General features: G+C 43.7%; 171 protein-coding genes, 1 tRNA gene and 6 pseudogenes (2 of these 178 only partly in view). 103 read left to right on the top strand and 75 right to left on the bottom strand.

The window, feature by feature from the left end; genetic code table 11:
* Positions 1-811, top strand: the 3' portion of a protein-coding gene (locus KUA48_RS07295) for a DUF4302 domain-containing protein (protein WP_218432207.1). It extends 500 nt beyond the left edge of the window; only the last 811 of its 1,311 coding nucleotides appear in the window; its start codon lies beyond the left edge, outside the window; it ends in the stop codon at positions 809-811.
* Between the two features lie 929 nt (positions 812-1,740).
* On the opposite strand, the gene KUA48_RS07290 is transcribed toward KUA48_RS07295, so the two are convergent.
* A complete protein-coding gene (locus KUA48_RS07290; RefSeq protein ID WP_153080627.1) occupies positions 1,741-2,274 on the bottom strand; it encodes an outer membrane beta-barrel protein in 534 nt (177 codons plus the stop codon).
* Between the two features lie 367 nt (positions 2,275-2,641).
* Here KUA48_RS07290 and KUA48_RS07285 point away from each other — a divergent pair, with 367 nt between their 5' ends.
* Positions 2,642-4,774 carry a Tex family protein gene (locus KUA48_RS07285; RefSeq protein WP_218432206.1) on the top strand — a complete coding sequence of 711 codons (2,133 nt, stop codon included), beginning with the start codon at positions 2,642-2,644 and terminating at the stop codon, positions 4,772-4,774.
* 14 nt (positions 4,775-4,788) lie between these two features.
* The gene (locus KUA48_RS07280) at positions 4,789-5,073 is read left to right on the top strand and encodes a hypothetical protein (protein WP_153073005.1); all 285 of its coding nucleotides are present in this window, start codon (positions 4,789-4,791) and stop codon (positions 5,071-5,073) included.
* A gap of 566 nt (positions 5,074-5,639) precedes the next feature.
* Here KUA48_RS07280 and KUA48_RS07275 read toward each other — a convergent pair.
* Entirely contained in the window at positions 5,640-7,082 is a 1,443-nt protein-coding gene (locus KUA48_RS07275; RefSeq protein ID WP_118254664.1) for an ATP-binding protein, read from the bottom strand.
* Positions 7,083-7,233: 151 nt separating this feature from the next.
* Here KUA48_RS07275 and KUA48_RS15710 point away from each other — a divergent pair.
* Positions 7,234-7,388, top strand: a pseudogene (locus KUA48_RS15710) (IS1380 family transposase); the annotation flags it as partial.
* A 99-nt stretch (positions 7,389-7,487) separates the two neighbouring features.
* On the opposite strand, the gene KUA48_RS07270 reads toward KUA48_RS15710, so the two are convergent.
* The 8 genes from KUA48_RS07270 to KUA48_RS07235 form a co-directional block, all read right to left on the bottom strand.
* Entirely contained in the window at positions 7,488-8,627 is a 1,140-nt protein-coding gene (locus tag KUA48_RS07270) for a sensor protein KdpD (RefSeq protein WP_118254662.1), read from the bottom strand.
* A gap of 92 nt (positions 8,628-8,719) precedes the next feature.
* The gene (locus KUA48_RS07265) at positions 8,720-10,228 is read right to left on the bottom strand and encodes a TrkH family potassium uptake protein (protein WP_218432200.1); all 1,509 of its coding nucleotides are present in this window, start codon (positions 10,226-10,228) and stop codon (positions 8,720-8,722) included.
* A gap of 210 nt (positions 10,229-10,438) precedes the next feature.
* Positions 10,439-11,155, bottom strand: a complete 717-nt coding sequence (locus KUA48_RS07260; protein ID WP_256624414.1) for a TorF family putative porin — start codon at positions 11,153-11,155, stop codon at positions 10,439-10,441.
* 1 nt (position 11,156) lies between these two features.
* Positions 11,157-11,750: a K(+)-transporting ATPase subunit C gene (locus KUA48_RS07255; protein ID WP_118254656.1), complete on the bottom strand. Its 594-nt coding sequence runs from the start codon at positions 11,748-11,750 to the stop codon at positions 11,157-11,159.
* Positions 11,751-11,809: 59 nt separating this feature from the next.
* Positions 11,810-13,852 (bottom strand): potassium-transporting ATPase subunit KdpB, encoded by a 2,043-nt coding sequence (kdpB, locus tag KUA48_RS07250; protein ID WP_118254654.1) that lies wholly within the window; start codon positions 13,850-13,852, stop codon positions 11,810-11,812.
* A 26-nt stretch (positions 13,853-13,878) separates the two neighbouring features.
* Positions 13,879-15,585, bottom strand: coding sequence for a potassium-transporting ATPase subunit KdpA (gene kdpA / locus KUA48_RS07245; protein WP_153073009.1), 1,707 nt, complete (start codon positions 15,583-15,585; stop codon positions 13,879-13,881).
* A 12-nt stretch (positions 15,586-15,597) separates the two neighbouring features.
* The gene (gene kdpF, locus KUA48_RS07240; RefSeq protein ID WP_118254651.1) at positions 15,598-15,678 is read right to left on the bottom strand and encodes a K(+)-transporting ATPase subunit F; all 81 of its coding nucleotides are present in this window, start codon (positions 15,676-15,678) and stop codon (positions 15,598-15,600) included.
* Positions 15,679-15,999: 321 nt separating this feature from the next.
* Positions 16,000-17,328, bottom strand: a complete 1,329-nt coding sequence (locus KUA48_RS07235) for a sigma-54 dependent transcriptional regulator (protein WP_118254649.1) — start codon at positions 17,326-17,328, stop codon at positions 16,000-16,002.
* A 139-nt stretch (positions 17,329-17,467) separates the two neighbouring features.
* Here KUA48_RS07235 and KUA48_RS07230 point away from each other — a divergent pair, with 139 nt between their 5' ends.
* The gene (locus KUA48_RS07230) at positions 17,468-17,614 is read left to right on the top strand and encodes a hypothetical protein (RefSeq protein WP_153075956.1); all 147 of its coding nucleotides are present in this window, start codon (positions 17,468-17,470) and stop codon (positions 17,612-17,614) included.
* Positions 17,615-17,885: 271 nt separating this feature from the next.
* Here the strand turns inward: KUA48_RS07230 and KUA48_RS07225 are convergent.
* Positions 17,886-17,970: transfer RNA gene (locus tag KUA48_RS07225), tRNA-Leu, on the bottom strand.
* Positions 17,971-18,154: 184 nt separating this feature from the next.
* Between KUA48_RS07225 and KUA48_RS07220 the strand changes: the two genes are divergently transcribed.
* On the top strand, positions 18,155-19,270 hold the full coding sequence (locus KUA48_RS07220) for an SGNH/GDSL hydrolase family protein (RefSeq protein ID WP_218432199.1): 1,116 nt from the start codon (positions 18,155-18,157) through the stop codon (positions 19,268-19,270).
* 40 nt (positions 19,271-19,310) lie between these two features.
* Positions 19,311-20,588 carry a histidine-type phosphatase gene (locus tag KUA48_RS07215; RefSeq protein WP_256624413.1) on the top strand — a complete coding sequence of 426 codons (1,278 nt, stop codon included), beginning with the start codon at positions 19,311-19,313 and terminating at the stop codon, positions 20,586-20,588.
* Positions 20,589-20,804: 216 nt separating this feature from the next.
* Here the strand turns inward: KUA48_RS07215 and KUA48_RS07210 are convergent, their stop codons facing one another.
* Positions 20,805-23,666, bottom strand: coding sequence for a DNA gyrase/topoisomerase IV subunit A (locus tag KUA48_RS07210; RefSeq protein ID WP_256624412.1), 2,862 nt, complete (start codon positions 23,664-23,666; stop codon positions 20,805-20,807).
* A 105-nt stretch (positions 23,667-23,771) separates the two neighbouring features.
* Between KUA48_RS07210 and KUA48_RS07205 the strand changes: the two genes are divergently transcribed.
* From KUA48_RS07205 to KUA48_RS07185, 5 genes are all read left to right on the top strand, one after another.
* On the top strand, positions 23,772-25,334 hold the full coding sequence (locus KUA48_RS07205; RefSeq protein ID WP_006848488.1) for a glycine--tRNA ligase: 1,563 nt from the start codon (positions 23,772-23,774) through the stop codon (positions 25,332-25,334).
* A gap of 18 nt (positions 25,335-25,352) precedes the next feature.
* Positions 25,353-26,003 (top strand): FKBP-type peptidyl-prolyl cis-trans isomerase, encoded by a 651-nt coding sequence (locus KUA48_RS07200; RefSeq protein WP_118254643.1) that lies wholly within the window; start codon positions 25,353-25,355, stop codon positions 26,001-26,003.
* Positions 26,004-26,096: 93 nt separating this feature from the next.
* The gene (locus tag KUA48_RS07195) at positions 26,097-27,479 is read left to right on the top strand and encodes an MATE family efflux transporter (RefSeq protein WP_118254642.1); all 1,383 of its coding nucleotides are present in this window, start codon (positions 26,097-26,099) and stop codon (positions 27,477-27,479) included.
* Between the two features lie 242 nt (positions 27,480-27,721).
* The gene (locus KUA48_RS07190) at positions 27,722-30,544 is read left to right on the top strand and encodes a pitrilysin family protein (RefSeq protein ID WP_218432197.1); all 2,823 of its coding nucleotides are present in this window, start codon (positions 27,722-27,724) and stop codon (positions 30,542-30,544) included.
* A 729-nt stretch (positions 30,545-31,273) separates the two neighbouring features.
* Positions 31,274-32,149, top strand: coding sequence for a DUF4923 family protein (locus KUA48_RS07185; RefSeq protein WP_218432196.1), 876 nt, complete (start codon positions 31,274-31,276; stop codon positions 32,147-32,149).
* A 125-nt stretch (positions 32,150-32,274) separates the two neighbouring features.
* Here KUA48_RS07185 and bglX read toward each other — a convergent pair whose 3' ends face one another.
* Complete coding sequence (gene bglX, locus KUA48_RS07180; RefSeq protein ID WP_218432195.1) at positions 32,275-34,644, bottom strand: beta-glucosidase BglX; 2,370 nt, start codon at positions 34,642-34,644, stop codon at positions 32,275-32,277.
* 299 nt (positions 34,645-34,943) lie between these two features.
* On the opposite strand from bglX, the gene KUA48_RS07175 reads away from it, so the two are divergent.
* Positions 34,944-36,587: a DUF6377 domain-containing protein gene (locus KUA48_RS07175; protein ID WP_218432194.1), complete on the top strand. Its 1,644-nt coding sequence runs from the start codon at positions 34,944-34,946 to the stop codon at positions 36,585-36,587.
* A 389-nt stretch (positions 36,588-36,976) separates the two neighbouring features.
* Here KUA48_RS07175 and KUA48_RS07170 read toward each other — a convergent pair whose 3' ends face one another.
* Positions 36,977-39,241 (bottom strand): glycoside hydrolase family 3 C-terminal domain-containing protein, encoded by a 2,265-nt coding sequence (locus tag KUA48_RS07170; RefSeq protein WP_218432193.1) that lies wholly within the window; start codon positions 39,239-39,241, stop codon positions 36,977-36,979.
* 554 nt (positions 39,242-39,795) lie between these two features.
* On the opposite strand from KUA48_RS07170, the gene KUA48_RS07165 reads away from it, so the two are divergent.
* From KUA48_RS07165 to KUA48_RS07140, 6 genes are all read left to right on the top strand, one after another.
* Complete coding sequence (locus tag KUA48_RS07165) at positions 39,796-43,059, top strand: TonB-dependent receptor (RefSeq protein WP_153079432.1); 3,264 nt, start codon at positions 39,796-39,798, stop codon at positions 43,057-43,059.
* 28 nt (positions 43,060-43,087) lie between these two features.
* Positions 43,088-44,614 (top strand): RagB/SusD family nutrient uptake outer membrane protein, encoded by a 1,527-nt coding sequence (locus KUA48_RS07160; protein WP_218432187.1) that lies wholly within the window; start codon positions 43,088-43,090, stop codon positions 44,612-44,614.
* An 18-nt stretch (positions 44,615-44,632) separates the two neighbouring features.
* On the top strand, positions 44,633-46,033 hold the full coding sequence (locus tag KUA48_RS07155; protein ID WP_218432185.1) for a hypothetical protein: 1,401 nt from the start codon (positions 44,633-44,635) through the stop codon (positions 46,031-46,033).
* 89 nt (positions 46,034-46,122) lie between these two features.
* A complete protein-coding gene (locus KUA48_RS07150; RefSeq protein ID WP_218432183.1) occupies positions 46,123-47,277 on the top strand; it encodes a family 16 glycosylhydrolase in 1,155 nt (384 codons plus the stop codon).
* A gap of 169 nt (positions 47,278-47,446) precedes the next feature.
* A complete protein-coding gene (locus KUA48_RS07145) occupies positions 47,447-48,670 on the top strand; it encodes a transposase (RefSeq protein WP_264958551.1) in 1,224 nt (407 codons plus the stop codon).
* 200 nt (positions 48,671-48,870) lie between these two features.
* On the top strand, positions 48,871-49,767 hold the full coding sequence (locus tag KUA48_RS07140) for a DMT family transporter (RefSeq protein WP_218432164.1): 897 nt from the start codon (positions 48,871-48,873) through the stop codon (positions 49,765-49,767).
* Positions 49,768-49,910: 143 nt separating this feature from the next.
* Here the strand turns inward: KUA48_RS07140 and KUA48_RS07135 are convergent, their stop codons facing one another.
* The 9 genes from KUA48_RS07135 to KUA48_RS07095 all read right to left on the bottom strand — a co-directional run bounded on the left by KUA48_RS07135 (position 49,911) and on the right by KUA48_RS07095 (position 59,601).
* Positions 49,911-50,657 (bottom strand): peptidylprolyl isomerase, encoded by a 747-nt coding sequence (locus KUA48_RS07135; RefSeq protein ID WP_153087653.1) that lies wholly within the window; start codon positions 50,655-50,657, stop codon positions 49,911-49,913.
* 100 nt (positions 50,658-50,757) lie between these two features.
* Positions 50,758-51,120 (bottom strand): hypothetical protein, encoded by a 363-nt coding sequence (locus tag KUA48_RS07130; protein WP_218432162.1) that lies wholly within the window; start codon positions 51,118-51,120, stop codon positions 50,758-50,760.
* A 155-nt stretch (positions 51,121-51,275) separates the two neighbouring features.
* Positions 51,276-52,130 (bottom strand): HAD family hydrolase, encoded by an 855-nt coding sequence (locus tag KUA48_RS07125; protein ID WP_153073026.1) that lies wholly within the window; start codon positions 52,128-52,130, stop codon positions 51,276-51,278.
* Positions 52,131-52,328: 198 nt separating this feature from the next.
* Positions 52,329-54,233 carry a molecular chaperone DnaK gene (gene dnaK / locus KUA48_RS07120; RefSeq protein WP_153073027.1) on the bottom strand — a complete coding sequence of 635 codons (1,905 nt, stop codon included), beginning with the start codon at positions 54,231-54,233 and terminating at the stop codon, positions 52,329-52,331.
* 331 nt (positions 54,234-54,564) lie between these two features.
* The gene (gene recA, locus KUA48_RS07115; protein ID WP_022120294.1) at positions 54,565-55,596 is read right to left on the bottom strand and encodes a recombinase RecA; all 1,032 of its coding nucleotides are present in this window, start codon (positions 55,594-55,596) and stop codon (positions 54,565-54,567) included.
* A 19-nt stretch (positions 55,597-55,615) separates the two neighbouring features.
* Complete coding sequence (locus tag KUA48_RS07110) at positions 55,616-56,857, bottom strand: saccharopine dehydrogenase family protein (RefSeq protein ID WP_006848470.1); 1,242 nt, start codon at positions 56,855-56,857, stop codon at positions 55,616-55,618.
* A gap of 37 nt (positions 56,858-56,894) precedes the next feature.
* A complete protein-coding gene (locus tag KUA48_RS07105; protein ID WP_022120293.1) occupies positions 56,895-57,503 on the bottom strand; it encodes a DUF6621 family protein in 609 nt (202 codons plus the stop codon).
* Positions 57,504-57,727: 224 nt separating this feature from the next.
* Entirely contained in the window at positions 57,728-58,108 is a 381-nt protein-coding gene (gene crcB, locus KUA48_RS07100) for a fluoride efflux transporter CrcB (RefSeq protein ID WP_117693339.1), read from the bottom strand.
* Between the two features lie 197 nt (positions 58,109-58,305).
* The gene (locus tag KUA48_RS07095; protein ID WP_218432161.1) at positions 58,306-59,601 is read right to left on the bottom strand and encodes an ATP-binding protein; all 1,296 of its coding nucleotides are present in this window, start codon (positions 59,599-59,601) and stop codon (positions 58,306-58,308) included.
* A gap of 186 nt (positions 59,602-59,787) precedes the next feature.
* On the opposite strand from KUA48_RS07095, the gene KUA48_RS07090 reads away from it, so the two are divergent.
* Positions 59,788-60,165, top strand: a complete 378-nt coding sequence (locus tag KUA48_RS07090) for a lipocalin family protein (protein ID WP_218432181.1) — start codon at positions 59,788-59,790, stop codon at positions 60,163-60,165.
* A 60-nt stretch (positions 60,166-60,225) separates the two neighbouring features.
* Here KUA48_RS07090 and KUA48_RS07085 read toward each other — a convergent pair whose 3' ends face one another.
* From KUA48_RS07085 to KUA48_RS07075, 3 genes are all read right to left on the bottom strand, one after another.
* Positions 60,226-60,483, bottom strand: coding sequence for a hypothetical protein (locus KUA48_RS07085; RefSeq protein WP_218432159.1), 258 nt, complete (start codon positions 60,481-60,483; stop codon positions 60,226-60,228).
* Positions 60,484-61,138: 655 nt separating this feature from the next.
* Positions 61,139-61,939 carry an ADP-ribosylglycohydrolase family protein gene (locus tag KUA48_RS07080; protein WP_218432157.1) on the bottom strand — a complete coding sequence of 267 codons (801 nt, stop codon included), beginning with the start codon at positions 61,937-61,939 and terminating at the stop codon, positions 61,139-61,141.
* A gap of 22 nt (positions 61,940-61,961) precedes the next feature.
* Positions 61,962-62,360 (bottom strand): hypothetical protein, encoded by a 399-nt coding sequence (locus KUA48_RS07075; protein WP_233338429.1) that lies wholly within the window; start codon positions 62,358-62,360, stop codon positions 61,962-61,964.
* A gap of 632 nt (positions 62,361-62,992) precedes the next feature.
* On the opposite strand from KUA48_RS07075, the gene KUA48_RS07070 reads away from it, so the two are divergent.
* Genes KUA48_RS07070 through KUA48_RS07060 form a run of 3 tightly spaced genes read left to right on the top strand, consistent with a single transcriptional unit; the run spans position 62,993 to position 64,495 of the window.
* A complete protein-coding gene (locus KUA48_RS07070) occupies positions 62,993-63,532 on the top strand; it encodes an RNA polymerase sigma factor (protein ID WP_118154435.1) in 540 nt (179 codons plus the stop codon).
* Positions 63,533-63,580: 48 nt separating this feature from the next.
* The gene (locus KUA48_RS07065) at positions 63,581-63,967 is read left to right on the top strand and encodes a hypothetical protein (RefSeq protein WP_153079444.1); all 387 of its coding nucleotides are present in this window, start codon (positions 63,581-63,583) and stop codon (positions 63,965-63,967) included.
* A 33-nt stretch (positions 63,968-64,000) separates the two neighbouring features.
* The gene (locus KUA48_RS07060; protein ID WP_218432146.1) at positions 64,001-64,495 is read left to right on the top strand and encodes a hypothetical protein; all 495 of its coding nucleotides are present in this window, start codon (positions 64,001-64,003) and stop codon (positions 64,493-64,495) included.
* A gap of 144 nt (positions 64,496-64,639) precedes the next feature.
* On the opposite strand, the gene KUA48_RS07055 is transcribed toward KUA48_RS07060, so the two are convergent.
* The 3 genes from KUA48_RS07055 to KUA48_RS07045 all read right to left on the bottom strand — a co-directional run bounded on the left by KUA48_RS07055 (position 64,640) and on the right by KUA48_RS07045 (position 67,450).
* Positions 64,640-65,806, bottom strand: a complete 1,167-nt coding sequence (locus tag KUA48_RS07055) for a DUF3810 domain-containing protein (RefSeq protein WP_218432144.1) — start codon at positions 65,804-65,806, stop codon at positions 64,640-64,642.
* A gap of 457 nt (positions 65,807-66,263) precedes the next feature.
* On the bottom strand, positions 66,264-66,962 hold the full coding sequence (locus KUA48_RS07050) for a M15 family metallopeptidase (RefSeq protein WP_022120604.1): 699 nt from the start codon (positions 66,960-66,962) through the stop codon (positions 66,264-66,266).
* 11 nt (positions 66,963-66,973) lie between these two features.
* Complete coding sequence (locus tag KUA48_RS07045) at positions 66,974-67,450, bottom strand: Lrp/AsnC family transcriptional regulator (protein WP_218432141.1); 477 nt, start codon at positions 67,448-67,450, stop codon at positions 66,974-66,976.
* A gap of 223 nt (positions 67,451-67,673) precedes the next feature.
* Between KUA48_RS07045 and KUA48_RS07040 the strand changes: the two genes are divergently transcribed.
* Complete coding sequence (locus KUA48_RS07040; protein ID WP_218432140.1) at positions 67,674-68,804, top strand: 5-methyltetrahydropteroyltriglutamate--homocysteine S-methyltransferase; 1,131 nt, start codon at positions 67,674-67,676, stop codon at positions 68,802-68,804.
* Between the two features lie 154 nt (positions 68,805-68,958).
* A complete protein-coding gene (gene greA / locus KUA48_RS07035; protein ID WP_006848453.1) occupies positions 68,959-69,423 on the top strand; it encodes a transcription elongation factor GreA in 465 nt (154 codons plus the stop codon).
* A gap of 70 nt (positions 69,424-69,493) precedes the next feature.
* Here greA and KUA48_RS07030 read toward each other — a convergent pair whose 3' ends face one another.
* Positions 69,494-71,437 carry a DNA mismatch repair protein MutS gene (locus tag KUA48_RS07030; RefSeq protein ID WP_218414878.1) on the bottom strand — a complete coding sequence of 648 codons (1,944 nt, stop codon included), beginning with the start codon at positions 71,435-71,437 and terminating at the stop codon, positions 69,494-69,496.
* A gap of 203 nt (positions 71,438-71,640) precedes the next feature.
* On the opposite strand from KUA48_RS07030, the gene KUA48_RS07025 reads away from it, so the two are divergent.
* On the top strand, positions 71,641-72,948 hold the full coding sequence (locus tag KUA48_RS07025) for an AAA family ATPase (RefSeq protein ID WP_218432134.1): 1,308 nt from the start codon (positions 71,641-71,643) through the stop codon (positions 72,946-72,948).
* 33 nt (positions 72,949-72,981) lie between these two features.
* Positions 72,982-73,320 carry a hypothetical protein gene (locus tag KUA48_RS07020; RefSeq protein ID WP_153073037.1) on the top strand — a complete coding sequence of 113 codons (339 nt, stop codon included), beginning with the start codon at positions 72,982-72,984 and terminating at the stop codon, positions 73,318-73,320.
* 60 nt (positions 73,321-73,380) lie between these two features.
* Here KUA48_RS07020 and KUA48_RS07015 read toward each other — a convergent pair whose 3' ends face one another.
* Complete coding sequence (locus KUA48_RS07015; RefSeq protein WP_218432131.1) at positions 73,381-74,043, bottom strand: hypothetical protein; 663 nt, start codon at positions 74,041-74,043, stop codon at positions 73,381-73,383.
* 327 nt (positions 74,044-74,370) lie between these two features.
* On the opposite strand from KUA48_RS07015, the gene KUA48_RS07010 reads away from it, so the two are divergent.
* Positions 74,371-75,003, top strand: coding sequence for a nitroreductase family protein (locus KUA48_RS07010; RefSeq protein ID WP_118154477.1), 633 nt, complete (start codon positions 74,371-74,373; stop codon positions 75,001-75,003).
* A gap of 164 nt (positions 75,004-75,167) precedes the next feature.
* Here KUA48_RS07010 and KUA48_RS07005 read toward each other — a convergent pair whose 3' ends face one another.
* From KUA48_RS07005 to KUA48_RS06995, 3 genes are all read right to left on the bottom strand, one after another.
* Complete coding sequence (locus KUA48_RS07005) at positions 75,168-76,697, bottom strand: hypothetical protein (RefSeq protein WP_215651964.1); 1,530 nt, start codon at positions 76,695-76,697, stop codon at positions 75,168-75,170.
* Positions 76,698-76,759: 62 nt separating this feature from the next.
* Positions 76,760-79,576 (bottom strand): TonB-dependent receptor, encoded by a 2,817-nt coding sequence (locus tag KUA48_RS07000; RefSeq protein WP_218432129.1) that lies wholly within the window; start codon positions 79,574-79,576, stop codon positions 76,760-76,762.
* A 187-nt stretch (positions 79,577-79,763) separates the two neighbouring features.
* A complete protein-coding gene (locus tag KUA48_RS06995; RefSeq protein WP_218432121.1) occupies positions 79,764-81,407 on the bottom strand; it encodes a DUF6377 domain-containing protein in 1,644 nt (547 codons plus the stop codon).
* 215 nt (positions 81,408-81,622) lie between these two features.
* Here KUA48_RS06995 and KUA48_RS06990 point away from each other — a divergent pair, with 215 nt between their 5' ends.
* Together KUA48_RS06990 and KUA48_RS06985 are read left to right on the top strand one after the other, a co-directional pair.
* Entirely contained in the window at positions 81,623-83,716 is a 2,094-nt protein-coding gene (locus KUA48_RS06990; RefSeq protein WP_218432119.1) for a glycoside hydrolase family 97 protein, read from the top strand.
* A 66-nt stretch (positions 83,717-83,782) separates the two neighbouring features.
* Entirely contained in the window at positions 83,783-85,510 is a 1,728-nt protein-coding gene (locus tag KUA48_RS06985) for an alpha-amylase family glycosyl hydrolase (protein WP_118254357.1), read from the top strand.
* A 141-nt stretch (positions 85,511-85,651) separates the two neighbouring features.
* On the opposite strand, the gene KUA48_RS06980 is transcribed toward KUA48_RS06985, so the two are convergent.
* Entirely contained in the window at positions 85,652-86,569 is a 918-nt protein-coding gene (locus KUA48_RS06980) for a hypothetical protein (protein WP_218432118.1), read from the bottom strand.
* A 242-nt stretch (positions 86,570-86,811) separates the two neighbouring features.
* Between KUA48_RS06980 and nhaD the strand changes: the two genes are divergently transcribed.
* On the top strand, positions 86,812-88,182 hold the full coding sequence (gene nhaD, locus KUA48_RS06975) for a sodium:proton antiporter NhaD (protein ID WP_118254326.1): 1,371 nt from the start codon (positions 86,812-86,814) through the stop codon (positions 88,180-88,182).
* Between the two features lie 187 nt (positions 88,183-88,369).
* Here the strand turns inward: nhaD and KUA48_RS06970 are convergent, their stop codons facing one another.
* Entirely contained in the window at positions 88,370-90,256 is a 1,887-nt protein-coding gene (locus KUA48_RS06970; protein WP_218432116.1) for a VapE domain-containing protein, read from the bottom strand.
* Positions 90,257-90,485: 229 nt separating this feature from the next.
* On the bottom strand, positions 90,486-90,941 hold the full coding sequence (locus tag KUA48_RS06965) for a DUF6078 family protein (RefSeq protein ID WP_218432114.1): 456 nt from the start codon (positions 90,939-90,941) through the stop codon (positions 90,486-90,488).
* A gap of 634 nt (positions 90,942-91,575) precedes the next feature.
* Between KUA48_RS06965 and KUA48_RS06960 the strand changes: the two genes are divergently transcribed.
* Positions 91,576-92,625, top strand: a complete 1,050-nt coding sequence (locus KUA48_RS06960) for a hypothetical protein (RefSeq protein WP_218432112.1) — start codon at positions 91,576-91,578, stop codon at positions 92,623-92,625.
* Between the two features lie 145 nt (positions 92,626-92,770).
* Here the strand turns inward: KUA48_RS06960 and KUA48_RS06955 are convergent, their stop codons facing one another.
* Positions 92,771-92,956 carry a hypothetical protein gene (locus tag KUA48_RS06955; RefSeq protein ID WP_117586369.1) on the bottom strand — a complete coding sequence of 62 codons (186 nt, stop codon included), beginning with the start codon at positions 92,954-92,956 and terminating at the stop codon, positions 92,771-92,773.
* A gap of 179 nt (positions 92,957-93,135) precedes the next feature.
* Here KUA48_RS06955 and KUA48_RS06950 point away from each other — a divergent pair, with 179 nt between their 5' ends.
* The 9 genes from KUA48_RS06950 (at position 93,136) to KUA48_RS06910 (ending at position 106,871) form a co-directional block, all read left to right on the top strand.
* Positions 93,136-93,690, top strand: a complete 555-nt coding sequence (locus KUA48_RS06950) for a hypothetical protein (RefSeq protein WP_218432110.1) — start codon at positions 93,136-93,138, stop codon at positions 93,688-93,690.
* Between the two features lie 319 nt (positions 93,691-94,009).
* Positions 94,010-94,738: a UpxY family transcription antiterminator gene (locus KUA48_RS06945; RefSeq protein WP_218432108.1), complete on the top strand. Its 729-nt coding sequence runs from the start codon at positions 94,010-94,012 to the stop codon at positions 94,736-94,738.
* Positions 94,739-94,753: 15 nt separating this feature from the next.
* The gene (locus KUA48_RS06940; protein ID WP_218432106.1) at positions 94,754-96,376 is read left to right on the top strand and encodes an RNA-directed DNA polymerase; all 1,623 of its coding nucleotides are present in this window, start codon (positions 94,754-94,756) and stop codon (positions 96,374-96,376) included.
* A 10-nt stretch (positions 96,377-96,386) separates the two neighbouring features.
* Positions 96,387-101,564: a sacsin N-terminal ATP-binding-like domain-containing protein gene (locus tag KUA48_RS06935; protein ID WP_218432104.1), complete on the top strand. Its 5,178-nt coding sequence runs from the start codon at positions 96,387-96,389 to the stop codon at positions 101,562-101,564.
* Positions 101,565-101,576: 12 nt separating this feature from the next.
* A complete protein-coding gene (locus tag KUA48_RS06930) occupies positions 101,577-103,766 on the top strand; it encodes an AAA domain-containing protein (protein WP_218432096.1) in 2,190 nt (729 codons plus the stop codon).
* A gap of 194 nt (positions 103,767-103,960) precedes the next feature.
* A complete protein-coding gene (locus tag KUA48_RS06925) occupies positions 103,961-104,815 on the top strand; it encodes an ADP-ribosylglycohydrolase family protein (protein ID WP_256624409.1) in 855 nt (284 codons plus the stop codon).
* Between the two features lie 96 nt (positions 104,816-104,911).
* Complete coding sequence (locus KUA48_RS06920; RefSeq protein ID WP_218432093.1) at positions 104,912-105,847, top strand: ADP-ribosylglycohydrolase family protein; 936 nt, start codon at positions 104,912-104,914, stop codon at positions 105,845-105,847.
* Positions 105,848-105,869: 22 nt separating this feature from the next.
* Complete coding sequence (locus KUA48_RS06915) at positions 105,870-106,040, top strand: hypothetical protein (protein ID WP_334649273.1); 171 nt, start codon at positions 105,870-105,872, stop codon at positions 106,038-106,040.
* Positions 106,041-106,418: 378 nt separating this feature from the next.
* Positions 106,419-106,871 carry a PepSY-like domain-containing protein gene (locus KUA48_RS06910; RefSeq protein ID WP_228112251.1) on the top strand — a complete coding sequence of 151 codons (453 nt, stop codon included), beginning with the start codon at positions 106,419-106,421 and terminating at the stop codon, positions 106,869-106,871.
* 99 nt (positions 106,872-106,970) lie between these two features.
* On the opposite strand, the pseudogene KUA48_RS06905 reads toward KUA48_RS06910, so the two are convergent.
* A pseudogene (locus KUA48_RS06905) lies at positions 106,971-107,105 on the bottom strand (3'-5' exoribonuclease domain-containing protein); the annotation flags it as partial.
* 55 nt (positions 107,106-107,160) lie between these two features.
* Positions 107,161-108,366 (bottom strand): ATP-binding protein, encoded by a 1,206-nt coding sequence (locus KUA48_RS06900; protein WP_022120340.1) that lies wholly within the window; start codon positions 108,364-108,366, stop codon positions 107,161-107,163.
* 276 nt (positions 108,367-108,642) lie between these two features.
* Between KUA48_RS06900 and fldA the strand changes: the two genes are divergently transcribed.
* The 8 genes from fldA to KUA48_RS06860 all read left to right on the top strand — a co-directional run bounded on the left by fldA (position 108,643) and on the right by KUA48_RS06860 (position 118,692).
* On the top strand, positions 108,643-109,137 hold the full coding sequence (gene fldA, locus KUA48_RS06895; RefSeq protein WP_218432090.1) for a flavodoxin FldA: 495 nt from the start codon (positions 108,643-108,645) through the stop codon (positions 109,135-109,137).
* 81 nt (positions 109,138-109,218) lie between these two features.
* The gene (locus tag KUA48_RS06890) at positions 109,219-109,572 is read left to right on the top strand and encodes a DUF2023 family protein (RefSeq protein ID WP_022120342.1); all 354 of its coding nucleotides are present in this window, start codon (positions 109,219-109,221) and stop codon (positions 109,570-109,572) included.
* Positions 109,573-109,857: 285 nt separating this feature from the next.
* The gene (locus KUA48_RS06885; protein ID WP_256624408.1) at positions 109,858-114,246 is read left to right on the top strand and encodes a cobaltochelatase subunit CobN; all 4,389 of its coding nucleotides are present in this window, start codon (positions 109,858-109,860) and stop codon (positions 114,244-114,246) included.
* Between the two features lie 2 nt (positions 114,247-114,248).
* Positions 114,249-114,938, top strand: coding sequence for a hypothetical protein (locus KUA48_RS06880; RefSeq protein ID WP_194252808.1), 690 nt, complete (start codon positions 114,249-114,251; stop codon positions 114,936-114,938).
* Positions 114,938-115,528 carry a MotA/TolQ/ExbB proton channel family protein gene (locus KUA48_RS06875; protein ID WP_153079500.1) on the top strand — a complete coding sequence of 197 codons (591 nt, stop codon included), beginning with the start codon at positions 114,938-114,940 and terminating at the stop codon, positions 115,526-115,528. Before KUA48_RS06880 ends, KUA48_RS06875 begins: the two co-directional genes overlap by 1 nt.
* A 63-nt stretch (positions 115,529-115,591) precedes the next feature.
* Positions 115,592-115,936 carry a DUF2149 domain-containing protein gene (locus tag KUA48_RS06870; protein WP_218432088.1) on the top strand — a complete coding sequence of 115 codons (345 nt, stop codon included), beginning with the start codon at positions 115,592-115,594 and terminating at the stop codon, positions 115,934-115,936.
* Between the two features lie 63 nt (positions 115,937-115,999).
* On the top strand, positions 116,000-116,482 hold the full coding sequence (locus KUA48_RS06865; protein WP_153072973.1) for a calycin-like domain-containing protein: 483 nt from the start codon (positions 116,000-116,002) through the stop codon (positions 116,480-116,482).
* A 35-nt stretch (positions 116,483-116,517) separates the two neighbouring features.
* Complete coding sequence (locus KUA48_RS06860) at positions 116,518-118,692, top strand: TonB-dependent receptor (RefSeq protein WP_218432086.1); 2,175 nt, start codon at positions 116,518-116,520, stop codon at positions 118,690-118,692.
* A 178-nt stretch (positions 118,693-118,870) separates the two neighbouring features.
* On the opposite strand, the gene KUA48_RS06855 is transcribed toward KUA48_RS06860, so the two are convergent.
* The 10 genes from KUA48_RS06855 to KUA48_RS06810 all read right to left on the bottom strand — a co-directional run bounded on the left by KUA48_RS06855 (position 118,871) and on the right by KUA48_RS06810 (position 132,287).
* Positions 118,871-119,899 carry a hypothetical protein gene (locus KUA48_RS06855; RefSeq protein ID WP_256624407.1) on the bottom strand — a complete coding sequence of 343 codons (1,029 nt, stop codon included), beginning with the start codon at positions 119,897-119,899 and terminating at the stop codon, positions 118,871-118,873.
* Positions 119,880-120,395, bottom strand: a complete 516-nt coding sequence (locus KUA48_RS06850) for a hypothetical protein (RefSeq protein ID WP_256624406.1) — start codon at positions 120,393-120,395, stop codon at positions 119,880-119,882. The genes KUA48_RS06855 and KUA48_RS06850 overlap by 20 nt, the downstream gene beginning before the upstream one ends.
* Positions 120,396-120,542: 147 nt before the next feature.
* Positions 120,543-121,361: a GIY-YIG nuclease family protein gene (locus KUA48_RS06845; protein WP_218432084.1), complete on the bottom strand. Its 819-nt coding sequence runs from the start codon at positions 121,359-121,361 to the stop codon at positions 120,543-120,545.
* 102 nt (positions 121,362-121,463) lie between these two features.
* Positions 121,464-122,672, bottom strand: a complete 1,209-nt coding sequence (locus tag KUA48_RS06840; RefSeq protein ID WP_218432082.1) for a zinc ribbon domain-containing protein — start codon at positions 122,670-122,672, stop codon at positions 121,464-121,466.
* 40 nt (positions 122,673-122,712) lie between these two features.
* Positions 122,713-124,047 carry a leucine-rich repeat domain-containing protein gene (locus KUA48_RS06835; RefSeq protein WP_218432080.1) on the bottom strand — a complete coding sequence of 445 codons (1,335 nt, stop codon included), beginning with the start codon at positions 124,045-124,047 and terminating at the stop codon, positions 122,713-122,715.
* Positions 124,048-124,100: 53 nt separating this feature from the next.
* Positions 124,101-125,303, bottom strand: a complete 1,203-nt coding sequence (locus KUA48_RS06830; RefSeq protein ID WP_218432078.1) for an SPFH domain-containing protein — start codon at positions 125,301-125,303, stop codon at positions 124,101-124,103.
* Positions 125,304-125,370: 67 nt separating this feature from the next.
* Positions 125,371-128,190, bottom strand: a complete 2,820-nt coding sequence (locus tag KUA48_RS06825) for a hypothetical protein (protein ID WP_218432076.1) — start codon at positions 128,188-128,190, stop codon at positions 125,371-125,373.
* A 52-nt stretch (positions 128,191-128,242) separates the two neighbouring features.
* Positions 128,243-131,035, bottom strand: coding sequence for a zinc-ribbon domain-containing protein (locus KUA48_RS06820; RefSeq protein ID WP_218432074.1), 2,793 nt, complete (start codon positions 131,033-131,035; stop codon positions 128,243-128,245).
* Between the two features lie 737 nt (positions 131,036-131,772).
* A complete protein-coding gene (locus tag KUA48_RS06815; RefSeq protein WP_218432067.1) occupies positions 131,773-132,060 on the bottom strand; it encodes a type II toxin-antitoxin system YafQ family toxin in 288 nt (95 codons plus the stop codon).
* Positions 132,060-132,287: a hypothetical protein gene (locus KUA48_RS06810; protein ID WP_218432065.1), complete on the bottom strand. Its 228-nt coding sequence runs from the start codon at positions 132,285-132,287 to the stop codon at positions 132,060-132,062. Before KUA48_RS06810 ends, KUA48_RS06815 begins: the two co-directional genes overlap by 1 nt.
* A gap of 374 nt (positions 132,288-132,661) precedes the next feature.
* Here KUA48_RS06810 and KUA48_RS06805 point away from each other — a divergent pair, with 374 nt between their 5' ends.
* Positions 132,662-133,792 carry an ATP-binding protein gene (locus KUA48_RS06805; protein ID WP_218432063.1) on the top strand — a complete coding sequence of 377 codons (1,131 nt, stop codon included), beginning with the start codon at positions 132,662-132,664 and terminating at the stop codon, positions 133,790-133,792.
* A gap of 252 nt (positions 133,793-134,044) precedes the next feature.
* Complete coding sequence (locus KUA48_RS06800; RefSeq protein ID WP_218432059.1) at positions 134,045-135,493, top strand: ATP-binding protein; 1,449 nt, start codon at positions 134,045-134,047, stop codon at positions 135,491-135,493.
* Positions 135,494-135,576: 83 nt separating this feature from the next.
* On the opposite strand, the gene KUA48_RS06795 is transcribed toward KUA48_RS06800, so the two are convergent.
* From KUA48_RS06795 to KUA48_RS06735, 13 genes and pseudogenes are all read right to left on the bottom strand, one after another.
* On the bottom strand, positions 135,577-136,605 hold the full coding sequence (locus KUA48_RS06795) for a hypothetical protein (RefSeq protein WP_256624405.1): 1,029 nt from the start codon (positions 136,603-136,605) through the stop codon (positions 135,577-135,579).
* Positions 136,606-136,612: 7 nt separating this feature from the next.
* A complete protein-coding gene (locus KUA48_RS06790; protein ID WP_218432058.1) occupies positions 136,613-137,110 on the bottom strand; it encodes a hypothetical protein in 498 nt (165 codons plus the stop codon).
* 69 nt (positions 137,111-137,179) lie between these two features.
* Positions 137,180-137,581, bottom strand: coding sequence for a leucine-rich repeat protein (locus KUA48_RS06785; protein ID WP_218432056.1), 402 nt, complete (start codon positions 137,579-137,581; stop codon positions 137,180-137,182).
* 227 nt (positions 137,582-137,808) lie between these two features.
* Complete coding sequence (locus tag KUA48_RS06780; RefSeq protein WP_218432054.1) at positions 137,809-138,030, bottom strand: hypothetical protein; 222 nt, start codon at positions 138,028-138,030, stop codon at positions 137,809-137,811.
* Positions 138,031-138,042: 12 nt separating this feature from the next.
* Complete coding sequence (locus tag KUA48_RS06775; RefSeq protein ID WP_218432052.1) at positions 138,043-138,558, bottom strand: hypothetical protein; 516 nt, start codon at positions 138,556-138,558, stop codon at positions 138,043-138,045.
* 50 nt (positions 138,559-138,608) lie between these two features.
* Positions 138,609-138,986, bottom strand: coding sequence for a hypothetical protein (locus tag KUA48_RS06770; protein WP_218432051.1), 378 nt, complete (start codon positions 138,984-138,986; stop codon positions 138,609-138,611).
* Between the two features lie 302 nt (positions 138,987-139,288).
* Positions 139,289-139,399: pseudogene (locus tag KUA48_RS06765) on the bottom strand (nucleotidyl transferase AbiEii/AbiGii toxin family protein); the annotation flags it as partial.
* A 1,132-nt stretch (positions 139,400-140,531) separates the two neighbouring features.
* Entirely contained in the window at positions 140,532-141,479 is a 948-nt protein-coding gene (gene cysK / locus KUA48_RS06760; RefSeq protein WP_153103230.1) for a cysteine synthase A, read from the bottom strand.
* Positions 141,480-141,510: 31 nt separating this feature from the next.
* On the bottom strand, positions 141,511-142,806 hold the full coding sequence (locus KUA48_RS06755; RefSeq protein WP_153103229.1) for an O-acetylhomoserine aminocarboxypropyltransferase/cysteine synthase family protein: 1,296 nt from the start codon (positions 142,804-142,806) through the stop codon (positions 141,511-141,513).
* A 218-nt stretch (positions 142,807-143,024) separates the two neighbouring features.
* Positions 143,025-143,918 (bottom strand): hypothetical protein, encoded by an 894-nt coding sequence (locus KUA48_RS06750; RefSeq protein WP_218432049.1) that lies wholly within the window; start codon positions 143,916-143,918, stop codon positions 143,025-143,027.
* A 63-nt stretch (positions 143,919-143,981) separates the two neighbouring features.
* On the bottom strand, positions 143,982-144,428 hold the full coding sequence (locus KUA48_RS06745) for a DUF6108 family protein (RefSeq protein ID WP_218432047.1): 447 nt from the start codon (positions 144,426-144,428) through the stop codon (positions 143,982-143,984).
* Between the two features lie 66 nt (positions 144,429-144,494).
* The gene (locus KUA48_RS06740; RefSeq protein WP_218432046.1) at positions 144,495-145,031 is read right to left on the bottom strand and encodes a hypothetical protein; all 537 of its coding nucleotides are present in this window, start codon (positions 145,029-145,031) and stop codon (positions 144,495-144,497) included.
* A 16-nt stretch (positions 145,032-145,047) separates the two neighbouring features.
* Positions 145,048-145,548, bottom strand: coding sequence for an RNA polymerase sigma factor (locus tag KUA48_RS06735; protein ID WP_218432045.1), 501 nt, complete (start codon positions 145,546-145,548; stop codon positions 145,048-145,050).
* A 113-nt stretch (positions 145,549-145,661) separates the two neighbouring features.
* Here KUA48_RS06735 and KUA48_RS06730 point away from each other — a divergent pair, with 113 nt between their 5' ends.
* Positions 145,662-147,284, top strand: coding sequence for an L-lactate permease (locus KUA48_RS06730; RefSeq protein WP_334649275.1), 1,623 nt, complete (start codon positions 145,662-145,664; stop codon positions 147,282-147,284).
* Positions 147,285-147,368: 84 nt separating this feature from the next.
* Here the strand turns inward: KUA48_RS06730 and KUA48_RS06725 are convergent, their stop codons facing one another.
* The gene (locus KUA48_RS06725) at positions 147,369-148,313 is read right to left on the bottom strand and encodes a DMT family transporter (protein WP_153072783.1); all 945 of its coding nucleotides are present in this window, start codon (positions 148,311-148,313) and stop codon (positions 147,369-147,371) included.
* Between the two features lie 176 nt (positions 148,314-148,489).
* Here KUA48_RS06725 and KUA48_RS06720 point away from each other — a divergent pair, with 176 nt between their 5' ends.
* The gene (locus KUA48_RS06720; RefSeq protein ID WP_118255589.1) at positions 148,490-149,308 is read left to right on the top strand and encodes an AAA family ATPase; all 819 of its coding nucleotides are present in this window, start codon (positions 148,490-148,492) and stop codon (positions 149,306-149,308) included.
* 39 nt (positions 149,309-149,347) lie between these two features.
* The gene (locus KUA48_RS06715; protein WP_118255590.1) at positions 149,348-150,346 is read left to right on the top strand and encodes a DUF4435 domain-containing protein; all 999 of its coding nucleotides are present in this window, start codon (positions 149,348-149,350) and stop codon (positions 150,344-150,346) included.
* 94 nt (positions 150,347-150,440) lie between these two features.
* Here KUA48_RS06715 and KUA48_RS06710 read toward each other — a convergent pair whose 3' ends face one another.
* From KUA48_RS06710 to dxs, 4 genes are all read right to left on the bottom strand, one after another.
* The gene (locus KUA48_RS06710; RefSeq protein ID WP_118255591.1) at positions 150,441-151,400 is read right to left on the bottom strand and encodes a type I phosphomannose isomerase catalytic subunit; all 960 of its coding nucleotides are present in this window, start codon (positions 151,398-151,400) and stop codon (positions 150,441-150,443) included.
* A 187-nt stretch (positions 151,401-151,587) separates the two neighbouring features.
* Positions 151,588-153,045, bottom strand: coding sequence for a TrkH family potassium uptake protein (locus tag KUA48_RS06705; protein WP_218432042.1), 1,458 nt, complete (start codon positions 153,043-153,045; stop codon positions 151,588-151,590).
* A gap of 30 nt (positions 153,046-153,075) precedes the next feature.
* Positions 153,076-154,419 carry a Trk system potassium transporter TrkA gene (gene trkA, locus KUA48_RS06700; protein ID WP_218432041.1) on the bottom strand — a complete coding sequence of 448 codons (1,344 nt, stop codon included), beginning with the start codon at positions 154,417-154,419 and terminating at the stop codon, positions 153,076-153,078.
* Complete coding sequence (gene dxs, locus KUA48_RS06695; RefSeq protein WP_218432038.1) at positions 154,416-156,308, bottom strand: 1-deoxy-D-xylulose-5-phosphate synthase; 1,893 nt, start codon at positions 156,306-156,308, stop codon at positions 154,416-154,418. The genes trkA and dxs overlap by 4 nt, the downstream gene beginning before the upstream one ends.
* Positions 156,309-156,486: 178 nt before the next feature.
* Here dxs and KUA48_RS06690 point away from each other — a divergent pair, with 178 nt between their 5' ends.
* From KUA48_RS06690 to KUA48_RS06670, 5 genes are all read left to right on the top strand, one after another.
* The gene (locus tag KUA48_RS06690) at positions 156,487-157,893 is read left to right on the top strand and encodes an aminopeptidase C (RefSeq protein WP_218432036.1); all 1,407 of its coding nucleotides are present in this window, start codon (positions 156,487-156,489) and stop codon (positions 157,891-157,893) included.
* A 125-nt stretch (positions 157,894-158,018) separates the two neighbouring features.
* Entirely contained in the window at positions 158,019-159,302 is a 1,284-nt protein-coding gene (locus tag KUA48_RS06685; RefSeq protein WP_118255595.1) for a serine dehydratase subunit alpha family protein, read from the top strand.
* 303 nt (positions 159,303-159,605) lie between these two features.
* Entirely contained in the window at positions 159,606-162,782 is a 3,177-nt protein-coding gene (locus KUA48_RS06680; protein ID WP_218432034.1) for a TonB-dependent receptor, read from the top strand.
* A gap of 33 nt (positions 162,783-162,815) precedes the next feature.
* A complete protein-coding gene (locus KUA48_RS06675; protein ID WP_153094202.1) occupies positions 162,816-164,825 on the top strand; it encodes a RagB/SusD family nutrient uptake outer membrane protein in 2,010 nt (669 codons plus the stop codon).
* Positions 164,826-165,158: 333 nt separating this feature from the next.
* Positions 165,159-166,511, top strand: a complete 1,353-nt coding sequence (locus tag KUA48_RS06670; protein WP_117663854.1) for an ATP-binding protein — start codon at positions 165,159-165,161, stop codon at positions 166,509-166,511.
* 134 nt (positions 166,512-166,645) lie between these two features.
* Here the strand turns inward: KUA48_RS06670 and KUA48_RS06665 are convergent, their stop codons facing one another.
* Complete coding sequence (locus tag KUA48_RS06665; RefSeq protein WP_153094201.1) at positions 166,646-167,545, bottom strand: diaminopimelate dehydrogenase; 900 nt, start codon at positions 167,543-167,545, stop codon at positions 166,646-166,648.
* A 460-nt stretch (positions 167,546-168,005) separates the two neighbouring features.
* On the opposite strand from KUA48_RS06665, the gene ruvA reads away from it, so the two are divergent.
* Positions 168,006-168,620: a Holliday junction branch migration protein RuvA gene (gene ruvA / locus KUA48_RS06660; protein WP_153072778.1), complete on the top strand. Its 615-nt coding sequence runs from the start codon at positions 168,006-168,008 to the stop codon at positions 168,618-168,620.
* Positions 168,621-168,638: 18 nt separating this feature from the next.
* Positions 168,639-176,177, top strand: coding sequence for a cell surface protein SprA (gene sprA, locus KUA48_RS06655; RefSeq protein WP_218432032.1), 7,539 nt, complete (start codon positions 168,639-168,641; stop codon positions 176,175-176,177).
* A gap of 125 nt (positions 176,178-176,302) precedes the next feature.
* Here sprA and nadB read toward each other — a convergent pair whose 3' ends face one another.
* Positions 176,303-177,892, bottom strand: coding sequence for an L-aspartate oxidase (gene nadB, locus KUA48_RS06650; protein WP_218432029.1), 1,590 nt, complete (start codon positions 177,890-177,892; stop codon positions 176,303-176,305).
* Positions 177,893-178,125: 233 nt separating this feature from the next.
* On the opposite strand from nadB, the gene KUA48_RS06645 reads away from it, so the two are divergent.
* The 4 genes from KUA48_RS06645 to mutY are packed head-to-tail and all read left to right on the top strand — an operon-like array spanning position 178,126 to position 182,196.
* Positions 178,126-178,530, top strand: coding sequence for a hypothetical protein (locus tag KUA48_RS06645; RefSeq protein ID WP_117693494.1), 405 nt, complete (start codon positions 178,126-178,128; stop codon positions 178,528-178,530).
* Between the two features lie 30 nt (positions 178,531-178,560).
* Positions 178,561-179,841: a D-alanyl-D-alanine carboxypeptidase/D-alanyl-D-alanine-endopeptidase gene (dacB, locus tag KUA48_RS06640; protein WP_153092062.1), complete on the top strand. Its 1,281-nt coding sequence runs from the start codon at positions 178,561-178,563 to the stop codon at positions 179,839-179,841.
* 39 nt (positions 179,842-179,880) lie between these two features.
* Positions 179,881-181,134, top strand: coding sequence for a mechanosensitive ion channel family protein (locus tag KUA48_RS06635; protein ID WP_218432027.1), 1,254 nt, complete (start codon positions 179,881-179,883; stop codon positions 181,132-181,134).
* A 21-nt stretch (positions 181,135-181,155) separates the two neighbouring features.
* Positions 181,156-182,196, top strand: a complete 1,041-nt coding sequence (gene mutY / locus KUA48_RS06630) for an A/G-specific adenine glycosylase (protein WP_218432025.1) — start codon at positions 181,156-181,158, stop codon at positions 182,194-182,196.
* A gap of 81 nt (positions 182,197-182,277) precedes the next feature.
* Here the strand turns inward: mutY and rbr are convergent, their stop codons facing one another.
* Entirely contained in the window at positions 182,278-182,820 is a 543-nt protein-coding gene (gene rbr, locus KUA48_RS06625; protein ID WP_117728384.1) for a rubrerythrin, read from the bottom strand.
* A 91-nt stretch (positions 182,821-182,911) separates the two neighbouring features.
* The gene (locus KUA48_RS06620; protein WP_218432023.1) at positions 182,912-184,540 is read right to left on the bottom strand and encodes a Na+/H+ antiporter NhaC family protein; all 1,629 of its coding nucleotides are present in this window, start codon (positions 184,538-184,540) and stop codon (positions 182,912-182,914) included.
* A gap of 222 nt (positions 184,541-184,762) precedes the next feature.
* Between KUA48_RS06620 and KUA48_RS06615 the strand changes: the two genes are divergently transcribed.
* The 11 genes from KUA48_RS06615 to KUA48_RS06565 all read left to right on the top strand — a co-directional run bounded on the left by KUA48_RS06615 (position 184,763) and on the right by KUA48_RS06565 (position 196,567).
* Positions 184,763-185,470, top strand: a complete 708-nt coding sequence (locus KUA48_RS06615; RefSeq protein ID WP_153082117.1) for an SIMPL domain-containing protein — start codon at positions 184,763-184,765, stop codon at positions 185,468-185,470.
* 105 nt (positions 185,471-185,575) lie between these two features.
* Entirely contained in the window at positions 185,576-186,058 is a 483-nt protein-coding gene (trxA, locus tag KUA48_RS06610) for a thioredoxin (RefSeq protein WP_153092072.1), read from the top strand.
* A gap of 170 nt (positions 186,059-186,228) precedes the next feature.
* A complete protein-coding gene (eno, locus tag KUA48_RS06605) occupies positions 186,229-187,536 on the top strand; it encodes a phosphopyruvate hydratase (protein WP_218432022.1) in 1,308 nt (435 codons plus the stop codon).
* Positions 187,537-187,724: 188 nt separating this feature from the next.
* The gene (locus KUA48_RS06600; RefSeq protein WP_215652479.1) at positions 187,725-188,471 is read left to right on the top strand and encodes a ZIP family metal transporter; all 747 of its coding nucleotides are present in this window, start codon (positions 187,725-187,727) and stop codon (positions 188,469-188,471) included.
* A gap of 363 nt (positions 188,472-188,834) precedes the next feature.
* A complete protein-coding gene (locus KUA48_RS06595) occupies positions 188,835-189,794 on the top strand; it encodes an AAA family ATPase (protein ID WP_118416547.1) in 960 nt (319 codons plus the stop codon).
* 13 nt (positions 189,795-189,807) lie between these two features.
* Complete coding sequence (locus tag KUA48_RS06590; RefSeq protein WP_218432019.1) at positions 189,808-192,207, top strand: S8 family peptidase; 2,400 nt, start codon at positions 189,808-189,810, stop codon at positions 192,205-192,207.
* Between the two features lie 184 nt (positions 192,208-192,391).
* Entirely contained in the window at positions 192,392-193,612 is a 1,221-nt protein-coding gene (locus tag KUA48_RS06585; protein ID WP_218432017.1) for a site-specific integrase, read from the top strand.
* Between the two features lie 607 nt (positions 193,613-194,219).
* The gene (locus tag KUA48_RS06580; protein ID WP_153118683.1) at positions 194,220-194,723 is read left to right on the top strand and encodes a hypothetical protein; all 504 of its coding nucleotides are present in this window, start codon (positions 194,220-194,222) and stop codon (positions 194,721-194,723) included.
* A gap of 75 nt (positions 194,724-194,798) precedes the next feature.
* Positions 194,799-195,038 carry a hypothetical protein gene (locus KUA48_RS06575; protein ID WP_218432015.1) on the top strand — a complete coding sequence of 80 codons (240 nt, stop codon included), beginning with the start codon at positions 194,799-194,801 and terminating at the stop codon, positions 195,036-195,038.
* Positions 195,039-195,113: 75 nt separating this feature from the next.
* Entirely contained in the window at positions 195,114-195,320 is a 207-nt protein-coding gene (locus KUA48_RS06570) for a type II toxin-antitoxin system YafQ family toxin (RefSeq protein WP_218432014.1), read from the top strand.
* 293 nt (positions 195,321-195,613) lie between these two features.
* Positions 195,614-196,567 (top strand): virulence RhuM family protein, encoded by a 954-nt coding sequence (locus KUA48_RS06565; RefSeq protein WP_218432013.1) that lies wholly within the window; start codon positions 195,614-195,616, stop codon positions 196,565-196,567.
* A 418-nt stretch (positions 196,568-196,985) separates the two neighbouring features.
* Here KUA48_RS06565 and KUA48_RS06560 read toward each other — a convergent pair whose 3' ends face one another.
* The 3 genes from KUA48_RS06560 to KUA48_RS06550 all read right to left on the bottom strand — a co-directional run bounded on the left by KUA48_RS06560 (position 196,986) and on the right by KUA48_RS06550 (position 198,300).
* A complete protein-coding gene (locus KUA48_RS06560) occupies positions 196,986-197,510 on the bottom strand; it encodes an N-acetylmuramoyl-L-alanine amidase (RefSeq protein ID WP_218432012.1) in 525 nt (174 codons plus the stop codon).
* A 39-nt stretch (positions 197,511-197,549) separates the two neighbouring features.
* Positions 197,550-197,684, bottom strand: a complete 135-nt coding sequence (locus tag KUA48_RS06555; protein ID WP_006849555.1) for a smalltalk protein — start codon at positions 197,682-197,684, stop codon at positions 197,550-197,552.
* 88 nt (positions 197,685-197,772) lie between these two features.
* Positions 197,773-198,300: an HU family DNA-binding protein gene (locus KUA48_RS06550; protein ID WP_218432011.1), complete on the bottom strand. Its 528-nt coding sequence runs from the start codon at positions 198,298-198,300 to the stop codon at positions 197,773-197,775.
* 501 nt (positions 198,301-198,801) lie between these two features.
* Between KUA48_RS06550 and KUA48_RS06545 the strand changes: the two genes are divergently transcribed.
* From KUA48_RS06545 to KUA48_RS06415, 27 genes and pseudogenes are all read left to right on the top strand, one after another.
* Positions 198,802-199,185 (top strand): hypothetical protein, encoded by a 384-nt coding sequence (locus tag KUA48_RS06545; RefSeq protein ID WP_118416537.1) that lies wholly within the window; start codon positions 198,802-198,804, stop codon positions 199,183-199,185.
* Between the two features lie 103 nt (positions 199,186-199,288).
* Positions 199,289-203,254 (top strand): hypothetical protein, encoded by a 3,966-nt coding sequence (locus KUA48_RS06540; protein WP_218432010.1) that lies wholly within the window; start codon positions 199,289-199,291, stop codon positions 203,252-203,254.
* A gap of 490 nt (positions 203,255-203,744) precedes the next feature.
* On the top strand, positions 203,745-203,873 hold the full coding sequence (locus KUA48_RS06535; RefSeq protein ID WP_334649271.1) for a resolvase: 129 nt from the start codon (positions 203,745-203,747) through the stop codon (positions 203,871-203,873).
* Between the two features lie 169 nt (positions 203,874-204,042).
* On the top strand, positions 204,043-205,386 hold the full coding sequence (locus KUA48_RS06530; protein ID WP_218432009.1) for an SIR2 family protein: 1,344 nt from the start codon (positions 204,043-204,045) through the stop codon (positions 205,384-205,386).
* Between the two features lie 10 nt (positions 205,387-205,396).
* Positions 205,397-205,750, top strand: a complete 354-nt coding sequence (locus tag KUA48_RS06525; protein WP_218432007.1) for a hypothetical protein — start codon at positions 205,397-205,399, stop codon at positions 205,748-205,750.
* Positions 205,751-205,757: 7 nt separating this feature from the next.
* Complete coding sequence (locus KUA48_RS06520; protein ID WP_218432004.1) at positions 205,758-208,724, top strand: ATP-binding protein; 2,967 nt, start codon at positions 205,758-205,760, stop codon at positions 208,722-208,724.
* 2 nt (positions 208,725-208,726) lie between these two features.
* Positions 208,727-208,915: pseudogene (locus KUA48_RS06515) on the top strand (lipopolysaccharide biosynthesis protein); the annotation flags it as partial.
* 91 nt (positions 208,916-209,006) lie between these two features.
* Positions 209,007-210,122 (top strand): DUF2971 domain-containing protein, encoded by a 1,116-nt coding sequence (locus KUA48_RS06510; protein ID WP_217326759.1) that lies wholly within the window; start codon positions 209,007-209,009, stop codon positions 210,120-210,122.
* A gap of 2 nt (positions 210,123-210,124) precedes the next feature.
* A complete protein-coding gene (locus KUA48_RS06505; RefSeq protein ID WP_218432002.1) occupies positions 210,125-212,431 on the top strand; it encodes a hypothetical protein in 2,307 nt (768 codons plus the stop codon).
* 230 nt (positions 212,432-212,661) lie between these two features.
* A pseudogene (locus KUA48_RS06500) lies at positions 212,662-212,838 on the top strand (NAD-binding protein); the annotation flags it as partial.
* Between the two features lie 17 nt (positions 212,839-212,855).
* Positions 212,856-213,025, top strand: a pseudogene (locus KUA48_RS06495) (mannose-1-phosphate guanylyltransferase); the annotation flags it as partial.
* Positions 213,026-213,038: 13 nt separating this feature from the next.
* Positions 213,039-213,947, top strand: coding sequence for a glucose-1-phosphate thymidylyltransferase RfbA (gene rfbA / locus KUA48_RS06490; protein WP_218432001.1), 909 nt, complete (start codon positions 213,039-213,041; stop codon positions 213,945-213,947).
* A gap of 6 nt (positions 213,948-213,953) precedes the next feature.
* Complete coding sequence (gene rfbC, locus KUA48_RS06485; protein ID WP_218431999.1) at positions 213,954-214,556, top strand: dTDP-4-dehydrorhamnose 3,5-epimerase; 603 nt, start codon at positions 213,954-213,956, stop codon at positions 214,554-214,556.
* Positions 214,557-214,696: 140 nt separating this feature from the next.
* Positions 214,697-216,157 carry a lipopolysaccharide biosynthesis protein gene (locus tag KUA48_RS06480; RefSeq protein ID WP_334649270.1) on the top strand — a complete coding sequence of 487 codons (1,461 nt, stop codon included), beginning with the start codon at positions 214,697-214,699 and terminating at the stop codon, positions 216,155-216,157.
* Positions 216,158-216,353: 196 nt separating this feature from the next.
* Positions 216,354-217,136 carry a hypothetical protein gene (locus KUA48_RS06475; RefSeq protein WP_218431995.1) on the top strand — a complete coding sequence of 261 codons (783 nt, stop codon included), beginning with the start codon at positions 216,354-216,356 and terminating at the stop codon, positions 217,134-217,136.
* A 1-nt stretch (position 217,137) separates the two neighbouring features.
* Complete coding sequence (locus tag KUA48_RS06470; RefSeq protein ID WP_218431989.1) at positions 217,138-218,262, top strand: polysaccharide pyruvyl transferase family protein; 1,125 nt, start codon at positions 217,138-217,140, stop codon at positions 218,260-218,262.
* A 266-nt stretch (positions 218,263-218,528) separates the two neighbouring features.
* Positions 218,529-219,680: a non-hydrolyzing UDP-N-acetylglucosamine 2-epimerase gene (wecB, locus tag KUA48_RS06465; RefSeq protein WP_119238606.1), complete on the top strand. Its 1,152-nt coding sequence runs from the start codon at positions 218,529-218,531 to the stop codon at positions 219,678-219,680.
* Positions 219,673-220,662, top strand: a complete 990-nt coding sequence (locus KUA48_RS06460) for a hypothetical protein (RefSeq protein WP_218431988.1) — start codon at positions 219,673-219,675, stop codon at positions 220,660-220,662. The genes wecB and KUA48_RS06460 overlap by 8 nt, the downstream gene beginning before the upstream one ends.
* A gap of 5 nt (positions 220,663-220,667) precedes the next feature.
* Positions 220,668-221,666 carry a hypothetical protein gene (locus KUA48_RS06455; RefSeq protein ID WP_218431986.1) on the top strand — a complete coding sequence of 333 codons (999 nt, stop codon included), beginning with the start codon at positions 220,668-220,670 and terminating at the stop codon, positions 221,664-221,666.
* A 32-nt stretch (positions 221,667-221,698) separates the two neighbouring features.
* The gene (locus KUA48_RS06450; RefSeq protein WP_218431984.1) at positions 221,699-223,024 is read left to right on the top strand and encodes a hypothetical protein; all 1,326 of its coding nucleotides are present in this window, start codon (positions 221,699-221,701) and stop codon (positions 223,022-223,024) included.
* On the top strand, positions 223,025-224,062 hold the full coding sequence (locus KUA48_RS06445) for a glycosyltransferase family 4 protein (protein ID WP_218431983.1): 1,038 nt from the start codon (positions 223,025-223,027) through the stop codon (positions 224,060-224,062). It begins immediately after the preceding gene.
* A 106-nt stretch (positions 224,063-224,168) separates the two neighbouring features.
* Complete coding sequence (locus tag KUA48_RS06440; RefSeq protein WP_264898623.1) at positions 224,169-224,498, top strand: DapH/DapD/GlmU-related protein; 330 nt, start codon at positions 224,169-224,171, stop codon at positions 224,496-224,498.
* A gap of 34 nt (positions 224,499-224,532) precedes the next feature.
* Positions 224,533-225,930 carry a nucleotide sugar dehydrogenase gene (locus KUA48_RS06435; RefSeq protein WP_218431982.1) on the top strand — a complete coding sequence of 466 codons (1,398 nt, stop codon included), beginning with the start codon at positions 224,533-224,535 and terminating at the stop codon, positions 225,928-225,930.
* A 41-nt stretch (positions 225,931-225,971) separates the two neighbouring features.
* A complete protein-coding gene (locus KUA48_RS06430; RefSeq protein ID WP_218431980.1) occupies positions 225,972-227,840 on the top strand; it encodes an alginate lyase family protein in 1,869 nt (622 codons plus the stop codon).
* Complete coding sequence (locus KUA48_RS06425) at positions 227,822-229,018, top strand: glycosyltransferase family 4 protein (RefSeq protein ID WP_218431978.1); 1,197 nt, start codon at positions 227,822-227,824, stop codon at positions 229,016-229,018. Before KUA48_RS06430 ends, KUA48_RS06425 begins: the two co-directional genes overlap by 19 nt.
* 25 nt (positions 229,019-229,043) lie before the next feature.
* Positions 229,044-230,075, top strand: coding sequence for a glycosyltransferase (locus KUA48_RS06420; protein WP_218431976.1), 1,032 nt, complete (start codon positions 229,044-229,046; stop codon positions 230,073-230,075).
* A 100-nt stretch (positions 230,076-230,175) separates the two neighbouring features.
* A protein-coding gene (locus KUA48_RS06415; protein WP_218431974.1) for a nucleotidyltransferase family protein crosses the window boundary here: on the top strand, positions 230,176-230,686 show its 5' portion. Its footprint extends 578 nt past the window's final position; the window shows 511 of its 1,089 coding nt (coding positions 1-511); its start codon is at positions 230,176-230,178; its stop codon lies beyond the right edge, outside the window.

Genomic DNA, 230,686 nt, shown 5'->3' with positions numbered 1-230,686 from the left:
TATGGCGAAGGATGCCGATTGGACTGAGACCATTAATCATATAGACGATTTGGAGCAGGAAATGCAGTTTCCTAAATATACTTGCGAGGTGAATGATGTCAAGTATGTGGCAACAACAAGCTATCGTACCATTACTTTCACTAGTTCTAATGCCGAGGAAGGCTCTACAACGGAACCTTATATTGTTACAGACAAGGGCATTGAATTTTATGAGCCAATAACTCTTAATGGCGTTACTGTCAAGGGATTCAACTATAAAGGGGGCGATAACTATGAGTTTGAATCCACAGATGCCGCTGTAAAGATGTTGGGCGTTGTTCCTCCTATCAGTGAGCAGGTTATCAGTGGAGACTGGTTCTTCTCTGTAGCTAATATGGGTAGCTATACTCAGGCGTATTGGAATGCTGGTAATGAGGAGGTTTCTAAGTATTATTCTCCTTGCTATTATGCTGCTTTTACCACTTCTGCGTTTGATGGCTATGTAGGACATTGGGGAATCTTGTTCAATGTGGCAGGCTATGGTTCGTTCATAGACATTACTCCTACTATCGTTGATGATGATCATATCTCATTTGCTTGTCCTGGCAAGTTTGGTGCGAATGGTCAGTTTTTCTATGGAAGGGGTCAGCTGTATATGATTTATGCACTGACTGGTGATGAGGGAACTCATGCTGCCAACGTGGCCAAGACTTATAAAGTCGAGTTGATGCAGGGTACAACGAAACAGCCTTCTTCTATAAAGTTGACTGATGAGAGTAATCCAAATAACTGGTTTGTCTTGACAACTAGTATGCCAGAATCTCTTTTTTAGAGTTCATCCATCATGAAATAAAATTATATACATAATGTTTAATAGGATTCTTTGTGAAAAGAATACATAAAGTCTCTCGTCTGGGGGCGTGCTCATTTAAGCACGCCCCTTATTTATTGTTGCAGTATAAACTGTATTCCGGAATATTTTGCCGAGGAATAAGTTGACTGTTAATCGGAAATAGTGTACTGGCGAATGAAGAACAGTTGACTAGCCGTACGCTCGCCAGTTGGCTGTTCTACTGCAACAGTCAGCGTAAATGCCTGTAAAAGTGTTGTAAGTAAGGGATAAAGAAATACTCTTCACTCTTCACCTTTCCTTCGGAATCCCCAGTGTTTATGGGCGTTTCGAGTGGTGAAGAGTTCTTGGACACTCTTCACCCACTCTTCACCACTCTTCACCTTAGCTGGTTCGGCGGAGGATGTGTCATAAATTTATGATTCACACTTTTCTTGTTGTTTGAAGAGCGAGGATATGTTGTTGGAAGAGTAAGAATATGTTGTTGGAAGAGATAGGATATGTTGTTGAGGCAGTCTGTATCTTCGGTCGCACAACAGCTGTTGTGCGCTTGCATAACAGCTGATATGCGCATGCACAACAGGTGATGTGCATGCGATGGTCAACTGTTATGCACCAACATCCAGACTTATGATACACCCTCCTCAGGGACGCCTAGCGGTCTTGCGCTGCAATTTACGCCTGTTAGTCTTTGGAATCGGTGAAGAGTGGTGAAGAGTGGTGAAGAGTCGCTGCAAACTCTTCACCCCTCGGAATGCCGATATACACAGGGGTTTCCGAAGAAAAGGTGAAGAGTGAAGAGTAAAAGCGTGTTCGCTTGCAGGTAAAAAAATGGGGCGCAAGCTGTTTCCATGAAAGGAATCGCTTGCGCCCCTGATATTATTGCTTATGAGTAAATGAGCACCCTAAGATTAGAACTTGTAGATAGCACCAAATGAAATGTTGCTCGCATCTACGTTAAGTCCGAATGTTGATGAGTTGTCACCATGGTCAGGAGAATAACCTTTGTAACCGAGGAAACCTACCTTTGTGATGAAGTTTACGTGGTCTGAAAGCTTAACAGCCAAACCTGGCTTGATGCCTACCTCGTATAAATCGCCACCGCCCTTGCTGAAGCTGCTGTAACCGATTGTACCCTCAACGAAGAGGTTAACCAACTTGGTTTCTACGGCTGTGTAACGTACGTAAGGAGCAACTTTGAATGTTGTAGATTCACCTACAGGAGAAAGCTTGCAAACTTCGCCCTTCTTGATACCAATCTCGAGACCAGCTTCCCACTTGTTGTTGAACTGGTAACCAATCTCAGGCATCAAGGTGTAAGCTGTCTTGCTGTCACCATCACCGATCTTGTTGCTGGAAATACCAGCTGTACCACCGATGTAAACCTGTGCGCTAGCGCAAACTGAAACGAGAGCCATAGCAAGGCTCAACATAATCTTCTTCATAATCAATCTTTTCTTTTAATTATTACTTTCTTTTATCACTCTAATCAGGTAGCTTTTCAGCCCCTTTATTTATGATAGCAAAGCACATCCCAGACATGCCCTGCACTCTCTAATTCGGCGGCAAAGATATAGGAAATAACTTGAAACTCAAAACTATTTCTCAGTTTTTCTTGCAAAACAAGCCGTATTATTGATGTAAATCAAGAAAAGTAGGCATGCTGAATGTATCTAAAGCTATTTCTGCTGCAAAGCTACGATTTTTTAGTGAAACCGCCAAATAATATGAGGGAATATTTGGGCAAACCAACTTTTTTCTCTATCTTTGCATGAACAAACAGTTTGAATCTTTTTTTTATTAATATCATAAATGAATCAATTTACAAAGCAGATAGCAGCCCAGCTCAATCTGAAGGAGCAGGCTGTAGAAAATACTCTGGCGCTGCTCGAAGAGGGCTGCACCATTCCGTTTATCTCGCGATACCGCAAGGAGAAAACCGGTAATATGGATGAGGTAAACATTGAAGCCATCGCACAGGCTAACGAGAAACTCTCTGAGATGGCGAAGAGAAAGGAGACTATCCTCAAAACTATCGAGGAACAGGGAAAACTCTCGGATGAACTGAAAAAACGCATCGAACAGTGCTGGGATGCCACCGAACTGGAAGATATCTATCTTCCTTATAAGCCAAAGCGCCGCACCCGTGCACAGATAGCACGTGAGGCAGGCTTGGAGCCTCTGGCACAGCTGCTCCTCTTCCAGCGTGAGCGCAATCCGGAACAGGCTGCCAGGAAGTTTGTGGGCGATAAGGTGAAGGATGTGGAGGCTGCACTTCAGGGAGCCAAAGACATCATCGCTGAAACCGTAAGCGAAAATGAGCAGAGTCGCAATCAGATTCGCGGTGAGTTCAGACGCGGTGCCATCATCACTTCTAAGGTGGTAGCCAAGAAGAAGGATGAGGAAGAGGCGCAGCGCTTCTCCGACTATTTCGATTTCTCAGAACCATTGAAGAAATGTTCTTCGCACCGACTGCTGGCTATGCGTAGAGGCGAGGCAGCTGGATTCTTGCGTGTCAGCATCTCGGCTGATGATGAGCAGTGTCAGGATAAACTGAAGCGCCACTATGTACATGGTTTCGGTGAGTGCCAGACGCTGGTGGGTGAAGCGGTGGATGATGCCTTTAAGCGACTGCTGAAGCCTAGCATTGAAACCGAATTTGCTGCGCTCAGCAAGCAGAAGGCGGATGAGGAGGCTATTGTGGTCTTCGCCGAAAACCTGCGCCAGCTTCTGTTGGCGGCTCCTCTCGGACAGAAACGCGTGATGGCGGTTGACCCGGGTTTTGCCAATGGTTGCAAGACTTGCTGTCTCGATGCGCAGGGCAATCTGATTCATCATGAAATCGTTTATCCTCATCCTCCCCGCAACAAAAAGAGCGAGGCTACGGCTGCCATCCAGCGCATGGTAAAGATGTATCAGGTGGAGGCAATGGCTGTAGGTAACGGTACGGCAAGCCGCGAAACCAGCGACTGGCTGCATAGCATCGATTTCGTTCATCCGGTAGATATCTATGTGGTGAGCGAGGATGGTGCTTCTATCTATTCGGCTTCGAAGATTGCAAGAGATGAGTTCCCGGATGAGGATGTTACCGTGCGTGGTGCTGTGAGCATCGGACGAAGACTGATGGATCCGCTTGCTGAGTTGGTGAAGATAGATCCGAAGAGCATCGGTGTGGGACAGTATCAGCATGATGTGGACCAGACTCAGTTGAAGAAGAGTCTGGATACGGTGGTAATGAGTTGCGTGAACTCGGTGGGTGTCAACCTGAATACCGCATCGCAGCATCTGCTGACCTATGTGAGCGGTTTGGGACCTACGCTTGCCAAGAATATCGTGGAATATCGCCGCGAGAATGGAGCCTTTGCTTCCCGTGCCCAGTTGAAGAAGGTGCCCCGTCTGGGTCCTTCGGCCTTCGAGCAGTGTGCCGGCTTCCTCCGCATTCCAGGCGCTAAGAATCCTTTGGATAACAGTGCTGTTCATCCAGAGCGCTATGCGCTGGTAGAGCAGATGGCGAAAGATCAGGGCGTAACGGTGAAGCAGCTGGTAGAAGACAAGGCGCTGCAGAAGAAGATTGATATCCGGAAATATGTGAGTGCTGAGGTGGGTATGCCTACTTTGACCGATATCATGGCTGAGCTTGACAAGCCGGGCTTGGATCCTCGTGGTGAGGTAGAGAAGTTTGAGTTTGATGCCAGCATCAAGGAGATAGAGGATTTGCAGGTGGGCATGGTTGTGCCGGGCATTGTTACCAACATTACCAAGTTTGGTGCCTTTGTAGATATAGGTGTCCACAACGATGGTCTGGTTCATGTATCCCAGATGTCAAACCGTTACATTCAGGATCCTTCTGAGTTGGTAAAGCTTCATGAACATGTGATGGTGAGAGTGGCAGAAGTAGATTTGAAGCGCAAGCGCATCGCCTTGTCGATGAAGGGCGTGAAATAGAAAGGATATTCAGAATGAATCAGAATAATAATGGTGATGCTCTCTTGGCAGGGGGCATCACCAGAGATTGTATAGAGTCGGCATATTGCTTTATTCATCAAAAGCTCAGGGTTTTTGAATTTTCCACCAATCCTACGCAGCGTGATGATATAGAGTATGCCATCGCCCAGTATGTAGAGGGCATGAATCCGCAGCTCTATCTTCTTCTTTCTCAAGGCAGAACGGAATACCTTCTAGACCATGTGAATTTTGAAAAAGATATGCGCGAGGCACAGGAAAAACTGGAAGGGATGATGTAGGTATCTCTCTGCTTTAGGAGAAGGATAAAATGAGTCACGTTAATTTAAGTTGATGAGGGTGCGTCATGGACTTATGACACACTCTCTTTTTAGCTATCAAATTAAATAGTATCTACAATCTACACGAGCGCCTTTCTTCGCTATTTCGGTTCCGACCATAGAATAAACAAACTTGCGAATTTCTTTGATTTCAACATCAGGTATTCTACTTGCTATTTCAGAAATTTTGCTCATAGGATGTCTGTGTAAGTCCTCTTTGATAAGGGCTTTCAGAACAATGGTTCTATAGTTCTTAGCGTTGTGACAATATTGGATTTTGCATTCCCCTGATTTCCGCAACACTATAATTTAATGTTTTTTATAAGCACCTGAGCAACAAAAAGTTGCTCAGGATTTTGCCATGTCAGAAATTTCACTTATCTTAGTGTTGCAAAATAAAAACAAACAATATAGTAAATTAGCACATATGGGATAATTAGACTGCAAAAATTTGATGATCGGTATCCCATAATTTAACTTTTTAAAAGGGGAAATAGGAAACAACTTTCACGTTCTGTATCTTGATTTTATGCCTTTAACCGGAGTGTAAAGCAGCTGCCTTTCCCCAATTCACTATCTATGGTCAGAGTGCCCCCATGCGCTTCGACAAAGTCCTTGGAAATGGATAGTCCCAGTCCACTACCCTGTACCTTGGTGCCCGGAACTCGGAAATAATGTTCGAAGATGCTCTGGTGATAACGGGGATCGATGCCTTTTCCAAAATCACGTACGAACATTTCTATCCAGTTGTCCTTTGTTTGCCGCGCACCGATGATAATACGCCCGTTTTCTGCTGAATACCGGATAGCGTTGGAAAGTAGGTTCGTCAGCACCCAAGCTATCTTTTCACTATCAACAAACAGTTTGCCCATCTTCTCTTCCGGATATTGCACTTCTATCTGAATGTTGAACTTCTCGGCCTGTATCCGGTTTGCCTTGATGGCATATTCAATCAACTCGATAGGCTTGGTGATGCGCGGTTTCAGTTGTAACTTACCGGATTCCACCTGGGTCATGTTGAGTAATTCACTGGTGATACTCAGCAACCGGTCGCTGTTATCCTGAATGCTTTGAGCCAGTTCCTTCTGTTCCTCATTCAGAGAGCCCACTCGGCAGTCTTCCAGCAGTTGCAGGCTCATCAGAATGGCCGAAATCGGTGTTTTTAGTTCGTGAGAGATGGTAGAGATGAAGGTGGTCTTGGCGGAATCCAGTTCTTTAAACTCAGTGATGTTTTTTAAGAGAATCACATATCCTTCTTTTTGCGAGGAACCTTCTCTGCCTGTCTTCATGCACCTCATTTGGAAATAGCTTTCCTTATTGTCGGCATAGATTTTAAGCGGCTCGTTTTTAGAGGTGCTCTTTTCATCGAATGCATCCTGCAATCCCCGGAGCAATCTGCGGAGAAGGTCATTGCGCAGGGCTATCTCCTGAGCTGGTTTCAGCAAGACTTCTTCTCGCTGAAGGTTGAGGATGCTGAGGGCTTCATCGTTAATGAAAAGGATGGTCATCGCATTGTCCAGTCCGATAATGGGTTCCTTCACACTGTTGATGATGGTTTCCATATAATTCTTGGCTGCCTTTATTTCAGCCAGTGTGCTAGAGTTGTAGTCAGCCAGCCGTTTAGCCATCCGATTGAAGTTTTTGGACACCTCTTCAAACTCCTTGCTTTCGAGGTTCAACCGCTGTTCGTAGTTGTGATTGGCAATTTCCTTGATACCGTCTGTAATTTCTTTGACGGGCTTGTTGATGGAGGACGGCAACTGTTTCAACATCCAAAGGCCGCAGACAATGCAGAGACCTCCGATGATGGAGACCCATACCAATGCCCGTTGCAGACCGGGACCGGCCGCCGGGCTAGTCGGTTCGGTGGCGGTCAGAATTTGCAAGTTGACGACAGAGAGTGAAACTAACAGCACAATCATGGCTACCAGCACACCGATATTCAACGTCAGTTTTGTCTTGATATTCATAAAACAATCTATTTAACCTAATTTCCGCAACACTATCATTTAATATTTTTTATAAGCACCTGAGCAACAAAAAGTTGCCAGGATTCTGCCATGTCAGAAATTTCACTTATCTCAGTGTTGCAAAATAAAAACAAACAAAATTCTGAATGACATGGCAAAAGTACAAATTAAATCTGAGAAACCCACTCCTTTTGGGGGATTTTTTTCGATTATGGAGCAATTTGATGCTCTTTTGGCTCAAACCATAGATTCCACCTTGGGATTGAGATGCACTATGTGTTTGGTTATCAATATAGCGAGATTCTAGACCATGCTTTTCTGGTTAAACCAGCGTATTACCTCAAGTCGCTTTGCAAGCAAAATCCCACTAAACCCTATAGGTTGCGGATTTGAGGTTTAGGTTTATTACTGCGGAAAGATAACCAATTTTATGTTCTCATCCGAGAGAAATCTCAAAAAAGACCGGTATCGTTTCAGATGAACTAAAGTCGAGACATAGGTGAAAGCCGGTTGTCCGATGCACAGCGTCGTGACCTGACGCTCTTTGCACACCGTTTGAATAGTATCTATGACATCCGGTGAAGCCCGCTGTATCAGTTCACCGCCCAGCTCCGCCGCCAGTTTGAAGTGATTCAGCAGATGGCGCTGGGTAGCCAATGGAATGCGGTCTGGATGTTCGGCAGGGGTCTGTACATAAAGAACCAAAAAATCCGTATCATATCGAGAGGCTAACCTGGCAGTGCGGCGAATGAGCCTTTTGGGAGTTATTTCATTGCTGCTGATGCATACCAGAAAAAGTTCGCGATGTACACCTTTCTCTCCGCTGATAATTTCGTTCTCCACTTTCCGTTCCACACGAAAGGCAACCTCTTTTAAAGCCAGTTCCCTGAGCTGAAGGATGTTTTCAGTTTTGAAGAAATGGTTCAAGGCTGTTGGAATTTTTTCTTTTCGGTATATTTTTCCAGCTTTCAAACGATTGATCAGTTCTTCCGCTGTCAAATCTATATTCACAACTTCGTCTGCTTCTTCTAGCACCTTATCAGGAATCCGTTCTTTTACTTCGATGCCGGCAATTCCTTTTACCTCTTCATTTAGGCTTTCTATATGCTGAATGTTGACTGCAGTGATAACATTGATGCCTGCTTCAAGCAATTCCATGACATCCTGCCATCGTTTTTCATGCCTGCTTCCTTCCACATTGGTGTGCGCAAGTTCATCTACCACTACCAATTCTGGGTGTAACAGCAAGATGGCATCCAAATCCATTTCTTCCAATTCCTTTCCTTTATAATAGATTTTTCTCCGTGGTATAATCGGCAGTCCGGCTAGCTGTTCTTCCGTTCCAGCACGTCCATGCGTCTCGACATATCCTATTTGCACATCAATGCCGTTGTTTAACATTTCATGTGCTTCCTGAAGCATACGGTAAGTTTTTCCCACACCGGCTATCATGCCGATATAGACCTTGAATACACCCCGCTGTGAACGCCGTATCAGCTGTAGGAAATGCTGTGCGTTTTCTTCTCTATCATTTCTATCCTTCATATTTATGTTTATTTCTGTTGATATTCTTGCAATCTGCCCGAGTTGACGATTAGGGAAATCACCCTACATCCTTCTCAAAGAGGCAGATTCCGTTATTCGTCTTTCCAATATCCCCGATAAAAGAGTAGCAAGATACCGAAAATCTCCAAACGCCCGATGAGCATCAACGCAGAAAGTATCCATTTGGCTGCATCGGGAAGAGCCGCCCAGGAGAAAGCCGGTCCGAAAGCTCCCAGTCCGGGACCCACATTGCCTATGGCGGATATCACTGTACTCATGGATTCGGTCAGTCCCACTCCACAGCACATCAATAATATCCACCCTATAAAAATACATATCAAGTAAGTTCCGAAAAAAGTGAATACTGTAGCAGAGGTCCGTACTGGGACACAGATACCGTTTACTCGTACCGGTAAAACAGCCCGAGGGTGAAGCATCTGTTTGAACTGATTCCGGATGTTACGGGCAATGATAAGCAACCGCATGTTTTTGACTCCTCCGCTGGTAGATCCAGTACATCCGCCTGAAATCATGGCGAAAATCAGCAACATCCAGGTGCAAGGAGGCCATAAGTTGTAATCATCTGAAGTAAATCCGCAGGAAGTATGAGCAGTAGCTACTTGAAACAGGGCTTTACGGAAGGACGTTTCCAAATCGTAGTAGTCAGTCAGGAATAGGGCTCCAGTAATGAACAGAGTGAGTATTCCGACGGACTTCAGAAACCAGCGTAATTCTTCATCTTTCCATAAATGGCGAAAGTTACCACGCATAGCAGCCAAATAATAAAGAGAGAAATTGACGCCAGACAGAATCATAAAAATAGAAATCACGTATTCAATGTAGGGCGAATTCCAATAGGCCACACTTGCCTGCTTGGTAGAGAAGCCACCGGTTGCGGTTGTAGCAAAGGCGTGACAGACGGCATCAACCCCACTCATACCACCCCCTACAAGCAGAAGAGTTTCCACAGCTGTCAGTCCGATATAGATTGTCCACAGCCACCGTGCCATCACTTTGATTTTGGGGTGAATCTTGTCATGGGTAACTCCCGTTGCCTCTGACAGGAAGAGCTGTTGGCTGCTGCCCGAAAATAGAGGCAACAGTGCAATAGTAAAAAGAACGATGCCAAGTCCACCAATCCACTGGGTCAGACTTCTCCAGAACAACAGTCCGTGGGGAAGGGTTTCGATATGATCCAATATCGTGGCACCGGTAGTGGTGAACCCTGACATGGTTTCAAAAAAGGCATCGGATATTGATGGAATATATCCACTAAATAGGAAAGGAAGCATTCCCAGTGCCGAAAACAGTATCCACGAAAGACTGACAATACAATAACCGTCACGTCGATTGATGGATACTTCATTTCGTTTACCCCCCAACAGCAGCAGTCCACCAAGTACAACGTTAATAAGCAGCGTTTCTAAAAAATGAATATAGTCTTCTTCCTGATAGTAGAAGGAAACACCTGCACAAAGTGCGAAAAACCCCGCTTCTACCAGTACAAGCACGCCTAATGCATATGAAACATTTCGATAGTTGACCATACAGCCCCTGTTTCTCTGAAAAGAAACTTTATTGCTTTGATACCATTCTTCCATTGTTCTTTTATTTTAATTTTATTACATGAGAAACAAGGACTGTGCCATTGTTCGAAATCTTTCATTATCACTTGAAAATCAGTAGCTATGAAGATATAAAAGAGGAATGAAAAGGCAGACTGTTTTCTCAATCTGAGAAGAAACCTTTTCATTTTGAGAAAACAAGTCTTTCCTTTCCATAGTCCTTAAGAGTACAAGGTGGTGGACATGTTAAAATCCGATGCCGATCCCTGCTACCAGGTAAGTTCGGTCATATACCGGTGATACGATAGCTTGAACAGATAAGGGGATTGTTAAATGGTTTGACAACGATACTTCCTTGGAAACTTTCAGAGATACGTCTGTAAAAGCGGCTTTATGGTGATACATTCCTTTCCAGGGAGTAAAGCCGACAGCGGGAGTCTGCACTATGTCAGCAGGTAGCCGGAAGGGATAGGAGGCCGAAAGGTAAGTAGATGCCTGCAGATTGCCCTTCTCATTCTTGTCTGCCCCGGCAAACATGGTGCTCCATGAAAGGGACAGCGGAAAAGAATCGCTGAAGCAGTAAGCCAATGTAGCCTCGAAATAATGGCTGTTTTTGTAATGGCCATAAGGTTGGTTGATACCGCTCCACCAATAATCGGACAAGGTGGCCGTTAAATTCCGGTAGGTATATCCGAGGTTGATGTCCCATTCTTTGGAACCTCCCTCTTCCCATTTGGTGAGTGACTGGCTGCCCCAAACATTGAGGGAAAAACCAGCATAACCCAGCGTGAGAGAAGGCTGTACCGAACAACCGGACTGCTGATCGGCCCCGCGCCAGACATAGTCAGAAACGAAATCCGCCTTGGCATGAACGGATAGTTTGTCTTGTGCAGAAACTTGTAAAGGATATAAACAAGCCACTACTCCTATAAGAAGCAGATTTTTTTTGATAAAAGTATACATATTACAAACAGATTAATGTTTTTTTCTTATGTTCATCTAAAGCAACATTCAGTTTCAATACATTGATTTTGGAAGGCCCGAAAACGCCGAAAAGCGGTCTTTCGATATGGTTTTCCACCAGTGCTTTCACTTCTTTTTCGCTCAATCCCCTGGCAGTAGCTACCCGTTTTATCTGCACATAGGCACAGGCAGGTGTGATGTCAGGATCCAATCCGGAGGCACTGGCCGTTACCATTTCTGCAGGCACCTCCGCACGTTTCAGGTACGGATGGTGCAGCAAAAAGGTGTCTATCCGGGCCTCGACTTCTTTCAGGTAGCTTTCATTGGTTACCCCTTTGTTGCTGCCGGCCGAGCTGGTGCCGTCGTAACCGTCACCTGCACAGGAAGGTCGTCCCCAAAAATAAATATCTTGGGTAAACCGCTGTCCGACGTTGGCTACCCCCACTACTTTTCCGTTCAGGCTAACGGTTTCGACATTGCCACCCTCACCCGGCGCGGCGAACTGGGCATACGCCCACAGGACCAGCACATAACATACGGACAAAAACACACAAAAAACAAGAGTGAGTTTTATTGATTTTATAAGATTCTTCATAATGAATATTTTTACGAGTCAATTTAAAATAATTTGAATAAATTATCATGAAAGATAGGTTAGACAAATAGTCCAACGAGCAGATCAATCAGCTTGATACCCACAAAAGGAGCGATTAAACCGCCTACCCCATAGATAAGCAGGTTTCGACGAAGCAGAGCACTGGCACCGATCGGCTTGTAGGCAACTCCTTTCAGCGCCAGAGGTATCAGCGCAGGAATGATGAGCGCATTGAAGATGACGGCAGACAGGATGGCACTTTCGGGACTGTGAAGCCCCATGATGTTAAGGGCACCCAATTGAGGAACAGAAACCATGAACAAGGCCGGAATGATAGCAAAGTATTTTGCCACATCGTTAGCGATGGAGAAGGTGGTCAGTGTACCTCGTGTCATCAACAGCTGCTTTCCTATCTCTACGATTTCGATTAGTTTAGTCGGGTCATTATCCAGGTCAACCATGTTGCCGGCCTCTTTTGCCGCCTGTGTACCGCTGTTCATGGCTACCCCTACGTTGGCCTGTGCCAAAGCCGGAGCATCGTTTGTACCGTCACCCATCATGGCCACCAGCTTGCCGGTCGCTTGTTCCCGACGGATGTAATTCATCTTGTCTTCCGGCTTGGCTTCGGCGATGAAGTCATCCACACCCGCTTTTTTGGCAATGTATTGTGCCGTCAAGGGATTGTCTCCCGTTACCATCACCGTTTTGACACCCATTTTTCGTAAGCGTTCAAATCGCTCTTCTATACCTGGTTTGATAATGTCCTGCAATTCAATGACACCGGCTACTTTCTGATTGACACAGACCACCAAAGGAGTACCTCCGTTGCCTGATATGTTTTGAATAGCATCTTCCGTTTCCTGGGGGAAGTCATGACCGGCTGCCTGCGTCAGGCTGCGGATGGCATCAAAAGCCCCTTTACGAATTTGGGTACCGTCTTTCAGGTCTACGCCAGAGCATTTGGTTTCCGCCGTAAACGGGATTATGTGGGCCCCTTTCGTTTCCGTCTGGAGTGTATGCATGCGGATGCCTTGTTCGCGTCCCAATTCGATGATGGATTTACCTTCCGGAGTGTCATCGGCTAAGGAAGAGAGCATGCATATTTCCACAAAAGGGCGCAGAGGAATCTCTTTGACCGGATGAAAGGCTGTAGCCTTACGGTTTCCGATAGTGATGGTACCCGTCTTGTCCAGTAAAAGTGTATCCACATCTCCTGCTGTCTCAACGGCTTTTCCTGATTTGGTGATGACATTGGCACGCAGTGCGCGGTCCATACCTGCAATTCCGATGGCGGAAAGCAGTCCACCGATGGTGGTAGGAATCAGACAGACAAAGAGAGACAAGAAAGCGGCTATCGTAATGGTAGTGCCGGAATAGTCGGCCATCGGCTTCAGCGTAATGCACACCACCAGAAAGACAAGTGTGAATACAGCCAGCAGGATAGTCAGTGCAATCTCATTCGGCGTTTTCTGCCGGCTAGCCCCTTCGACCAATGCAATCATCTTGTCAAGGAAACTCTCTCCGGGCTGTGTGGTAACCACCACCCGAATCCGATCTGAGAGCACTTTTGTACCCCCAGTTACCGAACTTTTATCTCCGCCGGCTTCACGGATAACCGGAGCGGATTCTCCCGTAATCGCACTTTCATCGATGGAGGCCAGACCTTCTATGATTTCACCGTCTGCAGGAATGACATCCCCTGCTTCACACTCAAAGACATCGCCTTTCTTCAGTTGGGAACTGCTTACAGACTCCAGCTTTCCATCTGTGACCCGCTTGGCAGGTGTTTCCTCACGAGTTTTGCGCAGGCTGTCAGCCTGAGCCTTGCCCCGTGCTTCGGCGATGGCTTCCGCAAAGTTGGCAAAAAGCAAGGTCAGAAAAAGAATGACGAAAACGCTGAAGTTATAGATTACCGAGCCCTGTGCACCGCTTACCGCTGAATAGACGGTCACCGGCAGCATGAAAAAGGTGGCGATTTCCACTGTGAACATAATAGGGTTTTTCACCATCAGTCGTGGATTCAGTTTGACGAAAGACTGTTTGAGACTGGCTTTCAGCTGGTCTTTCTGAAACAACGAGTTGTTTGTATTTTTAGTATTCATATTTTCTTGCTATTAATCAGTTGTAATTAGAGAGTAAAATGTTCCGTCAGTGTGGTCAGGGCCTGTGCCGGGAAGAAAGACAAGGCTGCTACAATAAAGATAACAGCAAAAGTCATGACAGCAAAGGTCACCGTATCGGTTTTCAGCGTACCAGCACTTTCAGGAATGTATCTTTTCTGAGCCAGCAGTCCGGCCAAAGCTACCTGGCCGATAATCGGAATGAAACGGCTCAGGATCAGTACAATGCCACAGGAAAAATTCCAGAACCAGGTATTGTCACCCAAGCCTTCGAATCCAGATCCGTTATTGGCCGCACAAGAGGTAAACTCATAAAGCATTTCTCCCAATCCATGGGAACCAGGATTGTTGAGCCATCCGCCTTCACTCGCCACAAAAGCCGGGGCATGAACATACAGATAGGCAGCCAGAGCCGTTCCTACCAGGATGACAAACGGATGCAGCAGCGCTACGATAGAAGCGATTTTCATTTCGCGAGCTTCCACCTTGTGGCCCATGAATTCAGGAGTTCGGCCTACCATCAACCCGCTGATAAATACAGCGATGATGAGGAACGTAAAGTAATTCATCCAGCCTACGCCGACACCACCGAACCACGTATTAATCTGCATGTTCAGCATTTCTATCATCCCTGAAAGAGGCAGGGTAGAGTCATGCATGCCGTTGACAGACCCATTGGAGGTTACGGTGGTCGCAACACTCCACAATCCGGTGGCACCAGCCCCCAAACGTATTTCTTTTCCTTCCATTGAGCCATTTTCTTGTGCAATTTCCATGTCATCAATACGTGGATTACCTCCCATCTCTTGTGATACATTGACACAGGCTCCAATCAGAAAGGCTACCAGCATAACTCCATAGATGCTGTATCCTAATTTCTTCCGTTTCACATAAAATCCGAATGCAAAAGCCATAGCCATAGGGATAATCAAGATGGACCAGCATTCTATCATATTGGATAAATAGGTCGGATTTTCCAAGGGATGGGAAGAGTTAACACCGAAATAGCCTCCGCCATTGGTACCCAACTGTTTGATGGGGATAATGGCAGCCGCCGGACCTTGTGATACATATTGGGTTTCACCTTCCAGGGTGGTTACTTCCATTTTTCCGTCAAATCCCATGGGAGTACCTTGCGTAATTAGAATAAAGCCGACAACTAAAGACAACGGAAGAAGAATACGGGTACAGCTAAGTACCAAAAATTTCCAGAAATTGCCGATAGTTTGTGTGGTTTTTTCTCCCAAAGCTTTCATAATTCCTGCCATGGCAGCCATACCGGTAGCAGCAGTCAGGAACTGGAACAGCATAATAACGAAGAGCTGAGTAAAATAGGTTAAGTTACTTTCTCCACTGTAGTGCTGTTCGTTGCAGTTTACCATAAACGAAATGCAGGTGTTGAAAGCCTGGTGAGCACTTTGTGCCAAATTGCCATCCGGATTCAGAGGCAACCAACCTTGCAAGGTAAGCAACACCATACCCCAAATGAACCAAAACAGATTCACGGTGAGTAATGCTCTCAAGAATTGTTTCCAGTTCATTTCTTCATCGGGATGAATGCCCGAAAGACGGAAAATCCATCCTTCTATCGGCTTCATAAAATCTGTCCAAACCTTTTTTCCTCGATATACACGAGCGATGTATTTTCCCAGCGGATAGCTGAGAACAACCATCAATACCACTTGGGCTACTATACCTATTATTTCTGTATTCATAATTTCTACTTTTTAGAATTTTTCCGGCTTAACCAAGACATAAGCAAGATAGCCGAACAGGATAAAACCTACGATAAACAATGCTGTATACATACCTTTCTTTTTTTATAGGTTATCGAACCAATCGATACACTTCATAAACATTTTAAAACAGGCCAATCCGCTTGCTACACAGATGGCGATTCCAATCATTTCATTCATTTTCTTTTCATTTTATTTATTACAATTATTATGAGTTATACATGATGGTATCATATAGGCAAGGGATGTGCCAAGAAAATAAATCAAGAACTAACAGACTGTGTATCAGCTATAAAAAGAAATTCAACTGACTATAAAGCAAGAGAGCGGCCCTCTCAGAATGAGAAGGTCGCTCTCTTGAAATGAAATGATAAAGAAACCGGATGTTTTATGTTATTGAATGCCGTAAGAGTCTATTTTTCGGTATAAAGTGGCAAGACCGATTTTCAGTAAACGAGCTGTTTCTGTCTTGTTCCCATGGGTATGTTGGAGCACTTTGAGAATATGCTTTCGTTCAATAGCTGCCAATTCAAACTCATCCCCCTTATCGTCACTGCGTGAGCATGGATGATGCTGAAGTTCAATGGGAAGGTCTTCCAAGGTTATCTGGTTGTCGCAGATGATGACACTTCTTTCAATGACATTGCGCAATTCGCGCACATTGCCTTTCCATTCTGCCTGCCGAAGGGTAAGCAAGGCATCCGGATCTATATCTTCAATGTGTTTGTTGAACTTAGCAGCATAACGCTGCAGAAACATGCGGGCTAAACTCTCGATGTCTTCTTTTCTCTCCCGAAGAGCCGGCAGGTGAATTTGAAAGACTGACAGACGGTAAAAAAGGTCTTCCCGGAATCCTCCTTTCTCTATCTCTTCCTTTAAATGACGGTTAGTAGCTGAGATGATGCGTACATCTACTTGGGTTCGCTTCGTGTCTCCGATTTTGATGTATTCTCCTGTTTCTAAAACGCGCAGCAGACGGGCTTGCAAATCAAAGGCCATCTCTCCAATTTCGTCCAAGAATATGGTACCATGATTGGCGATTTCAAATAATCCCTTCTTATCCTTAACTGCACCGGTAAAGGCGCCAGCCTTGTAACCAAACAATTCACTTTCCAACAAATCCTTACTGAAAGCCGAACAGTTAATTTCCACGATAGGATACTGTGATCGGGCGCTGGCTGTATGAATGGCATGGGCAAACACTTCCTTGCCTGTTCCAGTCTCTCCGGTCAGTAAAATCGGGACATCGGTCTTGGCTACTTTTTGAGCCAGACTGATTGCTTGTTGCAAACACTCTGACTGGCCGACGATAGACTGAAAAGAATATGTTAGAGGAGCATCATTCTTCCCTTTTTTCTTTTCACTCTCTTCTATGGCACGGCTGATGGTAGGAATAATCTTACGGTTATCATCTCCTTTAGTAATATAATCAAATGCTCCATTTTTAATGGCTTGTACACCATCTGGAATGTTTCCATGCGCGGTAAGTAAGATAACAGCTGCATCCGGTTGAATTCTGTGAATGTCGAAAATGAAGTTCACTCCGTTTCCATCCGGTAGGAAAACGTCACAAAGTACCACTTCAAAACGTTGAGTATTCAGCATTTTCAAAGCAGAACGGCAATCTGCGGCTTTCGAGGCCTGGTAACCTTCTAATTCAACCATTCGAGCCAGCAGGTTACGTATAGGGTCTTCGTCATCAATAATTAAGATATGTATCATAAACCTAATTTCCGCAACACTATAATTTGATATTTTTTATAAGCACCTGAGCAACAAAAAGTTGCTCAGAATTTTGCCATGTCAGAAATTTCATTTATCTTAGTGTTGCAAAATAAAAACAAACAAAATTCTGAATGACATGGCAAAAGTACAAATAAAATCTGAGAAACTCACTCCTTTTGGGGGAATTTTTTCGATTATGAAGCAATTTGATGCTCTTTTAGCTCAAACCATATCGTCTTTTATGACAACTTGTACTTTGCCATCAGCATTGGGCATATTATAAAGAAGAAATTGTATCTCGTTACTCATAATTTATTACTTTAGATGCAAAGTAAGTGATTTATTTTTATAACAATGTGCCTATAGTGTAATCTTTAACAAGATATAACAAAAAACGCTTGTGTTATAGCATGTAATAGTGTGAAAGAATGTAAAATGAGCCCTTGCTTTTGGCTGTTACTATAGATTAGCATTGAAATATGTTGTCAAAATGTTGGCAATTTCTAGAAACAAAAAATCCTAACCGCTTATTATCAAGCAGTTAGGGTTTTCTTTGGTGCGCCTGATAGGACTCGAACCTACACGGCCTAAACCACTAGATCCTAAGTCTAGCGCGTCTACCAATTTCGCCACAAGCGCATTCTTGGGTGCAAAGATACAATAATAATTTGAATAAAAAGAATAAAAATGAAAAAAATGATGGTTTTACTTGCTTTTTACGAGAAATAATGGTAATTTTGCAAACAGATACTGTTCTATTTTTATTTTGTAAAAAAACGAAGGCAGGACAGTAAGGACAGATAAAAACTATAATAACAGGAATATGAAAAAAATATGGGTTATGATGCTGGCTACATTGATGGTTTCTTCCACGATGATGGCTGGAAATGTGAAGAAATCAACTACTCTTCCTATTGTGGGAGAGGTCGTAAAGGCTTCTCATCCGATGATTCAGTATGTTGGGCGTGTGAGCTTTGCTAAGAATCCTGATGTAGCCAGTTTCAATTATCCGGGAACTACGATTGAGGCTAGTTTTCAAGGGTCTTCTCTGAAAATGCTGTGTCGCCCGAAATCGGGATATTTCATGGCGCAGATTGATGGTTGCGAACCTTTCAAAGTGGGCTTTAATGCCGAACGCGATTCGGTTGTTACCCTGGCTGCGGCTTTGCCAAAGGGGGTGCATCATGCTAAGGTGATGTATGTGATAGAAGGCTTGTTCCGCAAACCGGAATTCAGGGGATTCGTTCTTGATAAGGGATGCCAGCTCGTTGAGGCTCTGGCTCTTGCGGAACGGAAGATTGAATTTATCGGAAACTCCATCACCTGCGGTTATGGCGTAGAAAGTATCAACATGTCTGATCCTTTTGAGGATGAAACGGAGAACCATTGGCTTACTTATGCCAATATTGTAAGTGACAGTCTGAAGGCTCAGCATACTTCTATCTCCCGCAGTGGTATCGGTGTATATCGTAATTATAATGGTCCGAAGACAGGTGATGCCGATAACATGCCTTGGCAATATGAATATACCTTATTTGACCAGCATGATGAAAAATGGGATTTTGCCAAGTATCAGCCTCAGTTAGTCTGTATCAATCTGGGTACGAACGATCTTTCTACCAAGAATTATGATATTCAACTCTACGAGAAAAATTATCGCATGTTTCTTAAAACGGTACGTAGTAAGTATCCTCATGCAAAGATTGTGATGTTGACAGGTCCGATGCTCGGCGAGAAGGAGAGTAGCAAGCAGCGAACTGTGCTTGATAGAATCTGTGCTGATGCCAATAAAACTGATAAGAATATTTACCGTTTCGATTTCTGTTTCCAGAAAGGAGATTTAGGTTATGGCGCCAGCTGGCATCCTAGTATGTTGCAGCATCGGAAGATGGCAGCAGAATTGCTTCCGTTCCTGAGAAAACTGATGAATTGGAATTAAATGAAATTGCATGTTTCCAAAACAAAATTATATGATAACAATGAACACAAAAAATCTATTATTATTGGCATCTCTTACATTGGCGATGCCTCTGACAGCACAGACTCCGCAAGAGGATTTCAAGCGGGATATTACGCTTTCGGGTAGTAACTATGTAGCTTATCGTGGTCCGCAGAAGCAGTTGACTGCGGCTCCTAAAGGTTATAAGCCTTTCTATCTGAGCCATTATGGCCGGCATGGTTCCCGCTATATGATTGGCAAGAAGGCTTATGATGTGCCTTATTTCTCTCTGCTCAAAGCGAAGCAGGAGGGCAAACTGACAGCTAAGGGCGAGGAAACGCTGGCTAAGGTGAAGATGATTCGTGAGGAGGCGAAGGGGCGCGATGGCGAACTGACTCCGCTCGGAGCTCTCCAGCATCAGGGTATCACCAGAAGAATGATGGAGCGATTCCCTGAGATTTTTGCCGGTAATACGAATATTGAGGCCCGAAGTACTTTGGTAATCCGATGTATCCTCTCTATGGAGAACGGTTTGCAGCAGATGCTGCGCATGAATCCGAAACTTCATATCTTCCATGATGCCAGCGAGCATGATATGTATTATATGAACCAAGACGACCGATACCTGGATAGCTTGAAGAACAGCGTGGGTATCAAGGTGGCACAGCAGGAATTTGCACAGAAGCACGTTAGCTATAGCCGTGTGATGCAGGAACTGTTCAACGACCCTGCCTGGGTGAAACAGAATATCAACCAGAGTGACCTGAACAGAAAACTTTATAAGATGGCAAGCTCAATCCAAGGCACGGAACTGAGGGGCAAGGTTTCGCTCTATGACCTCTTTACGGAGGAGGAACTGTATCAGAACTGGCTGAATGCCAACATCTCGTGGCAGATGGCTTACGGCAACTCGCCTTATACGGGCAATGTGCAGCCGTTCTCCCAGCGCAATCTCTTGAGAAACATTATCCAGAAGGCGGATAGCTGCATCGCCTTGCCGCATCCGGGAGCTACATTGAGATATGGACACGATACAATGGTTACTCCGCTTACCTGTTTGCTGGATTTGAATGGATATGGCGAAGAGATTAAGGATCCGGAGAAGATTGCTTCTCAATGGTGGGATTATAAGATTACTCCGATGGCTACGAATTTGCAGTTCGTTTTTTATAGAAACAAGGCGAATGATGTGCTGGTGAAGGTGCTTTTGAATGAAGACGAGGCTACTTTGCCTATCAAGAGCGATGTGGCACCTTATTACCACTGGAATGACTTCAGGGAGTATTGCTTGAAAAAGCTGGCGGGGTATAAAAGGTAAAAATGAAGGCTACTGACTGCTGGGGGACAGGCGATGGAATCGCCTGGAACGGGGGCAGGAGGGGGACTGGCTTCTTTTTTGCTGAACGCAAAACGCTAAAGCGCGAAATGCAAATGGCTAGATAATAAAAAAAAGGGCTTAAGCTTTTTGGGCTTAAGCTCCTTTTTTATGATGGGTGCTTTCCTTGCGCTTTCTTTTTCGCTTTCTTAGCGCTTTTTATTGCTTCGATAACCAGTCTTTATCCTTCTGGTCTTCTTCGAAATCTTTTTCTGAGAAGAGGTTGGTCTGACCAGTCAGTTCGTCAATCACCTGTTGCTCGCTTTTGCCAGCATCTGGATCAAGGTTTTCACCTTCATTCTCTGAGTCAGAACCATCCGGTTCCTCATCATTATCCTCAGAAGGAGGTTCTGGGAATCGGGTTGGTTCCAGTTCCTCGATACTTTCAATCTTCCATGTCGTGAGGCGCTTACCCTTTGCCTTGAAACTCTTCTGCGCAATGAACTGCTCGGCATCGATTTCTTCGGCAGGACGGATGGTATCCACACCGCCATAAGTAACCTTGATGCGTGGATAAACCGTATCGGTAAGCAAGATGAGCTTGCAGTTAGGGTTTTCTCCCATGAAATTCTGATGGCGCTTGGTGGCATCCATCGTGAATCGCTTGATGTATGGATATCCCTGATTGTCGGCATCGTAGAGAATTGCTGTCCATATCTTATGTTCATCCCATTTCTCTAAGCGGATGATGTTGTCCTCGTAGTGGTTGTTGACATCGAAATTGGTGATGTAGAATTCACCGTTGTCGAGTACTACCAAGATAAATTCATCATCATTGAATTCGCCCAGGAAGCGGCCGTTCTCATCGTAGTTGATGCGGTTTACGTCTGGGTCGAACCAAACCTTTCTGCCTCCTAACGTGCTGTGGCCGTGACTCTTCAGACCGATGCGGCGAATGGTGCGCTTGGTAAGGAGATTACCTTTGGCTGCACGTCCCTTGATCAGAATGTCTGAGAAATCCTTCTCCAGGAAGATGCTTTGGCGCTTCTTCGTCAGGTCGGGCTCCATCGTACACTTGATGATTTCTGCCTCTCCATTCGGATTGGCGGTGAAATAGATGACGCGGCTGCCAGCTGTGCCCTGAGTGATGTCATACAACTTGTCGCGGGTCATGGCGGTTACATTGAATCGCTTGATGAAGTAATCGCCTTGTTTGCCGTCGCGGTAAACACAGTTGTAGATGGTGCGCTTGTCGTTCTTCTTGAATACCTGTACATGGAGGATATTCTTGCCAACGAATATTTTGTCGGCTACCTTGGTGACTTTAAACTTACCATCCTTATAAAAGATGATGATGTCATCGAGGTCGGAGCAGTTGCATACGAATTCATCCTTCTTCAACCCTGTACCAACGAATCCTTCCTGACGGTTGATGTAGAGCTTCTGGTTAGCCTCTACCACCTTAGTCACCTCAATGGTATCGAAGTTTCTGATTTCTGTTTTGCGAGGATGGTTCTTTCCATACTTGCCCTTGAGATATTCAAACCAGTTGATGGTAACATCGGTCATGTGAGCCAGGTCGTTCTCAATCTCAGCAAGTTCAGCCTTAATTTTCATCAGCAGTTCGTCTGCCTTATCCTTATTATATTTAAGGATTCGCTGCATCTTGATTTCCAGAAGTTTGAGGATGTCCTCGCAGGTAATTTCCCGATGGAAGGCATATTCTACCATACCCTTACCGTCTACTTCGGCAGTAAAGAGTTTGTCTTTGAATGGTTCGAGTTTTGAGTCGATGAAGGCAACAACCTCATCCTGACTCTTACTCTGCTCAAACTTTCGCTCCTTGTAGATGCGTTCTTCGATGAAAATCCGTTCGAGAGAAGAGAAGAAGAGCTGTTCCTCCAATTCACCCTTTCTGATCATCAGTTCCTTGCGCAGCAATCCCATAGTGCGGTCTACGCTGTGGCGCAACACATCGCTGATAGTGAGGAAAACAGGCTTGTTGTCTTCGATGACACAGCAGTTGGGCGAGATGTTGATTTCGCAATCGCTGAAAGCGTAGAGTGCATCTATCGTTTTATCTGATGAGGTTCCTGGTGCCAGATGCACAAGAATCTCAACATTTGCCGAAGTAACATCATCTACCTTGCGTGCCTTAATCTTACCCTTTTCTACCGCTTTGGTGATAGAATCGATGAGGCTGCCTGTAGTCTTGCTGAATGGTATCTCGCTGATAACGAGTGTCTTGTTGTCGAGCTTGTCTATCTTGGCTCTTACCTTCAATGCACCACCTCGCTGTCCATCATTGTATTTACTTACATCGATGGCACCGCCTGTAGGGAAGTCGGGATAGAGTTGGAAAGGCTCGCCCTTGAGATAGTGGACGGCAGCATCGCAAATCTCATTGAAATTATGTGGCAAAACCTTACTGCTCAATCCCACGGCAATACCCTCGGCACCTTGTGCCAGGAGCAGCGGGAATTTGGCAGGGAGCGTGATAGGCTCCTTGTTTCTGCCATCATAAGAGAGTTGCCAGTCGGTGGTTTTAGGATTGAAAACCACATCGAGAGCAAACTTAGAGAGGCGTGCCTCGATATATCGGGGAGCAGCGGCACGGTCGCCCGTAAGAATGTTTCCCCAGTTACCCTGCGTATCGATGAGCAGGTCTTTCTGTCCCATCTGTACCAAAGCATCTCCGATAGACGCATCACCGTGAGGGTGAAACTGCATGGTATGTCCCACGATATTGGCAACCTTGTTGTATCTTCCGTCGTCCATGCGCTTCATAGAGTGGAGGATGCGTCGCTGTACCGGTTTCAAACCATCCTCAATATGAGGAACGGCACGTTCGAGGATAACATACGATGCATAGTCGAGGAACCAGTTCTGATACATTCCGCTGAGGTGATGTACAGCAGAAGCATCGAATCGGTTCACCGGCTTATAATCGGAATGTTTCTCGGTCGAAATCTCCTCGTTGTCATCTTCTGCAGCATCCTGTTCAGATTCTGCAGAAGAATTTACCAAATTTGGCGATTTTTCCTCTTCAAGACCGTTTTTATCTTTAATTTCGTCGCTCATATATAGCTTTTAATACTTATTTTATTAATTTATGGCAAAAATACAACAATTTTTCGAGAAAAAAGAGTATCTTTGCCGAAAATTTGAAAAAAATAAGATTTAATCATGGCACAGGAAGATGTTTTTAAGAAAATTGTAAGCCATTGCAAGGAATATGGCTTCGTGTTCCCAAGTAGTGAAATTTATGATGGCTTGGCTGCCGTTTATGACTATGGTCAGAATGGTGTTGAGCTCAAAAACAATATCAAACAGTACTGGTGGCAGAGTATGGTGTTGTTGCACGAGAACATTGTTGGTCTCGATGCAGCTATCTTCATGCACCCTACAGTATGGAAGGCATCTGGACACGTAGATGCTTTCAATGATCCATTGATTGATAACCGCGATTCAAAGAAGCGTTATCGTGCCGATGTGCTCATCGAGGATCACATGGCTAAGTATGAGGAGAAGATTGCCAAGGAGATTGCCAAGGCTAAGAAGCGTTTCGGCGATAGCTTTGATGAGGCTCAGTTCCGTGCAACTAATCCTCGCGTTCTGGAGAACCAGAAGAAGTTTGATGATCTCCATGCCCGCTATACTGAGGCTATGCAGGGTCCTAACCTGGAGATGCTGAAGCAGATTATCGAGGATGAGGGTATCGTCTGCCCTATCAGCGGTACCAAGAACTGGACTGATGTCCGTCAGTTCAACCTGATGTTCTCTACCCAGATGGGTGCTGCCAGCGATGCTACAAGCAAGGTATATCTCCGTCCTGAGACAGCTCAGGGTATCTTCGTAGATTATCTGAGCGTTCAGAAGACCGGCCGTATGAAGTTGCCATTCGGTATCTGTCAGATTGGTAAGGCTTTCCGTAACGAGGTTGTAGCCCGTCAGTTCGTATTCCGTATGCGTGAGTTCGAGCAGATGGAGATGCAGTTCTTCTGCCAGCCTGGTACTGAGATGAAGTGGTTTGAATATTGGAAGAAGGTTCGTCTGGCTTGGCACGAGGCTCTCGGTATGGGTAATGAGAACTACCGTTATCACGATCACGAGAAACTGGCTCACTATGCCAATGCTGCTACCGACATCGAGTTTAAGATGCCATTCGGCTTCAAGGAGGTAGAGGGTATCCACAGCCGTACCAATTTTGACCTTTCTCAGCACGAGAAGTACAGCGGCCGTTCTATCAAGTACTTCGATCCAGAGAAGAACGAGAGCTATGTACCTTACGATGTAGAGACATCTATCGGTGTAGACCGTATGTTCCTCAGCGTAATGTGCCACTCTTACTGCGAGGAGAAGCTGGAGAATGGCGAGACACGTGTTGTTTTGCGTTTGCCAGAGGCTTTGGCACCTGTTAAGTGTGCTGTGTTCCCATTGGATAAGAAGTATGGTTTGCCAGAGTTGGCACACGAAATCGTTGACGAACTGAAGTTCCACTTCAATACTCACTATGGCGATCCTAAGGATTCTATCGGTAAGCGTTATCGCCGTCAGGATGCTATCGGTACTCCATTCTGTATCACCGTAGACCACGAGACTCCAAACGACCATAAGGTAACTCTGCGTTATCGTGATACCATGGAGCAGGAGCGCGTAGCTATCTCTGATCTTCGCAGCATCATCGAGGAGCGCGTAAGCATCACTAGCGTATTGAAGAAGCTTGGCAAGGAAATCAAGAACTTCTAATTAATCAAATATATCTAGATGAATCTTAAGAGTTTGAAATATTTCTTCTTCCTCATGATGGCAGTGATCACACTGTCATCATGTAGCGAAGATGATGATAATGTCTCGGAATATGCCAATTGGCAGGAGCGTAACGAGCAGGCTTTTGCCGATACATTGGCTTATGCCAGAAAGATGGGTGAAGCTAACGGCTGGTACGTTTATAAGAACTGGACGTTCGAAAACCAGACTCCGACGAACAAAGATCAGAATGGTAATTTAGTGACCCTTCCTTATAAGGATTGCGATAATATCATCGTTCATGTTCTGAAGAAGGGAGAGGGTACAACTTCTCCTATCCTTACCGATTCGGTACAGGTGAGCTATCGTGGCCGTTTCATTCCTACTGATAATTATAAGGAAGGTTACGTCTTCGACCAGAGTTTTACGGGTACTTTTGATGCTGCTACAGCTAATCCTATCCGTAGTGTGGCCGGTGGATTTATCGATGGCTTTACCACCGCATTGCTCAAGATGCATCCGGGCGACCATTGGCAGGTGTTCATTCCATACCAGCTGGCTTATGGTGAGAGCGGTAATTCTTCAATCCAAGGCTATTCAATGCTCCGTTTTGAGATGGTGCTCAAGAGTTATAAGAGAGCTTCTGGCAAGAAGTGGATTACTAAATAATAAGAATAAAGATTTAGAGAAAAGTATGTGCATATGTTTGAAATGATATATGCACATATTTTTTTGTATGAGCGATATACGAGAAATTAATTTATGCTTTATAGCAAGAAGACAGATTATTTGATGGAGTCGATTCGCCTGGGTAGGGAGATGGATCGGCGCGAGAAACTCAATCTTATTGTAGGGTTGAGTATACCTTCTATGCTGGCTCAGATTTCTACGGTGATGATGTTCTTCATTGATGCTTCTATGGTGGGGCATCTGGGAGCAGAGGCTTCTGCCAGTATCGGATTGATTGAGTCAACTACCTGGCTTATAGGTAGCTTGCTCAGTGCAGCTGCTACTGGCTTTTCTGTACAGGTAGCTCATTTTATCGGAGCTAATGATTTTGCAAATGCCCGTCAGGTGTTTCGTCATGCGCTGATTTGCGGTGTGGCGTTCAGCATTTTTGTTTCTCTTCTCTGTGTCGGCATTCATGCTTATCTGCCTTATTGGCTGGGTGGAGGTGCCGATATTGCCACCAATTCCTCTCGCTATTTTCTGATATATGGTCTGGTACTTCCATTCGTTTTCCTTTATCATATATCCGAAATGATGCTGAAATCTGCGGGCAATATGCATACGCCTAGTGTGATGGCAGTATTGATCTGCATCTGCGATGTGATATTCAATTACCTGTTTATCTATATCCTGAAGTTGGGTGTTGTGGGGGCTGCCTTAGGAACGGCGATGGCTTATGTCTGCATCTCTCTGCCTAATCTTTATCTTGCAGGTTTCAAGAATAAGATACTGAATCTCCGTCAGGACCATGTCCGTTTCCGTTGGGTCAGGTCGTATGTTCATAATGCCTGTAAAATCAGCATTCCGATAGCCATACAGAACATATTGATGAGCGGGGCGCAGATAGTGAGTACCATGATTGTGGCACCTCTTGGCAATATAGCCATTGCTTCCCATTCTTTTGCTATTACGGCAGAGAGTCTTTGCTATATGCCGGGCTATGGTATTGGTGATGCGGCTACTACTCTGGTGGGACAGACGCATGGAGCAGGGCGAGTAGGTTTGTGCAAGAATTTTGCTTATATGACAGTAGGACTTGGAATGGCTGTAATGGCTGTGATGGGAGTGGTGATGTATGTCTTTGCTCCTGAGATGATTGGCGTTCTTTCTCCGGTAGAAAGTATCCGTGAGATGGGGACCATCTGTTTGCGTATCGAGGCTTTTGCTGAACCATTCTTTGCAGCTAGCATCGTGACCTATTGTGTTTGTGTAGGAGCGGGCGATACCAGAAAACCGGCGATGATCAATCTCGGTACCATGTGGCTGGTGCGCCTCACTCTGGCTTATGCTCTTTCCAAGAGCTATGGCTTGGAGGGAGTATGGATAGCGATGGCTATCGAACTCACATTCAGGGGAATCCTCTTCCTTATCCGCCTCTTCAGAGGTTCATGGATGAAGAGTTTTCATGTAGGTTAGGATTGGTTTTCTGCCTCCAATGTTAGTTTTAGGTTAAGATTTGCATACATCGCGAAGATATTCTCTAAAATGTTTGCAAATCTTTTTTATTTTTCTTAATTTTGCATCGCAGACAGTAACCATGTTGCTGGTTTTGTCGTTATATATAGGTGAACTTGTTAAGTAGCATGATATATATATATAATAAGGTATAAAGAAAGAATGATATAGAAAACAATAAATACATAAATAATTAAAATCAGATGAAACTAAGAAAGATTTTTGCAGCAGTTGTGCTGTTCCTTTCTGCAGGTACAGCGATGGCACAGCAGATGCCAGCTATTCCGGTAGACAAGAATGTGAAGATAGGTCGTCTTGATAATGGATTGACTTACTACATTCGTCACAACAGTTATCCTGAGAATGTGGCCAGTTTCTACATCGCTCAGAAAGTGGGTTCTATCAATGAGAATGATGACCAGCGCGGTTTGGCTCACCTCTTGGAGCACCTTGCCTTCAATGGTACCGACCATTTCAAGGGCAACTCTCTGCAGGACTATCTGCAGAGCATCGGTGTACAGTATGGCCGTAATCTCAACGCCTATACAGCAGTAGAGAAGACTGTTTATTACTTCACAGATGTTCCTACTACCCGTACTACAGCCGTAGACTCCTGTATGCTTATCCTCAAGGACTGGAGTAATGGTATCAGTCTTACTGAAGATGCTATCGAGAGCGAGCGTGATGTGGTGCACAATGAGTACCGTATGCGCATTGTAGGTCAGCAGCGCATGATAGAGCGTTCACTTCCTAAGCTCTATCAGGGCGAAAAGTATGGCTACCGTTTCCCTATCGGTTTGATGAGCGTTATCGATGGCTGTAAGCCAGAAACTCTCCGTGCTTACTACCGCAAATGGTATCGCCCAGACAATCAGGCTATTATCATCGTGGGTGATGTAGATGTAAATCATATCGAAGCTAAGATTAAGGAACTCTTCTCAGGTATCAAGGTACCTAAGAATGCCGCTAAGATAGAGAAGGTAGAAGTATCTGATAATGATTCAGCCATCTATGTTATCGACAAGGATAAGGAGCAGCAGGTTGATCTCTTCCAGATTTATATGAAGCACAATGCTGTGCCAGATTCTCTGAAGGGCAATATGAGCTATCTCCTGAAGGGATACATGGATAACGTGATTTCTTCTATGATTGCTGCCCGTTATGCAGAGAAGGCATTGGAGCCAGACTGTCCATATCTCCAGGCAAATGCCGGTGATGGTTCATACCTGATTTCAAGCACAAAGGATGCTTTCACCCTTACCGGTGTAGCTAAGCCAGGAAAGATTAAGGAGGCTTATGCTGCTGTTCTCCGCGAGGCACAGCGTATGCACGAGTTCGGTTTCACAGCTACAGAGTATCAGCGTGCCAAGGATGAATTCATGAGCCAGGTTGACAAGGCTCTTGCCAACAAGGATAAGATGAAGAACGAGCAGTTTACCACCCAGTATGTGGATAACTTCATTTCTAACGAGCCTATTCCGTCAGTAGAAGAGGAGAGCCAGATTTGGAAGATGGTAGTTCCAAACTTGCCTCTTGAGGTTATCAACAGCTATGCCAAGCAGTTGGTTTGCCAGAGCGATACTAACCTTGTATCATTGGTTATGATGCGCGAGCAGGCTGGTGCCGTTTATCCTACCGAGCAGGAACTTTCTGCCATCGTAAAGCAGGTACGTGCTGAGAAGCTCGAGGCTTATGTGGATAATGTTAAGCAGGAACCTCTCATCGCTCAGGCTCCTAAGGCTGGTAAGATTAAGAAGACTGTTGAGAACAAGAAGTTGGGCTTCAAGGAGTTGACTCTTTCTAATGGCGCTAAGGTGGTATTGAAGAAGACCGATTTCAAGGACAATGAGATTGCTTTCGCAGCTTCAGCCAATGTGGGCTATTCTACTTTCGGCAAGGAAGACTTCCTGAATGCTGCATTTGCAGCAGATGTGCTCGATGCTAGTGGTCTTGGCGATTTCTCAAGCAATGATCTTGATAAGGCTTTGGCAGGTAAGCAGGTTGGCGTTTCGTTCAGCTTGAGTCCTTTCAATCATGGTTTGAAGGGTAATTCTACTCCTAAGGACATCGAAACCCTGATGCAGCTCATCTATCTCAAGATGACCGCAGTAAGCAAGGACCAGAAGAGCTTCGACAATATGAAGAGCATGATGGCTACTGTTCTTGCCAACAAGAGCAACAATCCAAGCCTCGTATATCAGGATTCTGTTCAGAGCACCCTCTATTTGGGTAGCAAACTTGCCCGTGTGCCAGAGGCAAGCGATATAAAGGATATCAACTACGACCGTATCCTGGAGATTGGTAAGCAGTTCTACGGCAATGCCAAGGACTTCACCTTCTATTTCGTAGGTAACTATGATGAGAAGACTCTCCTCCCACTCATCGAGCAATATATTGCCAGTCTGCCAAACAATGGCTTCAAGCTGAAGAACAAGCAGATTCCTTATGCTAAGGGTAAGGTAAGCAATGTCTTTACCAAGGCAATGGAGAATCCACAGAACCAGGCAACAGAGATCTGGTATACCAAGGCTCCATTCACCTTGCAGTATATGGTTCTTGCTGATGTTTCAGCCCGCCTTTTGGAGATGAAGTATTTGCGTACTATCCGTGAGGAACTCAGCGCTGCTTATCATGCAGGTGCAAACTATGGTTTGCTTCGCGATTATGATAACAAGGCTGCCATCTCTATTTCAGCCGTGGCTCAGTTGAACCCAGAGAAGTCAGATATCGCTATTCCTTACTTCTTCAAGGGTATGGAAGAGACCGTAGCCCAGCCAAATGCAGAAGACCTTCTGAAGGTGAAGGAGATTCTCCTGAAGCAGGCTGCTGTTAGCGAAAAAACCAATGTTTATTGGCTTGGTGCGTTGAGCACATACGAGCGTATGGGTGTTGATACTCATAGCGATTACAAGGAGATGGTGAAGAATCTGAAGGCATCTGAGATTTCAGACTTCCTGAAGAATGTCATCTTGAAGAGTGGTAATCACTTCGAGATCATCATGAAGGCAGTGAAGAACGAGAAGTAAAATCTCGGACTTGATATAATAAACTTGAATAATAAACGAAAAAATCCCGTTGTACAAGCCAGATGGCTGACAACGGGATTTTTACGTTTTTTTCTTTTCCCAAAATTTTTGAAACTCATCATTTAAGAGTCGTTTCGAAAATCTCTCTTTAAAAAGAAAGGATGCGTCTTTATATTGTATAAGAGCATCATCTTCCCTCCTTTACGTCATGTTTCCGAAGAGTATTAACCTCTTCTCTTTGCCTTAGAGGCAAGAGCCTCGCGGCGATCCTGAAGAATCTGTTGGCATCTATCGATAGCCTGATTCTGATTTTCTGAATTTACCTTAATTAAATCATTCATAACCTATTGATATTTGTTAACCGCTTGCAAAGATAGGGGTTTTCTACCTATTTCTAGGTACAAAATGCATGAAAATACGTGTTTTATTCGTTATTTTTTGATTTATGTCAAAAAAATGTGCAATCGTTTGAACAGTTCCCCCCCCTGGAATGATAATTGGTATTTCCTGAACGATTTTTTTCATTATCTTTTAAACGAATTGTCATCGCAATCGTCTATAATAACGTAAAAAGAGTAGAAATGATGAGTTTTTAGGGAGATTCATACGCGAAATAGGGATTTTTCTTATCATATTCCCGATTTTTTTTGCGAACTTTGCACCCGAAAGAACAATAGGAAGTATTGGGTATATATAAATAAGAGTGATAAAATAAATATATAGAAAGCAATGAAAAAGGTATTTCTTTTGGCTGCCCTCGTGCTCGCATGCACAGCTGGCAGCAACGCAAGCGCTATGAACGAGGCAGCGCTCAATGCCTCAATGTCTGAGATGATGCCGGTTAAGAAAACGGCTAAGAAGACAACAAAGAAGACTTCTAAGAAGACTACGACCAAGAAGACTTCTACAAAGAAAACAACTTCTGCAGCATCTAGCACTACAGCAGCAACTACAATTTCTGCAACAACAACTGCTGCAACAACCAGCAATGCCGTCGCTTCTACCAGTGCAACCAGCAATGCAGGCTCAGCCGTTGCAGGTATCTTGGGTGCTGTACTGGGCGGAAACTCTAACAGCAGCAGTTCTGCAGGTAGCAGTATTATCAATGGCATTCTGAATAATGTAATCGGTTCAGGTACCTTCAGTAAGCAGGATCTCTGTGCCCATACCTGGAAGTACAGCAAGCCGGGATGCGCCTTTACCTCTGAGAATCTCCTGGCACAGGCTGGCGGTGAGATTGCTGCCAACAAGGTAGAGGAGAAGTTGAGTGAGTATTACAGCAAGTTTGGCTTCAGTAGTTCAAACACCTATTTCACCTTCAAAACTGATGGAACTTTCGCTGCCAAGATTGATGGCAAGTCATGGCAGGGTAATTATACTTTTGATGAGAAGACTCACGCCATTCAGATGAAGGGATTAATCTTGAGTATGTCGGGTTATGCTACGAAGACTGCCAATGGCATCAGCCTGCTCTTCGACCAGAAGAAGTTGCTCAACCTCATCAAGACCATCGGTTCCCTCAAGGGTAATTCTACGCTCAGCGCTCTCGGTACTATCGCCAATAATTACGATGGTATGCGTGTAGGTTTCGAGATGACTAAGTAATCCTGAAGGATAGAATCCATTACTGAGCCTTCTGTTGGAGTGGGCTCAGTAGATGATAATCGCCCTGTAAGAAGTAAAGCATCTTTCAAGCTATGCTTTGCTCTTTACAGGGCGATTTTTCTTGTTTATTTCACGCTCAGTTTCATTGTCTTAACATCCTTGCTGTTGGTTCCTATCATAATCTGGAAGTCGCCAGGTTCTATCACGTGCTTCAAATCTGCGTTGTAGAACTTGAGCATATCTGGGGTGATATCAAAACTTACCTCCTTGCTTTCACCTACTGCCAGATGGATGCGCTGGAAACCTTTCAGTTCCTTTACAGGACGGGAGATGCTGGCTACCATGTCACGGATGTAGAGCTGCACAATCTCGTCGGCATCGCGGGAGCCATTGTTCTTAACGGTGACGCTAGCTGTAATCTTCTTGCTATCCTGCCATTCGGTAGCCTCCTCATTGCTGATGCCGGCCTCCTGGCTGCTCAGGCGGAAGTTGCTGTATGAAAAGTAGGTATAGCTCAAGCCGTAACCGAAAGGATAGAGCGGACCATTGCTTACATCTAGACAGTTGCTGGCAAACTTGGCAAACTTCTCATTATCGTCTGCTACAGGGCGGCCGGTGTTCTGATGGTTGTAGTAGAGAGGCTCCTGACCGGTAGTCTTAGGCATCGAAGTGGTGAGCTTACCCGATGGCGATTTGTCGCCAAAGATGACATCGCAGAGTGCATCGCCCATCTCTGAACCTCCAAACCATACATTCATGATGGCTGGTACATGGGCTTTCTCCCAAGTAAGAACCGTAGGACGGCCTGCAAAGTTGAGGAGCACTACAGGCTTGCCCGTCTTCAGGAGTTCGGCAAGCAGTTCGCGCTGTACGTCCGGCATCTCCAAGTTGGTACGGCTACCGCATTCGCCGCTCATCTCGGCACTTTCGCCCATAGCACATACTATCACGTCGGCCTCTTTCGCAATCTTCAGCGCTTCAGCCTTCATCTCAGCCTCGTTGCCCCAGTTGATTGGCTTGCCGCATTCGCCGTTTTGCTGCAGTTCCTGATTGCGCCAGATATTGCTTCCCTGGGCATATAATAAGGTGGCTTTTCCGGCAAGTGCATGCTCCATTGCCTCCTTGATGGTGGTATATTTAGATGGTACCTGTGCCACGCTCCATGTACCGGCTATGTTGTTTCGGGTGTCGGCAAGCGGACCTATCAGGGCTATCTTTCCTTCCTTCTTCAGTGGCAGGATATTGCCTTCGTTCTTCAGAAGCACGAAGGTCTCTGCTGCTACATCGCGGGCTGCCTGACGGTTCTCTGCGGTGTAAATCTCGCTCTTGCTGCGCTTGGTGTTGCAGTAGCGGTAAGGGTCGCTGAACAAGCCCAGTTTATATTTCGCTTCCAGAATGCGGCGACAGGCGATGTTCACATCCTCCTCGCTCACCTTTCCTTCTGCTATGCTCTTAGCCAGATGCTTTACGAAGGCGTTGGAACACATATCCATATCGGTACCCGCCTTCAGTGCCTGTTCTGAAGCCTCCTGGATGTCTTTTGCCGTTCCGTGCTGCAGAATCTCGGCGATAGAAGCGTAATCGGTAACTACGAAACCGTTGAATCCCCACTGTTTTCTCAAGACATTGGTCATCATCCATTTGTTGGCTGTAGCAGGTATGTAGTCGATGAGATTGAATGAAGACATCACGCTGCCTACGCCAGCCTTCACCACTGCCTCGTAAGGTGGCAGATACTGGTTCATCATGCGCACGCGGCTCATATCTACCGTGTTATATTCCTTACCGCTCTCAACGCCTCCGTACAGTGCAAAATGCTTCAGACAGGCCATGATGCGGTTGGCTCTCAGAATCTCTTCTGTGCGCATATCCACGCCCTGGTAGCCCTGAGTCATCGCTGCTCCCATCACGCCGCTCAGATAAGGATCCTCTCCATTTCCTTCGCTTATTCGTCCCCAGCGGGCATCGAGCGCAATGTCTACCATAGGAGAGAAAGTCCAGTTGATGCCGTCGGCACTTGCTTCCTTGGCTGATACTTCGCCTACCTTCTTCATCGCCTCGGTATCCCATGAGCAGGAGAGGGCGAGAGGGATAGGGAACATCGTTTCGTAACCATGAATCACGTCCATACCTACGAGCAGCGGAATGCCCAGACGGCTGTTCTTGATGGCGATTTCCTGCAGAGCTTTGATCTTGTTGAGCCCTTTGATATTGAAAACTCCACCCATGTTGCCCTGGGCGATATCGCTGCCTACCTGAGTATCAAGTGCGCCGCCGGTGGTGATGTCGCCAGCTACCATCAGGTTCAGCTGACCAATCTTCTCCTGTAGCGTCATCTTCGCCATCAGTTGGTCGATATACTCCTTCATGGGTAGAATCTTGCCTTTCTTGGTTGTGGCAGTTACTTTTTTCTTAGGGGCTGCGGTATGGGCGAAAGCAGGTGCTGCCATAGAACCAGCCAAAAGAAATGTGAGTGATAAAAGTGCTGTTCTCATTGTTTATTATGTTAATTGTTATTTTTATGTTTATCTTTTGCAAAGATAATAAAAAAGATGATACGATGCGCGATAGAAATGTTAAAATGTGGATGAACTTTTCTTTTTTAGATATAAATGTGTCTGATAATGAGATGGATAAGAAAAATGTAGAATATATAAAAAGTGGATACGGCATAGGTGAAAAATGCGAAGAAATCTACATTTCTTCTATATTTGATTTGTCGTTTCCGATTTTTTTATTACTTTTGCACGTGAAACCTCATGAAAATAAATCAATCTTAAACGGAATCAAGTTGATGTATCGCGTAAATGAATTATGGGGAAAGGCATTCTTCTTCCTGCTCTTTGTCTTGATGCCTCTTTCTCTTGCAGCAAAAACAACAGATAATATAGAGCAGCTTTTTCAGAGTCTGGACAACGCCATTGCCCATTCGGCTGATTATGTGAAGGTACGTGAAGCCCGAATTCGCGATTGGGAGCAGAAACTGAAGACCGCCAGGCGCCTAAGCAGTAAGTATGATGCCTGTTTTGCGCTCTTTGAGGAATACCGCTCCTACAAGAACGACATGGCGCTGAAATACATCAACCAGTGTATGGAACTTGCCTTCAGAATGGGCGATAAAAAGAAGGTGGGAAATGCCAAGGCGCTGCTTGCTTTCCAGGAATCTACCACGGGCGATTATGCCGAATCGTACGACCTGCTGAAGTCTGTCAATATCGCTGATCTTGATGCTGAGGGCAAACGCAACTACCTCTGGGCTTGCCAGCACCTGTATGGCGAGATGGCATATTATTCCAACGTTCCTTCCTTGAAGAAATATTATGCCGGCAAGCGTAATGCCTATCAGGCTGCAATAGACAGCACATTCAGCCATGATGATGACCTTTATCTGCAGATGCAGGAGGTGAGGGCACGCGATGCAGGCAATATGAAGGAGGCTTTGCGATTGAGCGATAAGCGGCTGGCGATGACGAAACCGGGCACCCATCAGTATGCCATTGTACAGTTTTATCGCGGCTTGACCTACAATCAGTTTGGCGATGAAGAGCAGTTTCTCAGCTGCCTCTTGCGTTCTGCTATCTGCGATGTCCAGTTGGCTGTGATGGACCAGGGGTCGCTCTGGGAACTCGCCAATCTGCTCAATGCCGAACCGGGCGAGCAGAAGCGCTCTCACGAGTATATCAAGTTTGCCTGGAAGTCGGCTACCGTTTTCAATACGCCTATCCGCAGCCGCCAGATCATGCCTGTGCTCACGCAGATTGAGGAGGGATATCAGAAAGAACTTTCTTCGAGCAACCAGCATCTGCGGCTCATGGTAGCGTTTTCTGTCCTGCTTCTCTTTGTGGTTATGCTCTTGCTCTACTATGTCAACAAGCAGCGCAAGCGCATTGCTGCGGCCCATCATAAGCTGAAGGAAACCAACCATGCCTTGCAGTTGGCAAATGAGCGTCTTAACGAGATGAACCAGTCACTCAGCGAGAGTAACAAGATGAAGGAAGTATATATTGGTCGATTCCTGCGCCTTTGTGCCATCTATGTCGACAAGATAGAGACCATGCGCAAGCGAGTAGTGAAACTGGTGAAGGCAAGAGAACTCAACAAGTTGTTGGAGCAGATGCAGGCTGGCGAGGCCTACATGGGCGAGCTGTATGAGTATTTCGATTCCGCCTTCCTGAAGCTCTTCCCTGACTTTGTTGAGGAGTTCAATGCCCTCTTGAAGCCTGAAGAGCGTATCTTGCTCGAAGATGACAGCCGTCTTTCTACCACCCTCCGTATCTTTGCCCTTATCCGTCTGGGCATCGAGGACAGTTCTAAGATTGCCGAGTTCCTTCACTATTCTGTGAACACTATCTATAATTATCGCGCCAAAATCAAGAATAGTGCCATCTGTGACAGGGAAGAGTTCGAGCAGCGTGTGAAGCAGATTGGCATGAAATAAGCCTTTCTGGGCGTATGGCGAAAACTTGCGAAAATTCAGGAGTAAATGCTACAGATACCCATGCACCCTGTTTTAGGGTGCATGGGTAGTCATCTGATAATCAAAATATTGATGTTTGTGTATCCCTGTTTCTGCGAACTTTGTGATGGATGATAGGCGATAGAAATCGCATAATAGTTTGACGTTGTGTTTTAAACGTCAAGTGGGTTAATCGTATGATAATCAAGATATTGATATTTTTGAAAATCCCCGTTTCTACGAGTTTGTCGATAGGATGAAAAGCATGGGAATACAATAAAAGTTTGTTACGGCGTTTCACCGTAACAAACTTTTATGCGTTATATTTATTTCTTCCCTCCGTTCAATTTCTCAGAATCGAATCATTCTTTTTAAAAGAGCTCGAAGGCTTTCTTGAGCTTCAGGTTATCGGCTGCATTACCAACAAGAGCCTCAAACTTTCCGGCTTCAGCCTTCCAGGATGAAGATGCCTCATCGTAGAAACTGAGGGCCTCTTTGCTGATGGTGATGCTGATATCCTTGCTCTCACCTGGCTGGAGATAAACCTTCTGGAATCCCTTCAGCTCCTTCTGAGGGCGGTCTACTGATGACTTGACATCGTGGATGTAGAGCTGAACCGTCTCGGCTCCGGCACGCTTACCTGTATTCTTTACGTTTACGGTAAAGGTGATTGTGCCGTCCTGCTTCATCTGCATCTTGTCGCTGCGCAGATTAGAGATGGCAAACTGGGCGTAGCTCAAGCCGTGACCGAATGCAAAGGTAGGCTTGATGCGCTCCTTATCGGTCCAGCGGTAACCTACATAGATGCCTTCCTTATATTCCTCATCAATGATGTTGCCCTTCGTGCTGGCTCCACCTTCCTGACGCCAGGTTCCCGGATAGGTATTGAGTGCATGAGCACCTGTTTCCTTCAGCGAGTTGACCCATGTAAACGGCAACTTGCCGCTAGGGTTGGCATCGCCTGTAAGGATGCTTGCCAGGGCTTCGCCGCTCTCCGAACCGATGAACCAGCCCTGTACGATGCCGGCAACCTTAGCCTTCCAAGGCATCGCTACCGCATTGCCCGAGATGTTGACATAAACGAAGTTTCTGTTTGCCTTAGCCAAAGCCTCGATCAGCTTATCCTGATGGTATGGCAACTCATAATGCTTGCGGTCGTGACCCTCACAGTCCTGGAAATCGCTCTTGTTCAGACCACCAAACATGATGACATAGTCGGCAGTCTTGGCTTTCTCTACGGCTTCGGCTATCAGTTCAGCCTCGCTGCGCTTGTCTTCCAGGTTCTGACCGGTTGTAACGCCATTGTAGTTGCCCGTTACATCGCCCACATATCCGCGGGCATAATCTACCTCGATGCCGTCCTTGCCCAAGCGCGTCTTCAGACCATCGAGAGGCGAAATCTCGCGCTGTACCTTGAGCGAAGAAGAGCCTCCGCCTACGGTCATCATCTTGATGGCATTCTCGCCCACTACCAGCACGCGCTTAGCCTTCTGGGTGTTGATAGGGAGCACATTGTTCCTGTTCTGGAGCAATACGATGCCTTCCTCAGCAATCTGTCTGGCTGCTGCATAATGGCTCTCGGAACAGAGGAAACCATGAGGGCGGTTCGGATTCATCGTGGTGCGATAGAAGAGGCGCAATACGCGGCGCACCTTGTCGTCCAGCTCCTTCTGGGTGAACTTTCCTTCCTGTATGGCCTTCATGTAAGGCATGGAGAGATAATAGTTGTCGTAGGCATTGGTAGCGCCCATCGTAAGACCGTCTGTCCAGGTGCCGAACTCCATATCCAGCCCGTTCTTTACAGACTGCTCCAGGTCGTGAGCACCGCCCCAGTCGCTCACCACGACACCATCATACTTCCAGTCGCCCTTCAGAATCTTGTTCAGGGTCCACTGGTTGTGGCAGTTGTGCTCATTCTTATATAGGTTGTAGGCTCCCATGATACCCCATGTCTTACCCTTCTCAACAGCCGCCTTGAAGGCAGGGAGATAGATTTCGTGGAGAGCACGGTCGCTGACAATTACGTTGACCTGATGGCGGTATTCCTCGTCGTTGTTCAGGCAATAGTGCTTTACGCAGGCTGATACGCCCTTAGACTGCAATCCCTGAATATACGGCACTACCATGATGCTTGCCAGGAACGGATCTTCGCCCATATACTCGAAGTTGCGGCCGTTGAGAGGCGTGCGGTAGATGTTGACGCCAGGACCCAGAATCATGTCCTTGCCGCGATACAGGGCTTCTTCGCCCAATGCTTCGCCATAGATGCGGCTCATCTGCGGATTCCATGATGCGGCAAGACAGGTGAGGGCAGGGAAGGCTACACAGGAGTCGTTGGTCTGGCCAGCCTGTTCCCACTCATCCCACAATACGTCAGGACGCACTCCGTGAGGTCCGTCATCCGTCCAGAAGTCAGGAAATCCCAAGCGTGGTACACCGGCTGATGAAAACTTGCTCTGAGCATGGATGATGCGTATCTTCTCTGCCAGCGTCATGCGGGAGATGGCATCATCGATGCGCTGCTCTACCGGCTTGGTCTGGTCGAGATAGACAGGCAATTGTCTGTTTGCCTGCTGTGCCTGTGATGGAGCGATGGCTGCCACAGACAAGACACATGATAAAATGAACTGTTTCATAAGTAATGAATATTTATTATGTTTTTGTTTATTCTTGCAGTTGTTGTTATGCACAACGCTTCTCACGTTTTTTTTTGTGCGTTTAAGCGTATATGCTCATTCATCTGCAAAATTACTAAATAAATAATGAAAAAATGACGGGTGATAAGTGAAAAGTGGATGGGTGTAAAAATAGAACTTTTGTAAATAGCTGATAGTTAGGGAATTAAATGTGTTGTAGTGCGAATGAAAAGTGGCAGAGTGTGAACACTGAAAAATACTGATGTAACTTTTTAAGGGTGTTCCAGCCTCATTTTCTTAATTTTAATCCATCCACTTTCATATAGTTGCTAAAAATTGGTAAGTGTCTGAAAATTAATAGTATAGACTGTTTTGGAAAAGTTTTCTTTCCACTTATCTGTTGAAGGTGCTAGGATTTATCAAAAAAACATATTATATTTGCAAACGAAAACACGGCTTAACGCATTTTAGGAAATGCACAGCCGCACAGTCTTAAACATTATTATAATAGAGTGAACTAACAAACAGATATTTTTCTAAACTAATAATCGAATATGAAAACAAAAAGTCTATTGCTGGCGACCGCATTATTGATGTCGACGTCAGCGTTCGCACAGAAAAACACCTTCAAGGGTGTCGTGTTGGATGACCTGGGTGAACCCGTTATCGGAGCCACCATTCAGGTAAAAGGCGTCAAGGGAGCCGGTGCAATTACCGACCTTGATGGTAACTTCGTCATCGATGCAGATGCTAACCAGACCTTGCTTATTACCTACATTGGCTACAAGGATGCAGAGATCCGTCCTTCAGCCAACATGAAGATTACTCTTAAACAAGACGACAAGGCTTTGGACGAAGTGGTTGTTGTAGGTTACGGTGTTCAGAAGAAGAGCGTGGTAACAGCTGCCATCGCCAAAGTGAGCACCGAAGATTTGGCTGGCAAGAGCCCAGTGCGTGTTGATAACGCATTGAAGGGTCTGGCAGCCGGTGTCAACGTAACCTCTTCATCGGGTCAGCCTGGCGCATCTCCTAAAGTTCGTATTCGCGGTACAGGTACTATCAACAATTCAGATCCTCTCTATATCGTGGACGGTATGCCTATCGAGGGTGGTTTGGATTACTTGAACCCAAGCGACATTGAGAGTATAGAGGTGTTGAAGGATGCCGCATCAGGTGCTATCTATGGAGCCCGTGCTGCCAATGGTGTAGTACTTGTTACCACCAAGAAGGGTAAGATGGGCAAGGCACAGATCAACTACAATTTCTCTTACGGCTGGCAGAGCGCATGGAAGAAGCGCGATGTAACCAGCGCTACTGATTATGCAATCCTTCAGAATGAGCGTGCCTTAAACGGCGGTCAGGCTCCTATCTATGCCGATCCTTACAACCTGACCGACAGCAACGGAAAACCTATCAAGGGCTTTGGTACCGATTGGCAGGACCTGGTATTCAATGACAATGCGCCAGTGCAGAATCATGAGGTATCTATCAGTGGTGCATCAGAAAAAATCAACTACTATCTCTCTATGGGCTATTATAAGCAGGAGGGTATCGTAGGCGGTAACTACGGACAGAGCAACTATGAGCGCCTCTCCCTCCGCTCTAACAATATATATAATGTGATGGATGCATCGAAGGAGCGCAACTTCCTCAACAAGCTCGATGTAAACGTCAATATGGCCTATACACGTGTCAAGAGTACTGGTATCGATGCCAACTCTATCTATGGTTCTATCCTCGGCAGTTCGCTCTATCTGGCGCCTACATTGGCTCCTACGGTGACAGACCCGGCAATGGTTAAGAAGTATTATGATACCTATGAGGATCCTAATACATACGATGCAGAAGGAAATATTACCGGCAAGCGCAATGCCTATGAATTGCTGCGTGATGCCAATGGCAATTATTATACAATCCCTGGTATGGGAGGTACCTATCAGGAGATGAACAACCCACTGGCCATGTTGAGCATTCCTGCTGCCAAGAACTGGTCGCACAAGTTTGTGCCTAAGTTCTCTATCGACCTGCAATTGTGGGATAATCTGAAGTATCACTTCACTTACAGTGCCGACCTCAGCTTCTGGGGAACAGACAGTTATGTGGCTTCCAAATACTATCTCTCTGGCAATAATAAACGAGAGCATACTGAGGCCTATAAGAGTTCGGACAAGGGCATCAACTGGCAGGTGGAGAATACCCTGACCTATGACAAGACCATCGGCAAACATAGCTTTGCTGTAGTGCTGGGCCAGAGTGCGATGAAGAACAAGAGCGACTATCTGAATGGTAGCCGTTGGAATCTTGTGAATGTAAACAAGCCTTCTATCGACTATGCTACCGGCAACTACGAGCAGACCATCGTGAAGGATGCTGACGGAAAGATCATCTCTGTAGGTGCGCCTCAGATTCAGCATAGCGTATCGGGCGGTAACAACGTGGTACATGCCATCTCTTCACTCTTTGGCCGTTTGAGCTACAATTACGATGAGAAATATATGCTCCAGGCTACAATCCGTCGAGATGGCTCAAGCCGTTTCGGACCATCTCATAAATATGGTACCTTCCCATCAGCTTCTGTTGGTTGGAACATCATGAACGAGAAGTTTATGGAGGGCACCCGCAACTGGTTGAGCAACCTCAAGTTCCGTGCCAGCTGGGGTAAGAATGGTAATGATAATATCGGAGACTTCCGCTATACCGTATTGACAGCCATGGGCAACAACGTGCTCTTCGGTAAGGATGCCATCAAGTTTAATGGTTCTAAGGCGAATGCAACAGCCAATCCAGACTTGAAGTGGGAGGAGAGTGAGCAGACTGATATCGGTTTCGACTTCGGATTCTTCGGCAGTGCATTGACCTTCAGTGCCGATTACTATGTGAAGAAGACCAACGGAATGCTGATTACGATGCCAATTCCTAGCTATGTAGGCGAGACAAAACCTATCGGCAATGTGGGTGATATGAAGAACTCGGGTCTTGAATTCGAACTCGGCTATAAGTGGAATGTATCAGATGCCCGCTTCCATGCAAAGGCAAATGTTACCTATCTGCACAACGAACTGACCAATTTGGGTAATGATACTGGTTTCATAGATTTGGACACCTTCCAGGGCATCTTTGGCGGTGGTACACGCGGTAGCAACGGCCAGCCATTCCCTTACTTCTATGGTTACAAAACAGCCGGAGTCTTCCAAAATATGGCAGAGGTTCAGGCTTATGTCAACAAGGACGGCGAGATGATTATGCCAAATGCCAAGCCGGGTGATGTACGCTTCGTAGACGTAGATGGAGATGGAGCAATCAGTCCGGACGACCGCACCAATATCGGTAACGGTACACCAAAATGGACCTTCGGTTTCAACCTCAATGCAGAGTGGAAAGGCTTCGACCTCAACCTCTTCCTGCAGGGTGTAACAGGCAATAAGGTGTTTGATGCTACCTATCGTACAGACGTATTCTCTGGCAACTTCCCTTCTTGGATGCTCGACAGATGGACGGGCGAGGGTACCAGCAACAAGTATCCTATTCTGAAGAACGGTGATGCTACCAACTGGCAGGTTTCAGACCTCTATATCTGCGATGGCTCTTACCTCCGTGTAAAGAACCTCTCACTGGGTTATACCTTGCCAAAGCAGCTTACACAGAAGTTGTCTATCAGTCACTTGCGTTTCTACGTGATGGCAGAGAACCTGATTACCTGGACCAAGTATTGGGGCTTCGACCCTGAAATCTCATCAGGTGGTACTTCTCTCGGTGTAGACTATGGTGTATATCCACAGGCTCGCACCTACACCATCGGCGTAAACCTTTCATTCTAAAATAAGAACCTTTAAAATAAAGACTATTATGAAGACAATAAAATATATAGCTTTAGGAGTGTTGGCAACCAGTATGACACTGGTAAACACATCTTGCAGCGACAGTTTCCTGGAGGTGGAGAACCCATCAGGTGAAAACCTCGAAGAATATTATACCACAGATGCCCATATCAATGAGGCTCTGAATGCGGCTTACGATCCTATCCACTGGCCAGACTGGGGATTGGGACAGTATAATGCTCTTAATATCGATGCCGAGATAATGGGCGATAACTTCTGGGTAGGCGGTTCCAACAAGACCGATATGCAGAACTGGCACATGCTGGCCAATTATGAAGCAAATGCTAATAATACGCTGAGTTCACTCTGGACCGTGGATTATTCAGGTATCAAGCGTTGTAATGACCTCTTGAAGTATATTCCTTGGGCAGAGGCAAATTTGACCGAGAGAAACAAGGCATCTTATGAGATGCAGGGCAGAGCACTGCGTGTATACTTCTACAACAACCTGTGGCATTACTTCGGCAATATACCGTTCTATCTTGAGAACCTTTCAAGCCCTTATACTGCTCCTCAGTTGAAAGCTGATGAGGTTTACAGCCAGCTTATTGTCGAGCTGGAATCCGTAATCGATTCTAAGGTCTTGCCTATGCGCTGGGATGACAAGAACTGCGGTCGCATGTCGCAGGCGATGTGTTACATGATGTATGCCGAGATGGTGATGTATCAGAATGACAAGACACGCTATCCTAAGGCATTGCAATATATGCAGGAAATCATCGGCGATACAGGCAATTATGACCTCGTAGACGACTTTGCCTCTATATGGAAGGAGAGTGGAGAATGGTGCAAGGAGAGCATCTGGGAAGTAAACTATGAGGATGGTAACAACGAGCGTGGATGGAATTCTCCTCTTGCTATCGGCGGTACCGTATTGCCAACCTTGATTTCTCCAAACTCTTGGCCAGGTGGCGACGGTTGGGACAAAGGTGGTGACGGTTGGGGATTCTTGCCGGTAAGACAGGAAACCTACGATATGTATGGTACAGGCGATAAGCGCCGTGATGCAACCATCTGGGATGTTCGTGGTGTAGAGTATACAGAGCGCTATCAGGATACTCATCTCTGGCTGGCTAAATATCGTCCATTCACAGAAAATAATGCGGATGCAGGCTTTGATAACAACCTGAATTATAACAATAACCTCCGTGTTTATCGCGTAGCTGAAGCTTATCTCAATGCTGCAGAGTTGTTGCTTGAGACTGGTGGTGATGCTGGTTTGGCAAAGGAATATGTGAATAAAATCCGACGTCGCGCAGGAATCGCAGAACTCGGAGCCGTAACTAAGGATGATATCATCAATGAGCGCCGCTTGGAGTTTGTGGGCGAGGGAAAGCGTTACTTCGACCTCGTTCGTACAGGCAAGGCTGCTACCGTATTGGTACCAGACAGCTATGGCTATCGTACCAACTCCTGGACAGAATCCAAGAAGTATATTCCTATCGCACAGGCTGAGCTTGACTCTGATCCTGCTTTGGTACAAAATAATTATTAACGTTAAGAATCCAACAATATGAAAAAGATATTTCGAAATATGGCTTATGCACTGTTCGGCGGACTGATGCTCGGTGCATGTTCAGCAGAAGAATTCTCTGGTGCCAATGGCGAATTGCCTGATATTGTAGATTATGCAGACAAGTTTAATATTGCTGTTGATCAGGAAACGAATACCGCTATGTTCTCTTTTGAGGGAGCCAGTGGTGTTACACCGGTTTGGGTAATAGATGGAGCTTATTCTTCAGAATTCAATCTCTCTAAGTACTATCGCAAGAAGGGAACATACGATGTAGAGTGCTTCGTGAAAAACCGTAATGGTATCAGCAAGGAATCTGTTCGGAAACTGTTCTCTATCGAAAAGACTAAGATGAACGGCTTTGGGGGCTTTGTTGAAGACAGTGAGTTTAATCTCTTCAAGAAAATTGCCTTCCCTGAAAAACCTTCTGCTGGCTATTATGCTCCAGGATGGAGCCAAATTGCTGACCCGGTTTGTAGCTACAGCAAGGGATGCTATACATTGAAGTTCCCTGAGGCAACTACCGAACGTTGGCAAGCTCAGGTTCCTTTCACCAACTTAGGTATCTCTACTTCTGCCGACAAGCACTACGATTTCTCTGTCATCTTGACATCTGCCAAAGGACATAATGCCGTTAAGGTGAAACTTTGTGATTCTGGAGAAGGTGGTGACAACATCATCCTTTTCGATTCCAAGGATGCAAATACAAAATTGGAAGCAGGTGAGCCTAAGTGTATTTATGGTTCAGACCTCGAAGGCAAGGACATCAATAACTTGAAGATTGTATTCGACTTTGGTGGTAATGCTGCTGATGACGAAATCATGATAGAGAGCCTGGTATTGAAAGATCATGCCAACGATGACGGTACTGTGGTTCCTGTAGAATTGAAGGTGCCATTCGACTACAATACAGCGGGCAACCTTTGGAAGGATATTAATGCCAACAAGTCATTTACCGAGGAAACTTGGTATGGTGATGCTTCTTGGGCACAGATTGATGTAACTCCTGTTATCAAGCATGAGGGAAGCAAGCACATCATTATCGTGCCTTGTGAAACTCCTGCTGAGCTATGGCACGCACAGTGGAAAATGCTTGGTATTCCAGTATCTGCCAAAGCTGATAGCAAGATTGATTTCTCTTGCAAGGTTACCACTTCTGCTCCATTGCCAATGATGACATTGAAACTTTGTGATGACGCTAATGATGGAAACCTCTTCTTCCAGGAGTCTACTGATGTTAAAGGCGAATACGTCTTCCGTTATGAGAACCAACCAAACAGTACGAAAGAAGCTGATGGCGGCCCTCAGGATATGAGCAAGATGAAACTCGTCATCGACCTTGCTGGTGCTCCTAAGGATGCCGAGGTAACAATCAGCGACATTGTTTTGATTGTGAAATAGGCTTTAGGTTTTATAGGTTTATATAGAATTACACAGGAGCTGCTCCTATGAATAAGTGGGAGTGGCTCCCTTTCTAAATTTTTAATGATATGAAATTCTTGAAAATATTTTCCTTCCTCCTTTCACTCATGCTGCTTTCTTGCAGCAGCTCTTCTGACGGCGATAGGGGGGATGTAACGGTATCCTGCTCTCCTACGAGCATCGATGTTCCTGCCAAAGGCGGTACTTATAAACTTATGGTAGTGGCTTCTGAAGGTGGCTGGGAGGCGAGAGCATCCTTTCCTGGAGCAGGTCCTACGGCAAATGTATACCCTTGGTTTAAAGTGAGTGCCAGTGGTAATAACAAAGCTACGGGTATGGTAACTGTAGATGTGGAAGAGAATAAATCGTCTGTAGCTCTTGACGGAAGTGTCGAGATTTCATTAGAGGATAAGAAGGTATCGGTGCCAGTGCATCAGGCTGGAAAACAGGTCACTCCTATTGAAGGGGGCGAAATGGTGATTCCTGAGGGGTACAAACTGGTCTGGAATGATGAGTTTAATGAAGGCTCTGAGTTGAATAGTACCGACTGGCGTCATGAGGTGCAGAAGTCGGGCTGGGTGAATAATGAACTTCAGAATTATGCGAACGGCTCTGCTGATGGTAAGCGTGTAACAGAAATTGCAGATAACCGGCTTTATATCAACTGTTTCAAGGGCAGCAACGGCAAGATTTATTCGGGTCGCGTATATGCTCACGAAACCCAGGGCTGGCTTTACGGTATCTTCGAAGCTCGCATCAAATTGCCTAAAGGTAAAGGCACATGGCCTGCTTTCTGGATGATGCCTTGCAACAATGATTTCGGAGCAAATCCTTGGCCTAAATGTGGCGAGATTGATATTATGGAAGAGGTAGGCGTTAATCCTAACTATACTTCTTCTTCGCTCCATACAGAGAAGTTTAATCACGTGATGGGAACCCAGATTACCAAGGAACGTCTGACTGCGGGTGCTGAAGACGGTTTCCACGTTTATCGTCTGGAGTGGACTCCTGATTATATCAAGACCTACGTGGATGGTAAGGAACTGCTCAATTTCAACAATGACGGTAAAAATGATGTGGGTTCATGGCCTTTCAATAAACCATTCTATGTTATCCTCAACCTGGCTTGGGGCGGTGATTGGGGCGGCATGAAGGGTGTTGACGAAAGCGCCCTCCCTGTTCAGATGGAAGTGGATTACGTGAGAGTATTCCAGAAAAAATAAGGCTTGATTTTTTTAACTATATAAATAACAATACTGCGTTAAATTAATATTTAATCGTCTGTAAATCAATAACTTATATTAAGAAATTCTTATGAAAACTTAACTATAAAAAGTTGGTCAAGTCGCTGATTTTCAGTAACTTTGCAAATCACGACAAACGCAAAATTATATGAATACAGGACTTGACCAATATATGGATATCTTTAAAGATGCAGTTGAAGATTCGGCTGCAAAGTTAACAAAAAGTTTCGAGAAAATACTCATCGAGGTGATAATTTTGTTCATGGTAATACCAAGAAAGATAAATTTCACCCAAATGGGGAGGTATGGCTCGCATGTTGAGCAAACCTATCGCAACGCATTCGGCTTAAAAAAGTCGAAAAGCATTGACTGGCTCAAACTTAATGTCTCACTTGCCAAGCGCTTCTTTGGTAAACAGGGAAGATGGGCTATTGCCATTGATCCCAGCTACATCAGCAAAGCTGGCAAGAAGACTCCACATATCGGTCGTTTTTGGTCGGGATGTGCACAGTCTGTTAAACATGGTCTCGAAATCATGGGTATTGGCCTCATTGATATTGATGCCAAAGACTGCATGATGTTAAAAGCACACCAGTCGCTAAGTAATAAAGAACTGAGTCTTAGAAACAAGACTATGGTAGATTTCTATATCAGCGTCATTAAGCGTTACCGCAAGGAACTTCTTAAACTCTCAACCCTCATAGTTGCAGATGCTTACTTCTCTACAAGTACATTTGTTAATGGGATAAAGAAAGAAGGGTTCTCTTTGATAAGCCGCTTTCGTGACAATGCTTGTCTCTTTTATGTCTATGCTGGTCCACGTACTGGAAAACGTGGTCGCCCAAAGACCAAGGATGGCAAGATTGATATGAAGAATCTTGACCTCACTCGAATGGAGAAGATGGAGATGAAAGATATAGAAGGAACAGCTTATACTTTGATAGCCTATTCCAAGGCACTCAGGTGTAAAGTTAGACTTGTCATCTGGCAGATGCCGAATGGCAAGAAGAAACTATTCTTCTCTACAGACACCTCACTTTCGGGTGAAGAAGTACTTCTTTATTATAGAACCAGGTTCCAGATCGAATTTTGCTTTCGTGACGCCAAAGGCTATACTGGTCTTATGGACTGCCAGGCTCGCGATAAGTGGAAACTCGATTTTGCTTTCAATGCTTCGTTCACATCACTAAATGTTGCCAAGGTAACTATGAAGGAGATGGGAATGAAATATTCTATGTCTTCATTCAAGTCACTGATGACCAACATTTATCTGGTGAAACGAATTTTTAAAGCAAGCGGGTACACCCCGAACCGAACTTTAATTAGCAAGATTTTCAAAGATCTCTCGTGCTTACAGCGTATAGCTGCTTAGCACATTATTGAATTATTAACGAACTATTGAAATAATAAGGTCTTAGGATAAGTCGTATCTGCACTTACTCCTAAGACCTTTTTCTTTTGTTCCAATTTCGCTCTTTTTATTGTCTTTTTCTGCTTTTCTTGCTTACAATTTGCTCATTTCGAATAAAAGTTATAATTTTGCAGTTGAATTTCAAAAATCAGGAAAATAGAATGAAACAGAATAATAGTAATTTATTATATCATCTAGTGGCTTTTATCACCGTAGCCATCTGGGGAACCACCTTTGTTTCTACCAAGGTGCTGATGCTGAACGGACTTTCGCCAGCACAGATCTTTACGCTCCGTTTCAGTATCGCATACATTATGATGCTGATGGTGAATCATAAGCGGATGTTTGCTGATAGCTGGAAAGATGAGTTTAAAATGGCGATGCTGGGTATTACGGGCGGTTCACTCTATTTCCTGAGCGAGAACGAGGCGATGAATTATACCACAACAACCAATACTTCGCTCATCGTATGCTCCTGTCCGCTCTTTGCTACCTTGCTGGTACGTCTGGTTTATCGCCATTCTTCGCGTATCAACATGATACAGCTGTTGGGCTCTCTGCTTGCTTTTGTAGGTATGATTATCGTGGTGCTGAATGGCAGATTCGTGCTGCATCTGTCGCCTGTAGGTGATGCCTTGGCTTTTACGGCATGTATGAGCTGGGCTGTCTATTCGCTCCTGATGAAATCGGTATCGGGCGATTATGGCGCAGCTTTTATTACCCGCAAGGTATTCTTTTATGGTGTGCTTACTATCTTGCCTTATTATCTTATCATTCCTGGGTGGCCGTCATGGGATGTGTTTATGAAGCCTCAGGTGGTGGGTAATCTCTTGTTCCTGGGCTGTTTGGCATCCATGATATGTTTCCTTACCTGGAACTGGTGTATCTCTAAGTTGGGTGCCGTGAAAGCTACCAACTGGGTTTATTTCAATCCTATCACCACAATGATTTTCGCCTCTCTGGTATTAGACGAAAAGATAACTCCTTACTTCCTAGCAGGTGCCTGCTGCATCCTGGCAGGTATGTATATTGCGGATAGAATGACGAAGTCGGAATAAAAAATGACGAAGGAGGAATAAAAAGAGGGTGTGTCATAAGTCACATCCCATACGCCCTGAAAGTTCAGTTATATAATATTTGTTTAGGTTTTTATTAGGCGTTCCGCCGGATTTACCGTCCGGCGGAGCGTTATGGAGATTTCTTATTCTTCGATGACTGAAATCTGCATAGAAACATCCTCTTTTGGGCGATCGCCACGCAATGTTTCGCAGTTCTGAATCTTTTCTACGATGTCAAGTCCTTCCTCCACTTCACCGAAAACGGTGTATTGGTTATCGAGGAAAGGTGTTCCGCCTATTTCTGTATAAGCCTTCTGCTGCTCCTCGGTAAACTTAGGATAGCCCTGCTCCTTGCAGCGCTTCTTGGTTTCATCCACCAGTTCATCCTGGAGTTTCATCAGGCCTTCACGGTCGCGGTTGCGGCGGAAGTTCATAATTTCATCATGATGCTCCTTGGCAAGCTGGTTGAAGATGTTCTGCTCCATCTGCATGCCCATCTGCTTTTCCATCTGCTTCAGTTCATTCTGCTTGTAGGTCTTTCCCCATACAATATAGAACTGGCTACCGCTGCTCTCTCGTTCTGGGTTTACCTCATCTCCCAAACGGGCTGCGCTCAAGGCACCACGCTTGTGGAAAAGTTGTGGATAAACGAACTCGGCAGGGATGGTATAGTCAGGACCACCTGTGCCCAGCATCTTGCCTTTAGGAGCGCCTTTGCTGTCTGGATCGCCGCCTTGAATCATAAAATCCTTGATGACACGATGGAAGAGAGTGCCATCGAAATATCCCTCCTTTGCCAACTTCAAGAAGTTGTCACGATGCTGAGGTGTCTCGTCGTAGAGACGCACCTTGATGTCGCCCTCTGATGTCTTTATCAATACTTTAGCCATAATAATTTATAATCAGTATATTTTTTTTTATCGGTATATTTCGTAATCAGTATATTTCGTAATCGGTATATGTCGTAATCAGTATGTTCTTTTTACCTTTTTACTTTTCGTAATACTCATTCCACTCCTTCATAGCCTCCTGCCAGTCGGTCTGTTCACCGCTGGCTACGGCTTCTTTCTGTCTCTCTGCCTCGTCGCGAGCCTTATCTCGGGCACGTTTTGCCTTCATTGCTTCGATGGTGGCATCGTCGAGAATCTGAATGGCGCCACGCTTGATGGCTGCCTGCAACTCCTCTTCTCCGAAAGCCTTACCAGGCTCATTGAAGTCAGAGATATTGAATTCATGATCCACACGAAGGTCGTGGCGTATCATTTTCTGTTGTAAACGGTTGCCTGCGTTCTTGAGTCGCAGCAACTTGCCGATTTCCTTGATTTCTCCTGCTGAGTATTTGTTTCTTCCCATTAATATGATTTGATATTATTATTTTTGCGTGCAAAATTAAGCATAATCCTCGACAAAACCAAGAAAAGTTTCAAGGAATTCACAAAAGAACCCCTTTCTCCATTTACTTTCTTGCCCTTTTTACCCTTTTACCTTTTTACTTTTTTACCTTTAAATCACTTCCATGCCTTCTTCTGGTTCAGTTCTATCAGGCGGTCGAATTCAAAGTCGGCTTTGATTTTATCCAATATCCTCTTTACGATGATATTCATCACGCTTCCTTTGCTGTAGTTGGCAGAGCATATGAAGTTTACCCGTCCCTCCTTGACAAGCTGGCAGGCAGTCTTCTGTTTATCCTCGTTATCATATACTGCAATCGAGTGGCCGCCATGTTCCTTTACCATCTTCATGCAAGGCACATCGGTTTCTCCATCTCCGAAATATATCATTCGGGGGAAAGGGATAGGTCGCTTTTCGTCGGGGATATACTGGTTCACTCTTCTGTTGTCGCTCACCTGTTTGATACCCTTGTTGATTTTGAAGAGGAATTGCGTCTTGGTAGTATAGTCTACGGCTACGGCTGGCCAATAGGCGATTCCCTCCTTATTGTAGAGAAAGGAGCAGGCGTAGATGTTCTCAAATTCCTGGGCGATAGGTGTGCCCTCTATCATCTCCTTCAGTCCCGAGGAGTTGATGTAGTGCTTTACGTCCAGTCCGATACTGTTGCCATATTCATTCACGAGCGAAAACCATTGTTTTACGCCGCGGAACAGTTCTACATCCTTGCCGAATTTCTGAAAAGATTCCCGGGTGAGCGAGATATTGTTCTTCTTGGCTTCGTCGAGCATCAGATACATATAGGTCAAAATGCCGTTGGCATCCTTACCCTCTGCAAACTTTCTGTTTTTCTCCCAGAACTCGTCTTTTGTCTTGCCTGTAGCCTGTATGAATCCAAACTCCTGCATATTGCCCGGCGACAGTGTGCCGTCGAAATCATAAACCAGCGCTACCTGTGGTCTCTTCTTTGCCATATCTCGTTCTCCTTTCTTTTATATTTACCCTAAACTGTCTATCTCTTTCGGGAATGTTTTTCTCCCTTAATTTGCAAATATACATAATTTTCAGCGAATTAGCAAACTATTGGGATATAAAAAAACATAATGAAACAAAAAAGGCGTACAAAACTCATTTCTGAGCATTGTACGCCTTTATTATAATATTAATCTGTATTACTTAACCTCTTCGAAGTCAGCGTCTTGTACGTCCTGAGCGCCATCATTTCCGCCCTGTGCCTGCTGACCACCCTGAGCACCCTGAGGACCTGCCTGCTGGCCGCCCTGATACATCTGCTGAGAAGCAGCCTGCATGACGGTGTTCAAGTTGTTCATAGCTGAATCGATAGCTGCAACATCACCTGCCTTGTGAGCATCCTTCAACTGCTGCAAAGCCTGCTCGATACCTGGCTTTTTGTCAGCTGGAATCTTATCACCGTTATCCTTCAGGAAGTTCTCGGTGGTGAAGATCATGCTGTCAGCCTGGTTCATCTTGTCAATCTTCTCGCGCTCAGCCTTATCAGCAGCAGCGTTCTGCTCTGCCTCAGCCTTCATGCGGTTGATCTCGTCCTCGCTCAAGCCAGATGAAGCCTCGATGCGGATGCTCTGCTCCTTACCGGTAGCCTTATCCTTAGCTGATACGTTCAAGATACCGTTGGCATCGATATCGAAGGTAACCTCAATCTGAGGAACACCACGGCGAGCTGGAGCGATACCTGTCAGGTTGAACTGACCGATGCTCTTGTTCTGAGCTGCCATTGGACGCTCACCCTGCAATACGTGGATGGTAACCTCTGTCTGGTTATCAGCTGCTGTAGAGAATACCTCGCTCTTCTTGCAAGGGATAGTTGTATTGGCATCGATGAGCTTAGTCATCACACCACCCATAGTCTCGATACCGAGAGTCAATGGAGTAACGTCGAGCAATACGATGTCACCAACACCCTCTTCCTTGTTCAGAATGGCACCCTGGATAGCTGCACCTACTGCAACAACCTCATCTGGGTTAACACCCTTAGAAGGCTCCTTGCCGAAGTAGTTCTTAACGAGTGTCTGAACGGCTGGGATACGGCTTGAACCACCAACCAGGATAACCTCGTCGATATCTGATGTAGAGAGCTTAGCGTCACGAACGGCATTCTGGCAAGGTACCAAGCAAGCCTGAATCAGGTTGTGAGCCAACTGCTCGAACTGTGCACGGGTCAAAGTCTTAACCAAGTGCTTTGGCATACCGTCAACGGCTGTGATGTATGGCAAGTTGATTTCGGTAGATGTAGAGCTTGACAACTCAATCTTAGCCTTCTCAGCAGCCTCCTTCAAACGCTGCATAGCCATAGGGTCCTTGCGGAGATCTACGCCTTCTTCAGCCTTGAAGCCATCAGCCAACCAGTTGATGATTACCTGGTCGAAGTCATCACCACCCAGGTGAGTATCACCATTGGTAGAAAGTACCTCGAATACGCCGCCACCGAACTCCAGAATAGAGATATCGAATGTACCACCACCCAAGTCGAATACGGCAATCTTCATATCCTTGTTAGCCTTGTCAACACCGTAAGCCAAAGCTGCGGCTGTAGGCTCATTTACGATACGCTGAACGTTCAAACCTGCAATCTGACCAGCCTCCTTTGTAGCCTGACGCTGTGAGTCAGAGAAGTAAGCAGGAACTGTGATGACAGCATCTGTAACCTCCTGTCCGAGATAATCCTCTGCAGTCTTCTTCATCTTCTGGAGAACCATTGCAGAAATCTCCTGTGGAGTATACTTGCGACCCTCGATTTCAACACGTGGATAACCACCCTCGTTTACTACTGTGTAAGGCATTGCCTCAGCCTCTTTCTGGCTCTGAGTGTATGTCTCACCCATGAAACGCTTGATAGAATATACTGTGTTCTTAGGGTTTGTGATGGCCTGACGCTTAGCAGGATCACCTACCTTGCGGTCACCATCCTTAACGAAACCTACTACTGATGGAGTAGTACGCTTACCTTCACTGTTAGCGATTACAACTGGTTCGCTACCTTCGAAAACGGCAACACAACTGTTTGTGGTACCCAAGTCAATTCCAATTACTTTTCCCATAATTATATCTTTTTTTATTTTTATCGTTATTAATATGTTATTTATCTCATGAACTGCTGGCTAATGGAAGTCTGCCGAAGATATGCATCTGTCGGGAACCTCTCTATTCAGCGTTCACGCTTTCCGTCATAACAAAGCATGTGCCAAGGGATTGTAAAATTTAAAGTGGCTGACAAGGTGTCAGATAATGCTGACAAAATAAAAGGAATCAAGATATGGGAGGCGATAAAATGTCGCATTCTCCCTATCTTGATTCCTGTAATATGATTGAAAAATCTTTCTTTTCAGATAAAGCTCCTATATATAATAAGGTGTGAAACCTTATCTGGCTTTATTTCTGTTCCTTAGCAGCAAGTGCTTCGCGAACCTTAGCTTCCAGTTCATCGAGAAGTTCAGGGTTATCCTTGAGCAATGCCTTGCAGGCATCGGCACCCTGTCCGAGTTTAGAACCGCCATAGCTATACCAGCTGCCGCTCTTTTCGATGATATCGTTGGCTACAGCCAGACCGAATACCTCGCCGGCACGGCTGATGCCTTCGCCAAACATGATGTCGAACTCTGCCTTGCGGAAAGGAGGAGCCACCTTGTTCTTTACTACCTTTACGCGAACCAGATTACCTACTACCTCATCGCCGTCCTTGATGGCTGTTGCCTTGCGGATATCCAAACGCACTGATGCATAGAACTTCAAAGCATTACCACCGGTGGTTGTCTCTGGGTTACCGAACATTACACCAATCTTCTCGCGCAACTGGTTGATGAAGATGCAGGTAGTGTTGGTCTTGCTGATGGTAGAAGTGAGCTTGCGGAGAGCCTGACTCATCAATCGAGCCTGAAGACCTACCACATTGTCACCCATATCGCCTTCGATTTCCTTCTTAGGAGTCAAGGCGGCAACAGAGTCAACAACTACGATGTCTACAGCAGCAGAACTGATCAGCTGGTCTGCAATCTGCAACGCCTGCTCACCATTATCTGGTTGTGAAATCCACAAGTTATCAACATCAACGCCCAATTTAGCCGCATAGAAACGGTCGAAAGCGTGCTCTGCATCAATGAAAGCAGCGATACCGCCAGCCTTCTGCGCCTCTGCGATGGCGTGGATAGCCAATGTTGTCTTACCAGAAGATTCCGGACCGTAAATTTCGATGATACGTCCCTTAGGATAACCGCCTACGCCCAGTGCATTGTCGAGAGCGATACTGCCTGTAGGGATAACTTCGATGTTCTCAACGTGCTCATCTCCGAGTTTCATGATAGAGCCCTTACCGAAGTCTTTTTCTATCTTAGCCATGGCTGCCTGAAGAGCTTTCAGCTTGCCTTCATTGGGATTCAATTTTCCCTCTTGCATTTCTTTTGCCATATCTTATTTAATTTAAAGTTTAGTCGATTTCCAAATCGCCATCAAACACCTCGTGCCATGGCAATCCCTGCTTGTTCAACTGCTCCATGAATGGATCTGGGTCGAACTCCTCTACGTTCCATACGCCTGGTTTCTTCCAGATGCCCTTGAGGAACATCATGGCACCAATCATGGCTGGCACACCGGTGGTGTAGCTTACGCCCTGCATACCGGTTTCGTTGTAAGCCTCCTGGTGCTTGCAGTTGTTATAAACGTAGTAGGTGCGCTCCTTGCCATCCTTCTTACCGCGGATGCGGCAACCGATAGATGTTTCGCCGTCATAGTTCTCGCCGAGATCCTGTGGGTTAGGCAATACGGCCTTGAGGAACTGCAGAGGAACAATCTTTACCTTGGCTGTCTTGCCTGAACCGTCTGCCAATGGAGCCTCGTATTCGATTTCGTCGATGCGGCTCATGCCGAGGTTCTGGATGCAGTCGAGGTAGGTGAGATACTGCTGACCGAAGGTCATCCAGAAGCGTGCCTCCTTGATGGTAGGGTAGTTCTTCACCAGGCTCTCCAACTCCTCGTGGTGCATCAGATAGCTCTCGCGAGGGCCGATGTTAGGGTAGGTGAGCGGCTTGTGGATTGACAATGGATCGGTTTCAATCCATTCGCCATCCTTATACCAGAGTCCCTTCTGGGTAATCTCGCGGATATTGATTTCTGGGTTGAAGTTGGTTGCGAAAGCCTTGTGATGGTTACCGGCGTTGCAATCCACGATGTCGAGCACCTCAATCTCATCGAAGTGATGCTTGGCTGCATAAGCGGTGAAGATGCCTGATACACCTGGGTCGAAACCGCAGCCGAGGATAGCGCAGAGACCAGCCTGTTCGAACTTATCCTTGTATGCCCACTGCCATGAGTACTCGAAGTGAGCCTCGTCCTTAGGCTCATAGTTAGCGGTATCCATATAGTTGCAACCGCAAGCCAGACAGGCATCCATGATAGTGAGATCCTGATAAGGCAAAGCTAGGTTGATGACAAGCTCAGGCTTGTAGCTATTGAAGAGAGCCTTCAACTGCTCAACGTCGTCGGCATCCACCTCAGCTGTCTGAATATCCATCTTGTAGCCCTTGGCATGGATATCCTTAACCAGCTTATCGCATTTTTCCTTGCGACGGCTAGCAATCATAAACTCGGTGAAAACGTCCTGGTTCTGGACGATCTTGAAGGCAGCCACGGTAGCCACGCCACCTGCGCCAATCATAAGTACTCTACTCATTTATAATTTTATTTTTTTATGTTTATTAATTTAAAGTTTATTTTATTTCATCTGCCGAAATCCCCAGGGCATTCATGAGTGAATAACCGAGAATCTCCTGTCTGAAGTTGCCGCCTGGCATGGGCTGCATGGCAAAGAGGGTGATGCGTTTGTCGTCGTCATCTACCTTACGGAGTATCTCGCGGAGTCGGTCGTAAGCATCTCCATCCTCAGAATTTGGGATTACCATCACTCGCTTCACCTCCTTGGCGTTGCATACGGTGCGTGCCACATCTACGAGGAAGTCATCCTTGCCTACCATCTTCTCCTCTGTAGGATAAGAAGAGATGATGAATTCTCCGAGCTTATCATCCTTGAAAGCCTGAGCGTTCAGATCCTTCTCATAGTTGGCAGGGCGGAAGTTCTTCATCGCCATCGACTGCTTGTCGTGGATAAGCACAACCTGTGTCTCGTGCTCGCCCTCTCTCAGACCTCCGTCAAGGGCAATGCAGACTGCCCATTGTGCCATATCGGCTGGTTGGATGCGACGGTTAATCATTCGTTCGAAGTTGACTATCAGGTCGAAAGCCACTCGGTCGATATAGTCGGCATCAGCGATAATTACATTCTCGCTCCATTTTATGTTGTTTGTATCTAATGTATTCATTGGTGCAAAAATTAAGCAAACGAGCATGATGAAAGCTTGCTTTCAAATTGTCGAATGCAGATTATTTCTGCAAATTTACGAATAAATTTCGTAATTAAGGCATTTTGGAAATATAAAATAATAAAAAAGATAGTATTTTCATCATTTCTTCATTTGATGGAATACTATCTTCAGTATTTTATGTGATAATCCGGACTCTTCTTCTTTCTGTTCTCCGAAGTCTTTTATGCGATAATTTTCGCCAGATAATGTCCGGCGAGAACGGCGATAAGTCCCAGCGCCAGACTTCCGAAGAGATAGAGCATCATATAGAGGTAATTCTCTTCTTTCATCAGTCCTGCTCCCTCGTTCATAAAGGTAGAGAAGGTAGTGAATCCTCCGCAGAATCCCGTGGTGAGCAGCAGTTTGGCAGATGGCGACATCCATCCCCCTTCCCGCCAGTTCAATCCCGAGAGGAACCCGATGATGAGGCATCCCGCCACATTCACCGCCATCGTTCCGAACGGAAAGGCAATCACCGTGCAGGATTGCACCAACTTTGAAATCCAATATCTCATGCCGCCTCCGAAGAAGCTGCCGATGCTTACTATCAATACTTCTTTCATCTTCTTATCTCCTTATTTATAATGTATAATATATAATAACTTGTATGATATTTCCTTGTATATACTATCAGCCTTGCCGCTATTCTCTTTGAGTATGTTCTGCAATTCTTTCGAACGGCTTTTCAGTCCGTGCTAACTGATAGAACAATCTTAAGTTTGTTCCTCTCGGACAGAAAAACCGTATAATCCTTTACATATCATTTCTCAAAATATGTGCCAATGGCTATGATAGGGATGTTTTCCATCCATTCTTGGTCTACATATCCTTTCATGGAGATACGTAACCCTTTCAACCCTGGGTTGTCTTTGATGAATTGTGCCAGGGAACGCGCACGTACGTTTTCCTCTGCCTTCACTTCTACTGGTATAACCCTTTGGCTATCTTGAATGATGAAATCAATCTCCGAAGGAGTCTTGGTATTGCTCCAGTAATAGGGCTTTAATCCCAAGGCCAACAGTTGCTGTAGCACATACTGTTCTGTAAATGCACCTTTGAACTCAGTGAATGCATTGTCGCCTATCAGCATCTGGCCTGCTGAGGCATCTGTCATGCATGCCAGGAGACCACAATCTAATAAGAACAGTTTAAAGGCATCCCTATCTTCATAAAATTTAAGCGGTATTTTAGGTTCCTTGATGCGGCTCACCTTATATACAATGCCGGCATCTACCAACCATTGTATGGCCAGTTCAAAATCCTTGGCTCTGCTACCTTTGCGAACAGCTCCATAGATGAACTTCTTGTTTTTACGTGCCAGTTGAGAAGGGAGAGAATCCAGCACCTCCCGGATTCTTGTAGATTCCGCAGCTGAAGTATGTTTGGAAATATCCCTGCGATAGGCTTCCAGAATATCACGCTGCAGGGTGCGAACCTGCTGCAAGTCTGTATTTTCGATGAATTTGCTTACCACTCCTGGCATGCCGCCCACAAAGTAATATTGCCGGAGCAGTTCCGTCATCTTGGGTTTCATGATGTCGATAAGTTCCCAGTCTTTTGAATGGAGTAATTCTATCCAATTTTCATTGCCGGTTGCATCAAGATATTCCTCGTAATCCATGGGGTACATGGTAAGCATATCTACTTTCCCTACAGGAAACGACTCTCCTTTACCCAGGGTAACCCCAAGGAGGGAACCTGCTACCATAATATGGTATTCGGGAGCTTTTTCGCAAAAGTACTTCAAACTATGGAGTCCTCTCGGAATCTCCTGTATTTCATCCATGATGATGAGAGTAGCAGCAGGTGTAATCCTTACGCCAGTAATGGCTTGGATGGTTATGAGGATTCTGTCTATGTTGTAATCAAGCTCAAAGAGCTGTTTCATTCTTGGTTCATCGTCACAGTTGATATATGCTACGTTTTTGTATTCCTTTTTTCCAAAGTGCTGCATGATCCAAGTCTTACCCACTTGTCTGGCACCTAGTAACATCAAGGGCTTTCTGTCCTTGCTTTCTTTCCATTTCAGAAGTTGCTTGTATATCTTTCTTTTCATAACTAACTGGAATTTAAATATTTCTGTTGCAAAGATACACTTTTTCGATGATAAAAACAAGTAAATTACACACTTTTTCGATGATAACGAATGTTAAATCATACATTTTTTCGATGATAAGGTAGTAAAAAGACTGTCACCGCTTGTTCATCTTCGGATGATGACGACACTCCGGCTACTGGTGATATTAAGACCAACATCGTTGGTACATGGGAACTTACGCATATTAAGGGGTGGTATTGGGCTGATGATGAGGATGAAAGCCATATCATTGTAGATAAAAGTCCTGAAAGTGATGATAAATTTAGATTTTCTCTCAATGCTAATGGTGGTTGCATTTGGTATGATTATGATGCAGGGACTTGGAAATCTTATTCAGGAATTACTAAATATGAATTGAATGCCAACATTTTGATTATTAAGGATTCCTATTCTTCAGGGGATGAAACAGATTGGCAAACTTGCAAGCGCTTTAAGATTGTTTCTATCAAAGGTAATACGATGATTTGTACTGTATGCTTAATGGATGAGGGTGATACAGAACTTACATTTACGAAAAGATAAATATTAAAGTAAACTAAGGATAGAGAAAAGCAGTATGTTGCGTGTTTTTCATACTACTTTTCAGCTTACTTTTTGATTCTGTTGTTCTGGCGCAGAGAGTTGATCTGTGCCAACTTCTGCTCCCGCGAGTAAGGATGCAATAACATGTATTGTTCCCCCTTTAACGTAGCCAAGCTGCTCTGACGGTGAAAATCGTTTATATAAGATCTTTCCAGTACTGAATTGTTCTGCATAATCATCTAATTTTGCTAGACCTTCAGATGTAAATCCTTCATTGATTATGTCACTGATGGACATCCAAAAATCATGGTTTGTCATAAATTATATTGTTTGATAAATTCTATTGGTGGCAAAGTTATAGTTTTTCTTCGATAACACCAAATTATTTGGGCTTTATTTCGCATTTGCCAGCAAATTGTTTCAATACATCTTTCTTTTCCCGTTGTCCTTGAAATTACATGGCGATGTAGGAATCTCTGCGTCGGGACGTAGGAAAGATTACGTCGCCATGTAGTAAAGTCTACATCGGGACGTAATTTTTGGGGTATCTATAAGGTATCATATCAGATTCTTTTTAGATTTAGCGTCGAGTTTATACGCACACGAAAAAAGTTTTTTCGAAAAAAAATTTTATGTGCAAGAAATAAATGGGGAGAAAATGCAGAAGCTGAGTGCTATTGTGACCACGATTTCTGATAAGCAGTATCATAATGATTAACTGCCTGGAGAAGGTTGTAGATAGGATTGATTTAGTAGAATGAGTTGGTTCTACTGGATGACGGAGTCGGCTCGATGGGATAAAGGAGTCAACTCAATAGGTTGATGCAAGCGTCTTCGTGAGTTGAAAGACATTACTCCTCGGGTTCCAGAAGATACCTTCTCAGCAGTTGCCACTAGGCTCAGCAGGTCTGCCGAGCCTAGTCGGCAGGTCTGCTGACTGCAGTCAGCAGCTTTGCTGAGCCTAGTGGTAACACTATATTCTAGCCGATATTTCTCTCATATCATCCGGAAGAAAAGAGATTGTCTTCTCTTTCATTTCTTGCGGAATACAGAATCGTGCTTCGGCGATGGAGCCAACGATGGCTCCGATGGTATCGCTATCGCCGCCATGAGATATGGCTAGGCGGATGGCATCCTCGAAGGATGAGGCTTGCGAGAGGAGATAGAAGGATAATGGCACGGCATCCATGCAGGTTTCATCGAATTTGCCTTTCGGATAATCTCGTGTTTCGAAATCCTCGTAATAGCTGCGGGCGATATCCTTGAAGGCTTTCATTGCCTTATCATCAGATTCTTTAGAATTCTTATCTTTACACTCCTTAGATTCTTCTGAGAATCTGCTCTTGCGAAAATGCCAGATGGCATGAGCCACGGCTTTGGCTCCCTTGATTCCTTCGGGATGGTTATGGGTAGGAAGAGCCGTTTTCTCTGCCTCTTCCAAAACCTGCGACAGGTCATCGAATAGCCAAGCCACCGGCGATACTCGCATTGCCGAACCATTGCCAAAACTATTATATGGCTGCGGATCAAGAGAACGAATCCACCCCGCGAATCTTCCGCCATACGCTCCTTTCGGGGAAGGATAGCGGCGGCACCAATCCAGCAGGCTTTCCTGATAGCTTCGTCCGTTCAGTATCGCATCGGCTATCGCCACCGTACAAATGGTATCATCGGTGAAGTCGCATCCCTCGCCGAACATCTCGAAATCATAATCAAACGTATTGTTGAACTCATATTTTGAGCCAGCAATATCTCCTATCATAGCTCCTAACATAAGCTGCTAATAATCTATAACTTTACTCTATCACCTCCCAGAAACTCTCCGGCAGGCTGATGTTCTTCATCTCCTTTGCCTTCTCGAACAATGGGGCGATGTCTTCGGCTTCGAAACCGGCGATGCCGCAACCTATTGGGGTTACCAGGAAATGCTTCTCGGGATGTCGCTTGGCATAGGCGATGAATCTATCCACGTATGGACGGATGGTTTCCACGCCGCCCTGCATCGTAGGGATGGCATAACTCTGGCCTTGCAAGCCTACACCCTTGCCCATGACGGCACCGAAATGCAGGCGGGCAATGCGGGCAGCTCCACCACCATGCATGCCAGCCAGATTGCTGCCAAACACAAAAATCTCGTTCTCCTTTAATGAATCAATCCAGCTAGGAGTGATTCTTCCCTTCTTCATATCTTCCATATTCTTCTTATTATTAAATATGTTATTGCCATTATCAGTCGCTTCCTCGCAGCGCATGCACTCGGACATCATTCTCGGCATCGACATCTTCGGAGCACTTTCGATACAGGTGTCTTCCTCCGCGAACGACAGGTAGCTTCCGTATTCCGATGCATCGAAGTATCTCTTGAAATAAGGAATCACTGCATCGTGCATCATCTTCTGGCAACGCTGGGTAACGGCAGAATGGGATATGCTCAACTGGGCGGCTACGTCCTTGCCCCGGAATCCCTCTATATAGAGCATCTTCAGAATGATGCTGTTCTTGCTGTCTCTGCCATAATAGAAATTGCCGATGTCTTCTATCGTCTGGTAAAGATCGTGCTCAAACTGGTTGTCGGTGAAAATCAGTTTCTGAAAAATTCTTTTCTTTCTTCATATCGATATATCTTTTTGATATCCGCAATCCGTTTGCAAATATATACTTTTTCTTTGAGAAAGCGGAGAAATAGCTCCTTTTTTCTCTTCTCTATGATATTAAAAGAGAAAAAAGGAGGAAAAATTAAGCAGGTATCGAAAAAAATGCATCCCGCTTTTTACTTTTCCCTTTTCTTAAGGTCATATAATCGTAACGTTCATGAAAATAAACGAATATGAGTGTAAATGACAAAGGCATAGTGGATACGCTGAAGGAGTGTCCGGAGAACGGATTCAGAATGCTGATGATGAAGTATCAGGAACCGGTTTACTGGCATATACGCCGATTGGTGGTTTCGCATGATGATGCACAGGATGCTTCGCAGGAAACTTTTGTGAGAATCTATCGCTCGTTCAATCAATATCGGGGCGACTGCTCACTGAGAAGTTGGATTTACCGCATCGCTACCAACGAGGCCCTGCGGCTCATCAGTAAACGGAAACAGGAAGAAGTTTCTCTAGAATCAGATTCAACGGGCGTCAGTCTCATCCCAGCAGATAATTATATCGACTTCGATGATAAGGTGGCAGTAAAACTGCAGAAAGCGATTCTCTCGCTTCCGCCTAAGCAGCAGCTGGCATTCAATATGAGATATTACGATGAACTTGGGTTCGACGAAATAGCGAAGGTCGCTGATTCCACGCCAGCCAGTATCAAGGCAAGCTATCATGTTGCCAAGGAGAAAATTATCAAGTACATGAATTCGAACGATTAAGTGAGAGTTCTGTGAGTTTTTAAATGGTTATTCAAAATGGAAAAGAATATGGATACAAATTTTGATTTCAACAAAACCGGGAAGTTTGACTTCGGTAAGGTGGGTAAGCGGATGCCTTATTCTACGCCAGAAGGATTCTTCAAGGAGATGGAAGCCAATATCCTGGAGCAGGTGAAGAATGACAAAACGCAGCCTGTCAGGATACAGCCGAAGAAACGATCTCTGAGGAAGGTGATTTGGACGGCTGCAATAGCTGTGGCTGCATCGGTGGCAGTACTTCTGGTACTCAACATCGATTTCTCAGCCTCTTCTTCCCAGCCTTCACAGGTGAATAACGGAATACAGGAGGTAGATAAGGCTTTCGCTCAGCTGTCTTCTGCCGATCAGGCTTATCTTCTCTCTGTATATCAGGAGGATGTGTTCCTCAACAATTAAACCGATTCAATAATATTTTAAAATGATAGAGTTATGAAACGATTTTTTGGTATTTTAATGATGGTCATCGCCATGATGACGGTTGCTACAAATGTATGTGCACAGGCGCCTAACCAGAAGCAGCGCCTCAGTCGTGAACAGTTGGCAGAAAAGCAGGCTCAGTACATCTCTCGAAATTTGGGGCTTGATGAAAAGACCAACGCTAAGTTTATCGAGACCTATACTGATTATCAGAAAGAGGTATGGGCTTTAGGTCCTCGCCCTCATCACAAGAAGGGCGAAATGAAAACGGATGCTCAAACCGAACAGGAAATCAAGCAGCGTTTTGAGATGAGCGAGAAGATTCTCAACATCCGTCAGAAATACTACAAGAAGTATTCGCAGTTCCTGAGCCAGCAGCAGATTCAGCGTGTTTACGAACTGGAGCGACAGATGATGAAGCGCTTTGCCCAGAGAGGTTTTCGCAAGGGAATGGGTAAGAATGGAAGACCAGGACCAAGAATGTGGAGACCTGCACAGCAGAAGTAAAAAACAGAATAGGTTTAGCGTAATAATATATTAGTCCTCTTATACAAGGAAAAAAGATTACTTTCTATATTCAAATATATGCGAACGACGATTGGTGCAAGAGCGCGCGCCAATCGTCTTTTCTTTCTCATGTAGTTATTTCTATCATCTTTTCATAAGAGATTTTTCCTGCTTGTCCTTCCAAGCCAGAATCAGACCGATGACACCGGCATAGCTCTTTCTGCCGCCTTCTACATGGTTGCCTCTCAGATAGAGTTCGAAGAAGAAATCCTGGGCAGCATCCAGTGCCTTGCATCTTTTGCCCTGCCAGTATTGGCGGTCGCTTTTCAGCAGCCTGATTATCTCAGGACGGATATGTTTCAGATATTTCTCACCTTCCTTTTCGCCGAGGATGTCGAATACATTATATAATACATGGGGCAGAATGTGGTAATATCCGCTGAATTTCACCGCCTTATCCTGTGATGCCGTACAGACGAGATAACTGTAGAAATTCGCCTCTCCTTCGTTAGCAATGCCCAGAAAATGAGCAAACTCATGGGCATAGGTAGCAGGATAATCGTGTGCAAGAATATCGCCGTTCAGCGTAAATTCGCAGAAGAATGGTCCCATGCTGCCGGTTACACCCGACATCGAACTGATGGGCGTAAACACCATCGTCTTGGCATGCGGATGCTGGTTGAAAGGCGGATTGATGCCCTCCCGATAGCCTATCTTGTTATATTCCTTCAGAACCGCATCCCGCACCCGATTCTTCAGTTTATCATCCACAATACAATTGAATTTTTCACTCTTCCCTCTCTGTTCTTCACTCAAAAGGTTGAGGCTGTCGGCATACTGGTAGGCAAATTTCCGGAACTTCTCTTCCGAAACCTCAGCAGGCTGCATGCTAACTCTATAATAGATAACAGGCTGCGAATAGTTCAGTCCCCAAGCTGCATAAAACCATACATATATCCACAGCAGATATTCAATTACCCTCCCGAAAACCGCCTTTTTCTTCGGATAGCCGCCGCTCTTTGCAGCAAGAAAGATAAAACGACGGGCGAGTTTCTTCCGTAATCCCATCTCGTAGATAGGATAGAGGATGACCCAGGCGATGCTGAGAGCAATGAAAATATCGCCCACGGCAAAGGGAAAGATGCCTGAGATGGGCGAAAGAAGGCTGCCGATAACGGGATAAACATGGTAGGTGTAGATAACTCCCCAGAGCGGAATCATCTTGGTAAGGGTGACGAGGATGAGCAACAGCAGCAGTACCCAGTGGCGCCACTTCATTCTGTCGAGTCGTAAAGTATGTAATATCTTCATCTTGTTTCTTGTTTTTTATCTTGCATGGCTCTTGAACAGAGCTGTTTTTTGCACTTTTTGCCCCTGATGTGCAGAGATGGTGCAAAAATACAAAAGTTTTCTGAAATATTGACATCAGAAATCTGTTTTTTTAGTAATTTTGCCATATTAAAAGTTGAACTTAATAAATAGAGGAGGAGTTATCATGAAACAGACACTGGAATCATTCGAGGCTATGAACCTTGAATATGAGAACCTCTATAATGAGGACGATGAACGTAGAGAATATAATTCTGTCTGGTACAGCTAGTTACAATGTATTATAAAAAGGCTGTAGTAGGTGAATTAAATTTGTATTACATATAAAAAAGATCGTTAGGATAATAAAAGGCTATGCCATAGTTACTAAAGAAATGATGTAACATAGGCATAGTCTTTTTTTATGTCCTTTCCTTGCTGGCTGTTCTTTCCTGCATTTCTATTTTTCGAAGTGCTGGTAATCCTTGCTGTGTTTCCAGTCACCTCCCCATCGGAATCCTTTTGCCTTGAAGAGCCGGTAGCAGAGATCGCCTTTTTTTATCATATAAGCGTGGTTCTTGCTGCGGTCCAGATAGGGGCGGGCGGTGGCAGGTTCCACCACTTCCTTGCCGTTCTTCAGCCGTTTGTGGTAAGGATTGTAGAGGGTGTTGATGTCTACGGCCAGTCCCCTTCCGTGCTTCGATACCGTATGGGTATGTGAGATGAAGCGGAAGTTGAAGCTGGAGGAGTTGTTGGCTCTCATCGCCCTTTCGTCGTCGGCATCCCAGTAGTCAATGAGTCTCATCCGCTCTATCGGATATTTCGCCTCGTAGAGCTTTTTCAGAATATCGAGCACATCTGTGGCTATCGCCTTGTTCACCACCATTTCTCCCACGATGTTTCTGCCGTCCTTGTCTACGTGCAGGCATCTTATGTATCTCAGTTCGCTTCTTGCCACGGTACAGTTCTTCTTGTATGTCTTGCCCTGCATCAGGCGGAAGATATCATCAGGAATAGTGGAGATGGAGAAGAAATGCTTCTCGCCCAGTTTTCTGATGGTTTGAGAACTGACGTTTTCTCCAGGCTGCTGTGCCTTAGATGGAAGGCAGAAAAGTCCGGAAATAAAAAGGCATATCATCAATATATTTTTTGCTTTCATCACGTTTCTCCTTATTTAGCTACGGGTATATAATGCGAATCCTTGATTTCACCTATCACGATGATGCTGTGCAGACTTCCTATGCAGTCGATGTTTCCCAGCGTGTTGAGCATAAAGTCCTGATAGGCTTTCATGTCGCGGGCATATACCTTGATCTGGAAGTCGTAATCACCGGTGGTGTTGTAGCATTCCGTTATCTGGTCGATGGTCTGCACGGTATCCATGAATTGCTGAATCAAATCGTGAGTATGCTGCTTGAGCCGGATATTGCAGAGCACGATTACGTTGTGCCCCAACTTGTAATGGTCTACGATGGCTCCATATCGCTGGATGTATCCCTCGCGTTCCAGCCGCTTCTGCCGCTCGAAGGTGGGAGAAGGGGAGAGGTGTACTCTTGCAGCAAGTTCCTTCACGGTGAGTCGGGAGTTCTGCTGCAGTAACTTCAGTATTCTGATGTCTGTTTCATCAAGCTTTTCTTCTGTTGTCATTGTTTCTTTATTTCTGTTTTTACTGATTCTTACAGAATAATATTCTGCTGATTTGCTTAATTCGCTGCAAAGATAGTATATTTTTCTGAATTACGGAGAATATTTGGCAAATAAAATTCTTCTTCTTACCTTTGCACCCGCAATTCCGGATGCAAAGCGTCATTCATCGGTAATGACAGGATAAAGAGTCATTCACATCAAATAATAATAAGGAGATAAAAATATGAGCAACGTAAGAAATATACATTTTGAGGCAGTGGGCAGCTATTTGCGCCCTGCAGAGTTGAAGGAAGCGAGAGCTAAGTTTGCCGATGGCAAGATTTCTGCCATCGACCTTCGCGCCGTAGAAGACCGGCTGATTACTGAGGTCATCAGTCAACAGAAGGCGCATCGCCTGCCTTATATCACCGATGGCGAGTTCCGCCGCAGCTATTGGCATCTCGACTTTATGTGGGGATTCAATGGCGTGGAGCATATCGAATTGGAGCACGGCTACCAGTTTCATGGCGAGGAGACAACCAAGGGTTCTATCCAACTGACCGGCAAGATTACCGGCGAGAATCATCCTTTTATTAAGGATTTCCTGTTTGTGAAGCAGTTTGAGGAGTTGGATGCCAATGGCGAATATATCTTCGAGGCAAAGCAGACGGTTCCTGCTCCGGCTCAGTTCCTTGCCGAACTGTTCCGTGGCAAGAATGCCGAGAATACCCGCAAGTTCTATCCTAACACCACCCAACTGATTGAGGATATTGCCCAGGCTTACCGCACCTTCTTCCAGGAGATTTATGCAGCCGGTTGCCGTACCGTCCAGCTGGATGACTGCACCTGGGGAATGATTGTGGATAGCGATTACTGGACGGCTAAGGTGGGCACAGGTTTCACCCTTGAGCAGGAAGCCCTGCAATATCTGAAGGTGAACAATCTTGCCATCGAGGGCAAACCTGAGGGGTTGACCATCAACACCCACGTATGCCGTGGCAATTATCATTCCTGCTATGCCACCAAGGGTGCCTACGATGCCGTGGCTCCTTATCTCTTCGCTCATGAAGATGTAGATACCTTCTATCTGGAGTATGACGATGAGCGTTCGGGTGGTTTCGAGCCGTTGAAGTATGTGGCTGATGGCAAGAAGGTGGTGCTGGGTCTGGTAACCTCCAAATCTCCGGTATTGGAAGATAAGGCTACGGTCATCGCCCGCATCCGAGAAGCAGCCAGATATATCCCCCTCGATCGGCTCAGTCTCAGTCCTCAATGCGGTTTCGCTTCTTGCGAGATTGGTAATAAACTGACAGATGCTGAGCAGTGGGCAAAGATAGATCTGGTGAGAGAGATTTCAGAAGAAGTTTGGGGATAATGATATATTCAAGGAGAAGATGTGTTGTCTGTCATGGCTGCACATCTTCTCTTTTTTTATTTACTTTTTATCAAAAATGTTTGGTGTTTTCATGAATTACTAGTAACTTTGCACCCCGAAAATTAAAAACATCATTCATTAAGATTATCAGAAAATGGAATATATGTCTCAGGAAGGTTACGATGAGCTCGTGGCCGAACTTCAACACATGGTTAACGTAGAGTTGCCAGCCGTTCGCGATGCGATAGCTGAGGCCCGCGATAAGGGCGACCTCAGTGAGAATTTCGAGTATCATGCAGCCAAGCGTGAGCAGGGCAAGCTGTTGAGCCGCATCAGCTTCAAACAGAAGGTCTTGGAGAATGCCCGTGTCATCGACAAGTCTCGCCTGAAAAGCGATACCGTTGGCTTGTTGAGCAAGATTAAGATTACCAATCTCGCCAACAAGTGCAGCATGAATTATACCATAGTAAATCCTCACGAGGCAGATCTCCATAGTGGCAAGATTTCCATCAAGTCGCCTATCGCCAAGGCCCTTCTGGGTAAGAAGGCAGGTGAAGAGGTAATGGTAAAGGTACCAGCCGGCTTGCTCAAATTCCGCCTGGATAGCGTGGAGTTATAATGTTTAATTTAAAAGGAAAACTCCCGATAATTTGAAACTGATCAAATTATCGGGAGTTTCTCTTTTTATTCTAATATTTCTCCAAAATCTTATTCAGTAAGAAGGTGGCATTCTGGTTTCTTGCCACGCCCTTCTGTATCTTATAAGTATAGGTAACATCTGTGCCTAAATCTATCTCGAAACAATAGTTATGGAATTTTCCTGATGCATCATTCTCCATCTTGGAGAGCTCCAGATCGTGGGTAGCGATGATGCCGCTCACCGGCTGCTTGGCAATGGCTTCGAGGAACTTTCTCGAACCATTCAGCTTATCCAATGAATTCGTTCCCTTCAGAATCTCATCCAGAATAATCAGCGTTCGGAGTGGCTCCTTATTGTCTTCTCCACTTTCCTTGCAGCACTTTCCCTCAGCACTTTCCCTGCAGAACTTCAGCAGCTCCTCCAGTCTTATCAGCTCAGCATTAAAGTAAGAGATGCCATGCGTCAAATCGTCGGTGGTTCTCATGCTCGAGAACAATCTGAAACGGGAAATCTTCAGCTGATCCGCAAACACCGGCATACCCGCCATTGCCAGGATATAGTTCACGCCCAGCGAACGCAGGAAGGTACTCTTTCCCGCCATGTTGGCTCCGGTGATGATATAATAGTTGTCGTCCTTGATGGTGAAATCGTTCTTCACCGCCTTGGCACCCAGGAAAGGATGATAGAGATTCTTACCCTCGAACACGATTTCCGGACTTCCGATTCCTGCATTTTCAGAAACATCGCTTTCGGTATCTGCTTCCGGACTTCCCGAAACAAATTCCGCCTCTTCTGCCTCCGGATGATTATATCTGAAATCCGCCATCGAAACCATTGCATCCATCTCGCTGATGATATGCATCCATTCCTCCATCTTCACCATATAGGTATTCTTCCATTTCAGGAAACTGCGAACCAGGAAGAAATCGCTCAGCATGAAGGCATCGGTGAAGAAAAGACCGAGGAAATTGCCTCTTCTGTCATACCCCTTCAATATCTTTTCCAGTTGGGCAAAGGAAGGCAGGGCATCTGCTAGGGAATTCTGCATCTCCTTGCCTGATTCGCTATGGAAATTGCGCCTGTTGATAAGCTGAAGTATCTGGGCATAGGCGATGAGCTGATGGCGAAGCTTGCCGCCATTGCTATCTATCTTATCAAGTGTCTGCTTGCAGACGAAGAATACCACCATGTATTGAACCAACACCCACCACAAGGCGAAATCCACCGAAAACATATTGCATATCGACAAAATCACGGAACCAACGACTCCGATAATCAGCAGCCATCCGATAACGAGCGATACCGGAGACCCAAACCATGCCGGCACCTCCATCTTCGAAACCTTCTGCATCGCATCCATCACCGCAGCAGAATCAATCTTTTTCATCTTGCCATTCACCATTTTGCCATCCGCAGTTTGGCTTCTGTTCTTTTCGCCAAGTGCCAGGAATTCCATCCGCCAGTTTTCGCCTTCTCCAGCCAATTCCTTCTGCAAATCCCTTCTTCTTTTGATATCCTCCATGCCCAAAGGCGTTTCCCGGGTAAGATTCCTGGCGAGTGCCTCCGAACCGCCCGATGTGATGGTTCGGCAGATGCGGTTGAACAGCGAACTCTTGCCGAAAACATCGAGGTCGAAGGAATAAGGATGCTGCGGATTCTGATAGGAATCGCCCGTCTCGAAAGGCGAGAAATCGCCCTCCAAAGCCTTGATTTCGTCCTGATAAACCTTGAGCAAAGCCGAAAGATGCTCTATCTTCTCCTTGTTCTTGTCGTCAATTCGTCTGATTCCCAGATAGGCAATCAGGCACAGCACTGCCCCCATCAGATAGTTCTGCGTATCTCCATCCAATGCGAAATAGCAGATCAGGAAGGCGAGGATGCCGCCAAAAGCCAGCAGCTCGCCCGTTATAAATCCCGTATTCTTACGCTTCAGGGCAGCCACCTCAGAAGCGTATCGGCTTACATATTGTTGATAATTCTCCTTGATATTCATACTTTTTCTTTATTTTTCTTTTTTGATGTGCAAAAATAGGTATAAAATCTAGATTTCCAAAATAAATTCTCTCATTTTAAGTCTTTTATACTTATATTCGTGATAGGAATCTGGCTTTTATGAACCCTTGGCAGTAAAAAGTGCTATGAAAATTTGGAGGATACACAAAAACATCGTATTTTTGCATTAAAATAGTTTGAATAATGAGCAAGTATAATTTTAATATAGACAATTATCATGCTATAGGGCATGCTGATATCGAAATAGAGGGTATCACAGTTATCGTGGGTAGCAATGGCTGTGGAAAAAGCACTATGTCCCGTTGGTTGTATTATATCGTCAATACATTGTCTGTGTTAGACAGTTTCTTTTTCTCTGATTTCAGAGATGTGATTATCAAATCATTAGAGAAATATTCTACTGCGCTGGATGATATCTCAAATTATCTGGATGATGATAAAAAACGATTTTTTGACCATACCTTATCATTAATGACAATGGTAACATTGAGTAATGGTGGTGTGGAGAAGCTCGATTTTTATTATAAAAGAGCGATTGGTTCACTTGATGACATGCTGGTTAACTTCCTTCAGAAAGAGCAGAATCCTCAGCAGGTGCGTCGAGTGCTTAATCTTTTTGGGATTACTGAACAAAATCATGTTCATGAGGATATAGAACGAAATTCCATTCAGCTGTTTTCTGAATATCTTCAGAAATATGAAAACAACAAAAAAAATCGTCCCATCAGTTACTTGAAAGAGAAAATCGCTTCTGTATATCGGGAAAAGGATGGCTTTCCTGCCAGCATAAGCTTTAAGGAAGATGAAGTGGAATTGCTTGTTGATAGACTTGGAAAGATATATAGTTTAAATAATGCCATATATATAGGAACACCAGCAGCTATTTCTCTTCGTCAATCAGATAGGGTTCTGATGACTTCCTTGGCACATAAAGTGGTTCACGTAAATGAAAAAGGAAGTGAGATTACCGGCAAACAGGAATTACTTCATTCTATTAATAAAATGATAGATGGTTCTATTGTAGAAAAGGAAAATTTCGATGCTGTTGATTTAGTTTATCACAGCAACAATGGTAAGGATATTAGAATTGAAGATATAGCATCGGGATTCAAACCGCTGGTTTATATGCTTCGTCTGATAGAAAACGGGTGGCTGACAGAAAACACTTTGTTGGAGATTGATGAGCCTGAAACAAATCTTCATCCACAATGGGTGGTTGAGTTGGCGCATCTTCTTGTTCGCATCAACAAAACATTTGGAACCAAGATACTCATCACGAGTCACAATCCCGATATGGTATCGGCTATCAGGTATATCTCTGAAAAAGAGGGCTTGTTGAATACTACTCGCTTTTATCTGGCAGAGCAAAGTGAAGGTACAGATTCGTTCTACTATAAGAATTTGGGCTGTGATATTGAACCTGTATTTGAATCATTCAACAAGTCTTTTGATACTCTTCAGAAATACGTAGAGAACTATGGCGAAATTTAAGATTGGCAATTATCAGGGAATCAAGATTGATTGTTGGACAGCAAAAGATTTATTTCTCAAAAACATCATGCTGATAAGAAATCTTCTGCAGATATGCTATTGCATGTGAATGATAAGAGATTACTTTTGGCCGATGCAAAATTCCGACTAAGCAATACCAGAAATTTGGATTCAAAGGAGATAGCAAAAAAGGTTAGTGAATCAAAGGCAATGGTTACTTCTAACTATTCTTTTGATAACAGTTTCTATGTTTTGCTGACAAAGAAAGCTGCAACTCCTTCCAATTTAAATAGGCTTAGAAGAAATGTAGGAAATAATCCAAATTATCAATTTATGGATGCCGTTGAATTTCATAAATTGTTCGAGGATTAATGTTTGAACTCCGTTCCTGATGTCTTGAAAACTCAGAAACGGAGTTTTTTATAACTTTTTTCAGTCGTTTATCGCCCGATACATCATGTAGTAAGCGTATATATATGCCGATGTCGTTGTTATCATACTGATGATATTCACGCTGGTGAAGGCTGTCTGCTGGGTGTTGTCTGCCAGGTAAAACACTGCCGTCGGGAGGAGATTCGAGCATAGCAGCCATGCGATGAAAACCAGGATAAGGGCTAAGCCCAGTTTGCGCATGTTACCTCTGTGCTTGCTGTACAGATGGCAGCCGGCTATCAGGGAGGCGATGACGGAAATCAATCCCATAGAGCTTTGTATCCAGGTAAGAATAGTTGCCGTGAGTGTTATCTGTCCGTTCTGCATCATCGTTACGAGATGAAGATTGAAGCATTGGCCCAGGATGAATGAGAGCACATAGTAAAGTACCATCAACTCGCTGCAGCGTCGTAGCAATTTTACGCCTGCCGGTAGCGTGTAGCGGAATATTCCCCATAAAGCTATAGGGGCGAGCTGCAAGACCAGTTGCTTGATGGTAACCAGGATGGGACTTATTGGAATCAGGATGGGACTTGTTCTGAAGGATAAGCCCGCTTGTCTGCAAACAGAAAATGCCAGCGAAAACAATGCGAAAATGCAATATGCATACATGGCATATTGTGCAATGCGATTTATATCTATAGAATAACTTTTTCTTTCCATAATTCTACGTATGATGATTTTATAAACAGCTTATCTTGTATAAAGCCATTGCAAAGATACGAAGTTTTTGGGAAATTCTAGCAAAATAGGTGGAAAATGTTTGGCTATGATATATACTTGTTAAAAGAATGGCAGAGAGACCGATAAAAACTCTTAAAAATCATAACGTATCTTCTTGGATATCAATGTTTGTTGCTATCTTTGCACGGTATGTACTAATAACGCTACATGGATAAATACTACTAGTGCTACATGGGTATATACTAATTGAAATATAGGTTTAATCATACAATGAATAATATGAAGTTTAATCATACAGTGAATAATATGAAGAAGATATTTTTAGGATTGGCAGCTGCACTGATGTTGACTGCCTGCAATGAGAACAGACAGCCGGAGGCAATGACCAGCGTTGACTCTGCAAGTGTGGTAACCGATTTGATGATGAGTCGCAGAAGCATCCGTGCTTACAAGGATTCCGTCATCAGCCGCGATACCCTGAACGAGATTCTGAAATGCGGCATCCATGCGCCAAACGGGCAGAACCTGCAGTCGTACGAAATCAGAGTGATAGATTCTCCTGCTCTCATCGATTCAATCACCCAAGCCGTGGTAAAGGATAATCCTAAGATAGCAGAGCGCAAGGGCTTCAAGAACATCTTTGTGAATGCTCCATGCGTGGTTTGCATCGCCTACGATACTACTTATGATATGGCGCAGATTGATTGCGGTTTGCTTGGCGAGAACATCATTCTTGCAGCATGGTCAAGGGGCATCGGTTCCTGCTGCCTGGGCAGTTCTGCCCGTTGGATACTGGATTCTCCGTCGGCCAAGCCTTACCTCGACCGCATGGCATTCTCTAAGAATTATAAGCTGCTCTACTGCATCGCCCTGGGTTATCCTGACGAATCGCCGGAGGCAAAGCCAAGACGCCAGGACATGATAAAGTTCATGGATTAAGATAAATGAAGGTTGATGTCCTGTTTCAGGAAATCAACGTTTCCCTCCATAACCCAACAAAAAAAGCATGGCGCAAATCACTGCGCCATGCTCCAATAAAAGAAAGCCTTATAGTCAAAATAGAAATTAGCGATTCTAATTCTTATTCCGGTACTAATCTTTTTCTAGTACTTTGCATTCTGAGGGTCAAAGTTGGTCCAACCGCTCATCCAGTTGTTGCTGCCATCGAAGGCTCCGATGTAGGTTACGGTGTCGAAACCTGTCCAGCCGGCGAAACTTGCGGCTCCAAGCAACGGACTGCCGGCGATAGGAGTATAACCGTCTGCGCCAACCAATGAAACCCAACTGTCAAAATACTTGTTGCTTGGCTCTGAGAAGAAGAAGGTATTGCTGTATGACTTCTGATTCTTGTCGAGATCCTTCTTGTTGGCTGCATCATAGAGGTAATCCTCATACTTCTTGTTGGCATCAGTACCAACGGCATCCATACCTGCGAAATATACATTCTGAAGCTTGAATTTGCCTTCCTTGGCATTCTTCACGGTTTCACCCTTCTCACCATCAACAATCAAACCGATAGGCCAGCCTAAGGCCACTGAGTTGATGCAGTTTAGGTTAGAAGAACGGCGAATCTGCATGGCTGACTGGAACTTGCCGAGAGCTGAACCGTTGTTTGGATTGTATGCTCCGGCAGTAATATAATCTGTGGTGTTCTGGAACTTATCATCCAATACCTTAGGACCTACAAAGGTGATGTTAGAGAAGGTTGCCTTGGTACGAGGATCTACGGTAGCACCATCGGCGCAGTTGTCGCTCTCGAAACCGTTGCTCTGAGAGGTGTCGGCTATCTTGCTGTCGCGCAGAGAAAGACCATACTGCACCTTTCCTGAGAAACCGTTATCTGTATCGAAATCATCATCCCAGCCCTTGTAGGCTACGAGATACTTGCAGTTTACTGTACCGCCAAACCACTCGAAGGAATCATCATTGGAATAAGATACCTGAACGTGGTCAATCTCTGTGCCTGAACCTACAGAACCGAGAGTCAAACCATTAATCTCCTTATCCTTCTGGAATGGATAACCGGCAAACTCGATGCGTACATAGCTTAAAGTACCAGAATTATCTGCATCATCTGCGCCACCATGCTTGGTACGAGGCCCACCTTCTATCTGCTGTTCAGTCTGGTTGTTCTTTGCCTTACCGCAGAGAATGATGCCGCCCCAGTCGCCAGGCTTTCTGCTACCGGCAGCCTCTTCAGATGTAAAGACGATAGGCTCTGTGGCTGTACCCTTGGCGATGAGCTTGCCGCCACGCTCTGCGATGAGTGCCGCCTTGGTTTGCTTGTCGCCCTTGATAATCGTTCCCGGTTCGATGGTAAGCTCAGCACCATCTGCAATATATACCCATCCCTTGAGGAGATAAGTGCCTTTCTTCAAAGTCTGCTTGCCTGTGAAAACGAATTCCTGGTCGCCGTTGCCAATCTGTGTTCCGTTGGCGTTTTCCTTGTCATCTGTTCCGAAGAGGATGTGGTCGCAAGCCTTCAAGCCGCCATTGGTTGTCCACTTGTAAACTACTTCTGATCCAGGATTTGGAGAAGGAGTTGGATCGTCATTGTCACTGCTGCAGCTGCTCAACATGGCAGATGCTGCGAGGATGCCCATGCATCCTAAAAAATACATCTTGTTCATCATTGTTTCCTGTTTTATTAAACAAACATCTATTATTATCTTTCTTGAAATTCTACGGATAGTCTCTAAAATTTATAGATTGCCTGCAAACCGATGTTTCTACCCGGCTTGTAGCATCTTGCTATTTCTTCTACTTCCTTCTTGCTTCCGTCGCTATACGTTACATCAGCAAACTGCTTGTAATATATCTTTTCAGCAAGAAGATCTCTTACGTTGAGCTTCAGTTCCAGATGTTCGCCGAATTTCTTAGCCAGCGAGAAATCGATGGTGTTGCGAGGCATCTCGTAGCTGTGAGGCACTCGGGAATTGGAGTCATCGCCTGTGCTCCCCTCGCTTCTGCCCACACCGATGATTCGCTTGCCTATGCGGTTGTAGAGCAGGGCGATATCCATCTTTAATGGCGCATTCTTATAGAAGATGCCGGTGTTGATAAGGTATGGCGACTGACCCTGCATCGGTCTGTCTTCTTCCTTCGCTCCCTTCTCAAACTGAACCTTGCTCTTGATGAGGGCACCGTTAAACGACCAACTGAAATCCTTCAATCCTATGAATCCGAGATTCTTTCTGATATCCAGCTCCACACCATAGTTGTTGGCACTCTTTGCATTCTTGTAAGAGTAAATCAAGTCAGTGCCACCAGCCACCGTATAGGTCCACTCGATAGGAGAATCGAAGTGCTTGTAGAAGACTGCCAGCGAAATGAGCTCTCCACGGGATGGATACCACTCATATCGCAGGTCGAGGTTATCGACATAACAGTTCTTCAACTCAGTGTTTCCCTGCACATTGCTGGCAAGGTCGAAGTCGTAATACACCGACGACGATACTTCACGGAATTCTGGGCGGTTAATACTGCGGCCATACGAAAGTCGCACCTGGTGCTGGTCGTTGATCTTATATGTTGTATTGAGAGATGGAAAAACATCATCGGTCTTGTAATGACGGCTCGATTCACTCTTCTCGTAGTCACGGGAATTGGAGATGAGTTCCATATCATTATGCTCGAAGCGGACACCGGCGTGGATGCCGAGTTTGCCAAAGGGGAGAGACAACGCCAGGTATCCGGCGCCTAAGGTGTTGTGTCCGCGGTAGTTATTGCGCATCTGCTTTTCCTCCAGAAGATACAGCTTGTCGTAACCCATGTTTGCCTCGCTGGAGAGCAGGGTTGGGATGTCGCTGTGGCGGAAGTCGGATGGCATGTTGTTATCTGAAACATTCCAGTTGTAGATGAAGTTGCGGGTCTGGTATTCTCGGGTCCGATACTCCCCATAGGCACCCACTTGCAAGTCTGGCTCAAAGTTGCCAAACTTGAAGTGGTGCTTGTCATTTACACCAAGAGAGAGAATGTGTTCGTCGAGCTGAGTCCACTCGCGGGATATGTCGTTGCCGGTGCTCAGGGCATAAACGCCCGATTCAAGAGCATCGTCGATGAGGTATCTACGACGGTCAGGCAAATGACGGTTGGCATACGCATACCCGATGCTCCAGTCAAGGGCATCGCTAGTGAAGGTGTGCTTGCCGGTAAGCTGACCGTTATATGTAGTTCGACTGCGGTAGTAATACTCTGCGCTTCGCTCCAGGTTCGACTGGGCGCTCACGCCATCACGCCAGGTATATCGGCTGGTAGCCAACTGGTTGAAGATGTTTTTGAGCTGATACTTGTGATTGCCGTCCTTGGAAAGGAAGGTGAAGTTGAGCATCGCTCCGAGTCTCACATTATTATTATACTGGTCGTCAACAGAGTGACGGAGATAGTTCGGCTTGTCATTTGCCGCATCATAGATGCCATAGAGGTTGTTCTCCATGTTCTCGTAGGTGCGGTATTCGTTGGTATAGTTCAAAGCAGCGAGCATGCCGAGTGTTCTTCCGCCGAGCATCCAGCGCTGGTTTAGGCTGGCTGCCAGTTTCAAATCGCCCAAAGGCTTCTTGTTCTTGGTGAGCCAATCATTATTGAATCCGTTGCCCAGGAGCGAAGTAGCATAATCGCTCACCGGTTTTCCGTTGGCATCGAGCTGTGGATTCAAGTCAGCATGGATGCCTCCATTCAGGCTTCTCAGTCCATTGTCGAAACCCAGGAAATCTGTTCCGGAACCTTTCGAGTAAGAAAAATTCTGAAAGGCAGAAGATGTATTCCAGTTTCCGCCCACGGCGATGTTGAAACTGTTTTCTGCCGGAATCTCCTTGGTGTTGACGATGATGAAACCGCCCGAGTAGTCTGCGGGATATTCAGCCGTTGGCGACTTCACGATGGTGAGGTTGTCAATCTGCGAACTTGGGATGATGTCGAAGGAGAATGCTCTGGAATCAGCCTCAGAACTAGGCACTGCTCCTCCGTTCACCCACACATTGTTATAACGCTGCGACAAGCCACGAACCATCACGAATTTATCGTCGATGAGGCTCACGCCTGGCACTCGGCGTATCACCTCACCCGCATTCGTATCCTGCGTTCTGGATATTTCCTGTGCCGAAACATTGCTCACGATGACGGGACTGTTTTTGGCCACCTGTATCATTGCCGCATCCGTATTACGCCTTTCCACTGCGGTAACGGTCACCTCCTTCAGCTGCTGTTCATCAGGTTGCAGCGCAATCACCTGGTCTGTGTCCTTCGCCTGAACCCCGTCAATTTTTTGAGTCTTATATCCTACATAATTTATATATAGTGTATATGTCTTATCTTTCTTCATTCCATCGATCAGGAAGTTTCCGTCGATGTTGGTGATAGCCTTCACGTTGGTTCCATCCACAGTGACGACTGCACCGATGAGTGTCTCTTTCGATTTCTGGTCGATAACCACACCCTTAATCTGCTGCGCCCACGTTGGCATGCTAGCCGCTGAGAGCAATCCTAATACAATAATTCCCCTTTTAGCATTCATAACCTATATCGTTTGATTTCGGTTGCAAAGGTACGGTGGTTATATTACACTGGGGTTGCAATGAGGTTGAAAGGCATTGACGAAGCTGCGACAAAGATGTTACTTTGGCAAATCAGCTCCATTTTTTCGGAAGAAAGCATTGGCAGCTATCTGTTTCGGATATTTGTGCCGTATTCTTAATCTCCCATCAGTCTGCGATAACCATGCAGAGTCTGAGCACATTTTCTTCGAAGTGCTCCTTGTCGATGGCATTGTTCTTGAGCAGGGAACGGTAGTTGTATACGGTTTGTGGCGAATAAGACAGGATGCCGGCTATCTTTGAACTTTCTGTGATGCCTAATCTTAACAGGGCGCACACACGGAGGATAGGGGGCATTTCTCCGTTCTCTTTCAGCTGGATGTGTGCCGATTCTGTAAGCTGCTTGTTCAGCTCGGTTATAAAAGTTGGGTACAGAGACAGGAATGCCTTGTCAAATTCCGTCAGAAACTCCTTGTTCTCTTTCTCTGTATTGGTTGAGGAAGAAAGGAGGCTCAGCAGCTCCTTACTCTGGTTGGCCTTGATCTTTCTAACTGCCAAGGTGCGCAGTTTGCTGTTTCTCTCTATGTTCTTATAGCACAGGTCAATATACACCTTTATCAGTCTCTCGCGCTTCTGGTTGGTGTCCTTCAGTTCGTCGTTGATGAGGTGCAACTGGCTGTTGAGAACTTCCATTTTTGCCGATGTAGCCGTGATTTCGTCTTTCTTCTGTTTCAGAAGTTTGTTCTTCTTGCGGATGAACAGACTGCTAAGTCCCACTCCGAGCAAGAGCAGGAAAATGACCGACAGCGCAATGTAGAGCATGCTGTTGGTGGCTCTGATGTCATCTGTATAGGCATTGGTAATCATCTGCAATTTGGATGAAATCTCAATGCGGCGCAATCGGTTGTTGTATGCATAAGTATCTTCCAGGGATAGGTTGATGTATTCCTGGGCTTTATTCAGACTTCTGGTCTTATGTTTGCAGATGAAGAGTGCGATGTCTTGCAGGGCTACGTTTTCTTTTGTGGCAGAAGTGATGTCTGAGATGGCTGCAACCAGCAGGTAATGTTCCGTCAGTTTTTGGTTGTTGGATTTCTTGTATACTTCGGATAGCGCAAAGGCGGTCATGGCATGGAGACGGCTGTCCGGCTTTTCCATACTCAGTGCTTTTTTGTAGTATTGGATGGTCTTGTTATTGTTGGAATGATTGCTGTAATAGTAAAACTCTCCCAGCAGGTAGTAATAGAATGCATCTTTCTTTGACGACAGTTCTAATGTTTTCTTCAGGTATTCCACTTTCTGCTGGTCGTAAATCTTGCTGAATTCATTGTTCTCACAATAGGTTGACCAGTTGTTGTATAGTCCGTAAAGTGTATAATAGTATTGAAACTGATAGTCAAGTGGATCTTCTTTCTTGGGTTCTATCTTCTGCATGATGTTTTTTGCTTCAGCATAGAATCCACGTGTGATAAGCAGGCTGGTTTGGCTAAGTTGGAATCTTTTATGATATAAGATGTTGTTGCTCTTTTGGGCAAGAACAAGGCCTTTTTTTACGTAAGTCATCGCCGAATCATACTCGTAGGCTTTGTATCCATTGGCGAGTTGCTCGTAAAGCTTGAGCTTGTCCTCGTTGCTGGTTACATACTTGGCACCCTGCTTGATGTCGTTCAGACTTTTCTCTTTTACTTCTACATAATGCGCACGTTTTTCTATGGCAGCATCCAGCTGTTTGTAGAGCTGGCTGTTGTCTGCTTTTACGTAAATCGGCTGTAGCATCAGCAGTGTGATGATTATAACGAAAAGATGTCTCATTTTTCCTATGTTTTTAGATTCTGCTGCAAAAATAATAAAAAACATTGAGGATCTCGCATCTACTAGCCGTTTTTTTTGAGAATTTGCAAAATGTTGATATTCAGAGAGGTGAGGAGGTTGGTAGATAGCGGTAATCTACCAAGAACCTACTATTCGTACCAACTTATCGATTTTTGCCGTACTTTTGCAGCAACAAACAATTTTAAACAAAAAATATGAAAAAACTCTTTTTGCTCGCAAGCCTTCTGATGGCTTTTGGCATCTCAGCAGATGCAGGAGACATCACTTCTCCTAACGGACAAATCAAGGTGAACTTCACCTTGGATGGCACAGTGCCTACCTATAGTGTGACCTATCAGGGCAAGACCATCATCAAGCCTAGCCGTCTGGGTTATCAGCTCGCCAAGGGCGGCAAGGATCTGCTTTCTGATTTTAGTGTCATCAATGAGAAAACTTCCACTTTCGATGAGACCTGGACTCCTGTTTGGGGAGAGAATAAGTCTATCCGCAATCATTATAATGATATGCTGGTAGAGTTGAAGCAGAATTCTACAGACAGTTATATGAACGTTCGCTTCCGTGTTTATGACGATGGAGTTGGATTGCGCTATGAGTTCCCTCAGAAAGGCAATCTCAACTACTTTACCATCAAGGAAGAGCGTACAGAATTTGCCATGACGGGCGATCATACCGCCTGGTGGATTCCGGGTGATTACGATACCCAGGAGTATGAATATACCAAGACCCGTCTGTCGGGCATCCGTCCAGCCTTGCATGCTGCTGTCAGCAGCAATCTCTCACAGACTGTCTTTTCAGATACCGGTGTACAGACCTCACTCCAGTTGAAGACTGATGATGGTATCTACATCAACCTGCATGAGGCTGCCCTGGTAGATTATCCAGCCATGCATCTGAACCTGGATGACAAGACCATGACTTTTACCTCTTGGCTTACCCCTGATGCACAGGGTATGAAGGGATATATGCAGACTCCGTTCAAGAGCCCTTGGCGTACGATGGTCATTACAGATGATGCCCGCAAGGTGTTGTCTTCCAACCTGATTCTCAATCTCAATGAGCCTTGCAAGATCAAGGATACCTCCTGGATTCATCCTGTGAAGTACGTGGGTGTATGGTGGGAGATGATTTCCGGTAAGGGTGAGTGGGCTTATACCCATGATTATCCTACCGTGAAGTTGGATGGAACCGACTATGTACATGCCAAGCCATCGGGCAAGCATTCTGCCAACAATGCCAATGTGCGCCGTTACATCGACTTTGCTGCAGCCCATGGCTTCGATGCAGTCCTGGTAGAAGGATGGAACATCGGTTGGGAAGACTGGAGTGGCTATATGAAGGAAAAGGTATTCGATTTCCTGACTCCATATCCTGATTTCTACATCAAGACACTCAATGAGTATGCGCATTCCAAGGGAGTGAAGCTCATCATGCATCATGAGACCTCCTCTTCTGTAATGAACTACGAGAAGTATATGGACAGAGCTTACCAGTTGATGAAGGATTATGGCTACGATGCAGTGAAGAGCGGTTATGTGGGCAACATCATTCCTCGTGGAGAGCATCACTACAGTCAGTTGGAAATCAACCACTATCTGCATGCCGTAACCCGTGCTGCCGATTATCACATCATGGTAAATGCCCATGAGGCTGTGCGTCCTACCGGTCTCTGCCGCACTTATCCTAACCTGATTGGCAACGAGAGTGCTCGCGGTACTGAATATCAGGCTTTCGGAGGTACCAAACCGGGACATACCGCCATCTTGCCTTTCACCCGTCTGCAGGGTGGTCCGATGGATTATACACCGGGTATCTTTGAAATGGATTGCGCCAATGGTTCTCATTGCAACTCTACCATCTGCGGTCAGTTGGCACTTTATGTAACGATGTACAGTCCATTGCAGATGGCTGCCGATTTCCCTGAGAATTACGAGAAGCACATGGATGCCTTCCAGTTTATCAAGGATGTGGCTGTAGATTGGGACAAGTCTATCTATCTGGAGGCTGAACCAATGGAGTATATCACCGCTGCCCGCAAGGCAAAGGGTTCTGATAACTGGTTTGTCGGTGGCGTTACGGGCATGAAGGCTCATCAGTCTACCGTAAAGCTCGATTTCCTCGAGAAGGGCAAGAAGTATGTGGCTACAATCTATCAGGATGCAAAGAATGCCAACTACAAGACAAATCCTCAGGCTTATGTCATCACCAAGAAGACTGTAACCAGCAAGTCTGTCTTGAAGTTGAACTCCGTTGCAGGTGGCGGATTCGCAATTAGCCTTCTTGCGCAATAAAATGCAGGATTTTAAGTTGTTATGAAAGAAATTATTCTTGAATTAATAATGATGCTCATGAAAAGAATGAATAAAATGTTGTTGGTTGCTGCCTTGGCGGCAACCACACTTTCTGCTCAGGCAGAACAGAAGAAGGGACCGGCTTGGTTGAGTGATGCACTTTTCTATCAGATTTATCCATCTTCCTATATGGATACTGATGGCAATGGTATTGGTGACCTGCCGGGTATCACTTCCAAGTTGGATTACATCAAGTCGCTGGGTGTGAACGCCCTCTGGCTCAATCCGATCTTTGAGTCGGGATGGTTTGATGGTGGCTATGATGTCATCGATTTCTACAAGGTGGATCCTCGATTCGGTACCAATACTGATTTGGTTACATTGGTCAATGAGGCCCATAAGCGTGGCATGAAAGTTTGTCTCGACCTGGTGGCAGGACATTCCAGTACCAAGTGTGTTTGGTTTAAGGAGTCTTCCGAGAAAGATCCTAACCAGCGTTACAGCGACTATTATATCTGGATGAACGATATTCCTGAGAGCGAGAAGAAAGAAATAGAAGCCCGTCATCAGGAGGCAAGTCCGGAGTCTAGTACCCGAGGCAGATATGTGGAGGCGAATGCTCCTCGTGCCAAGTATTATGAGAAGAATTTCTTCGAGTGCCAGCCAGCCTTGAATTATGGCTTTGCTCATCCAGACCCAAATCATCCTTGGGAGCAGAGCGTAGATGCGCCTGGACCACAGGCTGTTCGCAGGGAGATACGTAACATCATGGCTTTCTGGTTTGATAAGGGTGTGGATGGATTCCGTGTTGATATGGCGTCATCGCTCATCAAGAACGACCCTGACAAGAAGGAGGTTTCCAAACTCTGGAATGAGATGCGTGCATGGAAGGACAAGTACTATCCTGAGACCGTCCTGATTTCAGAGTGGGCTAATCCGCAGCAAGCCATTCCTGCCGGTTTCAACATCGATTTCTACATCCATTTCGGTCTTAAGGGCTATGCCTCTCTGTTCTTCGACCGCAAGACTCCATGGGGCAAGTGGGAGCAGAGCTATAAGAACTGCTATTTCGACAAGCAGGGCAAGGGTTCGCTTAAGGAATTTAGCGAGAACTATACCAAGGCATATAATGCCACCAAGAATCTCGGCTACATCGCTGTTCCATCTGCCAACCACGATTACCAGCGTCCTAATATCGGTACCCGCAACACGCCAGACCAGCTGAAGGTGGCGATGACCTTCTTCCTCACCATGCCAGGTGTTCCATTTATCTATTATGGTGATGAGATTGGTATGAAGTATCAGATGAATCTCCCTAACAAGGAGGGTAGCAATGAGCGCTCTGGTACCCGTACTCCGATGCAGTGGACCAAGGGCAAGAATGCCGGCTTCTCAACGAGTGCGCCTGATAAGCTTTACTTCCCTGTAGATACGGAAAACGGAAAGTTGACCGTTGAGGCTCAGCAGGGAGATCAGAATTCTCTGTTGTCATATACCCGTAAGCTGACCGCTTTGCGTCATTCAGCCAAGGCTCTTGACAATGAGGGAGATTGGAAGCTCCTGAACCAGAAGGGTCAGGAATATCCGATGGTATATGAGCGCACTTTGGGTGATGAGAAGTATGTTGTTGTCGTGAATCCTGGTGCCAAGGCTGCCTCTCTCAACATCAGCTCTGTAGGTGGCAAGGCAGTTTCTGTTCTTTCTACAGGCAAGGTTGTATATAAATCAGGCAAGAAGACCGATGCTATCAAGGCTTCAGGCATTAGTGCCGCCGTATTCAAGGTGGCTAAGTAACCTGTGAACATGATTATTGCTAGCTTTATTAAATATCAGAATCCGCATGGATTTTAAGGAAGAATAAGAAAGAATACGAAAAGATAATCCGAAACAGAAGCGTTGTCAGCTATCTGTTTCGGATTTTTTTGTATAGTTTCCTTACTCCTTTATCTCTTTCATGTTTGCAGGATTATAGGGAGTCAACTGCTGCATCTCCTGCTCTGTTGCTTCAGGCAAGGAAGGTATCTTGTTTCTGATGCAGAAATCGGTAATGGCGGCAGCTGATTCTTTGGGAGTAGAAGAATCCGGTTTGATGGATTGCTTCTTTTCTACATACTCCTTTTCCGTGATATATAATTCGGTAATCACATGGATGAGTTGCTGCTGCTTGTCTTTCTTATGAGAGAAAAGATAGCTGTTGTCAGTTTTTTGGAAGAGCAGGTCCTTGAAGGAATAGTAATCTTCAGGACTTATCTGGTAGGTTTCTACCACATGGTCGTAGATATCTGTCTGGGTATAACCGAAAAGCTGGTGTGTCAGATTCTTGTAGGTAGGAAGGTGGTTGATTTCTATCTGACAGATGTTCCGGCTGCTGTCCGTTTGAATACTGCCTATCGTCTGCTGATTGAGCAGGACGAGTTGGGAGCCCAGTGAATCTTTCAGCTGATATTTCTTTCGATATTGCTCAATAAGTGTCTTCTCTTCCGGCCAAGGTCGGAAGGTTCCTTTGTCGCTGACCATGAATGCTCGCTTTTTGTCTTCGGAAACGAGTCGGCTGTTGTGAAGATTTCTTTTGGAATAGGCATTGAGATCCGTCTTTCCATTCTTCAGGTTGATGTAATACTCCACGATGCCGTCGTTGAAGTATTTCATTACAGAGTCGTTGGTCTGGTAACTGCGATAATATCCCTTAAGTCTGATGAAGTGAGGACGGTTCCCGGTTACGTTCACATCCTCCAGTTTCAGTATTTTTGTGATATGTCCAGGCATCTTCTCTTCCTTGTTCTGTGCCATAAGACTGGTAGGAAGGAAGAGGAGAAGCACAAACAGATATTTCATATAATGATGATGTTTCATATTGATGATGCTTTAAAAAGAATACTTAATGATGTGCAAAAGTAAGAATAATCAGTTAGATGCGCAAAGAAAATCTGTTATTATTAGGTTAAAACCGTAAGTAAGTAAACGATTACATACAATTATAATAAGGAATCGTGTGGTTATTGCTTTTCTTTTTGTATCTTTGCAGCCGTTTGGCAATTGTGAGTACCAAATCATACATAAAGGAAAAAAGAATATCTAATAATAAATAAAAAGTAATGACTACACTTACAATTTCTATTATTGTCGTTTTCGTGCTCGGCTATGCACTCATAGCTACCGAAAGCTTGACTAAGGTAAACAAGGCTGCGATAGCCCTGTTGATGTTGGTAGGTTGTTGGACCCTCTACATGATGGATCCAATGCAGTATCTCCAGTTGATGCACCCTGATTATACAGGCGGCGCTGCTGGAATGGTGGAGAAGGTGACCGGAATCATCCAGGAACATCTGGGCGATACTGCCACAACACTCTTCTTCCTGATGGGTGCGATGACCATCGTGGAAATCGTTGACCAGAACGGCGGATTCAACTGGGTTCGCAAGGTGATGAAAACCAAGTCGAAGCGTGCGCTCCTCTGGCGTATCGCTATCCTTACCTTCTTCCTCTCTGCCATCCTCGACAATCTGACCACCAGTATCGTGATGATCATGATTCTCCGAAAGCTCGTTACCGACCACAAGGACCGCATGGTTTATGCATCCCTCGTCATCATCGCAGCCAATTCGGGTGGTGCTTTCTCACCAATCGGCGATGTTACCACCATCATGCTCTGGAACAAGGGATTAATTACTGCTGCCGGCGTTATCGCCGAAATCTTCATCCCGTCTGTGGTTTCCATGGTGATTCCAGCCCTCATCCTTCAGACCATGTTGAAGGGCGAACTCGTGATGCCTGAGGTTTCTGCCCAGCAGAATGCATCGGTCAGCGATTTCACCGAAGGTCAGCGCAAGGCAGTGTTCTGGTTGGGAGTAGGCGGTTTGATCTTCGTTCCTATCTTCAAGAGTATCACCCACTTGCCTCCATTCGTAGGAATCCTTCTGGTATTGGGCGTTCTCTGGACTGCTACCGAAGTTTTCTATCGCGGTTTGCATCGTGGAGCTGATGCCGAGGGCACTCAGAAGCGAGTAACCAAGTTGCTTTCTCGTGTTGATATGAGTACTATCCTCTTCTTCCTCGGTATCCTGATGGCAGTATCCTGCCTGGCTGAGATTGGCGTATTGACTGCTTTGGGTCAGGGCTTGAACGTCGTATTCGATGGCAACCACTACCTCGTAACTGGTATCATCGGTGTGCTTTCAAGTATTGTTGATAATGTGCCTCTGGTAGCCGGATGTATGGGAATGTATCCTGTGGCAGCCGCTGGTGATATGGCTGTGGATGGCGTCTTCTGGCAGTTGCTCGCCTACTGTGCCGGTGTCGGTGGTTCTATGCTGATTATCGGTAGTGCCGCTGGTGTGGTAGTAATGGGCTTGGAGAAGATTACCTTCGGCTGGTATATGAAGCACATCTCCTGGATTGCTTTCGTAGGTTACATTGCAGGTATCGTTTGCTACTGGTTCATCCGCACCTTCCTTTATGCTATCTAAAGGATAATAGTTTTCTCTTACGTGGAAAAGTTTTTTTTGAGAAAAAAGTCTCAAAGTCTCATTTTCTATTGAAAATATTGACTTAAAGACTTGATAGATAATAAGATAAAGAGAATGAGGCTTCTCGGTTTTGGTGCCGAGAAGTCTCATTAAAGTATCATTAAAGTATCATAGAAGTATCATTATTTCACTTTTTCTTTACAAGATACTTCATCCCATCTGCAAATCTCTTATGTTTTAACTCACTCATATTCGCCAGTTTTCTGCCGAATCCCATCAAACTGTTCACCTTGAGCGATGAACCTATCTGCTTTTTCAGATAGTCGAAAATCTCGGCGGCAGTCAGATATTCACCCTCTTTCTCATTCTCAATCAAATCAAAATAGAGCTGGAAATACTGGTCTATCGGCTCAGCCACCTCAAACTGGCAGTTGTTCTTCATGATCAACTTCACCTGTTCTGCATCAAAATAACTCTTCTCGCCATTGTGCAAAGCAGTCAGCGCCTGGGCGAAAAGTTGCTGATAGTTCGGACGCACACTCACATCGATCGGTCCCGTCAGTTCCACACCGATGAATCTTCGGTTGCCGGATGGATCGGTGAGAATATCCGTGATGTTGCTCGTGGCGATGAACGAGGCGAGACGAGGAAATTCCATGACATGACTACCATACGGAGGCTTGTATTTCAGCGTAGGCAACTGGATGAGGTTCTTCAGGAATCCCTGCTGCATCTGTGGAGAAATCTGGTTGAACTCATCGAGATTGATAACCATAAACTGCGCCATCGCCTGATAAACCTGACGTTTTTCTGACAGAATCAGATTATCGTTATATCCCCACTGCAGTTCCGGCGGTAACAGCCGGCGACAGAAAGTACTCTTGTTGTAACCCTGCTTGGAAATCAGAAGCGGAGCCACCGAGTTGCCATACTGGCGATGGGTAAAGCCGCGCCACTGGTCAACCATGCCCAGAAACCAGGTGTAGAACCAGTCTGCCCAGTAAGGATTGTTGGTAGGAACCGTACGAGCCAAGGCACGTATATGGTCCTTCCCGTCCCATTTGTCGTAGCATTGGAAGAGATATTCATCTATCGGATTATAATTCTTGATGTAATCAGACTCTAGAAAATTCCTGACATCCTTGATGCTCACCCGGATATCAGCGAGCTGCACCTCCAGCGTCATGCGCTTCTGCACTCTCGGATCTACGGGCTGGAAACCATACCAGCCTTTCTCTTTCGGCATGTATTCCACGAATTTCATCACCGTGTTGTATCTGAAGTTATATTTGCTTTTCAGCAGCTGCATCATGCTCATGATATTCTCGCGAACGCTATTCTTGTCAACTTTCTTTTCTTCTTCCGAAGTATCGGAGCCAAGATTCATCTGCTGATTATCTTCCGTGTTGAAAGCTTGGTTCTGAGGGTGCATGTTGCTGTCAATTTTCATCGCCACCGCCTTACTGTTGAAATAAGGTTTCGCATCGAGCGTCATCATAAAACTGTTGTGCATCGAAGGCTCAAAAGACAGGTTTGCGCCCGCTTCTATAGAAGGTTTCGGTCCGTCTGTGAGCACCGAAGCCTTGGCAATCGCCTGATATACAGGCAGAATCTGCTGGTAAGCGATGCGGTACAGTCGTTCGGCATCCGCCTCCTCAGCAGGCAGCAAGTCATCTTCATTGCTGAATTTCACCAATACGATAACCGACTTACCATCAGCACCTTCCAACGCAGCAAAGGTAGAAGGCAGCATGGCAACCGAGCGCTTCACGCCCTCCACGCCGTCTGCATCTGTGATGTTTCCGAATTTCAGCAGCAGGATACCATTGCACGCCTTCATCTTCAGGTTGTTGTTTTCGTCTTTGGCGAATTCAGCAGCGGGGTAGATGTGCATCCATGTTGGCATATCCTTGTAATACTCGTAGTTGTTTTCCATATGGGGCACATATTCACGGAAATGGGTAACAGTATTCTTGCTGTCATCCTTAGCGATGCGCTCCAGCAACTTCTCCATCGTCTTGGTGCTGACGAGGAGCTGCTTCTTGTTGTTTGTATGAACGATTGTTACCTTCATTGAATATATTGATTAGAATGTTTGTTTGTTAACTGTTAACCATAAACTGTCAACTATAAACTATAAAATCTTATCAGTGTTGCCCAAAGTTTGGTTGGTAAATTGGGCACTCGTTTCCCATTGTACGGGCAATGGCTGCCCGTCACTTGTTCTCTGGTAGCCCGTCACGTGTTCTCTGTGGGACCGTTTAAATGGCATGGCTGGAACATCTGGAGGGCAGAGAAAAAGATTAGCTTTTAGTGAAATCAATCTCTTCTGAGAAATGGTCGAATTCAACATCTTTATATCCGTATCTGGCGAAGAGCTGTTTGATATATGCCTGTTGTTCCGGCAGGAGTTTCAGTTGTCCCAGTTTGTAACGGTAGTATTGTCCTTTGCTACCGAGGTAGTCTCTCATTTCGGCGCGCAGTGCAGGAGCGTCTTTCACTTTCATTTCGGTAAAGAGATGGTCGAATCCCCATGCCATTTTCACGACACGCAGCGGTGCGAAGTACTTGCATTCTCCGTTTTTCAGGGCATTTGGGAAAATGGCATCCCCTCTATCTGTCTTCTCGTTTTTGTAGAGACCGGATAGATAGTGGATACATTTGTTTTTCATCGGACATGGTTCGGTGAAACAGTAGGTGATGTTGCTAGGTACGTTTCCGTACTCAAAAGCCTTTTTCAGTAATTCCTTTTCATCCATGTTTCTTAAGTATTAAGAATAAAACATTCTGTTTTACTAAACGCAAATACATCCTGTTTATTGCCTTGCAAACGGTATTATTATCACTTCATAAAGCATTTTTTTTCGATGCAAGCAAGAAATCATGATACTTCTCCCTAATTTATGATACTTCGATGATACTTCTATCTGCATTTTCAGAGAAGTCTCATTTATGTTAAGGTGTTGTGTATTAAAGATATAAGTCTTATTTTATACCCAAAAATGAGACTTTGATACTTTTTTCGAAGAAAAAAGATTTATACGTGCGTATATTTATTGGTTCTTTATCGCTTGCGTACTTCTTTCTAAATATCATTATAGCCTCATCCCTTTTGTTGGAAGAATCATGTTCCGCAGATACCTTCCTTTTTACGATAGTGTCCCCTCACATAACTTTTTTCGAAACTTTTTAGCTAAAAGTTTTGTTGTTTCGAATAACATTTGTACCTTTGTAGCAACATACTCACCCCGCTTCCCTTTAGAACAGCGCGCTCAGGGTGAGTCTTTTTTTTGTCTTTTTGCCATGTTCAGTATTTAGCTATTCGATAAATGCAGAAGAAGATAGCTCTGACATGTACAATACTGTAATCAACCATATAACAAGTGATAAGCAATGACCGGAAAGATTGGAAGAAAAAAGGTATTGAAGTTTCGCGACTTCCCAACACGCCTACATGGCGAGATATTCTTTGTAGAGAATGGGTATGATGAAAAGTTGAACCTTTCCATCATCAACCATCTCCTGGATATCAACAACTTGTTTATCAGCAAGTCAATTCATTTTAATTATTTTCCATTTCTGGGTCCTCATATCAGGAAGACAGCTCTCTACAGCTATCCTGCGATGAATAAAGAGGATTTGAACATCTCTGTTCCTTCCGATTTGCTGTTGTCGCAATTGGTAGAAGAAAAGAATAAGGAGAAATTACATCCTAGCATCTTACAGCTAGACCATGAGGAGGATGGCATATATTATGTCAATTCCTATTCTTTGTCTATAGAGGAAGATGAGGATTTTATGCCATTGATGCAGGCTGCGTATGATAAGTTGCCGGATTGCAAAGTGATGTTCAGCTCTGTCGATGATTTTCCATACAGTATATTTGATCCGACACCGATTCCGGCAGATGAAACATTCAGCTATGATATCAGGCAGAAGATGAAGGAGGTGTACCGACAGGTACAGGACTTACGCCTTGGTGGGGTAAGCGATTGGGTGCTGAAGCAGTATCTCTTTCCACCCAAGAATCTGAGTAGAATGGTCATCATGGAGAATTACGATATCATACTGCCCGACTATCATGATATGACTATTAAGATGGAGCCATTGGTAAAGGCGGTGTATATTCTCTTTTTGCGTCATGAGGAGGGAATCCTTTTCAAATGTCTGTCGGATTATAGGGAAGAGCTATATGATATCTATGTGGATATTCGCAAGAAATCGAACAACAACGGGGCACATCTTTCAGAAGAGAAGATTCGCCAGAGCATCGAAGCCCTGACGAATCCATTGTCTAATTCTATCAATGAGAAATGTGCCCGTATCCGCCAAGCCTTCACTCTCCAGTTTGATGAAAGTCTAGCCGGGAGTTATTTCATTGATGGCAATCGTGGCGAACCCAAGAAGATACCATTGGATAGAAAACTTGTGGAGTGGAAGTGAATTTTCTTAGGTATTCTTCTTGGATAACAAATAAACTCCTATGGCAACCCAAACGCTCGGTCCGAGGTTTGGGTTGCCACGCATAATGATACTGATAAAGCCAATTACTCCAATCAGAATACATGCCCATCCCCAAATCTTCAACTTAGTTCTTCTTTTCAAGCTCATTTGGCGTTTTCTTCTTGGAGCATAATACGACAATGAGACCAATCACCACATTGATGAGTGAGATACCAAAAGCCCATCCGAAACCAATCTTTCTGTTTCTTCCCAGGCAACCAACGCCGAATGCTAACGCAACGGCAATCACGAAAAAAAAGAGTCTTTCCATATTCCTATTATTTTTATTGTTATTTTGGCTGCAAAAATAATAAATGGTGGTAGATGTTACAAATGTTTAGGCTCCACAAGGCTTGTGGAGATAAGTTTTTCCCGAGTTTGTACATCTATTTGCAAAAAAAGAACTAACTTTGCCATCTCATAAAGTATTAATTTAAAAAGATTATAATTATGGTGTTACCAATTATTTCAGTATTGATTGGCATAAGTTTAATGTATTACATCCGCCAGAAAAGAGCAGAAAAAGAGATGGATGAGATCGTTAATTCTATCTCGCCATCTAATGATAGCAATGAGAATATTGGTACTAGAGACTTGTGTCTTGAGTTGCTCCGGCAGCTTAATTGTGAAGTTCGTATAGAGCATGATGACATTTACTTCACGTATCAAAATGAGAAGTTTATGATAGAGGCATCAAACGAATCAGCCTTTATTACAATTTGGGATCTTCATTGGGATATGGTGGATTCGGAGAATATCCAAGATGTAGAGAATATGAAAAAGGCAGTTAATCGTACTAATCAATTAGGGCATAATACGGTCTTGTATATGTCGTATGAGGAAGAAAAGTCTTATTATATTCTGTCTAAGTTGCAATGTTTGCTAATGCACAACATTCCAAATACAAAAGCCTATCTTGCTGCGATTCTTAATGACTTTTTCAGAACCAAGCAATGTTACTCCCAGGTTCTTGATGACATAGGCAAAGAGGGGGCACAGATATAAATGCCGTTGTAGCTGGTGTTATCTTGTAAAATGAAATGAACCAGTTTCGTTGTTTTATAAGTTGTGTTCCCAACAACAAATCGGTAAAAATCGAAAGAATAACGACTAGGGCGATTGCAGTATCTGTTTCTGCTTTGCCCCAGCAGGGTTTTATTAGATGTAATTATTTGAACCATAAACAAACGTTAAATTATTTGGTTATCTCTACTTTTTTCTTATTTTCTTCTTTGGTCTAATTTAATTTTATTATTTTTGTAGTTAAATAACGGCAATTCTATAAAGTAAAGACCAACTGGTTTTATCTAATTCTTTAACGAAAATGGAAGATTCTGCCAATCAGCCTCTTATGGCTGATGCTTCATTGTATAATGGGCAACCTACTGACACAGGTTCATCGTGTCCAAGTGCAAGACTTACCTCTTGTACGCCCTCCATCCAAAATAACAAGGATGGGGTGTCGGTAGAGAACGTGCTTGATGCAAACAAGCAATGGTTCGTGCTACGAGTTTCGTATGGGCGAATCATCAAGGCAAAAGCATTTATTGAAGCTAAAGGATTGGAATGCTATGTTCCTTTGCGATATAAAGAGGTAAGGAAGCATGGGAAGAAGAGAATCATTACAGAGCCTCTACTCTCCTCATTCCTCTTTGTTTATGCTACAGCAGAACAAGTAGAAACCTTGCTTCACGACAATAGGGTTGTTGCAAATGAAAGCAGAGCCTTGCTCAGCTATTACTTTGATCACACAATTCATTGTCCAGACAATCCTGATTACAATCCTCCACTCACCATCCGAGATAATGCGATGAGCAACTTCATCAAACTCACATCCATTAAGAATTCGCATATAATTCCTGTAACAACTGGTATTATCAAGTTTAAATTGGGTGATGAGGTCGTAGTGACAGAAGGTGAATTCAAAGATATTCATGGCAGAGTGGCAAGGATTGCAGGACAACAGAGGGTGGTTGTTGAAATATTTGACGAATGCTTTGTGGCAACAGCTTACATACCGAAGAATGCCGTAAAATTGTATGTTGAATATTAATTCATTACAATATCAATGGATGAAAAAACGAAAAATATACTTAGCCTTAATCATAAGGAGGCAATGGATTTCTTTTTGAAATCAGAACAATATCATGGATTTGAACTCCCTGAGTATTTTGTGTTTGATGAACTTCTACAGAATGTAAAAGAAGCTGTTGGAGATAAAACATACGAGGAATGTTTACAGGAGGGGTTATCACCAGAGAATCTTTCTGGAGTGAATTTGGACATCTTACTCAATAAGGATGGTAGATATGCAGTTCGTCCTATTATTCTGGCGAATCCATTCTTATACTGTTTCCTTGTAAGAGAAATATGCAATGAGAAGTCTTGGACATTGATAACGAAACTTTTTGAGAGATTCCTGGTTCCGCATATTACATCATGTGCTTTACCTGTTATTCCAAAGGATAGGGAATCATTTCATAAATCTACCACCATTCTTAATTGGTGGAGTTCTATGGAACAACGGAGTATTGAACTATCTCTCGAATACCGTTATATGTTTGTTACAGACATAACAAACTGCTACGGCTCGGTAAATCCGCAAGCATTTGATTGGGCATTCTCATTCAAAGATACAGAGCATGAGCAGAAAACAGAAAATCCGATTGCTAAGAATATTCAAAAGTATCTTCGCGCTTTTCAGCAAGGGCGCAACATCGGTATCCCTCAGGGATGTGCAATATTTGATTTTATAAGTGAAATTATTCTTGGCTATTCTGATTTATTGCTACATGAAGCAATACAAAGGAAAGGCATCATTTCTTCGTACGAAATAATACGCTATCGTGATGACTACCGCATATTCTGCAACGACAAGGATGAACTCGAAAAGATTTCTTACATACTTCAACACGTATTGGAGGGTTTGAACTTCCGCATGAATAGCAAGAAGACTAAGATTAGCGAGAGTATTGTTACTGATGCTATCAAATCCGATAAACTTGCATATATCTACAATACACCTGTAATTAATAAGAAGGGTTGTGATTTTGATAGTTTCGAAAAGTATCTGCTCTACATTTTGATGTTCGCTCGCCAATATCAAGATAGTGGTTCCATTAAGATGATGCTTTCGGATATAGATAAGCGTATAATAGATTGGCTTAAACCTTATGAAGAGACAATAATAACTATACCTCTTCTTGAAGGTGAAGAACAGAAGACCGAAAAAGTCATGAAGCAACGCCGTCTTGTAGGAGGCAGCATCCGAGCTATGTCGGCAGTATGTGCCCAAATAGCTTTAGAAAATATAGGTTGTTGCCATTATGCCTTACGTGTGCTTAGTAGAATGGTAGATTCCTTAAAAGATGAAAAGGAGAAAAGTACTATCATCAATCTCGTTTATTCCAAGCTCTGCAATCAACCCAATTCCGACTATAACCAGCTTTGGCTTCAGAATATAACATATCAGCAAGACAAGGAAAATGGCACATCACCATATAAGATGAGATTGTGCCGTGTCGTTGCAGGGGATAAAAACGTGGAACTCTGGAACAACGAGTGGGTGAAGCCTAACCTATTGGCTGGCTTGCATATAGAAGAAATTGTCAATCCTGAGACTTTGAAGAAGGTAACGCCTGTGATTACGTTTAGGGAGACAAGAATGTATTTAGAAAATTATTCAATTTAAAATATTCATTATGCAATATTCTGTTGGAGAAAAAATAAAAACACGAATCAATAAGATTCAAGACAATGGTTGTTTCTGCTCATTTTTCCCATTGTGGCAAAAACAATTTGGTTTTATGCCCAACTATTTAATGCCAAGTTGCTTTGATGAAAATGGAAACATTACTATTAATGTTGGAGATGATATAGAAGTTATAATTAGTAAAATTACAGCTCGTGGGATTATTTTGTCAGACATTCTTACGTTTGAAAAAGAACAAGAAAAGATTAAAGAAAAAGAATACCAAGATGCTCTAATTGATGATTTTGTGCATAAATTTGAAGCAGGCACCTTCTTTGAAGTAGAAGTAATCCAAGTGAAAAAGAATAAAGTAATTATAAGACTTGGTGAGCTGAAAGGAATTATCAACAAAGAGGATACTAATTGGAATGAAATTGATAGATTAGAAGATTCTGTTTTTGAAGGGGAAGTGCTTAAAGCTGTATTTATAAAACACGAAAATCATCAGTTATTCTTCAGTACTAAGCTGTTAAATGAAAAGCCTTACGAAGAATCTCTTTACAAACTTTCTTTGAATGAACTTCTAAAGTTCGCAGGACATGATACTAATACCTTTATTGGTGAAGCGAAGCAATATGGGAAATATACGTTCATAGTAAATTTATACTCATGCAGTGAAAATCAAAGAGGAAAGCTTTTGATAGATCCTATATATGGGTATAATCTTCGTGCTATAGTACCAAATGCAAACTTTAATATAGAAGAAGGACATTTCTATAAAATTGCGCTAAGTTTAACTCCTCAAATTAAGCGAATAGAACGGAATCAATTATTTCAATTCTTTGCGACTGAATTTGAAGAAACTCCAAATCCATATAAAGAAGGAGTCAATTTGACTTTTGAAAAATTTACTTCTCCGGCTGGTAATGTTGCTACGGCACATTTGTTGGAAGAAGTAGGAAAAAACATGTACTCTTCAAAGGATAGAATGTTTTTTGAATTAGTGCAAAATGCAGATGACGCAGCGTCCCAAAAAGGCGTTTGCATCAAAGTCAAGACAAATGGTGATTATTTAATAGTTTCTCATAATGGCTATAGTTTTGATAAAGATGATTTTGATGCAATAACATCCGCAGCTAATGGAACAAAAAAAGCAAATGAAAATAAAACAGGATATAAGGGAATTGGCTTTAAATCTGTTTTTACAGACTCTAGTAAGGTCTTTATAAAGACTGGTGGTTATCAATTCAAATTTGACAAAAGTGATAAAAGATTTACTGATTTTGATGCTTTTTATTTTTCAGTCAACAGATTGACAACCGATGAGCAGAAGTCTTTATTCTTACAAAAATATAATAGCGAACGTAGTAGATTTCGAGGTGTTTCAGATATTCCATGGCAATTAGAACCTATTTGGATAGATACATATCCCGCAGAATTAGGAGATGCTTTCATGTCAGCAAATGTAGCTATAGCACTTTTGTTAGGTAAGAATAACATTGAAGGTTACGATGGCTATCGTCTAGCGATTGACGAAATTATCAATAACCCTAAATTTATGTTGTTTTTGCGCAAAACAAATAGAATAGATTTCAACAACAAGTCTGTTAGTAAAGAAATAGAAGGTGATACAATTATCCTCAAAAACTCATTCGCTTCAACTCGAATAGAATATTTTAAAAGAAAAGATTTTGAAGTACTGGTAAGCAATGCTTCTTTTGAAAAATCGGATATTGATATTCGTATAAAAATTGAAGAGGAAGATAAAAAAACTGGCAAAATTATCGAAGCAAAATTCGTTGACTTATATGGTCAAGAATTAGAAAACATTCCTAAGAAAATAGCTATTAATAATTCTACGACAATTTCATTTGCAATTTCAATCCAAGAGGATGGTTCTATAAATCCAAATACAGGCTGCAACGAAATATCAATGTTTGCTTTTTTGCCAACATTGGTGAAAGATTTTAAATTCCCTTTTTTTATCAATGCTAATTTTATTCTTGATCCACCACGTCAAAGAATCTTAGGTGACAATCCATGGAATTTCTACCTAATGCAAGAAATTGCAAAGAGATTGGTTTCTTGGAGTGCTTCATTGAGCGAAAGACGAGATAGAAATGCTTTAAACATTCTTGTTCCTAAATATTTTGAAGAAGATACAACTGACACAAAGCGACTTGCTGAACACTTTAATTCTACTTATAGAAATGCTCTTGAATCAGAAGCGTTTATCCTTAACCATAAAGGGGATATGGTACTTCAAGAAGAAATTATAATCGATAAAACAGGTTTGTCCGAAATTATCGGTGAAGATCTATTTTGTCAAATACTTAATACCTCTAAAAAATTACCTTCTAATATTATTGATAGTAAAATTTTAAAAGAAAGTATATTTGAAAGGATTGAGGCGTTGGAGTTTAATATTGTTATAGATTCTGTCACGGATAGTTCCAATTTCAACAAATGGTATATAGAAGCTTCAGAAGAAGACAAACAAGTACTATATAAATGGATTGCGGACAAACGTTGTAAAACGCATGAAGACAAATTAAAACGTTTTGTTTTACATCTTCCATTATTCCAATTTGCAGATGAATACAAATCATACGAAGAAATAGATTCTTTTAATTATATCTTCACTACAGAGCATATCATTCCTATTAAAGAAATATTATCAAAACTTGGATTCAAATGCTCGGATAATTTAATTGATAAAAACTTTCCATTATTTGATTTTATTGGTGGGCAAGATGAGGAGGAATTGTTCCAATCAATTAAAGTATGTGATTTTTCTAATCTTGATGCTGTAGAAAGATTTACGTTATTCTGTGCTCTAAAAGATTTCAACGGAATTGGGGTGGCAAAACTTAAAGAGATACCTCTATTCAAAAATATGAATGGAGATTTCACCCCATTAAAAGAAATGGTCGCTTATCGTAAGAATTATCCTCTATGGTTGTCTGCATATGTGTTAAATAACATTGATAATCATTCATGTTTATCAGAATACCTCATAAGTCAAGATGACGAGTTTGATGAGATAATCAGAAAGCATTATGATGATTTAGATGTGTCGATTTCTGAATTATACGAAACTTATAAGCCACAATGTACAGGACCTTTTATACGTCATCTTATTGATAATCGCACCATTAATGACGAACTTCTAACTATAGTTGAAGAGTCTGATACTGAAACTAAAAAGTACTTTTTAAATAGTATTAAGAAGTTGGATCTGTTCTCTACATCCATATACAAAAAAATATCTTTCGAGTCTCGCACTCTTCAATTGGCTTTGTCTGTATTGAGTAATCCTTCGGTATTTTCTTCTAAAGTGTTTCTAAACGATCAGTGTATTAAAGAATTTTCTATTATTGATGATGTCATATGTGAGTATACTCAAAATGGGGTAAAAAAGAAGGTAAGAATGTCTTTAGCAAAATTATTGCCACAATATAAAAATAAATCCGACTCCATCAATAAATTTAAAGAACTATTTGAAATAAAAAAAGATCTCAATAAATTCTTTAATGCGGAACCTATGCCATTGTATCGGATAGTAAAAGCTTTAGAAGATAAAGATTCTTTGGGATTATCACCAGGTGAATGGGTATACGATAAAAATGGCAATGCATACCAATACTTGTTTTATGTATATTATTATTATGGAATAAAAGGGTATACTAGTAGTTGGGTCATAAGTATCAAATTGGAAAACGAAACAGAGTTTTTTATCAACGAAATGATGAATTTTCTTTTTAATAATGATATTTCGATAAAGGAATCTCCTTTTACCTATCGCATAAGACACTACTTTAGAGGTAAAAATCTATCTGATGCCTATCTTTTCAATGAAGAAAAACTTATTCCTTCCATCCAAAAGTGGGCTGATAGTATCGAAAAGAGACAATATCTTATTCAAAATGGGGTATTAGATGGCTCATGTCATTATGTTTTGTTCCGTAGTTCTTTTTTGGAAGATAAATATATAGAGTCCATAAAACTATCTGATATAGAATTACGCAAAAGTATTGAATATATTGCTACTACAGATGGATACAAGAAGCCTTTTATTGGTGAAAATCAAAAAGACTTATTACTAAATATTCGCAATAAAGGGGTACGTTATCTTGTGTCTAGATGTAATTTCGCTGAGTTAAATTCAAAATCAGAGGAATGGAACTCTGATATTTATAATAAATGGAAGGAAGAACGCAGGGTTCAAATATTTCTTATTGATGGCAAAATTCCAATGGAATTGTTGTATGAAAATACTGTTCTATTGCGATTCTCTGAAAATGATTTTATATATGATAGTTCTAAGTTATATATCAGTAAGGATGTAGAGCTTAATATCAAATTCTTTGATATTGCAAGTAAAGGCCGATTTGGGGTAAGTCTTGATGACTACAAGACTCTTTTTATGAGTGGAAGAGTTTCTGTGTCAAAGAGAGAAATTGATGAAAAGAATAAACAAATTTTGGATTTACAGAAAGAAAATCAAGAGAAAGATGAATTATTGAAAAAGTATCGTGATAGATTCGGAGAACTTAGCATCGCAAAAAAAAACACTATAAAAGTATCAAATACAGAAATATTAGCAATACCAAATGATAAAAAATCTGATAAGACTGTTCATCTTGCTAAAGCAGATACTAACATCTTATCACAACAAGAACAAATAGAAGCCCAACTTGAGGCACAAAAATATCTTCTCTCTATTAAACCAATGTGGAAATTCCCGGAAAATTTTGCAGAAGTTGACGAAGAAGGAAAACCTTATTGTTTCTCAACTTTCGAGATTACAGATGAAGAAGGGAAAAATAAAGCTATTGTTTTGAAGAGTTTTAAAAAAGACAAAGCACCTTTTTCTATCAATCCCGAAGAATGGGATTATCTCACTGATTCTAATGCTAAATTAGTGATTTATAGAGGAAATGGGTATCATGAAGAATTAGGAAAGGAAGACTTGATTAGAAATCAAAATTGTATAACTCTTCGGTTCAGTACAGAGAACTTGGATATTGAAGACAGAATATCCCAATTCTCAGACATTCTTCATTACTTTAAACAGATTCATTTTGATTTTGAAAGTTTTAATGTTCCAAACCGTGCAAAGTCAATTTCTGGAATTACTAATAAAAAACAAGGAACACAGCCTGTTGGCAGTGAGAAAGACATTTAAATAAATAAGGATATGAAATATAATAGAAAACAATATCAAGACTTTCTTTCTACAGAAATAGAAACCCAAGTTAGAGGTTACGAGCAAATCGTAAACACTAAAGCTTTGGTTTTAAAGAACCGTGGGGATGTTTTTGTGGGAATGTTCATAAAGATTAACGATCAAGGAATTGCGATATTTAAAGTCCGCCAGTCTGATAAGATGCCTCGTAAGAATTCTTTTTGGACGGCAGTTTATTACATTGACCCTATGTCTAAGTTTAGGCATTGGGGAGATTTTTCATGGTTGGAACTTCGAGAGAAATATCAGAAAGATTTTTCTGATGCTTATTGTTGTTGGCTTTCAAAATCCGACGACGATGACTTTTGTTTAGTAGGTTTTAAAAATATAGCCATCGAATTTGCCGAATTATTAACCCCAAATGTCATCGTTGCTTTTGGACCAAATGATCCTCCTCTTCAATATCTGCAAAATTTGCTAACATACACAGAAACAGTATCTACGGACCCTGTTTTGGATGCTGAGTTGGGTACCCATATGTGGACTCCAACTCCTATTGAGGCCAACGAGGATTCTAACAATTTACTATTAGAGTATTTGGACAATTCTAGTCATCTCATTATACAAGGACCTCCAGGAACTGGCAAGACATATCGTATGGCTAATCTTGCCAGACATCTTTTAGATAAGAACAAAAGTGTGCTTGTGACCGCTCTGACTAATCAAGCATTGATGGAACTTGCAGCAAAGGAAACTCTTGATGATTATATAAAAAGAGGATGTGTTTCTAAAACGAGTTTAACTATTGATGAGACTCGACAACTTAATCTAAAAAAAGTCAAAGAGAACAAGTGTAACCCCATAAAAGGAGAATTGACTCTTGCATCTTTTTATGTGTCGAGCGGTTGGACATCTGAAGAATCGGTTTTTGACTATGTAATAATGGATGAAGCAAGCCAGGCTTTATACCCAATGATTGCTGTTTCATTTAAACTGGGTAAAAAGGTGATATGGGTTGGTGATCAAAAGCAACTTTCACCTATTGTACTAACGAATGAAGATATAATTAATGGGAATAATTGGAATGACATTGTCAATGGTTTCAATACACTTTGTAACAGCACTGATTATAAATCGTTTCTTTTGAAGGATACATTCCGTTTGACAAAAAGAGGGGCAGAATGTACAGGTGTGTTTTATGATAACTTGCTTAATTCTGTGTCCGAATACCAAACCATTCCCGTGAACATAAGTTGGCTGAAAAGTGATGGTGGTCCTGTTATAGAATATCTGTCACTTCCTCTTGGCGAGAAATCTCCAGAGATAGCAATCAGTTTTATACTTTCCAAAGTAAAAAGTATTCTTGAGGTTTCGTCAAAGGCTAGTATTGCAGTATTGTGTAAATTTAAAGATTCAATTCGTTCATTGCAGAAAGCGTTTGTGTTAGGTTTGTCAGTAAAAAATCTTCCGGATAACATAAAGATTGAGACTGTTGATCGTGTGCAAGGTCTTACTGTAGATTACTGCTTTTTTATTATACCAAATGTATCTACAAGATATTCCCTACAAAGTGAATTGTTTAATGTAGCAACGTCTCGTGCTCGTTATTGTACCATTATTGTAGCGGACAAATTGCTTTTAAAAGAAAATATGAACGAAGATGTACGTAAGTATCTGTTAAAAGCTTCTAACGATTCTTATGTGTCGTTGGCCAAAACTATTTCGTCTGGCTCTATTACTTTAACGATAAAGGATAAAATTGACCTATCTAAATTTGAAAGAAAAAGAACAGAGTTAGTTGAAGGAAAAGAAAACATTTACATTATAGATACAAATGTTTTTGTAAATTGTCCTGATATCATTAATAAGATTGGTAAGAAGTATAAAATAATAATACCATCTACAGTTCTTGAAGAATTAGATAAGCTCAAAATTAAAGAAGGTGTTGACAAGACAATACTTAGCAAAGCTGCAAAAAACATTTCTGTAGCGTTTACTCAAAAGTATTCTTGTATGGAAGATGCTAATATTTCTCTTCTTCCAAATGGGTTTGACCGAAGAAATCCTGATTGTAAAATTTTATCTGTGGCTCTTAAACATTCTGAGGAGAACCCTATACTCCTAACATCTGACAACATGTTAGCTGCAAGAGCAAAGGGATTAGGCATAACAACTATTACGCTGAAAGAGTTCTTAAAATGATAGATATTTTTGGGGACAGGAGAGATTGTCCATGGATACACAACCTCTCCTGAACCATAATTTCTGAAAAGATACAAGATGGGGTAGCCGATGGCTTACAAGCAACTCCTTATAAACGGCTTTATAGATAAGAAATTACAATTATGGTATTACTAGGAAAATTATCGGATTCATGCAGTGCGCTTTTACGTAAAATGGGAAAGCACAAGACTAAAAGGGCAGAGTCGCCCTTTCCTACAACTGGTATCATTGGAGCAATCGCTGGCGATTGCTTCGGGGCTGCGTATGAATTTCATCCAGTGAAGCATGGGGACTTCGATATATATAAAGAGCCTCGTTTTACGGATGATACGGTTATGACCTTGGCTGTTGCAAAATGGCTGACGATAGATCCTGAACATACTCATGAGAAGCTCGTGGAGTGTATGAAAGAATTGGGACGGAAGTATATGTTTGTTGGCTATGGGAAGAAGTTCTTGCGGTGGATTATTAGTAGAAAAACGGAACCGTATAACAGCTATGGCAACGGTTCTGCCATGCGAGTAAGTCCATGTAGCTTTTATGCCAAGACATTGGATGAGGCTTTACTGCTTGCTAAGATTTCTGCAGAGGTGACTCATAACCATCCTGAAGGGATCAAGGGGGCGCAGGCTATAGCTGCTTGTATCTTCCTGGCTCGTCAAGGAAAAGACAAGAAGCAAATATGTGATTATGTTGAGGCTCATTTTGAAGGCTACAATCTTCACCGTACTCTTGCAGAAATACGTCCCGATTATGGATTTAGGGTTAGTTGTCAGTCGAGTGTTCCTGAATCTATCATCTCATATCTCGAAGCAGATAGTTATACTTCTGTTATCCGTAATGCCATCTCTCTTGGTGGTGATGCAGATACCATGGCGTGCATGGCTGGAGGAATAGCTGTTGCAACCAAAGGGATGGGAATGCCGGAAGATCTGGCTCGTTGTGTATATAATAATGTGCTTGATGATAATCTTCGTCAGATTCTTAATGAGTTTAATTTGTATCTGAAGGAGTATAAAAGGGAATAAGTGATGTCGTTAAAAAGTGAAGTTGTGTAATCGGTACAGCACTATTGCCAGATAGGGATGACTTTACGATTGGTTGGTTGTATGAATAGAAAAAATATGGAAAATGAAACTTTAAAAGAAAGATTCCTCGGTACCATCTTCGGGCAAGCTGTAGGAGATGCTTTGGGGCTGAGCACGGAGTTTATGTCCAAGCAAGAGGTGGATCGTTTTTATCCTAATGGGATAGAGGATTATTCTCAAATCGTGCAGGATGATCATCGTCGTCGTTGGCAAAGAGGCGATTGGACTGATGATACCGACATGATGCTATGCATCTTAGATTCTTTTGTGGCTTGTCAAAAGGTAGATATTCTTGATATAGCCAGAAGATTTAAGGAATGGATGATGAATGGAGGCATGGGAATTGGTCGGCATACATATAATGTAATGGCTCTTGGTGACTATACTTCGAATCCACAGAAGGCTGCAGAGATTATCTGGAAGATGGGAAAGAAAAAAGCTGCAGCTAATGGGGCTGTTATGAGAACTTCGGTGGTAGGACTTATGAAGGACAATGTGGCTTATAATGCAGAGAATATCTGTAAGCTAACTCATTATGATTCTCGCTGTGTGGGCTCTTGCGTTATCGTTTCTTCTATCATACATGCTCTTGTCTTTGAAAACAGGATATTGGATTATGAAGAGGTGATTGGCATTGCCAAACAATATGATGAACGAATCGTTCCATTTGTTGACTTGGCATATTATGAAGGTCTGGATTCTTTGTGCCTGGATGATGAAAAGAGTATGGGATATACGCTCAGAACTTTAGGGGCTGCCCTATGGGCTTATTGGCATGCAACCTCGTATAAGGAGGCTATCTTGAAGATTGTTTTATCAGGCGGAGATGCAGATACCAATGCTGCAGTAGCAGGGGCTATCCTGGGCGCTAAATTTGGAATAAACCAAATTCCTGAAGAATGGAAGAATGGTCTTCTCCATGCTTCTATGCTCCATAACAAGGTGCAGAATTTCTACGCAATGTATCGCTAAAAGAAAGGATTCGATAATGAATGTGATGCAATTGAATACTGATATTTATCATAGCTTGGGCGTACTTTCTAATGACGAGAGCTATTTGGAAGAAGCCCTTGCTAGTATCAATCAGGCCTTTACGGAATTGAAGCTTCATTGCGAAGGAAAAATGGATTTTATTCCTGCGGAGGATTTGCTTAATGAGTTATAGGATAGAGGTTGCACCTGAGTTTGCCCGTAGATTGAAGAATTTAAGTAAGCGCAGTCTGCATTAGTGCATAATAACGCAGAATCCTGCCGGCATCACTGCCAGCAGGATTCACTTTCAAAAACCGAACCTAAAAGTCTACCTTGTAATTTCTATCTATGCAATATCTATTGTAACCTGAATAAGTCTAACAACTAAGAACTATGGCAGTAGAACAAATGGAAAAATAAAAAAATATTGAATTATAGTTAATTTGAGTTTGAAATCATTCTTATCTAAAATAAAACTATTATATTTGTAACCGATAGATACGAATCTGCATAACAAACCTAGATTCAAGAGATTATAGAATATATTATAGTAATTTTAAACAATAACATTATGAATATGAAACGACCATTTATTACCACATTATTTGCGATGTTACTGGTCCTTTTTACAGTTTCATGCAGCAGTGAAGATAAAGAGTTTGATTATGCAGCATTGCCGATGTCGGCACAGCTGTTTGTAAAGCAATATTTTGCTGATGCATCATACAGCCGTGTGGAAAAGGAGAAAGATAATGGCTTTTGGGAATATGAAGTATTGCTCAGTGATGGCTCTAAAGTGGAGTTTAATGAGAAGGGAGAGTGGACGAGTGTTGAGTGCAAATACTCTGAGATCCCTGTAGGCATTATTCCTACTGTCATAGCTGAGGATATTGCAAAGAAATATCCTGATTTGAAGCCTTACAAAATTGAAAAAGAGGTTGGCGGATATGAAATTGATATTCCTGGCTACGATCTCTATTACAGCAATAACGGTATATTCATACGTGCTGAAATTGACAAATAACAGAAGAGGGTGTGTCATGGCTTTATGACACACCCTCATGCAGTTCTGGTACTTACTATAACAGCTCTCTTGCTATCCAGGCACAGGCTTCAGCATCTATTCCGGTTCGGGTTTGATGAGGCTGTAGTAGCTGTCTGCAATCTCGCCATCCCTCACTATCACAATGCCCACCGAGCAGACACTTGTACGCTGCTGGTTGGCCGTTTCGAAATCTATCGCTGCAAAATCTTTCATAGAATTATCATTTTTGTGCCTTATATATTATGGTGTTACTCTGAGGAAATATAGGCTATCCTATTTCTCCCATCAGCCATCTTAGGGCATTGATTCTCTTGATACCGTTGTAATCGGCAGTAGGGTCTTCATCAAGTGTAAGGATATACTTAGGATATTGGTCATTGATCTGCTGCAGAGATGCCAATTCACGTTTTAAGGTAGTCTCATCTCTAACGGTAGCAGCTACCTGATAATACGTGATATTGTTTTCATCAATCGCTACAAAATCTACTTCCAGATTATCCATCTTTCCTATATATACTTTCTGCTGGCGATGGAGTAGTTCCAGATAAACGATGTTCTCCAGGATGCGGCCGGCATCGAATGAGCGGGAACCTAGGAGCATTCTTCTCAAACCGATATCTACTAGATAATATTTACCCAATGTCTTGAGCAGCTGCTTACCCTTGATGTTGTATCTTTTGGTTTCATATACGAAGAAGGTTTCGCAGAGTGCGGTCAGATATCGTTCTACGGTTTTCTGGTCTATTTTCCTTCCATCGGCAGTCATGATGTCGGCTATGCGCTTGGTGGATAGGATGTTGCCGATATTGTCGGCTGTGAAACGGATAACGCTTTCCAGCATCATGACATCGGGTAACTTCTTCCTGCTCATGATATCCTTTACTACAATGGTGTTATATACGCCATTCAGGTAGTCGCTGATTTCTGCGGGAGTATCCAGTTCAAGGGTATATGGAAAACTGCTCCTTGTGATGTAGTCTGTATAGGCTTTGGGAAGATTGTCGGTTCCTCCGATACCTTCAACATACTCTCTGAATGAAAGGGGAAGCATTGCGATTTCCACATATCTTCCGGATAGTAACGTGGCGATTTCGCTTGACAGCATATAGGCATTCGACCCCGTAATATAGAGATCTACTGTTGGCTTCAGGTTGAGGCTGTTGATGATGTCTGGGAAATCTTCCACATGTTGTATCTCATCAAAGAAGATATAAGTCATCTTGTCTTGATGAATTAATGGCTTGATATAAGCGTATAAGTTATGTGGATTACGAAGTTCATAGAAGTCGTAATCCTCGAAATTGAGATAGATGATTTGGTCGGCACTGACACCTTGCCTCTTAAGCCAGTCACGATAAATCTCCATAATGGTGGATTTACCGCAACGGCGAATGCCGGTTATCACTTTGATAAGAGACTTGTCTTTGAAAGCGATCAGTTTATTGAGATATTCCGTTCTTTCTATTCGTTTCATATCATTTCATTGCTCTTTCATTATATATTTGCTGCGAAGATACTATTTTTTTAGGATAAATCATCCTAAAAGTAGAATATTTAAGAAAGTTTTAGGATGAATCGTCCTAAAACTTTTGAAATTAGAGAAGTTTTAGGATGAATCGTCCTAAAACTTTTTATCTATCCCCATATTTAGGTATTTCTGCGAAACCATCATTTTTAGGTATTGCAGATTACGGGAAAAGGGCGTATCTTTGCACCCGAAAATAAATGTAACTAAAAGTAAGATAGACAAATGAAAACAACAATCGTAATTTATGGCTCTTCTACTGGCTCATGCCAGTCGATTGCCGAAACCATCGCCTCTAAGTTGGGCGTGGAAGCTGTAGATGTAGCTAACATCGATGACGCTACTATCGCAAGTCATGAGAATCTTCTTCTCGGTACTTCTACATGGGGTGCCGGCGAGATGCAGGATGATTGGTATGATGGTGTGAAGACATTGAAGAGTGCCGGCTTGGCTGGCAAGACTGTGGCCCTGTTTGGTTGTGGCGACAGCGAGTCTTACCCTGATACATTCTGTGGCGGCATGAAGGAACTCTATGATGCTGCCGTTGAGGCTGGCGCTACCGTATTGCCTGGTGTTTCTACAGATGGATACACCTATGATGACAGTGAGGCGATTGATGGCGATAAGTTCCTGGGACTCGCACTCGACGAGGTGAACGAGGACGACAAGACAGAGGAGCGTATCGAAGCCTGGCTCGAGGACATCAAGCCAGCGTTATAATTTTACAAAAATATTTTTCAAGAATTGGAGAATGATGGAATTCTCTGATTCTTGGTTTAAAAACAGATAAATTCGGATAGTATGCAGCAGGAAATCGCAACACCAGTAGATTTGAAGGTTCTGATGAATCATATATATGAATATAAGAAGGGCGTGCGCCGCCTGGTGCTCTACACCTTCAACAAGAAATATGAGTCTTTTGCCATAACTAGATTAGAGCGTCAGAACATTGATTATATCATCCAGCCGGTTGGCAACGACCGTCTGAATCTCTTCTTTGGTAAGAAAGAATGTCTGGATGCTATCCGCATGATAATCACCAAACCGTTGTGCCAGCTTACGCCGGAGGAGGATTTCATCTTGGGTGCCATGCTGGGATATGACATCTGTGCCCAATGCGAACGCTATTGTGAGCGGAAGAAGAAGGTTTGCTAAGCTTTTCTTTCATCTTCGTAATGTTTTATGTTTATAAGTAGAAAGAGCGTGATTGCCGTAATGGTGATCACGCTCTTTCTGCATATTTCGGAATAATTCCTCTTTTTGAGGGCTGAAATGAAAGAAAAAGTCCTGAAAACACTACTTATTTATTAGTACAGACTATATCTATGCGTTTAACCTGATACCTAATTCTAAGTATAAAAAATGTGAAAATCACAATTTCTCGGTATTGTACAATTTCTAAATAAGTCTTACCTTTGCAGCCTGAAAAAAGGAATAGATATGAAAAAAGGATTAGGAAAAATCAGAAAGATTAAAAAGAAACACATCTTCCTGGCCTTGTTGGCCGTGATTGTTCTGGGAGGTTTGGCGAAGGCTTACTCTGCCTGGGTGGGTACTACCCGCATCGCTTTCCTCAACTATCAGGCTATTGCGCTGGGACAGATTTCGCATGCCAACGACAATGCGATGATTAAACTGAGTGAGATCACGACCGATGATTTCGATCATCTGGATGATTACGATATGATTATCGTGAATGGTATGGGACTCCGAATCGACGAGAACCAGCGCAAGCAGTTGGAAGAGGCTTCCTATAAGGTGCCGACCCTGACTCATGCTGCTACCAACCCAGCCAACAATATCGTATCAGTAGATAATTTCGATGCCGATTATCTGATGCAGTACATCGAGAACGGCAGCAAGAAGAATTATCACAGTATGCTCGCTTACATCCGCAAGTTTATCGACGGAAAGAAGTTCATGGCTCCAGAACCGGAACGTGTGGATGAGCGACCAAACTATCTCCTGACTCATTTCGACCCGAAGGATGAAAAGGGTGATGAACTGGGTTTCAACAGCATCCGTGAGTACAATGCCTTCCTGGCGAAGAACGGATTATATAAGAAAGGTGCTCCTACCATCTTGCTCACCGGTTTTATGGGTGCGGCTCCTGATATGGAGAAGGCTTTCGAGAAGAAGGGATTCATGGTGTATCGCATCAACCAGCTGCAGAGCTTTATCGCCGGTCATCATGCCGACAGTATCCAGGTGAATGCCGTAGTGAATATGGCGCACGGCAGGTTGGGCGATTACTTCGTAGAGTTTCTGAAGCAGAAGAATATTCCTCTGTTCTCACCTCTTAATATCAACCGTTTGACCACCGATTGGGAGAACGACAAGCAGGGAATGAATGGCGGTTTCATGTCGCAGAGCATCGTGACTCCGGAGATTGATGGTGCCATCCGTCCATACGTGGTTTTCGGTCAGCGCATCAACAAGGAGGGCTTGCAGGAGGTTTACGGCATCCCAGACAGAATGGAGAGTTTTGTGGAGAGCGTGCAGGGCTATGTGAATCTGAAGAACAAGAAGAACAGCAGCAAGCGCATCGCCATCTTCTACTTCAAGGGTCCGGGTCAGAATGCACTTACTGCTTCGGGAATGGAAGTGGTTCCATCGCTCTACAATCTCCTGGTTCGCTTGAAGAATGAGGGATATAATGTAGGCAAGTTGCCTGCCAATCCTCAGGAACTGGCAAAGATGATCCAGGCTCAGGGTGCCGTCTTCGGAACCTATGCAGAGGGAGCCTATACCCAATTCCTCCAGTCGGGACATCCAGCCCTGGTTACCGCCCAGCAGTTTGCCGGATGGACACAGAAGGCTTTGTCTAAGAAGATGATCAAGGAGCTGAATCAGCTCTATGGTTCCTTCCCTGGCAAATATATGGCTACCGATGACGGTAAGTTGGCGGTGGCAAGACTGCAGTTTGGTAATGTGGCTCTGCTTCCACAGGTGATGGCAGGCGTGGGAGGCGACTCCTTCAAGATTGTGCATGGCACCGACCAGGCACCTCCTTACACCTATGTTGCCTCTTATCTCTGGGCTCGTTATGGTTTCAGTGCCGATGCACTTATCCATTTCGGAACCCACGGTTCGCTGGAATATACCCCGAGAAAGCAGGTGGCACTCGACAGCAACGACTGGAGTGACCGATTGATTGGTGTGGTTCCACATCTTTATATATATACCATCGGCAATGTGGGCGAGGCGATGATTGCCAAGCGCCGTACCTATGCCCAGACCCAGAGCTATCTCACTCCTCCTTTCAAGGAGAGCGAATTGCGACAGACCTATAAGCAGTTGAGCGATGCCATCCAGTCTTACGAAAAGAAGGCATCTGCCGAACAGTCGCTGAAAGTGAAGGCGCTGACCGTGAAGATGGGAATCGCCCGTGAACTGGGACTCGATGCCAAGCAGATGAACAAGCCTTATTCTGCAGATGAAATCGCGAGAGTAGAGAATTTTGCGGAAGAGTTGGCAAACGAGAAGATTACCGGCAAGCTCTATACTCTGGGTGTGCCATACGATAATGATGATGTCCGCACCAGTGTCTATGCGATGGCTACAGATCCTATTGCCTACGGAATGCTGGCAGTAGATAAACTGAAAGGTCGTGCTCAGGAGGGTGTGGAGAAGCACAAGCAGCTTTTCGACCGTCTCTATCTGAGCAAGGCACGCAATACCGTGACCCAGCTTCTGGGTTCTGCCTCGGTTTCTGATGAATACATCTGCCGTTATGTAGGAATCACTCCTGCCGAACTCCAGATGGCCCGTAAGGTAGAGGCGATGCAGGCAGCTCCGGATCCTATCCAGATGATGATGCAGATGGCAGACCAGATGGGTGGAGCGAAGGAGGCGAAGCCGAAGAGGGTGGACCACCGTACGGTAAGCGAGCTCCGTGCTGCCAAGGTTTCTCATAAGAAGAAGATTCCGCAGATGAGTCGTGAGGCTTTTGAGAAGATGGAGCAGACCGGTCGCTTCCCTGACAAGATGATGGAAGCCATCAAGAAGGGCCAGAAATGGTATCTGGAGGATTTGAAGAAGGCGAAGATGGCGAAAGCCGGCAAGGGCAAAGCATCTCAGAAATCTTCTAAAGATAAGGGTATGATGATGTCGAAAGCACCTAAATATACCCGTCAGCAGATTCATCTGGCTCAGGCTATCACTACCGTAGAGCATGTCTTGCAGAATGTGGGCAAGTATTCGGAGGCGCTCCGTCAGAGTCCGCTCAACGAGATGTCTTCTCTGATGAATGCCCTGAATGGCGGCTTTACCGCTCCATCTCCTGGTGGTGATTTGATAGTGAATCCGAACACTCTGCCTACCGGTAGAAACCTCTTCTCCATCAATGTGGAGAATACACCTTCGGAGGATGCCTGGGAGAAGGCAAAGGAACTTTGCGACAATACCATCAAGATGTATTGCGAGCGACATAAGGGTGAATATCCTCGTAAGGTAAGCTATACGCTCTGGAGTAGCGAGTTTATCGAAACAGAGGGTGCTACCATCGCCCAGATTCTCTATATGCTCGGTGTAGAACCGGTAAGAGATGCCTTCGGCCGTGTTACCGATCTGCGTCTCATTCCATCCAAGCAGTTGGGCCGTCCTCGCATCGATGTCGTGGTTCAGACTTCCGGTCAGCTCCGCGACCTGGCAGCATCCCGTCTCTTCCTCATCAACAAGGCGATTGAGATGGCGGCAAATGCCAAGGGTGATAAGTATGACAACCTGGTGAAAGCCGGTGTTACCGAATCCGAAAGAGTGCTTGTAGAGAAGGGTATGTCGCCAAAGGAGGCCCGCGAGGTAAGTATGTATCGAGTGTTTGGTGGCGTAAACGGCAACTATGGCACCGGTATTCAGGAGATGGTAACCGCAGGCGACCGCTGGGATAAGGAGAGTCAGATTGCCGAGGTCTATCTGAACAATATGGGTGCCTACTACGGTGATGAGAAGAACTGGGAGACCGTTCGCAAGGCTGCTTTCGAGGCAGCGCTGACTCGTACTGATGTGGTAGTTCAGCCACGACAGAGCAACACTTGGGGCGCTTTGAGTCTCGACCACGTATATGAGTTTATGGGAGGTATGAACCTTGCAGTGCGCAACGTAACCGGTAAGGATCCAGATGCTTATCTCGCCGACTATCGCAACCATAGCAATATGAGAATGCAGGAGGTGAAGGAGGCTATCGGCATCGAGGGCAGAACCACCATCTTCAATCCAGCCTATATCAAGGAGAAGATGAAGGGTGGAGCCAGCAGTGCCAGCACATTCGCCGAAATCGTAACCAATACCTACGGCTGGAATGTGATGAAGCCAAAGGCAATCGACAAGGAGATGTGGGACGAGATCTATAATGTATATGTCAAGGACAAGTACCATCTCGGAACCAAGGAGTTTTTTGACAAGCAGAATCCGGCTGCGCTGATGGAGATGACCGCCGTGATGATGGAGAGTGCCCGCAAGGGAATGTGGAAGGCTACTCCTCAGCAGCTCAAGGATATCGCCAAGCTTCATACCGAGACCGTGAACAAGTATAAGCCTTCATGCTCCGGTTTCGTCTGCGACAATGCCAAGCTGCGCAACTATATCGCCAGCAAGACCGATGCTGCTTCTGCCAAGGAATATCAGCAGAATGTAGAGCAGATCCGCGACGCTGAGGCTGCGAAGAACAGCAGCGACAAGGGTATGGTGATGAAGAAGGAGACGCTGAATGAGGAAGCTCAAAAGACCACCACTGTGGTGAGCGGCATCGTAGTAGGTGTCATCGTCATCGTAGCATTCGTGATGTTGGCGATTCTGATTCGCAGAAGAAGAAAGAATATGGTTGAATAGAAATGGAGACATTAGTTTTAGTAATGATGATATTGGTTTGCTTCAGTTTTGTGCTGAAGCAGACCTTCCACGGAGTGAAGGAGATTATGATCATCTCGGTGCTCGTAGCCTTCTTCGTGGGAATGACCTGGCCACTTGCCATCGAACAGTCGAAGACGCAGATTGCGGCTTGGATAGCCGACCAGAAGCTGATGCTCGATATGGCGGTGCTGCTGAGTATCGATGTGGCACTCACGATGCTTTTCTGTGTGCACCACGTAGATCTGAAGACTTCGGAACATGTGAGTCGCCGCAAATGGGTGTTCTTCATCTTCCTGAAGTACTTCCCGGGTTTGCTGGTTTTCCCAGTGCTTTTCAGTGTTCTGGTGATGACCATCTTCCTGCTTCCCGGCGTATCGTTCCAGGTAGTGGCATGGGTGCTTGCCGTAGTGCTGCTGGTCTTGACGCCGGTATTCACCTACGGTTTGAGATGGCTCTTGCCGGAGCGACCAATCCGCTTGGAACTGCTTTTTCTGGTAGAGGTGCTGCTCGGATTGATGGGCATCATCGGTACGGTGAATGGCAGGACTGCGGTGGCAGGATTCAACAGTTTCGATGCCCTCTCGCTTCTCGGCGTTATCGCCATCGTCATCGTAGGAATGGCGATAGGATGGGCAATTTACAATTATCAAATTAAAAAATATAGAGTATAATGAATTACATATCAGACGTATTGTTTTGGATTTCCACAGGCATGCTGGTTCCTGTGATTATTTTGTTGATTTTCTTCTTCCTCAGAGCCTTGCTGCTCCTTGGAGGTTTCTTCGGACAGTATCTTGTAAAGCGCAAGTCGGGTGCGGAGATTCGTGAACAGATGAACACCCTGACGCTCGATAACATCGATACCCTGGGCGATCGCTTGCCAAAGAACAAGCAGGCTGTCATCGTTTCCTATATGAAGAAACTCGTGGACAACCGTCAGAGCAAGGCGCAGGTGAACCGCATCCTCGACCAGTATGCCCAGTTTGTTGAGAAGGATCTTTCTCTTCCTTCTACACTTCTGAAGATGGGTCCGATGCTCGGTTTGATGGGTACCTTGATTCCGATGGGTCCTGCTCTGGTAGGTCTTTCTACCGGCGATATTGCTTCGATGGCTTACAATATGCAGGTGGCTTTCGCTACTACCGTAGTGGGATTGTTCTCTGCTGCCATCGGTTTCGTAACCAAGCAGACCAAGAACCGCTGGTACACCGAGGATATGAGCAACCTTGAGTTTATGGCAGACCTTTTGGAGGAAAGGTAAAAAGTAAAAAGGTAAAAAAGTAAAAAAGGCTTTTAAAGGTAAAAAAGTAAAGATATATAATTTATGAGACAGAGACGCAGAAATAGGCTTGCGCATGATGGCGAGGATGATGATCCGATGAGCGTAGTGAGCAACCTCTTCGATGTGGCGATGGTATTTGCCCTCGCCCTGATGGTAGCCCTCGTTTCGCGCTATAATATGACGGAAATGTTCAGCAAGGATGACTTCACGATGGTGAAGAACCCTGGCAAGGAGAATATGGAAATCATTACCAAGGATGGACAGAAGATAAATCGCTATACCCCTTCTGAAGACCAGAGCCAGAAGTCGGGCAACAAGGGAAAGAAGGTAGGCATTGCTTACCAGCTGGAGAATGGCGAAATCATCTATGTTCCGGAAGATAAATAATCGGGGATTACAAATCCCCTCAAACAGAAAATATTATTGTAACTAAAAGAAAAATAAAGAAAAATGAAAAAGTTTAAGACAATGATGGCCATGATGTTGGCTTTGGTTTCTATGTGTGTAGCATTCAGCTCTTGCAGCAGCGATGATGATCCTGTAGCAGTAGCTGCGGCAAAGGAAATTGCGGGTACCTATACCGGAAGTTTGGATATGACTGTAATGGGCACGGCTTCTACATACGATAACCTTACCATGAAGATTGAGGCTGTAGATGATGCTACAGTCAAGGTTACATTGCCAGCTTGTGGCGAGGGTATGATGGCTCTTCCTGCTCTGGAGGTACCTGCTGTGAAGGCTTCCGGTTCTAACGGTGCTTATGCTTTCTCTCAGGAGAACTATGCAGGTACTATTACCGTGAATGGTGCAGAGAAGAAGTACACAGTTACTTTGCATGGTACATTGAAGGACAAAACCCTGACCGTCAACTATTCTGTGCAGTATGGCAAAATGCCTATGCCAATGATTGGTAAGTTTGTTTGTACAAAATAAGAGAATAGTTTCTGGATAAACTTTGATATAACTCGATGAAACAAAAGATATTCGCACTATTCCTGATCCTTTGCGGATTGTGCCTGAATCTGAAAGCCGAAACCCAGGGCGATGTCGTGGGTAGGGTGCTCGATGATTCGGGCGCACCTCTAGCGGGTGCTACCGTCCAGATTTTGCATGCAAAGGATGGGGTAACAACTGATGAAGACGGATATTTCCGCATTCCTTACAGCAAGAATGGAGCGGTGAGAGTGAAGGTGAGCTTTGTGGGCTATCAGACTCAGACTTTCGTACTGAAAGCGGATGAGAGAAAAGGTGAGCAGCATGTGCTTCGCCTTCAACCGGATGCTACAGCCCTCGATCAGGTGGTAGTTACCGCAACCCGAACTCCGAAGGCTTTGAAGGATGCTCCTGTGGTAACCCGTCTGATTACCGCCAATGATATCAAGATAGCTGATGCTACCAATATCCAGGACCTCCTCACCGAGCAGATGCCGGGTCTGGAATTCGGCTATGCCATGAATCAGGAGACTTCTCTCAATATGAATGGTTTCGGTGGAAACGCCGTGCTCTTCCTCGTAGATGGCGAGCGATTGGCTGGTGAAACCATGGATAATGTAGATTATAGTCGTCTGAACTTGGATAATGTAGGACGTATCGAGATAGTAAAGGGTGCTGCTTCGGCGCTCTATGGCGCCAATGCCGTAGCCGGAGTCATCAACATCATCTCCCGTGAAAACAGCGAGCCTTGGACTGCCAATGTCAATACCCGCTACAACGACTTCAACAAGGAGTGGCGCCACGGTGGAAGCTTCAGCTTCAATGCCGGAAAATGGAATTCGCAGACCAGCATCCAGCGCACCACATCGGATGAGGTTCAGCTCACCAGTCCTTTCGATACAGAATCCAACATCCTCCATATCTATGGTGGAGAGACCTTCAATGTGAAGGAGCGTCTTACCTACAAGTTCTCTGATAAGGTAAAACTGATAGGTCGTGGCGGTTATTTCAATCGTATCAGCAAGCGCAGCAACTATGATGATCATTACATGGATTATTCTGCCGGACTGAAGACCGTGATGAATCTTTCGGAGAATGATAATCTGGAGATTTCTTACGGCTTCGACCAGTATGACAAGGCTCGATATGTGAATGATGAGCGTACTCACGACCACGATTATACCAACCGTCAGAACACCGTCCGTGCCCTCTATTCCCATATCTTCGGCAAGAATACATTGACGGTAGGTGCAGATTTCCTGAACGATTATCTTACCACCTATCAGTTTGAGGATAATGAATCAAAGAATCAGAATTCATGTGATGCCTTCGCCCAGTTCGATTACAATCCTTTGCAGTGGTTGAACATCGTGGCAAGTCTTCGTCATGATTACTTCTCTGCATCCAGCCAGCATGCTACTACCAGTCGTCTGGCTCTGATGACCAAGTGGAAGGGTTTCTCCATCCGTGCCAACTATGCCGGCGGATTCCGTGCCCCAACGCTCAAGGAGATGTATATGAACTTTGATATGGCAGGTATGCAGATGATTTACGGTAATCCGGATCTGAAGCCGGAGAAGAGCAACAACTACAACCTGGCGCTGGAGCATACCGGAAGGGTGAAGAATGCTGGCTTCTTTACCGGTCAGTATAGTCTTACCCTGATGGGCTATTATAATAAGTATGATAAGCGCATCACTACCGAGGATTATGCCGATTATACCCCGGGAACCGGTCAGCCGGATGTGGCTTCGCGTTATTGCAACGAGGATGGAGTAGAGGTGAGCGGCATCGACTTCAGTGCCCAGTACCGTTCGGATATGGGACTCGGTGTGAAACTCGACTACAGTTATCTCCATGTGGGTGGCAGAAGCGTAGATTCCCAGTTCTCCCAGCCTCGTCCGCATTCAGCTACCTGGCGTCTCGACTACGATCGCCAGCTCTGTTCGTTCTATCGCATCAATGCCGCTCTGTCAGGCAGATACCTGTCTGCTCCTGATACGAACATCAAGAAGCATGACCAGGCATATCAGTTGTGGAAGTTCACTCTTCAGCAGCGATTCCTGGATGCCATCAATCTGAATTTTACGGTAGATAATCTTTTCGGTTATACGCCAAAGAACTATTATTGGAGTTCGGCGATGACCACCGGCCGCACCTTCACGGTAGGTCTTTCTATCGATATCGACCGTTTCGTAAAGGTATTCTAATAAAAATAGCAGGGTGGACCAGTCTTCCATCCTGCTTCTTTTTTCTGATAGCACCGCCCTAACTATATAAAAATAGGTAGTTAGGGCGGTGCTATCGCACTTTTTAATGTTCTTTTTGGGAACTGATACTGCCCCCATGAGATAGGGGGCAGGTCGGTGAAAAACGTTGAAAAATCGCCTAGAAATATCTCTTCCTCATTTTCTTCAAGAAATCCTTGGTGATAGGGAAGCCGGAGGCATCACCTATTACGGAGTCGGTATAACAGAAGGGACATTCGGCTGTAGGCGGCTCATCAGGGAGGTAATCCGTGATTTCGGATGGCGAGAAGATTTCGCCGCAGAAGAAACAGCCGCACTTTTCAGACTTCTCTATTTGTTCCTTGTTGCTGAAGCAGCAATCGTGAGCCTGGCGGAAGATCCTGTCTTTCTCCTCCTCTTCTTTCTGCTTTTTCTCAGCCTTTTCCAGATACCCCTTGAATCGTCTCTGAAGATAGAGCGGCACATGATAGTGAGGGTCGAAGACATACAGCGACGGAACATGGTCGTGGTACTCGTAACCAGGACCATCTATCACGGTATAGCTGTCGTCAGTTTCATCGTATGGCAGTTCATCCAATCCCCTTTTATCCTTGGCAGCCTGGTTTCTCTCCCAGATCCATTCGGTGGTAAGCGGAGTACCGACAACGATGGCAAGTTTCACCTCATTGCCACGATATACTTCCACGATGTCACCTTTCTGGAATCTAATCTGTTCTGCGTTTCTGCCTCGGAAGGTCTCGTCAGGATGACGGTCGTATGCAGGCAAATCGCAGACTCCGGGATAGTAAATGCTGAAACGCGAACAGCAGTAAGACCGGTCGATCAGTTTTCCCTCACCGTCATACACTCTTTCAGAAAGACATTCGCGGTCGTAGTGCAACAGTCCCATTGGAATCTCCGAGATATAATAGCAGAAGGTATCTAGCGGATAGTCGTCTTCCTCCTTCATCTTCTTGCGGTAAAGGACATCCTGGTGCATCAGTCTCTCTGCCTCCTCCAAAGTTGTGGTGAAGGCTTGCGGACAATAGGTGTTCACCTTATATTTCGGATAATGTGAACGTTTCTTCTCCTCCAGCTCTTCCGTTTCTAAAACTTCGAGCTTGAAGATGGCAGGAACATCCCGATGCTGTGGATGTTCAGCCAATTGCTTAAATTTTTCGTATGTCATGGGATAATTGTCTTAAAAAATCGTGAAAGTCAATCTGTGGTCTAAGTTCAGGTATTCTGATGCCTTCAGAGTCTTTGCCTTCTTGATTGTTAAGATTCCTTTTGCTGATAGTTTTATGAATTTTCAGTTTTCTCATGCCCGACTTGCCGTTAGCTTTATGGTTCTCCCAAGGCTTGGGATATGCATGTCTTTTTTTGTATCTCGTGCCATCGCAGTTCTGGATAAAGATTTCCAATACTAATCCATCCATTTGACAATCATGCGGAATGTTGACGGCACGGCGCAGAATGTCGCTTTCGTAGAAGATGCTGCCATCCTTCTTGCAGAGCACGATGTCCAGATAGTCTGGCATATCAGGTATAGTTCCAGGCTCTGACATTTGTGGTTGAAACTCCCCAAACTCTTCCTTCACATACTCGAATAGTCCCCGAGTATATTTTTCGATATCCACCCCTACATATCGAGTATAGGTGTATTTGATAATACATAAAGACATTTTATTTGTCATCTTATTCTTGCTTTTTGGTTATACCTTTATAATATAGTAATATGAAGGGAAAATTTCAAAAAAAAACGCCAATATTTTGAAAAAAGTATTGGAGCTTGATTATTGAATGATGCTGTTGTAAAAATATCGTACCTTTTAGTTCTTGTTATATCCGAATTTTCTTGTAAACAATACATCTTTCCAATGTGATTCCCTATCAATGATGATTTGGTCATCAGTATCCTTATTGAATGTTTCGAGAATTGTGAAATAGAAATTATTCTTGATATAGTCTGTACCTAATTCCTTTAGAAGTTTATTTCCTCCATGGCATGTACGAATGTATGTTTCCCATCTACCGAGAATCATATCTTCACCATACGCTGAACCAACATATTGTTTTCCTGTATTTGAATCTACCAACAGATACACTCCTTTTTGATTTTCAAGAGCAGAACGCCAACTATCTTTTGTGATGAGATTCTTAAGAGATAGCCATGAAACATTCACGTTGGAATATCCAGGAAAATAGTCGTTGTTGTAAACATTGGGCAGAATCTCTTCAACTATGCACTCTGGCAATACATTTTCTCCTATTCTGATTAGATTTTGACTATGATTTTTGAAGCGGATAACAATTCTGCCGATGTATTCTTTGTATTCATCCAACTCTTCATATTCATATCCAACTCCATTTTGAATACCAAGATCTTGAACAATCTTTCCTATATGGAATAGTAACCAACAGTCTTGTTTTTGAGGGATAGGGACAAAACCTAAGGTAATGTTTCCATTAGAGAAATTGCTTTTTCTTGCATAGTTCCAGTATTGACCGTCAAGCATATGTTGCTTGCTTTCTTCCGTTTGGTCTGTAAAATAATCAATAGCTGGTCTTTTGGTTCCGAAGTTCAAATTAAATCTAACTTTAACGTTTTTAATATCCGGAAGTCTGAGAATATCATTAAGTAGTATCATAATCTATGATGTAATATTATTTTGTAACAATTAATTATCTTTAGACGAATTTACACATAACATATGTGTAAATTCGTCTAATATATATACTATGTTTTCAATTTACTTAAACTCATAATTACCATCACATCCCAATTTTTCGAATAATTCAGCTAGTCCACTTTTACCGAAATCGAACTTTGAGCTACAAGAAATAACTAAATTTTGCGCTTTTTTCTTTTTCCCTTTATCAAGATATGCATCTACAACATTTGCAACCAATGATTTATACAAAGAAGTTGCTTGATCATTATCCTGTAGAGGGTTGCCTAAACCTGAAGCCTCACACATCGTAAGTGCGTTGGCAGCCTTGTCAACTTGCCCTTTATCAAGAAAGTCATTAACCTCTTTAGCTGTATTTTGAACATATGAGAGATCTTTAGCATTTTTTGCTGCTTTTTCTTCTTGATAAGCTTGTCTTTCTTCTTGTCTTTCTTCTTGCTCAGCTTGTTCTCTTCTTGCATCAGCGGTAGCTTCATACCATATAAATCCAAATAGTGGAATGGCAGCAATGGCAATTAAAACAAACTTTTTATTTTTTTCGATAATATTTAGCCAAAATTTCTTTTTCGCATTCTTTTTGGCTTCTGTCTCTGCTGCTTCTGATTCAGCCTCAACCTCATCAAGCAAGCGCTGTATCTTAGAATTGTTACCATAGTGCATTCTTGCTTTGCGAGCATAGCGCTCCACCTCAGCCTTGCTCTTATCAACATCTTCTCCAGACTTGAAGTTTACCAAAGCAGACTCAAGATGCTCGATAATCTCCTCCAACTCCTTACTTGCCTCAGGGGTGATGTTGCCACCACAGTTAGGACACTTGTCGGTCAGTTCTGGAATAGAGCTACCGCAGTAAGGGCAGGTCTTGCCACGACGCTTGTTCACAGCAGCTGCTACAGCCTGATCTGCCTTTTGCTGCTGTGCATCAATGTACAGATCAACCTCGTCAACATTCAAACCCAGAGCCTGTGCTTTATTCAAAAGCACCTGACGCTCCTTGGCAGAGATGATGCCGTCGGTAAGGTACTCTTTGATGAGGTCATCAAGCTCCTGTGGAATTGCACCTTTCTTCTTAGCAGGCTTAGCTGCCTGAGGAGCCTGTGCTTCCATTTCTTTCTTGCGTTTAGCAAGACGACCCTCAAGTACCAGTTCAAACTCGTCGCGGTCGATGCCCATAGCCTCGGCCTTCTTGAAGAGAAGATTCTTCTCTTTGTCAGTCAATACACCATCTGCCAAAGCTGCAGTGATAAGTGATTCAATTTGTTCGTTATACATCGTAGGAAATTCTATTTGTTATTATTTTCAGTTATATGTATTAATTATGCTTCTCGTAGAATCTTGCCTCAAGCACCATTTCTACCTCATCAGGATCTTCTCCCTCCTTGACAGCACGGCGTAAGACAATCTCCTTCTTTTTGTCTGTCAGCTCATCGCTTTCTGCTACAGAATTGATGAGCTCCTCAAGACCATCAGAGAATAGGTTGCCAGGAGACTTCTGTATTGTTGGAATCTCTTCGGTTTCGTCCTGGATATCCTTGGTTTCGTCCTCTAACTCCTCAGTTTCTTCCTCTACAATAGGTGTCTCTATGTCTTGATCCTGTTCTGGCATCTGAGGAGCAGAATTGTCTTCTTCGTCCACTTCGGTAAGTGATGGAACAGGTGTCCCATAGAAATCCAACTTGTCTGCAGGCATCTTACGAAGACGAACTTCTGTATCGTCAACATCTTTTAGAAGCTCGGCGTAGTAGACATATAACTCTTCTGGTACATACAGAGTCTTAATATTGGCACATAGACTTTCTATATCCGTCAGTTTATTGGTGTAGATATACACATCAGGTGCGTATTCGTCATCATTGAGAGTGCCGATTTCTTCAACAGTGTAAGGTACATATACCTCTCTAATGCTCTTGCTTGAGGCAAATTCATCACCCACAATTTTTACTCCTACAGGAATGACAAGTGTCTCAATCTTGCAATTTTCACCAATGAAATTATCTGGAATTTCTTCCAACAGATGAACCTTGGACAAATCCAATTCTTCGATATTCTTACATTTATATGTTGTGCTTTGGAGCGACTTTAGGGTACTTGGAAATGTTATCTTGCGGAGGTTGGTGCATCTATCGAACACTTCACTATCTATTATTTTTACTCCTTCAGGAAAGTTTATTTCTTGAAGTCTCTTACAATTTTCAAACAGACAGTCTGGAATTTCCTTCAATAATTTAACCTTTGAGAAATCTACCTCTTCAAGATAGTCCTCATGTCCATGCTCACTGAAAAAACATCCATCAATTTCTCTAAGGGTTGAAGGGAAGACAACTTTTCTAATTTTCTTATAACCCTCCAAGGCATCTTCGCCGAGAGTTGTATGTCCCTCGTTGATGGTTAAAACGCCATTTTTAAAAGTGCCTAACTGGATTCGTATATCATCGTCATCATCTGATAACTTTGTTAATGGATAATCCCAATTGTCATCATCATCGTCATCATCATAGTTGGATTGATTCAGCTTTGCTTCCTGGATGTTCTTTCTTACCTCTTCGCGAGCCTCTTGGAAACTCTTTTTGGCTTCGTTTGAAACTTCTTCCAGGCTTTCACCTACTGTCTTTGCGATATCACCGACTAATTTTTTGAATAATCCCATATTATCAAAAATTTAATGTTCTTACTTTTGTTTGTATTATAGCTGCCGGGAAATTACATCCCCGGCATAGTAGGAGGCATTCCCGGCATCTGTGGGGCGGTGCCTTGGAACAATGGAGCGAGTTCTGCTACATTGCCGGCAAACTCCCACTGCGCCATGCCATTCTTCCAAACGTATGACTGCTGGGTGAGCTGACCCTGCTGAACGAGCTGCTGGAGCTTGTTCCAATCGCATGGACCATACTGCTGGCCATTGATGCCAATATAATACTGTACCTGAGGAATAGCAGCACCCATTCCCGGCATCTGAGGTGCACCACCCATGCCTTTCTGACCTGGCATCTGAGGAGCTCCGCCCATCTGACCCATGTTGTTCATACCACCCATAGTCTGCTGGCGGAAGGCATTGATGCCATTATCTGTGGCATTGTTGAGAACACCAGCATTGAGGTTTGCCTGATGAGCACCCATAAAGGTCTGCTCTGTCTGGAGACGAGAAGCACGCTGCATCTCCTCACGCTGAATACGCATGGTTTCACGTTGGTTCTCCAAGTTCATGCGCTGTAACTCCTCCTGACCGCCAAGGTCGAGTTCCTGCTTTCTGCCCATGGCATCGAGATTCAGCTCAGACTGCTTCTTGAGCATATCCTGCTGAAGGTCGTTGTTGAGGTTGAAGTTGGAAATCTGGGCATTATGCTGAGCCATCATACGCTCCTTCTCCAGGTCGGCAGTGAGGGCTTTGAGTTCACGGTAACCACGGCTCTCCTTATCTACGTTGATGCCTGTGATGTCGAGACTGCGGATGGTGATGCCGAAAAGCTTTTCCACCTGTGGAGTAACACGCTGCTGGATGAGTTCGCTAATCTCAAAAATCTTGCGCTCAATCTGAACTGCAGGAATCTGAGCGTCAGAAGGGGCATTGCTAACTACACTCTTGATGAACTTGGTGAGCTGGCCACGAAGCTTGTTCTTGAAAGTCTCGTCGCTGTAACCCTCATTGCGGTTCACACTATGGAAGAGATCCATGTCCTCGATAGCATATACTACGGCACCATGTACAGATACTGGTACGCCATAATCTTGCAGACGTGGGTCGAAGACATCAAAATAAGGGATGGCGAAATTCAGCTGACTTCCCTTGCTCAGGTTGCTGAGGTTGGTCAGGTTGTTCTGTTCCACTCTTCTCGCTGCTTCCTCGGCAGCCTGTCTTTTCTCTTCTTCTACTTCCTTAGAAGATTTAAAACCAAAAAATCCCATATGTTTCAGTTTTTATGATTGTTATTATTTTTGTTATTTACTATAGAATCCCTTTGTAGGGGACAGATTATTTTGTTGTATAGATTCGCTTCGTCTTGCCCTGGGCATCTACTTCTACGAAGGTGTCTGCTCCATATTGGCGGTTTGCGTCGTGATAGTTGAATGAATATCCCGTTTCGTAATTGCCGTCGATGGTAGGTCGGCTTACCTGGTCGATGCTATCCAGCATTTCCGGTTTCAAGCCCAGCTGCTGGTACAGATGCTGCTCTACCATGTTTCGGATAGCATTGAGATTCTCATCCACATAACCACGAATCTGGTCGATGAGAGACTGGTTGCTCTTATCCTTCTGCAGCAGGCGCTGTCGCATGGTCTTCTTGAGCGGAGAGCCGTCGGCCTTGATTGGAGCTGGTGGCATCGCATCATTCTGCAGTGCAGATTCTACCACATATTCTCTGCGACGGACATGGAGCATCGGGTTGCCGTAGAGACAGAACATCAGGGCGGTGCTCATAGAGAAACAGTCATCCTCTACATGTCGGCACATGTTGAAGTAATCGCACTTAGCCTGGAGCATCGCCTTTCCGCCCGTCATACCCTTGAACTGATAGAGCGGATAGAGGCGCATCAGCACCTCGCTGCCTGTGCCCGGATTCAACAGAAGTTGGCGGGCTTCATCCGTTTCCTCATTAGAGAACATCGGAACAGGAATGAGCGAACCGGTATAGAGCAATACGCCACCTCCGTAGAGGGCGCTGAGCAACATGGAGTCGTTTCGTTTGTAACCGGCATATCGGGCTCCGAAACAAGCCACGGTATTGAAGACTCTTGCCCTGCCTTGGTTGAGGAGCGAAGGATTGAATGCTTCATCCTCACTATAGAATCCGCACATACCCTCTGCATCGGCACCATGAAGATTGAACATCAGCATATCTGCCTTGTCCAGAGACTTGCAATAGATGCTGAGGCTTTCCGAATCTTCGGTCAGCAGCTTCGGACTGATATACATTCCGTTGCGGATCAGCTCAGGATCGTCGGTATTGTAAAGAAGCGGCAGGTGCTGGGTCATCGTGCAGCTGGCTGGAATCCAGTCGCGGTTGCTGATCATCAGAACATTGCCAACAGGAATACCGCCGCCATACATTCCACTGATGTTGAAGTAGGCACCGATGTCGCTTCGGATATCCGTATCGAGCTGACCGTCTTCCAAAGGCAGACGAGCCACATTGTTGCGGGCGCAACCTACGGTGAAGTCTGAATCGCGACTATCCAGCAAATCTACGATATAGGTGCCTTCGAAGGCATAGCAGGTATCTGTAGGGATTCGCTCGCCGCCATACGGCCATGGGTCTTCGACGCGAGGGATAGGAATCACATCGTCACCTCCTATTATAAATAGGTGTAGGTCGGGACCAGCTGTCAGGTTGTTGTCTGCGATGCAGCGGGATACTGCTTCATTGCATTCTATCCAGGATGGAGTTTCGTGGGTGGAATCCAGTCCATATTGCGAGATGTCGAGAAATGTCCAGTACATCTGCTGGTCGTAGGCATTCTGTATGAAGTCGTTGAAGACATCATATACTTCCTGGATGGAGCAACCGTATTTTCTAGCCAGTGCATTGCCATCTGTCAGGATGATGCCGTAGTGGTCTTCCAAGGGGTCGGGCTGGTCGATTGGTTCATCGGCTGTTCTTGCTTCTGATGCCATCTGCACGGCTTCCGGCTGTGGAGCCGCCTTGCTTTGTCCCGGCATAGGAGGAACCGATGAGGCTCCCGGCATAGGGGGAGGAGTTGTACTGCCCGGCATACTTGCCATTTGAGGCTGCTGACTGATCGCATTGACGCTTCCCAGTCCCATATTGTTGGCTGCCTGCAGAGGATTGAAGCCTCTCATCTGATTGAGCTTCACGTTCTGGGCATTAAACTTTGGCATCGGAGGAGGTGTAGGCATCTGTGGTGGTACAGCCATCTTGCTCTTCTCCTTCGGGATGAATTCCGAAAGGGTTGTGTCGCAATAGAACTGATACCATTCTTCTGGCTGAGGCTTATCCTCCAACATCTCCTTTACGGCATACCATAGGGCACTTAGCGGTTCACTCATTCCGTTTTGCACGGCCTGGTCGAGATACTGGATGGTCTGCTGCATGTAGTAATCCTGCTTTCCATTCTTGTGGTAGTCGGCAAGATTATCAAGAGCCATCAGTAGGGCGATGTCGCCTTGCGGACAACCGAAACCGCCCATTCTTGGCAGAAGCACGGTGGCATTGTCGATATTGCCGGTCTTGATGAACGCTACATGAGTCCAGAAGAGTTGCCAGTAGTTATCGGTACGGGAACCGAAGAAGGCAAGGGCGCACTTGTCGGGGTACATCGAGGCAAGCAACAGATGATAGTAGAACTGGATGTTGTTATCATTCGTCATCACACGTGACAACTGCTCCAGACTGTTGAACTTGCGTTTCAGAATGTCGGTATGGTTGGTCTGGATGGCATTGAAGACCTCGGTCAGAATCTGCTCTGCCAGGAATTCGTTACCCTTGCTGCCTTGCAGGATATGGATGTTCTGACGTACCTGATCTATGATCTGGTTGGCTCTTAGGGGAGCAATATGCCATTGGATGCTCAACTGGTTGAGTTCTGCCAACTTCTGATTATCCAACTTGCCATCCTCCAGTCGTTCCTGCACAGCCTGCAGAAAGAGAGTCTCATTCTGCTGATAGATCTCAGTCTGAGTCTTCTGTGCCTCATATACAGTCTGGTTGTTAACCGTACTGTTGTTGGTGGTATGGGTTGTTGTTGAGGTGTTATAGTTGTTTTGCGTATTGTGGGAGTCGGAATGGATTCCGCCTACCACAGCCGCATCACCATCAAGTTTAATATCGCTCATAGTCTGATTACTTTATATGTTTAGACTTCTTGTTGCATTTTCTGGAGAGGGCTTACCATTGGAAAGGTGCGCCACAGTCTGGACAGTTTGGAGTGCCTGGTGCAATGTGGATGGTGTGTCCACAGTTGTAGCACTGGCATTCTATCAATTCCTGCTGAGGAGCTGCCTGTTGTGGAGCTGCTTGGCTTCCTGCTGTATTTCCACCGAGTCCGCCATTGAAGGCGTTCAGATTGTTGGCGGCAGCAGTGCTTACTTGCGAGATGTTGTTCATAGCCACATCCTGGGTATGATCTACTCGCTCCTGTTGGCGTCGGTTTTCCTCTTCCAGCTGGTTGATGCGCTGTTGCTGCTGGCTTTGCTGGGCGCCGCTGATGCCGGTGGCTGTATCTTTTATCATGCCGGCCATCTTCATCATGGCTTCCATCTGGGCATTGCTGTTCTCATGTTGCATCTGTAGCATCTGCTGCATCATTGCTTCCTTTTCTGCTGCAGTCTGTCGCAGGTTTTCGGCTTCCTTCTCGCCGTTATAGGCGTTTGCCATAGCTACCTGTGCATCTCCGGTGAGGTGGGAGAGTTGTGCGGCACGAATCTGTTCGGCGGTCATATTGGCGAAATGGTTGTCACGATTCATCTGCTCATTGCTCTGAATGGTGGCTACGTTCTCTTCGTGCTGATATTTCTGCTGGTCGAGCTGTGCCTGCATCTGAGCCATCTGCTGCAGCTTGTCCATCTGACGCTGGTGGCGGTTGGCTTCCAACTGGTCATCGTCCATTTTTTCCTGGCGGTTGCGCTCATAGGCAAGGCGGTCGTCTTCCAGTTTCTCGTTGCGTGCCAGGAGGTGGTCTTCCTTATCCAGTTCGCGTTGACGCATCATCTGCTGGAAGTCGTAATCATCCTCCTTCGCCTTGCGGTTGAAGTCGCGGTTGTATTCCTTTTCTTCCAGCATCCACTGGCGTTCACGCTCTTCATCTTCGATGCCCCAGTTGCGGCGGCGTTCCAGATCTTCACGTTCCCAGTCGTGGTCGGTACGGGAATCATCGAGTGCCCATTCTGCCTTGAGACGGGCTGTGTCGATGTTCTGCTGGCTCTGGATGCGCATGATTTCCGTGATTTCCTCACGAGGAATCTTCTTGTGTGCAAGTTCATCTTCGAGCACTTCCATTTCCTCCTGCTTGACCAGACGGTTCTTGCGGAGGTCTTCCAGGGCTTCGAACTCCTCTTCCTGGGTCTTAGCCTGGCGGATGCGCTTCTGACTTTCGAGCATCTGGACGAATTCCTCCAACTCATCATCGTGGAGCAACTGGTCTTTGTTGATGCCCTGGAGGGCATGGCGCAAATCCTCGGCGTTTTGTGCAGAAGAAATCTGCTGGGAGTTGGCCTCAACTTCCATTCGGTTTCGGAACTCTCCGGTGCGGTGCATGAAGTCGAGTTCCTTCTCTGTGTTATAGAGCTGGCGTTCTACCTGACGGAAACGCTCAAAGTCCTGGTTGCTGTCGGTGATATTCAGAACCTGAGTGCATTCTATGCCGAATACCTGTTGGTTGATCGTCTGGCGGATTTTCTCTTTCAGTACATTTACTGTTTCTGCAGTCAGTCCGGCAGACTCGTAGTTCTGGTTGCGGAGTTCCTGGCGCAACAGGGTTTCTATGGTACCATTGAGCAACTGCTGTAATTCTCTAGTTGTTACGCTGTTGCGGTCGGTAAGATAATTGGTGGCGAAGGTATGAATATCGCTGATGCTCATCTGGAGAGATACTCCAATCTGCACATCATGGATGCCCATCGGAATGGTGTATGGCTGAAAGGCAAGTTCGCCATTCTCGTTCATTGCTCCACCAAAGGTGAGGGTGATGAAACGGTTGCTGACGATATAGACCGACAGGATAGGAGCCTGGGTGATGCGGGCTAAGATGCGGGCATAATCCAGTTGGCGCTTCTTGGCTTTTTCTTTCTGTTCACCTTTCTTTTCGCCGAAGATGATGCGACCGAGCCAGTTGAAGCCACGGCCTACTTCTCCTACGATACCGAGCTGGCGGAAGGTAGGCTCAGCCTGGCGCTTGCGGTCTCGTTCACGCTTTTCGGCTTCAGCCATATCTTTCTCAGCCTTTTCTACCGCATTCTTGATAGCAGCCTGCTCTTCTTCTACAGACTTATAAAAGAGGTATGCACCTGCTGAGAGGGTTGAAACCAGCTCACCATTGGCAAAAATGATGGCGGTGCAACCTTCCTGAACGATGATACCTTTCAGTTTTTCTATTTCGTCGAGTTCCCGTTCGCTAATCTTGCGGGCGATTTCTCCTGGTTGGATATTCCAGATGGTTCTGCCTCTTACCACGTCAACACCATCCACAGCTTCCATACTGCGGCGGTCGCGGCTACGTTCAGCTTCTCTTTCGGCTGCAATCTGTGCCTGTTCAGCCTGCTGCTGTGCATTTCTGGCATCACGGATTTCCGACTGGCTTTCAGTAGCTTGCTGGTTAACGGCTCTTCTCTGTTCTTCTGCAATCTGGCGATTGAGTGCACCACCAATCATGGCGTTTGCTACAGAGCGAACGGCATTGGTGAACATACCCTTGCTGGCTTGTGGAGTCTGTAGAGCCTGAGGCATTACTGGGCGCTGAGTCTGCATCGGTTTTGGGGGCATACCTGGTGCTTGAGGTCTCATAGGTTGAGGCTTCATAGGCTGTTGAGGAGCCATAGCTTTCAGTGGTTGAGGACGTTGAGGCTTGCTAACTCCTTGTGGCTGGGTTGGAGCCTGTGGTTGCAAGTCAATAGGTTGTCCACACTTCGTACAGAATTTCATTACCGGTTGCAGCATTGCGCCGCATTTCTTGCAATATGTCATAATGGTTATTGTTTTTAAGATTAAATGACTGGTTATTGTATCAGCGCAATAAATATAGCTATTAGCAGAATCACCCAAAAGAACTTGATGAAGCATCCTATGCATCCAGTGATGCCTTCACCTAAGAGTCCTCCGAGAAATCCCAAAAGCTGTATTCCCCAGCCTAGAATGCCGAGAAGTACAAATATTCCGATTCCTATTAATATGATAAGTAGTATAGTCATATCCCCTATAAGAATAATTTCATTTACTTTATGCAATCGTTAAGAATATCAATTTACGTTGATAACTAACTCATATTTGGGTGCAAAGATATATAAAATAAATGAAACTGAATTGGTTCAAATTGGTTCAAATTTGCCTTGATTTGGATCAATTGGCCAAAAAAATGTATTTTTTTAGTGAAAAATGCCCCCAAAAGGGACTTTTTAGCATTTCTTAAACTTTTGGGAGACGTAGTTGAAGAGGTGTGTCTTTCTCCCGCTGAAGCCTGTTTACCTCTTCCTTTCCCGATTGTACTTCTGAGCTTACACCTTATTATATATAGGGGAATGCTTGCCGCAATTCCCCTCCCTTTTCTCTTATGGAATGTGGAAGCCTACCCCCCCCTTAATGTCCGTTTTCATAACTGATACTGCCCCCATGAGATAGGAGACTTGTCTAGTCCTAAATGGAGTTTCAGGAAACATAAATCCCCTATCTGCAAACTTCAACAGGTTGGGGATTTATGTTTTATATTATCTTCTTGTTTTACTAAAAACGTCGGAATGTGTGTCTGTAGTAAGCATGAGGAGTGTTAACTCCTCATCATTCTGTTCCCATACCAGCAGCCAGTCTGGATTTATATGAGCCTCCCATTCGCCTTCGTGGTTTCCGTGAAGAATATGTGGCTTGTATTCTTTTGGCAGGCATCCTTTTTCTGCCAGAATGGCTATGGCTTTTCGTAGGTCTTCTATGGGATAGCCGCGCTTTTTGCAAAGCTTTAAAGCTTTGTCAAATCTCTTAGTAGTATCAAGTTTATACATTATTCTCCTAAAATAGTATCAAACATTTCATCAACAGAATTCCAATGGGTAACTCTGCCTTTCTCCTTGTCTTCTTCGGCAAGTTCAAGATCTGTTTTCTTTGGTTTCATGACAGAAATAGAACTAACGCCATTCAGCATTTTGATAGCGTTCTTCAATTTTGTCAGCATTGCTGGATCTGATACTGTTACCAACAATTGAGGCTCGTTTATTGCTAATGTATTCATACTTACTCCTTTTTAAAAACATTCATCAATTTACAGCAGCAAAAATACGTTTTTTTCTCTAAACTACCAAGTAAATTAAAAGATTTTTTTTATTTTGGTATAGAGTACCCGTTTTTATGTGCTAACTTCATGGATTTACAGTCTCTTGGAGATATGATGGATAGAATGTCCGTTTTCAAAACTGATATTGCCCCCATGAGATAGGGGGAGAAGGTCGGTGAAAAACGTTGAAATAACGCTCTAATCCCAAAATTTACTATGTTTTTTTGGATTGTAATCCCAAAAATAGGTATAAATTTTGGGATTACGATTATTTTTCCTTATCTTTGCATCCGAAAGAAAGAAGGATTCATAACTTAAAAGAAAGGATATTTATGATACGTCGTCAAATACAAGATACAATTGAAGCCCGGATATTTTCCGGGAAGGCTATCATCGTGATTGGAGCCAGACAAGTGGGTAAGAGCACGCTGTTTAAAATGGTGCTCGAGAATCGTGATGAACCTACTCTTATGTTGAATTGCGATGAACCAGAAGTAAGAGAGTTGCTGGCAAAGGCAAATTCTTCTGAGTTGCGTCTGCTTATAGGCAACAATCTTATTGTTGTGATAGACGAGGCTCAACGGGTAGAGAATATCGGGATGGTTTTGAAACGAATCACGGATAATTTCCCAGATGTACAACTCTTGGTGACAGGTTTCTCCTCTTTTGAATTGCAGAATAAGCTCAACGAACCTTTGACAGGACGCAAGTTTGAGTACCATCTTTTCCCTTTTTCTACAGGAGAACTGATGAAGGCTCATGGACTGCTTAGTGTAAAACAAACATTAGAGAATCGGCTTATTTATGGTTCTTATCCAGATATCATGAATCATGAGACGGATGCAAAGGAGTTGCTGTATAATTTGTCTAACAGTTATCTGTATAAGGACTTGTTGAATTTAGAAAGTGTTCGGCGCCCAGCCCTGTTGTCCAAGCTGCTTACTGCCTTGGCACTGCAGGTTACAAGTGAAGTTTCATATAATGAGTTGGCGCAAACCGTAGGAACAGATAATAAAACGGTAGAGAAGTACATTGATTTGCTCGAAAAGTGTTATATCATATTCAAGTTGAATGGCTTTAGTCGCAACTTACGTACGGAGTTGAAACGTGCTAAGAAATTCTACTTTTATGATAATGGAATACGTAATGCTATTTTGCAAAACTTTGCACCTCTTGCTCTCCGGCAGGATGTGGGGGCTTTGTGGGAAAACTTCTTCATTAGTGAGCGAATGAAGGTCAATCAAAATGCTGGACGATATGTAAACAGCTATTTTTGGCGTACCAGTCAGCAGCAGGAGATTGATTATCTGGAGGAGTGTGATGGTCAGTTTTCCCTGTTTGAAATGAAGTGGAATCCTAAGCGTGCCAATACAAAGTTCCCGGCCTCTTTCCTTTCTGCTTATCAGGTGAAAGATAAGTGCATCGTTACGCCTGAAAATTGGATAGATTGGGTTATAGAGTGATAATGCTCCCCCTTTAATGTCCGTTTTCAAAACTGATACTGTCCCCATGAGATAGGGGGGAGGGGATGTATTTGCGATAGTACCGCCCTAACTATATAAAAATAGGTAGTTAGGGCGGTGTTATCGTTTATAGGTTCGCCCTAACTATGTTAAAAAAGATAGTTAGGGCGGTACTATCCTTGCAGATTTCATTTTTTTTGTTTATCTTTGCACCGATAAAATTTAGTATAAATGAAATAAAATCAGAAAGTTATGGATGCAAACGGAATAATAGGACGTGAATATGAGCAGAAACTCATTCTGGAACGTTGTAAAAGCAACAAGGCAGAACTGATAGCTATCTATGGTCGTAGGCGCGTAGGAAAGACTTTTCTGGTTCGAAAAATATTCAACGACCAGTTTGCCTTTTCCTTTATTGGTATGTATGAAGTGAGCCGTGCGGTACAGCTGGAGCAGTTTCGGATGGCGTTGGCGCAGTATGCTAAGCAGACCGTGCCCAAGCTGAAAACCTGGTTTGAGGCTTTTGCTGCTTTGCGTGAATATCTGTCGGGCTTATCTCTGCAGGAACCGATTGTTCTGTTCTTTGATGAGTTGCCTTGGATGGATACGCCCAAAAGCAATTTTATCGCAGCTTTCAGTTATTTCTGGAATTCATGGGCTTCTATGGTCCCTCAACTGAAACTTATCGTCTGTGGTTCTTCCACCACGTGGATGTTGGCTAAGTTTATAGGCGATAAGGGCGGATTGTATGGTCGCGTTACCCGGCAGATCTATCTGGCTCCATTCTCTCTGGGCGAGACAGAGCTGTTCTTAAACGAATTGAAAGGCCTTGCTCTTACCCGCCAGCAGGTATTGGATGTGTATATGATATTGGGTGGTATTCCTTATTATCTTGATATGCTGGAGCGTGGTGTGCCGTTAGATGTGTGCATCGACAGACTGTTTTTCTCGCAGGATTCGCCATTACGTGGAGAATTCGATTTCCTCTTCCGTTCCCTCTTTAATGACTCCAAGCATTATCGCAAGATAGTAGAGGTGCTTTCTGAAAAAATGAAGGGGATGACCCGTAAGGAATTGATGGATGAGTTGAAACTGAAAGGCGGTGGACAGTTATCAGAAATCCTGGAGAATCTGAAGAAATGCGATTTTATCAGGAAATATGCTACCATAGGAAAGAGTGAAAGGGATGCCCTATATCAGTTAACTGACTTATACTCATTGTTCTATACCCGTTTTGTGGCAAATAACAGTGGGCAGGATAAGAACTTCTGGAGTAACATGCGCAATTCGGGAAATAGAACAGCCTGGAGCGGTTATGCTTTCGAACAGGTATGCCTACATCATATCCCACAGATCAAGAAGGCATTGGGTATTTCTGGTGTTTTGGCGAATGTTTATTCCTGGTCCTGCCGTCCTTTTGTAGATTCTACTGGTGCAGAATGGCGAGGAGGTCAGATTGATATGCTGATAGACCGTGCTGATGGAGCTATCAATATCTGTGAGATGAAATATGCCAAGGATGAGTTTGTGATAGATGCCAGCTATGAGCAGCGGCTGCGTGACAGGATGTCTTCCTTCTCTGTGGCGACCAAGACGAAGAAGGCATTGCTGCATACTTTCATCACGACTTATGGGGTGAAGCAGAATATGCATAGTGGATTGGTGAATAGTGAGGTAAGGATGAATGATCTCTTTGGATAAATGGTATTTTAATGTCCGTTTTCAAAACTGATACTGCCCCCATGAGATAGGGGGCAGGTCGGTGAAAAACGTTGAAAAATCGCCTAGAACCATCTCTTCTTCATTTTCTTTAAGAAATTCTTGGTGATAGGGAAGCCGGAGGCATCACCTATTACGGAGTCGGTATGGCAGAAGGGACATTCGGCTGTAGGCGGCTCATCAGGAAGGTAATCCGTGATTTCGGATGGCGAGAAGATTTCGCCGCAGAAGAAACAGCCGCACTTTTCTGACTTCTCTATCTGTTCCTTGTTGCTGAAGCTGCAATCGTGAGCCTGGCGGAAGATCCTGTCTTTCTCCTCCTCTTCTTTCTGCTTTTTCTCAGCCTTTTCCAAATACCCCTTGAATCGTCTCTGAAGATAGAGCGGCACATGATAGTGAGGGGCGAAGACATACAGCGACGGAACGTGGTCGTGGTATTCGTAGCCGGGACCATCTATCACGGTATAGCTGTCATCCGTTTCATCGTATGGCAGTTCATCCAATCCCCTTTTATCCTTGGCAGCCTGGTTTCTCTCCCAGATCCATTCGGTGGTAAGCGGAGTTCCGACAACGATGGCAAGTTTCACCTCATCGCCACGATATACTTCCACGATGTCACCTTTCTGGAATCTAATCTGTTCTGCGTTTCTGCCTCGGAAGGTCTCGTCAGGATGACGGTTGTATGCAGGCAAATCGCAGACTCCGGGATAGTAAATGCTGAAACGCGAACAGCAGTAAGACTGGTCGATCAGTTTTCCTTCCCCATCATACATCCTTTCCGAAAGACATTCGCGGTCGTAGTGCAACAGTCCCATTGGAATCTCCGAGATATAATAGCAGAAGGTATCCAGCGGATAGTCGTCTTCCTCCTTCATCTTCTTGCGGTAAAGGACATCCTGGTGCATCAGTCTCTCTGCCTCCTCCAAAGTTGTGGTGAAGGCTTGCGGACAATAGGTGTTCACCTTATATTTCGGATAATGTGAACGCTTTTTCTCCTCCAGCTCTTCTGTTTCTAATACTTCGAGCTTGAAGATGGCAGGAACATCCCGATGCTGTGGATGTTCAGCCAATTGCTTGAATTCTTCGTATGTCATGGGATGGTTATCTTAAGAAGTGAAGGTCAATCTTGGGTCTAAGTTCAGGTATTCTGATGCCTTCAGAGTCTTTGCCTTCTTGATTGTTAAGATTCCTTTTGCTGATAGTTTTATGAATTTTCAGTTTTCTCATGTCCGACTTGCCGTTAGCTTTATGGTTACACCAAGGCTTGGGATATGCATGTCTTTTTTTGTATCTCGTGCCATCGCAGTTCTGGATAAAGATTTCCAATACTAATCCACCCATTTGACAATCATGCGGAATGTTGACGGCACGGCGCAGAATGTCGCTTTCATAGAAGATGCTGCCATCCTTCTTGCAGAGCAGCATATCCACATGGTCTGGCATTTCCATGTCAGAGCCAGGCTCAGAGACCTGCGGATTGAAATCTGCAAACTCCTTTTTGACATACTCATTGATAATGTTGGACAGTTTTTCCACATCGATACCTGCGTAATGCTCGTAGTTATAACTGATAGTGCATAAAGACATTTTTGCTGCCATATTATTCCCTTTCCTTTGTTTGTTAAAGTGATATTTCAATACTCATCTCGAAGTTTTCGGGCTTGATTTTCATGATGTCTTCCACCGTGAAGATGGAGAGATAGTTGAAATAATGGCTGAAAGCCCAGTTGAGCGAAACATGATATTTCTCCCAAATTTCATTCCAGAGTTGTCCGATGCTATTTTCTCTAAATTTATACAAGACTTGAAAGCATTTCCCTCTATTTTTGTAATCCCTTTTGGGAATTTTAATTCTTTCAGTGAAGTGCAAACTCCAAATGCATTGTTGCCAATTACTGACAGTCTGTTACATTCTGAAAGATTGACATTTTTCAAATCGAAGCATCCAAAGAATGCTCTTTCTTGAATGTCTATGATACTTGAGGGAAGTTTTGCTTCGTCCCTATGAATATACTTAGAAGCGTTTTCTCTATCTATGATGGTGGTAGTTTTAAAAATATTTATTTTCATATAACCTCAGTTTAAAAGATTAAACATATTAAGACGAATGCAACAAGGATGATCCAAAAGAATTTACAGAAGCATCCGATGCACCCTGTGATGCCTTCACCTAGGAAAGAGGCGATAAATCCCAAGGCTTGCACACCCCAGCCAATTAAGCCAAGGATGACAAAAGCAATAACCAATATGCCTATGATTCCCAGTATAGCCATCATGTCTTTTATGCTGTTATATCGTTATTTCTTGGTTACGGTTCCGCTATGCGAGCGAACATAAGTACCCATGGAGGTACTCATGATGATGTCGCTCCCCTTGGTGATGATGTCGAAAATCTCGGCGCCATTGCATCCACAGCAGAAACTCCAACTATTGCTACCCATCGTGGCTCTTTGAAGCTCGGTAGGCTTGTCTGGATTAATGCGGTAAATAAAATTACCTTCTTTTACAGTTGTTGCCATAATATAGTGTATTTAAAATCTAAGTTCTGAGGTCACTTTTGCCTTTCGGATTCTTTCAAGAGTGGTGTAGGTCTGGCCTTGTGTGAAGGCTATACGTCTTCCTGTCTTTCCGAAAGAATCATTTTGAATGGCAGGTGAGAATTCTTCTATTTTCTTGAGCTTGAAGAATGTTCGTTTCTCCGGTTTGTATAGAGGTTCCTTTTTAGCAAAGTACTCTTCTGGAACATATTCTTTTAACTCTCTGATATCTACATTTTCTAGCTTTTTTTCAATTTCAAAGAGATATTGGATTTTTTGTGCGTAATAGAATGCTAAGTATTTGGCATTCTTGAAGCTTCTGCCGCCTTGACATGCATAGAAATTATATTCCAAAGCAATAGGCTCACCCCATCTTCCGCCTACTATGATGACGCGGTTTTCGTGATCATCATATAAACCTAATGAGGTAATAAGAAGCTCAAACTGTTCTATGAGATAGCTGAGGACCGGATTTGGAACATCTTGCTGATAATCATTGAGGATATTCATCAGGGTGGTCCAATTCGTCCAAATTATCTCTTGGGGAAGAATTCTGGTCGTTAGTCGTGTGTAGTGATATAGATGAGTTTATTGCGTTCATCTCTGTCTTCGACAATCAACTTCTTGTGATTTTCTAGTTGGGTTAGATTGATGACATCAAACAGTTTGCTTTCAATATAAATGTTGAAAGCATAGTTGCAAGAGATTAAACCATCTGGTATACTATGGATGTCTGTGTCGTCAATATGACTTTGGGTTTCAATCTTTAATGTTTTTTCTGGCAGTCCATTTCCTTCATCAATTCGCTGAAGAATTTCATCTAACAAACTGCCTCCCCCACAATCTGTTTCTAAGATTTTGAGGAGTGCCGATGTTACTTGATTCTCTTTCTGAGAATAAGCTCCAAAGACTGATTGTTCTGTGATATTCTTACTCATTTACTTTTTAGATTATGATTTTTTAATGTTTGTCGTGTTTATCTCAACGGCATTGCAAATATAGTCATTTTTGTGGAGAATTTCAAGCGGAAACGAAAGTTTTAGTATTCTTTAAACTTTGACGATTGGTTCAATTTGGTTTAAGTTCATTCTTCCCGAGCTTACACCTTATTATATAAGGGAAACGGTTGTTGCAAATGAACTCTTTTTTCTCTCATAAAATAAGGAATCCTACCCCCCCCTTAATGTTCGTTTTTAAAACTGATACTGCCCACATGTGATAGGGGAGGAAGATACCTTAGCTATTCAATGTTTATCATTTTTGCCAATTGCAGAAAGTATTTGTTGGACCAGATAGTCATATCTTTTGGATTCTTTATAAACGGCATCACATCTGCTTTTACCTGTTTGATATGTTGTAAGAGTTTTAATATTGTGCGTATGGATGTTGCCTTTTTTCCTATATTTGCATAATCTTCGAATATCTTGTGATTGAGCTGGTAGAATCTGTCCATATCAAATTTTAGATTTTCTTCCAGAAACTCTAATGCTTCCTTCTTGTATCTCAGTTTGATACCTGGCAGGTTGGCTATCAAATCATATCAAAGCGGTCTTTGCCATGGCTGTGCGGGATGGGACCGCCTGGGGATAGCTTGCTATGGGGACGCCTTACTATAGCTTGCTGATTGGAACCGCTGAGTATCTCTGAATCACAATGCAAAGATACGAAATCGGTGAGGAGGCAACTCACAGTTGCTCATACTTGCTCACAGTTGCTCATACTTTTTCATAGATTCTCTTTGCTCTGGTGTTTGTAAGCCCTTTTACATGCCTTGCTTGGTATCACTTCTAAATACCTGGCTTGTTTGATTTTTAAGGGCTTTATGATTGGATTGCGGTTCGTAAGCCAGGGGATTACGGGGCGTAAGTCCCTGACTTTTGTGTCGTAAGTGCCTGACTTTTGCACCGTAAGTCTTTGACTTTTGATTCGGAAGTAACCTGCTTCTGGATGACAGGGTGACACTTATGACAGTGATTTCTGAAGATTTACTCTCGCGCGGGCAGGCAGGAAAAATCAAGCCGAAAGTTCCTGCCTGCCCGCGTGCGAGGCGAAAAGTTGAAAAACTAGTGTCATCGTGTCACCGTGAACAGAGCAGAAGATGTTTGGTATCGCTCTTTGGCTTCAGACACAAATCCCCCCTGTCTCCGCCTCCGTTAGCTTTCGGAAGTAGAGATCCACAAATTACTGTTTTTGTCGTGGCGCCTCCAAAGTGGTAATCTTTTGCAAAGATAGGAAAAATAAAATAAATGAGAGTTCCCACTATGGGAACTCGTAATGATATTTATTGATTTTTAGAATCTTTTAAATGATAAATGCTAGAATTTATACTCGATTCTCGCAAGTTGTAGAAGGAATTGGGGTGGTATCGCATTTGCAAATATATATGAAGTTCCGAAAAATGAAAATCCCCAACCTGCTATGGGAAAGCTGGTTGGGGAAATTATGATAGATTTTGCTTCCATCAGAAAATATCCGATTGTGAATTACAATGGATACTCCTCGAAAGCGTAGAGTACAGTGCTCAAATAACGCTCGCCGGTATCTGGCAAGAGGGCTACAATCTTCTTGCCCTTATTCTCAGGACGCTTCGCAATCTCGGTGGCTGCAAAGGCGGCGGCACCTGATGAGATTCCTACCAGCAGACCCTCGGTCTGAGCCAGGTCACGACCTGCCTTGATAGCATCATCGTTCTGAATATCCAATACCTCATCGATATATTCTGAAGAGTAAGTCTCTGGAATGAAACCGGCACCGATGCCCTGAATCTTGTGAGGACCGCTCTGTCCGCCGTTCAATACAGGCGATGTGACAGGCTCTACGGCAATCACCTTCACGTTAGGATTCTGCTCTTTCAGGTACTTGGCGATACCTGAAATGGTTCCGCCTGTTCCTACACCGGCTACGAAGATATCAATCTCGCCATCGGTATCTGCCCAGATTTCTGGTCCAGTTGTGGCATAGTGCTTGGTAGGATTGGCTGGGTTGGTAAACTGTCCCAGAATCACAGAGCCTGGGATGGAATCGCGGAGCTCCTCGGCAGCCTTGATGGCACCAGGCATTCCGTCCTTACCGCTGGTCAATCTCACTTCTGCGCCGTAAGCCTTCACCAGGTTTCTGCGCTCCACACTCATGGTTTCTGGCATGGTGAGGATGAGGTGATAGCCCTTTACGGCTGATACCAGAGCCAAACCTACACCCGTATTACCGCTGGTTGGTTCAATGATGGTGGCACCTGGTTTCAGAATACCCTTCTGCTCGGCGTCTTCGATCATCGCAAGTGCGATACGATCCTTTACGCTTCCGCCAGGATTGAAGAATTCTACCTTGGCAATCACAGGAGTCTCCAAACCCTTGGATGCTGAATACTTACCCAATTCTACCAATGGGGTCTTACCGATTAAATCAGTAATCTGCTTATATATCTTTGCCATAACTGTACTCTAATTTAAATCATTAATATTTTTACTTTACGTAAGTAAATGCTTCATCGAGTGCCTCAATCAGGTCGTCGATGTTCTCGATACCGATGCTCAATCGAACGGTAGAAGGATAGATGTGCTGCTCCTCCAACTCCTCTGGGCTCAACTGAGAGTGGGTGGTTGTTGCTGGGTGGATAACCAGTGACTTCACGTCGGCTACGTTAGCCAGCAAAGAGAAGATGCGCAGGTGGTCGATGAACTCCCATGCCTCTTTCTCGCCGCCCTTGATATCGAAGGTGAAGATAGAACCACCGCCGTTAGGGAAGAGCTTCTTGTAAAGTTCATGATCTGGATGAGAAGGAACGGCTGGGTGATTAACCTTAGCCACCTTAGGATTGTTCTCCAGATACTCTACCACCTTCAATGCATTCTGAACGTGACGCTCTACACGGAGGCTCAATGTCTCCAAGCCCTGAAGAAGAATCCAGGCATTGAATGGAGAGATGGTTGCACCGGTATCACGAAGGATGACCGCACGGATTCGGGTTACGAAGGCTGCTGCTCCGGCTACATCTGCGAATACGGCACCATGATAAGATGGGTCTGGCTTAGCGAGAGTAGGGAACTTGTCGGCATTTGCCTTCCAGTCGAACTTACCGCCATCTACGATGACACCACCGAGAGATGAACCATGACCGCCGATGAACTTGGTTGCTGAGTGAACCACGATATCTGCTCCGTGCTCGATAGGACGGATGAGGTATGGGGTGCCGAAGGTGTTGTCGATAATCAATGGGATGTTGTGGCGATGAGCAATCTCTGCCAACTTATCGATATCGGTTACATCAGAGTTCGGATTTCCGAAGGTCTCTGCATAGAGTGCCTTGGTATTGTCCTGAATGGCAGTCTCTACTTGCTCGAAGTTGCGAGGATCCACGATGGTGTAGCTGACACCCTGTGTGGATAATGTATGAGTGATGAGATTATAAGTACCACCGTAGATATTGTCGGCAGCTACGATGTGGTCGCCGTTCTGAAGGATGTTCTGCAGAGCGTAGGTAACTGCTGCAGCACCAGAAGCGACAGCCAAACCTGCTACACCACCCTCGAGGGCAGCTACACGGTCTTCGAATACACCCTGAGTAGAGTTGGTCAAGCGACCATAGATGTTACCTGCGTCACGGAGTCCGAATCTATCGGCAGCGTGCAGAGAGTTGCGGAATACATAACTTGTGGTCTGGTAGATAGGCACCGCACGAGCGTCGGTAGCTGGATCTGGATTTTCCTGACCTACATGCAACTGAAGTGTCTCAAAGCGAAGTTTCTTTTCTGTACTCATAATCTATGTCCTTTCTTTAATTTTACGTTAATATTCAATCTTATTCATTTATATAAATCTGTCGCCCAGTTATCCAGTCATGATTGGCATCAGACTGTTTGTTCTGATTGACGCTGCAAAGGTACGGCGATTTTTTGGATTCTGAAATAGCATATGAGTAGTATTCCTGCTACCACGTTTGTGGTATTCGGGTGTTTTTTTCGATTTTTTGAGAGAAATTACAGTCTAAATCCTAAGCCGATGGTCATCGGGTAGCACTCGGGAGCCTTGGTCTTGTTGAGCAGCGGGGTTACTCCGGCACGGGCGTAGAGCATCACTCCTGAGTAGCCGGCACGGGCTTCCAGGTTCAGGCCGATAGGGTTGAGGTTGATATCGCCCGTTTCGGTATGCTTGTGCTTGCCTATGAAGTAGCGGGAATGCTCGTGCCAGCGGTATTCTACCGATGGACCTAACGCCAGGAATGCATCATGGCATCCTATGCGCTTCTGCCACTCCAGCATGATAGGCAGGCGGAGCACATTGTAGCTGATATAGCTTTTCTTCAGCGTCTCGCCATCTATCGGAGTCATTGTCGATACCCCGTTTTCGGTGCTTAATACATAATTGTCCTTGAAATGGTGGTGTACCTGTCCGATGGAGAGAGAGGAGGTGAGTGCCATTTCGTTGGAAAGGCGGAAGCAGAGACTGGTGAGGGTGATGCCCCATTCCCACGACTTGGAGTCGCGACTGTGCATCTCGTTGTTGCCTCCCATGCTTCCCCTGCTGCCTGGCAACTGGCTGCAGCCGAAGAAGAAGGTTGGATAATGACTCTCCAGACTGCGCTTGCGCTTGCTCAGGGTCTGAGGGATGAAAGGCGAGGTGACAAATACCTTTTCTACTTCCTGACCATCTACGAATTGGGTTTCGGAAATCTTGGTCATCTCGTTGCCGTTCATCTTATATATCTTCACAGAAGTCTGTTCACCATCCTGCTTGATGACGATGTTCTGGTCGTTCACTCTGATTGTGGTGTCGTTAGCCTCTACAGAGGCTGGTGCACTGTTGCTGTTGGTTTCAGCAAGGGCGACGGCTGGCATCATGGCAGCCATCATCATTACGTTTTTGATATTCATAATACAATATTTTATGTTGTTTCTTATTCTTATTGAGAAGATTCCTGTAGGAAGATGTTGCTTCTATCTTCTGGAATAGCAGAGTTGCATGATATCTTCGGGCGACAGGTCGCCTTCTATATAAATCACGGTTCCCTTGCTTTTACTCGGGTTACTGAAGAGGATGAAGCGGTTGTCGCCATTGCTCAAGGGTGTCATCATGTAATAGCCGCTCACCATCTTGCCATTCTCCACCACCTCTCTGATTTTTTTCGCAGCCTTGCGGTCGGACTTCAGATAGTGGGCTATTTCCGTGGCATGGTTCTTATATACCAGGCTCTTGTATATCTTGAGCCTGTAACCTTTGAGTTGCGCATTCTGCATCGTAACCATCTTGCATCCCTTGGCGTGTCCGAAGCGTTGGAATATGCTTTTTACGTACAGCCCCTCCTGGGCATTAGCCGAAATCGAGGCTACCACGATAAGAAGCAGTCCGATGAAGAAACGTTTTATCAAGTTGCATCGTTTCATATTCTATACCTTATTATATATATTATACTTTATAGTTTGAATGATTGTTTCATCTAAAAGATGAATTTATTGTTTCATCATATCCAGGGCACTGAATGGATCTTCGGAATCTGCCGAAACATCTTCCAGGGCATCCAGGGCTTCGTTATGAACGAACTCCTGGTCGGTATAAACCTTTCCATCGATAACCGCATAACATTCAGGCTGAGGCTGGGCTATCTTCTGGATGCCCACAATCAGGAATGCGATGATAGCGGCGGCTGCCACAGAAGTGCCGAAATATTTGAGCCATCTGCTACGAGAAGCTTCCTTCTTTGGGAGTTCTTCCTTCTCGATATCTTTTTTTTCGAAATCCTCCTCCTTCTCTTCTTCTTTTAGAATTAGAGAAAGATTCATCTGTTCGAATCCTATATAGCTGAAGAGGGCGCGATAGGATTCCCATTCTTCAGGAATATCATTGCCATGCTCTTCGAAATATTTTCTGAGCGTTGCCTCTTCCTCATTGGATGTGGCACCATCCATATACTTGTCGAGCAAGTCCTGTATCGTCTTGAATTCATCGATATCCTTGAATTCATCGATTCTTTTTATTTTATCGTTCATATTCTTTCCTCCTTCTTTATTTTGTTCTGTTTTGTTTCACGATATTCATATAGGTCTCTCTGATTTTGAGTCGGGCTCTGGAGAGATTCTTTCGGAGATTATCGGCAGTGCATCCCGTTATCTGCATGATTTCATCGGCAGTATAGCCTTCTATCTCCTTCATGCGGAATATCTGCTGCTGCAAGGGCGGAAGCTGTGCCACTATCTGTCTGATGAGGTTTACCTCGTCCCGTTGCTCTGCCCGCCGGTCTTCTATGGGTACTTCCATTACCTTGTCGGTGGTGAAGTTCCGCTCCTCATGTCGGCACTGGTCATAAAACTTGTTGCGCATGATAGTGATGGCTAGAGCCTTGAGGTTATCTTCTGCCTTGATGTCATGGCGCATGTCCCACAGCCTGAGCATGACTTCCTGCACGAGGTCTTCGGCATTGTCGTCACTCTCAGTCAACCTTAGCGCATACGCTTTCAGGTCGCTGCGCATCGGTAGGATAATATGGTTGAATTCTTCTGTTCTCATAACCTTTACACTCTATAGACGTATGAAATTGAAAAATCGGACATCTAAGAAGAAATTTTTTCAAATAATGCTTTCTTTTTTCAAAGAAAAATGTTATTTTTGCAGTCATAAACATAAAATTTAGCAATCGAAAACATTATAACACTGAATGGCTTATGGCATCAATTGTTTCTATTATTCCCATCGTGTTGCTGTTCATCCTGATGCTCGGCTTCAAGATGGCAGGTCATAAAAGCGCCTTGCTGACGCTCGTAATTACCGTGCTGCTTGCTCTCTTCGCTGCTTCGCAGCTGGGCATGATTGCCCCGGAACATGCGGAGGATAGCGTGATCGCCCTGACGGGATGGGCGGTGGTGGAAGGCATCCTGAAGGCGGTATTCCCGATTCTCATCATCATCCTGATGGCTATCTACAGCTATAATATCCTCGTGGAAAGCAAGCAGATAGAGGTGATCAAGAGGCAGTTTACATCGATTACCGATGATAAGGGACTGCTCGTGCTGCTCCTCGTATGGGGATTCGGCGGACTGCTCGAAGGTATGGCGGGCTTCGGAACGGCGGTGGCGATACCTGCTGCCATCCTCATCGGACTCGGATTCAAACCGATGTTCTCGGCTCTGGTATCCCTGATTGGTAATACCGTGGCTACGGGATTTGGTGCTGTGGGTGTACCGGTTACTACGCTCTGCAATGAGGTGGCTGAAAGCGGATCGGCTTCGGCGGCACAGATTTGCGAGACTTCGGCATTCGCCATTATCCAGCTGTCACCTCTCTTTATCCTCCTGCCTTTTATTATCTTGACGCTTACCGATAAGCATAATCTTATCAAGAATCTCATCATCGCCCTCTGGGTGGGAGTGATTTCCGTGATAGTGCAGTTTGTCTGCGGCTATTATCTCGGTTCCGAGACTCCAGCCATCATCGGTTCGCTGGCAGCCATTATCGCCATCATCGCATACGCCAAGGTATTTGCCAGAAAGAGCAAGGTGCAGGATAAGGAAACCTTTACGCTTGCCGAAAGCCTGAAGGCATGGAGCGTTTACCTTTTTATATTGATATTTATCCTGGTTTCCGGAGCACTCTGTCCTCCGGTCAATGCTTTCCTCAAAAGTCATCTGGTGAGTGCGGTTCATCTGCCTGTGCTCGACAGCACCTTTAAGTTTGGCTGGATTTCCAATGCAGGACTGATGCTCTTCCTGGGTGCTACGATTGGTGGATTGATTCAGGGATTGAGCCTCAAGAGATTGATGGTGATTCTTGCCCGTACCACGGTGAATCTTCGTAAGACGGTGGTGACCATCTGTTCGCTGATAGCCCTGGCAAGTGTGATGAACTATTCGGGAATGATTACTGCCATCGCCTCAGGACTGGTGGCAGTAACGGGAGATTTCTATCCTCTGGTTGCGCCGATGATTGGTGCCATCGGAACCTTCGTTACGGGGTCTGATACCTCTTCGAATATCCTCTTTGCCAAGCTCCAGGCTCATGTTGCCAATCAGTTGGGTATGACGGGGCAGAGCACATTCTTTGGTATGGAGGGTGGTCAGGAAAACTGGCTGGTTGCTGCCAACACCACGGGAGCCACGGGTGGCAAGATGATCAGTCCGCAGAGCATCGCCATTGCTACTGCAGCCTGCGATATGGAGGGAAAGGATGGAGAGATTCTCCGCTCGGCCATCCCATACGCCCTACTTTATATCGTATTGGGCGGACTGATGGTTTACTTCGGTTGCTGATCTTCTTTTCTTATATAAAAAACTGTCCTCATCTGTTATCTCAGATGGGGACAGTTTCAGTTTTATAAATCGACATTATATCTTTTAAGCATGTCTTTTCTCGTAAGCCAGACTGTGGTCGTGCTTGTCGATATCATTTTTTGATTTGCTCTTTACCACGAGCCATACACCGGAGAAGATGAGGATGGCCGCAATCGCCTGCATACCCTTGAATACGGCGAGACCCACGATAACACTCACGGTAACCGATACCAGCGGCTGCACATAATTATATACACTCACCACGGTAGGGCGCAACGTCTTCTGACCAATCATCATGCAGATGTAACCCAGAAAAGTGCCGAAGAAGATGACGTAGCCCGTTTCCCACCAGGTGCTCATCGGAACCTGGGCGAAAGGAATGTCCGATACGTGTCCTATCGTGAAAGGCCAGATGAAGAGGGTTGCCCAGGTAAACATCCACTTGTTCACCGTGAAGAGCGAATACTTCTGAACCAGCGGCTTGAAGAGTGCCAGATAGAGAGCGAACGAAAGCTGTGCCGAGATGCAGAGCAGGTCGCCCCAGATATTTCCTACCTTAGCATTGCCAGCCGTAGCACTCGTCAGGATGATGATACAGGCTCCGCTGCATCCCATCAGCACACCGATAGCCTTCTTCCAGGTGATAGGTTCCTTCAGAATCAGGAACGAGAGAATCATGGCGAAGATAGGCATCGAAGTAGTCATGATGCTGGAGTTGCTTGGCGAGGTGAGACTCAGACCGATGGTATAGCAGCATTGGTTGCATACCAGTCCGAATATGCCGGCACCTGCCATCTTGATGATGTCCTTGGTAGGGATATGTTCTCTTTTGGTGAAGAATGATGCTATCCAGAAGAGGAGGGCACCACCCAATACACGGAAGCTCACCAGGTCGATGCCGTCGATGCCGTGAAGCATGGCATCCTTGCCTACGGGAGCCATCAGTCCCCAGAATGCGCCGGAACAGAAGAGGCACAGGTGGGCGATAAGAGGTCGTTTGTTATCCATTTTTTCCTTATTTCTATTTAAATCTTCCTATTTTTGAATAAAATCGAGTGCAAAGGTACAAAAATTCGAGGAATTTTGCTATATTTGCGGTATATTTTTTGAAACTTAAAGGAGTTAAGAAGTTAAGACAATAGTCTTTTTCCGTTCTTGACTATTAAAGATAGGAGATTATTCTTATGCAGAAATATGCTGATTATATCAAACAGATAGAGATTGAATCTCTCTGGAGCGGTACCAAACATATTCTTTGGAACCTCGACCGCCGTGTCAATATCCTGAGTGGTGTAAACGGCGTGGGCAAGAGTACTATATTAAATAAGGTGGTAAAGGGTCTGGCGGCTGGCGGTGAATTCCCTAGTCACATGATCAAAGGTGTGCATCTGAAGGTGGAGCCGGAGGAGGCAAAGTGGATTAGATATGATGTAATCCGCTCGGTAGATAGACCATTGATGAATGCCGAGATGATCAACAAGATAGACCTTACCCTGGTTACCGAACTCGACTGGCAGCTCTTCCAGCTGCAGCGCAAGTATCTGGATTACCAGGTGAACATCGGCAACCGCATCATCGCCGTCTTGCAGAGTGGCGAACCGGATGCAGCCTTCAAGGCTCAGAAACTGAGTGAACCGAAGAAGATGTTCCAGGATATGGTAGATAATCTTTTCAAGGATACCGGCAAGACCATCATCCGTACTGCCAACGAAATCCGCTTCAACCAGATAGGCGAGCAGCTCTCGCCTTATCAGCTCTCGGCTGGTGAGAAGCAGATTCTTGCCATCCTCCTCACCGTGCTGGTGGAGGACAACCAGTCATACGTCCTCTTTATGGATGAGCCGGAAATCAGTCTTCACTTCGAATGGCAGAAGCTGCTCATCGGTCTGGTGCTGCAGCTTAATCCGAATATCCAGATCATCATGACCACCCACAGTCCTGCTGTGGTCATGGATGGATGGACCGATAGGGTGACGGATGTGAATGATATTACGATTTCGTAATGTTGAATGTTAAGTGTTGAATGTTGATTTTTTCAGCTTATGGCTAAACGTTTAACCGATAATATCAATTCCCAGTTCTTCGAGGCAGCCAACAGGATGACCTCGAAGAAGGCTCGGCGCAAGATTGTGGCTTACGTCGAGAGCTACGATGATGTCTTCTTCTGGCGTTCTGTACTGGGAAAGTTTGAGAATGAAAAACGCTATTTTGATATCATGCTGCCTACCCGTAACCAGCATTTAGACCGAGGCAAGAAGGCTGCTATCTCCAGTATGCTGAAGGGAGTAGGTAGGGATATGATAGCCTGTGTAGATGCCGATTACGATTATCTGCGTCAGGGCTCAACCGAGTCTTCCCAGCAGATGTTGGAGAATCCTTACATCTTCCATACCTATGCCTATGCCATTGAAAACTTCCAATGTTATGCCAGAGGATTGCACGAAACCTGTGTGATGGTGACGCTCAACGACCGTCGCATCTTCGATTTCGAGCGTTTTCTTGAGTCCTATTCCCGTACCATCTGGCCCCTCTTCTTATGGCACATGCTGTTCTATGTGCGTCATCGCAAGATGTCGATGCATTTTGATATGGCAGAGTTTGATAAGGTCATCATGCTGCCTTCTGTCCGAATCCAGGATCCTAAATGGGCGATAGATTATTTGGGAAAGAAGGTGCGGGCAAAGCTGTTCCAGCTGGAGCGCCGCTTTAAGAAGTTTAAGGATGAGTTGGATGAAATGGCTCTTTACCTCAACAATCTGGGTGTAAACGAGAGCAATACCTATTTATATATACAGGGTCATCATCTCTTCGACCTGGTAGTTAGTCCTATCGTCCAGAGCGTTTGCGATGCTTTGCGCAACGATAGGGAGAATGAAATCCGCGACCGTGCCCTCCATTCCGAGCAGGCTCGCACCGAAATGGCATGTTATGAGAATAGTCTGGGCAAGGTGAAGATGATGATGAAGAAGAACACCTTCTACCAGTTCTCTCCCGAATTCCAGAAGATACAGGCGGATGTGGAAAAGTATTTGGAAAGGTAAAAAGGATATTTAAAGGTAAAAAGGTAAAAAGAAAGCAGGCAGATGACATCCCGCCAGGCTCTTTTTACCTTTTTACCCTTTTACTTTTTTACCTTTAAAAAACCTCCAGGAACTTTAGGGTTCCTTCTATCTTCAATGTCTTGGTGCTGGCAGGAACTACGATGCTCTCGCCGCCCTGGAGCGTAATCTCGTTACCCTCGTTGTCGGTAATCTTAGCCTCACCCTTCAAGCCAATCAGAATCACGAAGCTGTCCAACTCTGAATAATCCAGCGTCATTGGCTCATCGAGATCATAAACGGCTGTGGTGAAGTAAGGGCACTGCACCATGCTTACACCCTGGTTCTTGGCAGGAGTGTAGTGCTGGCGATAGTCTGGCAATACGGTGTAGTCAATGCACTCGGCAGCTTCCTTGGTGTGGAGCTGGCGATAGTTGCCATCCTTGTCCTTGCGCTTGAAGTCGTAGATGCGATAGGTAACATCGCTGGTCTGCTGAATCTCGACAACGAAACAGCCTGTTCCGATGGTGTGGATTCTGCCGGCTGGGATAAAGAAACAGTCACCTTCCTTCACGTTATACTGAGCCAGGGCATCAGTGATGGTATCATTCTCCACCATCTCCTTGTACTGCTCAGGAGTAATCTGCATCTTCAAGCCGTTGTAGAGCTTGGCATCCGGCTCGCATGGCAGCGCATACCACATCTCGGTCTTGCCGCGTTCCTTACCTTGCTTCTTGGCAATTTCATCATTAGGATGCACCTGGATAGAGAGGTCGCGGTTGGCATCGATAAACTTGATGAGCAGTGGAAACTCATTGCCGAAACGCTTGTAGTTCTCTTCTCCGAGGAAGCTTCCCTTCCGTTCTGCAACAACCTCGTTGAGGCTCTTGCCCTGCATCTCGCCATCGGCTACGATGCTTTCATTTCCTGGTACTCCAGAGATTTCCCAGCTTTCTCCCACATTCTCTTGCTTTACGTCGAGATGTTTGAAAGTGATAATCTTACTGCCACCCCAGATGGTGGATTTTAATAGCGGTTGAAATTTTAATGGTTTCATTTTTACCTGTATTTAGTTTATAAATGTACTCATAAGTACGGTTTCTTACTCTCGGGTAAGGCTCTTGCTGAACCTATACCTTATTATATATAACGCTTTTTGTGCGAAATATACTTAGTCTAGTAAGCGTATTTCTTACTTCAAATATCAACTTCTCTTTTATTTTCTAACTCCCCCTCTGGGTATGTTAGTTCTCTCTCCAGAATGCTGGCGTTAAGATAACCAGCACACTGAATATTTCCAGACGACCGATGAGCATCATCAGCGAGCAGAACCATTTTGCCACATCCGGCAGTTCGCTCCACGACATGGTTGGTCCGATTTCCGTACCCAGCGTAGGTCCCACATTACCCACACAACTCAGGGTGATGGTGATGGCATTGGTATTGTCGATGCCCATGGCTATCATCGTGAACGATATCACCAGACAGATGATGAGATAAGTGGTGAGGAAGGCAAGCAGCGTAACACGCTTCTGCATCGGTACGTTCATACCATCAATCTTCAATGGCAGCACGGCGTTAGGATGCAGAATCTGGCGGAATTCATTCTTCACCATTCTTACCAGCATCACGCCACGGATACATTTCAAACCTCCACTCGTACTGCCCGAGCAGGCTCCGAAGAACATGCAGGCTGCCAATACCACCCAGGTAACGTGAGGCCACACAGCAGCATCGTCGTTAAATAATCCCGTGGTGGTGATGAATGATACCACCTGGAAGATGGCGCTGCGGAAGGCATGTTCCACATCGTAGTTGCGCATCGCTATCAGCTCTACCATGATGAAAGCCGTGAAGGCTGTAACGAGGAGCATATAGAACTTAAACTCAGAATTCTTGAACAGATCTTTGATCTTGAATTTGATGACGGCTGCATAGAGCAGGGTGAAATTAACACCCGACAGGAAGCAGAAGAAGGCACAGATGTATTCCAGCGCCGGCGAATGGAAAAACGAGGTACTACTGTTATGTGTAGAGAACCCTCCTGTAGCCGTAGTGGTCATCGCATAGTTGAAACTGTCGAAGAGATTCATTCCTGCCACGTAGTAGGATGCGATGCAGGCAATGGTGAGCATCAGATAGATACTCCATATCCATTTAGCCGAAGTGGAAAGCCGGGGATGCAGTTTTGTCTTGATAGGTCCTGTAGCCTCGGCAGCAAACACCTTGGTCTGTCCTCCTACAAGCGATGGCAGCAGGGCGATGGTGAAGAACACGATTCCCAGACCGCCTATCCATTGGGTGAGCGAACGCCAGAAAAGCAGTCCGTGGGGGAAGCATTCTACATCGTCTAATATCGTGGCTCCCGTTGTCGTAAATCCCGACATGGTTTCAAAGTAGGCATCGGTAAAGTTGTTGATGTATCCACTTATCATGAAGGGGAGGGTTCCGAAGAAACTGAATACAATCCATGAGAGCGTTACCACGAGATAGGCATCACGGCGCGACATTGAGTTATCTGCTCCGTGTCCTCGCCATTTCAGCACCAGTCCGCCTCCGATGGTGGTAAGTGTTGCCACAATGAAGGCAAAGATGTCATCCTGCTGGTAATAGAAAGCTACCAGCAGACTGACGAAGAGCAGGAATGCTTCTATGAAAAGTAGTTGCCCTAAAACCTTATATATTAATTTTCTGTTTATCATATATGAAGTATGTCTCTATCTCCTTCGCGCTTATATGAAGTATTTCTCAATTTTCTTCATGTTGATGTTGTGGCAGAAAACCATCACCGAGTCGCCCGGTTCTATCTGTGTATTACCCGAAACGAGCATTCCTTCTTCACCGCGAACCAGTCCACCGATGGTTACACCGATAGGCATGCCGAGTTCCTTCACCGGTTTCTTGGTTACCTTCGAACCTTCTTTGGCTATAAACTCAGCCACATCGGCGTTAGCGCTCATCAAGAATCTCACGTTCATCACGTCGGCATCGAGCATCATCTGGTAGATGTAGCTGGCGGCAATCATCTTCTTGTTGATAATGGTACCGATATCCAGACTTTCTGCCATGCTCACGTAGTCTACGTTTTCTACGGCAGCCACCGTCTTGCGCACCCCCATTCTCTTGGCGGTAAGACAGGCCAGGATATTGGTTTCGGCGTTACCGGTCAGTGCCACGAAGGCTTGAGTATTACGGATACCTTCTTCTACGAGCAGCGGAATGTCACGTCCGTCACCATGAATGATGAGCGTCTTGTTCTCATCGAGAATATCGTTGAGATATTCGCAGCGCTCCTCGCTCATCTCGATAATCTTGCATTCCATATATTCCGGCATCTTCTTCACGGCTCTTACGGCTGTGCGTCCGCCACCCATAATCATCACGTTCTTCACATCCACATAGTGCTCCTTGCCTACAATCTTGCGGATATATGGGATGTAGTTGCGGGTGGTCATGAAGTAGGCGAGGTCGTAGAGTTTCAGCTCGTCGTTACCGCCAGGGATGATGGTATCACTGCCTCGCTTGATGGCTACCACGTGATAAGGGTCGTTAGGACCGCTGATGTTCTTGAGCGGTTCGTTCAGTATCTCGCATCCTTCGCGCAGTTTGATGCCGAGCATGACGAGTGCGCCGTCGTGCACATCCCAGCGCTGACGTACCCAACTCATTTTCAGTCCGTTATTGATATCTACGGCTGCGAGCATCTCCGGATAAATCAGTTTGCTGATACCTAATTCTTTGAAGAATTCCTGAGCCTGCTGATCCATATATTCCGGATTATCCACGCGGGCCACCGTTCTTTTAGCACCCAGGTTCTTGGCAAGGATGCTAGCTGTGATGTTGGTACTTTCTACCGGAGTAACGGCGATGAAGAGGTCGGCATCTGCAACCCCCGCATCGCGTAAGATGTGAAGACTGGTAGGCTTGCCCAGCATGGTGAGCAGGTCGCAGTCGGAGCCAATGCTTGCCAGGCGCTCTTCGCTTTCATCGATGAGCGTAATCTCTTCATTGCTGCGTGACAGGAGTCTCGCCAGGTGAGTACCTATGGCATATGCGCCAGCTATGATTATTTTCATTTCTTAATTGCTTCTTTGATTGCTTCTTTATCGAGATGCACGATTTCTCTGAGCTGTGCCACGGTTCCGTGCTCCACAAACTCATCTGGCAATCCCATTCGGGTCATCTTTGGCTGATAGTCATGGTCGTTCATCCATTCCAGTACGGCTGAGCCCATACCGCCCATACGAACGCCGTCTTCGATGGTGATGATGCGGCTGAACTTTTCGCCCACCTCTTTCAGAATGTCTTCATCGAGTGGCTTGAGGAATCGCATATCGTAGTGGGCGATGCTCATTCCGGTTTCGGTTTCTACCTCAGCGATAGCCTGAGCGGCATCGTTTCCGATAGGACCGATGGTAAGAACGGCTACATCGGTGCCGTCTTTCAGCTTTCTGCCGGTACCGGTCTTGATTTCCTCCATCGGGTTGCGCCAGTCTACGAGCACCCCCTTGCCTCTAGGATAACGGATAACATAGCTGCCATGATCTGGCAACTGGGCTGAATACATCAGGTTGCGCAACTCATGCTCGTTCATCGGAGATGCGATGGTGAGATGCGGAATCGGACGGAGAGCCGCCATATCGAAGGCACCATGATGGGTTGGTCCGTCTTCACCTACCAGTCCGGCACGGTCCAGACACATGATAACCGGCAGGTTGAGCAGTGCCATGTCGTGGATGATGTTATCGTAGGCACGCTGTACAAACGAACTATAGATATTGCAGAATGGGATGAGTCCGTCTTTCGCCATACCTCCTGAGAAGGTGACGGCATGCCCCTCGGCAATACCTACATCGAAGGTACGGTTTGGCATCGCCTTCATCATGATGTTCATGGAGCATCCTGTAGGCATGGCTGGCGTCACACCTACAATCTTCGGGTTCTTCAGAGCCAGTTCCAGCAGCGTCTCACCGAAAACATCCTGATATTTAGGAGGCTGGTTACTGGTATCGGCAATGATTCTCTCACCCGTTTCCGGATCGAATTTGCCTGGCGCGTGCCAGATGGTAGCACTCTTCTCGGCAGGTTCGTAACCCTTTCCCTTGGTGGTATGCAGGTGCAGCAGCTTAGGACCCTTCATGTTCTTAAGCTGTTTGAGCACTCTCGCCACTTCCTTCACGTCATGACCATCGAAAGGTCCGAAGTAGCGGATATTCATACCCTCGAAGATGTTCTGCTGATGACTCAGTGCCGACTTCAGTGCATTGTTCAGGCGCAGGATGCCCTTCTTGCGGTCTTCGTTGAGATAGCCTTTGGAGTGCAGCCACTGCGATGCCTTGAAACGGAGGCGGTTGTAGGTCTCGTTGGTATCGAGGTTCAGGAGATATTTCTCCATACCGCCCACAGCCCGGTCGATGCTCATATCGTTGTCGTTCAGGATGATGAGCATGTCGTTAGGTGTACTTGATACGTTGTTCAGTCCCTCGAAAGCCAGTCCGCCGCTCATGGCTCCATCGCCAATGACGGCTACCACGTGCCTGTCGGTATCTCCGTTTTCGCGTGCGGCAACGGCCATACCGAGTGCTGCGGAGATGGAATTGCTCGCATGTCCGCAGGCGAAGGTATCATATTCGCTTTCTAAAGGTGTAGGGAATGGACGGATGCCGTGCAACTTGCGGTTGGTACAGAAGTTTTCGCGGCGTCCTGTTAATATCTTATGTCCGTAGGCTTGGTGTCCCACATCCCATACAATACGGTCGTATGGGGTGTTGTAGATATAATGTAGGGCTACGGTTATTTCCACCACGCCAAGAGAGGAGGCAAAATGACCGGGGTTGACGGCAACCTCGTCGATAATGTCTTCTCTTAACTCTTTGCAGACTTGTGGCAGCTGGTCAATGCTCAGCCGTCTCAAATCTTCCGGGTATTTTATACTATTTAATAGACTAAACTTGTTCTTGTCCATGTTTTCTTCGTGAAAATCTTGTGCAAAGATAATGCTTTTTTCCTATATAAAGCACTTTTGAGACAATATTTTCGCTTTTTCCGATTATTCTTTGTATTTTTGCAAAGGAAATTTCTGAAAAAGGAATGAAATCCGGAATTAGTTATATAACAATAAGCAAATAAATACCTTTATCGTGATGAGAAAAAATGTATTACTTTTGGGAGCCATGATGATGGCTTCCATGTCTCTGATGGCGCAGACCAAGGGTGGCGGCATCAGTCAGTCTGCTCTCCAGCAGATGGAGAAAAGCCAGCAGTCAGGTATCGCCAACAAGGCACTCTTCAATGCGATTGCCAACAACAACATTGATGACCTTGTGAAGAATCATGCCAACGAGGCCCCGGTTGATACTCATTTCAGCATCGAGACTCCTTCGCAGAGCATTCACAACCAGAAGAGTTCGGGCCGTTGCTGGATGTTCAGCGGTTTTAACGTGCTCCGTTCTAACTTTGCTGTCAATGACAAGCAGGGTAGAGTGGTGGAGTATTCTCAGGATTACCTCTTCTTCTATGATCAGCTGGAGAAGGCTAACCTGATGCTTCAGGGTGTTATCGACCTTGGCAAGAAGAGCATCGAGGATCCTCAGGTGCAGTTCTTCTTCAAGAATCCGCTCAATGATGGCGGTACTTTCTGTGGTGTTGCCGATTTGGCAAGCAAGTATGGTCTCGTACCTATGAGTGCCCAGCCTGAGACTTACTCAAGCAACAATACTTCCAAGATGAGCCGTCTCGTAAGCAGCAAGCTCCGCGAGTATGGTCTGGAACTCCGCAAGATGGTGGCTCAGGGCAAGAAGTCGGCAGCTATCCAGGCTCGCAAGAACGAGATGCTCGGTCAGGTTTATCACATGCTGAGTCTTACTCTCGGCGAACCGGTAAAGGAATTTACCTATGCTTTCCGCGACAAGGACGGCAAGCAGATTGGCGAGGCAAAGAAGTATACTCCTAAGAGTTTCTATGAGGAAACCGTAGGCAAGGATCTCAACGGTACCTTCCTGATGGTGATGAACGATCCACGCCGTCCTTACCACAAGACATACGAGGTAGAGTACGACCGCCACACCTACGATGGTCATAACTGGAAGTATCTGAACTTGCCTATGGAGGAGATTGCCCAGCTCGCCATCGCCTCTCTAAAGGATGGTCATAAGATGTATTCAAGCTATGATGTGGGCAAGCAGCTCGACCGCAAGCGCGGCTATCTGGCACTCGACAACTTCGACTATGGAAGCCTCTTCAATACCTCATTTCCAATGAACAAGGCTGACCGCATCGCTACTTTCGATAGCGGTTCTACTCATGCCATGACGCTGACAGCTGTAGATCTCGACGCCAATGGCAAGCCTGTAAAATGGAAGGTGGAGAACAGTTGGGGTGCCGACAATGGTTTTGCCGGTTGCTTCATCATGACTAACGATTGGTTCAACGAGTACATGTTCCGCCTGGTAGTAAACAAGAAGTATGCTTCTGAGCAGCTCTTGAAGGAATTCGACCAGAAGCCAACCATGCTGACTCCAGATGATCCTCTGTTCCAGTTGGAAGACTAATTCATCAAGAAATATAGATTTAAACCGTATTTTTCTCGAGAAAAGAGAAGAATACGGTTTATTTTTTGTATTTTTGTACCCGAAATAATGGTAAGAACGTTATTTATATAAAAGTTATATAGATTATGTTAGAGAAAAGTAAGCGTGAGCGCATCATTGCGCTCGTTAATAAAGAGGTGGTTCCTGCCATCGGCTGTACCGAACCGATGGCTGTGGCACTATGTACAGCCAAGGCTGCTACTACATTGGGCAAGCGCCCTGAACGTATTGAAGTTCTTCTGAGTCCTAATATGCTCAAGAATGCGATGGGTGTCGGCATTCCTGGTACGGGTATGATCGGTTTGCCTATCGCCGTATCGCTGGGTGCGCTCATCGGAAAGCCTGAATATCAGCTGGAAGTGTTGAAAGACCTCACTCCCGACAGTCTGGAGCAGGGCAAACAATATATCAAGGATGCGGATATCAACATCAAACTGAAGCAGGGTGATGTGGATAAACTCTATATCGAGGTAATCTGCTATGCCGGCAACGGCAGAGCTACAGCTATCATTGCCGGTTCTCATACCAACTTTGTATATGTAGAGCGTAATGGTGAGGTGATTTTTGACAAGCGTGGTGGAGCTGCGGCTGATGTGGAGAATGACGATATCCAGTTGAATCTCCGCTTGGTTTACGAATTCGCAACCACCGCTCCGCTCGATGAGATTCGCTTCATCCTCAAGACCAAGGAATATAATATGAAGGCTGCCGAGGAATCTATCAAGGGCAACTATGGCCACTGCCTGGGCAAGACGATGGACCGTCCGTTGAGTCATGGCATCTTCGGTAATAACATCTTCTCTCACATCATCTCCCGTACCGCTTCTGCTTGCGATGCCCGTATGGGTGGTGCCATGATTCCGGTGATGAGTAACAGCGGCAGTGGTAACCAGGGTATCTGTGCCACCAATCCTGTGGTGGTTTATGCCTTGGAGAACGAGAATACTGAGGAGGAGCTGATTCGTGCCCTGATGCTCAGTCATTTAACGGCTATCTATATCAAGCAGAGTCTGGGTAAACTCTCAGCTCTCTGCGGTTGCGTGGTAGCCAGCACGGGTAGCAGTTGCGGTATTACCTATCTGATGGGTGGTGATTTTACCCGTATCTGCAACTCAGTCAAGAATATGGTGGCAAACCTTACCGGTATGATCTGTGACGGTGCCAAGCCAAGCTGCGCCCTGAAGATCTCATCGGGTGTGAGTACCGCCTTGCTTTCTGCTCTTCTTTCCATGGAGGGTAAGTGCGTGACTTCTGCCGAGGGTATCGTGGATGATGATGTGGATAAGTGTATCCACAACCTCACCTCTATCGGTGCCGATGCGATGAAGACCACCGATGATATGGTGCTTGATATCATGACACATAAATAATTAGGTATCATGACGCATAAATAAATAGAAGTGTAGATTTTACATTATTTATAACTAGAAGATAAAAAAGGCTCGCAAGAATTACTCTTGTGAGCCTTTTTTTAGAATGTTTTCTTACTTTTTACTTAAAAAGTATTAAAATAACGATTTTTTTTCATTAAAAACCGGTTCGTATTAAAAAATAGTATATCTTTGCAGCGTCAAACTTAAATAATTGAACATTGGCTAACTTAAACAAGTAAGCCGAATAACATCGGCTGAATTAAATTATTGGACCAAATAACATTTTTTAAACTATATCTTATGATTAGACAATTATTCACAGTAAGTACTATGATTATGGCTCTTGGTATGACTCCTACCCAAGCGTATGGGGGAACTCGTATCCAGGAAACTAATCAGTCCAAGAACGGACAATGCACTGGTACCATTATTGACCCTACAGGTGAGCCAGTAATTGGTGCTACTGTTACAGTTAAGGGAAAGCAGGGTGGAACCATCACCGATTTGGATGGTAAGTTCGTGCTTTCTGATGTTCAGCATGGTGCAACCGTTTGTATCAGCTACATTGGTTTCGAGCCGGTGGAGATGGTATGGAAGGGTGGTGACATCAATGTAACCATGCAGGAAGACAACAAGACTCTGAATGAGGTCGTTGTTGTCGGTTTCGGTACTCAGAAGAAGGTAAACCTCACTGGTGCCGTTTCTACCGTTGATTCCAAGACCCTCGGTGCTCGCCCAGTCAACTCTGTAGTTGACGCTCTTCAGGGTGCAGTAGCCGGTATGAACTTCTCTACACCAAGCAGTGGTGGTACTCTTAATTCAACCAAGTCTTTTAATATCCGTGGTACAGGTACTATCGGTGCCGGTTCTTCTGTATCTCCACTCGTGCTCATCGACGGCATGGAGGGCGATATGAACGCACTCAACCCACAGGACATCGAGAACATTTCTGTATTGAAGGATGCATCTGCTTCTTCAATCTACGGTTCGCGTGCTGCCGGTGGTGTAATCCTTATTACTACCAAGAGTGGTAAGAAGGGTAAGGCTTCCATTAACTACAACAACTCATTCCGTTTTGATTCTCCACTCAACATGCCGGAGATGATGGACTCTTACACATGGGCTAAGTACATGAATGATGCTTCTGTTGCTAGTGGTGCAGGTATCTGGTTTACAGATGAAAAACTCGAGCAGATCAAGAAGGCTCAGAGTGATCCAACCATGCAGAAGATGTTCAAGAACAGCAACAACCGTTGGGAGGTTTGGGACAATACGCCACTCTTGCCTCTTGGTAATACCGACTGGCTCAAGGAGCAGTTTGGTACCAGCTTCTCTCAGGAGCATACCTTGAGTATCAATGGTGGTGATGATCGTTTGCAGTACTATGTGTCTGGTAACTATCTCAACCGTGGTGGTCTTCTCCGTCATGGTGATGATAGCATGCAGCGCTATACTATGACAGGTAAGATCAATGCACAGATAACCAAATGGTTGCGCATGACCTACAATACCCGTTTCTCACGTCAGGACTTCGATTCTCCTGGTGATTTGATCAATGGTACAGATGTGTTCTTCCACGATATGTGCCGTTATTGGCCTATTTTGCCAACTACCGATCCTAATGGTAACTGGTTGCCAGAGTCTTATATCGGACGTCTTCAGGATGGTGGCCGTGCCAAGAACCAGGCAGACCGTCTCGCACAGCAGCTTTCTTTTGTTGCAACACCTGTAAAGGGCCTGACTCTCAATGCTGAGTTGAACTATCGTATTGTTACACAGTTCAATCACCGAGACTGGCAGACCACATACGGCTACGACTGCGACAACAATCCATACGTAGATAGCAACGCCACATCAAGCGTGTATGAGTATTCATTCAAGTCGAACTATTTCAACCCTAACCTCTTTGCAGAGTACAGCCATTCGTTTGGCGATCACAATATGAAGGTAATGGGTGGTTTCCAGAGTGAGTGGTTCCGTCAGCGCAATATCACAGCGCGTCAGAACGGTATCATGTCTGGTCTTCCTACTCTCGATACAACAACCACCAAGCCAAGTGTAGGTGGTGCATATAACTCATGGACTACAGCCGGTTTCTTCGGTCGTATCAACTACGATTATGCAGGCCGTTACCTCTTCGAGGCTAACCTCCGTTATGATGGATCTTCACGTTTCCTCCGCGAGAACCGCTGGAACTTCTTCCCATCATTCTCTGCAGGTTGGAACATTGCCCGTGAGAAGTTCTGGGAGCCATTGACTGATTACGTAAACACATTGAAGCTCCGAGCTTCTTGGGGTCAGTTGGGTAACCAGAATACTGATAACTGGTATCCTTTCTATCCAACCATCGGCTTCTCTTCTCAGGGTGGCAACTGGTTGATCAATGGCGCTAAGCCAAATACCGCTTCACAGCCAGGTCTCGTATCTTCTACTCTTACATGGGAGAAGAGCCGTACATGGGAAATCGGTCTCGACTGGGGTGCTTTCAATAACCGCCTCACCGGATCGTTCGGCTACTATCAGCGCAAGACATTCGACATGGTAGGTCCTGCTCCTGAGTTGCCTGTTATCCTCGGTGCCAATCCTCCAAAGGTGAACAACCTTGATATGACATCTAAGGGTTGGGATCTCCAGATTGGCTGGCGTGACGTAATCGGTGAGGTAAGCTATGGTGCATCTCTCGTATTGAGTGATAACCAGGTGGTCATCGATAAGTATCCTAACCCATCTAAGAACCTCGGTTCATATTACGAAGGTGCTAAGCTCGGAGACATCTGGGGCTTTACCACAATCGGTATTGCACAGAGCCAGGAAGAAATGGATGCACACCTCGCAAAGGTTGACCAGAGCGCACTCGGAAGCGGCTGGACAGCAGGTGATATCATGTATGCCGACCTTGACGGTGATGGTAAGGTAAATACAGGCGAGAATACAGCCGGCAAGCCTGGTGATAGAAGAATTATCGGTAACTCTACTCCTCGCTATAACTTTGGTTTGAACCTCGATGCAGCTTGGAAGGGCTTTGATATCAAGGTGTTCTTCCAGGGAACCCTCAAGCGTGACTACGCTGCAGGTGGTGCTGTATTCTGGGGTGCTATCGGTCAGGGTAAGTGGCAGGCTACCGGCTTCAAGTTCCACGAGGATTACTGGCGTGAGGATAACAAGGGTGCATACTACCCACGTGCTGACTGGGGTGGTGACCGCAACATCCAGACTCAGACCCGTTATCTGCAGAATGCAGCTTATGGTCGTTTGAAGAACCTCACCATCGGTTATACCTTGCCAAAGTCAATCACAAGCAAGGCTTATATTGAGAATCTTCGCTTCTTCGTATCTGGAGAGAACCTCTTCACCATCACTAACTTCACAGAGGCTGGTGATCCAGAGCTGATTGGAGCAGGTTATGATGGCGGTAAGATTGGTCAGACCTATCCATTGTCAAAGACATTCTCATTCGGTCTTAGTGTAACATTCTAACTTATCATTTAGATTATAGAAAGGAAACAATTTATGAAAATTAAATATATTTCAATGCTCTTATTGGGCGTGACGCTCGGTCTGACAAGTTGCGATGACTATCTTGACAAGGAGCCTGAAAGCAACGTGACACCTGCGTCTTTCTTTACTAGCGCAGACGACCTGGCAGCCTACACCGTGAATCTCTATGGTGTATTGACAAGTATTGCTCCTGGTAGCTATGGTATGAGTACCTTTGCTTACGATAATGATACTGATAACCAGGCGGGAACCGGTTATTCTAGCCGTTGGGTTCCTGGAAACTGGAAAGTAGGTCAGAGTGGCGGTGCCTGGGATTTCGGCAACATCCGTTCGGTGAACTATTTCCTGGATCAGGTACTGCCAAAGTTCGAGGCTAAGCAGATTAGTGGTGCTGAGGCTCATGTACGCCACTACATTGGTGAGGCATACTTCCTCCGTGCTTACCTTTATTTGGACAAGTTGCAGTCTCTTGGCGATTTCCCTATCGTGCTCACAGCGCTTCCTGATGACAAGGAGACTCTTGTTGAGGCTTCAAAGCGCCAGCCACGTTATAAGGTAGCTCAGCAGATTCTCGACGACCTTGATAAGGCACTCGGTCTGTTGATGGAGTCTGCCCCTGGTGGCAAGAACCGCATCTCTCGCGATGCTGCCCTCCTGCTCCGTTCTCGTGCAGCTCTCTTTGAGGCTACATGGGAGAAGTATCACAAGGGTACTGCGTTTGTGCCAGGTGGTCCAGGATGGCCAGGCAAGGCTGAGGATATCCAGGGATTTGACATCGATTCTTCCATCAATCACTTCCTCGATGAGGCTATGAAGTCTTCTAAGGAATTGGGTGATAAGCTCGTTGATAACCTTGTAGAGAATACGGATACTCCAGAGGGACAGAATGCTAGTTTGGCAAGTATCAATCCTTACTACACCATGTTCTGTGACAAGGATATGAGTGGCTATAGCGAGGTTTTGATGTACCGTGCTTTCGATAAGGACAAGGCTAACGTAACTCACAACATCCAGATGCAGCTCCAGCGTAATGGTGGTGGTACTGGTTGGACACGTGGATTGGTTAACTCATTCCTCATGCGCAACGGTCTTCCTATCTATGCAGCAGGTTCAGGTTACAACCCTGAGTGGGAGAACCAGGGCATCAAGGCTACTCTCCAGGATCGTGACTCTCGTATCCAGATATTCACCAAGATGGATGGTTCTGTAGAGAACTATACAAGTGATGGTGCTAATACCGTTGATCTCTCTTGGACAGTAAAGGGTAACAATGAGACTCGTATCGTTACCGGTTATGCTGTGAAGAAGGGTAAGAACTATGATGTTCTGCAGCAGCTCAACCACGACTATGGTCAGAGTGGTAGCATTGTATTCCGTGGCACAGAGGCTCTCCTCAACTACATGGAGGCTTCCTGGTTGAAGAACAATACTATCGACGCCACAGCTGATAAGTACTGGCGTGCTCTCCGCACCCGTGCCAAGGTAGATCCTGATTACAACAAGACCATCGCAGCTACCAACATGCAGGAGGAGGCTAAGTGGGACTTCGGTGCTTACTCTCATGGTCAGTTGGTTGATGCTACTACTTACAACATCCGTCGTGAGCGTCGTGACGAGTTCATCGGTGAGGCTTCCCGCTGGGAGGACTTGATCCGCTGGCGTGCTTGCGACCAGGTAAACGGTTACCAGATTGAAGGTATGAAGTACTGGGGTACTGTTTACGAGGGCACATGGCTCGATGGTGAAACCAACCTCGCTATCGTAGATGTTGAAGGAGGTAAGGGTAATATGAGTGATAAGACCATTAGTGGCGACTATATCCGTCCATACCAGATTTCCAAGATTAACAACCAGGTATTTGATGGTTATCACTTTACTCCTGCTCACTATCTGTCTCCTATCGCACAGAGCGTATTCCGTCAGACAGCAGCGGGTGACCAGACCGATCTTACCACATCTGTAGTTTACCAGAACCCAGGTTGGCCATTGGTTGCCGGACAGGGTGCAACTGCAGTAGAGTAAAGCGTGTGCACATATTCATTCGGCTTATGTCTTGAAATAAAAAGCTCAAGGCATAAGATACTAAAAAGGCTCGCAAGAAGTTTCGATTTCTTGCGAGCCTTTTAAGATTAAGAAATATTAAAAAACTGGCTTTTCCTTGGAGATAATCGCGGATATGTGTATATTTGCACCATCCGATAATCGCGGATATGTGTGTATTTGTGCTATCCGATAATCGCGGATATGTGTGTATTTGTGCTATCCGATAATCGCGGATAGGTGTAAGAAACGGAAAATATTAATCGCGGATAGGTGTATTTATCCGATATAATTAATCTAGGATAGGTGTAAATTATGAGAAGAAAAGTATATGATCAACTCAAGAAATGGAAGGAAGAACAGAACGGAGAAAGTGCTGTTCTCATCAATGGTGCCCGCCGAGTAGGAAAGAGCTATATCGTAAAGGAATTCGCTCAAGAAGAATACAAGAGTTATATTTTGCTTGACTTCAATAAGATAGGAAAGAACATAAAATCCTTGTTCGAAACCTACCTGGATGACTTGGATACATTCTTTATGTATTTGAGCAGTTTCACCAATACACCTCTATATCCAAGAGAATCGGTTATTATCTTTGATGAAGTGCAATTGTATCCTCGGGCTCGTACTGCTATCAAGTATCTGGTTGAAGATGGACGCTACGATTATATCGAGACTGGTTCGCTTGTTTCTATCAAAAAGAACGTTGAGGATATCATGATTCCTTCTGAGGAGGAAGAAATATTGATGTATCCTATGGATTTCGAGGAGTTCTTGTGGGCATTGAACAATGAAACCTTGATGCCTCTTATACGAATGAACTTTCAGAAAAAGCATGAGATGGGACAGATGATGCATCGCATGGCAATGGACTATTTCAGACAGTATCTTATTGTTGGAGGAATGCCACAGGCTGTAGCTAAATTTGTAGAAACTCGAGATTTCAATAAGGTGGATCGTGTGAAGCGACAAATTCTTACCTTATATCGTAATGATATTCAAAAGTATGCTTCAACTTATGTATTTAAAGTTACCCAGATTTTTGATACAATTCCTTCTCAACTTCAAAAACATGAGAAGAAATTTATGTTGAAAGCACTTACAGAAGGGGCGAGAATGCGGGATTATGAAACGGCTTTCTTTTGGCTGGCAGATGCCATGATAGTCAATATGGCCTATAATACGACAGAGCCAAGCATCGGTCTTGGAATGAATACCGATGATACGACATTGAAATGCTATATGGCTGATACGGGTTTGCTCATCAGTCATGCTTTCAATGAAAATACGATAGTATCTGAAAACTTATATAACAAGCTTCTGGTAGATAAACTGGAGTTCAATGGCGGAATGATAGTTGAGAATATTGTGGCTCAGATGTTACGTTCGGCAGGGCATAAGCTGTATTTCTTTTCCAAATATAGTAAGGATGATGCCAAAGAAAGGATGGAACTGGATTTCCTGATAGCCAAAGATACAATAACGTCAAAGCATAATATTTCACCGATAGAAGTGAAGTCAACTAATAGATACACGCTCACTTCTCTCAAAAAGTGCATCGCTAAATATGATAGTTATCTGGCCACTCCGTATGTTTTGCATACGGCTGATTTGAAAGTAGAGGAGGGGATTACTTATTTGCCATTGTATATGACAGGGTTATTATAAGTGGTTTTAGTTGAATGGAAAAGGCTCGCAGGAAATCGAAATTTCTTGCGAGCCTTTATTATTTGCTAAACTTTGAATCTGAACCAGTTAAACTAATCATAAAGTTCAATGTTCAAACCTCAAAGTTCAAAGTCTTATACGAGTGTTGCAACGACTTCCTCACGGGTACCTGGCAACATGTCGATGACAGGAATCTCTGGCATGGTGTAGCAACCTGGCTGGAGACGGAATGAAGCGCGAGCCACGTTAACCAATACCTGAGCTGTGAGGGCTGGGTTGTTGATGCTCATGTTGAACTCGAAGCGCTGGTTCTGGGTCTTGCCAGATACACCCTTGCGAACGAGGTTCACACCATGACCCATATCCTTTACATCATCTACAGATGCTACGGCGAATACGTGGGTCTCATCGTGAGCGAAGTATGGATCGGCCTTGATTTCGGCTGTTACATCCTCAAGCTTGGCACCTTCTTCCAACTCTACGTATACCATACGACGGTGGATACCCTCACCCAATGGGATAGTTACAGAGAGCGCTTCCTTTACGCCCTTCTTGCCACGAACACAAACTGAGTGACCCATACTCATACCAGGACCGAAGTTGGTGTATGTCAAGCCCTTAGGTGCAAGGCTCTCCATCAGAACACGTACGATAGAATCAGAACCTGGGTCCCAACCAGCAGAGATAACGCTTACCTTGCCAGCCTTCTTGCAGTTTTCCATCTGCTTGGTACGGTAGTCGAGGATGCTGGTGTGGATATCGAAGCTGTCTACGGTATTGATACCGAGGGCAACGATCTTCTCTGCATACTCAGGGCAAGAGCGGGTAGGGGTTGCGAGGATAGCAACATCTACATCCTTCAACTTGGTGATGTCATCTACTACTTCATAGTTTGCCAACTCAGCTGGTTTGTCCTTGGCACCCTGGCGACGTACAATACCTGCAATCTCAAAGTCAGGAGCTGCTTCGAGTGCCTCAACAGTAAACTTACCGATGTTGCCGTATCCTACTACGGCTGCTCTAAATTTCTTCATTGTCTTATTTCTTTTATTTTGTTGTTTTAATTTCTTTTATTTGTTGCGGTTTAGTCATCCAACGGATATGTTTTCCGCTCTTCATTCTATTTCCGGTTGCAAAAGTATAGCTTTTTCTTGAAATACGTGACGTTTTAATAGAATTTTAACTCATAAAAGTTGCAAAAAGTAGTAAAATCATAGTTTTTAGGTATGAATAAGCGGAGATTTGTAAGGTATCTGTAGCAAGAGCCTTACAGTTTCGTTATTTTGTTGCGAAACATCATACATTCCCTTTCCGATACCTCCCGATGTGCTTTGAATTACGTCGGGACGTAGCTTTTGCTGCGTCCCGACGTCTCTGGCTCTGCGTCGGGACGTATTACATGCTACGTCGGGACGTAATTTTATGGAACTCTATTACAATAATCCCGCCCTTCGCACGTTATTAATATATTAATTTAATTAGGAGAAAAAGAAAATGATAGAATATATTCATGGCGATCTGACAGAGCTGACACCTGCACTGGCTATTGTTGAGACTGCGGGGGTGGGCTACGGACTCAATATATCGCTCAATACATATACTGCCATTCAGGGCAAACAGGAAGTGAAACTCTATGTTCACGAAGTGCTGGTGGCTGGTGGAAGAGATGACTCTTTCACCCTTTTCGGCTTTGCTACCAAACAGGAACGTGAACTCTACCGCCTCCTCATCACCGTTTCAGGAGTAGGCGGAAATACGGCCCGTATGATTCTCTCTTCACTCTCGCCACGCGAACTCTGCGAAATCATCTCTACTGGTAACGACAAGATGCTGAAAACCGTGAAGGGTATCGGACTGAAGACTGCACAGCGAATCATCATCGACTTGAAAGATAAAATCGTGAGCCTCGGCATTGCTGACGAACTGCCAGCCAGCGGAGGTAATGTGGTGATGGTAAACAATGACGTAAAGGATGAGGCGGTAAGCGCCCTCACCATGCTCGGCTTCTCGCCGGCACCATCTGCCAAGGTAGTAGTAGATATCCTCAAGGCACAGCCTGATCTCCCGGTAGAACAGGTTGTGAAACTGGCATTGAAGCAAATCAAATAAGTTAGGAGTTTTTTATCGATGAAACAGAAGCAAAGATTCATATCTTTTCTATTGGCTTGGCTGATGGTGGCAACCTTCGGCTATGCGATAGCTTTGCCTCAACTTCAGGACGATAAAAAGAAAAACCATATCAGCACAGTCCAGCCCGTGCAGCTCGATGAAGATACCATTCCCGATTCGCTGCTGCATACCCGCTGGCAGATTCAGCGCACCCAACCTTACTCCCTGAGCGACCTCTATCAGAGTCCGCTCGACCTGAAACGTCCTGATAATCTGCAATATCAGGTAGTCTACAACGATACCCTCGACCGCTATATCATCGGCAACCGCATGGGCTCAACCTGGCTTTCGGCTCCTATCATGCTCACTCCGAAAGAGTATCTTGCATGGACCGAACAGCAGCAGCGCAACAGCTACTTCCGCAAGCAGAACGATGAAATCTTCCAGGCAAAAGGCAAGGAGAAGTTCGATTTCTCAGATATGCACTTCGACTTGGGACCTGCAGAGAAAATCTTCGGTCCTGGTGGCATCAGAGTGAAGACACAGGGTTCTGCCGAACTTAAGTTCGGTATCAACAAGAAGAGCATCGACAATCCTTCGTTGCCTATCCGCAACCGAAAGACGACGATGATGGATTTTGATGAGAAAATCAATCTCAATGTCAACGGAAAGGTGGGCGATAAGGTGAACATGAACCTGAATTACAACACCGATGCCACCTTCGATTTCGATGCACAGAACATGAAACTGAAGTACGACGGCAAGGAAGATGAAATCATCAAACTCGTTGAGGCGGGCAACGTCTCCTTCCCTTCCAACTCTTCGCTCATCAAAGGCGCCAGCAGTCTGTTTGGTGTTAGAACCGATATGCAGTTTGGCAAACTCAAGCTGCAGATGGTGGCTTCGCAGAAGAAGAGTGCATCGAAGAGCGTATCTACCAGGGGCGGTGTGCAGCTCACCCCTTTCGAACTGAATGTAGCCGATTATGAGGAGAACCGCCACTTCTTCCTCTCCCAGTATTTCAGAAATCATTATGATGCCTGGATGCAGAAACTTCCTAATCTCACCACGGGCATCACCATTAACCGTGTGGAGGTGTGGGTTACCAACAAAACCGGCAATACCACCAATACCCGAAACATCGTAGCCCTGACCGACCTGGGCGAGAACCAGAAACTGAGCAACCCGATGTGGGCAGCGAGCGGACAGGTGCCTTCTAACCAGGCGAATACAGAGTATGCGGCGATGACAGGGCAGTATGCTGCTGCCCGTGACATCGACCAGGCAGCAACCACTCTCGATGGAGGCGGACTGGTTGGCGGAGCCGATTATGAGAAGCTGGAGAGTGCCCGCCTGCTCAATTCTTCAGAGTATACGGTCAATACTGCATTGGGTTATATCTCATTGAAAACCAGTCTGCAGACCGACCAGGTACTTGCCGTAGCCTATGAGTATACATCGGGAGGCGTTACCTATCAGGTGGGCGAGTTTGCATCCGATCTCAGCGATACCAAACAGGCACTCTTCGTGAAATCGCTCAAGAATACCAGTAACAATCCGCGACAGGGCAACTGGGGGTTGATGATGAAGAACGTTTATTATCTGGCTTCTACCGTAGAGAAGGAGAAGTTCCGCCTGGATGTAAAATACCAGAGCGATACCACCGGCGTATATCTCAGTTATATCCCTGAACAGCAGGTGAAGGAGCAGCCAATCATCCGTGTGCTGGGCGCCGACCGTCTGGATAACAACAACAAGGCACACAGCAATGGATATTTCGATTATGTAGAAGGCTATACCATCTCTAATGGACGCGTGTTCATTCCGAAGGTAGAGCCTTTCGGCAGTTATATGCGTGATTATCTGGTCAAGCGGGGCGTGGCTGCCGACAAGGCTGAAAAGTATGCCTTTACCGAACTCTATGACAGTACGAAGACCGTAGCCAAGCAGATAGCCGAAAAGAACAAGTATCAGATTGTGGGACAGTTCAAGGGCTCTGCAGCCAATGTCATCTCGCTCGATGCCTACAATGTGCCACAGGGCTCGGTGGTCGTTACGGCAGGCGGTGTCACCCTGAAAGAGGGCACCGACTATTCGGTAGATTACAGTGCCGGTGAGGTGACCATCCTGAACCAGAGCATCATCGATGCCGGTACGGCTGTCAACGTTTCTCTGGAGAGTAATACCGATTTCGGACAAACCCGAAAAACGATGTTCGGACTGAACTGGGAGTATGATTTTACCAAGAACTTCCAGTTGAGCGGTACTATCCAGCACCTCTCCGAACAGGCGCTTACCACCAAGGTATCCATGGGCTCCGAACCGCTGAAGAACACCCTTTGGGGCATCAATCTCAACTGGCGCAAGGAGAGTCAGTGGCTCACCAATGTGCTTGACAAGATACCATTCCTGCACCTCACCCAGCCATCGCAGATATCCTTTACAGGAGAATTTGCCCAGCTCATTGCCGGTGAGGCAGGCGGCACACAGGACAATGCATCTTATATCGATGACTTCGAGGGTACGAAGACTACCATCGATGTAACGACTCCTACCTCCTGGTTTATATCCAGTGTGCCTTCGCTCAATTTCAAGGACGATTACAGCGACAAGACCGGTCTGAGCAGCGGTTTCCACCGTTCGCGCCTAGCCTGGTATACCATCGATCCGCTGTTCACCCGCCGTGGAAGTTCGCTCACTCCGGGACATATCAAGGGCGACCTCAAGCAGTTGAGTAACCATTATGTCCGCGAGGTCTATACCAAGGAACTCTTCCCATTGCGCGACCAAAGCAGTTATCAGGGCGCTACCAATACCCTGAATGTACTCAATCTGGCTTACTATCCAAGCGAGCCGGGACCATACAACTTCAATGTAACAGATTTGCAGGCAGACGGAACCCTGCAGAATCCGCAGCGCAACTGGGGCGGAATGATGCGTAAGCTGGATACCAACGATTTCGAGCAGGCAAACATCGAATACATCGAGTTCTGGATGCTCGATCCGTTTATCTATTCCCGCGAAGAGGCTGATGCTGCCGATTATGGGGGCGATTTCTACATCAACCTGGGCGAGGTGAGCGAGGATATCCTGCGTGATGGCAAGAAATTCTATGAGAGTGGCATGCCGGTAGATGGCAGCAAGAGCTACACCTATACCCAGTGGGGTAAGATTCCTACCCAGAGCACCGTGACCTATGCCTTTGCTACCACCAGTGGCAGCAGAGCCTTGCAGGATGTGGGTTTCAACGGACTGACCGATGCCGAGGAGCAGGAATTCTACAAGAGTGCTTATCTCGACCAGATTCAGGGCAAGGTGAACCAGGCGGTATTCGACAGCATCTTTGCCGATCCGGCACGTGATGACTACCACTATTTCCGCGGTTCCGACTGGGATGAGATGCGTGCTCCTATCTTGCAGCGATATAAGTATATCAACAATCCTCAGGGCAACTCGCCTGACAGCGACAGCCGTTCTGAGAGCTATGATACTTCTTATAAGTCAACGCCGGATGTCGAGGATATCAACCAGGATTATACCCTCAACGAATATGAGAAATACTTCCAGTACCGTGTCAGCATCCGTCCGGAAGATCTCGTGGTGGGTAACAATCATATCGTAGATAAGCGTGAATACAGCCAGACCTGGCGTGATAATACCAAGTCTACCGTTACCTGGTATCAGTTCCGCATACCTATCGATGAGTTTGAGAGCCGTCAGGGCAACATCAACGACTTCTCCAGCATCCGCTTCATGCGTATGTTCCTCACCGGTTTCAAGAAACCTATCGTGCTGCGTTTCGGTACCTTCAACCTCGTGATGGGCAAGTGGCGTACCTATGATCAGCCGCTCGGCGCAGCCAGTGGCGGAACCCTCGACGCAAGCAGCGTGAGTCTGGAAGAGAACGGCGAGAAGACACCGGTCAACTATGTATTGCCTCCGGGTATCAAGCGCGAACAGGATCCTAGTCAGCCTCAGTTGGTTGAGGCTAACGAGCAGGCGTTGAGTCTGGTGGTCAAGAATATGAGCACAGGTGAGGCGAAGGCGGTTTACAAGAATTCTACCCTTGATCTGCGCCAGTACAAGCGCATCCAGATGTTTGCCCATGCCAATGCATTGGAGCAGAATACCACCCGTCTGCAGGATGGTGATCTCTCAGTCTTCATCCGTCTGGGTAGCGATTACAAGAACAATTACTACGAGTATGAAATCCCGCTGAAACTCACCGAGCCACGCTCCAACTACAACCGCTATGTGCTTGCCGACTGTAAGGCGGTATGGCCTGAGGAGAATATGCTCGATGTGCCGCTGAGTGTCTTTACGGCATTGAAGAAAAACCGTAACAAGGCGAAGGCACAGGGTGTGGCTTCTTATCTCGCTCCTTATTCCATGATGGATGCAGAACATCCGCAGAACAAGATTACCATCGTGGGTAATCCGAGTCTCGGCGAAGTGAAGACCATGATGCTGGGTGTGAGAAACAATTCTGCCGACATCAAGAGCGGTGAGGTATGGATAAACGAACTCCGACTCAAGGAACACAATAATTCGGGTGGTTGGGCAGCCAATGCCAACCTCAACGTACAACTCTCCGATCTGGGTAGCGTGAATGCCACCGGCAGATACATCAGCGAGGGATTCGGCGGTCTGGAAGATGGCGTGGCAAGTCGCACCACCGATAATTACGGTACCTACAGTGTGACCACATCGCTCGAAATGGGTAAGTTCTTCCCTGACAAGGCGAAGGTGAGCATACCTTTATATTATAGTGTTACCAAGGAGAAGACCACTCCTAAGTATAATCCGCTGGATACCGATATGGAGTTGAAGGATGCCCTCGATGCTGCCGGCTCCAAGCATGAGCGCGATTCTATCGAGAATATCGCTGCCACCAAGATTACGCAGACCAACTTCTCCATCTCGAATGCCCGGGTGGGTATCGCTACCAAGCGCCATCCGATGCCATACGATCCTGCCAACTTCTCATTCACCTACAGTCATCAGCATCAGTATACTACGGGTGAAACGACGATGTATGAGCGAAAGGATAACTGGCGCGGAGCCCTGGATTATTCGTGGAGCCCGGTTTATAAGGCTTGGGAACCATTCAAGGGACTGAAGAACAAGAGTAAGTGGCTCGACATACTGAAACGTTTCGGACTGAACTGGCTGCCGCAGAACATAGCCTTTAATACCGAGATGACGCGCGACTACTACGAGTTGCAGGAGCGCGATATGGAAACCCTGATGAGTGGAGCTGCCGGAGTAGACTCCAAGTTGCCGCTCACCTTCAGTGAGCAGTTCCTCTGGAACCGTGAGTTCTCCATCAACTGGGATTTGACCAAGAACCTGCACATGAACTTCCAGAGTGCTACCCATGCACAGATAGAGGAACCATATACACCGGTCAACAAGGATCTTTATGCCGACCAGTATCATGCCTGGAAGGATTCCGTATGGACCAGCATCCGCCACTGGGGTGCACCGCTCGACTATAGTCAGACTTTCCAGGCATCCTACAGGTTGCCTCTCAATCTGCTGCCTGTCTTCGACTGGGTGAACAGCGATGCCTCTTACAATGCCAACTATTCTTGGGAGCGCGGTACAGAGGATGAGGAGGGCAACTCGTATGGAAATACCATCAATACCCAGCGCGAACTGACATTGAACGGTAACTTTAACCTGGTGAAACTCTACAACCATGTGCCTTTCCTGAAGAAGGTAAACGATAAGTTTGACCGTACCCAGAGTAGGGCACAGATGCAGCGCAAGAAGCAGGAAAAAAAGAAAAAAAAGCAGGAAGAAAAGGAACAGGCGGCTGATCCGAAGAAGGCGCTGCCTAAGAACAAGCGTGCCTTCGAACGGGAAATCACCCTCCTGCCTGATACTACATTCAAGATACGCCACGGCAAGAATACCAAGCGACTGATTGTGAATGCCAAGACGGAAGACGGCAAGGTATTCTCGCTTAAATATAAAAAGGTGGATAATAACCAGATCAGAATCATCTCAAAGGTAGATACTGCCATGAAGGTGAAACTCTCCGTACTGGCTAAGGAACCGCTTGATGATAAGAAATGGTATAAGGGATTGCAGTTGGCTAGTCGCCTGGCAATGATGGTGCGCAACGTAAGCATCAACTATCGCAGCAGCTATCAGCTCACCCTGCCGGGCTTCTTGCCTAGTGTGGGTGATGCCTTCGGACAGAAGAAGGTGGGACAGATGGCACCGGGTCTTGACTTTGCCTTCGGTATGGTTGGCGACGATTATATCGAGAAGGCTAGAAACAACGACTGGCTGCTCTGCAACGACAGTATCGCAACACCTGCTACTACCAGCAGAACGGATAATCTTACGTTGCGTGCCACCCTGGAGCCTATCAAAGATTTCAAGATTGATCTCTCAGCCACACGTACCAAGACCACGCAGAAGAGCATACAGTATATGTATGAAGGAACGCCAACTACCCAGAGTGGAGCCTTCCAGATGACTACCATCTCGCTGGGGTCGGCTTTCGAGGGAATGGGCAATGCCAATTCGGGTTATCGCAGCAAGACCTTCGAGAAGTTTGTCAACTTGCTGGCTGTTTTCAGAGATAGGGTAGAGGCGCAGTATGCAGGTACCGTTTATCCGACAGGTTCGGCTCTGGCTGGCGGCAAGTTTGATGCTTCCCGCACGCCGGTCAACCAGTATAGCAGCGATGTCATGATTCCTGCCTTCCTCAAGGCTTATACCTCGATGGGTGGCAATTCGCTTTCGGTATTCCCGGCATTGAGCCGGATGTTGCCAAACTGGACCATCCGTTACAGCGGACTGGGACGTCTGCCTTGGTTCAACGAGCACTTCAAGAGTGTCAACATCAACCACTCTTACAAAAGCGTCTTTGCGGTTGGCAGCTACAACAGTTACAGCACCTTCCAGGAGTATATGAACGGTCTCGGCTTCGTGAGTGATGCCACTACGGGCAATCCATCTCCAAGTAGCATGTTCAACATTTCGCAGGTAAGTATCAACGAGTCGTTCTCGCCATTATTGGGTATGGATGTCACATTCAACAATAATATGACGGTGAAGGCAGAATATCGCCAGACCCGTGTATTGAACCTCAGTATGACGAGTGTGCAGCTGAACGAGGCATTGAGTAAGGACTGGGTAATCGGTATGGGTTACCGCATCAACAACTTCGATGTTTTCGGTTGGGGCGCCAAGGCCTCCCGTTCCAAGTCGAAGGGCGGCAACAAGAATGCAGCCAATAAGAATGCGTCGACCACCAAGACGGTTCAGAATGGTACCAACCATGACCTGAATCTACGTCTTGACTTCAGTTTCCGCAAGCAGGCAGCCATCGTTCGTGATATTGCCTCAATGGTAAGCAGTGCCAGCAGCGGCAACAATGCTCTGAAACTGAGTTTCTCTGCCGATTATACCTTCAGCAAACTCCTTACCATGAGTTTCTATTATGACCGTCAGACCAACACCCCGCTCCTGTCGAGCAGCAGTTATCCTACCACCACACAGGATTTCGGCCTGAGCATCAAGTTCTCGCTGACGAGATAAAAAGAAAATTCACTAGAACCAATAGGTAGAAAGAAAAATTCTCTAATTCTCAAATTCTTGAAAATAAAAAAAAGCTCGGATGCATTACAAGCATCCGAGCTTTTTAATATTCTGATAATTCTTGATTACTTCTTGTCGTAAGCATGAACAGGATAGTCGATGGTATAGTGGAGACCACGGCTCTCCTTGCGTTCTATCGCCATGCGGGTGATGAGATAACCCACGTTAATCATGTTGCGGAGCTCGCAGAGTTCCTTGCTTACCTTTACACGCTTGAAGAGATTTTCTGTCTCTTCGTAGAGAAGATCGAGGCGGTCCCATGCTCGCTTCAGACGGATATCGCTGCGCACGATGCCTACATAGTTGCTCATGCATTCGCCCACCTCTTTCACGCTCTGTGTAATCAGCACCTTCTCTTCGTTGGTCAAAGTACCTTCATCATTCCATGCTGGTACCTTCTCATTGAAGTCGTACTCATCTACATGTTCAATACTGTGCTTGGCAGCAGTCTCGGCATAAACCACAGCCTCGATGAGCGAGTTGCTGGCAAGACGGTTACCGCCATGCAGACCGGTGCATGAACACTCGCCCAGAGCATAGAGACGGTTAATGCTTGAACAGCCGTTCAAATCAACCTTGATACCACCACACATATAGTGAGCGGCAGGACGAACAGGGATATACTCCTTGGTGATGTCGATGCCGATGCTCAGACACTTGGCGTAGATATTAGGGAAGTGACGCTTGGTCTCCTCTGGATTCTTATGGGTTACATCGAGACAGACATGATCCAATCCGTGAATCTTCATCTCCTTATCGATGGCACGAGCCACGATGTCACGAGGAGCCAGACTCAATCGCTTATCATATTTCTCCATGAAGCTCTCGCCGTTAGGCAGACGCAAGATGCCGCCATAACCACGCATAGCCTCGGTGATGAGGAAGGCAGGATGGGTTTCGCCCGGATGATAAAGAGCGGTTGGGTGGAACTGGACAAACTCCATGTCGGCTACAGTTCCCTTGGCACGGTATACCATCGCCTCACCATCGCCAGTGGCAATCACAGGGTTGGTGGTAGTCTGATAAACGGCACCACATCCACCGGTACACATCACGGTAACCTTACTCAGATAGGTATCTACCTTCTGGGTATCAGGATTCAATACGTATGCACCGTAACAGTTGATATAAGGAGTGCGGCGGGTAACACGGGCACCCAAGTGGTGCTGAGTGATAATCTCCACGGCGAAATGATTTTCCTTGATATCGATATCCGGACAGTTGCGCACAGCCTCCATCAGACCGCGCTGGATTTCTGCACCCGTATCATCTGCATGATGAAGGATGCGGAACTCGCTGTGACCGCCCTCACGGTGTAGGTCGAACTTACCGTCCTGCTGCTTATCGAAGTTGACGCCCCACTGCACGAGCTCCTTGATCTGCTCCGGTGCCATGGTGACAACCTGCTTCACTGCTTTATAATCGCTGATATAATCACCAGCAATCATAGTATCCTGTATGTGCTTGTCGAAGTTATCCACTTCCAAGTTGGTAACTGACGCCACACCACCTTGTGCGAATGACGTGTTAGCCTCGTCGAGCGAGGTCTTGCAAATCATACACACCTTACCTTTATGCGCTCTGGCTACTTTCAGGGCGTAACTCATACCGGCAACTCCTGAGCCGATAATCAGAAAATCATACTTATAAACCATTGAGTTTATTCTTATCTAATTTCAATATTAAGAACAGGTGTTTTTATCTATAAAACAACCCCATTCTCTCAGAATTAATTCTTAATTCGTTGCAAAAGTAATAATTAATCTTTAAAATGAGTAATAAGAGAGGGATTTTTTGTAATTTTGCAGCGAAATTTAAGGTTATATAGTCTTTTAGACTATCAAACGGTCGTAAAAACGACAATAATATAAGGTAATAAATCAAAGTTATGGCAGATAGAACTTTTCATAAGCGCTTTACGCTGACGGCACGTATCGGTGTGGCGGTGTTTGCAATCCTGGCTCTCTATTTCTTCTGGGTCAAACTGGCTATCATCGGCATCTTTGTGGCTATCATCATCGTGGGCATGATAGAGCGCATACTGAATACAACCTATACCTTCAAGATGGTAAAACCGATAGACCTGGATGAGGAGATGGAATATCTCATCATCAATGAGGGCAGGTTCTCTTCCAACAGAAATGTGCCGCTATGTGATGTCATTGATGTACACATCGCCAAGACTTTCTTCGGATTAGACCATTGTGTGGTCATCGAATACGGACATAAGAATATTGTGACCGTTCAGCCGGATAATGAAGAGGCGTTTATGGAGAGAATCAAAAATAAATAATTTCTTTTAAGTTCAGGTGAACTGATTGTGATGAAAAAGATAATATATATGATGTTGGGTCTGATGATGGTATGGATCTCTGTACCGGTGCAGGCCCAGAATGTGATTGAAGATGAGGGAACAGAAACGGTTGATGAGGAAGATGTTTCCGACTCTACACTCGTTGACTCCCTGGCAGCGGATACGCTGACGCAGAAATTTCCTTGGCCCGAATCGGTGAAGGTGGGTATTGATAAACTCCTTGAAAGCAAGATGTTCGAAACATCACAGGTAGGACTGATGGTCTGGGACCTGTCTGCTGACTCTTGTATCTATCAGAGAAATGAACGGCAGCTGATGCGTCCGGCAAGTACGATGAAGCTCCTGACTGCCATTACGGCGCTCGATAAGTTGGGCGGTTCTTACCAGTTTAAAACCACTCTGAAATATACCGGTACCATTGAGAATGGGGTGTTGACGGGTGATGTCTATTGTATAGGCGGTATGGATCCCCGTTTCAACAGCGATGATATGTCGGCATTTGTCAATAGTCTGAAGGATATGGGTGTTGACACCATCCGTGGCAGCATCTATGCCGACCGTTCTTTGAAGGATGCTGATTTGTTGGGTGAAGGCTGGTGCTGGGATGATGACAATCCGGTGCTTTCGCCACTGGTATTCCAGCGCAAGGACATCTTTATGGATAAGTTTCTTGCCAAGCTCCGTGAGGAAGGCATCGAATATTCCTGCTTTGGGGCTTCAGAGAAGACTTGCCCTGCGAGTGCCTTTACGGTCTGTACCCGATTCCATACGATGGATCAGATTCTGCACAAGATGATGAAGGAGAGTGACAATCTCTATGCCGAGAGCATGTATTATCAGATTGCGGCTTCTACGGGCAATAAATGGGCGAGTGCCAAGAGTGCCCGGAATGTGGAAAGACAGCTTATCCGCAAGATAGGACTCGATCCGGCAAGATATAAACTGGCTGACGGCTCGGGACTTTCGCTCTATAATTATCTCAGTGCCGAACTGGAGGTGAAACTGCTGCGTTATGCTTATCTCAACGGTAATATCATGGACCATCTGAAGCATTCGCTGCCTATCGGTGGGGTTGACGGTACGTTGAAGAAGCGTATGAAGAACAGTTTTGTGCATGGCAATGTGAAAGCAAAGACGGGTACGCTGACGGGCATCATCTCATTGGCGGGTTACTGTACCGCAGCCAATGGTCATGAGCTCTGTTTCGCCATCATCAACAATGGTATCATGCATGGCAATAATGCCAGACACTTTGCAGATAAAGTATGTACTTTGCTCTGCCAACCGTGAGCGTTAGTTGATAGTTTATAGTTGATAGTTAATAGTTTTATGGAGGAAATTCGTAAGTTTGTAGATGAAATGATAACATGGGCAGGAGTCACTGGCGATTTTGTGCCCATGCTGCGCCATATTTTGCTCACCATTACTGCCATCCTCTTGGCGATGCTGAGCGATTTCCTGTGTCGCAAGATACTAGTTCCGCTCATCAGTAAGATTACTGATAAGACGGACATCACTTGGGATGATGTGCTGCTGAACAAGAAGGTGCTCACCTCGGCTTGCCATATTGTGCCGGCTGTGGTGATATGGTCGCTTATGCCGCTGATTTATCTGGAGTATCCGATATTCAAAGAGATATTGGAGCGGGCCACGGGCATCTATATCGTGGTGATGTCGGTGCGTACGGCTCTGGTCTTCATCGGGTCTTTCAAAGGACTGGAGGATTCTCAGGAACGACGCTCGTCGGCTCAGCAGTATTTCCATACTTTCTGCGGTGTTCTCAGGGTATTGATGCTCTTTGTGGCTGGCGTGGTGGTGGTTGCCATCCTGCTGGGCAAGAGTCCGATGACCCTCTTTGCCGGTTTAGGTGCTACCTCGGCTGTCCTGATGCTGGTCTTCAAGGATACCATCACGGGATTGGCGGCTGGTGTGCGTCTTACCAGCAATGATATGTTGCATAAGGGCGACTGGATTACGGTGAAGTCGGTGGATGCCAATGGTATTGTTGAGGATATGTCTCTCACGACCGTGAAGGTGCGCAACTTTGATAACACCATCGTTACCATTTCGCCTATTACCCTGGTGAATGGTTCGTTCCAGAACTGGATTGGTATGCAGAAGAGTGGTGGACGAAGAGTGAAGCGCGTGGTTTACTTCGATTTTCGTAGTGTCCGTCTGGTGGATGAGACATTAAAACGTAATCTGCTTACCAAGCATTTCGCTACCGAAGATTCGTTTAAGTTGAAGGAGTCGTTGCAGAAGGCGATAGATAAAGATATACAAGAGGGGAAGGATATTGAGGATTTAAAGAATCCTGCAGCCCTTGCTCCTACCAATCTCCAGCTTTACCGTAAATTCATGGAGAAGTATCTGCGCCAGCGTCCGGAGGTCAATACCGATCTCACATTGATGGTGCGCCACATGGAAGCCACGCAATGCGGTCTCCCTATCGAGTTCTATTTCTTCATTAAGGATAAGGTATGGGTGAATTATGAGCACATTCTCGCCGATATCATGGAGCATGCCTATGCCTTGGCGAATGAGTTCGGCCTGAAGATTTACGAGCAATATCCGGAACAGTAATTACTTTGAACATTGAATTTTATGAATAGTTTTTCGGCTGTCATTATCCGTTGGTTTCGTGAGAATGGTAGGGATTTGCCTTGGCGCGAAACCAAGGATCCTTATGCCATCTGGCTGAGCGAAATCATCCTTCAGCAAACCCGCATCGCACAGGGATGGGAATATTGGGAGCGGTTCATGAAGACCTATCCCAAGGTTGAAGACTTGGCTGCAGCCAGCGAGGATGATGTCTTGAAACTCTGGCAGGGATTGGGGTATTACTCGCGAGCCCGCAACCTTCATGCTGCTGCCAGACAGATAGTAGAGCTCGGTCATTTCCCTGATACGCTTGAAGGTATCAAAGCCCTGAAAGGGGTGGGCGATTATACTGCAGCAGCCATCGGTTCTTTTGCCTTTGATATTCCGGCGGCAGTAGTAGATGGCAATGTGTATCGGGTTCTTTCACGTTACTTCGGAATAGATACTCCTATCAACTCAACGCAGGGGAAAAAAGAGTTTGCTGCGTTGGCTCAATCACTCTTGCCTGCTTCGTCTGCTCAGCAACTTTCTGATACAGCATTATCGCCTGCTGCTGCCTACAACCAGGGCATGATGGATTTCGGAGCTATCCAGTGCACTCCCCAATCTCCAAAATGTCTTGTCTGTCCGCTTGCCGAAACCTGTGAGGCGTTGAGGACTGGAAGGGTAGAGGAGTTGCCGGTGAAGAACAAGACACTGAAGGTAAAAACGCGCCATCTCTCCTATATATATATAAGGTGTAAAGGCGAAGTGGCTATCCACCGTCGCGGCGAGGGTGATATCTGGCAAGGATTGTGGGAACCATATAACGCATCAGATGCTCCGCAACTGCCTGCCTTTGTCCATAATCCTCTTCTCCTGGCTAAGGATGTGAAGCATGTACTTACCCATCGCATCCTCCTTGCCGACTTCTATCTGCAGGAAACAGAAACCCGCCCCCTGCTCCCTGATGATTATATCTGGGTGAAAGAGGACGAGGTAGAACAGTATGGTGTTCCAAGGTTGATAGAAATCATGTTGGAAATGGTTCAAGCTAAATCATAAAAAAGAGGGTGTGTCATAAGGCCATGACACACCCTCTCTTATTTATATATGTTCTGTTAGATATTTCGTCTCAAGCAAGAATTAGTAATTCTGTGCTTCAATCTGGAAGTAGCTCTGTGGGTGGTTGCAGACTGGACAAACCTCAGGAGCCTTCTTGCCTACTACGATATGTCCGCAGTTAGAGCACTGCCAGATGCAGTCGCCGTCACGAGAGAAGACGAGCTTGTCTTGTACGTTCTTCAAGAGCTTGCGATAACGCTCCTCGTGGTGCTTCTCGATTTCAGCAACCATCTCAAACTTAGCTGCAATCTCCTCGAAACCTTCTTCGCGAGCCTCCTTTGCCATGCGTGGATACATATCGGTCCACTCATCGTGCTCACCATTGGCAGCAGCTTCCAGGTTCTTCTCTGTATCCTGGATAGCACCGCCCTCCAGATACTTGAACCACAACTTAGCGTGCTCCTTCTCGTTAGCAGCTGTCTCCTCAAAGATATTAGCTATCTGTACAAAACCGTCCTTCTTTGCTTTGCTTGCAAAATAGGTATATTTGTTACGAGCCTGTGACTCACCAGCGAAAGCCTCCTGGAGGTTCTTCTCTGTCTTTGTTCCTTTTAATTCCTTCATAATGTCTTCTTTTTATAATGTTAATATGTTCTTTATTAAATTCTTATGCAAAGATATTGAAAATATTTCAAATATACAAATAAATTAAGAACTATTTAACTTTTTGGCGCTTATTTAAATAAAATAAAGCAAAACAGAGCATGGCAACACCGAATATCCACGAGATGATGGCACTCGTTACCATACCCAGCGTATGAGTGAATCCCGCCACAATGAAGGTGAGGAAACTCACAAAGGCTACAGTCAGGGCGTAAGGCAACTGTGATGATACATGATGTACATGCTTGCATTCCGCTCCTGCACTCGCCATGATGGTGGTATCGCTGATAGGAGAGATATGGTCGCCACATACCGCTCCAGCCATACATGCCGAGATAGAGATGATGCGCAAAGGATCAGCACCAGGGAATACGGCGATGCAGATAGGAATCAGAATACCGAAGGTTCCCCAGGAGGTACCCGTTGCAAATGCCAGGAAGCCTGCTACCAGGAAGATGATGCCCGGAAGAAGCATCTGAAGTTCTGAGGCACTGCTCGCTACAACCGATGATACATATTCTGCCGCACCCAGCGAGTCGGTCATACTCTTCAGCGTCCATGCCAAAGTAAGAATCAGAATGGCTGGTACCATCGCCTCAAAACCCTTGATGAGACTACTCATCGCCTCATCGAAAGGCAAGGTCTTGCGAATAGTAAACATCATGATGGTAAGAATCAGAGCAGCCAATGAACCGATTACCAAGCCCACAGAGGCATTGCTCGCAGCAAAGGCATCTACAAAGTTGAGATAGTTGGCATTATCGGCATCGAAGAATCCGCCCGAATATACCATGCCCGCCATGCAGAAGATAATCAGCATGATGATTGGTATCACCAGGTCGCTCACGGTTCCCTTGTTCTTGGAATCCTCTTCCTGTTTGGCTCCCACACCGTGCTCAACAATCTGCAGTTTGGTATCACTCACTTCATCGAGTTTTCCGCCATTGGTTCGCTCGTACCATTCCTTCAGTCTTGCATCATACTTGCTCATCGCCTTGAAGTCGAAGCCCAGTATCACGATGCCAAACATAAAGAGGATGGTAAAGAAAGCGTAGAAGTTAAAAGGTATCGCCTTGCAGAAAAGCGCCAGTCCGTTCTCACCGCCCGATACGAACCCCGATACCGCAGCTGCCCAACTCGAGATAGGGGAGATGATGCAGACCGGAGCGGCTGTAGAGTCGATGAGATAAGCCAGTTTCTCCTTGGTAACACCATTGCGCACGGCGATAGGCCGCATCACCGAACCCACCGTAAGGCAGTTGAAGTAATCGTCGATGAATATCAGGATACCGAGCAGGATGGTAGCAATCTGTACGCCAACCTTCGAGTGTACGTGCTTGGAAGCCCAACGGCCGAAAGCTGCCGAACCTCCCGCCTTGTTCATCAGTGAAACGATGCTGCCCAACACCACCAGGAATACCAGAATGCCCACGTTCCATGGGTCGGAAAGACAATGTATCAAACCGTATGCCTTGGCATCATCGCCTTCACCTACAGTGTGGTTTGTCAGGTGAACGAGGAATCCGTCGAAACCTGTTCCCATCGAAATGCAATATTGAACGGCACCCAGTATGATACCGATAAAAAGAGAAGAATAGACCTCCTTTGTCTTCAGCGCCAGAGCGATGGCGACGATAGGAGGCAGTAACGACCATGCGGTCCCAATCATGTTGTAATCCATTTTATTGTTTTTGGGCAAAGGTAGTTTTTTTTGGTAATATATGCAAGCTTTTTGGCAGAAAAAATGGTGCTTATGGGTTGATATGGGCTGTTTTAGCATATTTTATCATTATAAAGTGTCGTTTTTCTATATTTTTATTGTATCTTTGAAAACTCAAATTGCAACTCAATCTGAGATAGAATGGAAATTCAATTTTAACAACTTAATAATGGAGGACTAATTATGAACATCAATTCTGGTATTAAGCAAGCCGTGATTTTAACCATCGGCATCATCGTGCTTGGATTTTGTATCAAGTCGGGACTTGAAAGTGTGATTAGTAATGATCGAAAGGTTGTAGTGAAAGGCCTTGCCGAAAAGGAGGTGGAGGCTGATAAGGTGACGTGGCCTATCGTTTCCAAGGAAATAGGCAATGACCTGCCTGAACTCTATCAAAAAATCAATGCCACCACGAGAACCATCAGAAACTTCCTGGTGGAGAATGGTGTAAAGACTAATGAAATCAATGTGAATGCGCCTGTGGTCATCGACCTCAATGCTGAACGGTATGGCGAAAACCGCCAGGGCTATCGTTATAACATTACTTCCATCATCACGGTTACATCGAAGAACGTGAAACTGGTCCGCAGTATCATTGCCCGTCAGGGTAATCTGCTCCAGAAGGGGGTTGCCATTGTGGATGGTGGTTACGAGAATCCGGTGAAGTATGAGTATGTTGCCTTCCGTCAGATGAAACCTAAGATGATGCAGGAGGCGATAGAAAATGCTGAGCAGACTGCTGCCCAGTTTGCTGAGAACAGCAAGAGTAAGATAGACAAGATTATGAATGCCGACCAGGGCCAGTTCTCTATCGAAGACCGCGATTCCAATACTCCATATATTAAAAAGGTAAGGGTTGTTACTACCGTTACTTATTCTTTGAAGGATTAGGAGTAGTGATTAGTGAATAGTGATTATTTATTAGTGATTAATTGTAATAAGAGGGTGTGTTATAGCCTAATGGCATACCTTCTCAAATTAAAACAACGAAAAACTATGAAGAAAATCATATTAGCAGCTGTTTTATTTCTACCATTTCTTGTTTCTTGTTCACAGAATAGGAAAGCACCTGCTGTTTCTTCTCAAACGGCTGAAGAGAAGTCTGAGAAAACTGAAACTGCCAAGGTGCAATATCTCACCACATCTGATTTCAGAAAAAAGATTATGGATTACGAGGCTCATCCGGATGAATGGGTATTCGCCGGTTCCCGTCCTGCCGTCATCGATTTCTATACCACCTGGTGTGGTCCTTGCAAGATGATGGCTCCCGTAGTGGAATCTCTCGCCGGGAAATATGCCGGCAAGATAGATTTCTATAAGGTGGATATCGACCAGGAGTCCGAACTTGCTTCTGTTTTCGGTATCAGCAGCATCCCTACCTTCCTCTTCATCCCCGTGAAAGGCAAACCATCTGTGCAGATGGGTGCTATGCAAAAGGAGGATTTCGAAGGACTGATTGATAAAATTAAAATAAAATAAAATGACAATTTGGTAGCATCTCAAATTTCCATGCCTCTCCTTACCTATATGTAGGTATTTTCGGGCGAATACCTACTTTTGATGATGCCCGAAATTTGGAGATTTGTCAGATAATACCTAAATTTGCACTCGGAAAAAATGTTTAACGTAATTAAAAGTATTATAGTATTATGATTATCGAAAATGTTCATGCAAGAGAAATCTTGGATTCTCGTGGCAATCCTACAGTAGAGGTTGAAGTTTCTTTGAAGTCAGGTATCGTAGGTCGTGCATCGGTTCCTTCTGGTGCATCTACTGGTGAGAACGAGGCTTTGGAACTTCGTGATGGTGACAAGAACCGCTATGGCGGCAAGGGCGTCTTGAAGGCTGTGGAGAATGTGAATCAGGTGATTGCTCCTGCTTTGGTAGGTTTCTCAGCCTTGGAGCAGCGTGCCATCGATTATAAGATGTTGGAACTCGACGGTACCAAGACCAAGTCTAATCTGGGTGCCAACGCCATCCTCGGTGTTTCTTTGGCTGTGGCTCATGCTGCTGCTGAGTATCTCCACATCCCATTGTATCGCTATATTGGCGGTTGCAATACTTACACCCTTCCTGTTCCTATGATGAACATCATCAATGGTGGTGCTCACTCTGATGCGCCTATCGCCTTCCAGGAATTTATGATTCGTCCTGTGGGTGCTCCTTCCGAGAAGGAGGCTATCCGTATGGGTGCTGAGGTGTTCCATGCTTTGGCTAAGCTTCTGAAGAGCCGCGGTCTTTCTACTGCCGTAGGTGATGAGGGCGGTTTTGCTCCTGCACTCGATGGTATTGAGGATGCGCTCGACAGCATCTGCCAGGCTATCAAGGATGCCGGTTATGAGCCAGGAAAGGACGTGAAAATTGCCATGGACTGTGCTGCCAGCGAGTTTGCCGTTCAGGAAAATGGTGAGTGGTACTACGATTATCGCCAGTTGAAGGATGGTAAGAAGAAGGATCCTAATGGTAAGAAACTGACTGCTGCTGAGCAGATCAAGTTCCTGGAAGAACTGATTACCAAATATCCTATCGATTCAATCGAGGATGGCCTTGACGAGAACGATTGGGACAACTGGGTAAAGTTGACTGCTGCCATTGGCGATCGTTGCCAGTTGGTAGGTGACGACCTCTTTGTTACCAACGTGAAGTTCCTGGAGAAGGGCATCAAAATGGGTGCTGCCAACTCTATCCTCATCAAGGTGAACCAGATTGGTTCTCTTACCGAGACTCTGGATGCTATCGAGATGGCTCATCGTCATGGTTACACCACCGTTACTTCCCATCGTTCTGGTGAAACCGAGGATACAACAATTGCTGATATTGCCGTAGCAACTAACTCTGGTCAGATTAAGACGGGTTCTATGAGCCGTACCGACCGTATGGCTAAGTACAACCAGCTTATCCGCATCGAAGAGCAGTTGGGCAATAACGCAGCTTATGGTTATACGAAGTTGAAATAGGAATGATGATATGAAATTGGAAAACACCAATTTCACCATAACAAAACATAATTAGTAATAACTGAATAGATCAGATACGAAATAGATGGGCATGGATAACCGTGAGGGTTGTCCATGCTTTTTTTCTTCTATGATGTATCTGCATCTTCATGTGTTTAACTGGATAACTTCGATATATTTTATTGATTATGACAAATGTATTAATTAGTGCCGCCGGGCTTTGCGGTGCCACGATTATAGGTGCCATTTTGGGATTCTTCGTCAAGGAGTTGCCTCATAAATGGAACGACGCCGTATTGGGATATTGTGCCGGAATCATGCTGGCAGCTTCCACGTTGGGACTGATAGTGCCAGCCTTCGAACAGACCAGTCTTTGGTGGCTGGTAGTAATCGGCGTAATGGCAGGAGCCCTGTTTCTGAATGTGCTAGATCTGGTAACTCCCCATCTTCATCACATCACGGGACTAGACCCCGAGGAGCATCGCAACAATGCCAGGCTCAGTCATGTGATGCTTTTTGTGATGGCGATAGCCCTGCACAAACTGCCCGAGGGCATGGCAGCAGGAGTGAGCGTCTGCTCAGCAGAAGGCGCAACGGAGTGGGGTGTTTCCTTCGGCATCGCCTTGCAGAACATCCCCGAGGGAATGGTCATCATCGCTCCCTTGATGATGGCAGGCGTTACAGCAGTCCGTACCTTCTTCATTTCCATTTTCATCGCTTTGCTCGAAGTGGTAGGCATTCTGTTAGGTTTCGGCTTGGGTTCAGCCTCTTCCACCTTCCTCCCCGTGATGTTGGGTTTTGCCGGTGGCGCCATGCTCTATGTAACGAGCGATGAGATGATTCCCGAAACCCATGCCCATGGCTTTCAGAAGCAAGCCACCTACGCCCTTCTCCTGGGTTTCATCACCTTTGTGTTGATGGAGAAATATGTATAATCTTCTTTTTCCCATCTCTCTTATTTATGTTTGTAGATTCGTCTTGCCTGTAATTGAGGATCCCACTTGTAAATCTTCTGCAAAAGTACTCACAATTTATGAGAAAAAGAAAAAAACTGCCAGGAATATGAGTGTGGCAGATGAAAAATAGCATAGTTGTGGTATGCTTGGTGCTAACGTTGCTATATTAGTCATCGCCAGATATAAAACAATGCCAATATAGCAAAAATACGCATATTTGTAATAAAATTGCGACAAACGTAATAAAAAAACGTAAATATACGTCTATTGCAAGGTGAAAATTCGTGAATCTGGAAAAAAAATCATATTTTTGCATAGCAAAAAATGTAAATAAACAGAAAAATGGCTACAGCTGATCAAATATTATCTCTGATACGAAATCATCTGAACAACGATGATACGCAATTCAGAAAGGTTGCCCTGCAGATTTCCGCTGTGGAGGCAAGGAGTGGTCATGCCATAGTAGCACGTACCATACAAGAATTGCTCAACCAAAAGAAAACATCCTTGGGTACGGTACGTTTGGTGTCTAAAAACAAGGATATAGATGACTTGCTGCTGCAAGTAGATACCTATGATGACATGACAAGTCTGGTACTCAGTCAGGAGTTGAAAGAGAAACTGGACAGAGTCATCAAAGAATATCTAAAGAAAGAAACCCTAAGTAAGTACGGATTGGCAAATCGCCGAAAGCTCCTATTGTATGGAGCATCGGGAACAGGAAAGACGATGACAGCCAGTGCCCTTGCAAAAGAATTCAATTTGCCATTCTTTGTTGTGCGAACTGAAAAAGTTGTGACCAAGTTCATGGGAGAAACAGGTCAGAAACTAGGTAGAATCTTTGATTTTATCAACGAAGTACCAGCTGTATATCTGTTTGACGAATTTGACGCCATCGGTTCTCAGCGAGGAATGGACAACGAAGTTGGCGAACAACGAAGAATACTCAACACGTTCCTACAACTGTTGGAGCGAGATGATTCTGATAGTTTTATCATAGCTGCCACCAATAGCATAGAATCAATAGATAAAGCCATGTTTAGGCGATTTGATGATGTCATAGAGTATAAATTGCCAGATAGAGAACAGCGATTAGCATTGCTGCGTGAATATCTCTATACCGCAAAGGATTTGGATTTCTCATCTGTAGAGCCCTTGTTTGATGGCATGAGTCATGCCGAAATCAAGATGGTTTGTTCAGACATATTTAAGGAATCCCTACTTAATGACAGGAAGATAGACCTTCCACTGGTTCAGACCATAGTGAATATGCGTCAGCAGTTAAATCGTCAAACCAGCTAAATAATGGAACTATATGCATAAGAAACATTTCTTTTTAAGCAACAATATAGCCGAAGCCCGTGGCTTCTCACCACAGAAACAGGGCTTTGACGGTCATACCCTTCCTTCAAAAGACAGAGCTGCACAAGCAAGTATGGTAAAGGAGCAATACGTAGCTGTGGTTAATCAGATTGTTACTCATTTGGAAGAAAGAGAAAAACAAGGACAGCCTGTGGCTAACGGAATCTATGTCGATTTGAAAATGGACAAAAGTTTCATACCAGATTCTTTGGGCAAACAAGACAGTCCAAAAGGAGCAACCATCATGAAAGTAACTGACAACGGAGAAGATAATGACGTTGACGTTACTGTATATGTAAAGAAGGACAAGAAGGATTGGCTTAAAAATAAAGTTGACGACTATTCTTCCAAGAACACAGCAAAGGGAAAGCCATGCAATGAAAGGTTGATCGCCCCTATCAATGGTGTAGAAGCAACAGACATTCGCACACTCTACGTGTCAGCGGAAGAATTTGACACAATACCAGAAGAAGGCTCATACATTTACGAATTGTGGATGAGCCATAGCAAAGAAAACAGCCAAGAGCGCATAGAGAACACTTTGCATCAACTGGGCATAGAGAAGATGGCAGAGCCTTTGCTTTTTGATGGTGTTGATGTATGGTTGATTAAGTCAACCAAGCAACAACTCTGCACCCTGCCACTGTCGCTGGGATATATTGAAGGCATCCGCCCCTATCATAAGCCGTCCATTCTGACAAGCAGCAACCCCGAGAAAAGAGAATGGAGTGAACTCATCAAAGGAGAAATTACCTACGACGAAGATGCGGATGTAATAGTCGGCATATTGGATTCGGGTGTGAACAATGCACACGAACTATTAAAGCCAGCACTACCAGACGAGCGAATGGATGTAGCCATTGGTGTACTGGAAGCAACAGACAAGACAGACCATGGCACTGGTATGGCAGGATTAGCCCTGCTTGGTGACTTGACAAATATTGCCTACCAACGAGAAACACCAGTAGCTGTACATCATGCACTGTCGTCGGTTAAAATTTACGAGGCTGGGTATGAAACACCAAAGGAATTTTATGGAGCAGTCATAGAAGAAGCCATAGGCAAAGCTTCGGATATGGGTGCATCCATTCTATGCATGGCCATTACAGACGAAAGCGCCTACAACGGCATAGCCACCTCCAGTTCTGCAGCACTTGATGAAAGCATCTACCATCAGGGGCAATGTGACAGATTGGTTTTGGTTTCTGCAGGAAACATTCAGACACCCGATGTAGATCATAACAACTATATAGAATCCTGTAAGGCAAACGCAGTGCAGAGCCCTGCACAGGCTTGGAATGCCCTAACTGTAGGGGCCTATACCGAAAAGACTCTTGTAGGCGATGAGAGTTTCAAGCCATTGGCAGCCCCAGGTGGTGTATCGCCATATTCATGTAGCTCATACCCATGGCATGAGAAGCGCAATAAGCCAGAAATTGTGATGGAAGGAGGAAATGTAGCTTATCATGACTTGCTCAGAGAAACCTCACATAGCGACCTGAGTCTTGTAACAACCAGCAATGAGCAAGAAGAGCCATTGGAACCTTTCAATGCGACAAGTGCTGCTACAGGATTGGCGGCAAGGCTTGCCGCACAGATAAAAGTGGAGAATCCGCAACTGTCAATGCTCTCCATCCGAGGCTTGATGGTGCATTCTGCTCGATGGACAGATGAAATGATGCGTATAAATAACGTTGAAGAGCGTATGACACTCTGCGGATACGGCGTTCCAGATGAGAACGCAGCCGTATATAGCAACGAAAAATGCGCCACTTATATTTTTGAGAATCAACTGGAGCCCTACACACAAGGTGACAGTGGCAACATATATGGCAAGATGCACTACTACGATTTGCCATGGCCAAAAGAACTGTTGGAAGATATGGGAGACGAATACGTAAGAATCCGCATCACCTTATCATATTATGTGAAGCCATCCCCTGGCTATGCCGGAAGGACAAGTAAGTACCGCTACCCATCTGCTACATTGCACTTTGACCTAAAGACAGCAACAGAAACAGAAGAAGAGTTTCTGTGTCGTAGGAACAGGCAAGAAGGAGAAAAGACCACCCAAAACGATGCAACCAGATGGAACGTGAAACAGCAAAAGCGAGAAAGAGGCACTGTACAATCCGACTGGATTGAATGTTCTGCAGCAGACTTGGCTGAAATGGACAAGATAGTAGTATTTCCAGGTCAAGGATGGTGGAAAGAAAGGAAACTGGACAATGTGGACAATTCTGTTCCCTATTCTCTCATAGTTTCAATAGAAACCAAAGAGACAGACATATACAACGCTGTAGAAACAGCAATTAGCAATCGTATAGGAGTACCTATTGCACAAGAAGTGTAATATACTCCATAAGACATTGAAGAAGGGCAAAGCTAAACACTCTGCCCTTCTTATTGTTTATACCTATAATAGGTAATATCACCAAAAGCACTTCACTTCATCTACTTTTACACATTATATACTTGGTCATGCCGATGCTTTAATAAATGGCAAACAATAATTCACCCATTTAAATTAAAGTATTATGGCAACAGTAAAAGTAAAATTCAGAGCATCCTCGGTGCCAGGAAAGGAAGGCACATTGTATTATCACCTCATTCACCAGCGCAACTTGCGCTGGATCAGCACCGACTATCATGTCTTTCCGGACGAGTGGAACGACAAGAAGTCGGCTATCATTGTTTCTAACCGCAACAACCGACAGGCGCATCTACAGCTCATCCAGTCGCAGATAGATTGGGAGATGAAACAGATGCAGCGTATCATCCGTGATAAGGATGCCGAGGGCATCCCTTATACCATTGACGACATAGACAAAGAGATACAGCAGCTGTCACCCTGCCAGAGCGTCTTTACCTTCTTCCGCCAACAGATAGCCAAGAAGGAGCAGATGCAGTGCATCGGCACCAAGAGCAACTATGTCAGTGCCGCCAACAGATTTATGGAGTTTCGTCATCACGAAGACCTCACCTTCTCCCAGATGACCAGCGAGATGATGGAAATGTATCAGGCATGGCTATGGAATAGAGGTGTCGGACAAAACACCGTGTCCTTCTATCTGCGAACCCTGCGCACATTCTACAACAAGGCAGTGGAAACAGGCCATGCGCCAGCCAATGATATCTTTGCTCACGTGCAGACCGCTAACGTGAGAACTGCCAAACGAGCCATCTCTGTAAAGGATATTCGCAAGATAGAAAACCTGGACTTGCCAACAGGTTCCTCCCTTGACAAGGCACGAGACCTGTTCCTGCTCAGCTTCTATCTCCGAGGCATGGCATTCGTAGATATGGCGTTCCTGAAGAAGACAGACTTGAAATGTAGTATGGTGAGCTACAACCGTCGCAAAACCCACCAAAACCTCAATATCGAGTGGATGAAGCCAATGCAAGCCATCATCGACAAATACGCCAAACAAACCAAGAACTCCCCTTATCTGCTACCCATCTTGACAGGCAAGGAATCCTCTCCATACACGGCATACCGCAAAGTGGAGCACAACACCAACTACAACCTGAAGAAAATCGGTGAAATGGTAGGTTTGAAGATACCACTCACCACCTATGTGGCACGCCACACATGGGCAAGCGTAGCCTTGCACATGAACATCCCAATAGCCACCATCAGCCAGGGCATGGGACACAACTCCTATAAGACCACACAGATTTACTTGCAGTCATTAGACGTAGCAACCATCAATGAAGCCAACAAGCGGATTATAAAAACGATCTCAAAAGAGTTGTAAACAAATCGTTATGTTTACCCCATTTCGGAATGATGGGGTAAAATTTTTAGCAAACTTCGCTCTTTCTTCTTAGAAGAGAGTAATTTGGTTACAAAAGTACGAAAAATAGTTGGATTACGTGTCCATTTTTTATATTTTCTGTGTCCTTCCCCAAAAATTAACACAAATGTTTAGCAAATCTGCCTAGGGTATTCCTGTAAATGGCAGATTTGCACTTATTTCGGCAGTTGTTGCACTTTTCTAAGAAGAAAGCGCAAATGATGTAAAATAAAGCTACATGTGTAGAGGCTGTATGGCTAATACTCATTATACTAAGATTATGCATAATCATAAGAAATGGACCAGGCTTCCACAACCATCATGTATGGTTGCAGCTGAGGACATAAAGTAGAACGAGAATATGACGCAGGATTGCTTGAATTCACCTTCTACAGCCGACGTAAGCAAACGCTTACCAAAGGGCATCCACGTTATCGGGGCTGAAAGACTTTCGGATCCGAGTGTAGAAGGAATATCCCGACGTAAACGGATCAAAAAGAATGAAGACCCTTCCACCAACCCCACTTCATGGAGTTATATTTTTATTCTTCACATGGCAGCTAAAGGGATGGAAAAATGGCTTGAAAAATTTAATGCTGACGAGAAAAATACCAAACAACCTTATTTCATTCATAAAACCCTTCGCTATTCCTACAAGGATGAAGAAAAGCAACAAGGAGTGAAAAAGACTTTGGAGCAATCTGTCAGCGGACTTGTCTTCTTGCAAGGTACGGTGAAGGACCTACAAGAATTTCTTGCAGATTATTTTCCCCAATTTCATTTAGTCAAAGACCGCAGTTTAGGACGACCTGCATCCATCAAGGACTCCATCATGCAGCCCTTTATGAATGTGATGAAGACCCATCCGGAGCAGGTTACATTCCTTCGTGATGATTTTGAGAAGTTTGCCAAAGACCACGTGAAGTTGCGTGTCCTTTCAGGACCATTCAAAGACTATGAAGGCTACATTGTCCGCATAGACCGTGACCGCCAGCTCGTCTTCGACTTCGGTGGACGAGCTGTAGCTATCCGTGGCGTGCATAAAGAAGACTTCGAAGTTGTAGAAGAGTAGTTGTAAAAACTCCCCCAAAAATTTGGTGGTTTCACAGAAGACCCTTATCTTTGCTGCGAATTAAATATAGAAGTTATGGCACAGTTAACATTACAGATAGATAGTCCATCTTTGTTGGAGAAATTAAAGAATGTCCTCTCTCTTATGAGAGGCGTTAAAATAGTTTCAGACTCCCCAGTTTCAAGGAGTGCTGCTTTGGAAGATGTTCCAAACGCAGAAACTTTGGCAGCAATGAAAGATGCTGAGAGTGGCCATGATGCGGGAGTAGTTCGAGTAGATAGCTTAGAAAGTTTCATGGCATCAATGGAGGAATAGGGTTTATGAAAGAAATTCGAAAGACCTCGCAGTTCAAGAAAGTTTAAGAATGATAAAGAATTTGTAGAAACGCTTATGGGGATAGTTAAGCTTTTGGCAGAAGGCAATCAGATACCGGAAGAATATAATCCCCATTCTTTGAAAGGCAACTGGAAGAACTATATGGAATGCCATATAGAAAATGATACACTTTTGATTTGGTTTGATAAGAACAATAATGCAATAGAATTAGTTCGTTTAGGTTCACATTCTGAATTATTTGGTAAAGGACGTAAGCGCTGATCCCCATAACAGCCAAGCGGTCCCATCCCGCACAACCATGGCGAGGGCTTGGGAGTGGGTTAAGGCCCCCCCCCTCTCTTCGCAAGAGGGGGACAGGGGAGTCGAAAAAAAAACTTACGTTATGAACATAGAAGAAAAAAAGCAGATAAGGAAGCAGAATCATTTTGTGTGTTGTAATGTTTAGCCATAAGCCAAGTATAGGTTAATAAATGCATTTTTTCTCTTAAATCCTTGGTGATTACGAAATTAAATTGTACTTTTGTCACTATATTAGCAATAAAAAATGTATGATTATGGCAAACGACAATAACAAAATACAGGCAACTACTGATGAATCTCAGATAGTACTCTATCAACCAGACGAAAGCATTAGGTTGGAGGTGAAACTGGATCAAGATACGGTTTGGCTCAATCGTCAACAAATGGCGCAGTTATTTGGTCGTGATATCAAGACTATAGGTAAGCATATCAACAATGCTCTTCATGAAGAGCTTGCTTCTGACCCAACAGGCGCAAATTTTGCGACAATTGAAAATAGTAAAAATCCAACTGTCGCAAAATTTGCGATAGTTCAAAAAGAAGGTGGACGTTTGGTTACTAGACAAGTTGAGTTTTATAGTCTTGACGTTGTTCTATCTGTTGGTTATCGTGTCAAGTCTAATAGGGGCATTCAATTCCGACGTTGGGCGAATGTTGTTTTACGTGACTACCTTCTTCAAGGTTATTCCGTGAACCGTCACTTAATAGCCCTACAGGAGAATATGGACAAGCGTATGACCCATATTGAGGATGTCCAGGCTAAGCAGCAACAGCAGCTTGATTTCTTTATTCGGACTTCGACCCCTCCTGCAGAGATGGTCTTCTTCGAAGGTGATTTCTATACTGCAAGAGTTGCTTTGGAGAACCTTGTTCGTTCTGCCAATCATCGAGTAATCATCATAGATGGCTATGTTTCATCGCTAACCCTGAGTGTGTTAGATGTTCGTAAACCTGAAGTAACAGCGACTATTTATACTGTAGGTGTAGGTCAAGGAATGCAACGACTCATGGATGAGCATGACCGCCTATTCCCCGATAATCATATAGACATCAGAAAATGGAGTAACGAATCTCATGATCGCTGGCTTATTATAGATGATAGCCTCTATCATTGTGGTCATTCATTAAATGCCAATGGCGGTCATAAGATTTCCGCCATAACCCTGATGGGAACCTCCCCAGAAGTAATCCTCTCAAAAGTAGAATAAAACAATATTCCTCATTCGAGCGACGACAAGTGCAGAGCGATACTGCAATGAGGAACAATTCAGGCGGTCCCAACCTGCCCCTTCATGCACCCGTTTTCGGCAATATAATAGCAAGTTGTCCCCTGCAAGAGTCAGGCGGTCCCATCCCGCACAACATGGCGAGGGCTTTGATGCCCCGCCAACCTTAGAGCGTAGCGGTTCCGAGCACCGGAGGGCGGTTACATCCCTTGCCCTTTTGGAAAGGGCGAGGGCTTGGGAGTGGGTTAAGGACCCCCTCTTCGCAAGAGGGGGACAGGGGAGTCGAAGGTAAATCACCATTAGCCCGTATGGCGGTACCTGTATAATATGATACCTTTCTTTAACAGTAAGAAAAAAACTCCTTTTAGCTAGCAATGCCAGCCAAAAGGAGTTATAATAGTTAATCAAGGCGGTGTCGGGCAGCCCAGCTTCCAGCATCCAGACACGGACACTCCTTTGGAGTAGTCCCAGGCAAGTCCCGATGTCCCACAATCTTCGCTTTCGGAAAGAGAATCTTCAGATTCCTGAAAAGATCGATGAGTCTCGTTTCCTGCTCAGTTGTGATGGTGTTGCAAGGCTTGCCTTGCTCATCGAGCCCTCCCTCATAGCAGATGCCGATAGAGCATCTATTATAAGGTCGGGCATGAGCCCCCACCTCCAGCAGCTTACGGTGCTGCGTCATCGTACCATCCTTACGGATGTAGAAGTGGTAGCCGATATCATAAAACCCACGAGCCTTATGGTCACGGCGCAGCTGTTCCACACTATAGTCCTGATTGCATCGGCTAGCCGAGCAATGCAGTACCAGAAATCTCACAGAGTCGGCAGACATCATGTTCTTGCCGTCTTCAACTCCGGCGAGGAGTCTACGCTCAGAGCGCACCTTCTCCTCCCCGATAATCATTGGAAATGTATCTTTTGTCATAGGAATAATTCAACATTCAACATTCAACACTCAACATTGCTATAAGGCACTCGCGCACGAGCTTACTCCCAGTGCCGTGAGAGCAGCAATCAGCGCCTGTACGATGGCATTCACGATTTGAGTCCAGGAAATCTTGTTTGGATTTGATTCAGAGTTAGAACGAAACATTTTCATAATCAATAAAATTTAAATGAAACAATAAGTTATCAGAGTTTAGCAGTGCCTCCCTTTCAGAGAGGTAAGGCACTGCCAGAGTTGGAGACTATTCCAATCCGTCACCATTGTCGGAACCAGTTCCGCCAGCCTCGGTGCCGGAACCGCCGCCAGTGGTTTCACCACCAGTAGTCTCACCGCCGGTAGTCTTATCCTTTTTCTCTTCACCGTACTTGACGAGTTCGATGGAATCAGGAATCAGGTTGTAAACACGGCTGCCGTTCTTCAGTAGATAGTACGAAGGGCGGAAGGCAGGAAGGATACTCTTCACGAGCTTGGCATTCGCCTCCTTCTCAGTCTCTACAGCCTTACCTGTAAGAAAACGGAGATAGAGCTTACCGAAACCGAACAGTTCGATGTCGTAACCCTTCTTCAGATTCTCCTTCACATAGTAGGTATAGCGGTCGAGTACCGCCATTACATCAGCAGGAGTAGCCGTAGACTCCATAGCGATTTGGTTAGCGATATCCTTGGTAGTCAAGGTACCGTAACTGTAAGGGCGAACGCTATAAACAGTCTTACCCTTCTTAGGGCCCATGTTCATGGTCTTCTTAGACACTTTGTAACTTTTACTCATAATTTAAAACATTTAAGAAATTAATAATAAAGTTCAGTCATCGTCAGTTCAAAGAGATGAGCAATCCCGTTTGTTCTGATTGACGCTGCGAAGGTACGGCTTTTCTAAAGCGTGCTGTTCGACATTGTTAGATATCGATAGACAGCTGATCACATATGAACTTAACTGCTTTCGGACTTAACAACTGGTCTTTCGGTTTCACACCAATTTCATTCAGTTCCTGTCTGTACGGCATCAGCCATCTTCTCAGTGTCCCAGTCGACACTCCGGCATAAGCAGCCAGTTCGCTTTTATACATTGCTCTCATATTCTGATAGTTTTATACATTATTATATATATTAAAAACAAATTCTTTCCTTGTTCGCTTGCAAAAATAGTGCTTTGCTCCCAAATGCTGCGGTATTCATGAATGCTGCGTTTTTTACTTAGCTTTGCACTTATTAGAGATTTTTCAGTCCTAGTTCTGTTTAGATTGCCTTTTATCAGGAAGATAATAGGCTTATGGACGAAAACTCTACGAAAAGCAAGGCGAACAAATGGATAGCCTTCGCTGCCGAAGAGTTTCGCCAAGCGAGAAGAAGGTGGCGACTAACTTCCGACCGTAAGTTTTCGGAATTTACTGGTATTGATGCTCGTACTCTCCGCAAGTTGAATCCTCTTCACTTAGATGGGTCACTTGAAAAGGAGACGTTTGATTACATTATTTCAACGATGATATATCTCTGTCCCTGTTTCTTTGAAAGCAAAGAAGAGCAGATTGAAGAAATTCATCGCTTGGAGAGAACCTTGATAGAAGTAAGTTTGCATGTAAGGCCTATACATCCTAAGGCGCAAGCTTTTTTTGAAAGGGAGATGACCAGCATCCGCAAAGCCCAAGAAGAATAGTAATGAGGTTCATCCAAGTGAAAGAGCCTTGGGCGTAAAGCAAGACTATGATTAGTCTTGTTGCCCGAGGTTTTTGAGAAACTAAACTTTAAAACATACGACTATGCTACAACAGAAGAAAGTTAAGCTCAGCAATTATTATTATGATGCATTGAAGGCTTCTTATCATTTCAAGCAGAAGAATTGGGATGAAGCCAGACAGTTTTATCGTAAAAGCGGCGAGGCTTTTATGAAATATCGGCTTTACGATAGAATGGATGAAACGAAAGTCTGCAATTATTTGGCTGGTTCCCATGAGTTGGATGGAACCCCTCTAAAGAGAAAATGGCAACCAAATTATTCAGAATTGTTGAATACTCTGAACAGTTCTGATTATATATCACAAGACGAATTACAGGCTCTTAAGGCTATACAGGAAGATGGCAATCAAGGTATGCATGATTCCGATGAAAAAACAGATAGAATCGAAACTGAAGCGAGTATTAAGCTGGTGCATGCCTATTCCCGAAAGTTGACAGTCAGTTTTTATAAAAGTATTCATAAAGATGTACCGTCAAAGTTAACTGATGCCTATGAGGGAAAAGTAAATGCAGACGTTTTGGAGGAGCATTTTGATTTTGGTGAAGTGCTTGAAGCTGCCGACAATTTCAATAATCGCAATCAATATATCCTTATCAGTCCACCGAATGATAAGAATACGTCTGTTGATCTCAAGTCTATCCTTGCTAGAATCCCTTGGTCCTTTATTCTGGATTTTGATCCGAATACAAAAGGGCAATATGGTCTTTTTACTGCTTTTGGGGCAGCTAAGGACAGTAGGGTGGTTCCTTTGGTGATAGACCAGTATGAAAGTCATGTATCATTGCCGATTAGTACTAGTGGGGGACGTCTCAATTGGTTGTTTGCTAACGGGCTGTCAGAAAGTGTAGGTACTTCATGCTCAGATTTCCGTTCCTGGAATAAGCGAAAATACGGCAAATTTATCAAAGAAGCACTTCGTCGTTTCATGACAGACTCTACAAACGAATATTATATCGTTTGTCTGAACGTAGAGGATCGTTATCTTAAGGATATCATACATTCTATAGATGATATAGAGGAGGTTGAGGCAGATTTGGTACATTTTATCTTCGTATCTACAGATGAAGACTATCTGGGAGGCGTTTCAGAAGAAGCTCAGGACTATAGTTTTAATAGTGCATCGTTTAAGATGAGTGCCAATGAGTTCATTTTGGGAGTTGAAGAAACCATGTCCAGTGCTGCATCTGTCCCTTTATCCAGTGTCATCGTGCCTTCCAAGGTTTCAGGCAAGTTAGGTTGTATCGATATCTCGTCTATTGTTTCCACTTTGAAAGATGGTGGATTGGATGTTGTTCATGCCAGTATCGGAGCAATTGCACCTAATGATTTATCTCCTTCCGACACATTCTTTAGAGGTGAAGACATCAGTTGGAATGATATATCAAAGGGAGTTGAAGCAACTCGTAAGATTCAGGATGCTCTTAAAAACAAGATCAAGGATCGTATACAGCTTCGCCAGTCTTCCAAATTCTTGCTTTATCATGATGCGGGTGCAGGTGGAACCACTTTGTCCAGGAGATTAGCTTATGATTTGAGAAAGGAGTATCCTGTAGTCCTTTTAAATAAGTATATAAAAGGTGTGACAGAAGAAAAACTTCATCTCTTTTATAATTGGGTAAAGACACCGGTTTTGGCAATAGTTGAAGCTTCTAAAGTAAATATCACAACGATAGATGCCTTGATACGAAATTGCAATTCAAACAAGGCTAGGTTCTTATTTGTAATAGTCGAAAGGCATAACAAAAAAGTTGGATTATCCGACCAGCAGAACAACATACATTTGTCTGATACAATGGCAGATTCTGATGAGAAGAACCGGTTCGTAAATAAAGTCACTCTCTATGCCGAGAACAAATCCGAGATGGTGGAATGGGATAAGAAATCACCGAACCAGTGTGAGGTGATAGATTTTTCGTTGGCAATTTGTAATGATGATTTCAAACAGGAAAAAATAGAGCAATATGTAAGTTATTACAATAGTTTTTTATCACCATCTCTTAATGAATTTGTTCTTTATGTATCAATGATTTATCATTACTCTCAGAAAGAGGTGCCAGACCTTATTTTCCGAAATCTCTTTAAGAAGGATGGGGTGGTGATTGGCTTGCAGAAATACCTTCGAAGTCATCATAGTGAAGAGCAGGCACTTTATAAGATATTGAGCAACGTTACAGATGAAGCTGGGAAACAGACCCTCTGGCGTCCTCGCTATGCCCGGTTTGCTGATGCAGTTCTACAGTCTGTATGTAGTGTAGGTGGTTGGAAAGAGATGGTCTATGAGAGTTCTATCAATCTGATTAATAGCATAAAGAGCAATCAGCAGTATCTTGTTGATGATTCCCGTCAGATTCTGATTAGTGTATTTCTTGAGCGAGGCAAAGAAGAACTGTTGGGTGTAGAAGAAGCTTGGTCAAAAGACAACAATACTCATTTTTCACAGTTGTTGGAGGATCTTGGCTATAGTGAACTTAATCAGCGTAATGTTTTGTCAAGATTAGCCAATAGTTTTCCTAACGAAGCCCATTTCTGGGGCCATTTGGCACGCTTCTGTTATGAAAAGGCAAGCATACCTAAGCATTTTGATGAGGCTATGAGCTTTGTACAGAAAGCTTTTGATGCAAATGGTGAGAAAGATTTTAATCTTCAGCATATTGCAGGTATGTGTAAGCGTAGACTCTTGGAATATTATAAGCGTGAAAATGTAGAACTTGGATTTCAGGATATAAAAGATTTGACAGAAGAAGCGCGTGGCTATTTTAAGGAGAGCCGCCGTTTAAACTCAAAGAATATCTACGCATATATCTCTGAAATTCAGTTGATTGTTATCTTGATAGAATATGGAAAAGGATTGTCTCAGTATGATACTTACAGACGGTTCCTGTTCTCTCAGGAAAACGAATGGTATCAGGAGCAATATGTTTCTATGCTCGAACTGATTGATGAGACCAAGATTCTTCTCTCACAGATGAAGACATTGGGTAATACGCAGAAGACACATAAGTCATTTGATTATCTGAACAGAAGTGAGTCTCAGAGCAAGAATTTCGTAGATGATCTGCCAGGTATGTTGAATCATTTAAGTGCTGCCATCGAGAAAGCATTATATGAAGAGCGACCACGATTACGCCAGTTGTATGTTCGTTATCTCCTTCTGAGCAAGGTTAAGGGTGAGCCGAAACGTCTTGGTGAATCTTGGGGACTTTTAACAGAGAAGGAACAGGATAAGGTAGAAAACTATTTAAATAGTAACATTCAGCAAGGTAATACCAATCTGTTCTCATTACGTTATTGGTTCCAGTTTGTTCGCAAATGCCGCAAGGATACGCCTGTTGATGAGATTATTTCCCGTCTCCAGACATTGGCACAAGCATCTGGTGAGCATCATCCTATAGTGCAGTTGGAAGCAAATTATAATATTCTTGTCCTAAAGGCATTTACAATTATTCATGATAAGGATTATTTTGATACAGACAAGATAAGGGAGATTAGGTATTTGGCATCTACTTGTCATCAGCAGTCCCTCAATGACAAATACATCTTTGATTTGTTAGTCAATGATCATGATATAAGCGGTATTGTGCCTTATAACGAGAATACCGATTTTTCTAACTGTATACGATTGCATGGAACCATATCCAGCATTCGCAGTACGACACAGGGAGAAATCAAGTTAGATTGCGGATTAACTGCGTTTTTTGCTCCTTCTAAGGGTAATTTCGTGGAAGGCAGGGATGAGACCAAAGAAGTAACTTTTGTGATTGGTTTCCGTCATGATGGTCTTTTTGCATTGGAAGTTAAAGCTGTTGATGATTCTGATGATGTAAAAACTTCGGATGTATCCGAAGAATTGAAAGAGGAGAATGCGATAGAAAACATTGATAATCTTTCAGTTGAAACTTCATCTGCTTCAGGTGAAAGAGATGATGTTTACGAAATTCCTTCAGGAAATCAGCAGAAGTTCAAGATCGTAGGCAAGATAAAATTATAGAAAAATGCTAACGATTTTTCTTGATTTTTGCTCTGAAATTCGCGGATTTTCGACCGGGAAATAATTCCTGTAGAATATCTAAAATATGGCAAAAATATGTAAGTGACAGAAAATCAATATGTTATCTGTATTTGTGAATTTCGTCGAAAAAACAAAATTCTGCAGTTGTACAACTAAGACCCTTATAGTTGTACAACCATAACTCTAGAGTTGTACAACCATAGCCTATATAGTTGTACAACCGCAGCCTTATGGTCGTACAACTATAGGTCATTCGTTCTGCAGGGAGCATATAATACGATATAAAACCGATATTTTTGCCTCCTTGCAGCCATCTAGATTGAAAATCTCAAATTTGCGATAATTTAGAAATAATATTTGACGTAAGCAGTCACTTAGGGCCGTCTTGCGTACGTAAATAAAAATGTATACCTTTGCTCCGAATTTTAAATTTGGGACAAAATGAATATAAACGAAGAAGGCAAGTACTATGCCTCAATGGTTCGTAAGTTTCGAACCTAGTACAAGAGCAAGTACCTTCATGGGTTCTGTAAAGAACAAATTGGTAGACTTACTCGCTCATAGATGGCAGCTGGCTACTGTTACTGCTTGGGCATAAATTCAAATGATCTTTTCTTTAAAGATATGAAAAAGCATTCATTTTAGGGCTTAACATATCTAAAGTGACCGCTTACATTGTGTTCCGATGGCATTAATGATTAATCCTGTCCCAAATAGTGATTATTTTATTAACAACAAAGCGTGGTTTGATTTGGAGAATTTAAACAATGAAAATGATGAATTATAGAAATGAAAGTGAGATAATGTATGCTATAAGAAAGTTTCTTGATGAGCATCAGGTTCCTTTTAATATAGCGGAAATATCTCAACATACAAATTATATATATGACTTTTATCTTCCTAAAGGCTTGGAAAATGCCAAGTTTCCATTAGGAAAAGGTTATGTAAAGTATGAGATAGAAGGACCTGTAGCTATAGAAGTTAAGGGACGTTTACTCTTTGATACGATTCAGCGATATGTCACTCTATTTACGGAGGAACTTGCTCCTCAAAAGGAAGTTTCTTCTTTTCTTCTGGTTTATGTAGAGGGAAAACTACCTTCTATTTTAAAATACCATCTTGAAAAATTAAAGGTAAAGGGGTTCTATGTCTTGTCCCTATCTCAATTCCTTGGTATGCAAATTGATACTGTAATCCCTAAAAAGAAATTTAATTTAGAAGAATATGACTGGGTTAAAGACCGAGATAAAATTTTAGAAATAGCAAAGGTGAGTCTTCAAGATAAAGATTTTTCCCTTTTCTTTGGAGCTGGAGTTAGTATGTCTGCAAAATTGCCATCATGGTGGAAACTGTTAGAGGGCTTGGTGAACAAAAGTAAGCACAAGCAGTTGGATAAAAATGATATAGATAATCTCCAACAAGTCTGCTATGATTCGTCCATTGTCCTTGGTCGTTTTATAAGACAGATGATGGAGACTAAGTCAAATGGTGAGGACTACTATAATGCTGTACATGATGCCCTTTATGCAGGAAATGACTCTTGTACATCTCCACTGATACAGGAAATCTGTAATTTGATTTTGGCAAAAAGACAGTTTGCTAAAAGTATCATCACCTATAATTTTGATGATGTTATGGAGAGGGCTATGGATAATGTTGGTATAAAGAATTATTCTATTTTTGGTATGAATCAGCCTCAGCAAGCTTTCCCTATTTATCATGTTCATGGCTTTATCCCTTATGATAATTCTCAGATAATTAAGTCTGTGCCAATATTGAGTGAGGAAGAATATCACAGAGTTTATGCCAATTCTTACAATTGGTCTAATGTGGAGCAGATTCATGCTCTTAGCAGAAGAACATGCATTTTCATAGGTTTGTCAATGACAGATCCAAATTTACGCCGATTACTTGATATCGCTATTCGTGATAGTGAGAATGAGGCAAGGCATTTTGTCTTTTTGCCTCATATTACAAAATTCAAGAATGCAAATAAAAAGAACAACGAAGCTATGAGAATCCATAAAGAAATATTCTTGGAACTAGGCTTGAGAGTTATTTGGTACACTGATTATAATGAGTTGCCAACTTTGATTAGTCAGTTAAAATAATCTAGAGATCATGGCAATATTTATAAAGGTTAGCGATCCTTCTAGTTTTCTGAAGGACATAAAAGCTTCCATTGATGGTGGGAGTATAAAGGAATGGATATATGATGATGATGGGGACATTACTTCAACAGATGAAAAACTGAAGAATGAAGCTTGGTTTCATCCTTATATGCCAGTTGATAATATATTAGTGCTTGGAATTATTGGGCGCAAAAATGTAATGATGTCTATGTATACGTATACTATGTATCATAGTGAGTTTATTAAGACACTTCTTCTTAATTATGGTTCTCAATTAGATGATATATCTATAATGCCCCCATTTTCAAATCATTTTGACACTCAAAGTATTGAAGAAAAATAATAGTTTTATGAATAATAAATTGTGTAACTCTTTTGCAGAGGAAAAAGCTAAAGAGGCCTTGAGCTTGAAGTCTTTTTCTGCTCTCAACCTTGAAAGTATAAAACAAACTTTAAAGGAGGCTTTGGAGCAAAATAGAAGTAACGGCATTTTTCGGGAATACACTCAACATGATATTTCTCACATAGATGGCATGTTGAGCCTTCTAGATGATATTATTCCTCAGCATACAAAGGATATAATGACACCTGCAGATTGGATGATGGTCGTTTTGTCTTTTTATTTTCATGATTTCGGAATGTTAGTGACAGAAGATGAAATTTCAAAAAGAGATTCTGACAATGATTTTCTGAACTATAAAAAGAGAATGAAGTCGTCTTCAATTTCAGATGATGAAATTTACCAAAACTACATCCGTGACAATCATGGTGAAAGAGTGTTTGACTGGCTTTTGAAGTTAGATGCATCTTCAACAGATTCTGAAACTCATCTTGATTTGCTGAGAGGAATGATTGGATCTTTGTCTCCAGAAATACATAGGGATTTAGCAAAGTTATGTAAATCACATGGAGAAAATTTAGCAGAAATACAGGATAGTTTAGATGTGAATCAGCAGTATGAACAAAGTCCATCTTCTAGAGTGAATTTGCTATATGTGGCATCTCTTCTGAGAACAGCAGATATATTGCATATCAATTCTGAGAGAACTCCTGATATAGTCAGAAAAATTATTTCACCCCAAAATCAATATAGTAAGACAGAGTGGGATTTTCAGAATTCAGTAACATGTATTAGACCTTTATCCGAAAGAGACCGAAATAATAATGTAGATCCAAACATTCAACCTCATGCGTTTGAGGTAAAAGCAACCTTCATCAATGAAGATGCTTATAGCCGTTTTAAGGATTATATTTTTAATGCAGAAAAACAATTAATTCAAACACATGATGTTTGCAGAGATTCTTGCTTGCAAAATCAGAATGGTTACGAATTTCCTTGGGATTCCATCAATTGTAACTCTATAAAAACAGAGGGATTTAATGCAGACCCATTGAAGTTTGAGTTAGATAAAGACAATATTCTTAAGCTTTTGATAGGTCATACATTATATAGTAATTCAAATGTAGTTTTAAGAGAACTTGCACAGAATGCCATTGATGCCTGCCGTTTAATGGATAGTAATTCAAAAGTTGGTTCTTCTGATTATCAGCCACGGGTAGTGATAACATGGAAACCTACCAGTCGTGAACTTGTAATTCAGGACAATGGAACAGGTATGGATGAACATATTATCAAGAATTATCTCTTTAAGGTTGGAGCATCACGATATCAGTCTGATGAATTCAAAAAGCAAAATTCTGATTTTCATTCTATTAGTAGATTTGGAATAGGATTGCTGACTTGTTTCATGATTAGTGATGAGTTTGAGATAACAACATTATGGCATAAGGAAAAAAAAGCACATAAGCTCCGTATTAAAGGGATAGGTGGAGAGTGTATAATGCGTAATGATGCACAAACTGATAATATTTTGGATGGTAAGCATGGTACTACATTTGTTTTAAAAGTTAGAGAGGATGTTGAGTTTGATAATGTTGCAAATAATCTGAAAAGCTGGATAGTCGTTCCGCAGTGTAAAGTTGAATACAAAGAAGAAACTGATGATTCTATTAGGATTGGCTATGACAATGAGGAGGAAGCCTTAAAAAGTTTTCTGCTTTCTATAGGTATAAATATAGATGAAAAGCAATATAGAATAAAGAAATTCCACACAACAGGTATTGTTTTCTATTATTTGGAAAAGAAAAGTGAACTATATGGTGATTGGAATATTTTATCTCCTAATTATAAGTATCTGCGAGATATAACTGTTCCTGTAGGACTTTGTGTAGAAGGAATCAAAATTTCAGATAACACACCTGGTTTTCATGGGAAAAGTTTTGTAGCACTTGCCAATTGTACAGGAAAAACATCACCGACAACCAATGTGGCTCGTGATAATTTTGAGCAATCAAAGGAATATGATGAAATGATGAGGTTTATATATCACTCATATTTGAAATCAATTTCAGAAAAGATTGATCTTTTTGAAAAAAATCATTCTCTTTCATGGGCGGTAAATGAAGCGTGTTATTCTATTGATCGATTTGTTGATAAAAATAATAGAGAGCTAGAGGCCTTTTCTGATTATGCTTTGTTTAATGAATGTTTGGCAGACGAAAGTTTATTCCTGTTGGATGCAGAAAATCAGTATCGTCGAGTGAGTCTTAATGGCTTTGAAGATAATGTTTGGACAATAGAAAGCTATGCTTTTAATTCAGCTATGCGCTTGTCACAAGAAATTTCCAACTGCAAATCAACAGCTTTTGGAATATTGGGGCAATTAGGAGCAGAATTCAGTGATGATGTAAAAAATATATACTCAGATACTCTCAATAGACACTATACGAGTGAACTGTTTTTAGATAAGTATGAAATCAGTAAAATTCTTGTTGATGATAGCAACAGAAAGATAGAATTTAAATGGGAGCAAAAACAAAATCGTTGGCGTACATTAAATTTAAACCGTATCGCAAGACACTATGGTGGTATGTCTTCTGTTTATATAATGCGCAAAGGAGCATCAGTTGAGAGTAATATATCTAATGATGTTCATTTTATAAAATCTAAGATTGGTTTATTGGTAATAGCAGGAAATCCTGTAACGGATTTTATGGAGTCGATTCTGGAGAATACCGAAGATGAGCGTTATATGATAGCAGTTGAAATTATCTGTTCTTTGATATTGAGAAAATTGTCTAATAAAAATTTGAATATCGATGATGTTTTAAATAGTTTTCATGAGCAAGATATAAATTCTTTGGGGAAGGAATTTGAAGACTATGTTGATGTCGACAAACTAAAGAATGTTTTGAAACAAGAGGTTTTCCACGTGGTGGATTTTGGGAAATATTACACTCGTGATAAAGATTATTAATTATGTCAACTCAATCATCAAATAACAACAAGCGAATAGCGAAGAATACGTTGCTTCTTTACTTCCGAATGCTCTTTATGATGGTGGTGTCGCTGTACACGAGCCGAGTCATACAGAATGCGTTGGGAGTGGAAGACTTCGGAATATATAATGTGGTTGGTGGAATAGTGGCAGTTATAGGTTTGATAAGCGTACTCTATAATGCTGTCATCATTGAGGTGTAAGTCTAAGTTTGATATTCATAAATAAGAAAAAAGCAATTTTATATTACGCAATTATACAATGATACCAGTCAATATAACAAATATTCTCTCAAAGACCGCAGAATGGAAAGATGAAGAAATTGCTACTTTGTGTGATTTCTTTAACAAGGATAATCGAGCTATTACAGATGAAGAATGGATGGAAGGATTTCAAGGTATTTCCCAAAAGGTGATAGGTAAGAGTCCTAATGAAAAAATCGCACAGCTTATGTCTGATGTGGCTTCTTCCTTTCATGAATCTTCTCCACGCAGTTTCTTCCCTTATCAGCAGATGACGCATGATTGTGCCATCGCCAGTTTAATGGTCAAAAAGAAGGAAGATTTCTTGAAATATGTCCAAGCGCATCTTTACAATGCTATGGCGCAGATTACTCCAGACTCAACCAACCAGTCAATGGATTATTATAGCTTTCGTGGTATAACATCTTATTCAATAAACGAAATTACCAACGAGCAAATAAGCTTGGCACATCCACGTTCTTTTAATGATCCTTTGGATACCTTGCTGAATTGGAGAATTAGCAACGAGATTAAAAACTTTAGTGGTAAATCTCTTGAAGAACAAGAATTTATTCTCCAGCTGAAGAAAGCTACGGAACATATCAAGATGAGATGCCTTATTGGAGCAAAGAAAAAGGCTGGAGATAATCTGACGGATGTTTATGTGGAAGATTTACCAGTGCTGATGTGGTCGCACTATGCCAATAGTCACAAGGGTATGTGCGTAAAGTATCGTTTTAAGAAAGATTTTTTTAAGGAATATATGGTGGGCAGTAAGGAACTGCTGTTTATCTGTCCTGTTATTTATGAAGAAAAAATTCAACAGGCGGGTAATCAAAAACTTCTAATGGGAAACGAGTTGCTTATCAAAAGTAAGGATTGGGAATATGAGAATGAGAAACGAATGATTTTTTATTCAATGCCTGATGCCTCTGGTGATATAAAAAGTAATGTTTCCGAATTTCCTATGTTGGATTGCAAGGGAGCGATTCAGAGTATATACCTTGGGGTTAAATGTAGCGATGCAGATGTGAGACTTGTAGAGAAAGCCATTGGTGATAAGGATATTCAACTATTTAAGATGGAGATAGATTCTAATAATCCTACTCGTCTTAAACCTATAAGAATTGGATAATTATGGAGCATACAAAAATAAATAGAGAGTCTTTTGATGAGGCTATAACTCTCTATGAAAGAGAGCAGTTTGTTAGTGAAAAAGAGTGTGTCTTAGAAGATAAAATGCACCTTTATAAGTTTAGGGGCACTCGGCGTTCTCGTTTAGCTGTGAGTGTAATGCATGCAATGCCTTTTACTTATTTGAAAGACAACATAGACAACATAGTAAAGGCATTAGATGCAGACTCTTCTTTGTCTGATACCGTAGATGTATTTTGCCATACAACGGTAGGTCCGTCGAATCGTGAAAATATGCAGGCTTTAGCTGATTCCAGAGATATTACACTGAGAATCATCGATATTTCAGATATGAAATCATTGAGTTCTGTTGCTAAAATTCTGCAATCAGAAACAAAAACAGAAAAAGGCACTGAGGCCTACGAAAAGATGATGTTTGACTACCTGTCTAAGGCAAACAGTTCTTCTTTTATCAAGAATGGTTTTTATTATTCTGTCATTTTGTTTCTTATTTACAAGAACATGGAAATGACAAAAAAAGAATTGAAAGAAGCAATGGACAGAAATCTTGGTATTTCTAACGATAGTTTGGATAATAGTCTTAATTATCTTTTAAGAACTCCAAGTCGTATTGTGTCTTTTAAAAAAGGTGATGTAAAGTTATATAAACTCTCTCCAGATGAATATAAAAAAATAGAAGAATCGGATAAGGAGTCAAAAGATTTGGAAACAGATTTTGTTAAACGTTTCAAGCAGATAGCAGATAAATATGGTATTTTGAGCGTAGATGATGTCTACCAGAAATTCTTGGATTTTTATGTGAAATCTGGTTCTCGAATATTCAATATGGATGTAGATGCAAATGACACCAAAACCTGTTATGAATCTTTTAAGGTATCTTGCATCAAGCAGATTGGTGGTACGGAACAATTTAATAGCTTTTTGAAGGAGCTCAATGAAATCTGTTGCAATAATAGTTTTCTTAATCGTATAAGTTTGGCCAAGTCGTTCTTTGGGTTATACAATTCCCAAAAATATCAGAATTATGTATCTCAGCGGCAGAACAACATAGTGCTTGATACAACATTATTAGTGCATTATCTATGTTGCAAGTTAGATTTGAGTAAGTATGATGATGCAGAATATCAAGATCGAGATTTCTTGACGGTTAAAAGTTTGATAGAATATAAGGAACAGAATAGTAGCAAAGTGAAGTTCTTGGTTCCCTTTGATTATGTAAGTGAAGTTGTTGGCGAATTGCGTAAGGCTTTTAAGCTATCACTGTTTGATGAAATGAAAGATTTAGCTATATCTTTCCAAACGTCTAACATATTCTTTAACTATTATTTGTTTGTTAAAACTCTTAGAAAAGGGAATAACGACAATAGTAAATATTCGTTTTCAGATTTCGTTGAAGAGTTGGGTTTTGACGTAAGAGATTGTTATGAGCCAATTTTCTTTAAGAGGAATATCGCTCGCATGAAATTGTTTTTTGAAAGCACTGGTTGTGAGTTTATAGATAAGATATCTGACCGGTATGATGACTTTGAGCCTTTAGAAAGAAATTATGCCTCTTTTCTTTTTGAGGAACGCTATTATGGTAAGACACCTAAGGCGATAGAGGCAGATTTGCGTCAAGCAATTTATTTTGCCAAGCTTAGTAATCAGAATGAGGATAAGGATTATTATCTTTCTTCATGGGATACATCTTTATATTATTTGCGTAATATTGTGAATAAGGATTTGTATTATGTGAAATCTTATTCTATTCATCGTCCTGCTGCTTTGCTTAATCGCTTGATGTTGAAAAGTTTCAAGTTGAACGACAAGTGCTTCACCAATGAAATTTTTGCTTATGCGGATAGGACATATGAAATAACTGACAAAATTAAGAGTATGTTTGATAATGTGATAACACCATATTTCTCAGCGGCAGGAAGCAATAATTCAACATTGGTGAAGAATGTTATCAAAATTCAGAAAGAATATATTGATGACTCTAAAGAAGGAGCAAGATCCAGCCGAGAAAAAGTATTGCCAATTGAAGATATTTTTGTGAAAATTATCGACAAGATAAAAGAGCATGCTTGTACGACAAAGGATCTTTCTATGTATTTGGCAGACAAAGACAATACGGATTTTGTGTTGGATTTGATTTCTAAAGCCATTAAGTCATATAAGGATGGCAAGAGGATGGACATCTCTTCTGAGCTTTGCAATTCCTTAATCCAGTATCTTGCACAGAAAGATAAGGAGTATATGATGGGCGAAACACTGAAAAAAGAGCAGGAAGATGCTGGAATTGTATAAAACAAAAGATGCTGATATGTTGCAGCTGAGCCTTTTCTTGATTTTTTTAAGAATTACCAATAATGTCATTTCAATCAAATAATAACAAGCGAATAGCGAAGAATACTTTGCTTCTTTACTTCCGAATGCTCTTTATGATGGTTGTGTCGCTATACACGAGCCGAGTCTTATAGAATGCTTTGGGGGTGGAAGACTTCGGAATATTATAACTAAGAAAAAATAATTTCATGATGAATGATTTCAAAGATATAACAGTAGCAGTAGCCGGTACAGGCTACGTAGGTCTGAGCATAGCAACGCTATTATCTCAGCACCATCATGTAACAGCAGTAGATGTAATCCCAGAGAAGGTAGAGAAACTCAACAATAAGATTTCTCCTATCCAGGACGATTACATCGAAAAGTATTGCTATATCGCCGCAGCGTAGGCAAGGACATCCGATTGTATGAATGCAAGAACTGCGTGGTTTATGCAGACGATGAAAGTAAGGTGGTAGTTCAAGGCTTGGATGGCTATATCGAAGCCGAGAAGAATGGCAACTGCTTGTCTGCTCTTTGAAGGAAGAACAACGAATTAAGGAGTTTGGGAAATAATTAATATCATTTCATGAAAGGAATAGTATTAGCAGGTGGTAGCGGTACCCGCTTGTACCCTATCACAAAGGGAATCAGCAAGCAGCTGATACCAATCTTTGATAAGCCGATGATATATTACCCAATATCAGTATTGATGTTGGCAGGTATCCGTGAGATACTCATTATTTCAACACCATTTGATTTACCAGGCTTCAAGCGCCTCTTAGGCGATGGAAGTCAGTTAGGTGTGAAGTTTGAGTATGCAGAGCAGCCATCACCTGATGGCTTGGCACAGGCATTCATCATCGGTGAGAAGTTCATCGGTAATGATTCTGCTTGCCTTGTTTTGGGAGACAACATCTTCTATGGTGCTGGTTTGAACCAGATGCTGCATCAGGCAGTAGTAGATGCTGAACAGAACAACAAGGCTACCGTTTTTGGCTATCGTGTAAGTGATCCTGAGCGCTATGGTGTCGCAGAGTTTGATGAGCAAGGCAATTGCCTCAGCATTGAAGAGAAGCCTCAGCATCCTAAGAGCAACTATGCAGTGGTAGGCTTGTATTTCTATCCTAACAAGGTGGTAGATGTAGCTAAGCATATCAAGCCTTCTGCTCGTGGTGAATTGGAAATCACCACCGTAAACCAGGAGTTCCTGAAGGATAAGCAGCTGAAGGTTCAGACCATGGCTAGGGGATTTGCCTGGCTCGATACCGGAACTCATGATTCCCTTTCTGAAGCATCAACCTTTATTGAAGTTTTAGAAAAGCGACAGGGTTTGAAGGTAGCTTGCTTGGAAGGTATTGCATACCGTCAAGGTTGGATTACCGCAGAACAGTTGAGAGAGAATGCTCAGCCTATGTTGAAGAATGACTATGGCAAGTATCTCCTTTCAATACTTGAAGAGAAAGAACAAACATTAAAAAAGAATTTAGAATATTAGAAAACAATGAATATAATCAAAACTGATATAGATGGCGTACTCATTATAGAACCACGCCTATTCCGTGATGCTCGTGGCTACTTCTTCGAGAGCTTCAGCGAGCATGAGTTTGAAGAGAAGGTTGCCCCAATCCTGGGACACAGTGTCCACTTCTGCCAAGATAACGAGTCTATGAGCAGCTATGGCGTAATGCGAGGCTTGCACTTCCAGCGCCCACCATATACCCAGAGCAAGTTGGTACGCTGCGTAAAGGGTAGAGTCCTCGATGTAGCAGTAGATATTCGCAAAGGCTCACCAACTTATGGCAAGCATGTGGCAGTAGAACTGACAGAAGACAATCATCGCCAGTTCTTCATCCCAAAGGGGTTTGCCCATGGTTTCGCAGTCCTCTCAGAAACAGCAGTCTTCCAATACAAGTGCGATGAGTTCTATCATCCAGAAGCCGATGGTGGTATCAGCATCCTTGATGATACTCTCGGTATCGATTGGAAGATTCCAACAGAGCATGCCAATCTCTCAGAGAAAGATACGAAGCATGCCATACTGAAGGACTTCGATTCTCCATTCGATATAAAAGAGAACTTGTATAAACTACTGAGCCCACTTTAAACAGGCCTTACTTTTAAAAGTAGGGACAAGAATAGGATATTTTAGAATTTGTAATAAGAATATTATTTCATATAGTGGAAAAAATTGAAAATAAAAGAATTGTAAAGAATACGCTGATGTTATATATAAGAATGATACTGATGATGATCGTATCATTATATACATCTAGAGCATTGCTTCAGGTTTTAGGCGTTGTTGATTTCGGTATATATAATGTCGTTGGTGGTGTTGTTATGATGCTTTCATTTCTTCAAGGTGCATTAAATACATCCATTCAGCGTTATCTTACTTATTATTTGGGAATTGGTGATTATGTAAAATTGCAGCGTGTTTTTGTGGTTAGTAGCCAGATATTATTACTTGCCTCTTTAATAATAGTTGCAATTTCTGAAACGATAGGAATCTGGTTTATGCATGAAAAAATGATAATACCAAATGATCGTATAGTAGCTGCTCATTGGGTTTTTCAGTTATCTATAGTAGTTATGGTACTTCAAATAATGAGCGTTCCATATAATGCTGTGATTATAGCGCATGAGCGCATGAAAGCTTTTGCATATATTTCAACTATTGAAGTCTCCTTACGTTTGGCTATTGTTTATCTGTTATTGGTATTTGAATATGATAAACTTATTGTCTTTGCTATATTAATGGCACTTGTACAGTTTGTTATAAGGTGTATATATTCAAAGTATTGTATAAGGCATTTTAAGGAATCAAAATTAAGTTTATATTGGAATAAGGAACTGTTCAAAGAAATAGGCTCTTTTGCGGGATGGAATCTCTTTGGTGGTCTTGCAGGTACTTTTTATAGCCAGGGGTTGAACCTATTATTAAATGTATTCTTTGGACCGACAGTGAATGCAGCGCGTGCAATTTGTACTCAGGTTGAAGCTGCTTTAAATCAGTTCTCCACAAATTTCCAAATGGCAGTAAATCCGCAAATTACAAAAAAATATGCTACGGGCAATATCAGCGAGATGCATTCGTTGTTATTTAGAACATCAAAATTTTCATTTTATTTGGTGTTGATATTTGCATTGCCGCTTTTCTTTTCTGCAGATTATGTACTAAAGTTATGGCTTAGTAATGTGCCTGAATATACCTCTTCTTTTGTGAAGATTATGCTTTGTACGATTCTTGTAAACTCCACGGCACAGCCAATCGCTATTGCTGCAGCTGCAACAGGTCGAGTCAAAAAGTATCAAAGTTTGGTTGGTGGTATTTTGTTACTGATTTTACCGGTATCCTATGTTGCGTTAAAGCTTGGATGTGAAGCAAGTTCTGTTTATATAGTTAATTTTTTAATAATACTTTTGTCTTGTATTGTTAGGCTTATAGTAGTAAGACCTATGATATCTTTGTCCTTATGCGAATATAGCATAAAGGTATGCTATCCTATAGTAAAAGTTCTTGTGATGTCAATTGTCTTCGGATTAATAATCGCACTGATGCATACTGATGCTTATGTGAGAATATTCCAGATTATTCTGATGTTTATAACCACGTTGTTTTCATGCTATCTCTTTGGACTAGATGTAGAAGAACGTAAATTTATGCTTGATAAGGCTAAAACTTTCGTAAATAAATTTATAAAATGATTGATATAAAACAAATGACTATATTGTGGATGTGAGGATTGTTTTCAAATATATCCTATGCAAAATGAAGAATTTTGTGAATATAATGTGAGTTAAATCTAGACATTAAGTGTTTGAAGTAGTCATTATAATAGATGTCTAATAGCAATTAGTTCTGGTGGCTTAAAATTATGAACCAAGTAAATATTCTGAAAATATGAAAAATAATTTATCTCGTTTTATAGACATACTAGTTAGTATGAATAGGCGCATTCGTCAAAAGAGAATAGAAAATAAACTGAAACAAAGGTATGTGTCTGTTGAGCCGTTTTCATTATATAATAATGATATAACTTTGTGGCATAAATTATATGATATTACGAATTTTGTTCCGATTTTAGATTATAAAGATGAAACTTGGAATCAAGTTGTATATCTGAAAATTTTTATGTTATTGCATTCAATAGGGTTGTATTCTGGTGAAAAACGAGAATTTAATTCCATATTGCAAGAAACAAAAAAGGTACAGATAACTTCTGATAAACATATAAAACTGATAAGCAGTGGAATCTTCAATGATTGGATATATCTTACAACATTCAACCATAAATTCTCTAATGTTCGTCTTGATATACATGTCAAGTTTAATTCTATTTTTAAGGAATTTCAGTTGGCGTTTAGACATAAATCACTATTTGAGAGATTAAGATTTCGAATAGTGGATGGCACTACGTTAGTTTCTGAGATTGTAACAAACGGTTTTTTTTCAAGTCCGATTTCTCAAATTCCATTTAATTTAGAGATAGGAAGAGTCTATGAAATGTCATTAATATGTTTGGATGGCTTTTATGGTTTTTCTATAGATGGCAATTCTCTGATGGTAATACATGATACTCAATACTCTAATGAAAATGGTGAACTTGCTGTGGTTTTATGGGACGATAAAAAAAGTAATATAGATGTTGAAATAATAAATTTAAGTCTTTATGGTATTTCATAACATGAAAGTAGCATTATTAGTTTTTCCTATACATTATAGTCATGGATGCCTATTACAGACATATGCTTTATATTCCAAATTGAAAGAATTGGGTTGTGAAGTAACTGTTTTGGATAGGCAACCAGAACGAATGCCTTTTTTTCAATGTGGTATAACTATATTGAAAAGGTTAATTAAGAAACTTCTCTTTGGATATAAAGGCGATATATTTTATCGTAATCAATTTCCAATGATAATCATGGCAGAGCAGCAGCACTTTATTGACAGATTTAGAAAAGATATTATATCTGTACATTCCTCTTTAGAGTTACAAAAGGTAATGGCGGCAGGGCATTTTCAAGCAATTGTGGTTGGCTCTGATCAGACTTGGCGTCCAAAATACGTTCCTAATGTGATGGATTATTGGCTTGATTTCGCAGAATCGTATGATATTCTTAAAGTAGCTTATGCTCCATCATTTGGAACAGATGAATGGGAATATTCTGAAGGTCAAACAGAAAGATGTAAATCTCTTGCCAGTAGATTTTCTGCTTTGTCTGTTAGAGAGGATAGTGGAGTTTCGCTATGCGAAAAATATCTGAATGTTGACGCTATGCATGTCTTGGATCCAACATTATTGCATACTCAACAATTCTATTATGACTTAATAAAGGTAATTCCCGAGAGAGAATCATTTTGTCAATGCTATTTTCTTGATAGAACAGATGAAAAAGAAGCAATTGCCAATCTGATAGCATCGCAAATGCATTTAGCTGTAAACTATATCAATACAAAAACAGAAGATGCGAATGCATCTGTAAAAGATAGAATAGCGCCTTCTGTTGAAAAGTGGTTGGCAGGCTTTATTGCTGGCAAGTTTATGGTGGTAGATTCTTTTCACGCAATGGTGTTTAGCATTATATTCCAGCGAGATTTTGTTGTTATTGGTAATAAAAAGCGCGGCTTGTCTCGCTTTGAATCTTTATTAAAAGGGTTAGGGTTGGCTGATCGTTTGGTATTTAACAAGGATGAAGCTTTGGTGGTTGCAGGTAGACCCATCAATTGGGATAATGTACAAGAGAGGGTAAACTCCTTGAGAGACAAATCTTATTGCTTCCTGGAAACTTCATTAAGATATAGTAAATAGGTTGTGACTTCAACTAGATTATAGATAAACAATGTTTAGAAAAAAAGGAAATTATCTTATCTTACTGAGCCCCTTTTTAAAGTGGGCTCAGTACTTTAACAGCCCTAATACCTGTTTACTGTCTGAATAATTTGTATGCTGAGTAATTGTTGGGTGGGTTCACTTTTGCTTCTTTTTATATAGAATTGACATTTATATCTCATAAATGAATCTTTAAAAGAAGTTTATGCTATTATGAAAGAATATTTCAAAAATAAAAAGTTTTTATGAAAAAAGTTATGTTGGTTTTTGGTACTCGTCCTGAGGCCATTAAAATGTGTCCATTGGTTAAGGAATTCCAAAAGGATACAAAGAATTTCGAAACTATAGTTTGTGTTACTGGTCAGCATAGAGAAATGTTAGATCAAGTGTTGACTATTTTCGATGTAAAGCCAGATTATGACCTCAATATTATGAAGCAAGGTCAGGATTTGACAGATGTTACTGCGCGAGTTCTTACTGGACTTCGTGATGTTTTTAAAGAGTGCCGTCCTGATGTTGTACTCGTTCATGGTGATACAACAACATCCACTGCTGGAGCTTTGGCTGCATTTTATGCTCAGATTCCAGTTGGTCACGTAGAGGCTGGTCTCCGTACACATAATATTTATTCACCATGGCCAGAGGAGATGAATAGACAGATTACAGGGCGTATTGCAACATATAATTTCTCTCCAACTCCTCTCTCTGAGAAGAACCTTTTGGAAGAGAAAGTTCATGGTAAAATCGTTGTTACTGGTAATACTGTAATAGACGCCCTTCATATGGTAGTTGAAAAACTGAAGAACGACATAGCTCTTGCTAAAGAACAGGAAGAAATTCTTGCTAAGGCAGGGTATGACGTAATGCGACTGAAGGATGGTAAGAAACTTGTTCTTATTACTGGTCATCGTCGTGAAAACTTTGGTGAAGGTTTCATTCGTATGGTAACAGCCATGAAGGATCTTTCAGAGAAATACCCAGATGTTGATTTTGTTTATCCAATGCATTTGAATCCAAATGTTCGTAAGCCTATCCATGAAGTGTTTGGCGAGGATTTAACCCGTCCAAACTTTTTCTTCATTGAACCTTTGCAATATCTCGAATTCGTCTATTTGATGGAGAAGTCAACCATTGTTCTTACAGACTCTGGTGGTATTCAGGAAGAGGCTCCTGGTTTAGGCAAGCCAGTTCTTGTTATGCGTGATACCACAGAACGTCCAGAAGCGCTAGAGTCTGGTACTGTTCATCTTGTTGGTACAGACTATGATAAGATCTTTAATGAAGTAAGTACACTACTTGAGGATGATACAGCTTATGAAAAAATGAGTAAGGCAGTTAATCCTTATGGAGATGGTAAAGCTTGTGGAAGAATTGTTAATGCTCTAAGAAATGCCTAGAAAAAAAATAATACTTTCTTTCGATTACGAACTGTTCTTTGGTTATAAGTCAGGAACAGTTCGTAAGAGTTTGATAGAGCCAACTAATTTACTCCTTGATGGGATGGATAAATATGGGTTGAAAGGAAATTTCTTTGTAGATTGGCAGATGTTGAAATATCTGAAGTTACAATCTACTCAGCGTACAATTTCTGATTATAATCTGATTGTCTCTCAATTACAGGATATCGTGAGAAGAGGACATCGCATTGAATTACATATTCATCCACATTGGGTGAATGCTAAGTATAATAACGATGGAACTTGGGATTTTTCTGACTATAGTCATTATTGTTTGAATTCTTTTTCGCAAGAAGAAATCATGCAAATGTTTGTAGAAGGGATGGACAAATTGACAGAAATTGCAAGATTTGTAGATCCTCATTATGATATTTGTGCATTTAGAGCAGGCGGATGGGCTGTACAGCCATTTGATAAATTAAAGAAGGCTTATCAGGCTGTAGGCTTAAAGATAGACTCTTCGGTCGCTTATGGAGCTTATTATAAAAGTAAGTCTTCTTTTTATGATTTCAGAAAGGAATTCTTGAAAGAGGTAGATACTTATCGTTTTGATGATGATGTTCTTATAAGCAAAGAGAATGGTGAGTTTCTTGAAGTACCAATTAGTACCTACAAGCGTTCTCTTTGGCTAAAGGTGGTAGATAAAACTTATAGAATTTGTACAAAAAAAGCCACTCCTGTTACGGATGGAACTCATCAAAGAGATGACTTACCACCTATGGAAAAAAATCCTTGGTCAATGGTCTCTATGTCGCGTATCTCTCCTTTTACAGCTCTTATGAGCACAATTCTTTGTGGTCATAAGATAATAACATTGATAGACCATCCGAAAGATTATTCTCCTAGTGTACAGCAGTGTTTTCGCTTGTTTTCCAAGTTATATACATCTTTAACATATAAAGAATTAGTCAATAAAGTGTAATAAATATGCAGACAATATATTATTTTAAGAAGGATGTCCGTATAGTAACGGGCTATTATTACAATATAATACTTAATGGTTTAAAACTTAATGGTAATAAAGTTTGTGAAATAGAATCTCACAATTCTCCAGAGGTAAATAAATTACCTAAAGATACTTATTTCTTGATTACCTCGTTTGATACATTTGTATATCTCTTTTTCAAGGGATTTAGAAATATTATTTATTGGTATCAAGGTATAGTACCAGAAGAGGATTTTTTGAGAACAGGATCAAAATTACGTCGATTAGCGTTCTCTTTGGCAGAGAAATTTTCTCTTAAGAAAGTTAAGTTTCCTATCTGTGTCTCAAAATATCAAGTAGAATTTTATGAAAAGAAATATCACTTGAATTTGAAGCACGCTTTTGTAATGCCATGCTTTAATAGTGAGTTTAATAGAGATAATTTTTATATTTCGGATAAGTATGAGCATAATGTCTTTTGTTATGCAGGAGGAATTCAGGCTTATCAAGGCTTTAATTTGATATTGGACACTTATAAAGAAATAGAGGAAAAGTACCCTAATACATTCTTAAAAATCTATACTTTTGATTTAGAAAAAGCTAAGAAAATCATTAAGACATATGACATAAAAAACTTCTCTGTAGAATCTGTCCCTCAATCTGAAGTAGATGATGTGTTGGCTAAATGCAAGTTTGGTTTTTTGATACGTGATAATAACATGATTAATCAAGTGGCAACTCCTACTAAGCTAGCAAATTATTTGGGAAATGGAGTCGTTCCAATTTTTACTGATACAATAAAGGCTTATGCTGACATTGCTAAGGAATATGAACATTTATATTGTTTTGGAGATACAGATAAGGATATTGTTATCGACAAGGCTTTGCATGATGTCATAGCTCCTGATGATTTAGAAAAAGAATACAGAAACGTGATGGATAAGTTTTTTAATCCTCACAAATATTCAGAACAACTTTCAAAATATTTCGAGAATATGTAAAACAAGAAATTCTTTTCTTAGAGAAAAATGATATGATGTATTTTAAAAAGGCATTTGTTATATTTTTGCTATTTTATTTGCTTTTCATGTGCATAGGATATAAAGAAGAAATAGATACTTATGCCATTGTGATGCAAATAGTGATAGCATTAAGTTCATTTGGATATGCTTCTTTTATGTTGAAAAATAAAGGAAAGAACATATTGTTATTGACATTTTTATTTCAGTTGGTTCTGTCTGTATGCCTTCGATTAGTTTTCATTAGCTATGATAAAGTGTCTATCTTTGGTAATGATCCGAACAACGATGCTATAAATTATTTTCGGTATGCGTTACTTGAAAATTATAAAACAATAGGAGAATATAAATATTTCTTAGAGAATAATTATTGGGGAAATATTGATGATTTTGGTTATACTTTCTATCTGTTTTTCATTCATAAAGTGATGTCGCAAGACATAGCCTTATGGCTTGTAATCATATTCAACGCTTTCTTGATAGCTTTTTCTGCCAAGTTCTTATATAAAACTTGCGAACTCTATAATAAAAATAGAAGTGATGATACAAATTCAAGAATAATAGCAACGCTCTTTTCGACATTTACGTTTTTTGTTGATATTTCAGCTACAGGAAGAAAAGAAGATTTATTCATGTTCTTCATAGCTGGTGCTTTCTATTATATGGTAAAGTATCAACGAACAAGAAAAATGACGGATTTGTTTTGGTTTGGATTATTCGGTGGCTTTACGATTTTCTTTAGAACTGCTGTAACTTTCATTATAGTTGTTTCCTTTATTCTTGGAACTTATGTCAAAGAAAGAAATAAGAAATTATATACATTTATTTTGCTTGGTGCTGCATTTTTAGGTCCAATAATGATAAATATTATAGCAGAGAAAGTACTGGGAAAATCTATGGATGAAATTTATAACATAGCAGAGTCAAGATATAATAGTGCTGGAAATAACTCATATGGTAAAAAAATGGGAGATATAGCTGCGAGTATAGTTGGTCCTTTCCCTAATTACACTTATTTTAAAGACACCTTATTTTTTAGTTATTCTTCTTTATTGAAGATGCTCCTGAATTTACCTGTTTGGGCTACTATATTTTGGGTTATAAAGAATATGAAAATTGAGTTTTACTCAATAGCATCTAGTGTTGTCTTAGGTGTTGTTATGCTTGCATTAACTGGAACGGGTTTGGACCTCCGTTATCATATACCATTTTTTGTACCTTTTCTATTAGTTTTTGCCGTATTCTTAAATTTCGATATAGTTTTCCCTAAAAAACAGGTGGCAAAAGTTCTGTATATGCTAATGTGTTTATTTTTTATATATCTATATAATCAACGATAAATGGAAACAAAGAATATATTAACCATAGGTATAGATTATCGTGTGGTACGTGGTGGTGTTGCTGCGGTTGAGAATGTATATAGCACTTTTTATCAGCCTTTTAATCATGTAACTACAACTGTTACTAATGGGCAGGTTAAGAAATTACTTGTATTGTGTAAGGCTATTATGCAATTTCTGTATTGGATGTTATTCCATCCTGAAATAAAAATAGTACATGTACAAGGTTCGGTTGGGGCAAGTTTTTGGAGAAAAGCAATCTTTATTTATATTGCTAAATTCTTTCATAAAAAGGTAGTTTGGCATATGCATGCAGGTAGATTTGCTGTTTTTTATCAACAGCATAGATATGCAGTAAGGAAAGTAGTTAATAAAAGTGATGTTATTATAGCTTTGTCCGAGTATTGGAAGGAATATTTCAAGAATGAGTTTCCTACTAAAAGAGTCGAAATTATAAAGAATGTAATATCTGCTCCTAGAGTTCATAAACAACAAACTGGTTATTTTACACTTTTGTTTCTAGGCTTGTTAGGAAAGAATAAGGGTATTTATGATTTATTGGAATGTATTAGGGACCATAAGGTCGAATTTCAAGGAAAATTAAAATTATATATAGGTGGTAATGGTGAAATTGAACATGTAAAACAACTTATAAAGGAATATGGTATTGCAGATATTACAATATTTGAAGGTTGGGTTTCTGGTGATAAGAAGATAGAACTCCTGAATAAGTCGGATGCTTATATTTTACCATCTTATAAAGAAGGATTGCCTATATCCATTCTTGAAGCAATGAGTTATGGGATGCCAATTATTTCGACACCAGTAGGTGGTATTCCTGAGATAGTTTCTAATGGAGAAAATGGTTATTTGGTCGAACCAGGTAATAAGGAAGATATATATAAGGCTATTATATCTTTATTAAATGATTCAGACTTACGTAATCGTATGGGGAGTGTCTCCTTGTCTAGAGTTGGCGAGCATTTACCTGAATATGTTGAAAAACAATTAGAAACACTTTATGATTCACTTTTGTAATGTTTAAAATGAGATTAAAAAAAACAATAAGAGCTTTGGCTTTGAGAATGTCAATGTCTAATTTTCTTCCTAATTCGGTACGACTAAAATTGGTCAGATTGGGGGGGTGAAATGCGGTAAGTCTTTTGTTGGACAGCAAGTAATTTTTGATAGTGAGCATCCCGAGAATATAGAAATTGGTGATTATTGTGCTATAACAATGCGCTGTATTTTATTAACACATTATGTTGTGCCTAGAGGAAAATATCATGATTATGAATATGGTAAAATTAAAATAGGTAATAATGTGTTTTTAGGTGCAAATACTATTATAACAAAGTCTGTAACAATAGGAGATAATGTTATTGTAGGAGCAGGAAGTATAGTAACTAAGGATATTCCTTCAAATGAAATTTGGGCTGGCGTACCAGCCCGTTTTATCAAAAAGTATAATTAAAGAAAATAAATTCATAAATACATTTTTTAGAATTATGAACATTAGTATTTTTGGCCTCGGCTACGTAGGTTGCGTAGGTGCGGCATGTTTGGCAAAGTTGGGTCACAAAGTGATCGGTGTTGATGTAAATGAAAATAAGGTGCGCCTGATGAATGAGGGCAAGCCTACTATCATTGAGGAAGGCATCGCTGAACTTTGTGAGGAAGCTCACAAAAAGGGGCTGATGTCTGCAACTACAGTTGCTGCAGAGGCAATTATGGAAACCGAAGTATCTTTCATCGTTGTAGGTACTCCTTCCAGTCCTGAAGGTCATTTGAACCTTAATTATATCTACACTGTGGCAGGACGTATCGGTCGTGCATTGAAAGAGAAATTTGCTGGTGATAAAAAGCCTGCAAACATGCATCTCGTTGCAATCCGTTCAACTGTTCTTCCAGGTACCAACAAGAAGGTAGGTGAGATTATTGAGCAGGAAAGTGGCTTGAAGCGTGGCGTAGATTTCAATGTTGTCAGCAACCCAGAGTTCCTTCGTGAAGGTACATCTGTTGAGGATTACTTCAATCCACCATTGACATTGATTGGTACTGATTCTGAGTATGCAGAAAAGGTATTCCGTGAGATGTATGAGCATATCAATGCAGAGTTTATTTGCACTGATATCAAGGTGGCTGAAATGATGAAGTATGTCAACAATACTTATCATGCGTTGAAGATTGTCTTCGGTAATGAGGTTGGTAACATCTGTAAATCTGTAGGTGTTGATTCTCATAAAGTTATGGAAATCTTCTGCAAGGATAAGCAGTTGAATATTTCTCCTTACTATTTCAAGCCAGGTTTCGCTTATGGTGGCTCTTGCTTGCCTAAGGATATGAAGGCTTTGAAGACCTTGGCACATGACAACTATGTGGATGTTCCTGTTATTGAGAGTATCTTCCAAAGTAATGAAAATCAGAAGAAACGTGCAGTTCAACTTATCATGAATCAAGGTCAGCGTAAGGTTGGTATCTTGGGCTTGAGTTTCAAGGCTGGTACCGATGACTTGCGTTGTTCTCCTATCGTTGATGTTGTTGAAAGTTTGTTGGGTAAGGGCTTTGCAATCAAAATTTACGACCGTAACGTGAAGATTTCTGAGTTGACGGGTACCAACAAGGACTTTATCATGGCTAAGATTCCACACTTGCAGCATTTCGTTACTGCCGACTTGGATGATGTATGCAAGAACAGCGACGTGCTTGTGGTAACTAATAAGGAAAAGGAATTCGTGGATGTTTTGAAGAATTATCCTAACAAGATTGTCATTGACTTGGTTCGCCAGTGGAAAGAGGTTGACTATAATGGCAAGTATGAGGGTATTTCCTGGGGAGACATCAACCAGAATCATGAAGCTCAGAATGAAGAGCACAAGATGAACTTCAAACAGACAGAGTTCTAATTAGTGAAAATGAATTAGTAATTAATGATTAATAATCATTGATGAGTAAATTACAATGGTACTTCAATCGACTTCGGGCAATGAATTTGCCGGAAGTCGGTTGGAGACTTCAACAAAAACATCTGCAAAGGCAGGAAAAGAAGCTTTTTGGTAAGCGTGATGTAGCCGTAACGACTTACCTTTTCGATAGTCGGCTACAATCTCTGAAATTTGATTCCGATCATGTTGGTCTGAATTTCAGGAATATTGCTTTCCATCTGAATACAGTCATACATATCCTTGGTGGGTATGATTATCATATATATAAGGAAAGATGGAGTGCAGGATTCCAGACAGATAAAGAATGGGGGACGGATTTCAGCTATTCCTTAAGCTATAAACAAAAAGACGAAATAGGTGATGCAAGAACGAATTGGGAATTGAATAGACACTTCCAGTTTGCCTTGTTAGCTAAGGCTTACTATGCTACAGGAGAGGAAAAATATGCAAAAGAGCTAGAAAGGTTGTTCTTGGATTGGAACAAAAAAAATCCTTTTCTCCATGGTATTTCTTGGACTAGTGTGATGGAGGTTGCCATACGTTGTATCCAATGGACTGTAGCTTTGGCTTTTCTTCGCAAGAAAGGATATACGGCTAATGGTGCCTTGCTCATGGATATGGAGAATGGCATCAAGAATATGGCTTCTTATATCGCACTGCATTATTCCAGATACTCTTCTGCCAATAATCATTTGCTGGTTGAAGCTACAGCCATCGCCTATGCCGGTTTTGCTTTTGGCAATGAGGCGTGGACACAGCTTGCCATCCGCATCCTCGATGAAGAATTGATGAAGCAGAATTATAAGGATGGTGTGAATATGGAGATGGCTTTGCATTATCAAACCTTCGGGATGGAGGCATACGCTTTGGTGATGCATCTGATGAAATGTTATGGTATGAAGATTCCTGAGGCTTGGAAGAGATTGATGGAAAAACAATGTGAGTTTGTTGCTTGTTCTAAGGTGAATGAGACTAAGGCTTGCGAATTTGGTGATAATGATGAGGGTAAGATTATAGATTTGGAAGGTGAAGAAATCTGCCATTATCGTTATCTTCTTCAACTTTGCTCCTTGGTGTTGGGGAAAAAATATGAAAGCTTTGAACATTTGTCCGAGACAATATCTTGGCTCTATTCTGAGACGGAAATCGAAACCTTAAAGCAATTGCCTTTATGGAAGCCTTCACAAAGCAGGACTTTTGAGGAAGGTGGTTATACTTTCCTGAGAAGCAAGAATGGTAAGATTGTAATAGGTATAGATCATGCACCCTTAGGTTTTGGAAGTATTGCTGCCCATGGACATGCAGATGCATTGAGTTTTCAACTTTATGTAGATGGCAATTGTATCTTGGGAGATCCTGGAACATATATCTATCATTGCAATATTCAGAAAAGAGATGAATACCGACGTTCATGTAATCATAATACCGTTTGGACTAAGGACCAGGAACAAAGTCAGATGATGGGAGCTTTCCTTTGGGGAAAGAAGGCTGATACTAAACTTTTGAAGTCTGATTTGACGGAAAATCAGGATTTCCTTCTTGTCGAATGCGTTTGGCAGAATGGTAATAAGCATAGTCGCTCTTTCTGCTTTAATAAGGCAGACAAATTGGTTATTGAGGATGATATGGCGGCAACAGGTGATAGTTATGCTACTTTGGTGTTGCATCCTGCTTGTCAAGTGAAAGTTGAAAATGGAAAAGCCGTCATCCAACGAGGAGCCATTACTGTTTGTATAGAGACAAATATAGAGCCAACAATAGAGAAATGTTGGTATTCTGAAGAATATGGAAAGGAGAAGGAAACGCACAAATTGTGCTATCCTTTAAATGATAATAAATTAAGAACTACAATATGGATAGAAAAGTATTAATTATCGTAGAGAACTTGCCTGTGCCATTTGACACTCGTGTCTGGCAGGAGGCAACAACATTGGCAGCAAACGGTTATACGGTTTCTGTAATTAGTCCTACAGGTAAGGGCTATGACAAGGAGTATGAATTCTTGCAGGGTGTACATGTTTATCGCCATAAATTGCCAAAGGATGGGAATGGTGCTTTAGGATATGCTCGTGAGTATGGCGCAGCTTTGTGGCATGAGTATCGTTTGGCAAAGAAATGTTATAAGGAAGTAGGTTTCGACTGTATTCACGGTTGTAATCCACCTGACGATATTTGGATGGTTGCTAAACTCTTTAAGAATAAGGGCGTTGATTATATCTTTGACCATCATGATATCTGTCCTGAGTTGTATGAGGCTAAGTTTGGTAAGACTTCGGGAATGTTCTATAAGAGTCAGTTGTGGTTAGAACGTCAGACCTATAAGCACTGTAAGTTTGCATTTGTAACTAATAAAAGTTATAAGAAGATTGCCATAGAGCGTGGTGGAATGAAACCTGAGGATGTCTTTGTATTGAGAAGTGGTCCAAAGTTGGAGCGTCTGAAGATTCAGGAACCAAAGAATGAAATCAAGCGTGGCAAGAAGTTCATGGTTGGCTATCTTGGTGTAATCGGTCAGCAGGAAGGTATTGAATATCTTTTGAAGGCAGCTAAATATATCAAGGAGTTACCTGGAAGAAATGATGTGTTCTGGGGTATCGTTGGTGGTGGCCCTGATGTAGAGCACATGAAGAAACTGAGTCATGACATGGGCTTGGACGACATCGTAGAATTTACCGGTCGTGTACCTGATCAGACTTTGCTTGACTATTTGAATACTGCTGATGTTTGTGTTAACTCTGATGAATATAATGCTATGAATGACAAGAGTACCATGAATAAGGTGTTGGAGTATATGGCATTGGGCAAACCTTTAGTTCAGTTTGATTTGACAGAGGGTAGATATTCTGCACAGGAGGCATCACTTTATGCTAAGAGAAATGATGCTGAAGATATGGCAAAGAAGATTCTAGAATTGCTTGATAATCCTAAGAAGCGTAAGCAAATGGGTGAATATGGTAGAAATCGTGTCATCAACGAATTGAGCTGGGAGCATACCAGCAAGGCTTTGCTTGAAGGATATGATAGATACTTTAAGATGAGAGGAAAGTAAATAGTGAGATTGTATCTGAAATAATATGAAAGCAAAAGGAAATCATATAGGTATAGATAAAACGAAGATAGTTCAGGTTTGTAGCTATCAAACTTACGGGCATGCCTATGCCGACCACGCCATCGAGAAGGGTGTGGCGGCAGAAGGCTTTTTTCTAGAAAGGAAACCAAAAGCCAAATTCCAATCCAAAAGTGATGTTGTGAGGGGGATAGTCTATGGATTTATTAAGATGACTTTGAATTTCTGGAAGTTTAGAAATGTAAAGATATACTCGAATGGAGGGGGTGTTTCGTGCATGCTTTTTGCACGCCTCTTCGGTAAGATGTTAGGCAATAAACATCATCTCTATCTCCACAATTTCTACCTTCATAGTTTGGGTAAGAACAAGTATGTACAGATGGTATTGCGATTTTTGATGAACAATGACAACTTGACACTGATGGCGCAGACTCCCGGAGAAATAGACTTTTACAGGCGATTGTCGGAGAGAATAAACATCTTATTTGTACCATATTGTTCTGATGTGAAGGAACAACATTCGGATGTGAAATTGGATGATGGGTATATCTTTACAGGCGGTTATACGAATAGAGACTACTCTTTGATGCTGCAATTGGCAAAACGAATGCCCAAACGGAGGTTCTTGTTTGTAGCAAGCAAATTGAACAAAGGATTAAATAGCTTGCCATCAAATGTTGAGTTAAAGCGTGATGTGAGCCCGCAGGAATTTGGCAAACTCATGGAGGGAGCATCCATTGTGGTGGTACCATTGAAGGAAGATGTTGGAAGCTCGGGGCAGATGCTCTGCATACAGTCCATGCGCTATCATAAGCCCATCGTCTACACAGATGTTTCTTCCATCAACTACTACTTTACAGAAACCTCAGGAATACCCTACGAAATTGGTAGTTTGGATTCCTTGCAAAAAGCGGTATCCACTTTATACGCAGACGAGGAGAGTGCTCGCAAAATGGGAGACAATGCCTATAATGAAAGTTTGAAATATACATCGGCAAGAGGATTAGAGATGATTGACAAGATAGTTTTAGGCTATTGAAGGAAATATTACAAAATAATGAATTTTATATCTGACAGAATGATATAAACACGTAAGGATATGTGGACTTATATCCATGAGGAATAGTTATGTTTAACTTATGGACAAACAACTAAAGTTTTTCTTTGATTTCTTGCGATTCTGCATTGGTTCTGACAAGGAAATACCTGATTCCTTGAAGGAGGCGGATTGGAAGGAACTGTATGCTATTGCCCAGAAGCAATGTCTTGTAGGTATTCTCTTTGATGGTATCAAGAAGCTGCCTGCGGAACATGTAGGGATGAAGAAGGAGTTACTGCTTCAATGGATGGCAGAAAGTCAGATGCTGGAGAAGGCGAATGTTCGGTTGAACGATGCTGTCATCCAGGTTTCTGAGTGGTTCCGGAAGAAGGGATTCAGAACCTGTATCCTGAAAGGACAGGGAAATACATTGATGTATCCGAATCCTTATTCTCGGACGCCTGGTGATATTGATATCTGGATGGAAGGGGGAGATAAACGGGTCATCTCCTTTGTCCGCTCTATCTCGCCTCATGAAAAGGCGTGCTATCACCACATTGAGTTCCCATCGTATAAGGGTGTGGAGGTGGAAGTGCATTATCGGCCTAGCT

The organism is Segatella copri (genome assembly GCF_019249795.2).
Classification (GTDB): domain Bacteria; phylum Bacteroidota; class Bacteroidia; order Bacteroidales; family Bacteroidaceae; genus Prevotella; species Prevotella copri_B.
The sequence above is the reverse complement of the archived record's forward strand: the minus strand, read 5'-3'. Positions and strand labels throughout refer to the sequence as shown.

Bases quoted from the DNA above. Each gene is read 5' to 3' on its own strand.
- crcB (WP_117693339.1), bottom strand. From the start codon at position 58,108: ATGAAAGAAGTATTGATAGTAAGCATCGGCAGCTTCTTCGGAGGCGGC.
- kdpB (WP_118254654.1), bottom strand. From the start codon at position 13,852: ATGAATACTAAAAATACAAACAACTCGTTGTTTCAGAAAGACCAGCTG.
- KUA48_RS06475 (WP_218431995.1), top strand. From the start codon at position 216,354: ATGAAAAATAATTTATCTCGTTTTATAGACATACTAGTTAGTATGAAT.
- KUA48_RS07010 (WP_118154477.1), top strand. From the start codon at position 74,371: ATGAAGAAGATATTTTTAGGATTGGCAGCTGCACTGATGTTGACTGCC.
- KUA48_RS06980 (WP_218432118.1), bottom strand. From the start codon at position 86,569: ATGAAACATCATCATTATATGAAATATCTGTTTGTGCTTCTCCTCTTC.
- KUA48_RS06885 (WP_256624408.1), top strand. From the start codon at position 109,858: ATGAAAAAAGGATTAGGAAAAATCAGAAAGATTAAAAAGAAACACATC.
- KUA48_RS07205 (WP_006848488.1), top strand. From the start codon at position 23,772: ATGGCACAGGAAGATGTTTTTAAGAAAATTGTAAGCCATTGCAAGGAA.
- KUA48_RS06745 (WP_218432047.1), bottom strand. From the start codon at position 144,428: ATGAAACGATGCAACTTGATAAAACGTTTCTTCATCGGACTGCTTCTT.
- KUA48_RS06665 (WP_153094201.1), bottom strand. From the start codon at position 167,545: ATGAAGAAATTTAGAGCAGCCGTAGTAGGATACGGCAACATCGGTAAG.
- KUA48_RS06835 (WP_218432080.1), bottom strand. From the start codon at position 124,047: ATGGGATTATTCAAAAAATTAGTCGGTGATATCGCAAAGACAGTAGGT.
- KUA48_RS07150 (WP_218432183.1), top strand. From the start codon at position 46,123: ATGAAATTCTTGAAAATATTTTCCTTCCTCCTTTCACTCATGCTGCTT.
- KUA48_RS07215 (WP_256624413.1), top strand. From the start codon at position 19,311: ATGAACACAAAAAATCTATTATTATTGGCATCTCTTACATTGGCGATG.
- KUA48_RS06955 (WP_117586369.1), bottom strand. From the start codon at position 92,956: ATGGAAAGACTCTTTTTTTTCGTGATTGCCGTTGCGTTAGCATTCGGC.
- KUA48_RS07195 (WP_118254642.1), top strand. From the start codon at position 26,097: ATGCTTTATAGCAAGAAGACAGATTATTTGATGGAGTCGATTCGCCTG.
- KUA48_RS06990 (WP_218432119.1), top strand. From the start codon at position 81,623: ATGAAAAAACTCTTTTTGCTCGCAAGCCTTCTGATGGCTTTTGGCATC.
- KUA48_RS06985 (WP_118254357.1), top strand. From the start codon at position 83,783: ATGAATAAAATGTTGTTGGTTGCTGCCTTGGCGGCAACCACACTTTCT.
- KUA48_RS06960 (WP_218432112.1), top strand. From the start codon at position 91,576: ATGACCGGAAAGATTGGAAGAAAAAAGGTATTGAAGTTTCGCGACTTC.
- recA (WP_022120294.1), bottom strand. From the start codon at position 55,596: ATGGCAAAAGAAATGCAAGAGGGAAAATTGAATCCCAATGAAGGCAAG.
- KUA48_RS06750 (WP_218432049.1), bottom strand. From the start codon at position 143,918: ATGAATATCAAAAACGTAATGATGATGGCTGCCATGATGCCAGCCGTC.
- KUA48_RS06680 (WP_218432034.1), top strand. From the start codon at position 159,606: ATGATTAGACAATTATTCACAGTAAGTACTATGATTATGGCTCTTGGT.
- eno (WP_218432022.1), top strand. From the start codon at position 186,229: ATGATTATCGAAAATGTTCATGCAAGAGAAATCTTGGATTCTCGTGGC.
- KUA48_RS06560 (WP_218432012.1), bottom strand. From the start codon at position 197,510: ATGACAAAAGATACATTTCCAATGATTATCGGGGAGGAGAAGGTGCGC.
- kdpA (WP_153073009.1), bottom strand. From the start codon at position 15,585: ATGAATACAGAAATAATAGGTATAGTAGCCCAAGTGGTATTGATGGTT.
- KUA48_RS06785 (WP_218432056.1), bottom strand. From the start codon at position 137,581: ATGAAAATAAATATTTTTAAAACTACCACCATCATAGATAGAGAAAAC.
- KUA48_RS07290 (WP_153080627.1), bottom strand. From the start codon at position 2,274: ATGAAGAAGATTATGTTGAGCCTTGCTATGGCTCTCGTTTCAGTTTGC.
- KUA48_RS07030 (WP_218414878.1), bottom strand. From the start codon at position 71,437: ATGAATATCAAGGAGAATTATCAACAATATGTAAGCCGATACGCTTCT.
- KUA48_RS07220 (WP_218432199.1), top strand. From the start codon at position 18,155: ATGAAAAAAATATGGGTTATGATGCTGGCTACATTGATGGTTTCTTCC.
- KUA48_RS06735 (WP_218432045.1), bottom strand. From the start codon at position 145,548: ATGAGAACAGAAGAATTCAACCATATTATCCTACCGATGCGCAGCGAC.
- KUA48_RS06460 (WP_218431988.1), top strand. From the start codon at position 219,673: ATGCCTAGAAAAAAAATAATACTTTCTTTCGATTACGAACTGTTCTTT.
- KUA48_RS07270 (WP_118254662.1), bottom strand. From the start codon at position 8,627: ATGAAGGATAGAAATGATAGAGAAGAAAACGCACAGCATTTCCTACAG.
- KUA48_RS06950 (WP_218432110.1), top strand. From the start codon at position 93,136: ATGGTGTTACCAATTATTTCAGTATTGATTGGCATAAGTTTAATGTAT.
- KUA48_RS07085 (WP_218432159.1), bottom strand. From the start codon at position 60,483: ATGACAAACCATGATTTTTGGATGTCCATCAGTGACATAATCAATGAA.
- KUA48_RS06775 (WP_218432052.1), bottom strand. From the start codon at position 138,558: ATGAATATCCTCAATGATTATCAGCAAGATGTTCCAAATCCGGTCCTC.
- KUA48_RS06430 (WP_218431980.1), top strand. From the start codon at position 225,972: ATGAGTAAATTACAATGGTACTTCAATCGACTTCGGGCAATGAATTTG.
- KUA48_RS06810 (WP_218432065.1), bottom strand. From the start codon at position 132,287: ATGAATACATTAGCAATAAACGAGCCTCAATTGTTGGTAACAGTATCA.
- KUA48_RS06530 (WP_218432009.1), top strand. From the start codon at position 204,043: ATGAAAATGATGAATTATAGAAATGAAAGTGAGATAATGTATGCTATA.
- KUA48_RS06805 (WP_218432063.1), top strand. From the start codon at position 132,662: ATGATACGTCGTCAAATACAAGATACAATTGAAGCCCGGATATTTTCC.
- KUA48_RS06840 (WP_218432082.1), bottom strand. From the start codon at position 122,672: ATGTATAACGAACAAATTGAATCACTTATCACTGCAGCTTTGGCAGAT.
- KUA48_RS06620 (WP_218432023.1), bottom strand. From the start codon at position 184,540: ATGGATTACAACATGATTGGGACCGCATGGTCGTTACTGCCTCCTATC.
- KUA48_RS07165 (WP_153079432.1), top strand. From the start codon at position 39,796: ATGAAAACAAAAAGTCTATTGCTGGCGACCGCATTATTGATGTCGACG.
- KUA48_RS07095 (WP_218432161.1), bottom strand. From the start codon at position 59,601: ATGAAAAGAAAGATATACAAGCAACTTCTGAAATGGAAAGAAAGCAAG.
- KUA48_RS07025 (WP_218432134.1), top strand. From the start codon at position 71,641: ATGAGCAAGTATAATTTTAATATAGACAATTATCATGCTATAGGGCAT.
- trxA (WP_153092072.1), top strand. From the start codon at position 185,576: ATGAAGAAAATCATATTAGCAGCTGTTTTATTTCTACCATTTCTTGTT.
- KUA48_RS06565 (WP_218432013.1), top strand. From the start codon at position 195,614: ATGGCAAACGACAATAACAAAATACAGGCAACTACTGATGAATCTCAG.
- KUA48_RS06940 (WP_218432106.1), top strand. From the start codon at position 94,754: ATGGATGAAAAAACGAAAAATATACTTAGCCTTAATCATAAGGAGGCA.
- wecB (WP_119238606.1), top strand. From the start codon at position 218,529: ATGAAAAAAGTTATGTTGGTTTTTGGTACTCGTCCTGAGGCCATTAAA.
- sprA (WP_218432032.1), top strand. From the start codon at position 168,639: ATGAAACAGAAGCAAAGATTCATATCTTTTCTATTGGCTTGGCTGATG.
- KUA48_RS06590 (WP_218432019.1), top strand. From the start codon at position 189,808: ATGCATAAGAAACATTTCTTTTTAAGCAACAATATAGCCGAAGCCCGT.
- KUA48_RS07040 (WP_218432140.1), top strand. From the start codon at position 67,674: ATGAGCAACGTAAGAAATATACATTTTGAGGCAGTGGGCAGCTATTTG.
- KUA48_RS06910 (WP_228112251.1), top strand. From the start codon at position 106,419: ATGAATATGAAACGACCATTTATTACCACATTATTTGCGATGTTACTG.
- KUA48_RS06580 (WP_153118683.1), top strand. From the start codon at position 194,220: ATGGAAAAATGGCTTGAAAAATTTAATGCTGACGAGAAAAATACCAAA.
- dacB (WP_153092062.1), top strand. From the start codon at position 178,561: ATGAAAAAGATAATATATATGATGTTGGGTCTGATGATGGTATGGATC.
- KUA48_RS07235 (WP_118254649.1), bottom strand. From the start codon at position 17,328: ATGATACATATCTTAATTATTGATGACGAAGACCCTATACGTAACCTG.
- KUA48_RS06425 (WP_218431978.1), top strand. From the start codon at position 227,822: ATGGATAGAAAAGTATTAATTATCGTAGAGAACTTGCCTGTGCCATTT.
- KUA48_RS06685 (WP_118255595.1), top strand. From the start codon at position 158,019: ATGTTAGAGAAAAGTAAGCGTGAGCGCATCATTGCGCTCGTTAATAAA.
- KUA48_RS06435 (WP_218431982.1), top strand. From the start codon at position 224,533: ATGAACATTAGTATTTTTGGCCTCGGCTACGTAGGTTGCGTAGGTGCG.
- KUA48_RS06575 (WP_218432015.1), top strand. From the start codon at position 194,799: ATGGCACAGTTAACATTACAGATAGATAGTCCATCTTTGTTGGAGAAA.
- KUA48_RS06970 (WP_218432116.1), bottom strand. From the start codon at position 90,256: ATGAAGGTAACAATCGTTCATACAAACAACAAGAAGCAGCTCCTCGTC.
- KUA48_RS07000 (WP_218432129.1), bottom strand. From the start codon at position 79,576: ATGAATGCTAAAAGGGGAATTATTGTATTAGGATTGCTCTCAGCGGCT.
- KUA48_RS06635 (WP_218432027.1), top strand. From the start codon at position 179,881: ATGGAGGAAATTCGTAAGTTTGTAGATGAAATGATAACATGGGCAGGA.
- KUA48_RS07200 (WP_118254643.1), top strand. From the start codon at position 25,353: ATGAATCTTAAGAGTTTGAAATATTTCTTCTTCCTCATGATGGCAGTG.
- KUA48_RS06720 (WP_118255589.1), top strand. From the start codon at position 148,490: ATGCAGAAATATGCTGATTATATCAAACAGATAGAGATTGAATCTCTC.
- KUA48_RS07135 (WP_153087653.1), bottom strand. From the start codon at position 50,657: ATGGCTAAAGTATTGATAAAGACATCAGAGGGCGACATCAAGGTGCGT.
- KUA48_RS06875 (WP_153079500.1), top strand. From the start codon at position 114,938: ATGAATTACATATCAGACGTATTGTTTTGGATTTCCACAGGCATGCTG.
- KUA48_RS06845 (WP_218432084.1), bottom strand. From the start codon at position 121,361: ATGATACTACTTAATGATATTCTCAGACTTCCGGATATTAAAAACGTT.
- KUA48_RS07285 (WP_218432206.1), top strand. From the start codon at position 2,642: ATGAATCAATTTACAAAGCAGATAGCAGCCCAGCTCAATCTGAAGGAG.
- KUA48_RS06420 (WP_218431976.1), top strand. From the start codon at position 229,044: ATGAAAGCAAAAGGAAATCATATAGGTATAGATAAAACGAAGATAGTT.
- KUA48_RS06995 (WP_218432121.1), bottom strand. From the start codon at position 81,407: ATGAGACATCTTTTCGTTATAATCATCACACTGCTGATGCTACAGCCG.
- KUA48_RS06925 (WP_256624409.1), top strand. From the start codon at position 103,961: ATGGGAAAGCACAAGACTAAAAGGGCAGAGTCGCCCTTTCCTACAACT.
- KUA48_RS06755 (WP_153103229.1), bottom strand. From the start codon at position 142,806: ATGAGTACAGAAAAGAAACTTCGCTTTGAGACACTTCAGTTGCATGTA.
- KUA48_RS06600 (WP_215652479.1), top strand. From the start codon at position 187,725: ATGACAAATGTATTAATTAGTGCCGCCGGGCTTTGCGGTGCCACGATT.
- KUA48_RS06510 (WP_217326759.1), top strand. From the start codon at position 209,007: ATGATACCAGTCAATATAACAAATATTCTCTCAAAGACCGCAGAATGG.
- KUA48_RS06890 (WP_022120342.1), top strand. From the start codon at position 109,219: ATGCAGCAGGAAATCGCAACACCAGTAGATTTGAAGGTTCTGATGAAT.
- mutY (WP_218432025.1), top strand. From the start codon at position 181,156: ATGAATAGTTTTTCGGCTGTCATTATCCGTTGGTTTCGTGAGAATGGT.
- KUA48_RS06690 (WP_218432036.1), top strand. From the start codon at position 156,487: ATGAGAAAAAATGTATTACTTTTGGGAGCCATGATGATGGCTTCCATG.
- KUA48_RS07155 (WP_218432185.1), top strand. From the start codon at position 44,633: ATGAAAAAGATATTTCGAAATATGGCTTATGCACTGTTCGGCGGACTG.
- KUA48_RS07130 (WP_218432162.1), bottom strand. From the start codon at position 51,120: ATGGGAAGAAACAAATACTCAGCAGGAGAAATCAAGGAAATCGGCAAG.
- nadB (WP_218432029.1), bottom strand. From the start codon at position 177,892: ATGGTTTATAAGTATGATTTTCTGATTATCGGCTCAGGAGTTGCCGGT.
- KUA48_RS07275 (WP_118254664.1), bottom strand. From the start codon at position 7,082: ATGAATATCAAGACAAAACTGACGTTGAATATCGGTGTGCTGGTAGCC.
- KUA48_RS07015 (WP_218432131.1), bottom strand. From the start codon at position 74,043: ATGGAAAGAAAAAGTTATTCTATAGATATAAATCGCATTGCACAATAT.
- KUA48_RS06790 (WP_218432058.1), bottom strand. From the start codon at position 137,110: ATGGCAGCAAAAATGTCTTTATGCACTATCAGTTATAACTACGAGCAT.
- KUA48_RS07255 (WP_118254656.1), bottom strand. From the start codon at position 11,750: ATGAAGAATCTTATAAAATCAATAAAACTCACTCTTGTTTTTTGTGTG.
- bglX (WP_218432195.1), bottom strand. From the start codon at position 34,644: ATGAGAACAGCACTTTTATCACTCACATTTCTTTTGGCTGGTTCTATG.
- KUA48_RS07145 (WP_264958551.1), top strand. From the start codon at position 47,447: ATGAATACAGGACTTGACCAATATATGGATATCTTTAAAGATGCAGTT.
- KUA48_RS06535 (WP_334649271.1), top strand. From the start codon at position 203,745: ATGCCTCAATGGTTCGTAAGTTTCGAACCTAGTACAAGAGCAAGTACC.
- KUA48_RS06870 (WP_218432088.1), top strand. From the start codon at position 115,592: ATGAGACAGAGACGCAGAAATAGGCTTGCGCATGATGGCGAGGATGAT.
- KUA48_RS07265 (WP_218432200.1), bottom strand. From the start codon at position 10,228: ATGGAAGAATGGTATCAAAGCAATAAAGTTTCTTTTCAGAGAAACAGG.
- KUA48_RS06525 (WP_218432007.1), top strand. From the start codon at position 205,397: ATGGCAATATTTATAAAGGTTAGCGATCCTTCTAGTTTTCTGAAGGAC.
- nhaD (WP_118254326.1), top strand. From the start codon at position 86,812: ATGACTACACTTACAATTTCTATTATTGTCGTTTTCGTGCTCGGCTAT.
- KUA48_RS07055 (WP_218432144.1), bottom strand. From the start codon at position 65,806: ATGAAGATATTACATACTTTACGACTCGACAGAATGAAGTGGCGCCAC.
- KUA48_RS07075 (WP_233338429.1), bottom strand. From the start codon at position 62,360: ATGGAAGATATGAAGAAGGGAAGAATCACTCCTAGCTGGATTGATTCA.
- KUA48_RS06740 (WP_218432046.1), bottom strand. From the start codon at position 145,031: ATGAACGATAAAATAAAAAGAATCGATGAATTCAAGGATATCGATGAA.
- KUA48_RS06710 (WP_118255591.1), bottom strand. From the start codon at position 151,400: ATGAAACCATTAAAATTTCAACCGCTATTAAAATCCACCATCTGGGGT.
- dxs (WP_218432038.1), bottom strand. From the start codon at position 156,308: ATGGACAAGAACAAGTTTAGTCTATTAAATAGTATAAAATACCCGGAA.
- KUA48_RS07260 (WP_256624414.1), bottom strand. From the start codon at position 11,155: ATGTATACTTTTATCAAAAAAAATCTGCTTCTTATAGGAGTAGTGGCT.
- KUA48_RS07065 (WP_153079444.1), top strand. From the start codon at position 63,581: ATGGATACAAATTTTGATTTCAACAAAACCGGGAAGTTTGACTTCGGT.
- KUA48_RS07170 (WP_218432193.1), bottom strand. From the start codon at position 39,241: ATGAAACAGTTCATTTTATCATGTGTCTTGTCTGTGGCAGCCATCGCT.
- KUA48_RS07050 (WP_022120604.1), bottom strand. From the start codon at position 66,962: ATGAAAGCAAAAAATATATTGATGATATGCCTTTTTATTTCCGGACTT.
- KUA48_RS07160 (WP_218432187.1), top strand. From the start codon at position 43,088: ATGAAGACAATAAAATATATAGCTTTAGGAGTGTTGGCAACCAGTATG.
- KUA48_RS06830 (WP_218432078.1), bottom strand. From the start codon at position 125,303: ATGGGATTTTTTGGTTTTAAATCTTCTAAGGAAGTAGAAGAAGAGAAA.
- KUA48_RS06920 (WP_218432093.1), top strand. From the start codon at position 104,912: ATGGAAAATGAAACTTTAAAAGAAAGATTCCTCGGTACCATCTTCGGG.
- KUA48_RS07060 (WP_218432146.1), top strand. From the start codon at position 64,001: ATGAAACGATTTTTTGGTATTTTAATGATGGTCATCGCCATGATGACG.
- KUA48_RS06725 (WP_153072783.1), bottom strand. From the start codon at position 148,313: ATGGATAACAAACGACCTCTTATCGCCCACCTGTGCCTCTTCTGTTCC.
- KUA48_RS06935 (WP_218432104.1), top strand. From the start codon at position 96,387: ATGCAATATTCTGTTGGAGAAAAAATAAAAACACGAATCAATAAGATT.
- KUA48_RS06470 (WP_218431989.1), top strand. From the start codon at position 217,138: ATGAAAGTAGCATTATTAGTTTTTCCTATACATTATAGTCATGGATGC.
- KUA48_RS06520 (WP_218432004.1), top strand. From the start codon at position 205,758: ATGAATAATAAATTGTGTAACTCTTTTGCAGAGGAAAAAGCTAAAGAG.
- KUA48_RS06505 (WP_218432002.1), top strand. From the start codon at position 210,125: ATGGAGCATACAAAAATAAATAGAGAGTCTTTTGATGAGGCTATAACT.
- KUA48_RS07005 (WP_215651964.1), bottom strand. From the start codon at position 76,697: ATGATGAACAAGATGTATTTTTTAGGATGCATGGGCATCCTCGCAGCA.
- KUA48_RS07280 (WP_153073005.1), top strand. From the start codon at position 4,789: ATGAATCAGAATAATAATGGTGATGCTCTCTTGGCAGGGGGCATCACC.
- KUA48_RS06795 (WP_256624405.1), bottom strand. From the start codon at position 136,605: ATGACATACGAAGAATTCAAGCAATTGGCTGAACATCCACAGCATCGG.
- KUA48_RS06545 (WP_118416537.1), top strand. From the start codon at position 198,802: ATGGACGAAAACTCTACGAAAAGCAAGGCGAACAAATGGATAGCCTTC.
- KUA48_RS06855 (WP_256624407.1), bottom strand. From the start codon at position 119,899: ATGACATACGAAAAATTTAAGCAATTGGCTGAACATCCACAGCATCGG.
- KUA48_RS07210 (WP_256624412.1), bottom strand. From the start codon at position 23,666: ATGAGCGACGAAATTAAAGATAAAAACGGTCTTGAAGAGGAAAAATCG.
- KUA48_RS07125 (WP_153073026.1), bottom strand. From the start codon at position 52,130: ATGGCAAAGAAGAGACCACAGGTAGCGCTGGTTTATGATTTCGACGGC.
- KUA48_RS06965 (WP_218432114.1), bottom strand. From the start codon at position 90,941: ATGGATGAAAAGGAATTACTGAAAAAGGCTTTTGAGTACGGAAACGTA.
- KUA48_RS06770 (WP_218432051.1), bottom strand. From the start codon at position 138,986: ATGAGTAAGAATATCACAGAACAATCAGTCTTTGGAGCTTATTCTCAG.
- KUA48_RS07105 (WP_022120293.1), bottom strand. From the start codon at position 57,503: ATGAATACATTAGATACAAACAACATAAAATGGAGCGAGAATGTAATT.
- ruvA (WP_153072778.1), top strand. From the start codon at position 168,006: ATGATAGAATATATTCATGGCGATCTGACAGAGCTGACACCTGCACTG.
- KUA48_RS07190 (WP_218432197.1), top strand. From the start codon at position 27,722: ATGAAACTAAGAAAGATTTTTGCAGCAGTTGTGCTGTTCCTTTCTGCA.
- KUA48_RS07045 (WP_218432141.1), bottom strand. From the start codon at position 67,450: ATGACAACAGAAGAAAAGCTTGATGAAACAGACATCAGAATACTGAAG.
- KUA48_RS06850 (WP_256624406.1), bottom strand. From the start codon at position 120,395: ATGTCTTTATGTATTATCAAATACACCTATACTCGATATGTAGGGGTG.
- KUA48_RS07080 (WP_218432157.1), bottom strand. From the start codon at position 61,939: ATGTTAGGAGCTATGATAGGAGATATTGCTGGCTCAAAATATGAGTTC.
- KUA48_RS06705 (WP_218432042.1), bottom strand. From the start codon at position 153,045: ATGATAAACAGAAAATTAATATATAAGGTTTTAGGGCAACTACTTTTC.
- KUA48_RS06585 (WP_218432017.1), top strand. From the start codon at position 192,392: ATGGCAACAGTAAAAGTAAAATTCAGAGCATCCTCGGTGCCAGGAAAG.
- KUA48_RS06900 (WP_022120340.1), bottom strand. From the start codon at position 108,366: ATGAAACGAATAGAAAGAACGGAATATCTCAATAAACTGATCGCTTTC.
- rfbC (WP_218431999.1), top strand. From the start codon at position 213,954: ATGAATATAATCAAAACTGATATAGATGGCGTACTCATTATAGAACCA.
- KUA48_RS06450 (WP_218431984.1), top strand. From the start codon at position 221,699: ATGATGTATTTTAAAAAGGCATTTGTTATATTTTTGCTATTTTATTTG.
- KUA48_RS06540 (WP_218432010.1), top strand. From the start codon at position 199,289: ATGCTACAACAGAAGAAAGTTAAGCTCAGCAATTATTATTATGATGCA.
- KUA48_RS06815 (WP_218432067.1), bottom strand. From the start codon at position 132,060: ATGTATAAACTTGATACTACTAAGAGATTTGACAAAGCTTTAAAGCTT.
- rbr (WP_117728384.1), bottom strand. From the start codon at position 182,820: ATGAAGGAATTAAAAGGAACAAAGACAGAGAAGAACCTCCAGGAGGCT.
- KUA48_RS06945 (WP_218432108.1), top strand. From the start codon at position 94,010: ATGGAAGATTCTGCCAATCAGCCTCTTATGGCTGATGCTTCATTGTAT.
- KUA48_RS06445 (WP_218431983.1), top strand. From the start codon at position 223,025: ATGGAAACAAAGAATATATTAACCATAGGTATAGATTATCGTGTGGTA.
- kdpF (WP_118254651.1), bottom strand. From the start codon at position 15,678: ATGTATACAGCATTGTTTATCGTAGGTTTTATCCTGTTCGGCTATCTT.
- KUA48_RS07230 (WP_153075956.1), top strand. From the start codon at position 17,468: ATGGCAAAAGTACAAATAAAATCTGAGAAACTCACTCCTTTTGGGGGA.
- KUA48_RS06780 (WP_218432054.1), bottom strand. From the start codon at position 138,030: ATGGCAACAACTGTAAAAGAAGGTAATTTTATTTACCGCATTAATCCA.
- KUA48_RS06570 (WP_218432014.1), top strand. From the start codon at position 195,114: ATGGGGATAGTTAAGCTTTTGGCAGAAGGCAATCAGATACCGGAAGAA.
- KUA48_RS06825 (WP_218432076.1), bottom strand. From the start codon at position 128,190: ATGAGCGATATTAAACTTGATGGTGATGCGGCTGTGGTAGGCGGAATC.
- KUA48_RS06715 (WP_118255590.1), top strand. From the start codon at position 149,348: ATGGCTAAACGTTTAACCGATAATATCAATTCCCAGTTCTTCGAGGCA.
- dnaK (WP_153073027.1), bottom strand. From the start codon at position 54,233: ATGGGAAAAGTAATTGGAATTGACTTGGGTACCACAAACAGTTGTGTT.
- KUA48_RS06865 (WP_153072973.1), top strand. From the start codon at position 116,000: ATGAAAAAGTTTAAGACAATGATGGCCATGATGTTGGCTTTGGTTTCT.
- trkA (WP_218432041.1), bottom strand. From the start codon at position 154,419: ATGAAAATAATCATAGCTGGCGCATATGCCATAGGTACTCACCTGGCG.
- KUA48_RS07140 (WP_218432164.1), top strand. From the start codon at position 48,871: ATGAAACAGAATAATAGTAATTTATTATATCATCTAGTGGCTTTTATC.
- KUA48_RS07070 (WP_118154435.1), top strand. From the start codon at position 62,993: ATGAGTGTAAATGACAAAGGCATAGTGGATACGCTGAAGGAGTGTCCG.
- KUA48_RS07185 (WP_218432196.1), top strand. From the start codon at position 31,274: ATGAAAAAGGTATTTCTTTTGGCTGCCCTCGTGCTCGCATGCACAGCT.
- KUA48_RS06930 (WP_218432096.1), top strand. From the start codon at position 101,577: ATGAAATATAATAGAAAACAATATCAAGACTTTCTTTCTACAGAAATA.
- KUA48_RS07175 (WP_218432194.1), top strand. From the start codon at position 34,944: ATGTATCGCGTAAATGAATTATGGGGAAAGGCATTCTTCTTCCTGCTC.
- KUA48_RS07110 (WP_006848470.1), bottom strand. From the start codon at position 56,857: ATGAGTAGAGTACTTATGATTGGCGCAGGTGGCGTGGCTACCGTGGCT.
- KUA48_RS06670 (WP_117663854.1), top strand. From the start codon at position 165,159: ATGAGAAGAAAAGTATATGATCAACTCAAGAAATGGAAGGAAGAACAG.
- fldA (WP_218432090.1), top strand. From the start codon at position 108,643: ATGAAAACAACAATCGTAATTTATGGCTCTTCTACTGGCTCATGCCAG.
- rfbA (WP_218432001.1), top strand. From the start codon at position 213,039: ATGAAAGGAATAGTATTAGCAGGTGGTAGCGGTACCCGCTTGTACCCT.
- KUA48_RS06860 (WP_218432086.1), top strand. From the start codon at position 116,518: ATGAAACAAAAGATATTCGCACTATTCCTGATCCTTTGCGGATTGTGC.
- KUA48_RS06550 (WP_218432011.1), bottom strand. From the start codon at position 198,300: ATGAGTAAAAGTTACAAAGTGTCTAAGAAGACCATGAACATGGGCCCT.
- KUA48_RS06595 (WP_118416547.1), top strand. From the start codon at position 188,835: ATGGCTACAGCTGATCAAATATTATCTCTGATACGAAATCATCTGAAC.
- KUA48_RS06645 (WP_117693494.1), top strand. From the start codon at position 178,126: ATGGCAGATAGAACTTTTCATAAGCGCTTTACGCTGACGGCACGTATC.
- KUA48_RS06555 (WP_006849555.1), bottom strand. From the start codon at position 197,684: ATGAAAATGTTTCGTTCTAACTCTGAATCAAATCCAAACAAGATTTCC.
- KUA48_RS06880 (WP_194252808.1), top strand. From the start codon at position 114,249: ATGGAGACATTAGTTTTAGTAATGATGATATTGGTTTGCTTCAGTTTT.
- KUA48_RS06675 (WP_153094202.1), top strand. From the start codon at position 162,816: ATGAAAATTAAATATATTTCAATGCTCTTATTGGGCGTGACGCTCGGT.
- cysK (WP_153103230.1), bottom strand. From the start codon at position 141,479: ATGGCAAAGATATATAAGCAGATTACTGATTTAATCGGTAAGACCCCA.
- KUA48_RS06455 (WP_218431986.1), top strand. From the start codon at position 220,668: ATGCAGACAATATATTATTTTAAGAAGGATGTCCGTATAGTAACGGGC.
- KUA48_RS06615 (WP_153082117.1), top strand. From the start codon at position 184,763: ATGAACATCAATTCTGGTATTAAGCAAGCCGTGATTTTAACCATCGGC.
- greA (WP_006848453.1), top strand. From the start codon at position 68,959: ATGGAATATATGTCTCAGGAAGGTTACGATGAGCTCGTGGCCGAACTT.
- KUA48_RS06800 (WP_218432059.1), top strand. From the start codon at position 134,045: ATGGATGCAAACGGAATAATAGGACGTGAATATGAGCAGAAACTCATT.
- KUA48_RS06820 (WP_218432074.1), bottom strand. From the start codon at position 131,035: ATGACATATTGCAAGAAATGCGGCGCAATGCTGCAACCGGTAATGAAA.
- KUA48_RS06480 (WP_334649270.1), top strand. From the start codon at position 214,697: ATGATGATCGTATCATTATATACATCTAGAGCATTGCTTCAGGTTTTA.